This is a genomic window from Arthrobacter sp. zg-Y1219, assembly GCF_030125545.1.
Taxonomy (GTDB): Bacteria; Actinomycetota; Actinomycetes; order Actinomycetales; family Micrococcaceae; genus Arthrobacter_B.
The window spans coordinates 173,014-355,023 of the sequence record NZ_JASKLY010000014.1; the positions used below are offsets into that span (position 1 = coordinate 173,014).

174 protein-coding genes, 8 tRNA genes, 1 pseudogene and 1 riboswitch (1 of these 184 only partly in view) are annotated in these 182,010 nt (G+C 65.5%); of the genes and pseudogenes, 90 read left to right on the plus strand and 93 right to left on the minus strand.

The window, feature by feature from the left end:
* A protein-coding gene (locus tag QNO00_RS12035) for a DUF4193 domain-containing protein (protein WP_229966913.1) crosses the window boundary here: on the plus strand, positions 1-68 show its 3' end. 235 nt of this gene lie to the left of the window's left edge; 68 of the gene's 303 nt are visible here — the last part of the coding sequence; its start codon lies off the left edge, out of view; the stop codon is at positions 66-68.
* Between the two features lie 73 nt (positions 69-141).
* Here QNO00_RS12035 and QNO00_RS12040 read toward each other — a convergent pair whose 3' ends face one another.
* Positions 142-606 (minus strand): DUF3093 domain-containing protein, encoded by a 465-nt coding sequence (locus QNO00_RS12040; RefSeq protein WP_229966912.1) that lies wholly within the window; start codon positions 604-606, stop codon positions 142-144.
* A gap of 245 nt (positions 607-851) precedes the next feature.
* On the opposite strand from QNO00_RS12040, the gene dut reads away from it, so the two are divergent.
* From dut to QNO00_RS12060, 4 genes are read left to right on the plus strand one after another with little or no spacing between them, the layout of a single operon-like run.
* Entirely contained in the window at positions 852-1,301 is a 450-nt protein-coding gene (gene dut / locus QNO00_RS12045) for a dUTP diphosphatase (RefSeq protein WP_229967001.1), read from the plus strand.
* A gap of 60 nt (positions 1,302-1,361) precedes the next feature.
* A complete protein-coding gene (locus QNO00_RS12050) occupies positions 1,362-2,126 on the plus strand; it encodes a DUF3710 domain-containing protein (RefSeq protein WP_284024661.1) in 765 nt (254 codons plus the stop codon).
* A 4-nt stretch (positions 2,127-2,130) separates the two neighbouring features.
* Positions 2,131-2,490, plus strand: coding sequence for a hypothetical protein (locus tag QNO00_RS12055; RefSeq protein ID WP_229966910.1), 360 nt, complete (start codon positions 2,131-2,133; stop codon positions 2,488-2,490).
* Positions 2,487-3,206: a DUF3159 domain-containing protein gene (locus QNO00_RS12060; protein WP_284024662.1), complete on the plus strand. Its 720-nt coding sequence runs from the start codon at positions 2,487-2,489 to the stop codon at positions 3,204-3,206. Before QNO00_RS12055 ends, QNO00_RS12060 begins: the two co-directional genes overlap by 4 nt.
* Before the next feature lie 53 nt (positions 3,207-3,259).
* Here the strand turns inward: QNO00_RS12060 and QNO00_RS12065 are convergent, their stop codons facing one another.
* A complete protein-coding gene (locus tag QNO00_RS12065; RefSeq protein ID WP_229966908.1) occupies positions 3,260-3,928 on the minus strand; it encodes a potassium channel family protein in 669 nt (222 codons plus the stop codon).
* On the minus strand, positions 3,925-4,599 hold the full coding sequence (locus QNO00_RS12070; protein WP_229966907.1) for a potassium channel family protein: 675 nt from the start codon (positions 4,597-4,599) through the stop codon (positions 3,925-3,927). The genes QNO00_RS12065 and QNO00_RS12070 overlap by 4 nt, the downstream gene beginning before the upstream one ends.
* Before the next feature lie 137 nt (positions 4,600-4,736).
* Between QNO00_RS12070 and QNO00_RS12075 the strand changes: the two genes are divergently transcribed.
* The 10 genes from QNO00_RS12075 (at position 4,737) to QNO00_RS12120 (ending at position 17,826) form a co-directional block, all read left to right on the plus strand.
* The gene (locus tag QNO00_RS12075) at positions 4,737-6,047 is read left to right on the plus strand and encodes a class I SAM-dependent RNA methyltransferase (protein WP_229966906.1); all 1,311 of its coding nucleotides are present in this window, start codon (positions 4,737-4,739) and stop codon (positions 6,045-6,047) included.
* A gap of 324 nt (positions 6,048-6,371) precedes the next feature.
* Positions 6,372-9,197, plus strand: a complete 2,826-nt coding sequence (locus tag QNO00_RS12080; protein ID WP_229966905.1) for an aconitate hydratase — start codon at positions 6,372-6,374, stop codon at positions 9,195-9,197.
* Positions 9,198-9,378: 181 nt separating this feature from the next.
* The gene (gene dxs, locus QNO00_RS12085; RefSeq protein WP_229966904.1) at positions 9,379-11,352 is read left to right on the plus strand and encodes a 1-deoxy-D-xylulose-5-phosphate synthase; all 1,974 of its coding nucleotides are present in this window, start codon (positions 9,379-9,381) and stop codon (positions 11,350-11,352) included.
* Positions 11,353-11,407: 55 nt separating this feature from the next.
* A complete protein-coding gene (locus tag QNO00_RS12090; RefSeq protein ID WP_284024663.1) occupies positions 11,408-12,256 on the plus strand; it encodes an SDR family oxidoreductase in 849 nt (282 codons plus the stop codon).
* Positions 12,257-12,337: 81 nt separating this feature from the next.
* Positions 12,338-12,661 (plus strand): hypothetical protein, encoded by a 324-nt coding sequence (locus QNO00_RS12095; RefSeq protein ID WP_284024664.1) that lies wholly within the window; start codon positions 12,338-12,340, stop codon positions 12,659-12,661.
* A gap of 62 nt (positions 12,662-12,723) precedes the next feature.
* Entirely contained in the window at positions 12,724-13,701 is a 978-nt protein-coding gene (locus QNO00_RS12100) for an aldo/keto reductase (RefSeq protein ID WP_284024665.1), read from the plus strand.
* Positions 13,702-14,057: 356 nt separating this feature from the next.
* The gene (locus tag QNO00_RS12105) at positions 14,058-14,744 is read left to right on the plus strand and encodes a DNA alkylation repair protein (protein ID WP_284024666.1); all 687 of its coding nucleotides are present in this window, start codon (positions 14,058-14,060) and stop codon (positions 14,742-14,744) included.
* Between the two features lie 76 nt (positions 14,745-14,820).
* Positions 14,821-15,636 carry a ribose-phosphate diphosphokinase gene (locus tag QNO00_RS12110; RefSeq protein ID WP_284024667.1) on the plus strand — a complete coding sequence of 272 codons (816 nt, stop codon included), beginning with the start codon at positions 14,821-14,823 and terminating at the stop codon, positions 15,634-15,636.
* A gap of 10 nt (positions 15,637-15,646) precedes the next feature.
* Positions 15,647-17,185, plus strand: coding sequence for a nicotinate phosphoribosyltransferase (locus QNO00_RS12115; RefSeq protein ID WP_229966898.1), 1,539 nt, complete (start codon positions 15,647-15,649; stop codon positions 17,183-17,185).
* Positions 17,182-17,826, plus strand: a complete 645-nt coding sequence (locus QNO00_RS12120; RefSeq protein WP_284024668.1) for an NUDIX hydrolase — start codon at positions 17,182-17,184, stop codon at positions 17,824-17,826. Before QNO00_RS12115 ends, QNO00_RS12120 begins: the two co-directional genes overlap by 4 nt.
* Before the next feature lie 203 nt (positions 17,827-18,029).
* On the opposite strand, the gene QNO00_RS12125 is transcribed toward QNO00_RS12120, so the two are convergent.
* The 3 genes from QNO00_RS12125 to QNO00_RS12135 all read right to left on the minus strand — a co-directional run bounded on the left by QNO00_RS12125 (position 18,030) and on the right by QNO00_RS12135 (position 22,009).
* The gene (locus QNO00_RS12125; RefSeq protein WP_284024669.1) at positions 18,030-18,320 is read right to left on the minus strand and encodes a DUF4287 domain-containing protein; all 291 of its coding nucleotides are present in this window, start codon (positions 18,318-18,320) and stop codon (positions 18,030-18,032) included.
* Positions 18,321-18,620: 300 nt separating this feature from the next.
* Entirely contained in the window at positions 18,621-20,762 is a 2,142-nt protein-coding gene (locus QNO00_RS12130; RefSeq protein ID WP_284024670.1) for a 3-hydroxyacyl-CoA dehydrogenase NAD-binding domain-containing protein, read from the minus strand.
* Positions 20,762-22,009, minus strand: coding sequence for a thiolase family protein (locus QNO00_RS12135; protein ID WP_229966894.1), 1,248 nt, complete (start codon positions 22,007-22,009; stop codon positions 20,762-20,764). Before QNO00_RS12135 ends, QNO00_RS12130 begins: the two co-directional genes overlap by 1 nt.
* A 292-nt stretch (positions 22,010-22,301) precedes the next feature.
* Here QNO00_RS12135 and QNO00_RS12140 point away from each other — a divergent pair, with 292 nt between their 5' ends.
* The 3 genes from QNO00_RS12140 to QNO00_RS12150 all read left to right on the plus strand — a co-directional run bounded on the left by QNO00_RS12140 (position 22,302) and on the right by QNO00_RS12150 (position 25,437).
* Positions 22,302-23,651 carry a hemolysin family protein gene (locus QNO00_RS12140; protein ID WP_229966893.1) on the plus strand — a complete coding sequence of 450 codons (1,350 nt, stop codon included), beginning with the start codon at positions 22,302-22,304 and terminating at the stop codon, positions 23,649-23,651.
* Positions 23,648-24,688, plus strand: coding sequence for a hemolysin family protein (locus QNO00_RS12145; protein WP_229966892.1), 1,041 nt, complete (start codon positions 23,648-23,650; stop codon positions 24,686-24,688). The genes QNO00_RS12140 and QNO00_RS12145 overlap by 4 nt, the downstream gene beginning before the upstream one ends.
* A 332-nt stretch (positions 24,689-25,020) precedes the next feature.
* Positions 25,021-25,437 carry a VOC family protein gene (locus QNO00_RS12150; RefSeq protein WP_284024671.1) on the plus strand — a complete coding sequence of 139 codons (417 nt, stop codon included), beginning with the start codon at positions 25,021-25,023 and terminating at the stop codon, positions 25,435-25,437.
* A gap of 36 nt (positions 25,438-25,473) precedes the next feature.
* Here the strand turns inward: QNO00_RS12150 and QNO00_RS12155 are convergent, their stop codons facing one another.
* Entirely contained in the window at positions 25,474-26,343 is an 870-nt protein-coding gene (locus QNO00_RS12155) for a pentapeptide repeat-containing protein (protein ID WP_284024672.1), read from the minus strand.
* Positions 26,344-26,629: 286 nt separating this feature from the next.
* Between QNO00_RS12155 and QNO00_RS12160 the strand changes: the two genes are divergently transcribed.
* From QNO00_RS12160 to QNO00_RS12180, 5 genes are all read left to right on the plus strand, one after another.
* Complete coding sequence (locus QNO00_RS12160) at positions 26,630-27,307, plus strand: hypothetical protein (RefSeq protein WP_284024673.1); 678 nt, start codon at positions 26,630-26,632, stop codon at positions 27,305-27,307.
* A 103-nt stretch (positions 27,308-27,410) separates the two neighbouring features.
* Complete coding sequence (locus QNO00_RS12165) at positions 27,411-28,229, plus strand: MBL fold metallo-hydrolase (RefSeq protein ID WP_284024674.1); 819 nt, start codon at positions 27,411-27,413, stop codon at positions 28,227-28,229.
* A 218-nt stretch (positions 28,230-28,447) separates the two neighbouring features.
* The gene (uvrA, locus tag QNO00_RS12170; protein WP_442860531.1) at positions 28,448-30,919 is read left to right on the plus strand and encodes an excinuclease ABC subunit UvrA; all 2,472 of its coding nucleotides are present in this window, start codon (positions 28,448-28,450) and stop codon (positions 30,917-30,919) included.
* Positions 30,920-31,019: 100 nt separating this feature from the next.
* Positions 31,020-31,190, plus strand: coding sequence for a hypothetical protein (locus QNO00_RS12175; protein ID WP_284024675.1), 171 nt, complete (start codon positions 31,020-31,022; stop codon positions 31,188-31,190).
* Positions 31,187-31,540 carry a DinB family protein gene (locus QNO00_RS12180; protein WP_284024777.1) on the plus strand — a complete coding sequence of 118 codons (354 nt, stop codon included), beginning with the start codon at positions 31,187-31,189 and terminating at the stop codon, positions 31,538-31,540. Before QNO00_RS12175 ends, QNO00_RS12180 begins: the two co-directional genes overlap by 4 nt.
* A gap of 47 nt (positions 31,541-31,587) precedes the next feature.
* On the opposite strand, the gene QNO00_RS12185 is transcribed toward QNO00_RS12180, so the two are convergent.
* From QNO00_RS12185 to QNO00_RS12205, 5 genes are all read right to left on the minus strand, one after another.
* On the minus strand, positions 31,588-32,946 hold the full coding sequence (locus QNO00_RS12185; protein ID WP_284024676.1) for an MFS transporter: 1,359 nt from the start codon (positions 32,944-32,946) through the stop codon (positions 31,588-31,590).
* Positions 32,947-33,133: 187 nt separating this feature from the next.
* Positions 33,134-33,568, minus strand: a complete 435-nt coding sequence (locus tag QNO00_RS12190; RefSeq protein ID WP_229966884.1) for an SRPBCC domain-containing protein — start codon at positions 33,566-33,568, stop codon at positions 33,134-33,136.
* A gap of 154 nt (positions 33,569-33,722) precedes the next feature.
* Positions 33,723-34,166 (minus strand): GNAT family N-acetyltransferase, encoded by a 444-nt coding sequence (locus QNO00_RS12195; RefSeq protein ID WP_229966883.1) that lies wholly within the window; start codon positions 34,164-34,166, stop codon positions 33,723-33,725.
* Positions 34,167-34,426: 260 nt separating this feature from the next.
* Entirely contained in the window at positions 34,427-35,734 is a 1,308-nt protein-coding gene (locus QNO00_RS12200; protein WP_284024677.1) for an HRDC domain-containing protein, read from the minus strand.
* Positions 35,735-35,823: 89 nt separating this feature from the next.
* Positions 35,824-36,453 carry a DUF3000 domain-containing protein gene (locus QNO00_RS12205; protein WP_229967000.1) on the minus strand — a complete coding sequence of 210 codons (630 nt, stop codon included), beginning with the start codon at positions 36,451-36,453 and terminating at the stop codon, positions 35,824-35,826.
* A 242-nt stretch (positions 36,454-36,695) separates the two neighbouring features.
* Between QNO00_RS12205 and QNO00_RS12210 the strand changes: the two genes are divergently transcribed.
* Positions 36,696-36,893 carry a hypothetical protein gene (locus QNO00_RS12210; protein ID WP_284024678.1) on the plus strand — a complete coding sequence of 66 codons (198 nt, stop codon included), beginning with the start codon at positions 36,696-36,698 and terminating at the stop codon, positions 36,891-36,893.
* A 3-nt stretch (positions 36,894-36,896) separates the two neighbouring features.
* Here QNO00_RS12210 and QNO00_RS12215 read toward each other — a convergent pair whose 3' ends face one another.
* From QNO00_RS12215 to QNO00_RS12250, 8 genes are all read right to left on the minus strand, one after another.
* Positions 36,897-38,006, minus strand: a complete 1,110-nt coding sequence (locus tag QNO00_RS12215; protein ID WP_284024679.1) for a threonine aldolase family protein — start codon at positions 38,004-38,006, stop codon at positions 36,897-36,899.
* A 103-nt stretch (positions 38,007-38,109) separates the two neighbouring features.
* A complete protein-coding gene (locus QNO00_RS12220; RefSeq protein WP_284024680.1) occupies positions 38,110-38,883 on the minus strand; it encodes an SDR family oxidoreductase in 774 nt (257 codons plus the stop codon).
* Positions 38,884-40,251, minus strand: a complete 1,368-nt coding sequence (locus QNO00_RS12225) for a DUF6421 family protein (RefSeq protein WP_284024778.1) — start codon at positions 40,249-40,251, stop codon at positions 38,884-38,886.
* Positions 40,252-40,499: 248 nt separating this feature from the next.
* A complete protein-coding gene (locus tag QNO00_RS12230) occupies positions 40,500-40,826 on the minus strand; it encodes an SdpI family protein (protein WP_284024681.1) in 327 nt (108 codons plus the stop codon).
* A gap of 69 nt (positions 40,827-40,895) precedes the next feature.
* A complete protein-coding gene (locus QNO00_RS12235; RefSeq protein WP_284024682.1) occupies positions 40,896-41,669 on the minus strand; it encodes a GNAT family N-acetyltransferase in 774 nt (257 codons plus the stop codon).
* 21 nt (positions 41,670-41,690) lie between these two features.
* A complete protein-coding gene (locus tag QNO00_RS12240) occupies positions 41,691-42,071 on the minus strand; it encodes a VOC family protein (protein ID WP_229966876.1) in 381 nt (126 codons plus the stop codon).
* A 56-nt stretch (positions 42,072-42,127) separates the two neighbouring features.
* A complete protein-coding gene (locus QNO00_RS12245; protein ID WP_284024779.1) occupies positions 42,128-43,708 on the minus strand; it encodes a peptide chain release factor 3 in 1,581 nt (526 codons plus the stop codon).
* 328 nt (positions 43,709-44,036) lie between these two features.
* On the minus strand, positions 44,037-44,564 hold the full coding sequence (locus QNO00_RS12250; RefSeq protein WP_284024683.1) for a PH domain-containing protein: 528 nt from the start codon (positions 44,562-44,564) through the stop codon (positions 44,037-44,039).
* Between the two features lie 223 nt (positions 44,565-44,787).
* On the opposite strand from QNO00_RS12250, the gene QNO00_RS12255 reads away from it, so the two are divergent.
* The 4 genes from QNO00_RS12255 (at position 44,788) to QNO00_RS12270 (ending at position 48,776) form a co-directional block, all read left to right on the plus strand.
* Positions 44,788-45,954: an acetyl-CoA C-acetyltransferase gene (locus tag QNO00_RS12255; RefSeq protein ID WP_284024684.1), complete on the plus strand. Its 1,167-nt coding sequence runs from the start codon at positions 44,788-44,790 to the stop codon at positions 45,952-45,954.
* Positions 45,955-46,230: 276 nt separating this feature from the next.
* A complete protein-coding gene (locus QNO00_RS12260; protein ID WP_284024685.1) occupies positions 46,231-46,656 on the plus strand; it encodes a YybH family protein in 426 nt (141 codons plus the stop codon).
* Positions 46,657-46,672: 16 nt separating this feature from the next.
* On the plus strand, positions 46,673-48,133 hold the full coding sequence (locus QNO00_RS12265; protein ID WP_284024686.1) for a purine-cytosine permease family protein: 1,461 nt from the start codon (positions 46,673-46,675) through the stop codon (positions 48,131-48,133).
* Entirely contained in the window at positions 48,120-48,776 is a 657-nt protein-coding gene (locus tag QNO00_RS12270; protein ID WP_284024687.1) for a cyclase family protein, read from the plus strand. The genes QNO00_RS12265 and QNO00_RS12270 overlap by 14 nt, the downstream gene beginning before the upstream one ends.
* A 40-nt stretch (positions 48,777-48,816) precedes the next feature.
* On the opposite strand, the gene QNO00_RS12275 is transcribed toward QNO00_RS12270, so the two are convergent.
* The 13 genes from QNO00_RS12275 to QNO00_RS12335 form a co-directional block, all read right to left on the minus strand.
* Positions 48,817-49,416: a V-type ATP synthase subunit D gene (locus QNO00_RS12275; RefSeq protein ID WP_229966870.1), complete on the minus strand. Its 600-nt coding sequence runs from the start codon at positions 49,414-49,416 to the stop codon at positions 48,817-48,819.
* 47 nt (positions 49,417-49,463) lie between these two features.
* Positions 49,464-50,942 (minus strand): V-type ATP synthase subunit B, encoded by a 1,479-nt coding sequence (locus QNO00_RS12280; protein WP_284024688.1) that lies wholly within the window; start codon positions 50,940-50,942, stop codon positions 49,464-49,466.
* On the minus strand, positions 50,932-52,770 hold the full coding sequence (locus QNO00_RS12285; RefSeq protein WP_284024689.1) for a V-type ATP synthase subunit A: 1,839 nt from the start codon (positions 52,768-52,770) through the stop codon (positions 50,932-50,934). Before QNO00_RS12285 ends, QNO00_RS12280 begins: the two co-directional genes overlap by 11 nt.
* On the minus strand, positions 52,755-53,282 hold the full coding sequence (locus tag QNO00_RS12290) for a hypothetical protein (RefSeq protein WP_284024690.1): 528 nt from the start codon (positions 53,280-53,282) through the stop codon (positions 52,755-52,757). The genes QNO00_RS12285 and QNO00_RS12290 overlap by 16 nt, the downstream gene beginning before the upstream one ends.
* Before the next feature lie 13 nt (positions 53,283-53,295).
* Positions 53,296-53,592, minus strand: coding sequence for a hypothetical protein (locus QNO00_RS12295; RefSeq protein ID WP_284024691.1), 297 nt, complete (start codon positions 53,590-53,592; stop codon positions 53,296-53,298).
* A complete protein-coding gene (locus QNO00_RS12300) occupies positions 53,589-54,050 on the minus strand; it encodes an ATP synthase subunit C (RefSeq protein WP_284024692.1) in 462 nt (153 codons plus the stop codon). The genes QNO00_RS12295 and QNO00_RS12300 overlap by 4 nt, the downstream gene beginning before the upstream one ends.
* Complete coding sequence (locus QNO00_RS12305; RefSeq protein ID WP_284024693.1) at positions 54,047-55,366, minus strand: V-type ATPase 116kDa subunit family protein; 1,320 nt, start codon at positions 55,364-55,366, stop codon at positions 54,047-54,049. The genes QNO00_RS12300 and QNO00_RS12305 overlap by 4 nt, the downstream gene beginning before the upstream one ends.
* Positions 55,353-56,366 carry a hypothetical protein gene (locus QNO00_RS12310; protein WP_284024694.1) on the minus strand — a complete coding sequence of 338 codons (1,014 nt, stop codon included), beginning with the start codon at positions 56,364-56,366 and terminating at the stop codon, positions 55,353-55,355. Before QNO00_RS12310 ends, QNO00_RS12305 begins: the two co-directional genes overlap by 14 nt.
* Entirely contained in the window at positions 56,363-56,806 is a 444-nt protein-coding gene (locus QNO00_RS12315) for a hypothetical protein (protein ID WP_284024695.1), read from the minus strand. Before QNO00_RS12315 ends, QNO00_RS12310 begins: the two co-directional genes overlap by 4 nt.
* Before the next feature lie 81 nt (positions 56,807-56,887).
* Complete coding sequence (locus QNO00_RS12320; protein WP_229966861.1) at positions 56,888-57,229, minus strand: ferritin family protein; 342 nt, start codon at positions 57,227-57,229, stop codon at positions 56,888-56,890.
* A gap of 200 nt (positions 57,230-57,429) precedes the next feature.
* Positions 57,430-57,975 carry a flavin reductase family protein gene (locus tag QNO00_RS12325; protein ID WP_229966860.1) on the minus strand — a complete coding sequence of 182 codons (546 nt, stop codon included), beginning with the start codon at positions 57,973-57,975 and terminating at the stop codon, positions 57,430-57,432.
* 6 nt (positions 57,976-57,981) lie between these two features.
* Positions 57,982-58,455 (minus strand): peptide-methionine (R)-S-oxide reductase MsrB, encoded by a 474-nt coding sequence (gene msrB, locus QNO00_RS12330; protein WP_229966859.1) that lies wholly within the window; start codon positions 58,453-58,455, stop codon positions 57,982-57,984.
* A gap of 14 nt (positions 58,456-58,469) precedes the next feature.
* Positions 58,470-58,961 carry a hypothetical protein gene (locus QNO00_RS12335; protein ID WP_229966858.1) on the minus strand — a complete coding sequence of 164 codons (492 nt, stop codon included), beginning with the start codon at positions 58,959-58,961 and terminating at the stop codon, positions 58,470-58,472.
* Between the two features lie 167 nt (positions 58,962-59,128).
* Here QNO00_RS12335 and QNO00_RS12340 point away from each other — a divergent pair, with 167 nt between their 5' ends.
* The gene (locus QNO00_RS12340; RefSeq protein ID WP_284024696.1) at positions 59,129-60,514 is read left to right on the plus strand and encodes a C1 family peptidase; all 1,386 of its coding nucleotides are present in this window, start codon (positions 59,129-59,131) and stop codon (positions 60,512-60,514) included.
* Positions 60,515-60,534: 20 nt separating this feature from the next.
* Here the strand turns inward: QNO00_RS12340 and QNO00_RS12345 are convergent, their stop codons facing one another.
* The 5 genes from QNO00_RS12345 to QNO00_RS12365 all read right to left on the minus strand — a co-directional run bounded on the left by QNO00_RS12345 (position 60,535) and on the right by QNO00_RS12365 (position 65,012).
* Complete coding sequence (locus tag QNO00_RS12345; protein WP_284024697.1) at positions 60,535-61,275, minus strand: type 1 glutamine amidotransferase; 741 nt, start codon at positions 61,273-61,275, stop codon at positions 60,535-60,537.
* A 12-nt stretch (positions 61,276-61,287) separates the two neighbouring features.
* Positions 61,288-62,325: a dipeptidase gene (locus QNO00_RS12350; RefSeq protein ID WP_284024698.1), complete on the minus strand. Its 1,038-nt coding sequence runs from the start codon at positions 62,323-62,325 to the stop codon at positions 61,288-61,290.
* Between the two features lie 25 nt (positions 62,326-62,350).
* Positions 62,351-63,490, minus strand: coding sequence for an o-succinylbenzoate synthase (gene menC / locus QNO00_RS12355; RefSeq protein ID WP_284024699.1), 1,140 nt, complete (start codon positions 63,488-63,490; stop codon positions 62,351-62,353).
* Positions 63,487-64,062, minus strand: a complete 576-nt coding sequence (locus QNO00_RS12360) for a MurR/RpiR family transcriptional regulator (RefSeq protein ID WP_284024700.1) — start codon at positions 64,060-64,062, stop codon at positions 63,487-63,489. Before QNO00_RS12360 ends, menC begins: the two co-directional genes overlap by 4 nt.
* Before the next feature lie 143 nt (positions 64,063-64,205).
* The gene (locus QNO00_RS12365) at positions 64,206-65,012 is read right to left on the minus strand and encodes a hypothetical protein (RefSeq protein WP_284024701.1); all 807 of its coding nucleotides are present in this window, start codon (positions 65,010-65,012) and stop codon (positions 64,206-64,208) included.
* Between the two features lie 118 nt (positions 65,013-65,130).
* Between QNO00_RS12365 and QNO00_RS12370 the strand changes: the two genes are divergently transcribed.
* Positions 65,131-66,252, plus strand: coding sequence for a M20/M25/M40 family metallo-hydrolase (locus tag QNO00_RS12370; protein ID WP_284024702.1), 1,122 nt, complete (start codon positions 65,131-65,133; stop codon positions 66,250-66,252).
* A gap of 32 nt (positions 66,253-66,284) precedes the next feature.
* Here QNO00_RS12370 and QNO00_RS12375 read toward each other — a convergent pair whose 3' ends face one another.
* From QNO00_RS12375 to QNO00_RS12405, 7 genes are all read right to left on the minus strand, one after another.
* Positions 66,285-67,490, minus strand: coding sequence for a C39 family peptidase (locus tag QNO00_RS12375; protein ID WP_284024703.1), 1,206 nt, complete (start codon positions 67,488-67,490; stop codon positions 66,285-66,287).
* Entirely contained in the window at positions 67,487-68,308 is an 822-nt protein-coding gene (locus QNO00_RS12380) for a serine hydrolase (RefSeq protein WP_229966849.1), read from the minus strand. Before QNO00_RS12380 ends, QNO00_RS12375 begins: the two co-directional genes overlap by 4 nt.
* A 33-nt stretch (positions 68,309-68,341) precedes the next feature.
* Positions 68,342-69,160 carry a serine hydrolase gene (locus QNO00_RS12385; protein WP_229966848.1) on the minus strand — a complete coding sequence of 273 codons (819 nt, stop codon included), beginning with the start codon at positions 69,158-69,160 and terminating at the stop codon, positions 68,342-68,344.
* Positions 69,157-70,845, minus strand: a complete 1,689-nt coding sequence (locus tag QNO00_RS12390; RefSeq protein ID WP_284024704.1) for an ATP-binding cassette domain-containing protein — start codon at positions 70,843-70,845, stop codon at positions 69,157-69,159. The genes QNO00_RS12385 and QNO00_RS12390 overlap by 4 nt, the downstream gene beginning before the upstream one ends.
* Positions 70,846-70,847: 2 nt before the next feature.
* The gene (locus QNO00_RS12395; protein ID WP_284024705.1) at positions 70,848-71,780 is read right to left on the minus strand and encodes an ABC transporter permease; all 933 of its coding nucleotides are present in this window, start codon (positions 71,778-71,780) and stop codon (positions 70,848-70,850) included.
* The gene (locus QNO00_RS12400; protein ID WP_229966845.1) at positions 71,777-72,814 is read right to left on the minus strand and encodes an ABC transporter permease; all 1,038 of its coding nucleotides are present in this window, start codon (positions 72,812-72,814) and stop codon (positions 71,777-71,779) included. Before QNO00_RS12400 ends, QNO00_RS12395 begins: the two co-directional genes overlap by 4 nt.
* A gap of 102 nt (positions 72,815-72,916) precedes the next feature.
* Positions 72,917-74,704 carry an ABC transporter substrate-binding protein gene (locus QNO00_RS12405; protein ID WP_229966844.1) on the minus strand — a complete coding sequence of 596 codons (1,788 nt, stop codon included), beginning with the start codon at positions 74,702-74,704 and terminating at the stop codon, positions 72,917-72,919.
* A 569-nt stretch (positions 74,705-75,273) separates the two neighbouring features.
* Here QNO00_RS12405 and QNO00_RS12410 point away from each other — a divergent pair.
* Positions 75,274-76,563 carry an alpha/beta hydrolase family protein gene (locus QNO00_RS12410; protein ID WP_284024706.1) on the plus strand — a complete coding sequence of 430 codons (1,290 nt, stop codon included), beginning with the start codon at positions 75,274-75,276 and terminating at the stop codon, positions 76,561-76,563.
* Between the two features lie 7 nt (positions 76,564-76,570).
* On the opposite strand, the gene ybaK is transcribed toward QNO00_RS12410, so the two are convergent.
* From ybaK to QNO00_RS12425, 3 genes are all read right to left on the minus strand, one after another.
* Positions 76,571-77,074: a Cys-tRNA(Pro) deacylase gene (ybaK, locus tag QNO00_RS12415; RefSeq protein ID WP_229966842.1), complete on the minus strand. Its 504-nt coding sequence runs from the start codon at positions 77,072-77,074 to the stop codon at positions 76,571-76,573.
* 2 nt (positions 77,075-77,076) lie between these two features.
* Positions 77,077-77,562 carry a SufE family protein gene (locus QNO00_RS12420; protein ID WP_229966841.1) on the minus strand — a complete coding sequence of 162 codons (486 nt, stop codon included), beginning with the start codon at positions 77,560-77,562 and terminating at the stop codon, positions 77,077-77,079.
* 73 nt (positions 77,563-77,635) lie between these two features.
* Positions 77,636-78,541 carry a sulfurtransferase gene (locus QNO00_RS12425; protein WP_284024707.1) on the minus strand — a complete coding sequence of 302 codons (906 nt, stop codon included), beginning with the start codon at positions 78,539-78,541 and terminating at the stop codon, positions 77,636-77,638.
* A 386-nt stretch (positions 78,542-78,927) separates the two neighbouring features.
* On the opposite strand from QNO00_RS12425, the gene zapE reads away from it, so the two are divergent.
* Together zapE and QNO00_RS12435 are read left to right on the plus strand one after the other, a co-directional pair.
* Entirely contained in the window at positions 78,928-79,965 is a 1,038-nt protein-coding gene (gene zapE / locus QNO00_RS12430; RefSeq protein ID WP_284024780.1) for a cell division protein ZapE, read from the plus strand.
* A 75-nt stretch (positions 79,966-80,040) separates the two neighbouring features.
* The gene (locus QNO00_RS12435) at positions 80,041-81,141 is read left to right on the plus strand and encodes an NAD-dependent epimerase/dehydratase family protein (RefSeq protein WP_284024708.1); all 1,101 of its coding nucleotides are present in this window, start codon (positions 80,041-80,043) and stop codon (positions 81,139-81,141) included.
* A gap of 261 nt (positions 81,142-81,402) precedes the next feature.
* Here QNO00_RS12435 and QNO00_RS12440 read toward each other — a convergent pair whose 3' ends face one another.
* The 8 genes from QNO00_RS12440 to QNO00_RS12475 form a co-directional block, all read right to left on the minus strand.
* Positions 81,403-81,660, minus strand: coding sequence for an antitoxin (locus QNO00_RS12440; protein ID WP_284024709.1), 258 nt, complete (start codon positions 81,658-81,660; stop codon positions 81,403-81,405).
* 271 nt (positions 81,661-81,931) lie between these two features.
* Positions 81,932-83,497 (minus strand): HNH endonuclease signature motif containing protein, encoded by a 1,566-nt coding sequence (locus QNO00_RS12445; protein WP_349643484.1) that lies wholly within the window; start codon positions 83,495-83,497, stop codon positions 81,932-81,934.
* Positions 83,498-83,720: 223 nt separating this feature from the next.
* A tRNA-Gly gene (locus QNO00_RS12450) sits at positions 83,721-83,794 on the minus strand.
* 25 nt (positions 83,795-83,819) lie between these two features.
* Positions 83,820-83,891: transfer RNA gene (locus tag QNO00_RS12455), tRNA-Val, on the minus strand.
* 45 nt (positions 83,892-83,936) lie between these two features.
* Positions 83,937-84,010, minus strand: a tRNA-Gly gene (locus tag QNO00_RS12460).
* 36 nt (positions 84,011-84,046) lie between these two features.
* Positions 84,047-84,118: transfer RNA gene (locus QNO00_RS12465), tRNA-Val, on the minus strand.
* A 24-nt stretch (positions 84,119-84,142) separates the two neighbouring features.
* Positions 84,143-84,216, minus strand: a tRNA-Cys gene (locus tag QNO00_RS12470).
* Between the two features lie 61 nt (positions 84,217-84,277).
* Positions 84,278-84,351, minus strand: a tRNA-Gly gene (locus QNO00_RS12475).
* A gap of 512 nt (positions 84,352-84,863) precedes the next feature.
* On the opposite strand from QNO00_RS12475, the gene QNO00_RS12480 reads away from it, so the two are divergent.
* A tRNA-Val gene (locus QNO00_RS12480) sits at positions 84,864-84,938 on the plus strand.
* Positions 84,939-85,013: 75 nt separating this feature from the next.
* Here QNO00_RS12480 and QNO00_RS12485 read toward each other — a convergent pair.
* Positions 85,014-85,910 (minus strand): hypothetical protein, encoded by an 897-nt coding sequence (locus tag QNO00_RS12485; RefSeq protein WP_284024710.1) that lies wholly within the window; start codon positions 85,908-85,910, stop codon positions 85,014-85,016.
* 280 nt (positions 85,911-86,190) lie between these two features.
* Here QNO00_RS12485 and QNO00_RS12490 point away from each other — a divergent pair, with 280 nt between their 5' ends.
* The 4 genes from QNO00_RS12490 to QNO00_RS12505 all read left to right on the plus strand — a co-directional run bounded on the left by QNO00_RS12490 (position 86,191) and on the right by QNO00_RS12505 (position 88,832).
* Entirely contained in the window at positions 86,191-86,472 is a 282-nt protein-coding gene (locus tag QNO00_RS12490) for a hypothetical protein (RefSeq protein WP_284024711.1), read from the plus strand.
* A 245-nt stretch (positions 86,473-86,717) separates the two neighbouring features.
* Positions 86,718-88,094 carry an aromatic ring-hydroxylating oxygenase subunit alpha gene (locus tag QNO00_RS12495; RefSeq protein WP_229966835.1) on the plus strand — a complete coding sequence of 459 codons (1,377 nt, stop codon included), beginning with the start codon at positions 86,718-86,720 and terminating at the stop codon, positions 88,092-88,094.
* Positions 88,095-88,100: 6 nt separating this feature from the next.
* The gene (locus QNO00_RS12500; protein ID WP_284024712.1) at positions 88,101-88,463 is read left to right on the plus strand and encodes a 2Fe-2S iron-sulfur cluster-binding protein; all 363 of its coding nucleotides are present in this window, start codon (positions 88,101-88,103) and stop codon (positions 88,461-88,463) included.
* 165 nt (positions 88,464-88,628) lie between these two features.
* Positions 88,629-88,832, plus strand: coding sequence for a hypothetical protein (locus QNO00_RS12505; protein WP_284024713.1), 204 nt, complete (start codon positions 88,629-88,631; stop codon positions 88,830-88,832).
* A gap of 90 nt (positions 88,833-88,922) precedes the next feature.
* Here QNO00_RS12505 and QNO00_RS12510 read toward each other — a convergent pair whose 3' ends face one another.
* Positions 88,923-89,357, minus strand: a complete 435-nt coding sequence (locus QNO00_RS12510; protein ID WP_229966832.1) for a MaoC/PaaZ C-terminal domain-containing protein — start codon at positions 89,355-89,357, stop codon at positions 88,923-88,925.
* A gap of 68 nt (positions 89,358-89,425) precedes the next feature.
* The gene (locus QNO00_RS12515) at positions 89,426-89,929 is read right to left on the minus strand and encodes an FAS1-like dehydratase domain-containing protein (protein WP_284024714.1); all 504 of its coding nucleotides are present in this window, start codon (positions 89,927-89,929) and stop codon (positions 89,426-89,428) included.
* Positions 89,930-90,135: 206 nt separating this feature from the next.
* Here QNO00_RS12515 and QNO00_RS12520 point away from each other — a divergent pair, with 206 nt between their 5' ends.
* The 8 genes from QNO00_RS12520 to QNO00_RS12555 all read left to right on the plus strand — a co-directional run bounded on the left by QNO00_RS12520 (position 90,136) and on the right by QNO00_RS12555 (position 98,876).
* The gene (locus tag QNO00_RS12520; RefSeq protein ID WP_284024715.1) at positions 90,136-91,068 is read left to right on the plus strand and encodes a VOC family protein; all 933 of its coding nucleotides are present in this window, start codon (positions 90,136-90,138) and stop codon (positions 91,066-91,068) included.
* A complete protein-coding gene (locus QNO00_RS12525; protein WP_284024716.1) occupies positions 91,065-93,218 on the plus strand; it encodes an acetate--CoA ligase family protein in 2,154 nt (717 codons plus the stop codon). The genes QNO00_RS12520 and QNO00_RS12525 overlap by 4 nt, the downstream gene beginning before the upstream one ends.
* A complete protein-coding gene (locus QNO00_RS12530; RefSeq protein WP_284024717.1) occupies positions 93,218-94,669 on the plus strand; it encodes an NAD-dependent succinate-semialdehyde dehydrogenase in 1,452 nt (483 codons plus the stop codon). The genes QNO00_RS12525 and QNO00_RS12530 overlap by 1 nt, the downstream gene beginning before the upstream one ends.
* A gap of 298 nt (positions 94,670-94,967) precedes the next feature.
* On the plus strand, positions 94,968-95,954 hold the full coding sequence (locus QNO00_RS12535) for a thiamine pyrophosphate-dependent dehydrogenase E1 component subunit alpha (protein ID WP_229966826.1): 987 nt from the start codon (positions 94,968-94,970) through the stop codon (positions 95,952-95,954).
* 10 nt (positions 95,955-95,964) lie between these two features.
* Complete coding sequence (locus QNO00_RS12540) at positions 95,965-96,990, plus strand: alpha-ketoacid dehydrogenase subunit beta (RefSeq protein WP_229966825.1); 1,026 nt, start codon at positions 95,965-95,967, stop codon at positions 96,988-96,990.
* Positions 96,991-97,059: 69 nt separating this feature from the next.
* Positions 97,060-97,773: a maleylpyruvate isomerase N-terminal domain-containing protein gene (locus QNO00_RS12545; protein ID WP_284024718.1), complete on the plus strand. Its 714-nt coding sequence runs from the start codon at positions 97,060-97,062 to the stop codon at positions 97,771-97,773.
* Positions 97,774-97,856: 83 nt separating this feature from the next.
* The gene (locus tag QNO00_RS12550; protein ID WP_229966823.1) at positions 97,857-98,087 is read left to right on the plus strand and encodes a biotin/lipoyl-containing protein; all 231 of its coding nucleotides are present in this window, start codon (positions 97,857-97,859) and stop codon (positions 98,085-98,087) included.
* Positions 98,088-98,090: 3 nt separating this feature from the next.
* Entirely contained in the window at positions 98,091-98,876 is a 786-nt protein-coding gene (locus QNO00_RS12555; protein ID WP_284024719.1) for a 2-oxo acid dehydrogenase subunit E2, read from the plus strand.
* A gap of 101 nt (positions 98,877-98,977) precedes the next feature.
* On the opposite strand, the gene QNO00_RS12560 is transcribed toward QNO00_RS12555, so the two are convergent.
* From QNO00_RS12560 to QNO00_RS12570, 3 genes are all read right to left on the minus strand, one after another.
* Positions 98,978-100,249 carry a TetR/AcrR family transcriptional regulator gene (locus QNO00_RS12560; protein ID WP_284024720.1) on the minus strand — a complete coding sequence of 424 codons (1,272 nt, stop codon included), beginning with the start codon at positions 100,247-100,249 and terminating at the stop codon, positions 98,978-98,980.
* Between the two features lie 161 nt (positions 100,250-100,410).
* Positions 100,411-101,673 carry an acyl-CoA dehydrogenase family protein gene (locus QNO00_RS12565; protein WP_284024721.1) on the minus strand — a complete coding sequence of 421 codons (1,263 nt, stop codon included), beginning with the start codon at positions 101,671-101,673 and terminating at the stop codon, positions 100,411-100,413.
* Entirely contained in the window at positions 101,670-102,803 is a 1,134-nt protein-coding gene (locus QNO00_RS12570; protein WP_284024722.1) for an acyl-CoA dehydrogenase family protein, read from the minus strand. The genes QNO00_RS12565 and QNO00_RS12570 overlap by 4 nt, the downstream gene beginning before the upstream one ends.
* A 161-nt stretch (positions 102,804-102,964) precedes the next feature.
* Between QNO00_RS12570 and QNO00_RS12575 the strand changes: the two genes are divergently transcribed.
* The 6 genes from QNO00_RS12575 (at position 102,965) to rpe (ending at position 108,377) form a co-directional block, all read left to right on the plus strand.
* Positions 102,965-103,414 carry a nuclear transport factor 2 family protein gene (locus tag QNO00_RS12575; protein WP_229966818.1) on the plus strand — a complete coding sequence of 150 codons (450 nt, stop codon included), beginning with the start codon at positions 102,965-102,967 and terminating at the stop codon, positions 103,412-103,414.
* Between the two features lie 100 nt (positions 103,415-103,514).
* Complete coding sequence (locus QNO00_RS12580; protein ID WP_229966817.1) at positions 103,515-104,399, plus strand: PD-(D/E)XK nuclease family protein; 885 nt, start codon at positions 103,515-103,517, stop codon at positions 104,397-104,399.
* Positions 104,400-104,571: 172 nt separating this feature from the next.
* Positions 104,572-105,174 (plus strand): peptide deformylase, encoded by a 603-nt coding sequence (def, locus tag QNO00_RS12585; RefSeq protein ID WP_229966816.1) that lies wholly within the window; start codon positions 104,572-104,574, stop codon positions 105,172-105,174.
* Positions 105,175-105,186: 12 nt separating this feature from the next.
* On the plus strand, positions 105,187-106,116 hold the full coding sequence (gene fmt, locus QNO00_RS12590) for a methionyl-tRNA formyltransferase (RefSeq protein ID WP_284024723.1): 930 nt from the start codon (positions 105,187-105,189) through the stop codon (positions 106,114-106,116).
* Entirely contained in the window at positions 106,113-107,666 is a 1,554-nt protein-coding gene (locus QNO00_RS12595) for an RsmB/NOP family class I SAM-dependent RNA methyltransferase (RefSeq protein WP_284024724.1), read from the plus strand. The genes fmt and QNO00_RS12595 overlap by 4 nt, the downstream gene beginning before the upstream one ends.
* 42 nt (positions 107,667-107,708) lie before the next feature.
* Positions 107,709-108,377, plus strand: coding sequence for a ribulose-phosphate 3-epimerase (gene rpe, locus QNO00_RS12600; protein ID WP_284024725.1), 669 nt, complete (start codon positions 107,709-107,711; stop codon positions 108,375-108,377).
* Between the two features lie 124 nt (positions 108,378-108,501).
* Here the strand turns inward: rpe and QNO00_RS12605 are convergent, their stop codons facing one another.
* The 13 genes from QNO00_RS12605 to QNO00_RS12665 all read right to left on the minus strand — a co-directional run bounded on the left by QNO00_RS12605 (position 108,502) and on the right by QNO00_RS12665 (position 119,795).
* Positions 108,502-110,235 (minus strand): FAD-binding protein, encoded by a 1,734-nt coding sequence (locus tag QNO00_RS12605; protein WP_284024726.1) that lies wholly within the window; start codon positions 110,233-110,235, stop codon positions 108,502-108,504.
* Positions 110,232-110,480 carry a biotin/lipoyl-containing protein gene (locus QNO00_RS12610; RefSeq protein ID WP_284024727.1) on the minus strand — a complete coding sequence of 83 codons (249 nt, stop codon included), beginning with the start codon at positions 110,478-110,480 and terminating at the stop codon, positions 110,232-110,234. Before QNO00_RS12610 ends, QNO00_RS12605 begins: the two co-directional genes overlap by 4 nt.
* On the minus strand, positions 110,473-111,471 hold the full coding sequence (locus tag QNO00_RS12615; RefSeq protein WP_229966810.1) for an alpha-ketoacid dehydrogenase subunit beta: 999 nt from the start codon (positions 111,469-111,471) through the stop codon (positions 110,473-110,475). Before QNO00_RS12615 ends, QNO00_RS12610 begins: the two co-directional genes overlap by 8 nt.
* Positions 111,464-112,480, minus strand: coding sequence for a thiamine pyrophosphate-dependent dehydrogenase E1 component subunit alpha (locus QNO00_RS12620; RefSeq protein WP_284024728.1), 1,017 nt, complete (start codon positions 112,478-112,480; stop codon positions 111,464-111,466). The genes QNO00_RS12615 and QNO00_RS12620 overlap by 8 nt, the downstream gene beginning before the upstream one ends.
* Positions 112,477-112,836, minus strand: a complete 360-nt coding sequence (locus QNO00_RS12625; protein WP_229966808.1) for a 2Fe-2S iron-sulfur cluster-binding protein — start codon at positions 112,834-112,836, stop codon at positions 112,477-112,479. Before QNO00_RS12625 ends, QNO00_RS12620 begins: the two co-directional genes overlap by 4 nt.
* Before the next feature lie 25 nt (positions 112,837-112,861).
* Positions 112,862-113,140: a hypothetical protein gene (locus QNO00_RS12630; protein ID WP_229966807.1), complete on the minus strand. Its 279-nt coding sequence runs from the start codon at positions 113,138-113,140 to the stop codon at positions 112,862-112,864.
* 6 nt (positions 113,141-113,146) lie between these two features.
* Positions 113,147-114,544, minus strand: a complete 1,398-nt coding sequence (locus QNO00_RS12635; protein WP_284024729.1) for an aromatic ring-hydroxylating oxygenase subunit alpha — start codon at positions 114,542-114,544, stop codon at positions 113,147-113,149.
* A gap of 101 nt (positions 114,545-114,645) precedes the next feature.
* Entirely contained in the window at positions 114,646-114,957 is a 312-nt protein-coding gene (locus QNO00_RS12640) for a ferredoxin (protein ID WP_284024730.1), read from the minus strand.
* Complete coding sequence (locus tag QNO00_RS12645) at positions 114,947-116,230, minus strand: NADH-ubiquinone oxidoreductase-F iron-sulfur binding region domain-containing protein (RefSeq protein ID WP_284024731.1); 1,284 nt, start codon at positions 116,228-116,230, stop codon at positions 114,947-114,949. Before QNO00_RS12645 ends, QNO00_RS12640 begins: the two co-directional genes overlap by 11 nt.
* Positions 116,227-116,607, minus strand: coding sequence for a Rieske (2Fe-2S) protein (locus tag QNO00_RS12650; RefSeq protein WP_229966803.1), 381 nt, complete (start codon positions 116,605-116,607; stop codon positions 116,227-116,229). Before QNO00_RS12650 ends, QNO00_RS12645 begins: the two co-directional genes overlap by 4 nt.
* The gene (locus QNO00_RS12655; protein ID WP_229966802.1) at positions 116,607-117,755 is read right to left on the minus strand and encodes an amidohydrolase family protein; all 1,149 of its coding nucleotides are present in this window, start codon (positions 117,753-117,755) and stop codon (positions 116,607-116,609) included. Before QNO00_RS12655 ends, QNO00_RS12650 begins: the two co-directional genes overlap by 1 nt.
* 17 nt (positions 117,756-117,772) lie before the next feature.
* On the minus strand, positions 117,773-118,717 hold the full coding sequence (locus tag QNO00_RS12660; RefSeq protein WP_284024732.1) for an amidohydrolase family protein: 945 nt from the start codon (positions 118,715-118,717) through the stop codon (positions 117,773-117,775).
* Positions 118,718-118,853: 136 nt separating this feature from the next.
* Positions 118,854-119,795, minus strand: coding sequence for an alpha/beta fold hydrolase (locus QNO00_RS12665; protein ID WP_229966800.1), 942 nt, complete (start codon positions 119,793-119,795; stop codon positions 118,854-118,856).
* 143 nt (positions 119,796-119,938) lie between these two features.
* Here QNO00_RS12665 and QNO00_RS12670 point away from each other — a divergent pair, with 143 nt between their 5' ends.
* Positions 119,939-121,216: a TetR/AcrR family transcriptional regulator gene (locus tag QNO00_RS12670; RefSeq protein ID WP_284024733.1), complete on the plus strand. Its 1,278-nt coding sequence runs from the start codon at positions 119,939-119,941 to the stop codon at positions 121,214-121,216.
* Here QNO00_RS12670 and QNO00_RS12675 read toward each other — a convergent pair.
* Positions 121,116-121,670 carry a hypothetical protein gene (locus QNO00_RS12675; RefSeq protein ID WP_229966798.1) on the minus strand — a complete coding sequence of 185 codons (555 nt, stop codon included), beginning with the start codon at positions 121,668-121,670 and terminating at the stop codon, positions 121,116-121,118. The two genes, QNO00_RS12670 and QNO00_RS12675, sit on opposite strands and share 101 nt — an antisense overlap.
* A 94-nt stretch (positions 121,671-121,764) precedes the next feature.
* Here QNO00_RS12675 and QNO00_RS12680 point away from each other — a divergent pair, with 94 nt between their 5' ends.
* From QNO00_RS12680 to QNO00_RS12725, 10 genes are all read left to right on the plus strand, one after another.
* The gene (locus QNO00_RS12680) at positions 121,765-122,082 is read left to right on the plus strand and encodes a hypothetical protein (protein ID WP_284024734.1); all 318 of its coding nucleotides are present in this window, start codon (positions 121,765-121,767) and stop codon (positions 122,080-122,082) included.
* Between the two features lie 106 nt (positions 122,083-122,188).
* Positions 122,189-122,334: riboswitch (FMN riboswitch) on the plus strand.
* A gap of 103 nt (positions 122,335-122,437) precedes the next feature.
* Positions 122,438-123,121 carry a nicotinamide riboside transporter PnuC gene (gene pnuC, locus QNO00_RS12685; protein ID WP_229966796.1) on the plus strand — a complete coding sequence of 228 codons (684 nt, stop codon included), beginning with the start codon at positions 122,438-122,440 and terminating at the stop codon, positions 123,119-123,121.
* 81 nt (positions 123,122-123,202) lie between these two features.
* Positions 123,203-124,252 carry a bifunctional diaminohydroxyphosphoribosylaminopyrimidine deaminase/5-amino-6-(5-phosphoribosylamino)uracil reductase RibD gene (gene ribD, locus QNO00_RS12690; RefSeq protein WP_284024735.1) on the plus strand — a complete coding sequence of 350 codons (1,050 nt, stop codon included), beginning with the start codon at positions 123,203-123,205 and terminating at the stop codon, positions 124,250-124,252.
* A gap of 9 nt (positions 124,253-124,261) precedes the next feature.
* The gene (locus QNO00_RS12695; protein ID WP_284024736.1) at positions 124,262-124,927 is read left to right on the plus strand and encodes a riboflavin synthase; all 666 of its coding nucleotides are present in this window, start codon (positions 124,262-124,264) and stop codon (positions 124,925-124,927) included.
* Positions 124,924-126,219, plus strand: a complete 1,296-nt coding sequence (gene ribB / locus QNO00_RS12700) for a 3,4-dihydroxy-2-butanone-4-phosphate synthase (RefSeq protein ID WP_284024737.1) — start codon at positions 124,924-124,926, stop codon at positions 126,217-126,219. Before QNO00_RS12695 ends, ribB begins: the two co-directional genes overlap by 4 nt.
* Positions 126,220-126,284: 65 nt before the next feature.
* Entirely contained in the window at positions 126,285-126,767 is a 483-nt protein-coding gene (gene ribH, locus QNO00_RS12705; protein WP_284024738.1) for a 6,7-dimethyl-8-ribityllumazine synthase, read from the plus strand.
* 85 nt (positions 126,768-126,852) lie between these two features.
* Positions 126,853-130,260 (plus strand): hypothetical protein, encoded by a 3,408-nt coding sequence (locus QNO00_RS12710; RefSeq protein ID WP_284024739.1) that lies wholly within the window; start codon positions 126,853-126,855, stop codon positions 130,258-130,260.
* Positions 130,261-130,291: 31 nt separating this feature from the next.
* Positions 130,292-135,154, plus strand: a complete 4,863-nt coding sequence (locus QNO00_RS12715) for a hypothetical protein (protein ID WP_284024740.1) — start codon at positions 130,292-130,294, stop codon at positions 135,152-135,154.
* A gap of 71 nt (positions 135,155-135,225) precedes the next feature.
* Positions 135,226-135,603, plus strand: a complete 378-nt coding sequence (locus tag QNO00_RS12720; RefSeq protein WP_284024741.1) for a Rossmann-fold NAD(P)-binding domain-containing protein — start codon at positions 135,226-135,228, stop codon at positions 135,601-135,603.
* A gap of 94 nt (positions 135,604-135,697) precedes the next feature.
* On the plus strand, positions 135,698-136,147 hold the full coding sequence (locus QNO00_RS12725) for a DUF1801 domain-containing protein (RefSeq protein WP_284024742.1): 450 nt from the start codon (positions 135,698-135,700) through the stop codon (positions 136,145-136,147).
* A gap of 36 nt (positions 136,148-136,183) precedes the next feature.
* Here the strand turns inward: QNO00_RS12725 and QNO00_RS12730 are convergent, their stop codons facing one another.
* From QNO00_RS12730 to argE, 3 genes are all read right to left on the minus strand, one after another.
* The gene (locus QNO00_RS12730; protein ID WP_284024743.1) at positions 136,184-136,588 is read right to left on the minus strand and encodes a Rossmann-fold NAD(P)-binding domain-containing protein; all 405 of its coding nucleotides are present in this window, start codon (positions 136,586-136,588) and stop codon (positions 136,184-136,186) included.
* Positions 136,589-137,051: 463 nt separating this feature from the next.
* On the minus strand, positions 137,052-138,326 hold the full coding sequence (locus tag QNO00_RS12735; protein ID WP_229966781.1) for an MFS transporter: 1,275 nt from the start codon (positions 138,324-138,326) through the stop codon (positions 137,052-137,054).
* 33 nt (positions 138,327-138,359) lie between these two features.
* Positions 138,360-139,532: an acetylornithine deacetylase gene (gene argE / locus QNO00_RS12740; RefSeq protein ID WP_229966780.1), complete on the minus strand. Its 1,173-nt coding sequence runs from the start codon at positions 139,530-139,532 to the stop codon at positions 138,360-138,362.
* A 399-nt stretch (positions 139,533-139,931) separates the two neighbouring features.
* Between argE and QNO00_RS12745 the strand changes: the two are divergent.
* Positions 139,932-140,501, plus strand: a pseudogene (locus tag QNO00_RS12745) (GrpB family protein); the annotation flags it as partial.
* Here QNO00_RS12745 and QNO00_RS17315 read toward each other — a convergent pair.
* The 3 genes from QNO00_RS17315 to QNO00_RS12755 form a co-directional block, all read right to left on the minus strand.
* Positions 140,430-140,786, minus strand: coding sequence for a hypothetical protein (locus tag QNO00_RS17315; protein ID WP_349643486.1), 357 nt, complete (start codon positions 140,784-140,786; stop codon positions 140,430-140,432). The pseudogene QNO00_RS12745 and the gene QNO00_RS17315 overlap by 72 nt on opposite strands.
* A 118-nt stretch (positions 140,787-140,904) precedes the next feature.
* Complete coding sequence (locus QNO00_RS12750; protein WP_284024744.1) at positions 140,905-142,278, minus strand: MFS transporter; 1,374 nt, start codon at positions 142,276-142,278, stop codon at positions 140,905-140,907.
* 23 nt (positions 142,279-142,301) lie between these two features.
* Complete coding sequence (locus tag QNO00_RS12755) at positions 142,302-143,093, minus strand: alpha/beta fold hydrolase (protein ID WP_284024745.1); 792 nt, start codon at positions 143,091-143,093, stop codon at positions 142,302-142,304.
* 44 nt (positions 143,094-143,137) lie between these two features.
* Here QNO00_RS12755 and QNO00_RS12760 point away from each other — a divergent pair, with 44 nt between their 5' ends.
* On the plus strand, positions 143,138-143,968 hold the full coding sequence (locus QNO00_RS12760; RefSeq protein ID WP_284024746.1) for a CPBP family intramembrane glutamic endopeptidase: 831 nt from the start codon (positions 143,138-143,140) through the stop codon (positions 143,966-143,968).
* Positions 143,969-143,986: 18 nt separating this feature from the next.
* On the opposite strand, the gene QNO00_RS12765 is transcribed toward QNO00_RS12760, so the two are convergent.
* A complete protein-coding gene (locus QNO00_RS12765) occupies positions 143,987-145,204 on the minus strand; it encodes a M20 family metallopeptidase (RefSeq protein ID WP_284024747.1) in 1,218 nt (405 codons plus the stop codon).
* Positions 145,201-146,703 carry an MFS transporter gene (locus QNO00_RS12770; RefSeq protein ID WP_284024748.1) on the minus strand — a complete coding sequence of 501 codons (1,503 nt, stop codon included), beginning with the start codon at positions 146,701-146,703 and terminating at the stop codon, positions 145,201-145,203. Before QNO00_RS12770 ends, QNO00_RS12765 begins: the two co-directional genes overlap by 4 nt.
* A 107-nt stretch (positions 146,704-146,810) precedes the next feature.
* Here QNO00_RS12770 and QNO00_RS12775 point away from each other — a divergent pair, with 107 nt between their 5' ends.
* The 3 genes from QNO00_RS12775 to QNO00_RS12785 all read left to right on the plus strand — a co-directional run bounded on the left by QNO00_RS12775 (position 146,811) and on the right by QNO00_RS12785 (position 149,529).
* On the plus strand, positions 146,811-147,818 hold the full coding sequence (locus tag QNO00_RS12775; RefSeq protein WP_284024749.1) for an Lrp/AsnC family transcriptional regulator: 1,008 nt from the start codon (positions 146,811-146,813) through the stop codon (positions 147,816-147,818).
* A 125-nt stretch (positions 147,819-147,943) separates the two neighbouring features.
* Positions 147,944-148,486: a DUF2231 domain-containing protein gene (locus QNO00_RS12780; RefSeq protein ID WP_284024750.1), complete on the plus strand. Its 543-nt coding sequence runs from the start codon at positions 147,944-147,946 to the stop codon at positions 148,484-148,486.
* A 317-nt stretch (positions 148,487-148,803) separates the two neighbouring features.
* Positions 148,804-149,529 carry a hemerythrin domain-containing protein gene (locus QNO00_RS12785; protein ID WP_284024751.1) on the plus strand — a complete coding sequence of 242 codons (726 nt, stop codon included), beginning with the start codon at positions 148,804-148,806 and terminating at the stop codon, positions 149,527-149,529.
* Between the two features lie 47 nt (positions 149,530-149,576).
* Here the strand turns inward: QNO00_RS12785 and QNO00_RS12790 are convergent, their stop codons facing one another.
* Complete coding sequence (locus QNO00_RS12790; protein WP_284024752.1) at positions 149,577-150,266, minus strand: NADPH-dependent F420 reductase; 690 nt, start codon at positions 150,264-150,266, stop codon at positions 149,577-149,579.
* Positions 150,267-150,442: 176 nt separating this feature from the next.
* Here QNO00_RS12790 and QNO00_RS12795 point away from each other — a divergent pair, with 176 nt between their 5' ends.
* Entirely contained in the window at positions 150,443-151,180 is a 738-nt protein-coding gene (locus tag QNO00_RS12795) for an SDR family NAD(P)-dependent oxidoreductase (protein ID WP_284024753.1), read from the plus strand.
* Positions 151,181-151,195: 15 nt separating this feature from the next.
* On the opposite strand, the gene QNO00_RS12800 is transcribed toward QNO00_RS12795, so the two are convergent.
* Entirely contained in the window at positions 151,196-151,801 is a 606-nt protein-coding gene (locus tag QNO00_RS12800; RefSeq protein ID WP_284024754.1) for an RES family NAD+ phosphorylase, read from the minus strand.
* Positions 151,802-152,305: a hypothetical protein gene (locus tag QNO00_RS12805; protein WP_284024756.1), complete on the minus strand. Its 504-nt coding sequence runs from the start codon at positions 152,303-152,305 to the stop codon at positions 151,802-151,804. It lies immediately after the preceding gene.
* A 355-nt stretch (positions 152,306-152,660) separates the two neighbouring features.
* Here QNO00_RS12805 and QNO00_RS12810 point away from each other — a divergent pair, with 355 nt between their 5' ends.
* The 3 genes from QNO00_RS12810 (at position 152,661) to hisF (ending at position 154,628) form a co-directional block, all read left to right on the plus strand.
* Positions 152,661-152,924: a phosphoribosyl-ATP diphosphatase gene (locus QNO00_RS12810; protein ID WP_229966766.1), complete on the plus strand. Its 264-nt coding sequence runs from the start codon at positions 152,661-152,663 to the stop codon at positions 152,922-152,924.
* Between the two features lie 78 nt (positions 152,925-153,002).
* On the plus strand, positions 153,003-153,845 hold the full coding sequence (gene hisG / locus QNO00_RS12815; RefSeq protein ID WP_229966765.1) for an ATP phosphoribosyltransferase: 843 nt from the start codon (positions 153,003-153,005) through the stop codon (positions 153,843-153,845).
* A 12-nt stretch (positions 153,846-153,857) separates the two neighbouring features.
* On the plus strand, positions 153,858-154,628 hold the full coding sequence (gene hisF, locus QNO00_RS12820; RefSeq protein ID WP_284024757.1) for an imidazole glycerol phosphate synthase subunit HisF: 771 nt from the start codon (positions 153,858-153,860) through the stop codon (positions 154,626-154,628).
* A gap of 51 nt (positions 154,629-154,679) precedes the next feature.
* Here the strand turns inward: hisF and QNO00_RS12825 are convergent, their stop codons facing one another.
* Complete coding sequence (locus QNO00_RS12825) at positions 154,680-155,561, minus strand: cupin domain-containing protein (protein WP_229966763.1); 882 nt, start codon at positions 155,559-155,561, stop codon at positions 154,680-154,682.
* Between the two features lie 526 nt (positions 155,562-156,087).
* Between QNO00_RS12825 and QNO00_RS12830 the strand changes: the two genes are divergently transcribed.
* The 6 genes from QNO00_RS12830 (at position 156,088) to QNO00_RS12850 (ending at position 161,721) form a co-directional block, all read left to right on the plus strand.
* Positions 156,088-157,128: an NAD(P)-dependent alcohol dehydrogenase gene (locus QNO00_RS12830; RefSeq protein ID WP_229966762.1), complete on the plus strand. Its 1,041-nt coding sequence runs from the start codon at positions 156,088-156,090 to the stop codon at positions 157,126-157,128.
* Positions 157,129-157,443: 315 nt separating this feature from the next.
* Positions 157,444-158,781 carry a family 43 glycosylhydrolase gene (locus QNO00_RS12835; protein WP_284024758.1) on the plus strand — a complete coding sequence of 446 codons (1,338 nt, stop codon included), beginning with the start codon at positions 157,444-157,446 and terminating at the stop codon, positions 158,779-158,781.
* 296 nt (positions 158,782-159,077) lie between these two features.
* Complete coding sequence (locus tag QNO00_RS12840; RefSeq protein WP_284024759.1) at positions 159,078-159,380, plus strand: hypothetical protein; 303 nt, start codon at positions 159,078-159,080, stop codon at positions 159,378-159,380.
* Between the two features lie 527 nt (positions 159,381-159,907).
* Positions 159,908-160,927, plus strand: coding sequence for a DUF808 domain-containing protein (locus QNO00_RS12845; protein WP_284024760.1), 1,020 nt, complete (start codon positions 159,908-159,910; stop codon positions 160,925-160,927).
* A gap of 132 nt (positions 160,928-161,059) precedes the next feature.
* Positions 161,060-161,305 carry an RNA 2'-phosphotransferase gene (locus tag QNO00_RS17405; RefSeq protein ID WP_502863364.1) on the plus strand — a complete coding sequence of 82 codons (246 nt, stop codon included), beginning with the start codon at positions 161,060-161,062 and terminating at the stop codon, positions 161,303-161,305.
* 26 nt (positions 161,306-161,331) lie between these two features.
* Complete coding sequence (locus QNO00_RS12850) at positions 161,332-161,721, plus strand: hypothetical protein (protein ID WP_284024761.1); 390 nt, start codon at positions 161,332-161,334, stop codon at positions 161,719-161,721.
* A 100-nt stretch (positions 161,722-161,821) separates the two neighbouring features.
* On the opposite strand, the gene QNO00_RS12855 is transcribed toward QNO00_RS12850, so the two are convergent.
* Complete coding sequence (locus tag QNO00_RS12855; protein ID WP_284024762.1) at positions 161,822-162,319, minus strand: immunity protein CdiI family protein; 498 nt, start codon at positions 162,317-162,319, stop codon at positions 161,822-161,824.
* Between the two features lie 130 nt (positions 162,320-162,449).
* Positions 162,450-163,094, minus strand: a complete 645-nt coding sequence (locus QNO00_RS12860; RefSeq protein WP_229966756.1) for a TIGR03085 family metal-binding protein — start codon at positions 163,092-163,094, stop codon at positions 162,450-162,452.
* A gap of 89 nt (positions 163,095-163,183) precedes the next feature.
* Between QNO00_RS12860 and hisI the strand changes: the two genes are divergently transcribed.
* The 11 genes from hisI (at position 163,184) to pyk (ending at position 178,548) form a co-directional block, all read left to right on the plus strand.
* A complete protein-coding gene (hisI, locus tag QNO00_RS12865) occupies positions 163,184-163,648 on the plus strand; it encodes a phosphoribosyl-AMP cyclohydrolase (protein ID WP_284024763.1) in 465 nt (154 codons plus the stop codon).
* Positions 163,649-163,721: 73 nt separating this feature from the next.
* Positions 163,722-165,323: an anthranilate synthase component I gene (locus QNO00_RS12870; RefSeq protein ID WP_284024764.1), complete on the plus strand. Its 1,602-nt coding sequence runs from the start codon at positions 163,722-163,724 to the stop codon at positions 165,321-165,323.
* A gap of 52 nt (positions 165,324-165,375) precedes the next feature.
* On the plus strand, positions 165,376-166,074 hold the full coding sequence (locus tag QNO00_RS12875) for a Trp biosynthesis-associated membrane protein (RefSeq protein ID WP_284024765.1): 699 nt from the start codon (positions 165,376-165,378) through the stop codon (positions 166,072-166,074).
* Positions 166,075-166,185: 111 nt separating this feature from the next.
* Positions 166,186-166,479, plus strand: a complete 294-nt coding sequence (locus tag QNO00_RS12880) for an HGxxPAAW family protein (RefSeq protein WP_229966752.1) — start codon at positions 166,186-166,188, stop codon at positions 166,477-166,479.
* A complete protein-coding gene (gene trpC / locus QNO00_RS12885; RefSeq protein WP_284024766.1) occupies positions 166,480-167,310 on the plus strand; it encodes an indole-3-glycerol phosphate synthase TrpC in 831 nt (276 codons plus the stop codon). It abuts the gene before it with no gap.
* A gap of 68 nt (positions 167,311-167,378) precedes the next feature.
* Complete coding sequence (gene trpB, locus QNO00_RS12890; RefSeq protein ID WP_284024767.1) at positions 167,379-168,791, plus strand: tryptophan synthase subunit beta; 1,413 nt, start codon at positions 167,379-167,381, stop codon at positions 168,789-168,791.
* On the plus strand, positions 168,788-169,621 hold the full coding sequence (gene trpA / locus QNO00_RS12895) for a tryptophan synthase subunit alpha (RefSeq protein ID WP_284024768.1): 834 nt from the start codon (positions 168,788-168,790) through the stop codon (positions 169,619-169,621). Before trpB ends, trpA begins: the two co-directional genes overlap by 4 nt.
* Positions 169,621-170,661 (plus strand): prolipoprotein diacylglyceryl transferase, encoded by a 1,041-nt coding sequence (lgt, locus tag QNO00_RS12900; protein WP_284024769.1) that lies wholly within the window; start codon positions 169,621-169,623, stop codon positions 170,659-170,661. The genes trpA and lgt overlap by 1 nt, the downstream gene beginning before the upstream one ends.
* A gap of 183 nt (positions 170,662-170,844) precedes the next feature.
* Positions 170,845-175,434, plus strand: a complete 4,590-nt coding sequence (gene gltB / locus QNO00_RS12905; protein ID WP_284024770.1) for a glutamate synthase large subunit — start codon at positions 170,845-170,847, stop codon at positions 175,432-175,434.
* A complete protein-coding gene (locus QNO00_RS12910) occupies positions 175,427-176,884 on the plus strand; it encodes a glutamate synthase subunit beta (protein WP_284024771.1) in 1,458 nt (485 codons plus the stop codon). The genes gltB and QNO00_RS12910 overlap by 8 nt, the downstream gene beginning before the upstream one ends.
* 152 nt (positions 176,885-177,036) lie before the next feature.
* Positions 177,037-178,548 carry a pyruvate kinase gene (gene pyk / locus QNO00_RS12915; protein ID WP_229966745.1) on the plus strand — a complete coding sequence of 504 codons (1,512 nt, stop codon included), beginning with the start codon at positions 177,037-177,039 and terminating at the stop codon, positions 178,546-178,548.
* A gap of 526 nt (positions 178,549-179,074) precedes the next feature.
* Here pyk and QNO00_RS12920 read toward each other — a convergent pair.
* Entirely contained in the window at positions 179,075-179,626 is a 552-nt protein-coding gene (locus tag QNO00_RS12920; RefSeq protein ID WP_284024772.1) for a P-loop NTPase family protein, read from the minus strand.
* Positions 179,627-179,883: 257 nt separating this feature from the next.
* Positions 179,884-180,489, minus strand: a complete 606-nt coding sequence (locus QNO00_RS12925; protein WP_229966743.1) for an ANTAR domain-containing response regulator — start codon at positions 180,487-180,489, stop codon at positions 179,884-179,886.
* A 128-nt stretch (positions 180,490-180,617) separates the two neighbouring features.
* Here QNO00_RS12925 and QNO00_RS12930 point away from each other — a divergent pair.
* Positions 180,618-180,699: transfer RNA gene (locus QNO00_RS12930), tRNA-Leu, on the plus strand.
* Positions 180,700-181,615: 916 nt separating this feature from the next.
* Here QNO00_RS12930 and QNO00_RS12935 read toward each other — a convergent pair.
* The coding region (locus QNO00_RS12935) for an FG-GAP repeat domain-containing protein (RefSeq protein WP_284024773.1) at positions 181,616-182,010 on the minus strand (395 nt) is incomplete at its 5' end.

Consider the following 182,010-nt stretch of genomic DNA (forward strand, 5'->3'; position numbering starts at 1 on the left):
TGCGGCACCGGTCCCAGATCGCGGCGGAGAAGGACGGGCTGTACTACTGCATCGACTGCGAGGGGTGATGCCCGCACGGTTCAGGCAGCACCCGGACGGGTCCGGGGCTGCCTTCCCCCTTGCCGGTTCGGGATGCGAAGGCTAGCTGCTGAGCGCCTGAACCAGGTCTTCGGGGTGGCGGGTGGACGTCAGCCAGTACGGGGTGCGGTCAGCGGGATCAGTGATTTCGATTCGGACCACCGGCGAAATCCAGCCGCGGAAACACATGAAGGCAGTGCCGTTGAGCCCGCGGCCGCGCTGGAACGTCGCCTCGTCCCCGCGGAAGCCCTCCACCGTTCCGATGTAGCGCCGTTCGATTTCCGCCCGGCCCACCTGGAGGGTGTCGGCGGTAACCCGAATCACGGGCGTGCTGACCAGCAGCATGGTGGTAATGATGATCAACACGACAACGGCAGCGATGATCCCGGCCTCCAAGCTGACCGGCAGGAGGACGAGGATGCTTGCGCACGAGGCAAAGAGGACGAGCAGCCAGACGCCGAACGAGGGCAGGAGCCGCTCGGAGTACAGCACGGTGTCGGGGGACGTCTGGGCAGAGGGGGATGACATGACTCCAGCTTGGCACCTTTGGCCCGGCATTTCATCTTGGGGCCAGGCCGGGAGAAACGGGCCGCACGGCGTACGGAGAGGCGGCAGGAAAACGCGCTAAAGTGAGGTGCGGTATTCCCGGGCTACTTCCGGGGTGCGTGCGCGGCTCCCCGCGGGAAGCAATCCGCAGGAAGCAACCCGCGCAGGACCACACGAGGATCACACGAGGGAAGTCGGAGACACCGGTGCTTGAAACAGCCCCCACTATGACCGTGCAGCTGAAAATGCTCGACGACGGGCTGGAACCGCCGTCGTACGCGCATCCCGGCGACGCCGGCGCCGACCTTCGCACGCGCATTGATTTTGTGCTGGAGCCGGGTGAGCGGCTGCTCGTTCCCACCGGGGTGGCACTGGCGCTTCCCTTCGGTTACGCGGCGTTCATTCATCCGCGCTCCGGCCTGGCCACAAAGCACGGCCTGACGGTGGTCAACGCTCCCGGAACTGTCGACGCCGGTTACCGCGGCGAGATCAGCGTTACGCTGCTGAATACCGACAAGTCCCGGCCGATCAGTCTGAACCGGGGGGACAGGATTGCCCAGATGGTGATCCAGCGGGTGGAGACGGCTTCGTTTGAGCTGGTGGACGAGCTGTCCGACTCCGTTCGCGGCACCGGCGGATTCGGTTCCACCGGCGGTTTTACAGCACTGCCTGCCTAGAGCGGCTGTCCGGGGGGTCAGCAGTGTGCGGCCCTCCCTATGAGAGAGAGGAACCCGGTCATGGCATTTGGGCGACTGAAGAAGAACAAGCAGGACAAGCAGGAACAAGACACGCAGGACCAGGAAGGCCCGGAACAGAACAGGCAGGGGAACGACGGCGCCAAGTCGCCGTCCGCCGCCGCCTCCGGCGCGGCTGAAGCCGACGGCGGAACGCCCGCGACCGGCCCCTGGGATGCCGCGGACAAGCCGTCCGAAGAGGGCTACGTTGACTTGGGTGCCCTGCGCATTGCCTCGGCCGAGGGCCTTCAGCTGCGTCTTGAGGTGGAGGAGAAAACCCAGCGGGTGGTGGCAGTGACGCTGGACCTGGACGGATCGAGCCTGCAGCTGCAGGCCTTCGCTGCTCCGCGTTCCGAGACGCTGTGGGATGACATCCGCGGCCAGATCGGCACATCGGTGGGGTCGCAGGGCGGCACCGTAGATGAGCTCGACGGCGTTTTCGGCACCGAGCTGCTGGCCAAGGTTCCGGCTCAGGCCCAGGACGGGTCCAAGGGATACCGAGTGGCCCGCTTTGTGGGCGTTGACGGTCCGCGCTGGTTCCTCCGCGGCGTGTTCGGCGGCCCCGCGGCCCTCGACCCGCAGGCCGCCGGTCCGCTGGAAGAGGTCTTCCGGAACGTCGTCGTCGTCCGAGGCGAGCAGCCGCTGCCGCCGCGGGACCTGCTGCAGCTGCGACTGCCGCGCGATGCTTCGCCGCTGCCGCGGGCCGCCGACGGCAGCGCCCGTCCCGGTCCGCCGAAGCGCGGACCCGAGATTACGACCATCGGCTGACCTGGTGCCCTCGAACCGCCCGGCCTCGCCGGGAAGCCGGGATGAGCCGGTCCCCGTCAGCGCTGTTCCGCAGCGCGGCCGTGTCTACAGCGGCGGCTATGTGCAGTCCATTACCGTGGTTCCGGCAACGGATCCGCCGCGTTTCACCGCCATGGTGGAGGACGTGGACGCGGTATACCGCGACCCGATGTCCCGCAAGGTACAGCCGAAGGTCCGGCTGGTGTGGGTTGGCCAGCGCCGCGTTCCCGGAGTTGTTGCCGGCACCCGGCTCGCCTTCGAGGGCATGGTCAGCACGGTGGACAGCTACCCCACCATCTTTAATCCACGCTACGAAATTATCGGACGACCGGAGAACGAGACATGACTGATCGAACCGGCAGCGAACTGCCCGCCAGCCCGCAGGAGCCGTCCTTCGGCGACGTTGCCGGCGCCTACGCGGCCAAGGCCGGGGTGGAACGCGGCGATGACGGGCAAATCGATGTCCTCAAGTCGGTCGGCGGAGTCCGCGGCCTGGCCGAGGCCATCGTCCCCGGGCTCCTGTTCACGCTGATCTTTACGCTCACATCCGGGCTGTATGTCTCATTGGGGGCGGCCGTGGCCTCGGCTGCCGTGTTCTCAGTGGCCAACCTGGTCCAGAAGCGCCCGTTGATGCAGTCCCTCACCGGGGTGATCGGCGTCGTGATCTGTGCCGTTGTGGCGCTGCGCAGCGGAAGCGGGACCGAGTTCTTCCTTCCCGGCTTCTTCCTCAACGCCGGCTACATCCTGGCGTTCATCGTGTCCATCGCCGTCCGCTGGCCCGTGGCCGGACTCCTGTTCGGCTTCATCCGGGGCGAGAACCTGGAATGGCACGCCGACCGCAAGCGGATCCGCGCCTATGCACTGGCGACGTGGATCATCATTGCCGTGTTCGCGCTCCGGCTGGCCGTGCAGCTGCCGCTCTACCTGGCCGACAACGTGGCCGCGCTGGGCACGATGCGCCTGGCCATGGGGGTGCCGCTGTATGCGCTGGGCCTGTGGCTGGCGTGGATGGTTTCGCGCCCGCTGACGCCCCGGGACGTTTCGGAGCGCCAGCCCGGCTAACTCAGTGCGGCCAACTCAGGCCGGCCCACTCAGTGCGGCCAACTCAGGTCCGGCTAGCCGGGCCCGTCGGGGAGCAGCACCGCACGCAGCTGGTCCTCGGCCGCAATCGTGCAGATGAAGAACAGCTCATCCCCGGCTTCGATCACGTCATCGTTGCTCGGAGTGATCGGGGCATCGTCGCGCAGAATCGCCGTGACCGTGGTGTCCATCGGCCAGTCGATCGAACCGAGCGTCTTGCCGGTAAGCGGTGAATCCGCCGGAACCGTGAACTCCACCATGGAAGCCACTCCGCTCTGCAGCGTCAGCAGCCGCACCAGGTCTCCCACTTCCACTGCCTCCTCCACGAGCGCGGTCATCAGGCGCGGAGTGTTCACGGCGACGTCGACGCCCCAGGAATCATCGAACATCCAGTCGTTCTTGGGGTTGTTCACCCGGCCCACCGTGCGGGCCACGCCGAATTCGCTCTTCGCCAGCAGCGACACCACCAGATTGACCTTGTCGTCACCGGTGGCGGAGACCATGACGTCGGCCTCGTCCAGATTGGCGTCCTTCAGAGTGGTCAGCTCGCACGCGTCACCGATGAGCCACTGGGCATCCACCAGCCCGCTTCGCGCCATCACCTCGGGCTTCTCATCGATGAGAAGGACCTGGTGGCGGTGCGAGAGGAGTTCCTTGGCAATCGAGGACCCGACGCTGCCGGCTCCGGCAATGACGACTTTCACTGGTTCTCCTTATAAGGCGGTACGGAGAGGATGCGGCTGATTTCGCTGGTGCGCTCCACGTTCATCATCGCGTGCAGCACGTCGCCCTGCTGGTAGCTGGTGTCGGGACGGGGGAGCGTTCCCTCGCCGAAGCGGGTGACATAGGCAATGCGGACCCCGGCTGCCTGTTCGATTCCGCTCAGCGTGGTGCCGAGCCAGCCCTCGTGCAGTGACAGCTCGCCCAGGATCAGGCGGCCGGAGGACTCCCGGAAATCACCGTTGATGCTCTGCTCCGGCAGGATGCGCCGCAGCACCTGGTCCGCGCTCCACCGGACGGCGGCGACGGTGGGGATGCCAAGCCGCTGGTAGATCTCGGCGCGGCCGGGGTCGTAGATCCGGGCCACCACGTGCGGCACATGGAAGGTCTCGCGGGCGACGCGGGTGGCAAGAATGTTGGAATTATCACCCGAGGAAACGGCCGCAAAGGCGTACGCCTCCTTGATCCCCGCCTCAGTCAGGGTGGTGCGGTCAAAGCCGACGCCGGTGACCCTCCGGCCCGTGAAGGTGCTGCGCAGACGCCGGAAGGCCCTTTCATCCTGGTCAATGACGGCCACCGTGTGCCCGGCATTGTCCAGCGTGTGGGCCAGTGACACGCCAACGCGTCCACACCCCATGATGACGTAGTGGGCCACCTGCTACCTCGGTTCCTGATGATCGATAACGAAAAAAGCCAAAGCGCCAGCATAGACCCGCAGGCCCCGCGAATATGCACCGGCGCCGGGGCATGATGTGATGGTCTTTTAGGCTCCATCAGGAAGTATCCGGCACTATGACGACCGACACCACTCCATCCGAGATTGAACTCACCATCGGCGCCCCCGCCCACGGCGGCCATTTCGTGGCCCGCCACGAAGGACGCGTGGTCTTTGTCCGCCATGCCCTCCCCGGGGAGCGCGTCCGGGTCCGTCTGACCGACGCGGCCGACGGCGCCAGCTTCTGGCGTGCCGACGTCGTCGAGGTGCTCGAAGCAGCGCCCGGCCGGGTGGAGCACTTCTGGCCCGAGGCCGATGCGCTCCGCGCCGCCTCCCGCGGACGGCTGCCGGTGGGCGGCGCCGAATTCGGCCACATCGATCTGCCGACCCAGCGCGAACTCAAGGCGCAGATCTTCACCGAGCAGCTTCGCCGACTGGCCAAGGACGACCGCGAGGTCACCGTGGAGCCGGCGCTCGAGGAACGCGCCGACGGACTGCACTGGCGCACCCGGGCAAGCTTCTCTGTGGCTCCCGGCGGACGGCTGGCCATGCACGCCCACCGTTCCGAGGAACTCATTCCGGTACAGCGCATGCCGCTGGCCGTGGAGGCCGTCAACAACCTGCAGCTCTGGGACATCGACTTCAGCGGGGTGTCCCGGGTCGAAGTGGCCATCCCGACCACCGGCGCGCCGCTGGTGCTGCTGATTCCGGCCGCCGGCGCCCACCCCAAGGCGCTGGGCCGCATCGCCTCCGCCCTGCCCGAAGGCACCTCCATTGCCTCTTGGGACCCCGAAACCTCCACCCTGAACCGCCTGCGCGGACGCACCTGGGTGCAGGAGAGTGTCGGCGGCCACGACTACCGGGTCACCGGTGCCGGGTTCTGGCAGATCCACCGCAGCGCACCGCAGACGCTGGTCGGCGCCGTCCTGGACGGCCTGCAGATCCAGCCGGGGGAGCAGGTCGCCGACCTCTACGCCGGAGCGGGCCTCTTCACCGCACCGCTGGCCGACGCCGCCGGAGAAACCGGGCGCGTGCTGTCCGTCGAGGGTTCCCCGGCCGCGAGCCGGGATGCCCGCAAGAACCTGTTCTCCGCACCGCAGGTGGAAATCCTGCAGGGGCGCGTGGACAAGTCCCTGGCCGCCTACGAGGGCCGGCTCGACGTCGTCCTGCTTGACCCGCCGCGCGTCGGAGCCGGCAAGGACGTGGTCGGCCAGATCGATGCCGCCGCTCCCCGCGCCGTCGGCTACGTCTCCTGCGACCCGGCGTCCTTCGCCCGCGACCTGGGCTACTTCCAGGACCTGGGCTGGCAGCTCGACTCGCTGCGGGTCTTCGACCTGTACCCGCACACCCACCACATGGAATCCTTCGCGGTACTGACCCGCGCGTAAGGCGCGCAAGGGCAGGGTCTTCTGTCCGGAAGGCATATTTGGGAGGCGCCCGGCACCATGTGCCCGGCGCCTCTCGGGCATGTTCGAAGGTCACAGGGGCGTGTAACGGATACTATAAGAGCAGTTGTGCAGATCCGCGCCGTGTTGGGGAGACTTCGCCTGCTTTTTTGCGGGAAAAGTTTTCAAACGGCAGGGGGTTTTCCGGCAGCGAAAATAGTCCACCATTTTCTCAGCCGTCCCTCGTGGTGTTCCGGTTAGGGAGTCCTAACTGGCACGCCGCGGACCGCTGGACAAAGATAATACGGTGGCGAGAGGAGTCCTATTATGACTAATGTGGACAGCTTCGGATCCAAAGGCGTACTAAACGTCGGCGGAAACGAATATGAAATTTTCCGGCTGAATTCCGTCGAAGGCGCAAAGAGCCTTCCGTTCAGCCTCAAGGTCCTGCTGGAGAACCTGCTGCGCACCGAAGATGGTGCCAACATCACCGCAGACCACGTACGCGCCCTGGCGCAGTGGGATGCCAACGCAGAACCGAGCACCGAGATCCAGTTCACCCCCGCTCGGGTGATCATGCAGGACTTCACCGGCGTTCCCTGCATTGTGGACCTGGCAACCATGCGTGAAGCAGTGGCGGAACTGGGCGGAGACCCCAAGCGGGTCAACCCCCTCGCGCCGGCCGAAATGGTCATTGACCACTCCGTCCAGATCGATGCCTTCGGTAACTCCGGCGCCCTTGAGCGCAATATGGAAATCGAATACCAGCGCAACGGCGAGCGGTACCAGTTCCTTCGCTGGGGCCAGACAGCCTTTGACGACTTCAAGGTTGTTCCCCCGGGCATGGGCATTGTCCACCAGGTCAACATCGAGTACCTGGCGCGCACCGTTATGACCCGCGAGGTGGACGGCGTCCTGCGCGCCTACCCCGACACCTGCGTCGGCACCGATTCCCACACCACCATGGTCAACGGCCTGGGCGTACTCGGCTGGGGCGTCGGCGGCATCGAAGCCGAAGCCGCCATGCTGGGCCAGCCCGTCTCCATGCTGATCCCGCGCGTCGTCGGCTTCAAGCTGACCGGCGAGATCCCGGCCGGCGCCACCGCTACCGACGTCGTGCTGACCATCACCGAAATGCTGCGCAAGCACGGTGTTGTCGGCAAGTTCGTCGAGTTCTACGGCGAAGGCGTCGGAGCCGTTCCGCTGGCCAACCGCGCCACCATCGGCAACATGAGCCCGGAATTCGGTTCCACCGCCGCCATGTTCCCGATCGACGGCGTGACGCTGGATTACCTGCGCCTGACCGGCCGCTCCGACGAGAGCGTTGCCCTCGTCGAGGCGTACGCCAAGGAACAGGGCCTCTGGCACGACCCGTCCATCGAGATCCAGTACTCCGAGTACCTCGAGCTGGACCTGTCCACGGTGGTTTCCTCCATCGCCGGACCGAAGCGCCCGCAGGACCGCGTGGAGCTGACCAACGCCAAGGAACAGTTCCGCAAGGACCTGAAGAACTACGTCAACGAAACGGTCGAAGCCGAGAGCGGCACCGTCGACGAGGCACTGGAAGAGACCTTCCCCGCCTCCGACGCCCCCTCCTTCAACGCCAATGCCACGCAGATCGAGGACAAGGAACACGATCTGGTGGAGAAGGCCGACGCTCCGGCCGAACGCTCCACAAACTCGGTTCCGGTCACCATGGCCGATGGCCGCAGCTTCGAGCTGGACCACGGCGCCGTGTCGATCGCTTCGATCACGTCCTGCACCAACACGTCCAACCCGTCGGTGATGATGGCAGCAGCAGTGCTGGCACGCAACGCCGTCGACAAGGGCCTTGCAACCCAGCCGTGGGTCAAGACCTCGATCGCTCCGGGTTCCAAGGTAGTCACCGACTACTACGAGAAGTCCGGCCTGATCCCGTACCTGGAGAAGCTCGGCTTCTTCGTCGTCGGCTACGGCTGCGCCACCTGCATCGGCAACTCCGGTCCCCTGGAAGAGGAAATCTCCACGGCGATCCAGGAAGCCGACCTCGCAGTGACCGCTGTGCTCTCCGGTAACCGCAACTTCGAAGGCCGGATCAACCCGGACGTGAAGATGAACTACCTGGCCTCCCCGCCGCTGGTGGTCGCTTACGCCCTGGCCGGCACCATGGACTTCGACTTCGATGCTGACCCGCTGGGCCAGGACGAAGCCGGCAACGACATTTTCCTCAAGGACATCTGGCCGAACCCGGTCGAGGTCCAGGAAATCATCGACGCCTCCATCAACAAGGAGATGTTCAGCAACAGCTACGACACCATCTTCGAAGGCGACGACCGCTGGAAGTCCCTGCCCACCCCCGAAGGCGCAACCTTCGAGTGGGACCTGGAGTCCACCTACGTGCGGAAGCCCCCGTACTTCGACGGCATGAAGGCACAGCCGGAGCCCGTCACGGACATCGAGGGCGCCCGCGTCCTGCTGAAGCTCGGCGATTCGGTCACCACCGACCACATCTCCCCGGCCGGTTCCTTCAAGTCCGACACCCCGGCAGGCCGCTACCTGCTGGAGCACGGCGTCGAGCGCAAGGACTTCAACTCCTACGGCTCGCGCCGAGGCAACCACGAAGTCATGATCCGCGGCACGTTCGCGAACATCCGCATCAAGAACCAGCTGCTCGACGGCGTTGAAGGCGGCTTTACCCGCGACTTCAGCCAGGCCGAGGCACCCCAGGCTGCTGTTTACGATGCATCGGTCAACTACCAGGCCGCCGGCATTCCGCTGGTTGTCCTGGCGGGCAAGGAATACGGCTCCGGTTCCTCGCGTGACTGGGCTGCCAAGGGCACCGCACTGCTGGGCGTCAAGGCCGTCGTTGCCGAGAGCTACGAGCGCATCCACCGCTCCAACCTCATCGGCATGGGCGTTCTTCCGCTGCAGTACCCGGCCGGCGTCAACGCCGAGTCCCTGGGCCTGACCGGCACCGAAACCTTCGCGGTTTCCGGTGTGACCGAACTGAACAACGGCACCACGCCCAAGACCGTCACGGTCACGGCGACGCCGGAAAACGGTGAAGCCATCACGTTCGAGGCCGTCCTGCGCATCGACACCCCGGGTGAAGCCGACTACTACCGCAACGGCGGCATCCTGCAGTACGTACTGCGCCAGATCACCGCTAAGTAGTAAGCAGCACCGCCGGAGTGCCGCTGCCGCGGCCTCCGGAGAAGAGAGCCCCGGCCGCCGAGTTTCGACTCGGCGGCCGGGGCTCTTTGCCTGTTGTGGAACCGGGTGCCGCCCCGCAAGCGTTAGAGTTAAACCGTTGTGACGGTGTGCAGTGCCGTTGCCTGAAGCAGGGAGGCGCCCGTTGGGACTTCTGGAAACCATCCGTGATCCACGGGACCTGAGCCGACTCTCCACGGAGCAGCTGGAACGCTTGTCCGGAGAAATCCGGTCGTTCCTCATCAGCAATGTCGCCCAGACCGGCGGCCATCTCGGGCCAAACCTGGGCGTCGTGGAGCTGACCGTGGGAATCCATCGGGTCTTCGATTCGCCCCGGGACAGCATCGTCTTTGACACCGGCCACCAGTCCTACGTCCACAAGATCCTCACCGGCCGGCAGGACTTCTCCACTCTGCGCCAGCAGGGCGGCATGTCCGGCTACCCCTCACGCGCCGAATCGGTGCACGACATCGTGGAATCCTCCCATGCCTCGTCCTCCCTGTCCTGGGCCGACGGCATCTCCCGCGCCCGCCAGCTCACCGGCGAAGGCGACCGCTACACAGTGGTCATGGTCGGCGACGGCGCCCTCACCGGGGGCATGGCCTGGGAAGCCCTCAACAACATTGCGGCAGACCAGCGCCGCCGCGTCGTCATCGTCGTCAACGACAACGGCCGCTCCTATGCGCCGACCATCGGCGGCCTCGCCGACTACCTCGCGTCCCTGCGCCCCACCCTGGACGCCGTGCGCACCCACCGCGTCTACGAAAAAACGCTCGGCTGGTCGAAGCAGCGCCTCCAGCAGGGCGGACCCGTAGGTCGGTTCACGTACCACAGCCTGCACGCCGCCAAGCGCGGCATCAAGGACTGGTGGGCCCCGCAGGGCCTCTTCGAGGACCTCGGAATGAAGTACATCGGACCCATCGACGGCCATGACATGGCGGCCGTGGAACGCGCGCTGACCAAGGCCAAGAACTACAGCGGCCCCGTGCTCGTGCATGCCATGACCGAAAAGGGCCGCGGCTACGCTCCCGCCCGGGCCCATGAGGCGGACCAGTTCCACGCCGTCGGCATCATCGATCCGGAGACCGGCAAACCGGTGGAGCCGGGCGGCAAACAGTCCTGGACGTCCGTCTTCGCCACGGAGATCGCTGACATCGCCGACGAGCGCGAGGACATCGTCGGCATCACCGGCGCCATGCTCATTCCGGTGGGACTGCACCGGTTCGCGGAAAAGCATCCGGAGCGGGTGTTCGACGTCGGCATCGCCGAACAGCATGCCCTCACCTCCGCGGCCGGAATGGCATTCGGCGGGCTGCACCCCGTCGTCGCGCTCTATGCCACCTTCCTGAACCGCGCCTTCGACCAGCTGCTGATGGACGTGGCACTGCACAAGGCCGGCGTGACGATCGTGCTGGACCGCGCCGGCGTGACCGGGCCCGACGGCGCCAGCCACCACGGCATGTGGGACATGTCGATGCTGCAGATCGTTCCGGGACTGCACCTGTCCGCACCGCGCGACGCCACCCGGCTCAAGGAAGAACTGCGCGAGGCTGTGGCCATCAGCGACGCGCCCAGCGTGGTCCGGTTCTCCAAGGGAACCGTCGGTCCCGACGTCGAGGCGCTGGAACGCACCTCCGACGGCGTGGACGTCCTGGCCAGGCGGCCCACGGATGAGAAGTCCAACGACGTCCTGATTGTCAGCGTCGGAGCCATGGCCGAAATGGCACTGCAGGTCGCCAACCGCCTGGGCGCCCAGGGCATCAGCTCCACCGTGGTGGATCCTCGCTGGGTCCTGCCCGTGCCGCGGTCGATCATCAGCATGGCCGCTGAACACCGGATCGTGATTGTCATCGAAGACGGTGTGCGTGCCGGCGGAGTGGGCTCCCGGATCCGCCAGGAGATGCGTGCGGCCGGAGTGGATACCGCGCTCAACGAAGTCGGCCTGCCCGTCGAGTTCCTGGACCACGGCACCCGCGCCGAAGTCCTCGACCGCGTGGGCCTGACGGCACGCCAGGTCGCCAACGACGTCGTCGCCCAGGTCCTGGGCACCAAGGTTCCGTTCGCCCGGCCGCTGCCCGGCCAGGACATGCCCACCGGCCAGATCCCGAAAATCCAGTAAGCACCGCGCCGGCACAGGTTCCGCCGGCGGTGCGAAGCAGCAGGGAGGCAGCACCATGGCAGAGGACCAACCAGAGGTGGCGGTCACCGGCGCCACCGGTGCGCTGGGCGGGACCGTGGCCAGGCTCCTGGCCGAAGCCGGCATCCCGCAGCGGCTCCTGGCCCGTCACACGGCCAAGCTTCCGTACCTGCCCGGGACACCGGTGTACGCTGCCTCCTACTCCGACCGGGAACACGCGGCGCGTGCCCTGAACGGTGTCCGGACCCTGTTCATGGTCTCTGCCCATGAGAGCCTCTACCGGCGCCGGGATCACCGCACGTTCGTGGACGCCGCCGTCGAAGCCGGGGTGCGGCACATTGTCTACACCTCCTTTATGGGAGCTGCGCCGGACGCGGTTTTCACGCTGGCCCGGGATCACTGGGACACCGAGGAGTACATCAAGTCCAAGGACCTGGATTACACCTTCCTCCGGGATTGCCTTTATCAGGACGTCCTGCCCTCGTTCGTGGGGCGCGACGGCGTGCTCCGCGGCCCGGCCGGCACCGGCAGGCTGGCGGCGGTGGCCCGGGCGGACGTGGCCAGGGCTGCGGCTCGGATTTTGACGGAGCCGGACGGGCATCTGGGCAAGGTGTATACCCTGACCGGGCCGCAGGCGCTGACCTTCGAAGAGATCAGCGCGATTCTGACCCGGGTGACCGGGTCCCAAGTGACGTACTACGACGAAACCGTCAACGAGGCCCTGGAATCGCGGAGCTTGAGCGGGGTCGCGCAGTGGCAGATCGAGGCCTGGGTCAGCACATACACCGCCGTCGCCGCCGGCCGGATGGCTGAGGTCAGTCCCGACGTCGAGCGGCTGACCGGAGCCCCGCCGCAGGGGTTGGAAGACTACCTGATGCAGCGCTGAGCCCCAAGTCAGAGCCCTCGTTTGGAAACAAATGCAGTCTTCTTCGCCCCGATGCGGGCCAAGCCTGCCTAGGCTGTAAGTATGTCTGAGCCCAACCTTGACCACGTCGGCTTGTTCCTTGCTGAATGCACCCTGCGCGGCCTCGACGACACCGAGGCTGTGCCGGCTGCTGACTTGTACGGCATGTACATGATCTGGTGCGAGAACGCCGGCAGGGATCCTGCCTCCGTTCAGCATTTTTATGGCGCCGTCCGCGGTGCCGGGGTGCCGGAGGCGCGGCGGCACTCGGAACGCGTGTATGAGGGGGTCCAGCCCACAGGGCCCATCCCGATCCAGTACATTTTGGAGACGGACAAGGCGCCCGGGCCCACCAGCAATCCGTTTCCCTTCCGCAGCGCCCCGTAATCTTCCGGGAGGGCGAGTGGGGCCGGCCACATCGGAAGCGCCGATTCGGTAGCGTAGGCACCATGACTTCATACAACAGACTCGGCACCTCAGGCCTGACCGTTTCCGCAGTGGGGCTGGGCTGCAACAACCTCGGACGCCCCGGCACACGCACTGAAGAGCAGGCCGGAACCGACGCCGTCGTCAATGCCGCGATCGATGCCGGCATCACCCTCTTCGACGTGGCAGACACCTACGGCGCCGTTCCAGGGCTGAGCGAAGAACGGCTGGGCAAGGCCCTGGGTGCCCGGCGCGACGACGTCGTGCTGGCCACCAAATTCGGCATGGACATGAAGGGCGTCAACGGGCGCGACTTTGATGCGCGAGGCTCGCGGCGCTACATCGTTCGCGCCGCCGAGGCGTCGCTGCGCCGGCTGGGCACCGACTGGATCGACCTGTACCAGTTCCACACCCCGGACCCGCTGACCCCGATAGAGGAGACACTGGCGGCGCTGGACGATCTGGTCACCAGCGGCAAGGTGCGGTACATCGGGCACTCCAACCGGGCGGGCTGGCAAATCGCCGAGGCCGAATTCACTGCCCGGCTCGGCGGCTACACGCCGTTCATTTCGGCCCAGAACCACTACAACCTGCTGGACCGCCGCGCCGAACTGGAAGTGGTTCCTGCCGCGGAGGCCTACGGCCTGGGTCTGCTGCCGTACTTCCCGCTGGCCAACGGCCTGCTGACCGGAAAGTACAGTTCCGGTTCCGCTCCGGAAGGCAGCCGCCTGACCCACTCCCGGCAGAACCTGCTGGAAAGGGCCGATTTCGATCAGCTGGCCGAATTCGGTGCCTTCGCCAAGGACCGCGGACTGACCGAAGTGCAGGTGGCCTTCTCCTGGCTTGCCGCCCAGCCTGCCGTCTCCTCCGTCATTGCCGGCGCCACCACCGTGGAGCAGGTGCAGCAGAACGCCGAGGCTGCGTCGTGGGAGCCGTCGGAGAAGGATCTCGAGGAACTGGACCGGATCTTCCCGCGCGTGCCGAAGGTTGCTTTGTTCTAGGTTTCGCTTACCCGTCTCCTGGGCGGGGCGGAGGGTCCGGAACGGCGGTAACGAAAATCCTTGCTCGCAGAGCTCGCAGGATTACTAAAGCCGCCTAACCCGGACCCTCCGGCCCGTTCATGACCCGGGCTGGGTGCCGCGCTAAGTTCCGGCACCCTCCGACAACCCTTGGCGACACCGTTCACATCGGGATTTCTGCACCCGTTCCCAGTCTGTGGGGCGCATGTTGCCTGATGGTGTCACACCTGCCCCACCAGGCAACAAAGAGTGGGAACCAGTGCGCGGAACCGGCGGGGGCCTCTGATGCAGAGTGCTTTCTGAGTAGGCTGGGGCCAGCGGATGGACAGGAGCCCGAAATGGCCGAGACGACGATGAAGAGTGCCACGCTGGCTGAGGTGATGGCCGAGCTGGCCGCGTTGGAAGATCCCAAGGCACGTGCCGTCAATGAGAAGCACGGCGACGATCACGGCGTGAATCTGGGCAGGCTGCGCGCGGTCGCGAAGCGGTTGAAGACGCAGCAGGAGCTTGCCCGCGAGCTCTGGGCAACGGGTGACACTGCGGCACGGCTGCTGTCGTTGCTCATTTGCCGTCCGAAGGTTTTTGAGCGGGACGTCTTGGACTCCATGTTGCGCGAGGCGCGCATCCCCAAGGTGCATGCCTGGCTGGTGAACTACGTGGTGAAAAAGAGCCCGCATGCGGAAGACCTGCGCCTGGCCTGGTTCGCGGATCCGGACCCGGTGGTTGCCAGCGCCGGGTGGGCGCTCACCAGCGAACGCGTGGCGAAGAATCCCGAGGACCTGGACCTGCGTCGCTTGCTCGACATCATTGAGGAAGAGATGCGGGACGCTCCGGATCGCCTGCAATGGGCAATGAACACCTGCCTGGCCCAGATTGGAATCGAGCATCCGGAGTTTCGAACCCGGGCCATCAGCATTGGTGAGCGGCTGGAAGTGCTCAAGGACTACCCGACGCCGCCGGGCTGCACCTCGCCGTTCGCCCCCATCTGGATCACCGAGATCGTGCGCCGAAAGCAGGCCAGCTGACTGACTGCCCGCAGTCGAACCACACGGGCCCGCTAAATAAACTTCACATGATGTTTATTTGTGTTAGCCTGATCTCATGCTTACGACATTCGCTCAGGTCCCTCCGGGATTCACCGTCCGCTCGTCCGCCGTCGCCATGACCTTCCCCGCGGGGGAGGCGCACATCAAGGCGGATGCCGCAGCCGCCGAAACACCCCTGTACCTCTACCTCACCGGCGCCGACGCCAACGAGTACATGAGCGCAGCGATGTGGATTGATCACGCCCACCAGGGCGGCCACAAGGTCTCCGCCCTCATTCCGTACCTGCCCGGTGCCCGCCAGGACCGCGGCAACCCGTTCGGCGCCCAGGTCTACGCCAACCTGATCAACGCCATGAAGGCTGACGAAGTTGTCTGCTTCGACCCGCACTCACCGGTCATGCCGGCCCTGGTTCACAATCTGCGCATCGTCAGCCCCGAAGCCGTCATTGGCCGGGCGGTCAAGAAGGCCCTGTCCGGATACGCAGGCGTGATCTGCCCGGATGAGGGAGCCAAGTCCCGCACCGCCATCACCGCCGAGGCGCTGGGCCTGCCCCTCTTCCATGCCGCCAAGCACCGCGACTTCGCCACCGGCAAACTCTCCGGGTTCACCTGCGACGAGCTGCCTTCCGAGGGACGCTTTCTGGTCGTGGATGACATCTGCGACGGCGGCGGCACCTTCATGGGCCTGGCCGCAGCCACCGGCCTCGGCCCGGACCGCCTGGACCTGTGGGTCAGCCACGGAGTCTTCTCGGGCAACGCCGCCCAGCTCACGCAGGCCTACGGCACCGTTTACACCACCGACTCCCACCCCGGCGCAGCCAATCCCGCCGTCGGCGCCACCATCACGCCCCTGATTTCCCACCTCATCTAAGGACCCCGCCATGACCACCGCCATCGCTTCCGCGACCACCACCGCCAGTGTCACCGCCGCCCTCTTTCAGACGGATGCGTACAAGCTGGGCCATATCCACATGTACCCCGAAGGCACCACCAAAGTCCTGAGCAACTTCACCAGCCGCGGATCCCGTCTCGACGGCGTGGACCACGTGGTGCACTTCGGCCTCCAGGCGTTCCTTCAAAAGTTCTGCATCGAAGCCTTCACCCCGTTCTTCGCCGCCGACGAAGACGAAGCCTGCGCCGAATACCAGGCCGGCCTCAACGACATCCTGGGCCCGAACACCATCGGCACCGACCACATCCGGTCGCTGCACCGCCGCGGCTACCTGCCCCTGATCTTCCGCTCCGTGCCCGAAGGCACCCGGGTGCCCCTGCTGGTTCCGTCCGTGACCGTCGAGTCGACGGAGCCGGAGTTCTTTTGGCTCGTGAACTACATCGAGACCGCCCTGAGCGCCTCCATCTGGCAGCCCTCCACCGCGGCAACCATCGCCGACAAGTACCGCGGCATCCTGGATGCCGCCGCTGAAACGACCGGTACCGACCGCGGATTCGTGGACTGGCAGCTGCACGACTTCTCCTTCCGCGGGATGTCCGGCGTCGACGCCGCCGCCACCTCCGGTGCAGGCCACCTGCTCTCCTTCAAGGGCTCGGATTCCCTGGGCGCCATGGACTTCGTCCGCCGCTACTACAACTCCGCCTTCGGCACGGAGAACGGCCAGGTCCTCGGCTCCATCCCCGCCACCGAGCACGCCGTGATGTGTGCCGGCGGGCGCGACGGCGAAGAGGGCACGTTCCGCCACGTCCTCAAGGTCAACCCGACCGGCAACGTTTCGCTGGTCTCGGACGGCTACGATCTGTGGAATGTGCTGCAGAAGATCCTGCCGGCGCTGAAAGCCGAGATCATGGGCCGGGACGGCAATGTCATCATCCGCCCGGATTCCGGGGATCCCGCCGACATTGTGTGCGGCACCTCGTCCCGGCCCGGCGCCGTCGATCCCTCCCAGGCACCCTCCATGACGGAGGATCCCGCGTTCTTCGGCGTGGTGGCCCTGCTGGACGCCGAGTTCGGCTCCACGCTCAACGATGCCGGCTACAAGATCCTGAACAAGGTCCGCGTCATGTACGGGGACTCCATCACCACCGAGCGCGCAGCGGACATCACCTCCCGCCTGGAGAAGATGGGCTACGCCTCCGAGAACATCGTCCTGGGTGCCGGCTCCTACACCTACCAGTACGTCACCCGCGACACCTTCTCGTCCGCCATCAAGGTCACCTACATCGAGGTCGACGGCGAAGCCCGCAACGTCTTCAAGGACCCGATCACCGCCAAGGGGTCCAAGCGTTCAGCCACCGGACGGCTGGCAGTGACGCGGAACGAGGCCGGCGAGCTGATGCTCATCGAAAAGGCCACTCCCGAGCAGGAGGAAGCCTCACTGCTGCGGCCGGTGTGGGCCGACGGTGCCTTCATCCGCCGGCAGTCCTTCGCCGACGTCCGCCGCGTGCTCGGTAACATCGCCTCATGACCCTTCCGCAGCAACCGCTCGTTTCCATCGACATCGTTCCCTTCGTGTTCCGGAACGGTGTCCTGGAGGTGGTCCTTGCCAAACGCATCTTTGAACCGTTCCTGGGCAAGGCGGCTTTGCCCGGTGTGCTGCTCTCCCCGAACGAACGACTGGCCGAGGCCGCCGTCCGCGCGCTGGAAACCAAGGCCGGCATCGGCCAGGAATCGATCCGGAGCATCACCGGCGCAGGAGTCTTCGACAACCCCGACCGCGACCCCCGCGGGCCCACCCTCTCCATCGTGCACGCCGTCATCCTGGATCCGGAAGCACCGGCAACCGGCGGGGGAGCGGTCCCGGTGCGTGCAGCCGAGGTCAAGGATCTGCCGTTCGACCACGTCGCCATCATCGCCCGGACCGCCGGGGCAGTCCTGGATGCCCTGTGGATCGACAGGGCTTTGACCAGGGCACTGCTGGGGGACCGCTTCACCACTGCGTCGGCAGCGCGTCTGGTCCGCGAGCTCGCAGCTGCGGCCAAGCGGCCCGAACCGGTGACCAACAACCTTGGCCGGGACCTGGCCAAGAGCTCCTGGTTCATCAAGACGACGCCGGCTGCTGCCCCGTCCGGCCGCGGCCGGCCGGCAGCCGAGTGGGGCTGGTCGTAAAGGTCCTCACCGGGACTGCAACACCGGTTCCCAGTCTCTGTGACGTATGACCCCTCCTGAGGCCCCACCAGCCCCACCGGGTAACAAAGAGTGGGAACCTGTGCGCGCGCGGGGCCGCGCGTTGGCGACGTGTCCGAGCGGACAGGTCGCATCTGGTGGCTTAACGCGAAAGCGCCGGACGGACCGGGTTAGGCGGCTTTCGGTCAGGAGGGCTTGTTGTCTTTTCCGTCAAGCCACAGGACATCGGCTTCATCCCGGTGGGAGCCTGCCGTCCCCACGTGTTTCGCATCAATGTCGGGACCCTTTTTGATAACGTGCACCAGAGCCATGCCGTGACCGCGGCCGAGACCGTAATCCGATTTGAGCCATTCGAGAATCTCGCCGGCCTTCACTTCCGGGGCGTCAAAACCTTTGTCTTTTGCGATCTGAAGAAGCTGACGGGGCGTAAGGCCGGTTTTGTCTTCAATGGCGTCGAGGTAGGCCTGGAATGACATGGCGTGTCCTTCGTTTCTGGTTCTCCTGGCAGGAAACGTTCCGGAGGGTTTCAGCCTGACGCTAGTGAGGCATACCGAGGGGGTCAAGGCTTGTCTGGGGTGTGGCAAGGCCCGGGGATGAGCCAACCGGCGCATGCGGGGACGGACACGCAAAAGCGCCGGACGGACCGGGTTAGGCGGCTTTAATAATCCCCGCGAGCTCTGCGAGCGAGGGATTTTCGTTGCCGCCGTTCCGGTCCGCCCGGCGCGGACAAAAGGAGGGCTCCCACCGAAACCGGCGGGAGCCCTCCTTCCAACAGCCTACGAAGCAGCCGGCACCGGCTCCTTCTCGGCGTGGAACTTCTTGCCGTTCACCCGCTCGGACGCGCCGACGCGGTCCAGGTACGGCGTGATCCCGCCCAGGTGCATCGGCCAGCCGGCACCGAGGATGACGCAGAGGTCGATGTCCTCGGGCCCGGCCACAACGCCTTCGTCCAGCATCCGGCCAATTTCGTCGGCGAGGGCATCCTGCGTGCGCCGCAGGACCTGCTCCGAGGTCGACGGCGTGTTCCCGAACGACAGCAGCGCCAGGGTTTCCTCCGGAACGTACGGCTTTCCGCTCTCGTCCTTCTGCCACAGCGACTTGATGCCGGCGTCGATGATCTTCTGCGAGTTCTCCGAGAGCCAGAACCTGTCGCCGAAGGCAGCATGCAGGGATTCCTGCACATGCTGGCCCACCGGCAGGCCCACCAGCGCCAGCAGCGTGAACGGCGACATCGGCAGGCCCATGGGGCGCAGCGCGTTGTCGGCGGTGGCGGCGTCGGTGCCCTCGTCGAACACGGCGGTGATTTCACCGAACATGCGGCCCAGGATCCGGTTGACCACAAACGCGGCGTCGTCCTTGACCAGAACAGCGGTCTTCTTCAGCGCCTTGGCCAGCACAAACGCGGTGGCCAGCACGGCGTCGTCGGTCTTGGGTGCACGCACGATCTCCAGCAGCGGCATCACGGCCACCGGGTTGAAGAAGTGGAAGCCCACCACCCGCTCGGGGTGCTGCAGGTCAGCGGCCATCTCGGTCACTGACAGTGAGGACGTGTTGGTCGCCAGGATGCACTCGGGGGAAACCACTGCCTCCACCTCGGCGAAGACCTGCTTCTTGACGGAGAGTTCCTCGAAGACTGCCTCAATGACGAAGTCAGCGTCGGAGAACGCCTCCTTGGACACCGATCCCGAGACCAGCGCCTTGGTGCGGTTGGCGGCGTCGGGGGAGATGCGTCCCTTGGCCAGCAGCTTGTCCACCTCGGCGTGCACGTAGCCCACGCCCTTGTCCACGCGGGCCTGGTCGATGTCCGTCATCACCACGGGCACCTTGAGCTGGCGGGCGAAGAGCAGGGCGAGCTGGCTGGCCATCAGGCCGGCGCCCACCACGCCCACCTTGGAGACGGGCCGTGCCAGTTTCCGGTCCGGTGCGCCGGCCGGACGCTTGCCGCGCTTCTGCACCAGGTCGAGGAACGCGTACACGGTGGCGTGGAACTGCGGGGTCTGCATCAGTTCGGCCAGCGCCTCGCACTCGGCGTCACGGGACTGCTCGGCGGTCCAGTTCTTGCCGGCCTCCAGCAGGTCCAGCACCTTCGCGGGCGCGGGGGCGGCGTTGGACGTGCGGGCCTCCACCACGGCACGGCCGCGGGCGACGGCGGCGTCCCAGGCTTCGGGGCTAACCGCGGGATCGGCGGCATTGGGCCGGGTAACGGTTTCCTCGCCGGTGATCACGCGGGCGGCCCAGGCCAGGGACTGCTCCACAAAGTCGGCCGGTTCGAACATTGCGTCGGCAATGCCCAGCTTGAAGGCAGCCGGACCCGAAAGTGTCCGGTTGTTGCTCAGCGGGTTCTCGATCATGACCTTCACCGCGTTTTCGGGGCCGATCAGGCGCGGCAGCAGGTAGACGCCGCCCCAGCCCGGAACCAGGCCGATGAAGGCCTCCGGCAGCGCCAGTGCGCCGGCGCCGGTCGAGACGGTGCGGTACTGGGACTGCAGGGCAATTTCCAGTCCGCCGCCCAGCGCCACGCCGTTGATGAACGCGAAACTGGGCACGCCCAGGGTGTTCAGCTTGCCGTACACCTCGTGGCCCAGGCGGGCCATGGCCAGCCCGTCCTCATAGGAGGCCAGCTTCTGGGTGGCGGACAGGTCGGCGCCGGCCACCAGATAGTGCGGCTTGCCGGTGACGCCGACGCCGACAATCTCCCCGGCCGCGGCCCGCGCCGCCAGGGCGTCAAGCACTTCGCCCAGCTCCAGCAGTGTGTTCGGACCCAGCGTGGTCGGGCGGGAGTGGTCGACGTCGTTGTCCAGGGTGATCAGCGCAAAGGTGCCGGCGCCGCCGGGCAGCGTGATGTCCGAGACGTAGGAGTGCGTGACGACCTCGGTGGGAAACAGGCTGGCCAGCCGCTGGTAATCGCTTGCAGTCATTACTTTGTGGCCTCCGTGGACTCGGTGTCGGTGGTGTAGTCGGGGTGGTTCGGGTTTTCCCAGATGATGGTGCCGCCCATGCCCAGGCCAATGCACATGGTGGTCATGCCGTAGCGCACCGTCGGGTCTTCTTCGAACTGGCGGGCAAGCTGGTTCATCAGGCGCACGCCCGAGGAGGCCAGCGGGTGCCCGACGGCGATCGCGCCGCCGTAGCGGTTGACCCGGGGGTCGTCGTCGGCGATGCCGTAGAAGTCCAGGAAGGAGAGCACCTGGACGGCGAAGGCCTCGTTGATTTCAAACAGCCCGATGTCCTCGATGGACAGGCCGGTCTGCTTCAGGGCCTTCTCGGTGGCCGGAACCGGGCCGTAGCCCATGACCTCCGGTTCGACACCGGCGAAGGCGTAGCCGACCAGACGCATCTTCACCGGCAGGCCGAGTTCCGCGGCGGCGTCGGCGGATGCGAGCAGCGCGGTGGTGGCGCCGTCGTTCAGGCCCGAGGCGTTGCCGGCGGTGACGCGGCCGTGGGCGCGGAACGGGGTGCGCAGCTCGGCGAGGTCCTCCACCGAGGTGCCGGGACGGGGTCCTTCATCCACGGAATTCAGGGTCCAGCCCTTGCCGGGCTTTTTGGAGGCAACCGGGACCAGATCCGGCTGGATCAGATTGTTGGCGTAAGCCTTGGCGAGCTTCTCCTGGCTGGCCGCGGCGTACGCGTCGGTGCGCTCCTTGGTGATGTCCGGGAAGCGGTCGTGCAGGTTCTCGGCGGTGTTGCCCATATTCAGCGCGGCCGGGTCCACAATGCGTTCGGTGACGAAGCGCGGGTTCGGATCGGCGTCCTTGCCCATCGGGTGGTTGCCCATGTGCTCCACGCCGCCGGCGATGACGACGTCGTACGCGCCGAAGCCGATGCCCGAGGCGGTGGTGGTGACGGCCGTCAGGGCTCCGGCACACATGCGGTCAATCGCGAAGCCGGGCACTGACTGCGGCAGTCCGGCCAGCAGGGCGGCGGTGCGGCCGATGGTCAGGCCCTGGTCACCGGTCTGGGTGGTGGCGGCAATGGCCACTTCGTCAATGCGTTCCGGGGGGAGGGAGGGGTTGCGCCGCATCAGTTCGCGGATGCACTTGACCACCAGGTCGTCGGCGCGCATGCCGGCATACATGCCCTTCTCGCCGGCCTTGCCGAAGGGAGTGCGGACTCCGTCAACGAAAACAACGTCCCTGATCTGCCGTGCTCGGCTTTGTGGGCTCACGCGTACAACTCCTCTTTGAGATATGAAACGGAACACTGTCCGGACCAGATGTTACTCGTCGGTAACATAGCCTGCAAGCGTCGCATCTTTCGTTGACCCTACCGAACCGGCCCCGCGCTGCGGAGCGCGGCGCAGACGGAGTGCTCATCTGAGAGCGAAAGCAAACGCTTCCAGCGATTTAGGAATCTTTTCACGTATTATCGTCTAACTATGGATGACCCCCCTTCACATAAACCCTTGCCCCTCCACGCTCTGACCGGACTCCCGGCCACAACCAGAGAGGGGCGCCCGAATGTATGAATTGATCATGCTCGCTGTTGGCCTTTTGCTCACGGTCGGCACCGGGCTTTTTGTTGCTTCCGAGTTTTCGCTGGTCAATCTGGACCGCAATGACCTCGAAGCCCGCCAGGCCGCCGGCGAGAAGCGCCTCGGCCCCACCATCAACGCCCTCAAGATCACCTCGACGCACCTCTCCAGCGCCCAGCTGGGCATTACGCTCACCACGCTGCTGACGGGTTACACCTTTGAACCGGCGATCAGCTCACTGCTGCGCCAACCCATGCTCGCCCTCGGTGTTCCCGAGGCCTTCGTCGGCGGCGCCGGCGCCGTCATCGGTATTTTCCTGGCCACCGTGTTCTCGATGATCATCGGTGAACTGGTGCCGAAGAACTTCGCCCTGGCCCTGCCGCTGGCGACCGCCAAGCTGGTCATTCCGTTCCAGACCCTGTTCACGACGGTGTTCAAGCCCGTCATCCTGCTGTTCAACAACACGGCAAATGCGATCATCCGTTCCTTCGGCATCGAGCCGAAGGAGGAGCTTTCCGGCGCGCGCAGCGCCGAGGAACTCAGTTCGCTGGTCCGCCGCTCCGCGCTGGAAGGCGTGCTGGACCTTGACCACGCGCAGCTGCTCAGCCGCACCCTGCGCTTCTCCGACCACACCGCCGACGACGTCATGACGCCTCGCGTCCGGATGCGCTCCGTTGCGGCCGCTGACACTGCCGAGCAGGTCATCGAACTGGCCGTGAACACCGGATACTCCCGTTTCCCGGTAATCGGCCGGGACTCCGATGACGTGCTGGGCGTGCTCCACGTCAAGCAGGCCTTCGCCGTTGCCCTCGCCGAACGCGGCAACGTGACCGCTGCAGAACTCATGGTCGAAGCCCTCCGCGTCCCCGAATCCATGGGCGTTGACTCTCTCCTGGGCCTGCTGCGCCAGCAGGGCCTGCAGGTGGCCGTCGTCTCCGACGAGCACGGCGGCACCGCCGGCATCGTGACCCTGGAGGACCTGGTGGAGGAAATCGTCGGCGAATTGGAAGACGAGCACGACCGCGCCCGGGTGGGTGTGGTCCGCAGCGGCCGTTCGCTCACCTTTGACGCCTCGCTGCGCCCCGACGAACTGCGCGAACGCACCGGCGTTGTGGTTCCCGACGGCGAAGAGTACGACACCCTGGCCGGATTCGTCACCGACCTGCTGGACCGCATTCCGGAACTGGGCGATGAAGTGCCCGTCAATAACGGTGTCCTGCGCGTGGAACGCGTCGTCGGCACGCATGTCGAACGGCTGCGCTACACCCCCGCGGTGGATGCGCCGCAGAGCGACCACGATCGAATTATTGACGAGCTCACGAAGGACCTGGCATGAGTGAATATCTTCCCGGAATCGTCTGGCTCGTCGTCCTGCTGGTCGTCAACGCCTTCTTCGTGGGTGCCGAGTTTGCAGTGATTTCGGCCCGCCGCTCCCAGATTGAACCCAAGGCCGAAGCCGGTTCCAAGGCCGCCAAGACCACCCTCTGGGCCATGGAGCACGCCACGCTGATGCTGGCCACCAGCCAGCTGGGCATCACCGTCTGCTCACTGGTCATCCTGAACGTCTCCGAGCCGGCGATCCACCATCTGCTGGAAATTCCGCTGGGCCTGACGTCGCTCTCCGCCGAGGCCATCGGCGTCGTCGCCTTTGTTGTTGCGCTGCTGCTGGTGACCTTCCTGCACGTGGTGATCGGCGAGATGGTGCCCAAGAACATCTCCTTCTCCGTTCCCACCCGTGCCGCCCTGCTGCTGGCTCCTCCGCTGGTGATGGTGGCCCGGATCTTCAAGCCGGTGATCTGGTCGCTGAACGGCATTGCCAATGCCGTGCTGCGCCTGTTCAAGGTGGAGCCCAAGGACGAAGCCACCAGTGCCTACACAATGGATGAGGTCGCCAACATCGTGGAGCAGTCCACCCGCGAGGGCGTGCTGGCCGATGCCAGCGGAACCCTGAGTGCGGCGTTCGAGTTCACGTCCAAGACCGTGGCCGATGTCGAGGTGCCGATCGAGCGGATGGTGCTGCTGCCGGAATCGGCCACGCCTGCGGACATCCAGGAAGCGGTGGGCCGCCACGGCTACTCCCGCTACATCCTCACTGACGACGACGCCGTGCCCAGCGGCTACCTGCACCTCAAGGACGTCATGGACCTGACCGCGCCGGAGAAGTTCGGCGCTCCCGTTCCGGCCAAGCGCATCCGCCGCCTGGCCTCGGCCTTCCGCGGCAGTGAGCTCGAGGACGCCCTGGCCACCATGCGCCGCACCGGCGCCCATGTGGCACGAGTGTTCGACGCCGCCGGCAACACCACCGGGGTGCTGTTCCTGGAGGACATCATCGAGGAACTCGTCGGCGAAGTGCAGGACGCCACCACCGTGTAGTCGTTTCGGCGGGCGGTTTCAGCTGCTCCGTGTCCTTCACTGCCGACGCCGGCCGCCCACTGGGCGGGCCGGCGTCGGCCGTTAACGCGTGTCGGCTGGTTTGGGGCCGGGTGTCGGCGGTTCGGGACCCCGAGTCTCCGGTTCGGGCGTCCCGCGCCGCACCGGTTCCCACTCTTTGTTCACGTCTGTGGCTAGTGGGGTCACGGCAGGCCACATCCGCCACACAGGATGGGAACCTGTGCGCGTGTAGGCGCGGTTGGCGGCTGCCCGGCAGGTAGGTTGAAGGCACGCAGTCGGGAAGCCGCAGGAAATCTGTGGCCGGGGGAGGAACCATGGAAAACCAGATGCATCAGGCGGCCGACTACGACACCAAGGCACCCACGCCCTTTGGATTGGGCCTGCACCACGTCCAGCTGTCCATGCCGGCCGGTACGGAGGACGACTGCCGGCGCTTCTATGTGGATCTGCTCGGCTTCACCGAGGTGCAGAAGCCGCCGGTGCTTGCGGCGCGCGGCGGCCTCTGGGTGCGGGCGGACAGCCTTGAGATTCACCTCGGCGTCGAAGAGGATTTCCGGCCGGCGAAAAAGTCCCATCCGGGGATCCTGGTCGGTGATCTGGATGCCCTGGCCCGGCACGTCGAAGAACAGGGGCTGGAACCCGAATGGGACGATGCCTTCCCCGGCATGCGCCGGTTCTACCTGCGGGACAACAACGGCAACCGGCTCGAGTTCCTTTCGCCCGCCGGCTGATCACCCACTATGCGGCGGGGACCGCGGCGTACAGCGCTACCCGTTGCGCCAGGACGGCGGCATCGTCAGGTCCGGAGGCAGCAGCGTTGCGGCGCTGCCTTTCGCGGAATTGAGCTGGGGCTGGGTCACGTACAGGGCCTGGGACAGGTCAGCGCCGTCAAGCCGGGCATCCCGGAGATCGGCGCCGAGCAGGTCCACGCCGGATAAGTCACTGCCGCGCAGGTCGGCGGCTATGAGCCAGGCGCCGCGGAGGTCCGCCCCGCACAACCGCCGGGATCTGAAATTGCTGCCCATCAGGTCTGCTCCCGGTGCCAGCTCGGGCTCCAGATGGTCATCACCGGCAGCGCAGCAGGAGGCCCGCACTTCCTCGCTGACCTCCATCAGCAGTGTCCTGACCCGGGAGTGCAGCTCCTGTATGTCCAGGGAGAGCAGCTCCGGAAGCCGGCCGGCTGTGTGTTCGATCGTGGCACGCAGGCGTGCCGCTTGCAGTGACGCGTCGGGATCGAAGGTCCGGGCCTGGGCTTCGACCAGATACCAGAGCATTTCGTGCAGCTGCCGCGAGGCCTTGAACGCGGCGAACATGTCATCCTTGGTGCCGGGATTCTCGAGCCAGCTCTTTCCGCTGAACAGTCCGTGCGAGACGTTCTGGCCGGCGCCAAAACAGTCGAAAACCGTGCAGCCGCGAAACCCCCGGGGCAGCAGGCTGTCGTGGATCGTGCAGGTGAAGTCGGAAGCCAGGTTGCGGCACGGTGCGCCTGCGGGTTTGTCGAGGGCAAAATCCGCTGACCGGGTGAAACCGAAGGCCGTGCAGCACAGCGCAAAACAGTTGGCGCAGTCGGGGCGCAGCGATGACCGGGTGCGGGCAGGCGAGGCAGGTTCGGGGAAACGGGCTGACGTCGAGTGCATGTGATCTTCCAGGTGTGAGTTGTCTTTCGGGCGGGAGCGGGGGCGGGCAACCCCAACCGGAGTTCCCCTCGCAGGCGCACAAAATCAGCGCTCCACCGAGGAGCGTGCCGGAATCGCCGTTAAAGCGCTGAGTCACAGAGAAAAATGAATGATCACTGCCGACAGGCTAGCCGACCGGTGCCGCGCGCGGGAGACCTTTGCGGCAGGAGAACCGTTTTCGGTCCCGCGGCGCCGGTCCCTAGACTGGAGAGGTTCCCCCACCGCCTGCCAGAACCGTGGAGTCAGCATGTCCCGAGGAAAACACCATCCGCCGCGGCCGAAACCGGCCAACAGCGAAGGCATGTTGATCGCCAACGACCTGAAGAAGGAGCGCGGGTGGACGGAAACGCAGATCAAGACCTTCCTGCCCGAACCGGACCAGACGGCGCGCAATCCGTTCTCCCGCAAGGCCGCTCCGATGAAGCTGTACGGGCTGGAACGGGTGGAGGCCATCGAAGCCACTCCCGAGTACCGGAAGGCGAGGGAAGCATCCCGCACCCGCCAGCTGGCCGCACGGGGAAGGGCCCTGGCCAAAAAGAAGGAAGCGGTCGCCGCTGCGGAGGCCCTCGAGCTGCGCATCGAGCCGGAACCGTGGCAGGACATGCAGGACAAGGCGATCGAACACTTCAACAGCAGGCTCCGGCGCAGCCAGTCTCCGGCAAGCCGAAAAACGTCCACCGCCCGGCTGGACCGGCTGACGGTGAACTACCTGCGGCACAAGCAGACCTCCTACGAGGAGGAGCTGAAGGAATTCAAGGGTGTGGTGGGAGTGGGTGAAGCCTACCTGGTGGTGCGCAACCGGATCCTCGACCTCATCGCCGACACCTATCCGCAGCTGCGCGCGGAGTGTGAGCGGCAGAAGTTCGACGCTCCGGAACTGCCCGACGGCGTCACGCTCCAGGCTGTGCCCGCCGCAGCCGGCTAAATCCGGCCGCAGCCCACCCGCTTCGCCGCCAGTGCTTGCACAGTGCTGCCGCCGGCTAATACCGTCTCGACAGCGGTGATAATTCACAGGCGGGAGACATCTCATGCTGACGGAAGTCGATGAAGGCGTTCTGGTTTCCGAAAGCGAGTTCATCTCGAGCAACTCCGTTGCCGTGCAGGGCCGCGACGGAGTGTTGCTCATCGACCCCGGCATCACGGGCGACGAAATGTCGGCCCTCGCCAACGACCTTCGGACGTTGGGCCAGCCCGTTGTGGCGGGCTTCTCGACGCATCCTGACTGGGACCATGTGCTCTGGCACGCGAACTTCGGGGACGTGCCCCGTTACGGTACCGCCCGGTGCGCGGCTTCCATCCACAACCTGCTCTCCAACGAGGATTGGCAGGACCGCGTCGCCGAGGGGCTTCCGCCGGAGTACGCCGGGGACATTCCGATGGAGCTGCTCGGTCTCATTACCGGTCTGCCCGCCGGTGCTGCGCAGCTTCCCTGGGACGGGCCCGACATCCGGATCATCGAGCATCAGGCGCATGCCCCGGGTCATGCGGCGCTGCTGATCGAGGAGCGCGGTGTGCTCGTCGCCGGCGACATGCTCTCTGACATCCTGATGCCGTTCCTGGATTTGGAGGCAGCGGATCCGATGGAGGACTACCTTGCCGCCTTGCGGCTGTTCGAGAGCCTGCCCGACGGCGTAATCGTCATTCCCGGTCACGGCTCCGTCGGGGGCGCCGGGCAGCTGCGGGCACGAATCGACCAGGACCGCGCCTACGTGCAGGATCTGCGGGACACCGGTGCCACCGATGACCCGAGGGTCGGTCCGTCGGCTCCGCTGGACTGGCTGCCCGAGGTGCACAGATGGCAAGTCTCCCGGCTCACCCAAGAAGAACCGAACGATTCGCCCGGCTAAGACCCGTCCACCCACCGCGACCCGTCCATCCACCGCTACCCGTCCATCCACGACGCCGGAGGCGGCCGCCGCCCGGACACGCACATCACGCCCTCGGCGTAAGCATGCTTACCATTTAGGTGCTTCCGGACGATTTCGCTAGGCTTAAAGGGATGAGTATCCCTGAGCTGTCCCCGGAAACCGCCCGCAACGAGAGCACCGATCGAAGCACCAACGGCATGGTCCGCGTGCGCGGAGCGCAGGAGAACAACCTGCGCAACGTCGACGTCGACATCCCGCGCGACGCGATCGTTGCCTTCACCGGTGTCTCCGGCTCGGGGAAGTCCTCGCTGGCCTTCGGCACCATCTACGCCGAGGCCCAGCGCCGCTACTTTGAGTCGGTGGCGCCCTACGCGCGGCGCCTGCTCGCCCAGGGGCACACGCCCAAGGTGGAGGAAATCACCGGGCTGCCTCCCGCCGTCGCGCTCCAGCAGCGCCGCGGCACCCCCAGCTCCCGCTCCACTGTGGGGACGCTGACGACGCTGTCGAACTCCATGCGCATGCTGTTCTCCCGCGGCGGCACCTACCCGGCGGATGCCGAGCCGGGCAGCCTGGATTCGGACGCCTTCTCGCCCAACACCGCCGCCGGCGCATGCCGGGAATGCTCCGGCCTGGGCATCGCGCACACGGTCACCGAGGACTCCCTGGTGCCGGATCCGAGCCTGTCCATCCGCGACGGCGCCATCGCCGCCTGGCCCGGCGCCTGGCAGGGCAAGAACCTGCGAGACATCCTCATCCAGCTCGGTTACGACGTCGACGTCCCGTGGAAGAAGATGCCCAAGAAGGACCGCGACTGGATCCTGTTCACCGAGGAACAGCCGGTGGTGATGATCACCCCGCAGCGTGACCGCGTGGCCAAGCCGTACAAGGGCAAGTTCTGGAGCGCGAAGTCCTACGTGCTGCACACCTTGGCCGATTCCGGCAGCGAGCAGATGCGCAAGCGCGTGCTCGAGTACATGGTCTCCGGACCCTGCCCGGTCTGCGGCGGTGCCGGCCTGCGCCCCGAGGCGCTCGCCGTCACCTTCGCCGGTCGGAACATTGCCGAACTCAACGGCGCCACGCTGGGTGAGCTGGCCGAGATCATCCGGCCGACGGCGGAGCTCAAGTCCGCGGGCACCGCCTCCCGGGCCGCGGCCTCCAACGAAGACACCGAAGTGGCCGTCACCGTCACCCGCGACCTGCTGTCCCGGCTGCAGGTGCTCATCGACCTGGGGCTGGGCTACCTGAGCCTGTCCCGGTCCACGCCCACGCTCTCACCGGGGGAGATGCAGCGGCTGCGGATCGCCACCCAGCTGCGCTCCGGCCTGTTCGGCGTCATCTACGTGCTGGACGAGCCCTCAGCGGGCCTGCATCCGGCCGACGCCGAACCGCTGCTGGCCGTGCTGCAGGAGCTGAAGGACGCCGGAAACTCGGTGTTCGTCGTCGAGCACAACATGGACGTGGTCCGCAGCGCGGAATGGATCGTTGACGTCGGTCCGCAGGCCGGCGACGGCGGCGGCACCGTGCTCTACAGCGGACCGGTCGCCGGGCTGGCGGAGGTCGCCGAGAGCGCCACCCGCCCGTTCCTGTTCGGCGAAGCGAAGGACATCACCCCCACCCGGCGGACGCCGGAGCGGTGGCTGAACCTGAAGGGCATCACCCGGCACAACCTGAAGGAGCTCGACGCCGAGATTCCGCTGGGCGTGCTCACCGCCGTCACCGGCGTCTCCGGCTCCGGCAAGTCCACGCTGGTGAGCCAGGTGCTGGCCGAAACCGTCGGGGAGCACGTCAACGGCGCCGCGCCCGCCGTCGAGGAGCCGGACACGGAGGCAGCGGACGACGTCGACCCCGGCGCCTCGGTGCGCGACATCGCCGGCCTGGAACACCTGGACCGTCTGGTCAAGGTGGATCAGCGTCCCATCGGCCGCACGCCGCGCTCGAACCTGGCCACCTACACCGGCCTGTTCGACGCCGTGCGCAAGCTTTACGCCGGCACCGACGAGTCCCGGGCCCGCGGCTACACCGCAGGCCGCTTCTCCTTCAACATGGCCGGCGGCCGCTGCGAAACCTGCCAGGGCGAGGGCTTCCTCGCCGTCGAGCTGCTCTTCCTGCCCGGCACCTACGGGCCCTGCCCGCAGTGCCACGGCGCCCGCTACAACGAGGAAACCCTCGAGGTCACCTACCGCGGCAAGACCATCGCCGATGTCCTCGCCATGCGCGTGGAAACCGCCGCGGAGTTCCTCGCCGATGTGCCGGGACCGGCGCGCAGCCTGCGCACCCTGCTCGACGTCGGCCTCGGCTACCTGCGCCTGGGCCAGCCCGCCACCGAACTCTCCGGCGGCGAGGCGCAGCGGATCAAGCTGGCCACCGAACTGCAGCGCGCCCGGCGCGGCCACACCCTGTACCTGCTCGACGAACCCACCACCGGGCTGCATCCCCAGGACGTGCGCCTGCTGCTGGCTCAGCTGAACCGGCTCGTGGACGCCGGCAACACAGTGGTGGTGGTCGAGCACTCGATGAACGTGGTGGCCGCGGCGGACTGGGTGATCGACATGGGCCCGTCCGGCGGCGACGCCGGGGGCCGGATCATCTGCGCCGGCACGCCCGCCGAGGTGGCGGACTGTTCAGCCAGCCGCACGTCGTCGTATTTGGCGGCGGCGCTGGGGAAATAGCGGGTAAATTGCTGGGCAAATAGCGGAGCCGGACCGGTAGGTTGGTTCCTGGCGCCGCATGCCGGCGTCCACGAAGCCGCCGCACCGGAAAGAGCCCGCCATGACTGCTGACGACCTGACCACCGACCTGTCCGTTGATGACCGTCCCGAACCGCCGGACACCGGAACCGAACGGGAAATCCTCTGCGGGTTCCTCGATTACCTGCGTGCCTCCGCGGTGTTCAAGGCGCGGGGGCTGAGCGACGCCGACGCCGCCTGCTGCCCTCGCTGACCACGGTCTCGGGGCTGCTGCGGCACCTGGCCGACGTCGAGCGAACCTGGTTCCGCGGGCAGATTGACGGCCAAGCCGGCGTTTCCACGCGGTGGTCCGACGAAGAGCCGGACGGCGAATTCCTGGTCAGTCCCGAGGACAGCTTGGCTGACATCATCAAGGACTACGAAGAGGCGTGCGCCGAATCCCGCGAGGTGCTGTTGCGCTACAACCTGGATGATCCCTGCACCGCTTGTTCTTCCGGGCACAACGTGCGCTGGGTGGTGACCCACATGATTGAGGAAACCGGACGGCACTGCGGGCACCTGGACATCGTGCGGGAACTGCTGGACGGAACGACGGGGGAGTAGACGGGGCAGTAGCGGAAGCCACCTGCCGATCTGCCGGGCCGGTGCCGTCAGCTGCGCGGCAGCGCGGATCCGCCGCCAGGCTCCCCGCCGGCAGTGTCCGGTGCGCCGTCCGGCGACCTGCCCGGCGTACTGTCCGCTCCGGCGTCGTTTCCCGCACGGTGCGCCGCTGCCTCCCATGCGCGGAAGTGGCGCAGGGCGGACAGGGCCAGCAGGCCGCCAGCGGCAAAGAACGCTGCGGCGACGCCGAAGGGGATGCGCAGGCCGAGACTTGCCGCCAGGAGGCCACCCAGTGCAGCACCCAGGGCCAGGCCGGTCAAGCCCACCAGCCGGCCGACGGAACCGACGCGGCCCATCATGCGTGCCGGTATGACTCTCTGTCGGATTGTCGTGGCTGTGATGTTCCAAACCACGGCGTGGCCCATGTACACCGCCAGGGCAACAGCGACCACCCACACATTGGTGGTGCCGGCAATGACGGCAAGCGCCGTCATCCCGGTGAACAGCGCCGCCGTTATCGTCCAACCGTACCCAATGGCGCGGCGGAGCCGGCCGGCTGCCAGGCTGCCGAGCAGCCCGCCCAGTGCGGAGCCGGAAAGCAGCAGCCCGTAGCCGGTCGCATCGAGATGCAGCACATCCCGCGCGTAGATCACCAGATACGAAAACGGGATCATGTAGCCAACACTGGCCAGCCCGCCGATAACGACCAGCGTCCGCACCATCGGATGGTGCATCGCCCAGGCTGCGCCCTCCCGGATCTGCCCGCCCACCCCTGCTGCCTGCTGATCCGCCGGACCGCTGCCGTCGGGAGTGCCGGCACCGCTTGCGCCGCCGGACGCGGGCGAGTAGTTCCGCCGCAGCAGCCAATAGGCAAGTCCCGCCGCAAGGAAGGCGCCGACGGTCAGCAGGGACGGAGCGAAAGCAGCCGCGCCGAACAGGAAGCCGCCCAACGGAGGACCGATGAACTCGTCAACGATCGTCTGGGTTCCGGCGATCCGGGCGTTGGCGCGGTCCAAATCTTCAGGTGGCACGGCCTGGGGAAGGACGGCAACTGCTGAGCTGTCGGAGATGGTTTCCACGATGCCCATGAAGGCGTACACCGCGTACAGGGCGGCCATGGGTGTTGCGTCGGCGAGAACCAGGGCCGTCAGAGCGGCGAAGATGGCCGCTCGGGAAAAGTTGGCCAGATAGAGCAGCCGGCGCCGGTCGAAGCGGTCCACCAGGACTCCGATGCCCAGGACCGACAACAGCCGTGGTGCGGTATAGAAAATCGACAGCGCGGCAATCACCAGCGGGTTATTGGTGATCTCCACGGCCAGCAGCGGAAGCGCGACGAAAGTTACCCCGTCAGCCAGGTTTGAGGAGGCGTTGCCGATCCAGATCCGGCGATACTCCGACCCAAGGTTCATCCGCGCTCCCGCACACTGGCCGCCAAGGTCCTGCCGAGGCCCGGACTAGGAGGCTTGAGTGAGTTTCTCGTCTTCAATGATTTCGTGCGCCTCGATGACCATCGGGTTGAGGACCCGGTGCAGGGAAGGACTTGGTGCGGAAAGGCGGGTTCCGGGTCGTTTCCGTGGCGGCGCTGCCCCATAACGCTCAGATGCCGTCGACTTCTTCCAGCCAAACCTTGAACCGGGAGTAGATTTCCGGAATATCCCGCTCAGCAGCGTTCGCCGAGGAGCCCGTGAGGCCTGACAACCGGACGCTGAACTCGGATTCGGATTCGCTGGTGGGGGTGATCAGATACTCCAGCTCGCCTGCGGGTTCCTCTGCCACCCGTTGATCCCACCGGGCATCGAAGCTCATCACCAACCGGTACGGTGCCTCGGCATCCTGCACGGTTCCCACGATCACGTTCTCTCCGTCGGCTGACAGGGCGTAGTCGCCGTCGGGCTCTATCATTCCCCGCAGGGTTGAGTTCCACATCCAGCTCCGCGGCAGATTGGTGGCGGTCAGCGCCCGCCACACATCGTCGGGCGGACAGGTCAGGGCGGCGGAATAGATGATGTCGGTGGAGGCAGAGCTGGGCATGATGGAAACCTTTCCGTACAGCGCGGCGATAATATGCGCGGGCCGGAGGGATGGACATGAGACCGGACCGGAGGCCGAGAATAATCTAGCTGGCTGCAGTGCACCAGTGCATATTGCGTGGATCGTTACCGGGGCCCGGAAATACCCGACATCGTCACCCGTCGAAGCGGACAAATGCGCGCAGCGGCAGGCCGGCGTCGTCGTCCGCCGGGAGGTCTCCGCCCGCTTGCCGGTAACCCAGCGACTCGTAGAAAGCCTTCTGGCCCGGCTCGGTGTCCGTCAGCAGCACCTTCTGCCGCACGTGGGCAAACGGGGCGAGGATGAGTTCGACCAGGTTCCGGCCCAGCCCCGTGCGCTGATGGCGCGGATCCACCAGGACATCCTGCAGGTAACAGATCGTGTGTCCGTCGGAGATCACGCGGGCAAGGCCCACTAGCTCCCCGCGGTCCCAGGCCACGGCGATCCGCGTGGATCCGGCAAGTGCGGCGGCCAGCGTGTCCGGGGTTTCGGTGTACACGCTCCAGCCCACGGTGTCGTAGAGCCGGACGACGTCGGCAACGGGCAGATCGGTTCCGGCGGCATACGCGAGGGTGGGCATGGCGACAGCCTACCTGCCGGCGCGGGGGCATCTCACCTGCGGCCGCTTCTTCACCGGCTACCGGGATATTCTCCGGCGGATTCCCGGCCACGACCCCGCCGAGGGAGCACATATGGTGACTCCGCGGCGATTACGCCCGCTGAGAGCGCATATGCGGCGGGTTTGAGACGGGGAAAGCACCATATCTGCGACTTCGATGCAGTAACCGCATGCCAAGTCACCGGAGCTGCACACTCAGCCAAGGCTGCCCGCCAAGTCGGCTAGCGGGTGGCTGCGGCGTCCTTGTCCTTTTCCTTCTCCACCAGCGGGTCCGGATCCAGGAACGCCACGGTGAGCACGGCGGCGGTCTGCTCGATCTGCCATTCCCGCGCGCCGAGGTCCCGCAGTGCGGCACTGATGCTGTCCAGGTTGATGTCGGCCGGCGGCCGCCAGGCAACCCGGCGCAGGTGATCCGGCGTCAGCAGGTTCTCGATCGGCAGGTTCAGCTTCTCGGCGACGGCGGCCACCCGCGGTTTTGCCGTCTGCAGCCGGGCGGCGGCTGCCGGGTCATTCTTGGCCCACACGCGCGGGGCCGGCGGTGCATGCGTGGGGATGTGCAGCGGCGGCAGCTCACTGTTGGACAGCGAGCGTGCCGCGGAGACACAGCGCATCCAGCGCGGAGCTTCCTTCTGGGCGGCACGGCCGTGGAAGCCCGGGGTGGAGAGCAGTTGGGGCACGGTGGTGGGCATGGCGCGGGCGGCAGCCACGATGGCCGAGTCCGGAATCAGCCGCCCCGGTGCCGTGTCGCGGTTTTCCGCCAGGTGTTCGCGTTCGGTCCACAGCTCACGGACGACGGCGAGCTGGCGCCGGTCGCGCAGCTGGTGCATGCCGTTGGTGCGGCGCCAGGGGTCAACCCGAGGGGGCGACGGCGGTGCCGTGCGGATGGCTTCGAACTCCTGCTCGGCGAAGGCGAGCTTGCCGGCGTCGTCGAGCACCTTGATCAGTTCGATCCGCAGTTCGGCCAGAACCTCAACGTCCAGTGCTGCGTAGCGCAGCCAGGGTTCGGGCAGGGGGCGGGTGGACCAGTCGGCCGCCGAGTGTTCCTTGGCCAGCGTGAAACCGAGGAGGTTCTCGATGACGGCGGCCAGGCCGACGCGGGGGAGTCCGGCCAACCGGGCGGCCAGTTCCGTGTCAAAGAGTTTGTCCGGCCACATGCCCAGTTCGGACAGGCAGGGGAGGTCCTGGCTGGCCGCGTGCAGGATCCATTCCACGCCCTGCAGCGCGTCGTTGATGATGTCCAGATTGTCGAACGGTTCCGGGTCGATCAGCCAGGTTCCGGAACCCTCACGGCGGATCTGGACCAGGAAGGCCCGCTGTCCGTAGCGGAAGCCGGAGGCGCGTTCGGCGTCGACGCCGGCCGGACCCGTGCCGGCAGCTAGAGCCTTTGCCGCGCGTTCCAGGCCCCGTTGGGTGTCGATGATCAGCGGCACCCCGTCTTTCGGTGCCTCCAGCAACGGGAGCTGCGGGGGCTCGGCGTTCGGGTCAGCGGATGTGGTCTGCGTGGCGGTGCCGGGTATTTGCGCGGTCATAAGAACTTCAGTCTATCGAGTCTGCCGGTGCTGCAGTGACACGGCGGGCGTCCCCGCGGCGGAAGCGTCCGGATGCCGCTGCGGAGCTGTCAGCTGCGGCGCACCCGCGGCAGGGGAGTGACGCCGTCGGGCAGGGGCGGCAGCCCGGCGAAGGTGCAGACCATGTCCGACCAGGCTTCCAGATGGGCCTGGACGTCTGCGGAGTCCGGAGTCCAGGAGGCGCGCAGTTCAATGTCAATGGCGCCGCCGCGGTCGGCGAGGGTGCCGTAGCTTTCGGAGAGGATCCGGGTGGCCGTGCCGCCGGCCGAGGTGTATCCGGCGTTGTGTTCCTGCAGGGCTTCCACCAGCCAGGTCCAGGCCACGGAACCCACCAGTTCGTCATTGCCCATGTCCGGTTCCAGTTCGGCGCGGATATAGGTGACGATCCGGAAGGTTCCGTTCCACACGGCTGAACCCTCGGGGTCGTGCAGAAGGATGAAGCGGCCGGTGGCCAGTTCGGTTTGTTCCGGGATGACGAGTCCGGACGGTCCGTGGCCGAGCCCCTCGTCGCGGGCCAGCGGTCCGGAGGCCAGGACTTCTGCGCCCAGTGACACGGCGAAGGGTGCCAGCCGGGTGGGGGCCGGAATTTCGTTCAGGTGCAGCTCAGGTCGGCACCGTGCCCTGCGCAGCGAACCAAGGGCATTCAGGAAATCCGGGGGTACTTGTGATAAGTCACCAATTGCACTCACCTTCGCAGACTACGGGGCCGGCTCCGGGCGGACGTTGAGGCTCGCCGACGTGTCCCATTCGTTACCTGTCCAGCGTAGGCTCGGCTTTCACCGGCCGGAAGAATGCGCCGGTCCGAAGTGGTCGTGCAACACCTGAGCAGAGGAGCAGTCTGGTGCGAACCGCCGCCACAATTCTCGGAGCTGCCGTGAGTGGGCTGCTCAGCGGTCTCGCACTTGCGGTCATTCTGTGTCTGGTGACCGGTGCAGCAGCCGTTGTTGCCGGGTCCACTGCCGTCCTGCCGGGAACTTTCACGGCCACAGCCGGGAAGGAAAACGGTGCCCTTGCCTTGTCCTTCGAACCGCATTTCACCGGCATGCTGGTGGTTGCCGGTGTGTGGGCGGGACTGATGGTGGCAGTTGCTGCCTGGGGCACGTTTCCTACCCGGCGCTAACGCCTAGCTGATCGGTAGGGCTTCCGGGTCCGGGGGACCCTGTGGCGCCTGAGGGCCCGCGGCCACCTCACGCGCAATGGCCTCGGCAAACGCATCGACATCGGCCTCAGACGTGTCGAACGTGCACATCCAGCGCACCTCGCCGGTGGCCTGGTCCCAGTCGTAGAACCGGAACGCGGACCGCAGCCGGTCGGCCACACCGGCGGGCAGCTTGGCGAACACGGCATTGGACTCGGTCGCCTGGGTCAGCTCGACGCCGTCGATCTTCTCCACCGCGGCACGCAGCCGCTGCGCCATGGCGTTGGCGTGCGAGGCCGAGCGCAGCCACAGGTCGCCCTCGTACAGGGTGATGAACTGGGCGGAAATAAACCGCATCTTCGAGGCCAGCTGCATGTTCATCTTGCGCAGGAAGTCCAGGCCGGGGGAGGCCGCCGGGTTCAGCGAGACGATGCATTCGCCGTACATCATGCCGTTCTTGGTGCCGCCCAGGGAGAGGATGTCGACGCCGGCCTCGGACGTCATCGCGCCCAGGGTCACGCCCAGCGCCGCGGCGGCATTGCCCAGCCGGGCGCCGTCCATGTGCAGCGTCATCCCGTGCTTGTGGCAGTGCTCGGCAATGGCGGTGATTTCCTCCACCGTGTAGAGGGTGCCCAGCTCGGTGGACTGCGTGATGGACACGGCCAGCGGCTGCGCACGGTGCTCGTCGCCCCAGCCCCATGCCTCCTGGTCGATCAGCTTGGGCGTCAGTTTGCCGTCCGGGGTGGGGATCTGCAGCAGCTTCATGCCGCCGATCCGCTCCGGTGCACCGTTTTCGTCCACATTGATGTGCGCGGTGGAGGCGCAGATGACCGCACCCCAGCGCGGCAGCAGCGACTGCAGCGCGGTCACATTGGCGCCGGTGCCGTTGAACACCGGGAAGGCGCGCATCTGCGACCCGAAGTGCGCGGTCAGGACCTCGCGCAGCTTGGCGGTGTACACGTCCTCGCCGTAGGCCACCTGGTGGCCCTGGTTGGCGGCGGTCAGGGCGTCCAGGATTTCGGGATGCACGCCGGAATAGTTGTCCGAGGCAAACGCGCGGATGGATATGTCATGCAGGGGGGAAATGTTGGTCACAGTGTCCAGTATCTCTTACGGTTCGATCGGTTTTCACCGGCCCGGCCGGAGGGGGCGCAGGCGGCGGGCGGGGGCGCCCAACGGCACGCGCAGGGCGCGCGGCTCAGGCGTTGGGCACCAAGGAAATGCGCTGTCCGTTCAGCTGCGCGGCGTCCTGGCTGAACAGCCCGACGACGGCGTCCGCCAGCACCTGCACGTCGGTGTAGGTGCTGAAATTCCGGTCCGGTTCGGCGGCGCGCATGGAATCGTCCACCAGCGCCTTGACCACGAGGACGACGGCGGCCGAGCGCTGGGGCTGCGGGTCCGCCTTGGCGCCGGACTGCGCGCGGCGGAAGCCCTGCGCGATGGCCTGCACCCAGGCCTCCGCCCCGGCCTTGGCCGCGGCATAGCCTGCACCGCCGGCGGTGGGGGAGTCCACTGAGGTGGAGGAGACGATGGCCAGCCGGCCGTCGTCGGACGCTGCCAGCTGGTCATAAAAGCTGCGGCTGGCGTTGCGCAGGGTGCGCAGAATGTTGGTTTCCAGGAAATCCCAGTCGTCGTCATTCTGCCCGGTGATGCCGCCGCCGCCGCGCCAGCCCCCCACCAGATGGATCAGCCCGTCGATTCCGCCGTAGGTCTCCCGCATGTCCTGCGAGAGCGCATCGACGTCGCCGGGGTTTGAGAGGTCGCAGGTGCGCAGATCGGCGTCGAGCAGGTTCGCGAGAGTGGTTTCCAGCCGGGCCGCGTCGCGTCCCACCGCCACGACCTTCGCCCCGGCCGCCTCCAGCGCCCTGCAGACGGCGACGCCGGACGCGGAGCCGGCCCCGGCCACCAGGACGGTGCGTCCGCGGACGGACAGGGGTGCTTCCGAGGACCGCGCGGCCGGCTCAGTGCTCATTTACTTCGAACTCCCTGTGATTCCCGACGTGGACTCGATGACCGGGCCCATCTTCTTGGACAGTGCCTCATAGAACATGGACAGCGGAAATTCGTCGTCCAGCACCTGGTCCGTCAGCCCGCGCGGCGGTCCGTCCAGCGGCAGCGCCTCCGGCCCCTTGGCCCAGACGGACGCCGGGTTCGGGGTCAGCGTGGCGGCCACCAGCTCATAGGCGGCAAACCAGTGGGCAGTCTTCGGCCGGTCAATGGAACGCCAGTACAGGTCCTCGATGTTGGCGCCCAGGCGAACGACGACGTCGGCCGCGTCTTCCCAGTCGATGCTCAGCTTGCCGTCAGTCCAGTGCAGGACGTGGTTCTGGTGCATCCAGGCGAACAGGAGCTGTCCGCCGAGGCCGTCGTAGTTGCGCACCCGGCTGCCGGTAATGGCGAACCGGAAGATCCGGTCAAAGATCACCGCGTACTGCACCAGCGTGGCATGTTTGCGGGCTTCGGGGGAAGCATCCTCGTCTTTTTCGATCTTCACGGCTTCCCGGAAGGCGGTGAGGTCGCAGCGCAGTTCCTCCAGGGAGTAGAGGAAGTACGGCATGCGCTGCTTGATCATGAACGGATCGAAGGGAAGGTCTCCGCGCATGTGGGTGCGGTCGTGGATCAGGTCCCACATGACAAAGGTGTCCTGGGTCAGCTTCTGGTCGTCAAGCAGTGCCGCGGCGTCGTCGGGCAGCTGCAGCGAGGTGATCTCGGCGGCGGCGCGCAGGACCCGGCGGAAACGGGCGGCCTCGCGGTCGGCGAAGATGGCGCCCCAGGTGAAGGTGGGCGTTTCGCGGACGGCAACCGATTCGGGGAAGAGCACCGCCGAGTTGGTGTCATAGCCGGGGGTGAAGTCCAGGAACCGGATCGGCACGAAGAGCTTGTTGGAGTACTCGCCGGCTTCCAGCTCGCCGATGAATTCCGGCCAGACAACTTCGATCAGCACGGCTTCCACATAGCGGTTCGTGGAGCCGTTCTGCGTGTACATGGGGAAGAGCACCAGATGCCGCAGCCCGTCTGTGCGGTCCAGCTGCGGGGAAAACGCCAGCAGGGAGTCCAGGAAATCGGGTTCGCCCAGGCCGTCGGCTGCCCAGCGGTCAAAGTCCCGGACCACGAGGCGGAGGTATTCGGCGTCGTGCTCGAAGGAGGGGGCCAGGGCATCGACGGCGGCGGTCACGGTGCCGATCAGCTCCTCAGCGGCGCTGCGGTTTTCAGCGTCGACTGAACCGTTCTGGTTCTGCAGCGCCTGCAGGTCGGTGGCGGCCTGTTTCAGTGCCTGCCAGGCTTCAGAATCCACAGGGTTGGTGCCCGCGGCAACCGGCGCAAAGCCGGTGCGGGACATCGAGGGGAGCGTGTGGGGAGACATGACTGCGACCTTCCAGGGAGGCCGCTCCGCGAAGGTCAGGGAGCGGCTGTGTTGTGATGCGATCGAGCCTACTAACGAAAAACTAACGCTTACTGTGAATCACACAAGTCATTAGCAAGTCTTATGCTCAATGAACCGGTCGCGGTGCCGACCGTAACGCCTGCTAGGTCCGATCAGCAGATCGCTGACCTGCACAAACGGATCGTCGCCTGGATTCTGGGCGACTACCCCTGACGGTCTGCGTTTTGAACGACAACCAGTTCAGCGGCACGGCTCGCGCGGACCGCGGCCGCGATCACCGTGCCCAGAACGCCCAGCGATGCGCCGATGGTGATCCACGCACCCATTGCGTCGGAGACATCCATGACCAGAAGCAGGATGCCGCATGCGGCGAAGATTCCCGCCGCCGTATGAGTGGGCCACCTGGCGGCCCGGTGCCCGGCAAGCCAAGCTTCGGGTGAATGCGTCACGTACCCCACCCGGATTCCCACAAAGGAGTTCATGCCGAGCTTGCCCCGGGCTGTCGCTTCGGCCGCCCACGAAACTGCCATCCCCGACGCTATTAGTAAGACACCCATAATTCCCATGCGTCTCAGCGTAGCGGTGCCCGTGGCCGCGGCTTAGAACCAGAGGGTGCGCAGATGTGTCACGGCGAAGCCATGACGCTCAAGATTGCCGCTGCTGGCTGATCCCACAGTGGCAGTGGCGACGGTGAGGTCGCTGGTCTCCGACGCATCGGCCAAACGGCGGTGGATGAGCGCGGACTGGCAGCCGCGGCGTCGAAAGGCCGGCAGCGTGGCGGCGCCGACGAACAGGCTGAGGTTGCCGTGACTGAACAATGCGGCGGCAGCTGCGGGTTCGCCGTCGACGGTGGCAAGGTAGCGCCGCAGCCCCGGGGTGCTGTGCTCGATTCCGAAGACCCGGCGGGCCTCGGCGCTGGCCGATTCCATCGAATATCCACGGCTGAGGACGTCGAGGTAATTTTGGTCGTCCCGGTCGACCTCGGCGACCCGTACTCCTGGCGGCAGGCCGGGCGCCGTCCTGCACGGGCGGGCATGCAGGGTGACGGCGACGGCGGCGGGTGCCAGCCCGTTTCCGCTGAGGCAGGCCTGCAGCTCAGCACAATCATCCCCGGCCCACACTTCCAGGCGGGGGCGCTGGCCGGTCTCCGCGTAGAAGGCGGTGATGTCATCAAGCCGGCACCGATCATCAAGGCTCAGGCCGCGTGCTTTGTTGTACGGCGCGGCGTCCGGCAGGACCGGAAGCCGAGTGGCGGACACCTGCCCGAACCGGCGGAACGCGGCATCCGGAAACTCCCGTGCGGCGGTGCGAAAGTCGAGTTCGGCTTTGATGCTGAGAATAGACTCGGCCGCCGTTGCCAGTGGACTCGACACTCGATGGACCTTGGGTCCGGGTCAGTCCGGACGGACGGCGGTTAGGCAGAACGGGTGCCCCGCGGGGTCGAGCATGACGCGCCATCGTTCGGGCGCCGGCTGGTGTCCGGCAGGTTTCGCGCCGAGGGCGATTGCGGCATCAGCTGCTAAGTCCAGTTCCTCCACAGCAATATCCAGGTGAAGCTGCTGCTGCTGAGGGCCCTCCGGCCACGCTGGTGCAACGTACTGATTGACGCGCATCAGAGTGAGCATCGGACCGGCTCCGGCCAGGGCGACGACGCCGCGGTCCGGGGTTGCGAAGGCCTCTTTGAGTCCCAGAAGGCCGGAGTAGAAAACCGCCAGGAGGTCGGTGTCCGGGCAATCGAGGGAAATGGACGCGAGTTGTCCAACGGGCTTAGTCATGGTGCCAAATCTACAGCCGTACTGGAATTTCCCTGGCTGCGGGGTGGACAGGGAGCCTAGTACCCGCGGCTGTTGGGGGACTCGGTGCCAATCACGGTCAGCGACACCTCGGGGTGGTTTTTCTGCACCCGCTTGAGCGCCCAGACGTCGTTGAACAGTGCCAGATACGCGCCGTCGGTTCGCTGCAGAACCTCGGCGCCGTGCACGTTGGCCAGGATCTCAGCCGCGTCCGGCGTCGTCAGCCGGGCCAGGGAGTAGGAGAGCTGCTCGTAGCGCATGGGGGCGTTGAAGTCCTGTGTCATGCGGTCCTCAACCACCTCGAACTGCATGGGGCCGACGGCGGCGAGCACCGGTGCCTGGTCTCCGCGCCGGTCCGAGCGCAGCACCTGGATGATGCCCTCGTGCTCGAGCTGGTCGATGCCGCGGCGGAACTGCTTGTAACGGCTCGGATCCTTGGACCGGGCGACGCGGAAGTGCTCCGGGCTGAAGAACGGAATCGGCGGAAACTCCACCGGCTGCTCCACAAAGAGGCTGTCGCCCACGCGCAGGGCTGAGGCGTTCACCAGCCCGACGACGTCGCCGGGCCAGGCCTGGTCGATGACCTCGCGTTCGCGGCCAAACAGGTGCTGGGCGTATTTGGTGGCAAAGGTCTTGCCGGTGTTCGAGTGGGTAACGACCATGCCGCGCTCGAAGATGCCGGAGCAGACGCGGATGAAGGCCACGTGGTCGCGGTGCGCCTTGTTCATGCCGGCCTGGACCTTGAACACGAATCCGGAGAAAGGTGCGTCCACGGGACGCAGCTCGCCGTCCTTGTCTTCGCGCGGACCGGCCGCCGGGGCCAGATCCACCAGGGCGTCCAGGATCTGCTTCACGCCGAAGTTCAGGGCCGCGGAGGAGAACAGGATCGGGGTGGCCTTGGCGTTCAGGAAGGCGTCGCGGTCAAACTCGCGGCCGTCGATGACCAGCTCGGCCTCGCCGAGGGAGTCTTCCCAGACTTCACCTTCGGCGGCGAGGGCCTCCTCGGGCGTGAAGTGGTCTTCCTTGGCCAGCGAGGCGCCGGAGTTCTGGCGTTCGAAGCGGACGTACTCGTCCTTCTTCAGGTCCCAGACGCCGCGGAAGTCTCCGGCGATGCCCACGGCCCAGGTCAGCGGCATGGGGGTCAGGCCGGTGCGTTCGGTGATCTCATCCATCAGGGCCAGCGGGTCCAGGCCCGGGCGGTCCCACTTGTTGATCACGGTGATGATGGGCAGGTTCCGGGCGCGGCAGACCTCGAAGAGCTTCATGGTCTGGGTTTCCAGGCCCTTGGCGGCGTCCACGAGCATCACGGCGCAGTCGACGGCGGCGAGAACCCGGTAGGTGTCCTCGGAGAAGTCGGCGTGGCCCGGAGTGTCCAGCAGGTTGATGACAGTGTCCCGGTAGGCGAACTGCAGGGCCGTGGAGCTGATCGAGATGCCGCGGTCCTTTTCCATCTGCATCCAGTCGGAGACCGTCTCGCGGCGGTTTTCCTTGCCGTTCGTGGCACCGGCCGTGCCGATGACGCGGGCATGCAGGGCCAGGGCTTCGGTGAGCGTGGACTTACCGGCGTCGGGGTGTGAAATCACCGCAAAGGTGCGGCGGCGCGAGGACTCGCGGGCAATTGCCGCAGTCGCCTTGCCGGCCGGACTGTTGGTGGCGCTGACGGTGGGGGAAACCTGTAAGGACACTCCGCTGCTTTCACATGTGGTGGGATGCGGCCGCCGGGCTGGGCACTCGCGGCTGTGCTGCCAGCAATGACAGCCTTTCCATTCTAGCCGGTCGACGCATGCTCTTCGGACGGTGCAATCATGTTCCCGGGCCTCGCAGACCAGCGGCTGCACCGGCACCTCTGCGGCTTTCAGTCAGGGAAGGCCTGCCCCGCCATTTGTCCTGCATGAGGGTGACCCGCGAAGGCGAAATGCGTTGAGTTATTAGCGCTCCTGTGTGCGATTAGCTCAACAGGCGCTTTACCTCGGCGATGAAGGTCACATCATCCAGCACTCCGCGATCATGAAGCCCTGCTACCTGGCGCAACTCCGCTAAAGGGCCTCCGGCCGTCGCGGCAGGGACAGATGTCAGCGGCATCTGTCCCGCATAATTTACGTGCTGAGTCCGCTGCTCTTGAGAGAACCGCAGCCGCGCCTGCTCGGCAACACGGTTGATGGTTTCCACACCGTCCCGAAAGTTCGGAATATCAACGATTTGGACTGTCTCCCGCGTCCCATCCTGACGCACCACATGTACTAGCAGCGACCCCACGCCACGTGCCTTCTGAGTCAGCGACTGACGCAAATCAACATCGACAATTTCTCGCGTAGAAACCTGCTGGGCTTCGGTTTTCAAGCCACCAGACTCGCAGTGCAAGTAATCCTCCGTCAGCCGATATCGGCCCCCACCAAAGCCTGTCACGGGCTTCCCCGTAGCGGCCCACAAATCTCCCGGCTTCATGGGCAAGGAATCACCGAAGTTCGTTGTCATGAGCACAGCCTAGGACGGAAGGATCCACCACGGCAGACCCGCGGCCCGGAAACCGGATCCCTGACGCCGACTCCAGGCGTCCAGCGACGCATACCGGCGGTCTGGTGCCGGCGTCGTCGTCATCGTTTAGTGTGGTTTTCGACACAATCAGAGCAGGTGTGCCCAGCGGCACGGTGGCCCCGGGCGCCCTGCTACGCCTTCCATCGACGAAAGGCCTGTTCCCATGGCTGAAGCATTCATCATTGACGCAGTGCGCACGCCCGTCGGGCGGCGCAACGGCGGACTGAGCAAGATCCACCCGGCCGACATGGCCGCGCACGTGATTGCGGAGACGGTCCGGCGCACCGGGATCGATTCCGCGGAATTCGACGAGGTCATTCTCGGTGCCATCGACCAGGTGGGACCGCAGGCCATGGACATTGCCCGCACCGCCTGGCTGGCCGCCGGACTCTCCGAGCGCGTGCCCGGAACCACCGTGGAACGCCAGTGCGGATCCGGCCAGCAGGCCGTGTCCTATGCGGCGCAGGCTGTCATGAGCGGCACCAGCGACCTGGTCTTGGCCGGCGGGGTGCAGAGCATGTCCTCCATTCCGATCAGTTTTGCGAACTCCGCTGCCCGGGAACTGGGCTTTCCCGATCCCTTCACCGGATCCACAGGGTGGGCGGAACGCTACGGAGACCAGAAAGTCTCCCAGTTCATCGGCGCCGAAATGATGGTGGACAAGTGGGGGCTGACCCGCAGCGAAATGGAGGACTTCGCCGTCGAATCCCACGTCCGGGCGCTCGCCGCCCAGGCCGAGGGCCGCTTTGACCGCGAAATTCTTCCGCTGAACGGCATTAGCGCCGACGAAGGCCCCCGGGAACCGAACCGCGCCAAGATCGAGTCCCTGGCGCCGCTCTCCGAAGGCGGACGGCTCACTGCTGCCACGTCCTCGCAGATTTCGGACGCTGCCGCCGTGCTGCTGCTCGCCTCCGAGGGCGCTGTGCGCCGCTACGGGCTCAAGCCCCGGGCGCGGATCCATTCCATCTCCGCCCGCGGCGACGATCCGATCATGATGCTCAGCGCTCCCATCGAAGCGACACGGCACGCCCTGGGCCGCACCGGCATGAGCCTGGACCAGATCGACCTGCTGGAAATCAACGAAGCCTTCGCCTCCGTGGTGCTGGCCTGGCAGCGGGAGCTCGACGTCGACATGGACAAGGTGAACGTCAACGGCGGCGGCATTTCGCTCGGGCATCCCATTGGCGCCACCGGCGCCAGGATCATGACCACGCTGCTGCACGAGCTCGAGCGCACGGGCGGCCGCTACGGCCTGCAGACCATGTGCGAGGGCGGCGGCCAGGCCAACGTCACCATCATCGAGCGGCTCGACGAGGGGTTCCGGCTGTAGCGGTCGGGGGATCTGGCGGCCGGCGGTCCGGCCGCAGTCCGTCTGGCGGTGCGTGTGGCGGCGTGTGTGTGGCGGCGGCCGCCCGGCGTGACGCGGCGCGGCCGGCCGCAACGCCCTGCGGACCTGTCCCGGTTGACAAGTGACGGCAGTCACTCAACACTGGTGTCTGCCGTTACTTGTTTTCCAATAAGCATCATTTGTTTCTTCGAGGTGTGCCGAAAGGCTGTCGCGCGTTGAGAACAGAGATGTTGAGAACAGAGATACAGAGAGACTCCCATGAACCCCCAGCACCAGGCCGCCCCGCTGGCCGAGCACGAGGTAACCGCTGCCGTGCAGAACCTCGTCGGCGCCTTCGCCCGCACGGACACCGACGCCTACTTCGCAGCCTTCGCGCCGGAGGCGTCCTTCGTCTTCCACACCGAAGACCGGCGCCTGGAATCCCGGGCCGAGTACGAGGCTCTCTGGAAGAGCTGGCTGGCGGGGGACTGGTCCGTGACCGGCTGCGAAAGCACCTACGCGCGCGTCCAGCTGTTCGGCAGCAGCGCGGTCTTCAGCCACACCGTGCGCACCACCACGAGCACCGGAGGCGTCGAGGAGGTCACCAACGAGCGGGAGACCATCGTCTTCGCCCGCATTGACGGCCGGATCTTGGCCGTTCATGAGCACCTTTCGTCCAGCCCGGCTGCCGCCGGCACCGCCTAGAGTCCGGGGAAACACCATGACCTCAACTGCACCCGGCACCGGCCGGACCACCACGGCTGCCACCGGTACGGGCTCATCTGCGTGGTCCCGGCTGTCCCGCCGGCTCGATGGAAACGCTGAGGGCTACGGCCCCATCCGCGGAACCCTGGGCACGGGCCGGATCGGCATGATCTGGCTGGCCGCCAACCTGGTGGTCACCACCCTGCTGACCGGCACCCTGTTCGTTCCGGGCGTCACCTGGACCACCGCAGTGGGCATGATCGTGCTGGGAACCGTGATCGGCGGTGCCGTCCTGGTCCTGATCGGCAACATGGGCACCCGGACCGGCCTGCCCACCATGTCCCTGACCAAGGGTGCGTTCGGGCTGCGCGGGTCCTTTGTGGCCGTGGCCGCAAACGTTGTGATCCTGATGGGCTGGAGCTGGGTGCAGGCGATGCTTGCCGGCGTCACCGTGAACTTCCTGGTGGAGCGCGCCACCGGATTCTCCAACCCCGTGCTGTTTTCCGTTCTCTGCCAGCTGCTGGTCGTGGCCCTGGCCATCTTCGGCCACAAGGGCATTGCCCGGGTGGAGCCCTGGCTGGCACTGGTGATCCTGGCGATCATGGGGTACATCTTCACCGTTTCCTTCACGACCTTCCCGGTGGCGGACTTCGCCGCCATTCCGGTGGATTCCGCCGCCGGCTGGTCGGCCATCACGGTGCTCGACGTCGTCATTTCCACCGCCATTTCCTGGACGGTGCTCTCGGCCGAATTCAACCGGCTGGCCAGGACGCAGACCGCCGGCGTGGTGGGCTCGGCGACCGGGTACGTGCTTTCCACCGTCCTGGCAATGGTCCTGGGTGCCACCGCCATCGGCTACGTGGTGCTCGACGGCGGGGAGGCCGTGGGCTTCGAGCCGACCCTGATTGTCGGCATCTTTGGTGTTCCGCTGGCCATCGTCATTTTCCTCTCCGTCATGGCCACCAACACGATGGTCGTCTACGGCATGGTCTCGTCCGTGGTGAACATGGTTCCGTCGCGGACAATCCGGTTCCTGCCCACGGCCCTGGTGCTGGGCGCCGTCTCGGTCCTCGGATCCACCTGGCTGGGGCTGCTGGACAGCTTTACCTCGTTCCTGACCGTGATCGGCTCCCTGTTCATCCCCGTCTTCGCCGTGATGATCGCCGACTACTACCTGGTCAACAAGCGCTCCTACGGCACCGATATCCTCCGGGCCCGGGGCGGCCGCTACTGGTTCCGCAGCGGCTTCAACCTTCCGGCCCTGGCGACCTGGCTGCTGGGCGCAGCCGTCTCGCTGCTGCTGACCTATGCCGTTCCCAGTCCGGTCGGGGCCACCATTCCGACCTTCGTGATCAGTTTCGCCGTCTACTGGGGCTGGTCCGCGGCGGCGGGGCGGGTGGTTGCCGGTTCGCCGGTGTCCCGGCATCTGAGCGAGGCAGAGGACGCTTTCGGGACGGCCGCACATGCAGGCAGTTGACCTCAGCCATCCGGTTGTCTCCGGGATGCAGGTGTTCCCCGGGGATCCTGCCGTGCATATCCGGAACGCGGCATCGGTTGAGGCGGACGGCTTCCAAGTAGCTGAACTGCACCTGGGCAGCCACACCGGAACCCATCTGGATGCCCCGCTGCACACGGTTCCGGGCGGAGCAGCCGTGGACGAGCTTCCCCTGGAGAATCTGCTGGGCTCGGCCCGGATTGTCTCCGTCCCCGGCGCCGCCGATCTGGACAGGATCCAGTGGCAGGACGTGGCGGCCGGACTCGAAGGGCTGCTGCCCGGGACCATCGTGCTGTTTTCCACCGGCTGGTCCGAGCACTTCAACACGCCTCGCTACCTGCGGCATCCCTCCTTCGACGCCGAGATCGCCGAACGCCTGGTCGACGCCGGCGTCCGGTTGGTCGGGGTGGACACGCTCAACCCGGATCCGACGCCGGCACCCGGGTCCGGCGGCGTTCCCAGCCTTCCGTTCCATGACGTATTTCTGGGCGCCGGCGGCGGGATCATCGAGAACCTGACCAACCTGGCGGCTGTGACCTGGTCCGATCCGCTGTTCTCGGCCTTGCCGCTGCGCCTGGCCGGCGTGGATGGTTCCCCGATCCGCGCTGCCGCGTTTCAGCTCTGACGGCTCGGCTATCCCGGGTCCGGCTTACCGCGAGGTGGGGCTAGATCAGCCCGGCTGCCCAGCGCAGCCGCAGACTCTCTTCCAGTTCCTGTTCGGCGACCCTGCGTTCAATCTCCGCCAGCTGTTCCTGCAGCAGGGGAATCCACCGGTTCTCCACGGCGCGCTGCCGGGTACGGGTGGCAGCCAGCTCATCGGAAACCAGCAGCAGAGCCCGTTCAGCGCTCGCCGCAGCGACAGCCGCCTCCAGCGCGGCACGGTGCGAAACCGCCGTGTAGGCCAGCGCGGAGCTTCCGCCCACCGACGACGGATCGGGAAGCACGCACTCCGCCGCCTCGGGATAGGAGATGCCCATGGCACCGCCCCACCGCACCCGCACAGTGGCCGGACCGGCCGGCACGGCCTGCCCGATCCGGTCTTCCCCATCCAGGCCGGCGGACCGCCGCAGCCACAGCGCGGCCTCCGCTGCCTGCTCATCCCAGGCCCGCCGGGCGGCGTCTGCCTTCTCCCGCAGCCCCTCGATCGCACGCTGCAGGATGCGCTGCTTGCGGTCCAGCAGTTCCGCTCCGCGCGTGGCAGTAGCCAGCCGGCGCTCCACGTCGGCTTTGTCCGCACGGCTTCCGCCGCTCCGGAACGCGCTCATGCCCGGAACCTGCTCATCTCGGGAACCTGCTCATGACCGGAACCCGCTCACAGCCGCGCTCCACCGACGGGCCCGGGCAAATACTTGTCCAGGAACTCGCCGGAGAGCATGGTCAGTTCCCGGCGGGGCAGGAGCGACAGGGCTTGCCAGGCCAGATCCATGGTGTCGTCGAAGGTCCGCGGCTCATCTCGTCCCTGGTTGAGCAGGTTCCGTTCCACGACGCTGCGGAACTCGATGTAGGCATTGTCGGTCTCGCTCAGTGCTGCCGCGCCGACCAGTTCGGCCAGTTCCGCGGCGGTGCGGGCGCGGGCCATCGCCGAGAGGATCTGCGCCGCGACATCCAGGTGGTCCTCGCGGGTGCGTCCCTTGCCGGCGCCGCTGCGCATCAGGCGTGACAGTGAGGAGAGCACGTCCACGGGCGGATAGATGTTCCGCGCGTCGACGTCCGGATCCAGGACCACCTGGCCTTCGGTGATGTAACCGGTCAGATCAGGAACCGGATGGGTGATGTCTCCGGCCGGCATGGTCAGCACCGGCACGATGGTCACCGATCCCTCCCGATCGCGAACCCGGCCGCACCGTTCATAGAGGCCGGCGAGGTCGCTGTAGAGGTAGCCGGGGTATCCGCGGCGGGCGGGAATCTCCCGGCGGGCCGCAGAAACGTCCCGCACGGCCTCGGCGTAGCTGGTCATGTCCGACATCACCACCAGAACATCGGAGCCCTCGTCGTAGGCCAGTGACTCGGCCACGGTCAGGGCTATGCGCGGGGTGAGGATGCGTTCGATCACCGGATCATCGGCGGCGTTGAGCAGCAGCACCAGTTCTCCGGCGGCTGAGCGTTCCTCCAACCGGTCGCGGATGTAGGCGATGTCCGCATGGGTCATGCCCATCGCCGCAAACACCACCCGGAACGCCCTGCCCGCGGACGTGGTGGCCTGCGCGGCGATCTGCGTGGCCAGGGTGAGGTGCGGCAGGCCGGCAACCGAGAAGATCGGCAGTTTCTGCCCCCGCACCAGAGTGGTCAGCGCATCGATGGCCGAGATGCCGGTGATGACCGGATCCTGCGGCGGTTCCCGGTAGACGGGGTTCAGCGGCCAGCCGCCCACCGGCGCCGTCGTTCCGGCGGTGATGGGAGGGCCGCCGTCAAGCGGTTCGCCGCGCCCGTTGCAAACCCGCCCGAGCCAGTCCGGGCCGGTGGGAACAGCCAGCGGCCGGCCCTGGAACCGGACCTCGATGCCGCCGAGCGACATTCCGTCGGTGCCCTCGAGGACCTGCAGCGTGACTTCATCGCCGTCGACCTCCAGCACCAGTCCGTGCCGGTCCGGCTGGCCGGCCACGCCCACGGTGGCGAACTCGTCCCAGCCCACGCCGTCGGCGTCGCCGAGGACGAGCAGGGGTCCGCGCAGCTCGCGGACCGCACTGTGGCCCACCTTCGGCACGCCGACCGCCGGCACGCGCCCCGCCGGCACGCCACCGGGCGGGGAGTCCTGGGGGTTCGTACCGGGGGTGCTGTCGCTACTGGTCACCGTCGTTGCCTTCCGTAAGCCCGCCGCCGGCCACCTGCTGCAGCTGACGCAGGAATTCGCGTCCCCGCTCCAGGACGCCGTCGGCGTCGGTGGGACCGGTGTCCTCGCGCAGCCGCAGGACCGGCGTGAAATCGAAGCGTTCGACGTCGGCCGGCGGCACTCCGCGCGCCACCAGTGACTGGCAGACGTCCACCACGTCCAGGACGGTCTGCAGCAGCGCTGATCCCTTCTCCGCGGAGCTGTAGCCGTCATTGGGGCTGAGCGCGTTCTGCAGCAGGACGCCGTCACGCACCAGCCGTCCGCCCAGCAGCACCATCCGTTCATGGCCGGGCAGGGAAGCGGCTCCGATGATCTCCGCCAGGGCAGTGAGCCGGTCCGCCTCGGACAGCAGCAGGGACGCCGACGCCCGGCGCTGCGCCCACAACGGATCGCCGTGCGCCGAGAACCAGCGGCCCAGCGATTCTGCATCGCGGGAAAAGGAGCCGCGCCAGCTGACGGCCGGATAATGCCGGGAATAGGCCAGATCCCGGTCCAGCACCCAGAGCGAGCGCACAAAGCGCTGGGTGTCGGTGGTGACCGGTTCGCTCATGTCGCCGCCGGGAGGGGAGACCGCGCCGATCACGGTGACCGACGCCGTCGCCCCGCCCAGGGTGCGCACCCGCGCCGCGCGTTCGTAGAAGGCGGCCAGCTCACTGGCCAGGGAAGCGGGGTAGCCCTCCTCGGCGGGCAGGTCGCCGTTGCGGTTCGCGAATTCACGCAGGGCTTCGGCCCACCGGGAGGTCGAGTCGGCGATGACGACGGCGTCATACCCCATGTCGCGGAAGAACTCGGCCACTGTCACCCCGGTGGCAATGGATGCCTCGCGGGCCATCATCGGCATGTTGGAGGTGTTGGCGATGATCACGGTGCGGTCAATCAGCTTGCCTCCGGTGCGCGGATCATCCAGTCCGGACAGCCCGTCCAGGACATCGGCCATCTCGTTGCCGCGCTCGCCGCAGCCCACATAGACAATGACGTCGGCGTCGGACCACTTGGCGATCTGCTGCAGCGTCAGGGTCTTGCCGGTGCCAAACCCGCCGGGCACTGCCGCTGCCGAGCCGCGGGGGAGGGGGAAGATCAGATCCAGGACCCGCTGGCCGGTCTGCAGCGGAACGGTGTCGGTCAGGCGCTCGCCGAAGGGGCGTGGCCGGTGCACCGGCCACTGCTGTGCCAGCGGAATCTCGAGGCCGCCCACCCGCGCCACCGGATCCAGGGGATGGACCGGGCCGTTCGCCAGCCACTGGACCTCACCGCCGATGTGCGGCGGCGCCAGGACCCGGAATTCCACCGTGCCGGCTTCCGGAACTGTGCCGAGGACCTGTCCCGGACGTACCGTGTCACCGACCGACACCGAGGGCGTGAACCCCCAGGACGCGCTCAGCACCGAAGGATCCTCGGCGGAGGACATCCGGTCCTGGGTCAGCCAGAGGGAAGCCGAGGACAGCGGCCGGAGCAGCCCGTCGAACACCGTGCCCAGCAGCCCTGGTCCCAGCAGTCCGGAGAGCTGGCGCCCGGTGCGCTCCACGGCGTCGCCGGTCTTCAGCCCGCCGGTGTACTCGTAGGCCTGCAATGTGGCGTCGGTGCCGTTGATGGAGACGGCCTGCGCGGAGATCCGCTCCGGTCCCACGGCGACGACCTCCAGCATGGAGAGTCCGGACAGGCCGGTGACCTCCACCAGCGGGCCGCTCACCCGGGTAATGGTGCCGCTGTCCCGAGCGGAGCTTCCCCCGGCTGTGTCGGACCGCTTTCCAGCACCAGGGCGGCCTCCCGGATCTACTCTGCGTCCCATAACCGGTGCACCTCCCCGGAATGGCGTTCCAGGGCCTGTTCGGCCAGGGCGGGCAGGGAGAGGTCCAGATGCCGGGATCCGGCCGACCCTGTGACGCCGCCCTTGTAGCTTTCGGTCACGGAGGCCATCGGACCCAGCAGTGCATCCGCCCGCTCGGTCAGCCGGCGGAGCATCTGGGGATAGCGCGGATCGCTGCGCAGTTCCCGGGCCTGGTGCTGCACCTGCTGCACCAGGTCGGAGCGCAGGGCCTCCTGCTGCGCCAGCACGGTGCGGCGGGCCTCCCTGCGGATCCGGGCCGACCGGCCGACAGCTTCCGCATGGGCTGCTTCGCTGCCTTGCCGGGCTGCGGTGGCGCGGATCTGCTCCGCCTCGGACCGGGCCGCGGACAGGATTTCGTCGGCCTGCCGTCGGGCGTCGCCAGCCCGGCGGGCGGCCTCAGCCTCGGCTTGCCGGCGCAGCGCATAACGCACCGGTTCGAGGGCGGCATCAAAGCCGGAAGGCAGACGACTCATCAGGGCCACCTCATCAGGGCAGCACCGCGGTCAAGGGAGGAGCGGAATCAGGCAGCACTGCGGTCAAGGGAGAGGCCGAATCGGCCAGTTCCGCGGCAAGGATAGCCGCGGCAGCCGGCGTCAGGACGACAGCCAGCACCGAATCCGGCAGGCTCGCCCACGCGGAGTGCACCTGCTCCGGTCCGGCGGCCGGATACAGGACCGCGCCGGCGAGCCGGAACCCCTGCAGCAGGGCCGGTTCGCCCAATGCCGCCACCGTGCCGGCGCCCGCTCGGCCCGCCACCGAGCCGGCAGCCTCCGGGCTGCTCATGCCTGTCCGATCAGGATGATCGAAATAATCAGCCCGTAAATGGCGATGCCCTCGGCCAGCCCCACCACCACCATGGCGCGGCCGAAAATTTCGGGTCTTTCGCTCATCGCCGCCAGCGCCGCGGACCCGGTGTAGGCCACGGCGATGGCTGCGCCAATGGAGGACCCCGCCACCGCAATCGCGGCTCCGATCAGGGCCGCGCCGCTGCTGTCGCTTCCCTCGGTTGCCGCGGCGACGGCGGTGGCTGCGGCTCCGCCGTCGCCCGCCCCCGCACTGGCGGGCGCGGCATTCAATGCTGCGGCAAAGAGGGCGAGCGCCCCGGCCATCAGCACGGCGTTGAGGCCGAGCAGCGCCTTGACGCCGGTGCGTCTGTTGCGCCGCAGCAGCACAACGGCGCCGAGCGTGAGCAGGACAGCGAGAAGGAGGACCAGCGGAAGGCCGGCAAGCCAGGGATTCATGGGAGGTGCCTTTCAGCTGGGGGAACGGATACTTGCCCGGAGCTCTGGTCGGCGTCCGGATCCGGATTCCAGGGCCGGAACCGTCTGCCTTCGTCTTGGAAAACGCGGGAGAACAGCTCGTAGTACTCGAGCCGCAGGGCCTGGATTCCGGCGACCAGGCCCTCCAAGGCAAAGGTCAGGGCGTTGCCGATGATGAAGACGACGACGGCGGCCGCCGCCCGCCAGTCCGGCGCCCACAACGCGGTGGTGGCCTGCCAGACGACCATCATCAGCGCGGCGTGCGTGAGGCCGAAGGCGGCGAGCCGGGTGAAGGACACCAGGTTCGAGCCCAGCTGCACCACGCTGTCCACCAGCTCCACGGAGGCCTGCAGGCCTCCGGTCGGCCCGCCGCCGGACTCGGCAAACAGCCCGATGAACATCAGCACCAGCGCCAGCAGGGCCACCACGCCGGCGACCACCAGGATCACCGGAGCCGAGGCCAGCAGCCCCCAGGCAACCAGTCCGATGGCCGTAAACAGCAGGGCGCCGGCCAACCCGGATCTGGCGTACAGGGCGTAGCCCCATCCTCCCTCGCGGACCCGGTTGATGGTGCCCAGAACGTAGGAGCCGGCCAGCAGCACAGCACCCAGCACCAGCGCCGCGACCAGCAGCGGGATGGGTTCCTCCAACGGTTCCAGCCACAGCACCGGCAGCACGCCCGTGGGACCGAAGAATTCACCGTAGAGGATCCCGAAAAACACTGCGGCAAGTCCGGCGCCGGTGATGAACAGCCAGGTGCGGCGGAAGCGCTGCAGCCGGGGCAGGAACCGCAGCAGCAGGCCGGCAATTACAAGCAGTGCGCCCTGCCCGGCGTCGCCGAACATCATGCCGAACATCACCACATACGCCACACCTGCAATCCGCGCGGGGTCGAGATCGGCGTACGGAACCGTGGTGTAGGTGTCCACGAGCAGGCGGGAGAGGACCGGCACCTGCTTCCGGCGCGGTTCGTCACCGGTCAGAAGCGTGGGCGGCTGCACTCCGCGCGGACGCCGGAGCGGGACGGCGGAGGCCCCGTGCGGTTCCAGCGCCGCCTGCAGCTCGGTCAAGCGCTGCGTCGGTGACCATCCCACCAGCGCTGCCACCGAACCGTGCACGACGGCGGCGTCTGCCGCCCGGTCGATCTCTTCGGGTCCGGTGCCGGGCTCGTACGGCAGGTCGAGTTCGACGGCGGAGCTGCGGGCCACCTCGGCCAGCATCTCGTGCCGGGCCGCCAGTGGGGCGACCAGTGCTATGCGCTCCATCCGCACCGGGCTCAGCGCTTCACGCCACGGCATCCAGCACCTCGCTGGCTCCGGCGTTCACCGCTGCAGCGGCCAACGCCGCCCGGACCCGCCAGGCATCGGCCGCAAGTACTGTCATGGCACCGAGGACCACGTCCGGCCCGGGCAACCCGGCCCGAAGCAGGGAAAATCCGTCGGTTTCAATGCGCACAGCCAGCGCGGCCTCGGCCCGCCACAGATCGGCGCTTCGGTCGATGCCCGCCAGAGCCTGCGCTGCAGACGGGGGAAGCGTGCTGCGCAGGGTTTCCGGAGTCAGGGTTTCAGAATTGCGCGTTTCAGAGTTGCCAGGTTCAGACGTGTGGGGTTGGGAGGGACGCGTTTCCCGGACGCCGGTGCTGCTCCAAGCGGTGCCCAGGAGTGGGCGAAGCAGAGCGACCAGCCGGTCAGCCGGCGCGGTCCCGTCCACCAGGAGCAGCCGGGCGCAGATCAGTGCAGCCGCAGCTGCCGCCCAGGGCCGCACTGCTGCGGCTTCCGCGGTGAGCCGACGCAGCCAGACGGCGGTCAGCACATCGGGCAGCGCGGAGTCCGGTCCCGGATCGCCCCAGGGCGACGAGGCCAGCGCCGCCTGCAGCTCTTCGGATGTTGACGCGGTCCGAAGGCGCGGCCAGGCTGTTGCGAGCCCTCCGAGGTCAAAGTCCGCTGCGGCGTCGCCGTCGTTGGCTCCGGCCTCCTGGCGGCGGAGGACAAGGTCCAGGGCGAGGATGTTGTCGGCTTCAAAGGCTGCTGCCGCGGCGCGGATCAGGCGGGTTCCTCCGGCGGGAAGCCATCCGGCCAGTACCCGCAGTTGCCAGAGGACAGTTCTGCGGGTGGCGCGGTGTGCCTCGGTGAGCGTGCGGGCCCCGTTCAGCTCTTCTCCGTACACCGTGTCGGCCAGCCGGCCGAGGCCGGCCTGCAGTCCGGGAGCCGCGGCGATGCTGCGGCAGGTTCCGGCCCCGACCCGGCGCTGTGCCATGGAGCGCGCCCGCACCGATGCAGCTACCCAATCGGATCTCATGGGAAGGTGTTCCCGGAGCCGAGGAGATCCTGCACCAGATCCGCTACTATCACCGAAGCGAGTTCGGGCATCCGGGCTTCACCGCGCTCCTTCAGTTCTGCCGCTTCCTCAGTTGCCTGCCGGAGCATCTCCGTGTCGGCGGCTTCGGCCTCGCTGGACACCTTTTCCGCTGCGGCGGCACGTACGGCACCGCTGTCAATCCGCGCTTGTTCCACCAGGGCGGCTGCCTGAGCCCGTGCCCGTGCCACGGTGTCTGCTGCCCGCACTGAGGCGTCGTTGGTCAGCTCTTGCGCCTCGCGGATGGTCGGATCCAGGGCTTCGAACACCGGGACGAGTTCCGCTTCCGGCCCCTCGTCGTCGGTGGCGGGAACTCCGGCAGGGCCTGCCGGTCCCGGTGATCCAACGGGCCGGAACCTGTCCAGCAAACTGTTGCGTGCCATCGAAACACCTCCTGGTCAAGCAGTAGGGCTGAGTGCAGGGGAGCCGGCCTAGCCGCCGGACGTGCGTGCCGGGAACCCGGCCTAGCTGCCGGAGGCATCGGGCTCGCCTTCGGTGGCTTCGGCCTCGGACGCCTCACCGTGCTGCACAATGTCGCCGTCGGTGAAGAGGATGCCGTGGGCGATCTCCCGCCACAGCGGAGTCCGGCGGAGCAAAAACTCCAGTTCCATGCTGAAGTGCTTGAACTCTTCGCCCAGGGAATCGTGCATGATCGCGCGGGACTGGGCATCGGGTTCCACAGCGATCCGCTGGACATACCAGCCAATGGCTTCTGCTTCTTCGCTCAGGCTGGCGCACATCCTGGCGAAGGTTCGGGTCTCTGCGGGAAGTTCGGATGGCGGCTCGTGATACTGCTCAGTGCCCATGGTGTCTCCTGGTGCGGCCGGTGGTTCAGGCCGATGTCCGGGCTGTCGAGGAGCCAGTGGAATTCTGCGGCTCCTGCGTTACGTCCCCTGTCATTCGAGGTTACGGTTGGCCCCGGACGGAAACAATGGTCGAGGCCCAGGCCCCGGCGGGGACCGGCAAAAACGCCGGTCCCGCCGGGCAGGGACAGAACGCTACCCGCTTACCCCAGCCGGGCATAGGCGGAGGCGAAGTGCACCAGCGGGTCCGCCTCGTCGTCGGGCGTGGCCCGCCGGCCCATCGCCACCACTTCGCCGACAACCAGTTGGTGGGTGGCCGCCGTCGTAACCTGAGTGGTGCGCACCTCGAACCAGGCGATGCACCCGTCGATGATGGCAGCATCGGTGACTGGCCCGCGGCCGTAGTCCACCTGGCTGAGCAGGCCTTCCAGCGGCGAACCGGGGCTTGCCAGCCAGTTTGCCGTGCCGCGCTGGCGGGCGGAGAGCAGGCTCAGCGCCCAGGTGCCGCTCTCCACCACGGCCTCGGCGATCCGTGCTTCGGCGAAGAGGCTCACCAGCAGCGTTGGCGGATCGTAGGACACGGAGAGGAAGCCGCTGACCGTGGCCGCGTAGTCCCGGCCGCGCAGCCGTGTGGACACCACGGCCACACCGGAGGCAATGTCGGCGCTCAGCAGGCGGTAGCTGTTGATCGCCTCGTCGGTCACCTCCGGCGAGGGAACCAGCTCGCCGGGGAAAACGCCGTGTTCCATGAACTCCTACTTGGCGGCGTCGTGCTGCGTGCCGTCGGCGGAACCCGTGTCGGAGCCTGCGGCTGCGGGAACCAGCTTCACGGAGACGGAGTTGATGCAGAATCGCTGGTCAGTGGGGGTGTCAAAACCCTCGCCCTCGAACAGATGGCCCATGTGCGAGTCGCAGTTGGCGCAACGGACCTCGACGCGGTCCATGCCCATGCTGCGGTCGTGGATGTAGCGGACCTTGCCCTCGGCCAGCGGTGCGAAGAAGGAGGGCCAGCCGCAGTGCGAATCAAACTTCTCACTCGAGGTGAACAGCTCGCTGCCGCAGGCCCGGCACTGGTACACGCCTGCGGTCTTGGTATCCCAGTATTCACCGGTGTAGGGGCGTTCGGTTCCGGCCTTGCGCAGAACCTGGAATTCCTCCGGGCTCAGTTCCTCGCGCCACTGGTCATCTGTCTTTTGTACCGGTACGGTTCCGGCGGTGTCTTCAGTCATAGTCGCGTCAACGCTTAAGAGTCGCCAATAAATCCCGAACCGGAATACAGGTGCAGCACCGGGACTCCCAGCCGGTCCTGCGCCTCATTCGCCCAGTCAGTGCGGAACGTGTCCTCCACGGCATGCGGAGTGGTGATGACCACAACCTGCTGCGCATCCGAGGCCTTCGCCGCGGCCACCACCGCCTGCACGGGATCCTCACCGGTAACCGAACCGGTGGCCTCCAAGCCCGACGCCTTCAGCAGCTGCAGCGATTCGGCGAGCTCCACCTCGGCTTCCTTCGTTTCCTGCTCCTTGGTCTGCTTGCCTCCGGTCAGCTCGCGGAAGGCAGCGGCGAATTCCAGCAGGCTCAGGTTGTCCAACACATCCACCAGCAGATTTCGGCCGGTATCCGACGGGACCAGCACATCAAACCGGGCGGGATTGTCCTGCACCAGATACTGCAGGTTGGAAATGTCGACGTCGTTCAGGGACTCTTCGGTCAGCACCACGATTGTTGCAGTCATGCGGCCAGCTTACGTTACGGCGCGAATGACCGGATGAGTGCCGGAATTGAAGAGGAGCGTAAAGAAGCCAGTCCGGAAAAGCCTTGTTGTGGCAAATGGACGAAACGTATACTCAGTTTTTTGACGCCGTCGGAATGGCCCTCCCGAAGTGAAAGAGAGCAGGCATCTTGTCGATCAATGCAGCAGAAAAAGGCACGGTGGCCATGAGCGGGCCATCTGCACGCCAAGGTGAACTGAGCCCGGCTACGGTGCAGGCTTTCGACGAGGGGTTTGCCTCCGATCCCCGGCGTCTGCGTGCACAGAATGCAGTGACATCGGTCGCGATCAACGACATTGCCCTGAACCGTTCCCGTTTGCTCTCCGTGCCCGGAAGCATTTCACACAGACTCGATGACTGGGAAGCTGTTGATCAGAAAAAAAGCGGCCGGTGCTGGCTCTTTGCTGCGCTGAACCTGCTTCGGGCAGACGCCCGGAAGAAACTGTCGCTCAAAAACTTCGAATTCAGCCAGAACCACGCCATGTACTGGGACAAGCTGGAACGGGCCAACGCCTTCCTGGAAGATATGATCACGCTTTCCGGCCGAAGCGTCGATGACCGGCTTCTTTCCTTTCTGCTGGGCAACGTCATGAATGACGGCGGTCAGTGGAATATGGCCGTTAGCATCTTCACCAAGCACGGTGCGGTGCCGAAGGAGGTCATGCCCGAAACGGAGTCATCCTCGAATACCTCCGCAATGAACAAGTCCCTGAGCAGCCACCTGCGCAAGGAAGCCGGGGTCCTGCGGGAGGCAATCACTGCCGGTGCGCTGCCGGAGCAGGTGGCAGCACATAAGGAACGGATACTCAGGGATTTCCACGCGATCCTGACCATCCATCTGGGAACACCGCCGAAGGATTTCGAATGGGCCTGGAATGATGACAACAAGAAATACTGCAACGCCGGCACCTTCACCCCGCAGGAGTTTCTGCGGAAATTCACCGACATGAATTTGGATGACTACGTATGCCTCGTTGACGATCCGCGTCCGGAGCACCCTAAAAACACACCGCTGACGGTGGATTATCTGGGAAATGTCGTTGGCGGAAATCCGGTGCTTTACCTCAATGCCGATATTGAAGTCATGCGGGAGCTTGCGGCAGCAGCAATTGTGGATGGTGAACCGGTGTGGTTTGGATGCGATGTTTCCCCGCAGATGTCTGAGAAGGACGGAGTATGGGCCGGTGACCTGTTCGACTATTCGGGCGTCTACGGGGTCGACTTGGTGTCCACGAAGGAAGACCGGGTGCGTTACCGGGATTCTGAAATGACCCATGCCATGCTCTTCACTGGTGTCGACCTCGTTAATGGGCGGCCTCGGCGCTGGCGCGTCGAAAACAGCTGGGGCAGCGAAAAGTTCGACAAGGGATTCTGCACCATGGACGACTCATGGTTCGACGAGTACGTTTTTGAAGTCGTGGTGAATAAGTCACGTCTTACCGGGCCTTTAAAAGATGCCCTGTCCAGGGAGCCGCTGGTCCTTCCGGCATGGGATCCGATGGGTGCACTTGCCTGAGCCCGGCCCGTTGAAAGTCCTCAGCCCACTCGATGAGCCTGGTTTTCCCAGACATGGACGGCAAACGCGGAGGCCATGGCGGCGCAGCGGCCGGCGCTGTCGGTGTCGTGGGTAAGAGCTGCCTCGACGAGTTGACCGAGGCTCAGCCCCTGCTCGGCCAGAGCAGCGTCGTCCCAGTTCCTGAGTTCTTCCGCCTGTACCTCCGGGTGAAACTGCAACCCCCAAACGCGTTCGCCCAACCGGAATGCCTGATTGGTGCAGTCCGAGCTGGACGCGAGGAGGACGGCGCCTGCCGGCAGAGCAGTGATCCGGTCCTGGTGGTTTTCAATGAGGAAAGCCTCCGGGGCAAAGGCGGATATGACCGTATCCAAGGCTCCCTCGTCCGTCACCCGAATACGTACGGCGCCCCGTTCCGGCGTTCCGTCATTCCGTTTCACCTCTCCTCGGGCAACGTCGGCCAGTAACTGCCCGCCCAAGCAGATCCCCAGCGTCGGAATGTCCCCGGCAATGGCCTGCTGCGCCAACCTGCGTTCCCGAGGGAGCCAGGGAGCTTGTTCGTAGTCATCGGGCATCAGCCCGCCGCCGAGCATTACCAGGCCGTCGAAAGCCGCCAGGGTTTCGGGCAGCCCGTCGCCGCCGAACCTGATGTCCAGGTCAAGGCCGGCATCGCGGAACCAAGGTTCCAGGCGGCGCAACCCGCTCTGGCGGGAGTTAACCACCACGAGCACTTTCGGCGGGTCGGACGGATTGTCATTTTCCATGATTGCTCCCACTCAGTTGGTTCCGGCCCGCACGAAAGAGCGGTAGTCGTCATCTGCACCCGCGAGCACTCGTAGGACGTTTCCGGAAGCAAGTTTGCGAAGGTCATCGTTGTCCCACCCGCGGTGCGACAGTTCAGCGAAGAGGTTCGGATAGCCGGCAACCGTGTCCAGCCCCTCCGGCATCGCGTCAGTACCGTCGAAGTCACCGCCCAGGCCAACTCCGTTGATGCCGGCGACGGACCGCACATGGTCAATATGGTCTGCTACGGTGCGGACATCCACCGGCGGCATCGGGCCCTTTTGACCGGCTACCACCCATGCGCGGCGCTCCGGACACATGAATGAGGGTACGAAAGTCACCATGTGGACACCTCCGGCCGCGGCCACACGTCGGATCACGTCATCGGGGACATTGCGCGGATGGGGGTTGACCGCATAGGCGCCGGAATGGCTGTTGATCACGGGCATGGTGGATGCATCCAAGGCATCGTGCATGGTTTTGACGGAGGCGTGGGCCAAATCCACCAGCATTCCGATGCGGTTCATTTCGGCGATGACTTCCCGGCCGAATGCGGTGAGGCCGTTATTGACCGCGGCGTCGGTGGCGGAATCGGCCCAGCTGCTGCTGGAGGTCCACGTCAGGGTCAGGTAGCGGGCACCCAAACGTGCATAACTGCGCAGCACGGCCAGCGAACCGTTGATCTGGCTGCCCCCTTCGACTCCGATCAGCGAGGCAACGCGGCCATCCTGCATGCTCCGGCGGACATCGTCTGCGGTGGACGCTAGCCGGAACGTATCGGGGTACCGGGCAGCCATCCGGTGCACGAAGTCGATCTGTTCCAGCGTTGCTTGGACCGCGTCTGCGCCGCCGATGTCGCTGTGGACCCACACCGACCAGAACTGTCCTGCAACACCGCCTTTCCGGAGCGCCGGAATATCGGTGTGCAGACTGAGCTTGTCGTCCTCCATTCCCTCGACGGAGTATCCGCGCGTGGTGCGTGCCGTCCAGGGGAAATCATTGTGCCCGTCAATGACGGGGATTTGTGGCAAGTGGCTAGTTCTCATGTGCGGTTCCCTATTGCCGTCCGGACTGGTCTGCAGGCACTTCGGAATCGAAATACCGCAGTTGGTTGTGCGCTATCCAGGCATGGTCGATTGCGAACCCGATGCCCGGACCGGTGGGAACATCGACAGCGCCGTCGCGGGCAGTAATAGCCGGGGTGATGACATCCCGGGCGTAGTACTTGTCCGAACCTGAAACATCCGAGGGCAAGGTGAAATTGGGGAGGGAGGAAAGCGCCACGTTACCCGCCCGGCCTATTCCAAATTCATGCATGCCGCCGCACCAAACAGGGATCCCCTCGTTCCACGCCAGGTCATGGGCGGCTTTGGCCACGGTCAGCCCGGCCATGCGGGACACCTTAATGTTCAGGACCCGGCCGGCCTTCATCGCGATCATGGTCCGCAGATCGTCGAGTTGAACCACGGCCTCGTCGAGGCACACTGCGGTGGCGATGCGTTCCTGCAGCCGGGCGTGGGCGGGAAAGTCGCGGGGGGCAAACGGCTGTTCGATCATGGTCAGGCCGTACGCATCCAGTTGGGCGAGCCGGTCCATGGAGGAGGTGTCTGAGCCGTAAGCACCGTTGGCGTCCACATGCAGGTCGAGTGCGGGGTAAGCCTGGCGCACGGCCTGAACCGGCAGGACGTCCCAGCCCGGTGCAATCTTCAGCTTGACCCGTCCGTAACCGGCTGAAACCTGCTTGTCGACTTGGTCCAGAAGGATATCGATGGTCGGCTCTATGCCCAGCGAGACTCCTGACCGGACCACCGAGCGGGTGCCGCCCAGCCCTGCGGCCAGCGACTGGCTGTTCGCCTTGGCCCACAGGTCCCAGGCGGCACCGGCGAACCCCGCCTTGGCGAATTCGTGGCCGCGGATTTTGGCCCAGCAGCCGTCAACGTCGCCGGGGTGCTCCCACTCGACTCCGAGCACGGACTGAACCAGGTATCCGGTAGCCATCAGCCAAGCGGTGTCAGTGGTTTCAGAAGTGAAATATGGATGGGTGGGGGAAGCGACTTCGCCCCAGCCGGTGGAATCATGCTCGTCGGTCAGCTCCACCAGGATGTGCGTGAGGCTGGACTTCTTATGCGAGCTGGTTTGGAAGCTGTGGACGAGCGGCAACTCCACCTCGAACAGGCGGACACGGGTGATCTTCATGAAAAACCCTTTTCATTTTCATCGGTCGGATCGAAGTAGAGGCCCATGGATTTTCCTATGGCGCCGCGGGTGCCGAGCCGGCGACGGGCACCTTTTGCGCTGGCCGCCGTCAGCGTGCTCAACAAATGACACACCGCCGCTATGGAGGTGGGCGAATCGGCGTAGGAGGCAGAACCGGCATTGAGCGCGATCAGCGCGGCGGCGTTCCGGGCCAGGGGCGAGTCCTCGCTGTCGGTGATCACCACCAGGCGTCCGCCGGCCTGTTGGAAGAGCCTGCCCAGCATCACTGTTTCCTTCCGGTACCGGCGCAACGAAAACAAGATCAGGACATCCGAGCTGCGCACATCGCTGAGGACGTCCAGCGGGTTCAGGGAGTGTCCGTCGATCAGGAACACGTTGGACAGCGTTGAGGCCAAATCGGCATTCAAGAGGGCGGCGTAGGCAGAGGACTTGCCCTCTCCGGCAATGTATTTCCGCCGGGCGCCAAGAATGATGGCCGCGGATTGCGGCACGGCCCCGCTGTAGCGCAAATGGGTGAAGGAATTGGCCAGGGATGCAGTCTCGGTTTCCATGAGCCTTTCCTGGAGTCCCTCCGCTGAAAAATTCTTCCTCAGCCGCACGCCGAAACGGTCCTCCGGCGACTCAAGCGAACGATTCAGCTCATAATCCTGGTCAAGAGGTTTCCCGGGATCCGCGGTGCCTGGTTGCTCCTGCATCATTTTCCTTCCGGACGGTCCCTGCTGGCCAGGTAAGCGGAAGTCAGCTGCCCTGCAGGCATGCAACTGACGAGAGTAAAGCCGGCGTCGAAGATGTCCTTCAGGCTCGATGCCAACCGTCCGCGGGTCCGGGCCTGGCTGCCGTAGGGGTCGCCGTCTGCCGGGAGCCCGGCCGGCACCGGTATCCAGTAGGCCTCCCCGTCGGGGATCAGCGCACCGAATTCCTCGTTCTGCAGGCCTTCGGGAGGAACGGGCATCTGTTTGGGTTCGGAATGTTCGGAACCGGGCCCAAACTTCCATTCGACGAGGATCCGGTCTGTGTTCTCCCGCCCGTAATAGTTCTCGATGAAGTCGATTCCACGGGCGCCCAGCGAGTTCAGGTTGAAGTGCGCGTTTCGAGCGAGCATCGGATCGAAGGTCCACCGCATGGCCCGGACTCCCTGGCGCAGCGTGAGATCGCGCTGGCAGTTTTTCAGGATCCGGCCGCACCCCTGGCCCTGGTAACGCGGGTCAATTACGGTGGCCTGCGAGTAGTGGTAGGGCATACCGCCGTCCAAGCCGGTGAACCCGTAGGCGAAACCGATCAAACTCGACTCCTCGTTGCAGATGCCGACCGCTGAGCCGCCGTTGCGCACCAGGGCGCTCAACAAGTTCATGTTTAGGCCATACCCCTTTGCTTCGTAGCCAAAGACTCTGCTGTAGAGGTCGTTGGCTTCTTGGAACGCGTCGTGGCTCGTGAGCAGTCCGCTGAAGCACTTCTGGCCCGTTGGTAAGGACCAGCTCCGCAGTTCATTCATTCTGGTCATGATGTGATCCGTAAACTCCGAGGGCGGGCTAGCTGCATGCTATGTTTCAGCATGTTTGTCAGTTACTTTCTGCAATATACGTTTCTTATCCTGAGGGGTCATTTTGACGCCAGATGAAATGCGATCTGCTGTTGCCCGTCGTGAAAACCTGATTCTGGAGCGGGTCAGGCACTTGGTGGAGATCGAGTCGCCCTCGGGGGACCGGGAGGCGAGCACCCGGATCACGGACGTGCTGATCGAATGGTTCGGCGCCCTCGACGTGCAGATCGAAACCGTCCGCGCCGAGGCAGGAACCCACTTGCTGATCGAAGCCCCGGGAACCACGGACGAAGCCCCGCTGCTGCTCATCGGACATTCCGACACCGTATGGCCCAGCGGAACCCTGGACACGAGCCTGCCCTGGTCGGTGCAGGACGGGGTGGTCCGAGGGCCGGGAGCGTTCGACATGAAAAGCGGGCTGGTCATGATCCTCTCGGCACTGGAACTCCTGAAAGGCCGTCCCCGCCGCAGTGTGCGCATCCTGATTAACGCGGACGAGGAAATCGGTTCCCCGACCTCCCAGGACCTTGTGCGCCGGGCCGTGGCAGGAGCGGCCGGGGCCATCGGCTTCGAATCCCCGCACCCGGATGGTGCCTTCAAAGTCGGCCGCCGCGGATCCACCCGGATCCACGTGGAAGTCACTGGCCATGAAGCGCATGCCGCGCTTGACCCCGACAAGGGTGTCTCGGCGATCGACGAACTCGTCGACCAGCTCCTCGTTCTCCGCGGAATTGTCGAGGAAGCCTCGCTCTCGGCTCCGGTCCTGTTCAATGTCGGGACTGTTTCCGGAGGGACCCGGGCCAATGTGGTGCCCGGCCAGGCCAGTGCTGAAATTGGGCTCCGATTCCTGGATGCCGTCACGGAGCATGCGGTCCTGGAGCGGTTTGCGGATTTGGCGCCCGTACGGAGGGGTGCCGTGGTGACTACCAAGGTGCTCAGCAGCCGCCCCGCTTGGAAAGCCACCAGCGCCGACGCGGCGCTGCTCCGGGAAGTGTCGCTCCTGGCCGAAGGCTTTGGCTGGGACGCCACCGGACGACCGGCAGCCGGAGCCGGGGACACCAACCTCGTGGGAGCCCTGGGGGTTCCCACGATCGACGGCTTCGGGCCGGCCGGTGCAGGGTCTCACGCAGCGGATGAACACTTTTTGCTCCCGGACCTTTACCGCCGCACCGCGCTGCTGGCCGCGCTTCTGCAGCGTTAGGCGCCGGAGCGCTACCGGGGGCAGTACGGGGGTTACCAATTGGGCTCCCCGGGTGACGGGGGCAACGGCACGCCGGGAGGGTGAAAGACATAGGTGATGCCTGCGCTTCCCTTCAACCAGGCGCTCTCGAAGGGTGCCCGGTCCAGCTCGCGCCGCACCTCGCCGCTCGAGGCGGCGCCGGGATCATTGACGATGACGTTTCCCTCCCCGGTGAACCCCGAGATCACCAACAGGTGCCCGTCCGTGTCATAACCGGCCTGCGGGAGTTCCTCCCTGGTGAATGAAACCGAAACGACCAACGGAATTCCGAGGGCAATGAAAGCTTCGGCTTCGGCGAGGGAACGCAAACGCGTGACAAAGGCCCGAAGCCCGAACCCGGCGGCATAAGCAGCATTGAACGCCCAGTTCCCGGTCCCCTCGTAGCCATGGTCATAGACGCCCTGCGCCGCCCAAATGATGTGCGGGTCGCCCTGGGGCGCCTCGATGGACTCGAGCACCTCGGCCCCGACCTTCCGGCCCCAGTAATACAGCACCATGCTGGTGGCGGTGGGGGAGCACCAGGCAGCACCCCCGCCGGCGAACGCCGGGTAGCAGCCGGCATGGATCATCTGCGGGAAGCGCGGGACATCTAGTGCGAGTCCCTTGTCCAGTGTGAAGGCACTGGTCGGTTTCAGATCGTCCGACGGCGGTGCGCTGACCATGGCATACAGGGCCGCCAGCTGCACCGGGGCAGTCGAGCCGGCGGGCCGCACCAGCGTTGCCCGGACCTGGAAAGCATGGAAGGGGCGGTCCTGCGCAGCACGGAACGTGTCGTTCAGCACCCGGCCGGCAGGGTCAGACTGTCCGTCGATGGTGGTTCGCCGGATATCGCCCGATGCGAAGTCGTCGCCGCCCGCCCAGTGGCCCAGAACGAACCATCTGCTCCAGCACCCGTCCGCCCCCCGGACCCGTAAGGCGGCTTCCAGCCAGGTTGCGGTGGGTGTAACGGCATGCCACGAGAGAACAGCCTCGCCGGCCGGGAAGCCGGTTTCAATAACAGGAGAGGTCGACACACCGCGCTGGTCGCCGCTCTCCGGGGGGATGGGCCGGGGACTCGCCGGGCCGGTCGCGCCCGCCGTTGTGTCGTCGATGCGCAGCGCTCCGTTGTCCCCGGACACGAGACCCGCAAGAGTTCCGGCAGCGAAACCGGGGTCCCTGCCCAGATCATGAAAGCGTATCCGGGGAGCCGGGCCGGTCATGCGCTGCCCTGAACATGCCCGCGAAGCAGCACACCGACGTCGCGCATTGCGTCCATGGCCGCATCACGGTGGTCGCTGCCCCGTTCCCAGTTCGCTAGCACCGCATAGGCCACCCGGCTTTCGGACGTCGACAGCACGCCAATGTCGGCGCGCACGCTGCTGGTCGTTCCCGTCTTGTTCCACAGCCACAGTCCGCGGTCATAGTAGTCATGGGCCAGCGGATCGAAGTTGAAGGTGGAAGCCACCATGGAGCAATCCACGCCGGCACCCAGCCACCGCCGCAGTGTGTCGCATCCGGCTGCGTCGAGCAGTTCGTTGCGGGCCAGACGGGAGACGAAACCGCTGAGCTCCGTGGCGCAGCCGGTGGAAAGGCTAGTCGGAAACCCGGCCGGGACCGGCCACCGCACGATGTCATTCAGGGAAGAGGAACGTATTCCCAGCTCCCTGGTGTGTGCGTGGATGACGTCCAGGCCGACCCTCCGGCACATGGTGTTGGTGGCTGCATTGTCGCTGACCGCACCAATCAGTGTGCAGATGTCATAGATACTCAGGGTCCCGGCCTGCAGCTGGTGCCACAGCCCGGAGTTGTCCATCCACTCGTTCGGTCGGCGGGTGACCTGCTCATCGAGGTTGAGGCGGCCCTCTGCTTCGAGCCTGAGGACCGAATGCAGCAGGAAGACCTTGCCGACGCTGGCGGTATCCAGCGCCCGGTCCGGCTCATATGAGAGGACCTCGGCACCGGAATCAATGTCGAAGGCGCTCACGGACCACGCGATGCCGGGGCTATCCAAGCGGTCGAGAATCTGTTGGCGCTCCATGCTCTTATGCCTCCATCGGCAGGTGTCGCCGGGTCATGGCAGACCGGTGACGAGCACCCGGATGGAATCACCGATCCGGTGCATGGCCCCGAGCACCAGTGCCCGCAAGTCTCCGGATTCATCGCTCCAATTCGCAGCAACCGCATAGGCCACACTGCGCGCCGGACCGTTGAGAATTCCGATGTCAGCGCGCGCGAAGCTCGTACTGCCGGTCTTATGCCGCAGCTCCATGCCCTGGTACTCGGGCTCATCATGGGCTAGCGGATCGAGAAGGAACCCGGCAGCGACCATCGAGGTGTCAGTGTCCGCGGCCAACCATCGGCTCACCAGCCCGCAGACTGATTTGTTCAGGATTTCATCCCGATTGAGCCGAATCATCAGGTCGCTGAGCTCAGCCGCTGTCCCGTAGGACGGGGTCCAGGGCAGGCCGGGACCACGTTCGTTGCGGATGTAGTCCAGGAGCGCGGTGTCCTTGTATCCGAGTTCCGCAGCCACGGCGTGGACGGAGTCGAGCCCGCAGAGGTGGATGAGGGCGTTGGTAGCCAGATTGTCGCTGACAGCGCCGACCAGCAGAGCAGCGTCGTAGGCCGTGATGCGCTGTTCGAACATGCGGTAGAGCAAGCCGGAATCCTCGACGACGTGCTCTTCGGGGATCTCGATCAACCGGTGCGGGTCCAGCCGCCCGTCGACTATGCGGCGGGCGACGTCGATGAGCAGGAACACCTTCCCAATGCTGGCGGTCCGGCACACGGTGTCGGAGTGGTGGGTCGCCGCCACCTGTCGGGTATCGGCGTCCAGAATATGTATGGACCAGGTGACCCGGTCATCGAGTTCGGGCAGCGTAAAGGTCATGAGGTGCTGCCGCCTTCCGCGGTTCGGACGGGGGCACCGGATTCGAGGTCCCGGTGGATCATCGGGGCGGCGGCGAGCAGCCGCTTCGTGTACTCGTGTTTCGGATCCAGGAGCACCTGTTCGGCAGGTCCTCTCTCGACAATTTCGCCGTCCACCATGACGGCCACGGTATCGGCAATATTCCAGGCCAGGCCCAGGTCGTGGGTGATGACCAGAGCCGAGAGGCCCAGGCTGCGCTTGAGGTTCAGCAGCAGGGCCAGGACCTCGCCGCGTGCTGAGGCATCGAGGGAAGCGACGGGCTCATCCGCGATGAGCATCTGCGGGTCCATGGCCAAGGCACCGGCAATCACTACGCGCTGGCGCTGTCCGCCGGAGAGCTCCTGCGGAATGGCACCGAAGTAGTCCTCGCCGGGGATCAGCTCCGCGTTCTCCAGGCTGCGGATCACCTGTTCGCGTTCATCGCCCGGGTACTTCTGGATCCGCAGGCCCTCGGCCACTGATTCGTAGACTGAAAGCTTTGGGTTCAGCGACGCGCTGGGGTCCTGGAGGATCAGCTGGACCTCCTTGCGGAATGCGCGCAGCTGCCGGGTGGTGCGGCCCAGCTGTTTGCCGCCGTACAGGATTTCACCTCCTGAATCCGGCAGCTCCAGACCGAGCAGGGTGCGGGCAAGGGTCGACTTGCCGGAACCGGACTGGCCCACCAGGGCCAGGATCTCACCGCGGTGGATTTGCAGGTCCACGTTCCGTACTGCCCGAACCGTTCTTCCACCGGTGTGGAAGGTGACGTTCAGGTTCTTGGCTTCGAGGAGAACCTCGCCGCTTACTGCCGACGGTGTTGCTGCGGGTTTGGCGTAGTCCCGGCGGGTCACTGGGTTGAGCCGGGATTCGGGGTCGCCTATCTCAGGGAACGCATCGGCCAGCTGTTTGGTGTATGCGGCCTGGGGGTTCGTGCAGATCTGCCGGGAGTCGCCGACCTCAATCACTTCCCCTCCCCGCATTACGGCTATCCGCTCGCAGGCGGCCGCCAGGACGGAAAGGTCGTGGCTGATCATCAGCAGCGAGATGCCGCGGCCGGTGACCAGTTCCTTCAGTACCTGCAGTACCTGGGCCTGAACGATGACGTCCAGGGCAGTGGTCGGTTCATCGGCGATGATAATGTCCGGCTCGCATGCCAGTGCCATGGCGATCATGACGCGCTGCTTCTGTCCGCCCGAGAGCTGGTGCGGGTAGGACTTGGCTTTCGCCGGGTCGACGTCGACCTGCCGCAGCAAATCGCCCAGGCGCTGCCGGCGGGAAGCCTCGGTATTCCAGCTGCCTTTCACATGCAGTTCCAGGGCCTCAATGATCTGTACTCCGACCATCTGCACCGGGTTTAGCGAGTGCATAGCGCCCTGGAACACGATGGAGGCCTCGGACCATCGGACGGCGCGCAGTTGCCCGAAGGTCAGGTCGGCGATGTTCTTGTCGCCGACCAGCACGTTGCCGTCGACGCGGGCATTGGAGGGAAGCAGCCGGAGGACGCTCATGGCGAGCGTCGACTTCCCGGATCCCGATTCGCCGGCTACGCCCAGTGTTTCGCCTGCCGGAAGGGCCAGGCTTACGTTCTTGACGGCTTGGATCACCCCGCGGCCGCTGCCGGTGGTGGAGTAGCTGATGGAGACGTTGTCGAAGACGAGATCTGGCATGTCTACCGGCTCCTCATGGTGGGGTTGGTGATTGATTCAAAGGCACGGCCCACCAGGGTGAATGCCAGCACCACCAGCAGGATGGCCAGGCCCGGGATGATGACATACCACCAGTAGCCGCTGGTTGCCGCCGAGACGTCCATGGCGTTCTTTAGGATGGTTCCCCAGGATTGCTGGGTCGTGTCGCCCAGCCCGAGGAACGCCAGAGTCGATTCGGCGATGATTGCCGAGCCCACAGTCAGCGTCGTGTTGGCCATGACCAGGGGAAGCACCGCCGGGAAAAGGTGTTTCATAATGATGTGCAGGTGCCCGGCTCCGAGCGCCCTCGACCGTTCAATGTAGGGCCGGGACTCGACAGAGAGTGTTTGTGCGCGGACCACACGTGCTGTGCCCGCCCATGACGTCACCCCGATGGCGATGACGATTGTCAGGACGCCGCGGGAGAGCACCGAGGACAGGACAATCGCCAGGATGAGGGAAGGCAGCACCAGGAAGAAGTCAACGAAACGCATGATGACCCCTGCGGTCAGCCCGGTGAAGTGCCCGGCTGCCATGCCAACCAGTGTGCCGATGAACATCGACATGGCGGTGGCGGCGATGCCGACGATCAGCGACACGCGGGCTCCCCACAGCATCCGGACCCAAAGTTCCCGGCCCTGGTGGTCGGTCCCCAGCGGGTGCTCCCAGGAGGGGGGAGCGAAGCGCGGCTGGTCCATCAACAGGGTGACGTCCAGCATGGATCGGGGGGCGAGCACAGGGGCGAAAATGGCAGCCAGGATTACCACTGACAGGAATACTGCCCCCAGCAGGCCGGTCTTGCTCCGGCAGAACTGCTTCCAGACGTTGGCGGCCGCTGCCAGGCGGCGCCGGCGGACAATTTGGCGGCGTGAAAGTTGGGCCTGCGGCTTGCGGTTCCGTGCGGTTTCGGTGCTCATGACCGCCTCACTCTCGGGTCAAGCTGGCGGTAGACCAGGTCGGCAACCAGGTTCATGATGATGATGATGGTCGAAAAGACCACGAAGGTACCTTGCAGCAGCGGCATGTCCGGTCCGCTGATGGCCTCGTAGGTCAGCTTGCCGAGACCCGGCCAGGAGAAAACTGTTTCGACGGTGACAGCACCCGCAATGAGTCCACCGATGTGCATGAAAACGAGGGTGACGGTTGGGAGCATTGCATTTGGCACGGCATGCCGTCGGCGGACCAGATCGTCCCGGAGGCCCTTTGCCCGGGCCGTGGTCAGGTAGTCGGAGGACATTTCTTCAATGAGCGATGCCCGCATCACCAGCAGGTATTGCGCATATACGACCGCCACCATGCTCGCCACCGGCAGGGCCATGTGCCGGGCAACGTCGATCACGTATTCGATGCCGCTGGCCTCCAGCCCGGGCGTCACCATCCCCCCGGTTGGAAACCAGCGAAGGGTTCCGCCGAAGATCATCAACAGGATGAGTCCCAGCCAGAAGGTGGGTACGGACCAGAACACCAGGGAAATCCCCGTGGCCGCCCGGTCAAACCAGGAGCCGCGTTTCCAAGCGGCGTGCTGGCCCAGCCACAGCCCGAGGACGATGGCCACTAGGGCAGCGGTGGCCGTCAGCACCAGAGTGGGGCCGATGTACTCAGCGATGAGCGAACTGACCGCCTTGCGGTAAACATAACTCTCACCCAGGTTGCCGCTGAAGATATTGACTATGTAATCCCAGAACTGGGCAGGGAGCGGTTTATCCAGCCCATACTGGCTGCGCAACTCGGCAATTTGTTCAGGACTCATCGGTCGTTCCTGGGCGATTCGGCGGACCGGGTCGCCGGGCAGGATACGGAAGGCGAAGAACCCGAGCAGAATGACCATGGCGAAGCTAATCAGTGCACCGCCCGCCTTGGACGCCGCGTAGCGGATAAAGGAGGAATCGACCTGGTCAGGTGATTCCTGTTCTGCCTTCACCGCCCCAATGGGTGCTGTTGCAGCGGACATATCAGCGCTCTCTTCTTCTTTCAGGAGTCAGACCGGTCCGAACTGACGGCAGGGCCGGCGCACTTTGTTGCACTACGCCGACCCTGCCATCGAACGGGAGAGCTACTCGCGGTCACCCGCGGATTTGCGGCGGTTCAGGGCGAAGGCGACGCCGCCGATAACGACGACAGCCAGGGCTCCGAGCCCGACCCAGAGGCCGGTGTTTCCGTCGGAGCTTTCAACCTGGGCGGACTGGACACTGTCGACGGTCAGGAAGCCCCAGTAACCGGCCTGGTTGGCGATGATGCCGTTCTGTTCCGGCTGAAGCGTGAAGCCGGTGAAACGGTCGGAACGGTAAGCCTCGAGGGAGCGCGGATACCAAAGGGTGATCTGAGCCGCGTCCGTGTAATGCATCCGGAGCATGTCATGAACAATGGAGGCACGTTTTTCGGCATCGAGTTCTGAGTGCTGTTCCGCGAACATCCGGTCAAATTCCGGGTTGCAGTAGCCATCCTGGCTGGTTGCCCCGTTGCCTTCGGCGTCCGGACGCGAAGCGCAGGTGTTTATACCCAACTGGTAGTCGGGATCCGGATTCACACTCCACCCCGTGAAGTACAGATCGTAGTCACCCTTGGCGGTCTTGTCCGAGATGGTATCGGAGTCGGTCGACTCCACAACAAGCGCGATGCCGATGTCTTTCATCCAGGGAACGAGGTATTCGGACATTGACTGCTCGTTGGAGCTGGCCGCGTCCACGAGCAGCCGCAGTTCGAGCGTTTCGCCGTTCTTGGAACGTATTCCGTTGCTGTCCGCAACCCAACCGGCATCGTCGAGAGTTTTCTTGGCAACCTCTGGATCGAACCCCACAATGGCGCTGTCATCGTTCGGCAGGTGCCACTGGGCGAAGGCGGAGGGGATGAAGCTGGTTGCAGGGGTGCCGTAGTCGCCGAGCACCTGTGTCAGCAGGGATTCGGTGTCGATGCCCAAACGCATGGCCTCGCGCACCGCCTTGTCCTGCAGGCCGGTGTGGCCGGTTCCGTAGGCGACACCTTCCGGGGTTTCGGAGCCGGAATTGATCCCGATGCCGGTGAAGCGGCGGCCTTCCCCGGCCTGGGTGGTGATGTTTGCTTCATTTTCCAAGGCCTTGAACTGCGTGGGCGTTAGGCCTGTGACGAAATCGACCTCTCCTGCGCGCAGGGCCTGCAGCTGGGCGTCCGAGTTCGTGTAGTAGACGTACTGGATTGCACCAATATTCGGCGCCCCCCGCCAGAAATTGGGGTTCGCCTTCAGATCGATCGACTGGTTCGCCTGGTAGCTTTCCAGCAAGTAGGGTCCGGAGCCGACTACGTCCTTGTCGTTCGGATAGGTGGTGGGATCGGAGATTTCCGACCAGACATGTTCCGGGACCACGGGGATCTCGGTTCCCGGGTTCGGGGCCTGGGGGGTCTTGAGGTTGATCACGACGGTCTTGTCATCGGGCGTGTCAATGGATTCAAAGTTCGAAACCAGGTTGCCGTTAGCAGTGCCCATGGCAGGAATGGTCATCATCTGCTCGTATGTCCATTTAACGTCCTCGGAGGTGATTGGCTCCCCGTCGGACCACTTCAGCCCGTCATTCAGCGTGAAGGTCCATTGCATTCCGTCCGGGGTGGATTCCCAGTCCTGTGCGAGGCCAGCCGTTGGAGAGCCGTCCTTGGCATCATTCTGGACGAGGCTTTCGTACATGTAACGGATGGAATTAGTCGGCAATAAGTAGATCGACGTAAATGGGTTGAACGAGTCCACGAACCCCGCGGTGGCAATCCGGAAGGTTTCGTTACCCTCGGCAGCGGGTGCCGTTTCAGCTGCCAGCGCCGGTGTGGCAGCGCCGCCCATGCTTCCCGCCACCAGAGCCAGTGACGCCGTGGCCATTTGGAATGAACGAACCCATTTGGGTCGGCTTTTTGCGGAAGATCCCATATGTATCGTATTCCTTCGTTTTTGTCTGGCGCCCTACGCCGTGCGCTGGTCCCGTCTCTGGAGAATATAGGAGGGGGTGGTGAAGTCAATAGAACGCGTCCAGTTAAGCAGAACCGCCAATTTGCGGTAGAAAAGCCAGCATTCTGACAAATGATGTAGATGTCGAGAAAACATTTTGATAACTCACAAGCTCACCCTCAGCTGGTTTCGGCGCCTTCGGCAGTGCCTACGGCGTCGGATTTCATTCCTCAATGAAGCATTGATGCGGAATTGTTACTGGGAACTTACGGAACCTATCCAGACTCCAAGGCATGAAAACGCCCGCTGGGCGCCTGATTCTTCCAGGCAGCTGAGCCCGTACCTGCAAGCCGCCCGGGGCACTTGCGGGCCCGGTTAGACAGCAGTGGAAACGGTTTCCTCGCACTGCCGGCGGGGAAGGGCGGGTGTATTGCCAGTGACACTTGGCCCACCGGCGGCATGGGCGCGCTGCGGCACGATGAACCATCAGTCAGAATGGACTCATGGCTATCTCCATTCCCGCGCTTCCGTTCCAGGCCCTTCCCGCCGAACCCGCACCGCCAACCGGCCTCTCGGCCCCGTGGATCAAATGGACGGCATTCGGGGCCGGAATGGGGGCGGCGGCAACCGCTGCGCTGTTCGCTGCAACGTCCGGTCTGGGAGTGTATTTCGCCCGCCAAGTAGTCACCCCGCGCCGGACCCGGGATGCGAACCTGCAAATCCTGGCCGTCATCGATTCCGAACACGGCAAGCAGGTCATTCTGCCCGCCAACGAAGACACCACCGTTGACGGCACCTACAGCCTGTTTTTCGACGGCGGTGCCGGCCACGCCCGGATCGGCGCCATCCGCTCCTACGAGCCGCGGGAAGGCACGGTGCAGCGGGATGTCGAAGAAATCTACAGCGGCGACCTGCTCAAAGCCGTGCGCGGCTGGTGGAGCGGCGCCATCTACGAATCGCCCACCTCCGTCGGGCTGGCCGAAGAGGAAGTGAACATTGCCGTGGACGGCGGGCTGGCGCCGGCCTGGCTGGTGCGGGCCGACGCCGACGCCGCCACCTGGGCGATCATGGTCCACGGCCGGGGGGCCCAGCGCACGGAGGGCCTGCGTGCTGTCCGCACCGCGCGTGAGGCGGGAATGACGAGCCTGCTCATTTCCTACCGGAACGACGGCGAAGCCCCCTATGCCTCCGACGGCCGATACGGGCTGGGCCTCACGGAGTGGCACGACGTCGAATGCGCCATCCGCTACGCGCTGGCGCACGGGGCCAAGGACGTTGTGCTTTTCGGCTGGTCCATGGGCGGTGCCGTCAGCCTGCAGGCGGCCGACCGGTCACCGCTGCGCCGTCACATCCGCGCGCTGGTGCTCGACGGACCGGTGATCAACTGGCTCGATGTGCTCAGCCACCACGCCCGGCTGAACCGGATTCCGGTGCAGTCCGGCCGTCTGGGACAGTGGCTGATCTCCAATCCGGCAGGCCGCGCGCTGACCGGTCTGGCTGCGCCGCTGGACCTCAAGAGCATGGACTGGGTGGCTCGAGCCGAGGAAATCCGGATCCCCACCCTGATTCTGCACAGCGAGGACGACGAATTCGTGCCGTTTGGCCCCTCGGCTGAGCTGGCGGAGAAAAACCCGGGCGTGGTGACGTTCGAGCGGTTCTCCAAGGCCGGTCACACCAAGGAATACAACGTTGACCCGGAGCGGTGGGAGACCACGGTCCTGGTCTGGCTGAACAACGTTCTGGGCCGCACCCGGCATCCCGCAGAGCGCCGGGCGGACACGCCGAAGGGCTAAGAGCTGCTCAGCTCTTGGGTCCCGCGATAGGGGCCGAGAGTGCGGAGGTCAGCCGGATCAGGTCAAACGGTGACAGTCCGATTTGGAAGCCCCGCCGGCCGCCGGAGACGTAGATGGTGTCCAGCAGCTCGGCGGAGGAATCGATTCCGGCGGCGCTGGGATGGCGCTGCCCCAGCGGTGAAATGCCGCCCACAACGTAGCCGGTGCGCCGTTCGGCCTCTGCCCGGTGCGCCATGCTGGCCTTCCGGGCGCCCATCAGTGCGGCGAACTTCTTCAGGTCCAGGTTGTACGCCACCGGAACCATGGCCACCGCCAGCCGTCCGCCGAGGTCCACCATGAGTGTCTTGTACACGGATTCCGGCGGCAGTCCAAGTTTGTCCGCGGCCTCCAGGCCGTACGACGGCGCATCGTGGTCGTGCGTGTAGCTCAGTGTCTCGTACGGAACTTTTGCGGCGTCGAGGACCCGGGTTGCCGGCGTCGCACTTCCTGATGTCTTTCCTCGACCCGCCATGGTTATGCCTGCTTTCCGCTGTCCGCAGCGTCCCTGGATGCTGCATCCTGCTCGAGCCGGCGCTTGATGCGTCCGAGCATTGCTGACATTCCGCGCATCCGCAGGGGAGTGATGGCCCGGGTGAGCCCGAGCCGGTCCGGAACATCCGCCGGCACCGCGAGGATCTCAGCGGCCGGCAGTCCGTTCAGCCCCTCGTGGAGGACGCTGGCGAAACCGCGGGTGGTGGGAGCCTCCCGCGGTGCCGAAAAGAACAGCTGGACCCGGCGCTCGGGGGAGTCATCCACCTCGATGGTCAGGAACAGCGGCGACTGGCACTCAACGACCTGTTCGAGCAGTTCCGGGTGCTCGGCCAGCCGATCCGGCAGGGGAGGAAGGGTCCGCGAAAACTCCAGGAGCAGTTCCAGCCGCTCCACTTCTTCGAGGGCCTGGAAGTCCTCGATGATTTCGGCAAGCTGTGCCGGTACGGTCGGTAGTGCTGACGTGGTCATATGCTTCGTCTCTCCGCTGTGGTGCTGGTGCTTGGTGTGTTGTGCCGGTGCTGAGGTGCTGTGCTGCCGCGGCCTAGCGTGCTGCCGGAGCTTCTCCGGGTGCCTCGCCCTTAGCGATCGGAACCCGCACGGCGTTGCCCCATTCGGTCCAGGACCCGTCGTAGTTGCGGACCGAGTCGAAACCCAGCAGGTGCTTCAGTACAAACCAAGTATGGCTGGAACGTTCGCCGATCCGACAGTAGGCGACGACGTCGTCGCCCTCCCGGAGTCCGGCCTGGTCCTTGTACAGCGCCTCCAGCTCGGGCCGTGTGCGGAAGGTTCCGTCGTCAGCGGCAGCCTTGCTCCACGGCACCGATGCGGCGGTCGGGATGTGGCCGCCCTTCATGGCGCCCTCATCCATGTAGTCCGGCATGTGGGTGCGGTCGCCGGTGTATTCGGCGGGAGAGCGGACATCGATCAGCGGGCCCTTGCCCAGGTGTGCAAGGACGTCGGGCAGGTAGGCGCGGATCGGCGCATCGTTGCGTTCGACGACGGGATAATCAGTGGCCGCGACCTGCGGCTTGTCCGTGGTCATCTCCCGGCCTTCCGCAATCCACTTGTCCCGTCCGCCGTCGAGCAGGCGAACGTCCTCGTGGCCGAAGAGGGTGAAGACCCACAGTGCGTAGGCTGCCCACCAGTTGCTCTTGTCGCCATAAATGACGACTGTCGAATCGCGGGTAATGCCCTTGCGGGACATAAGCGACGCGAAAGACTCTCCGTCCACGAAATCTCGGGTATCGGTGTCATTGAGATCCGTATGCCAGTCGATTTTCCGTGCACCCGGAATGTGGCCCGTCTCGTAGAGCAGGATGTCTTCGTTTGATTCCAGGACCACCAGCCCGTCAGTTTCCAAGTTGTCGGCGAGCCACTGTGTGGAGACGAGCCGCTCGGGATGGGCATAGTCGGCAAACTTGGATGCGGTGTCCGGGGCAATCGACATGTATGTGGCCTCTTTCGGTTTCGGATCGGCCGCCGCGAAGGCGGCTGGCACGGGCTTACCTCTAGCCTAACGACGCGTGCGGACGAAAACTTCCGATGGTCTGCTGATGTCTCCGAACTTTGTGCCCGAACTTTTGTGCCCTGACTTTGTGCCGGGCTATTTGTGCCGGGCCATTTGCGCCGATGGCCGGACGGGCCCGCGCTCGCAGCTGAGCGCTTGTCCGGAATTCAATCTCAACGGGGACGTCCCGGAAATCCGGTGGCTGGGCCCTCTTGGCGTATCGTTGCAACGGCGGCAATTTTGCCGGCGGCAGATCTGGTACCACTGGCCGCACTACCGTGGGAACCTTTGACACCTATCAACATCGGATGGACGGATTGCGCACAGTGGCACAAGTGGAGCACCTTGCAGAGCGGACTCCCCAGGTCTCGACAGATGACCTGTTGAAGGGGTTCTTCCCTTCTCCGCGGTTCGGCTCAGTTTCCTTCGACAGCTACCGTCCGGATCCATCGCAGCCCTCCCAGGCGCATGCGGTGAGCTCGATGCGGAACTTTGCTGCCGCCGTCGACATTCCCGAGCCGACCGGTTTGCGCAGGCTCTTCGGTGCCAAAAAGCCCGATTCCAAGGCCGGGTTCTATTTGGACGGTGGGTTCGGCGTCGGCAAGACGCACCTGCTTGCCTCGCTGTGGCACTCGGTTGAGGGCCCCAAGGCCTTCGGAACGTTTGTCGAGTACACGAACCTGGTTGGTGCATTGTCCTTCCGCAAGACCGTGGATGCCCTGAGCACCTACAAATTGGTGTGCATCGATGAATTCGAGCTCGATGATCCGGGCGACACCGTTCTGATGTCCCGTTTGATGCGGGAGCTTGCTGATGCCGGCGTCAAGCTTGCTGCCACGTCCAATACCCTGCCCGGTTCCCTGGGCGAGGGGCGTTTTGCCGCCGTCGACTTCCAGCGGGAAATCCAGGTTCTGGCCGACCAGTTCGACGTCGTGCGCATTGACGGTGAGGACTACCGGCACCGCGGTCTGCCGCAGTCTCCCGATCCCGTTGCCGAAGACGAGCTCGAAAGCCGGGTTACCGCGGAGTTCAGCGGAAAGGTGGTGGCCGAGGACGATTTCACTGCCCTGATCAACCATCTCTCCACCGTGCACCCCAGCCGCTACCGTCAGCTCATTAGCGGTATCGACGCCGTCGCGTGGCACAACGTCGGCACCATCACCGAGCAGTCGGTTGCCCTGCGCTTTGTGGTCCTCGCGGACCGGCTGTACGACAAGGATGTTCCGATTCTCGCCAGTGGTGTTCCGTTCGATCAGCTCTTCACTGAGGAAATGATGAACGGTGGGTACATGAAGAAGTACTTCCGTGCTGTGTCCAGGCTTACCGCCCTGGCTCGCCAGGGTCAGACCGGGGAAGCGGCCTAGTCTCGGTTGGCGGTGCCGGGGCTGCTTTGAATAACTGATGGCAAAGATGGGGGTCTTGTGCGCAGAGCAGTTATCTTGGGTGGCAGCGGACTGATTGGCCGTGCCGTTGCCCGGCGGCTTTTGTCGTCCGGCTGGAATGTCGATATCACGGGCAGGAACCCATCCAACGTTCCTGCCGATCTCACCGCCTCGGGTGCGGCATTTCATGCGGCCGACCGCAGCGATACCGGGGCTCTGCGGCATCTTGTGGGCTCTGGTGCGGATTTGCTGGTGGATTGCCTGTGCTTCACTGCAGCTGATGCCCTGCATCTTCTTCCGTTTTTGGGTGATGTGGGTTCGTCTGTGATGCTCTCCAGCAAAGCCGTTTATGTCGATTCGTTTGGGCGGCCCGTGAATTCGCCCGACCGTCCTGTCTTTTCCGGCCCAGTTTCTGAAGACCAGCCCACTGTCGCTCCGGGCAACGGCTATTTTGACTCGCCCGAAGGGTATGGACGCAACAAGGTAGCTGCTGAACACGTGCTGCTGGACAGTGGGCATCCGGTCACTGTCCTCCGTGCGTCAAAGGTACATGGGGAGGGTGCCTCTCCTGCCCGTGAATGGGTCTTTGTCCGTCGTGTCCTGGATGCCCGAAAAGCCGTGTTGCTGACTTCCTCCGGTTCCGGTGTAGACCATACGACTGCAGCTGTGAACGTCGCTGCGCTGGTGGAGCGTATTGCGGCGAACCCCGGTAGCCGGATCCTCAACAGCGCAGATCCTGATGCTCCGAGTGCTCTCGAGATTTCACGTGTTGTCGCGGCCTATTTCGGACACCGGTGGGAGGAGATACTGCTTGCCGGTGGAAGTGGGTCTGGCGGCCGTGCTGGCAGCGCTGGCAGTGGTGCCAGTGCGGGGAGTGGTGGCGGTCGTGGTTCAGGGGGAGCAGCGCCGGGTGAGCGTGGCAGTGCCCAGCTGGGTGCGCATCCCTGGGAGAGTGCTGCGCCCATTATTCTGGACACCCGTGCCTCTCTGGAGCTCGGTTACGTTCCTGTGGGTGATTACGCAGCCACGGTCCAAACTGAGCTGGACTGGCTTTCCAGGAGTGCCGACGATCCTGCCTCTGCAGCCGGTCGTCTGGAATTCTTCAACCGATACGTTGACTACGCTGCGGAAGATCGATTTATGTCGGAACGTCGGTAGCACTCTGTCGAATACTGACGCTGGTTTTGCCGGCCATCCTGCGGCCTACCAGCCAGAAGCACCGCTAGCAACCGAAACCCATTGGATTCTTGGAGGCGATTATCCGCGACACTGCGAGATTCCGCCTTCCAAACGCTAATCGTTTGTGGTGCGCTGAGGTGGTCCTGCTAACCGGGGTCTTCGCAGGGATAGACGACTTAAATGACGAAGGTCCTGGTGCCGCCACTCGGCGGAACCAGGACCCTTGTCGTGCTCTGAAGCTTATACGGCCGGAGGAGTCGGTCCGGATTCAGTTCCGGAGTCGGGACCCTGCTTGCGGTCGACCTTGTCTACCGCCTCTGAGGCCTTGCTCTGGAAGCCATCGATCTTGTCGGAGTACTTTCCGCCAGTCTTCTGATCGACGAAGTTTCCTGCGTGATCGATGCCGCCCTTGATCTTGTCAGCGTTTCCGCCCACAAACTCGGTTGCCTTGTCCTTCAGCTCTCCGGCCTTGCCCTTGAGCCCGTCAAATACAGACACGGACACCTCCTTTCGCAGGGGAAACCAAACGTTTCCCGTTCATTTCAATCGTAAGGCAACTGAGTTGATGGACCAACAGCTGCAACTGGGCCTTTGGGCAGGGTGCTGGCGCGATGACGGGCTGAACGCGCGGGAAGGACCTCTGCCAAGCTTGAAGAAGTGGCGCCTCTCCTGTCCGGCCACCCTAACTGCCGGAGCGCGGGGCCCGATCTGCCCGCAGTCCTCGGATGAGCTTGTGGGCAGTCCCGAACCGGGATATGGCGCCCGGACCTCACACCGTTTGTCGGTCTCGGCGCAGTGGATGGAAATACGTGTTGCGCAGCGGTGCTTGGAAGGGATCCACGTAGGTGGGCGGGATGAACCACGGGACACCGTTCCTGACGCGGATGCGCCATTTCTCCCGGTGTATCAAATGATGGTGGAACCCGCAGAGCAGGACACCGTTGTCGGTACTGGTAGCGCCGCCACGGGAGTAATACTCAATGTGGTGGGCCTCGCACCACGGCGCCGGTGAGGTGCAACCGGGGAAAGCACATCCGCCGTCTCTGGCGGTTAGTGCTTTTCTAAGATGCGGCGGGAAGTAGCGGGAAGCACTTCCCACATCCAATATGCGGCCCTCACCGCTTAGGACAACCGGAATGATGTCCGCCTCGCAGGCGATGCGGCGGATTTGGTGAGGTGGGACGGGGCCAGCAAAGGCCAGCATGTCGCTTTCTGTTTTTCTCCCTACTCGTTCCTGGAGCTGCTCATAAGGAACGATGGCCAGGACCTGCGGCTTGGACCCTCCGTTGGCGGGGAGTTGCCCAGACGACAGAGCGATCCTGCAGGATGACACGAGGCCGTCCAGGCACTTTTGCGGATAGCTCCGCCGGTCGGCGGGGACTGCACGTTCGTTTCCTTCCAGATCCATGCAGGCTCCATCCGCGGGATGCCCGGCGTCGTTCCGGGGGCTGGTTTCCGGAGACAACGCCGTCATGAGCGTTTCGAATTGATCCTCCGTCGCGAAAATATCCAGGCGGTGCATCCCGCGGTACTTCCGGCGGATAAACAGGCCCTGCAGTTCGGCCTTTTGCTGCTCAGACGGTTCAGTTCCATCAGGGTCCAACTGGTTCACCCAGGCGCTGGCCACCACAGTGAGGGCATCCAGGTCCTGGCTGACAGCCACTTCCGTCAGTGCCTCCTCCATGGAGGCCCTGTCCTCCGGGCTGCCGCAGCCTTGCACGTGTTTCATGGCCACACTGACCGTCTGGGCGGCTTGCCCGGACACCAGCCCCTGAGCCACCCGAGCGGACAGTGCTGCGAGCTCAGGTTCGATTCTCTGACCAGTCAGGCTAGTTGCCGGCGTAAGAGCCGATCCAAGGCGGATTCGCCTCCACGCCTCGCGACGGCTAATCCGAAGCCGCTGCCGCATGTAGTCCGCTGTGCTCTTAAACTCCTGCTGGGCTTTCCCGGCCGCGGTAGTCCACGATCCTGACATCTCAGCACAAACCCGTCCTCGGTCCATCGCGGCTGCGGTGCCGACCTGCAGATAGTCCACAAACCGGGAAAGTTCCTCGACAGTGGATGCAAGAGATACAAGTTCGGCACAGTCGAGGCGGGGGAGCCATTCGTGAAGATCAGAGGCGGCGTTGCGGACGGAGTAAAGGGCATGGAGTAGCCCTGTAGGACTTATGTGCTCAGTCTCACCAGTCAGAGTTTCGGGCTGTCCGGTCTGTATGGTCCGCGGCGGGTTACCGGTGGGGCCGGCAGTTCCGGTCATCCACGTTGTCCTCGGGGCAGCAATCTCTTCGTCCATGGCATCCAGCCTCTCAAGATGAAGGCCCGGCGTCGAACACATGTTCGAAGTTGGGGAAAAGGCTGCGTCAGTCCGCAAAATTCCGCATTTGTGGAGGAGAAGTCGGGAGGCCAGCACTTCCACGGAGAAACGCCGGAAGGTTAGCGCACGAGACGAATCCCTGAAGCCACGTTAGACAAAGCCGCGTTAAACACAGAAGGAGCAGGCCGTTTGGCCTGCTCCTTCTGATTGTCGCCCCGAAACATCCCCGGAAAGCAACTATGTGAGCGGACGACGGGATTCGAACCCGCGACATCCACCTTGGCAAGGTGGTGCTCTAGCCAGCTGAGCTACGTCCGCAAAACAAGACAACCTGGGTTGTCCGTGCGCGATACTGGGATCGAACCAGTGACCTCTTCCGTGTCAGGGAAGCGCGCTACCGCTGCGCCAATCGCGCTTGATGCATCAAGTCTCCCAAAGGAGGCCCCGATGCAGTCAAGAGAGCGGACGACGGGATTCGAACCCGCGACATCCACCTTGGCAAGGTGGTGCTCTAGCCAGCTGAGCTACGTCCGCAAAAACACAGTTGTGCGTCAAAACGCCTAACTGTAGTGCGCGATACTGGGATCGAACCAGTGACCTCTTCCGTGTCAGGGAAGCGCGCTACCGCTGCGCCAATCGCGCCCATAAGGGCTTGCAAGTCCACCGTGGAGGTGGGGACGGGATTCGAACCCGCGTATACGGCTTTGCAGGCCGCTGCCTCGCCTCTCGGCCACCCCACCGTGACCACTGCATAAGCATAGGCCGACCGGTCAACATCAACCGGTTTTACAGTGACTTGCGAGCGGACGACGGGATTCGAACCCGCGACATCCACCTTGGCAAGGTGGTGCTCTAGCCAGCTGAGCTACGTCCGCATGCTGAAGAAGTTAGTGTAATCGACCTCGAATCGCTTTCGCGTTTCGCGGCGAACTCCCGCTTTCCAACGAAGAAAAACTCTACTGGACGATTCGGAGTTCGTCCAATCGGGGCAAATTTGCGCCACGCCGGAAGCAGTCGTCCTCACCTGCATGTCTTCGCAGGTGGGGGCGGTGAAGCGGCTTGAGGCGGGCTCCTGGGGGGTAGCAAACAGAGCAAGCAGACAAGGAGTGACCGGCCGTGCGGGAGTAGCGGTGCGGGAGTATTGCGGGAGTAACGGTGCGGAAATGGGCAACGGAAGGGGGTAGCCGCCTGTGCGCGATGACGCCGGGCTGAGCCGCGCACGACGCGGAGATCAGCAGGCGCTCCGGCCCCGCCCGCTGTGTTCTGCTGCGACTGGTGTCTTCTCCGACGGCTTGCCCCGACGCGGATCGTGCATCGGTTTGGAGCCAGCTCCAATCTGGGCTAGCATCTTTAGACGTTGCGGTTGTGAAAACAATTTGCAGCAAGGGGGCGATTGGCGCAGTGGTAGCGCGCTTCGTTCACACCGAAGAGGTCACTGGTTCGAACCCAGTATCGCCCACCAAAAGCTGTTGAAGAATTGTCGCTAAGAGGTCCCCCAGGGGGCCTCTTTTCGTATCTCAGGGCAGAAACCCCTGCGCTAGTTTTGCGCGTTGTTCCGATGCGAATACCAACGCTGCCAGGCCTGCAGCCAGCGGGCCTCGGCTGCTGGGTCGGCGATCCCGCAGCACCATAGATCCTGGGCAGCCCGACTGGGTACGTCACTCGCGAAGACGGCATGGCGGATGCTCTCGGCCACCGCCTCGGTGCCAGCCTCTTGCCACCACGGCACGGCAGACGACAGAGCTTTCATTTGATCCAGCAGAGCCATCAACGCCTGGGCAGCTGCCGGAGCATCCTGCCCGGTGAAGTGCATCTGGCTCCGGTGGGCTTCCGTCCACCGGGTGCGCAGCTCCATCATCCACCGGCGCACCTCGGCATACCCGGCAGGATCGGGATTCTCCAGGCTCGTGAGGATAAGTCGCTCGATGGCACCGAATCGGATGCTTGCGCAAGCCTGCGCAAATCCGGGCGGAGCGTCCTCTTGTTCCGCGTGCTCGAGCGTCAATGCGGCGAATGAGCTCAGGTCGGAAACGACGGTAAGGCGAATCTCGGACAACTCGACTCCGCGGGCAACGATCGTGGCAAAAGTGCCGGGGAACCCCGGTCCGGGCGGCAGGACTTCGGCGGATAGATATACGTGGGCGGCGAAAGCATCACCCTGACGGCGGACCACACAGGCCGCACGGGTCTCCTCTACGAGGATCGTTGCATGTTCCAGAGGTGAAAGGCCGGTTTCGTGGGGATCGGCGCCAGGGGTTGACGACTCACTGAGACGGGCGGCAAAAGACAGCAGGGCTGCCTCCAGCAGGACTCCCCGGACAGGTGTCCGACGGCGGTCAGCCGGGCGCGACGTCACCGAAAGGAACGGACCGGCAGGGTTGCGCGGGTCGCCAAAATCGAGCACAACATAGTGGGAATGGACGTTCCCGAGCACCTGACGAACGCGCCCGGGGAGCTTCGGGACGGCCAGCCCCAGCACCGGAGGAACGGCCAGCGGGTCCTCCCAGAGGGGCTCCCGGGGCATGGCGGACGGACTGCCGGAGCTGGCATCGGGAGGTTTTCGGTCCGCTCGGTCAGGCCATGCGTCCATGCAGGCGATGGTCGCATGGGGTGGTTGACCGGGTCTAGGGGGCGCGGCAGAATGCAGACTCACGTGTAACCAATGACACATGGAAACAAACAATCGACACAGGTAAGCAAGCGATGAGGAGTGCATGATGCGGAAGCTCTGGACCAAAAACGGTCGCCCCCTGCTCAATGACGGCAATACGGTGCTGGTGCCTTCGGGTGCGGTGGTGGGAAAGATCAGCGGTGACCGGGTATTTGCAGGAGAGGAACTCGCCTACGTTGGCACGCTGGTGGGGGATCGGCTGGTGTTCCGCAGCTACGACATCGATGGCCCGGAGCGCCACTACACGCGTCCCGTAAGCGTTGCGGACGTTGATGAGGTACCGCCGGCACGCATGTGGGGCGATGAGCCCGTGATCCCTGACTGACCGGGTGGTGCCGGTCTTTATTTGGCCGGCAAGCTTTTTATTTGACCGGGAAACGGAACAAATATTTGGCCCACACCTATTCCCTGTGATGCAAATCACAAGTATGGTTCGGGGGAACGGCTCCGATTCGAGCCGATCAGCCCCTTCGAGGCCACGCGCCAAGGCTGGGAGCGGCGAAGTCAGCAGCAGACCAGGACAAGAACCGGCACAGGGTTGTGCCGGGATGGAAGCAGGGAGATGCAGCTATGACCAGTGTTCAAAACGACCCGACTGTCGTTGAAGCGATCGACACGTCGAAGGTGCCGTACCGGGTGGAAAATGAGCTCTTGGTTCCGACGGCCCGGTACCACGACAAGGAGTTCTTCGAGGTGGAGAAGAACCTTTGGAAGCACGCGTGGCAGCTGGCCTGCCACGGCACGGAAATCCCCAAGCCCGGAGACTTCACGGAATACACCATCCTTGACCAGTCCATCATGCTCATCCGCCAGAAGGACGGCAGCGTCAAGGCGTTCCACAATGCCTGCCGGCACCGCGGCACGGCGATTGCCTGCGGCTCCGGCACTTTCCGGGCCGACCAGGTCGTTTGCCCCTTCCACGGTTGGCGCTGGAATCTTGAGGGCAAGAACACCTACATCTACGCCAAGGATGCCTTCCGCGAGGAAACCGTTCAGCAGGCGGATGTCGACCTCGCCGAAGTGCAGGTGTCGGAGCGCTGGGGATTCGTTTGGATCAACATGGATCCCAAAGCCGTCTCGTTCGAGGAATGGCTTGGAGGGATCAAGGGTCCGCTCGACGGCAACGGATTCGAAAAGGCACACATTACGTGGTGGCACCAGATCGAATTCGAGGCGAACTGGAAGATCGCTCAGGAGGCCTTCTTTGAGGCCTATCACGTGATGCAGGCACACCCCGAGATGGCCGGATTCCTGCGCGATGAAGACTTTAACGCCCTCGCCTTCGCGCACTACAGCACGGATCCGCAGGGGCACGGGTGGACCGATTCCAGAGCGCCGAGAATCCTGCAGCTGCCGGGTCAGGAAGACCGGCTTTTTGCAGACCCGGAGAAGATGACACCTGCGGTGAAGTTCTATATGAGTGCGAAGGTCATGTGGGAAGGATCGCAGTCGCAGACGAATGCTCACTACATCGCGATTCTGGAAGATTTGTTGGAGATAACCGATGCCAATGAATTCTTCGGTGAGTTCTTCAAGCGGGCCTACATCGATGCCGCGATGCGCGGAGTCGAGCTGACACCCATGCATCCGGACACCACCGGGCACTGGACAATGTTTCCGAACTTCACCGGTGTGGCGATGCTGGGCTGCGGCCTGGTCTACCGTGCGCGTCCCCACCCCACGGACCCCAACAAATGCATCTACGACTTCTTCGCCCTGGAAATCCCTCCCACGGGCACCCCGGTCAAGAAGCCCAAGATCGGAGCAGACGACGCGCCCACATGGGATGAACTGTGGTTCGTCCAGCAGGACGCGAGCAACATTGAGCGAATGCAAACGGGTATCCGCTCGTCGGACCTGGAGCACGTCCGTCTCGGTGTCGACGTCGAGCGCCTGATCGTCAACTGGCATCAGGCACTGGACCGAGAACTCGCCAAGTACCTGTAGCCCGAAATGTCTGCGGAGCCGGTATCCATCCCGTTCCCGAAGGTGCGCGTTGAGCCTGCCGGGGTGGTGATCGAGGTAATGGACGGGGAAACCCTCTTCGACGCGGCCTATCGGGAAGGGTATGACTGGCCGACTGTCTGCGCCGGACAGGGCACCTGCTCCCGGTGTCACGTGAGGATCCTGCAGGGTGCTGACCAGGTGGCGCCAGTCGCCCCCTCAGACCCCGAACAGCGCGTGATCAAAAGGGTGGCGCAGCGCAACTACGAGAACAAAACCGAAGGAATCCGCCTGGCCTGCCAGATCGAGTTCGCGGCCGACGTGACCGTTGAGCAGCTGGTTTTCCGCGGGGAACGGCTGCCCGGCACTTAGCCGGGCGGCCCTGCCGGCGCCTCAGCCGACGATCGAGGAAGCAGACGGCGACGGCGGAAGCCGACGACGGCGGCATCCGAAGCGTGGGTTGGGCAGGTCGGGTGGCAGGACAAAACGGGTCGGGCGGCAGAGGGCCGGCGGCCAAGAAGAAGGAGGGATGCGGACATGGCAGTGGTGACAGTGACAACCGATGAGGACAGCGAGGGCTTCCAGCTGGAGGTCGAGCCGATCTTAACCGGAGGGTGGCTTTCCGCCGAACCCGGTTTCAACGGCTTCGGTCCAGGTCAGGTCAAGAAGGTCTACGTTGACGGTGCCGCCCATTGGGCACAGCGTCGGTGGACGCACCTGGCATTGATTCCGGACAGCTGATCCCGGACACGCAAGGACCTGGGCGGGACCGCCAAAGGTCAACATAACGGGACGGTCGGCAGGGATACCAGCCGGCCGTCCTGCTGTCCTTCAGGCGAAAAGGACCCTTGCCGTTCCGGGCGCCAGGTCAGCGCCGGCGGCATCGCGAAGCCAGAGTTCGAGCAGGACCTCAGTGCCGGCGTCGGTCCCGGTGACCTCGATGATGGTGCCGCCGGCGGTGATGCTCCCCTTGGTGTTCGGTTTGCGGAACTGGGCGGAGACTTCCAGGATCCGGCCGCTTTCTCCCATCCAGTTCCGCACTGCGGCATGAAGATAGGAAACGAGGAGATTGCCCTGGCCGAAGGCGCCGGGCATGCCCGCAGCCCGACCGGCGTCGGCATCCATGTGAATCGGGACGAACTCGTCGTTGACGGCAGCAAAGCGGTTCCAGGTGTCCAAGCCTGTCTCGCGGGTCCAGTCGCCAATGGAGGCGCCGGGGACAAGCTCGGGCGTATTGGCGGGTGTTCGAAGGGGTGCGGTGGTCATGATTCCTCGCTCGGGTCTGGGTCGGATCTGGGGTGGGCCTGTGGTCTGGCCGGCGGTAACAGAGGAGGTCAGTAACGGATCAGGGTGAGTTCGGTGCGCTTGACCGTTTGGTTTTCCTGGTTGGTCCAGGTGTCGGTCATGGTCGTGAAGAGCATCCGGCCCAGTCGGCCCTCTCGCTCCGTGTAGCCGGCGAGGATGCGCTCGGACGAAATGGTGTCGCCAACCCTCATGGGGACGCCGTATTCGATCTTCAGGCCGCCGTTGAGCTGCTTGGCGAGCCCTGGACCCTCGATGCCGATGCTCTTCTCCGTGCGGTCCGGATCGTGGCCTGGAACGTCACCGGCATGAGGGGGAGTGTCGGAGGACAGCACGGCCCAGGCGAAGGGGTTCATGTCCTCCGGTGCCGTGAGCCAGGCTTCCTCTGCGCTGAGGTATTTTTCGGGCGGCGGTTCGGGCCAGTAGATCGCCGTCGCCCATCGCCGAATGTCCGAGGCAGAGACGGGGTACGAGACCTGATGACCCAACCGGGCCCCGAGCGCCGCCTGCATCTGGGCGGTAATGAGTGAGCTCATAAGTTTGATTCCTTGACTGGTGGGGCGAAGTGCTGAAGCGGTGGGAGGTGCTTGACAACTGTCTCCGATCAAGGCAGGTTTCATCAATAGCGGAACGAATATTTGTTTCGCGGGCTTTCCCGGTTTAGTTGGTTTTCCGGCCGGCCGGCATTCATATCGACAGCTCAGCACCGTTACTTCGTGTCCGTCAGAGAGGGGATGGCTCCATGGCCATCGGCCAGATCTTCCACATCATTCACATGACCGACGACCTCCCCGCACTGGAGGCCTGGTACGACGACGTCTTCAGCGTGCGCAGGGGGTTCCTGGACCACAACTACATGCCCGGGGAGAAGCGTGACGCCTCCCTGGTGCTGCTGGGGGACACCGTGATCGAGCCGCTGGCACCGGCCTTTCGGGTTGAGGGCTGGGACGCGATGCCCCTGGGCCGCTTTTTCAACCGCTTCGGGCGGCACTGGCATTCGATTGCCTGGTACACCGATGACGCCGGAGAAATGTGGCAGCGCTGCACCGACGCAGGAATCCGAGTCTTCGTCGAAGGCGGCCGGATGACCACTGAGCGCCCCGGACCCAACTCGGCCATCATGACCCACCCCAAGGACACGATCACGCAGCTCGAGTTCTTCAATCCCGAGGGCAGCCAGGTCGGGACGATGGATCCCCGGTCCAACGACAGCGGTTTCGACCCGGAGTGGTGGATTTCCAACCACCCGGTGAAGACCCCGGGGCTGGCCTACACGACCATCCTCACCAAGGACCTGAACCGGGCCACGGGCGTTTTCGCCGGTGTCCTGGGCGGGGAGCTCCTGCACAAGGGATCCTCCGCGCTGACCGGCACCGACGACGCCTACGTGCAGATCGGCGACACCGTCGTCCAGCTTTCGACGCCGAACACCGGGAACACCCTGGCGGCAGCCGACCTGGACGCCAACGGCGAAATTCACCACGCCGCAGCCTTCCGGGTGCAGGACCTCGACGCGGTGCAGGCCTACTTCGAGACCAAAGGCATCACCACCCTGGGCCGGGACGAGCACACCCTGATCACCGATCCGGCCACCACTCACGGCGCCCTGTTCCGCTGGACCACCTGGGACGTCCCCGGCGGACCGCGCGACGCAGCCGGCGGAGGAACGGCGTGAGCGGCGGTCAGTCAGAGGCGCTGCGGCGGCTGCTCAACCCGCGCACCGTGGCCGTGGTGGGGCTGCGGGACGGCGCACCGTTCGTGAAGTCCTTCTCGCCCACGCTGAAAAGCGACGCCACCATCTACTACGTCAACCCGAAGCATCCCGTCGTCATGGGCCAGACGACGGTCCCGACCCTCTCGGACATTCAGGGACCGATCGACGCCGTTTATTGCGTCACCAGCGCCGCGACGGCAGTCACCGTCGTTGAGGAGGCTGCCGCGCTGGACGTCGGCGGCGTCGTTCTGGTGTCCAGCGGCTATGCCGAGATGGGGGATGTGGCCGGGACCGCGTTGCAGGAGAGGATCGCGGCGGCAGCACTGGCGTCAGGTATGGCCGTCGTCGGGCCGAACGGGCTGGGTTACTCGAACGTGCCGCGGAACATCGGCCTCACCATTGCGGCAGACCACAAGCGCCGTGCAGGCGGTCTCTCCATCGTGTCCCAGAGCGGCGCCCTGCTCAGCGGGGTAGTGATGGCGGCCTGGGACCGGCCCCAGATCGGCCTCAACGTTGTCATCTCCGCCGGTAACGAAGCCGTCACCGATCTGGCCGATTACCTGGAGTATCTGGCCCACGACCCCGCCACCACTGCGATTGGCCTGGTGATCGAGAAGATTCGCCGGCCCGAGGCCTTTTTCGAGGCGGCCCGGGGTGCGATCCGGGCCGGAAAGCCGATAGTCGCCCTCAAGCTGGCCCGCAACTCGCGGACACAGGAGATGGCGGCCTCCCACACCGGCGCGCTCACCGGCGATGCGTGGGTGTACGACGTTGCGTTCCGCCAGTTGGGGATCGGCGTCGCCCGGGACCCGGAGGAACTCATCGACCGGCTGGCGGTCATCGACCAGCTCGGCGAGGAATACCGCACCAGCGGCAACGGGCTCGCGGTCATCACCTCCACCGGGGGTTACGCCTCGATGGCCATGGATCTCGCGCTCGACGAGCAGATCGCGGTCCCGGCCCTGGAGCACCTGCGCGGCTGGATCGAGGACCTCATCCCGGGCGTCCATGTGCCCAACCCCTTGGACACCACGCCGATGGGCATGCCGCACCTGGAACAGATCCTGGACCGCTACACGGCCGCCCCCGACGTCGACGCCGTGCTGAACGTCCATCCACTCACGGATGAGGACGAGAGTCCGTACTCCGGGGCGTTCCTCCAGGCCTTTGTGGCCGCGGCGGAGAAGACCGGCAAGCCCTTCCTGGTCTCGAACTGCGGAGGAGCGCTGGGGGACTGGGCACGGAAGATCGTGGACGCATCCCCCGCCGCGGCCGGCGGTCACGGAATACGGGCCACATTGCGCGGACTGCAGACACTGGGAGACTTCTCGCGCCGGCGCCCGATGATGGCCGGCCCCCGGGCGGAGGCAGCACCGGTTGCCCGACCGGAACAGCCAACGGTCGCCACCCCGGAAGGATCGATGCTCCCGTTCGCTGCGGCCATGGAGCTGCTGCGGTCGCAGGGAATCCCGGTCGCTCCTTACCACCTGGTGGCGCCGGACGCCGAAGTCAGCCCCCCGGATTTTGCCGGTCCGTACGTCGTCAAGCTCGCCGACGTCGGTCATCGGACCGAACACGGGGCAGTTGAAGTCGGAGTCCCCGCGGATGAACTCCGTGCCGCTGTAACCCGGATGCGGAGCATAGCGCGGCGCGACGCGCTGCCCGCGCTCGTCGTCGTCCAGCCGATGCTGGCGGTGCGCGCAGAGGCGTTCATCGGCATCCAGTCCACCGAGCTCGGCCCCATGGTGGTCTTCGGGCTCGGCGGCGTGATGGTCGAGGTCATCAACCGCATCGGCGGCCGAATGGCGCCCTTCCCCCGCTCCGAGGCCGAGGACTTGATTGCCGAGTTCGAAGATGCCCGGCTGATGCACGGGTTCCGCGGCCAGCCGGCCTGGGAGCTTAATGCGCTCGCAGACCTCCTGGTGCGCGTCGGCGACTTCGCGGCCGGCAGCTCCGAATGGCTCGGGTCCCTCGACATCAACCCCCTGGTGGTCACCGACGACGGGTTCGCCGCCGTCGACGCGCTCTGCCTGCTCCAGGCACCGCCGGCACCGGCACCGGAACCTTCCCCCGTTTCTGAAAGCTCTGTCCCTGAAAGGACCTCCATCTGATGAGCGCGAACACTGCCACCACAATCCTGATCGGCGGCGAGTGGCGCGAAGCGCTCAGCCGCTCCACCTTTCCGGTAACCAACCCAGCCACCGCAGCGGTGATCGGGTGGGCGTCCGACGGCGGAGCCGACGACACCGCGGCCGCCATCGCTGCCGCCGATGGCGCCTTTGACGCCTGGGCCGGGACCACGGCACACCAGCGCTCGGGGATCCTGGCTCAGGCGAACCTGATCATGCGCGGCAGGCAAAAGGAACTGGCCGCCCTGATGACCAGCGAGCAGGGCAAACCGCTCAAGGCTTCCCTGAACGAGGTGGGCTACGCCGCGGACTTCCTGGCCTGGTTCGCCGAGGAGGCCAAGCGGATCGGCGGCGTCACGATTCCCTCAGCCCGCGCCGACCAGCGCTTCATCACGATGCGCCAGCCCGTCGGCGTGGTTGCTGCCATTACGCCGTGGAACTATCCCATTTCGATGCTCACCCGCAAGCTCGCTCCGGCGCTGGCGGCAGGCTGCACCTCGGTGCTCAAGCCCGCGGCACTCACGCCGCTGTGCGCGGTGGCCACCCTGGAGGTCCTCGTGGAAGCCGGAGTGCCGGCAGGTGTGCTGAACATGGTCACCACCAGCCGCGCGGCTGCCGTGGGGGACACCCTGGTTGAATCGCCGGTGGTGCGGAAACTGACGTTCACCGGCTCCACCGCCGTTGGCAAGAAACTTGCCGCCAAGGCAACCGAGAGTCTCAAGCGCGTCTCCGTGGAGCTGGGAGGCCATGCACCGTTCATCGTGTTCCCGGATGCCGACCCAGTGCGGGCCGCCAAGGGGGCTGCGCTGGTGAAGTTCCTCAACACCGGCCAGGCCTGCATCAGTCCCAACCGGATCTACGTGCACCGCTCGCACTACGACACGTTCGTCACCACGCTCACCGAGCGGGTCAAGGCACTCAAGGTGGGCGCGGGTGAAACTCCGGGCGTCTCGATCGGCCCGCTTATCGACGAGCGTGCGGTCACCAAGATGGAGTCGCAGGTCCTGGATGCGCTGGAGAAGGGTGCCCGCGTGACGGTGGGCGGCGAACGGGTCGAGGTCGAGGGGTTGGAGGGGAAGACCTTCTTCGCGCCCACGGTCCTGGCCGATGTGACGCCGGAAATGCAGATCTACTACGAGGAGACGTTCGGACCGATCGCGGCGGTGATGCCGTACGACGACGAAGAGGAGGTGATCGCCAAGGCCAACGACAGCGAATACGGACTGGCGGCCTACGTCTACACCAATGATCTGTCCACGGCCATCCGGGTCACTGAGAAGCTCCGGTACGGGATGGTGGGCGTGAACGACATCAACCCGACCTCGGCCTCGGCACCGTTCGGCGGCGTCAAGGCCAGCGGACTGGGCCGTGAGGGCGGATATGAGGGGATCGACGAGTATCTCGACACCAAGCTCGTCGGGATCGCCGTGTGAGCCCTCCCGGCGCCCTTCCGGCGCCCTCCCGGCGCCCTTCCGGCGCCCTTCCGGCGCCCTTCCGCACGCCCGGCACAGCGCCGGTCACGGCGCCCCTCCCATCGCACGGCCAAGTGTGATGCTTGACACACCCAAGGCTCTCGACTAGGTTCCAATAACCAAATAATTGTTCCGCATGAGGCAGGGAGCGGCCGGCATCGACGCCGGTATCGCGTCCGGCCGTCCGGCAGGCGGATAGCTCTCCAGGTCCACAGGCGCCCCGGCGCCGCAGCTTAATTTCGACAGGAGTACGCACACCATGACCGCAACGCTCGAGGTGGATCCGACCACCGACATCGATCCCCAGATTCTCCTGGGGATCTACACGATCGCCGCCAAGATCAAGATGTACGACGACACTTACATCTCCATGCTCCAGACCGGTAAGGCAACGGGCATGTACTACTCGCCCCGCGGCCAGGAGATCATCCCCTCCGCGATCGCGCAGGTGCTCACCAAGGAGGACTACGTCCTCACCATCTACCGCGGCATCCACGACCAGATCGCCAAGGGTGTTCCCCTGCGGGAACTGACAGCTGAGTTCTTTGGCCGGGTCGGCGGCACCTGCAAGGGCAAGGGCGGTCCGATGCACGTCACCCACCCGGAGTCCGGCCTGATCGTCACCACCGGCGTCGTGGGCTCCGGCCTGCCGATCGCCAACGGCGTCGCCCTCTCGGCCCAGATGCGCGGCACTGACCAGGTGACTGTCGTGAACTTCGGCGACGGCGCCACTAACATCGGTGCCTTCCACGAAGCGATGAACCTGGCTTCGGTGTGGAACCTGCCGGTGGTCTTTGTCTGCCAGAACAACCAGTACGCCGAATACACCGCCTTTGCGCAGGGCACCTCGGCGGCGCAGATCACGGATCGGGCCATCGGCTACTCGATGCGCGCCTTCCATGTGAACGGCAACAACCCCGTGGAAATGTACGAGGCAGCCCGCCAGGCCGTTGATGCGGCCCGTACGGGCGGCGGACCCACCCTGATCGAAGCCGACACCTACCGGTTCCGCGGCCACACCCCGCAGGATCCGATGGAGTACATGCCCAAGGAGGAACGCGCCGCCGCCGAGGCTGCGGACCCGGTGCCGGCCCTGCGCCGGCGCCTCCTCGAGGAGGGCATTGCCACCGAGGAGCAGCTCAAGGACATCGAGGATGCGCACCGCGCCGAAATCGACGACGCCTTCGCCTTCGCCGAAGCGAGCCCACAGCCCGACCTGTCCGAGCTCCACACCGACCTCGTCTGAAAGAGCGGAAATGACTACGCAAGCACAGGCCCCCGAAAGCACCGACGACACGCCGCAGGAACGAATCCTGAGCATGGTCCAGGCGATCAACGAAGCCCTCGATGTGGGAATGACGATCGACGAGACCGTCTTCGAACTCGGTGAGGACATCCAGGACCCCGCCGGCGGCGGATTCAAGATCCACAAGGGTCTGTCCACCAAGTTTGGACTGGAACGGGTCCGTCCCACGCCGATTTCAGAGCAGGCCATCATGGGCGCCGCCGTCGGCGCCGCAATCGCCGGGATGCGCCCGGTGGCCGAGATCATGCTGATGAACTTCCTGGCCGTAGCCTCGGACCAGCTCATCAACCACGCGGCGAAACTTCGCTACATGTCCGGCGGCCAGACCAAGGTTCCGCTGGTGGTGCGGACCACGACCGGCGCAGGCGGCGGGTTCGGGGCCCAGCACTCCGACATGCTGGAGGCGCAGCTGACGCACACCCCCGGGCTGAAGGTGGTTGTGCCCTCGACGCCGGCGGATGCCAAGGGGCTGCTGCTGTCTTCCATCTTCGACGACGACCCGGTCGTTTTCGTGGAAATGTTCATGCTCTACTTCACGCAGAAGGGCCACGTTCCGCCGGGTGACTACCGGGTGCCGCTGGGCAAGCTGCGGACCGCCCGTGAGGGCTCCGACGTGACGCTGGTCAGCTGGGGCCGCCAGGTGCACGACTGCATCGGTGTCGCGGAAAAGCTGGCAGGCGACGGCATCAATGCCGAGGTCATCGACCTGCGCACCCTGGTCCCGCTTGACCGGGAAGGGCTGCTCAACGCAGTGGCCGGAACCAAGCGGGCCGTCATCGTGCACGAAGCAGTGCGCCGCGGCGGTTACGGTGCCGAACTTGCAGCCACCATCTCCGAAGAGCTTTTCGGCGAGCTGGCCGGTCCCGTGCGCCGCGTCGGCGGTGCGGAAACCCCGGTCCCGTACGCCCGGAACCTCGAGGCGGAGTACCTGCCGCACGCCGGTCGGATCGAGCAGGCGGTTCGGTCCCTGTTCTGATCCGTTCCGGGCAACGCTCAGCACCACCGCAGCATGACCGCACCTTCGCTCTAGACCGAAAGGCAGAAAATGACTGTTCAACTTCCAGACCCCGTGCTCGACAAAGCGCCGAGCAACGAGGAAATGCTGCAGGCGTACCTGGACGGGGCTGCCCGGCTGATCGCGTTGGCCCGCGACGCCGGAGACGCTAAGGCCGATACCATCGTCCCCGCCTCCCCGGCCTGGAGCGTGCGCAATGTTGTTGCCCATCTGACCAGCGTCGCCTCCATCTCCGTGAATCAGCTGGGCTGGGGCGATGACGTGCAGGCCACCATCGACCGGGAGGTCGCAGACCGTGCCGACTCCACGGTGGATTCGATCACCAAGGAGTGGGAAGCACTGCTCGGCCCGCTCGCCTCCATGTTCGCCGGGCATCCCTCTGGTCCGCTCGTCGTCGACGTCGTTACGCACGAACACGATGTGCGGGCGGCGCTGGGCCCCGAGTACCAGGACCACAGTGCCGGACTTGAGGAGGCTCTCTCGGCCATGGTCGGCTGGGTGCGCTACCTCGGACTCGTGGGGGAGCCAGGGCTGCTGTTGAAGACCCCGACCTCGCAGGCGCTCTTCGGCGGACCGGAGATCGGCTGTGAGGTGGAGCTGCCGAGTGACTGGGAGCTCTTTCGGCTGCTGGGCGTTCGGCGCTCCGAGGAACAGCTGATGGCTTACCCGGCCACAGGGAACAAGTCGCTGCTCCTGGCGGTCACCAGCCGCTACCCGTTGCCGGTCGCCCCGCTTATTGACTGACGGCTCCCCCCCGGGTGGCGGCTCCGGGAGCCGCCACCCGTCCAACGAAGCAACCCCGCACACATGACGCACGGAGGAGAAAGATGGCAACCGAGGTTAAGATTCCGCAACTGGGGGTCACCATGCAGGAGGGCGAGATCGCCGAGTGGTTTGTGGCGGAAGGTGCCGAGGTGAAGGCCGGGGATCCGATCTACCTGCTGGAAAGCGACAAATCCTCGACCGACGTCGAATCCCCGATCGACGGGATCCTGCGGATCAAGGTGCCTGAAGGGGCAACCTATCCGGTGGGCACGGTCGTAGCGGAGATCGAGTAACCGATGACGGCAGAGACCGACGCTGCCGGCTCCAGGCCCCGGGTGTCGGAAGGGTTGGAAGCCGGGACTACCGCCCGGCTTCCAAGGATGCGCAGGATCATTGCCTCGCGGATGACCGAGTCGTTGCGTATTGCAGCTCAGCTGACGGCCGTCCAGGAGGCTGACGTCACCGCCGTTGCGGAACTGCGGAACCGGGTCAAGGGGAGCTTCCTGGAGGTCGAAGGGGCGCCGCTGTCCTACCTTCCCTTCTTCATCCGCGCCCTGGTCGAGGCCGGCCAGGAATTCCCCCGGTTCAACGCCTCCATCGATGAGACCGGAACCCAGGTCACTTATCACGCCGGTGTCCACGTCGGGATTGCCGTCGACACGCCCCGCGGGCTGGTGGTCCCGGTGCTCCGGGATGCACAGGCAATGTCGATCCCCGAGATCGCCCGCGGAGTAGCGGCGCTCGCGGGCAGGGTCCGGGAAGGCCTGGCCGGCCCGGACGAACTCACCGGAAGCACCATCACGCTGTCGAACATCGCCGGTGCGGGGACGCTGACTGACACGCCGATCATCAACTATCCGGAGGTGGCCATCCTGGGCACCGGTGCGGTGGTCCGCCGGCCGCGGGTCGTCGCAGCCGACGACGGCACCGAGTCCATCCTCATCCGTTCCGTCTGCTCACTGCCGCTGACCTACGACCACCGGCTGATTGACGGCGCTGACGCCGGGCGCTTCCTCGCCGCGATCCGCAGGCGCCTGGAGGCCGCTGACTTCACTGCCGACTTGGCGGCTTACGGCGCCTGAAAGCCTCAGCAAGGGGCATAAAGGCCCACCTGAGAGGCCTGAACATCGCGCCAGAACACCGCCGGAACCGGTCCCGATACGGCCCGGCACCGGGGGTGTCCTTACCGCGGGGTAAGGGCGCCTCTGAGCAGGTGTTCGCGCAGGAATGCCTGAATCCGCCGCTGGCTGGTTCGCTCATGGCGGCCCGAAGCGCTCCACAGCACGCTGCGCACATAGCTGGCCAGGATGTCCGGCGCCGCATACCTCTGGATCCGCCCTTCATCCTGGCCCTGCCCGAGCAGACCGGCGAGCAGCTCCTGCCGTTCTTTCGTGTGCCTGACATAGCGGTTCACCGGGGCCTGGGATTCTTGCTGGCGGTTCCAAATCAGCGACATCATGTGGGCCTCGTCCGTGAACCGGCGCGCCGCGTAAGCTACGCCGAATGCCAGTGCGTCCAGGGATTCGGCCTCCGATTCGGCTTCCGTGGTCAGGGCAACCCGGAGCAGTGCGTCGAGCTGCTCGTCGTAGTTGTCGACAATCTCAGCAAAAAGCGCCTGCTTGGACTCGATCCGCCGGTAGAGCGTGCCCATCCGGACTTCGGCAGCCTCGGCAATGTCGCGGATGGTCGTGGCATCGAAACCCCGGCGGGCAAACTCGCGCCGCGCGGCGGTGACAATCTGCGCGCGGGTCTCGTCTCCGGCGTCGGGCTGGACCTGGTGGGCGATCACATCCTTGACGGCTGCCATCGGGGCGGAAGCATCGAGCGAGGCATTGTCGGGGCCGTCCAGCACGACGCCGTGGAGCAGCAGATCGCACAGCAGGCGGGAGGATTCGTCCACGCCCCGGGGATCGCCGGCGCTTACGCCCGGGCTGACCGCGAGGCCCTGCAGGGCGTAGGTCAGCATGTCCTGGTCCATCACGCCCGGCGGTGCCAGCGGTGCCAGGTCTGCAATCACAGAGCGCCATACCCGCTGCAGGGCGGCCGGGCGGTGGTTGACCGCTGCGGAGAAACGCTTGCTGGCGACCGTCGGCGCTTCGAAGATGCGCAGGCCCAGCGCAGGCGCATGCTGCTTACCGACGACGGAGACGTCGGCGACGAGCCAGCGGAGGCGTTCTTCCGGGGGCAGCGCCGTGTGCTCGGGTGTGCGGAAATCGACCGCAACTTTGTAGAGCGCAGCGTGGAAGGCATCCGAGAGTTCAATCGCGATTGTCTCTTTGGCCGCGAAGTGGTGGTACAGGCTGCCGGGAAGAATACCGACAGCCTGGGCAATGTCGTTCATGGTGGTTGCCGCGTAGCCCTTGGAAGCAAAGAGTGCCCCAGCAGCCGCGCGGATCTCGTCGGTGCGGGCGCCCCCCGACTGCGGCACATCGATGGTTGCAGCTTCGCTTGGCATGGGCGTCCCTCTATAGGCGGTTCGCGATCCGCGGTGGCGGATCGCAGACCTTAATCGGTGTCCGGCGGGAGGAATGCCCCCGGAGCAAATATTAGCGCAGGCACCCCGAGTTTTCGGGGGCTGAGACGGTTCCCGGGGCCGTTTGGCCTCGGAAACATGTGTCAGGCGCCGCCCCGCTTGACGTCCTTGAAGGCGACGCCGCGGTCGGCAGCTGCCTCCCGGGGCATGCCAAGGACGCGTTCGCTGATGATGTTGCGGGCGATTTCAGTGCTGCCGCCGCCGAGGCTTCCGGCCTGGCGGGAGAGGTAGCGCAGGCCTGCATGTCCGTGGCCCGGGTCCTGAAGGCTTGGCCCCGCGACGGCGTTTGCGCCGGCGATCCGGAAGGCGGCGTCGTACTCGGTCCAGGTGCGCTCGGCCTCGAACAGCCGGAGGATCGAGCTTGCCTGGGGAGTGAGTTCGCCCGTGGCGATGGCGCTGCCGATGCGGCGCACCAGCTGTTTGGACACCACCTGCATGATGCGAACATCGGCGAGCTGGTCGCGGACGGAGGTGTCGCCAAGCTGGCCCGTTTCGCGGGCCAGTTCGAGCAGGTTGGGGCCGTGCGCCGCCTTGCTGAACCGGGGACCGCTGACATACGGCGATCCGCCGCCCATCGCGTTGCGCTCGTGGAAGAGCTGCTGCGAGGCGGTTGCCCACCCGTCGTCGACCGCGCCGACGACGTTTCCGGCCGGCAGGCGCACGTCGTCAAAAAAGACCTGGCAGAACTCGTTGGCGCCGTTGACCAGCTTGATGCGGTGGACCGTGACGCCCGGTGCTTTCAGCGGCAGGATGAACATTGTCAGTCCGCTGTGTTTGGGAACGTCCCAGTTGGAGCGGGTCAGGCAGAGCCCGTAGTCCGCGGCGTAGGCAGCCGAGCTCCAGACCTTGGAACCGTTTATCGTCCAATCCTCGCCGTTCCGCTCCGACTTGGTGATGACACCGGCCAGATCGGAGCCGCCGCCCGGCTCCGAAAGCAGCTGGCACCAGACATCCCGTCCGCTGATGATGCCCGGCAGGTACTGCTTTTTTTGCTCCTCAGTGCCCAGGTCCAGGATCGTTGCCGCGCAGATCGCCACGGACGGCACGTTCAGGACGATCGGCAGTTCGTAGCCTGCCGCCTCCTCGTTGAAAGCATGCTGATGGTCGGGGCCGAGTCCCAGGCCGCCGTACTCCTTGGGAAAGCAGATGCCGGCGAATCCGCCGGCATGGATTCGGCCCTGCAGAACCCGCGCCCGCAGCCAGACGTCGTCGTCGATGTTGCCGGCGGGAGTGTCCGCAGCCGGCGGCAGGTTCTCCGCCAGCCAGGCGCGGGCGCGCAGCCGGAACTCTTCCACGGGCTCGGTGCCGGTCGCGTCGGCGGTTCCGGTGCTGGTGGCGGTGCTCATGCTGCGTTCCCTTCGAGAGTGGCGGCGATCCGCCGGCGGTGTTCATCGGGGGTGCCGTACAACGCACGGTCGCAGGCAGTGCGGCGCAGGTACAGGTGAAGGTCATGCTCCCAGGTGACACCGAGCCCGCCGTGCAACTGGACGAAGTCCTGCAGGATGGCCGGCACCTTGTCGCCTACGTAGGTCTTGGCGATGCTCACCATTTCGTGCGCATCCGGAGCACCCGAGTCCAGCGCGCCGGCGGCACCGGCTGTGGTGGCCAGGCACGCCTCCATGGCCGTCTTGTTGTCAGCCATCCGGTGTTTGAGCGCCTGATAGGAGGCCAGGGGCCGTCCGAACGTGTAGCGGTCGAACATCCATTGGATAGTCACATCGAACATGCCCTGGAGGGCGCCGGTCATCTCGGCAGCGGCGAGCAGGGCGGTGTTGTGCAGCTGCGTTTCGACGGCTTCCCGGGCAGCCTCTCCGCGCTGCACCACCGCCCCCGGCGGCACCACTGCACCTGCAAAGGAGAGGGTGGCGAAGCGGCGGGTGGCATCCAGCGACCATGACGGCGTGACCGAGAGCCCCGGGGTGTCGCGGGGGACAAGGACCTGGACCGGGCCCCCGGGGCTGTGGGCGGTCACCAGGAAAAGGTCGGCGGATTCGCCGGCTTCGACCCGGTCCTTGGTTCCCGACAGTGTGAAGCCGCCACCGGGCAGGGGATCGGCCGCCGTTCCGGGGGTCGACGAGTCCCAGCCGCGCGAAGGTTCGTAAAACGCCCAGCTCGCAATGCTGTCGCCGGTCATAATCGCCTCGATCGCCTCAGCGTGGGCTTCACCGGCAGCGGCCAGCCCGGTCAGGACGGCGCTTGTGGTCAGTAACGGTCCGGGAGCGCAGGTGCGGCCAAACTCCCGGGCCACCAGGCACAGGTCCCGCAGCGGTTCTCCGGAAACCGTTCCTCCGCCAAGGTCTTCCGGAACGAGCATGGCCGTCCACCCAAGCTCGGCACCCTGCGACCACCACGTCCGGTCGGTGCCCGCACCGGAGTCGGCCAGAGCGCGGATCTGTGGGCTGCTGCTCGTCTTGTTGAGGAAGTTCCGCGTGGTGTCGCGGAAGGTTTTCTGGTCGGGAGTGAGGTCGGAGTCCATGACTGGTACCTGGCGGCTCTCTGATGAGGGGAACAACGTTTCCCTCATGGAATCACGGAACAAAAATTTGGTCCAGCCCCCTTGTGTCCGGGTCGACTCTCAGCTAGTTTTGGCGACGAGCGGGCATTCCCGAGCCACGTGACAGCACAAGGAGCGAAACGATGGAACTGACCGAAGCGGTTGCCCGGCTCGAAATCCAACAACAACTGGCGAACTACGCCACCGGCGTGGATGAACAGGACTGGGAGCTTTACAAGTCCGTTTTCACGGAGAACGCGGACGTGGATTACTCCAACTCCCTGCCGCTGCGCGGCACTCCCGAAGAGATCGTGGCCTTCTTTGAGCCGATCTTTGGTGCGATGTCCTGGACGCAGCATTACATCACCAATTTCAGCTACCGCTTTGAGGGCAGCGAATGCCAGGTGCGCGCCTTCTTCTACAACCCGTGCGTGCTGCCGGGAGAAAAAACCACCTCGCATCACTACGGTTACTACGACCACCGGTTCGTGCAGACCGACGCAGGATGGAAGAGCGCCCACATGGTCGAGACCATGCTGCACCGCGAGGCCAGCGCGCCGGCTGCGACCCGGGACACCGCGAGCCTCTCCTGACGACCCTCGTCGGACAGCCCTTCGTGACCAGCCGCGGTGCGGAAAGCTGGGCGGGTACCCGTTTTGCATAAACGTCGGTGCCGGGTGACAAACTGAAGACATGACTGATCCAGCTCTGGCACATGCAACAGAATTCGGGCGGATGTACTCCCGCTCCCTCTCGGAACCTCCCACGGTGCCGTCCATCACCACGGTCATTTCCCAGGGGTCCATGACCTCGTTGGACGGATGGCACGGGCACATGGCAGCCACTGCCGTCGTCAAGGATCCGAAGCTTGCTGCCAGCCTGGGCAACCCGGGAGCCCTGCGCAGCGTGGTCAAGGAAGCGTCGCGCGCCTCGGAACGGTATCGGAATTCCGCAGCCGAACGAGGCACCCGGGTGCATTTTTACTGCGAGCAGGTATCGCTGCGTGCCCTGGATCTTCCGCATGAACTGGAAGCAGCACGCACCGCGCTCCTGGAACACGGCGAGCACCAGTTCGCAGACCGCTTCGACGAATGGTGGGACCTCTACCAGGTGGAGCCCCTGGCGCCGGAGATCACCGTGTGGAATGACGAAGTGGGTTACGCCGGAACCCTGGACCTGGTGGCCCGTATCAACGGCCGGCTCTGCCTGATCGACTACAAGACCAAAAACACTGACCGCGACGGGCAGGTCAAGCCGCTGGATGACAAGGTGGTTATGCAGCTGGTCGCCGGAATGAAGGCTAAAGAATCGCTCGTCGACGCTGGTAAGGGCATCTGGGAGCCCTGGGCCTATGGAGAGGATCCGTTGCTGCTCGGCGTTGCGGTCGGACAGACCGAGGTCCGGCCGATGCGCGCCAACCCGGCGGTTCTGCCGCAGCACTGGTTCAAGTTCTGCGCTCTCCGCCGGCTCTGGCAAACCTCGTACGACGTCGCGGGTGCCGGGCCGGCCCTGCTGCCCATTTCGCCGCCTCCGGTCGGAGCCCACGCGGTTTCCGCTGCGCAGCCCTCCGCCACGTAAGCCGTCCCGCAAGCTCCACCCCCGGGCAGGCGAAGTGCCCGAGGCGATGCATCATGTCCGGCCCAACTAGACTGGTACTTGGACAGATCTGTGTCCTAAGATTTCGCACCACCCTGCACCACCCTGCATCACCGTGCACCAGTCAGCAGCAACAGTAAGGAACGAACCCCAGATGGCAATCCTGAACATCCGGATTATCGGCGACCCAGTCCTGCGGACCCCCGCCGAGGAAGTTACGGACTTCGGGCCTGAACTGGCCAAGCTCGTTGCCGACATGGAAGAAACCATGGAGGACGTTGACGGTGCCGGCCTCGCCGCGCCGCAGGTCGGCGTCAGTCTCCGGGTCTTTACCTACCGGATCGACGGCCAGGCCGGACACGTCGTCAACCCCGTGCTGGAACTGAGCGAAGACCGGCAGGAAGACCAGATGGAGGGCTGCCTCTCGATCCCCGGCCTGGGCTACCCGGTGCCGCGGTACCGCTGGACCCGAGTCACCGGCGTGGATAAGAACGGCAACCCCGTCAGCGTCGAGGGTGAAGGGATGCTGGCCCGCGCCTTCCAGCACGAAACCGACCATCTGGACGGTGTGCTGTACATCGACCGGCTGGAAGGTGAAAACCGCAAGAAGGCCCTGCGCGCCATCCGCCAGGCGGACTACGACGCCATTGCCGGACGCACGACGGCGGAGCGCGCCCAGACGGTGGGCTCGGCCTTCGGAGCCGGAGCGTCCTTCGGCGGCGGATCCTTCGGTTCCGGCATCCGCGGACAGGCCTAGCGGCCCGTGGCCATGCGCGTACTTTTCGCCGGCACCCCGTCCGTCGCCGTCCCCTCACTGAACGCCCTGCTGGAAGCCGGCTTCGACGTCGTCGCGGTACTCACCCGCCCCGACGCGCCGCTGGGCCGCAAACGCACGCTCACGCCGTCGCCCGTTGCCGCCCGCGCTGAGGAACTCGGCCTGCCCGTGATCCGCGCCGCCAAGATCGACGACGACGCCGTCGCCGCCATCCGTGCCGCCAACCCCGACGTCGCGGCGATCGTGGCCTACGGCGGACTGATTCCGGAACGGGCCCTGAGCATCCCCGCGCACGGCTGGATCAACCTGCACTTTTCCCTGCTGCCGGCCTGGCGCGGCGCGGCACCGGTGCAGCATGCGGTGATCAACGGCGACGACGTCACCGGAGCCTCCACCTTCCTGCTCGAAAAGGGCCTGGACACCGGACCGGTGTACGGGCAGCTGACGGAAACCGTTTCCCCGGAGGACACCAGCGGCGCGCTCCTGGAACGGCTTTCGCACAGCGGTGCCGTGCTGCTCGCCCAAACCCTGTCGGCGATCGACGCCGGCGCAGCACACGCGGTGCCGCAGTCCGGCGACGTGACGCTGGCACCCAAGCTGACCATTGACGACGCGCGGGTGGATTGGCACCAGCCGGCGCTGGCCATCCGCCGGCGGATCAACGGCGTGACACCCGAACCGGGGGCCTGGACCACCTGGGACGGCGCCCGGTTCAAGATCGGCTCGGCAGCGCTGCGCCCGGACATCACCGATCTGGCTCCCGGCCAGGTCCGCTTCACCGGAGGCACACAGGCATCCGCCGTGGTGGGCACCGGATCCGTCGGCCTGGAACTGGTGCAGGTACAGCCCGCCGGCAAGAAAATGATGCCGGGGGCCGACTGGGCCCGCGGCCTGGCCAACCGTGAGGACGTGGTCTTCGAATGACCCCGCAGAACAGCACTCCCCAGAACCAAAACTCCTCGGCCAAAGCGTCCCAGGGCTCTTCGGGAAGCAACAAGGAACGGAACGAGAAGGGCCGCGAACGCAGCCGTCCCGCCGTCCGCAGCCGCACCGCCCAGGCGCCGGGACAGCGAACCCGCGCCGCTGACCCGGCCCGGCTGGTGGCCTTCGAGGTACTGCGCGCCGTCTCCGAGGACGACGCCTACGCCAACCTGGTGCTGCCCAAGAGCATCCGCAAGCACCAGCTCGACAAGCGCGATGCCGGCTTCGCCACCGAACTTGCCTACGGTGCCCTCCGCGGGCAGGGCACGTACGACGCCGTCCTGGCCAAGTGCGTGGACCGCCCGCTGGACAAGCTCGACCCCGCCGTTCTGGACGCCCTGCGCATCGGCGCTCATCAGCTGCTGGCCATGCGGGTTCCGCCCCATGCGGCCCTGGACCAGACCGTCGGCCTGGCCCGCGCCGTCATCGGCGCCGGGCCCTCAGCGCTGATCAATGCCGTGCTGCGCAAGGTGGCCGCCCGTGACCTGGACACCTGGGTCGCGGAGCTGACCCGGGACGAAACCGACGCCACCCGCCGCGCAGCCATCGAACACAGCCATCCGGAATGGATCGTCCGCGCCCTGCGCCAGTCCCTCGTGGCCCACGGCCGCAGCGTCGACGAAATCACCGAACTGCTCAAGGCCGACAACGACGCCCCGGTCGTGAACCTGGTGGCCCTGCCCGGCCTGGGAAACCTGGACGAGGCCCGCGCCGCCGGAGCCGTTGACGGCGAACTCGTGGTGGACTCGGCACTGTACTCGGCCGGCGACGTCGGCCGCCTGGACTCGGTGCGGGCCGGCACCACCCGCGTGCAGGACGCCGGCTCGCAGCTGGTCGCCCGCGCCCTCGCCGGCCTGGACCTGGGTGACCGCACCGCGGACGGAAGCCGCGACGGCGAACAGTGGCTGGATCTGTGCGCCGGACCCGGCGGCAAGGCGGCGCTGCTTGCCGCCCTGGCCAACGAACAGGGCGCCGTCCTGCTGGCCAACGAACCGGCGGCACACCGCGCCAAACTGGTCCGCCAGGCGTTGGAGGCCGTTCCGGGCGAGGTCTGGGATGTGCGCACCGGCGACGGACGCAGCATCGCCGAGCAGTATCCGGACACCTTCGACCGCATCCTGGTGGACGCCCCGTGCACCGGCCTCGGCGCCCTGCGCCGCCGGCCGGAATCACGTTGGCGCCGCAAGCCCTCCGACGTGGGGGAGCTGGGTGCACTGCAGCGGGACCTGCTCACCGCCGCCGTCGACGCCGTGAAGGCCGGCGGCGTGGTGGCCTACGTGACGTGCTCGCCGCATCCGGCCGAGACCACCGCCGTCGTCACCGACGTGCTGCGCCTGCGCAACGACCTGGAGCTGCTCGATGCCGGCGCCGCACTGGACGCCGTCAGCCTGACCGGAAACCTGGGCGCCGGACATGAGTCGACCGCGCAGCTGTGGCCGCACATCCATGCCACCGATGCCATGTTCCTTGCCCTGATCCGCCGCAAGCCCTGATCCGCCGCAAGCCCTGATTTCAGCAAGTCCACAAGGAGAACCATGAGCAAGTGCTGCATCAACCCGAGCATCCTCTCGGCCGACTTCGTCAACCTGCAGGCCGAGCTGGAACGGATCAGCACCGCCGATGCCGTCCACGTGGACGTAATGGACAACCACTTCGTGCCGAACCTGACCCTGGGTTTGCCCGTGGTGCAGCGGATCCAGGAGGTCAGCACGCTGCCGCTGGACGCGCACCTGATGATTTCCGACGCCGACCGCTGGGCTCCGGCCTACGCGGAGCTGGGACTGGCATCGGTGACCTTCCATGTGGAAGCGGCCGCCGCGCCGATCAAACTGGCCCGGGACATCCGCGACCGCGGAGCCAAGGCCGGCATGGCGCTGCGTCCGGCCACCCCGGTTGAGCCGTACCTGGACATGCTCTCCGAGCTGGACATGCTGCTGATCATGACCGTGGAGCCGGGCTTCGGCGGGCAGAAATTCCTGGACATCACGCTGCCGAAGATCCGCCGGGCCGCCGAGGCCATCCGCGGCTCCGGCCTGCCGCTGGCACTGCAGGTGGACGGCGGCATTTCCGCCGACACGATTGAACGCGCGGCCGAGGCCGGAGCCAACGTGTTTGTGGCCGGATCGGCCGTGTACGGCAGCGGGGATCCCAACGAGGCGATCCGTAAGCTCCGCGCTGCCGCGCAGGCCGTCTCCGCCGGCTGAGGGCAGATTCGACTGTTTCGGGAAATCCCTGCCCTTGCCGGCAGGGATTTCCCGAAACGGCGCCAGAATCCCGGAGAACCCGAGGCGGGCAACCGGGATCCGCCTGAACGCTGTGCCGAATCCGTTAGGACGGCTCGGGCAGCAGCAGTTCAGGCGCCGCTTCCTTCTTAGCCTGATGATTCCTTTCAATGGCAGTGTCCATCGCGTGACGTGCGGCGATGTAGCCGAAGACCATCGAGTATGCGATGCTCGCTCCGGCCCCTGGATAGTGGCGTCCCATCACGGTCGCCGTGGAGTTGCCGGTTGCATACAGCCCGGGAATCGGGCCTTCTGCGGACAGAACGCGCCCGGACTCGTCGGTAAGGAACCCGCCGGATGTACCGACGTCGGCCGGCACGATTTCGAACGCGTAGTAAGGCCCGGTATCCAGCGGCCCGACCGCAGGATTCACCACGAAGGGGTTGGGATCACCCAGACAGTGGTTGTAGGCGGAACTTCCCCGACCGAACTCCGGATCGCGCCCCTGCACAGCGTGCCGATTGAATTTCGCCACCTGGTCGGCGAGACCCTCCGGATCGATCCCGCACTGCACGGCCAGCTCAGCCAGCGTGTCCGCACGCTTCAGGAGCCCGGAATCCAGCCACTCCTTCGGCAGCTGCCCAAACCGAAGGCTGGCCTTGTGCGCATACGTCCGGCGATAGCGGTCATCGAAGATGAGCCAGGAGGGAACGGCGCCGGTGACCTTCTGCCGGGCAAACATCGCCTTGCCAATCTCAACGTACGAGTTGGATTCGTTGACGAACCGCCGCCCGTCCGCGCCCACCATGATGGTGCGGGGGCGGTTTCTCGCCGCCGACAGCGTGCCGGCGGCCAGCTCCCGGCGAGGGCTCGGAAGCCACCAGGCTTCGTCCATCAGATCGGTCAACGCCCCCAGCTCGAGGGTCGCGGCTATGGTGTCACCGGTATCTCCCGGATTGGCCATTGTCCACGACGGATCGGGGCATTGGTCGCCGCCATACTCCTGCCGCAGGTCGGCATTGCGGGCGAAGCCTCCTGCGGCCATGACGACACCGTGCCGGGCACGGACCGCGACCGGCTTGCCGTCCCGTTCAAGACGCACACCCGTCACGACGCCCTCTTCGACGACGTATCCGCGGAACGACGTGTCCAGCCAGAGATCCACGCCACTGTCCACGCACATTTTGACCAGTTCAGCCACGAGCGCCGTCCCGTTCGTCAGGACGGGACGCTTGGTGACGCCGGCGGTCCATGTCCGCAACTGCACCCGCGCCGCCGTGACCAGCGACCGCGGCGACCGGTTGAAGTACTGCACGTCGCGCAGTTCGTTGGTCATGACAGCCATGCCAAGGCCGGAGGCCATGCCCGGCTGGATCTTGGACAGCCACTTGCCGAGCCGCCGCCCGGCGAAGGGCAGAGGCTCGATCGAACGCCCGGTTGCGTGGCCGCCCTCGTGGTTCGAGTAATAGTCGCTGTAGTTCACGCACCGTGTGAAGCGTGCGCCTTTTCGCTCCAGCAGGCGAATCATGGCCTGGCCCTCGTGGATGAACGCCCGACGGCGCGCAACGGTCGATGCCGCCCCGACGTCGCCGACTGTGGAAGCGAAATACTGCATTCCCAGCTCGTCGGAGTCTTCGATCCCGTCCTTCTGCATCAGCGGGTTGTTCGGAAGCCACATAACTCCGCCGGACATCGCAGTGGACCCGCCGAAGAGGTCGCGCTTCTCCACGACGAGCGCACGGCCTCCTGCCTCACGTGCAGCGATGCCGGCGAGCAGGCCGCCTCCACCGCTGCCGATCGCGACGACGTCGAATTCCTCGTCCCACACGACGGCGTTCATGCTGCACGCTCGATCCGGCCGATTTCAGTGCCGACGGCGTACGTCTCGTCCCCGACGGCAGTGCCGTGCCGGAGCACGCCGCTTGTGGCCGCTTCGACCTCCGTTCCCACTTTGTCCGTCTCGACGCTGTAGATAACGTCGCCCTCGCCGATGGGCACACCATCCTCAACCAGCCATTCCACGAAAAGAACCTCCTCTGCCGACATCGAAATTTTCGGAATTTTCACAGCTACATAGTCAGACACGCATGGCTCCCATGGTTGTTCGTGCGGCGTCGACAATGCCATCGACACTGAGCGTTACGGCGGACTCCGAAGCCCGGGCCGGGATCGGAGTGAAGCGTGCGCCAACCCGTTGGACAGGCCCGTCGAGGATGCCGAACAGCTTGGCTGAAATCTGGGCCGCGATCTCCGCGCCCGGACCTGCAACGGTGGTGGCGGTGTGTGCGATGACCGCGCGGCGCGTACGGCCCACGGATTCCAGGACCGTGTCCATGTCGAGCGGCAGCAGGGTGCGCAGGTCGATCACTTCGGCATCCACACCCTCTTCGCCGAGCCGCTCTGCCGCTTGCAGCGCCAGAGCGGTGGCCTGACCGTAGGTGACGATCGTGAGGTCCTTTCCTGGCTTGGCGACGACGGCCTTGCCGATGGGGACCCGGTGGCCGTCCCCGACCGGCACCTCGCCCTTGACCCCGTAGAGGCGCGACGCTTCGATGACCAGGACCGGGTCGGGATCGAAGATCGCCGAGAGCAGCAGACCTTTGGCATCGGCCGGATTGCTCGGGTAGACCACCTTCATGCCGGGCACGTGCATGAACCAGGCTTCGAGCGACTGGGAGTGCGTGCCGCCGGAGCCAGTGCCTGCGAATACCGCTGTGCGGACCGTGATCGGGCTCGTCGTCCTGCCGCCTGACATGTAGCGCACCTTCGCGGCGTGGTTGACGATCTGATCCATGGCGATCCCGATGAAATCCATGATCATGATTTCGGCAACGGGCTTGTATCCCTCGATCGCGGCACCGACGGCGGCACCAATGATCGCTGCCTCAGAGATCGGAGTGTTCATGACCCGGTCTGCGCCGTACTTTGTCGCAAGCCCTCGGGTCACCGCGTTGACGCCGGCGGCCGGATCGGCCAGGTCCTCGCCCAGGAGGAAGACAGTCGGATCCGTCCGCAGCGCCTCGTCGAGCGCCTCGTTGAGCGCTTCTCGAATCGAAATAACACGGGTTTCAGTCATGGGTGACCACCAATCCATCGGCGTAGACATCGGACCGGATCTCTTCCATGTCCGGTAGGGGTGCTGCTAGGACCGTCTTGAGGGCTTCCTCGACCGCCTCGACGGATTCGGCGCTGATCTCATCGAGCTCCACCTGGGTAAATCCATGTGCCAGGAGATAGCGGGGGAACGTGATCATGGGATCAAGTTCACGCTGATGCGCCAGCTGTTGAGCGGGGATGTACGGGGCCGAGTCGCCGGCATAGTGACCTTCGAACCGGAACGTGACCGCCTCAACCAATGTCGGCCCGCCGCCGGAACGCGCCCTGTCGACCGCCTCCGTCAATGCGAGAACCATGGCGACCGGGTCGTTGCCGTCGACCGTGACTCCAGGCATGCCCACGCCCTTGGCCCGGTCGGCAACGTGCTCGATCGCCATGGTGTCCTCGACCGGCGTCATCTCGGCATAGAGGTTGTTCTGGCAGATGAAGACGACGGGGAGCTGCCAGGCGGCAGCCAGGTTGACGCCTTCATGGAATGAACCGGTGTTCGTCGCACCATCACCGAACGTTACGGCCGTGACCCGGTCCGATCCGGACTTCACGGCTGCGAGTGCGACGCCCACTGCAATGGGCACACCCGAGCCGACAATCCCGGTCGTCAGCAGCACCCCGTGGTCCGGATCGGCGATATGCATCGTCCCGCCCTTACCCCGTGAGGCACCGACGGCAGTGCCCATGACCTCGCCGATAATCTCGGTGAGGGGCACCCCCTTCGCCACATGATCGTGCAGCCCGCGGTAAGTGGTGATCAGCCGGTCGTCCGGGCGCAGCACCTGGCCGATCGCCGCCGATACCGCCTCCTGGCCGCGGGAGGGCCAGATGACAGTTGCAAGTTCACCGCGCTTGATGCCCTTGAGGATGCGCGTGTCCAGAGCTTCCTCACGCGTCATCGACCGCCAAAGCTCGCGGAGCACATCTGTGCCCAACTCCGGGGTCTTCCCGGACGTGCTGTCCTCGGATGCGCTCATGTCGCGCTCCTCTCCACTGGTTCCATGTTGTTGTCTTCGGACTCGGCCGGCCGAAAGCCCCTCTTCTCCACCACGAGCGACGAGCCCGTGCAGCGCAGTTGGCAGGCCAGCCGGATGAGACTGTCATTCCGCATTCGACCGGTCATCTTGAGTCGAATGGCATCGCGTTCCACCTCGTCGGCAGGGACGGCATCGCGCTCCCCGTCGACGATTTTGGTGAAGCAGGTCATGCAGTCGGCCTGGCCCCAGCATTGCGTTGGCCAGACGAATCCCTGGCGCCATGCCGCCTCGGCCACGGCCTCCCCGGGGTTGACCTCGAGGGTGACGCCGGCCGGCAGGATTTTTACGTGGGGCATACGCCACCCCCTGTTTTTGGACGCATCATTCGCCTCGCCGGACTTCATCAGGAGTTGGACCAGCCAACTCGGCTTCGAGCTTCGCCCGCCACAGTGCCCGGGCTTCGGGCCCCTCCAGGGCGCTGATCCGCGCCTCGAGATCTCCTACGATTTCCAGCAGTCCGAAGACAGCCTTTCGGAGCACCAGTTCGTCCGACCCGTTGATCCGGTTCCGGTCGATGTCGATGAGCTTGGCGCCCAGGGCGCGCGTAAACGGTGCGTCCTGGGCGAGACTGAGATCCTGTGCGGTGTTCTCCGTGAACATGGCTCCTCAGAGCTCCGCTGCCAGCCGGCGGTCAAGCTCTTGATGCATGTTCGCGATCGTGTTCTCCCAAAGCTCGGACAAGGTCGTCTGGGTCATGGTCTGGTTCTTGATTCCACGCTGCATGCGTTCCAAATTGGCGAAGTCCTGCCGGGGAATCAGCCCCCAGTGATCGGCGTCGTCCTTGTCGTACCTGCCGGCGAGGGTCAGCCGCCCGTCCTCGTGGCCGTCGGGGTAGGTCGTCAGCGACCACACCTCAAACCGGCACCAGTCAGGGTCATCGTTGTACGGACGGATCCGGTACGCGAGGCAGTTCGTGTACATGGGCAGCATCAGGTAATTCGGAAAGAGGTGGATGTCACCGCCCCACATCTTCATGACCTCGGGAGTGAGTTCGGGCGCCTTGATGCCGGCCCCGGCCCAGAACTGGAACAACGCGGTGAGTGCTTTCTGCGTGTATTCCGGCGTGCTGGTGTCCATGCCCCCGGCAACCGATTCGAAGACGGTGAGGTCGCGTTCCAGCGTCATCGCGTCCTGACCCTTTTGCAAGTTGCGCGCCGACTCGAGGAAGTCGGCCTTTCCGCCGTATGACTGGCGCGCATCGCCGCTCTGGAAACGGCCGTGACCGTTGAGGAACGCCGTGTATGCGACGTTCTGCTTGTTGACTTCACTGTCCATATCGCCGGCGTAGGTGTAGAGCTGCGGGTGGGTCTGCTTCACGTGCCAACCCTCGAAGAACGCTTCCTGAGCGAGCTTCCAGTTGCAGTTGATGATGGCTTCCTTCCACCACTTCGCCCGCATGTTCGGCACGCCCATCCGCTCCAGGATGTTTGCGGCCGGAAACAGCCCTTCCAGCAGCGGAGGGGCATTCAGATCCAGATTGACCCAGACATGGCCGCCCCACGTATCGCACTGTGCTTCCCGCAGATTGATGTTGTCCGGGTTCAGGCTTTCCGTATCAAAGCCCTCCCGGCCGAAGACGTGGCTGATCGAACCGTCGGTCTTCCAGCGCCACCCGTGGAACGGACAGACGATCTGGTCTCCTGCGAATCGGCCGCAGCCTTTGCCGAGCTCGGTGGCCCGGTGCCGGCACGCGTTGTGCAGTGCCTTCACACTCATGTCGGGCTGACGCACGATGAGCAGGGATTGACCGACGACCTCGTACTCCACGAAGTCGCCGGGCTGGGGGATCTCCTCCTCGCGAGCAGCCATCTGCCACACATGGGGCCAGAGGTGCTTCTTCTCGAGCTCGAAGAACTCCCGCGAGTAATAGCGTTCCGCCGGAACATGCAACGAGTCGCCCATGTGGTGGGGGACCTTCGCATTGACATCGTCACCGTTCGGGCCCAAAGCGATCGCAGACTCGATGTTGTCGGCGGGGAGATGATTGGTTGTGGTGGTCATCATTAACCTCACTGTTAATAGTTCCAATCTCAACGAAGCAGCCTCCGAAGAGAACCAGATGTTTGCTCAGATTCGTTTGTGGAATGGCGTCGACCGGCAAGTGTTCATCGTTGCTTTAAGCGCTCCTTCAGTGGACATTTCGCGTCCGGGCGCCCGGACCTCGAAACGCCCGGGTCTCCGCCCAGACGCTCCGGGTGCATGTCCGCGAGATCGAGGATCGCGTGTGCCGGACAATCCAGGATCGCCCGGCGCACGCCAGCCTCCTGCTCCGGCGGAATCTCACCGCCCCTCATGAGTGACGGGTAACCCCAGTCGTCGAGGGAAAAGATCTCCGGCGCGTGCAGCGCGCACGCACCGAAGCCGTCACAGACCGTCCTATCGAGTTTGATGCGCAAAATTGCCTCCTCAATATCCATGGACCGCGAACGGTGCGGGTAAATGCTCACCTTTGGTAATGCAGGACGAGCATTCGTCGATCAGGTGGGATTCGACGGCATCCGGGAACTCCCGCAGGAGAGTTGCAGCAGCATTGGTTGCGCCGTCCAAGGTGCCGCACGCCCCACGGCCCCGGAGGCCGGCCGCCCATTGGCGCAGCCGGTCGATATCGGGTTCCCGGGCTCGGCCAAGCCGCAAGCCGGTGACAACGGCGGCCATGGCGGCTGTTCCGTTGAAGCACGAACCGCATTGACCGGCGTTGTTGGCCGCGAAGTACTGGAGAACTCCGCCGGCGACGGTCACTGGACAGGTGTGCTCGTCAAGGACGCCGACCGCTCCGCACCCCAGGCCGCTGCCCGCGGCAGCAACCGCGACGTACTCAAGAGGAAGATCCAATACGCGGGAGGAAAGGAGCCCCGCGAAGTAGCCTCCCATCAGCGCACCCGTGACCGGGGCATCGTGCCCGCGCCACGTCAGCACCTCTCGAAGCGTGACACCGAACGGCACCTCCGCCAGGACGGTGCCGCCCGACGTCGAAAGCGTCATCAGGTAGGTCCCGGTTGAATCGTCGGTTCCCACCGAGCGGTACCAGGCGCTGCCCCTGGCATGGATCAGCGGCAGATTACTGAGCGTCTCCACGTTGCTCACCTGAGTGGGCCGGTCGTCAACGCCGCGCTCGAACGGACGCGGCGGCTTATCGGAGGGCAGTGCCGGGCCGCCGTTGAGGGAACGCACGGCAGCCGTTTCCTCTCCCGCCACGTACGCGGGGGATACCCGGTGGACGGTTATGTCGGGTCCGTTCCTTGCCCGACCGGGATACTCCAAGAGCGCGCGTTCAATGCTGTCGGCAGCCAAGGGGTCCGAGAGGTATACGTACGCTCGCTCCGCACCCGCCATAACGGCAGCGAGCCGCAAACCGTCAAGGACCAGGTGCGGACGGTTGCGCAGCAGCCACTTGTCCTTGACGGACGACGGCTCGCCCTCCTCGCCGTTGGCAATCACAACCGGCGCAACACTGCCGCCCCGCACAGTGGTTATCTTTCGGGCAAGAGGGAACGCTGCTCCGCCGCGTCCCCGCAGACCCGCGGCAGTGACCTGGTCGAGCAGTGCGTCAGGGTCGAGCAGAGGCGCGTACCCGCCGCCGTCCAGGTACGCGTTCACGTCCTCGGCACCGTCGAGGCGAAGGAGGCGTGGCTCGATCGCCGGATAGACGGCAACCGGAACACCCACAGTGGTACCCGCCGGGGCGCTCACGCGGTGATCACCACTTGGTCGCCGTCGATGCGGACCGGGTAGGTGCGAATGCTCCACTCGGGCTTGACGGTGGTTGTTCCGGTGGCCAGCTCGAAACCCCATTGATGCCAGGGGCAGTAGATGAACTCGCCCTCACGGCTTTGCCGTGCTCCGCCGGGACGCTCCTGGTCGACGACGTTCGTTCCGCGGGTGCGGCCAACGCACAGCGGGCCGCCCTCGTGCGGGCAGTAGTTGGCAATGGCATAGAAAACTCCGCGCACGTTGTAGACGCCGACTCCATAACGCCCTATCGGGACGACCTTGTGCTCACCCGGGGGGATCTCGTCAACGGTCGCGACGACATGCTCGCGGCCCCGGGGGAGTTCAGTGCGTGCCATCAGAACGCCCTCACCTGTCCTGCGAGTGCCCCCACGCGGCTCGGCAGCCCGAACAGATCGATCGCGTTCTGATGCATTACCGCGTTCCGCATGCGCTCCGGTATGTGTTTGGCCAACCAGCGGGGCTCGTCGAAGGTCCAGTGCGGATAGTCGGAAGAGAACAGCATGATCTTGTCGGCCTCCATCCATTCAAGCGACCTGGTCAGCTCAAGCTTGTCCTCGGGGTAGTCGAGCGGTTGTGTGGTGAACCAGATGTTCTCCAACACATATTGGGAAGGCTTTTTGCTCAGGCCCGTCTCCTTGCCGCGAGCCGCGTGAATGGCGTCCATCCGCCACATCAGTGGCAATATCCACGAGAAGGCGTGCTCGATGAAGACGATCTTCAGAGTCGGAAACCGTTCAAAGACGCCGTCGAAGATGAGGCTCATGACCTGATTGGCCGCGAGCATCGAGTACGTGACCATGAAGTCGTGGTTGTAGGTCATGAACCCGACCGGGCTCATCGGCAGAAGGTTGTGCAGCCCCCGGCTGAGATGGCACGCCACCGGAATGCCGTGCTTGACAGCGGCCTCCCAGACCGGGTCGTACTTGGGGTTTCCCCAGGAAGGTCGCGGCTCAGCATAAATCAGGACCTGTTTGAAGCGCTCATGGCCGGCCCAGCGCTCAATCTCCCGCGCTGCCCGCCCGGGTTCGGTGATGTTGGCGCAAATGGACCCGTAGAACCGGCCGTGCCAGTTATTCACCGGGTCAAGCCACTGCGCCTCCTGCCAGAGGTTGGTGGCCGCAGCCATCGCGGTCACCTCTTCCTCTGTGTCACCCATTCCACCCGTCGTGGGACCGAGCATCACCACGTCGGATCCGGAGTCGAGCACCAGCTGACGAAAGGCCAGATCCGGGTCCGAGCACGCGAACTCCCCATCGTCCGGGAACGAATCGACCCGCATGGCCTTCGAGTGGTGGAAATCCGGCGGATCGTAGACCAGTCCGTTGTTGGCCCCCTCCGCCTTGAGCGCCTGTTCGCGCGCGATCCGAGTATCGAGGTATTCCGCCAAGGCGCCCCGCCGCGGCGTTGGATGGACATCGCAGTCCACGACCCTAACGGGCACGGTCTGCGTCTCCGCTGTCTGGGGGATCTCTGTCTGTGTCATCTCAGCCTCCTTCGGCATCACACGGTGGCGGGAACATGGATCCCATAGAGTTCGGCGGCGTTGCGCCAGAGCACTTTCTCGCGTTGCCGCCGCGTCCATCCGGACGGCAGCGAATCCACGGTCGAGCACTGCCAGTCGGGGTAGCTCGATCCGAACATGAGCATGTCCTCCTTGCCCGTCATCCGAAGCCATTCCGACGCGTACTCGACGTCACCCGGCCCGTCGAGCGCGCCGTTGACGAACCAGACATGCCCGGGAAGATAGTCACTTGGCATCCGGGGCGACCAGGGCGTCTGCTCCAGGTGCGGCCGGCCGAAGGTGTCCATGCGCCACATCATGGGCGTCAGCATGTCTGCAGCGCCGTCGGCGAACACGATCTTCAAGTCGGGGAACTCCTCGAAGACCCCTTCGGCAATCATGTTCATGAGGTGGTAGACGAAGTTCAGCGGCTGGAACCCCACGAGCTGAGGGTAGGTCCGCGCTGTTCCGTTGGGGGTGGGCGGGTGCGTGATCCCTTGCCCCATCTCCCAATGGATCGCGACCGGCAGTCCGGTTTCGACGGCCGCACGCCACAGCGGCTTGTAGTGCGGCCGGCCGTACGGTGCCTGAGTCTGCATCGGCAGGGCGATCTGCACGACCTTGGGATGGGCGGCCCACCGATGAATCTCCTTCACGGCGGACTCGATGTCGTTGGGATTGACCCGGATTGTCCCGAGGTATCGGTCGGCATACGTTCCCGAGTCGAGCCAGCGTTCCACCAGCATCCGGTTGGTCGCCTCGTGGATCGCCGACTCCAGATGCCAGTCCGGCAGTACGCCGACGGTCATCGGATGCAGGATGGCCAGGTCGAAGCCGCGCTCGTCGAAGATCGCCCTGCCCACCAGATCGGGGTCGGAGCCGGCGTGTGCCGCCGGATCCGGCTGTGAGCCGCTGACGTACCGCCCTCCGAGAGGCGCCGTCAAGGTTGTGTCCGGTGTCGGAAAACCACGGCTCGCCCAAGGCTCACCGAGATAGTTCCGCAGCTCCTGGTCGGAGGCGAAGAATGTGTGCACGCTCGCGTCGATGCGAGGGCAGCCCGTGACGCCCGGCTGCGTTCCATCAGATTCCATGTGGACCAAAGTATTGCTCCGAAAGGGTTTGCACAAGACCCTGTCCTACTCGCTCCGGATTCCCGTCGATGAAGTCAAGAAAGCTCGGCACGGCATCCATCCAGGGATCGAAGATGCTGCCCTGCCCCGCGTCCCTGGCTTCCTGGGCCCGCTCCCATGCGTCCTCGGGCCACGGGGGATCAATCAGTCGGGAACCGCCAATCAGGGAGTGCACCTCGAGGGATGTCCGTTTGGGGTGATCGATGTCGGCCTCCCCGCCGCGCACGATCAGCGTCGGAACGGAGATGGACTTCATCTGATGGTCGGGCACTCCGGGAATGGCCTCCGTGGCCTTGGGCACATACGCTTCGAGCCACCGCCACATGACGCGCTCGAAATCCTCAGCCCCGATATCGATCAGGCGCTGACGGTTGCGCGGATTGTCGGCAACGAGGTCCGCCCAGCTGCCCGCCAGCCCCCGCTGGGTCAGCACACCGGGGATGCCGCTGCGTCGAACGGTGCGAATCTCACTCATGATGTACACGTTGGCCAGGCTCATCGATGCGAACGCCCCGCCGACGATGGACCAGACGATGAGCTTGCGCACGAGTTCCGGATGCTCGATGGTGAAGACGATCGAGTCGCGTGCGCCGCCTGATCCGCCGAGGGCGATGACGGGCCCGAGGTTCAGTTCGCGGACCATTCCCGCCAGGGTCTCGGACCGCATGTGGGATTCCGATGCGCCGAACAGTTGCACGTCGGAGCGCCCCGTGTTGGGCCGGTCCCAGATGAGTACGCGCTTCCCGGCCGCCGCCAGGGCCTCGGCGAACGGGCGCACGCCCGGGTAATCCTTGCTGAACCTGCCGCCGGGCGTCACCGTCAGCACATCACCGCCCTCCGGCCCGAGCAGCTCGTACTCGACGATTCCTCCGTTGATCTCGATCTGCGCCACGATGCCAGCTCCTCTCATTGGGCGCCCGCGCGCCACGTGCCCGAACCTAATTGTTGCTCCGCCTTGAGGGCAAGTACTTTGGGGAAACCGGTTTGGCAGGGTCGGCCCGTGCGCCAGGATGCGGGGTGCGGGATAATGGCCGGATGGACGGATCACGGGGAAGCAGCACTGCGGGGGATTCGGCGGTTGGCCGAACCGAGGAGATCCGACAGGTCGCTACCAAGCTCTTTGAGCAATCGGGGTATTCATCGACCACGATGACTGACATCGCAACGGCTGTCGGAGTGCTTCAGGGCAGTCTCTACCACCACTTCGACTCCAAAGAGGACATCGCGCTCGATATCCTGCAGGACTTTCAACGTGAGCTCACAGCACTGGCCGACGATCTGTCGAGCAGGCTCCGCACCGGAATTGCCGACCCGCGGGATCAGTTGGTCGAGGTCGCCACCGCGGTCACGGATCTCTCGCTGCGCAGCAAGGCCGCGCTCCGACTCATCGCTTACACGGCACCCAGCGCCTCCTCGGAGCGCTTCCGTGCAGCACGGGAATGGCAGACGCCTGGGCTGGAACGTGTCTGGAAGCGAGCCGTTCAACAACTCGTGCCCGATCCCGATCCCCGGACTCAGGATGCGGGCCTGCTCCGGTTCGCCCTGGACAGTCTCACCCTGCATTCGGCGGTCAACCCTCCGGGAATCGAGGAGGCGGGCCGCATCGCGAATCTCCAGACCGCGATGCTCCTCGATGGCCTGGCTTCCGATGTCCCACCGGATGAAGAACTGAACCGATCCGAAGCGCTGCAAGCCGCGAGGCAGGCGATCACGACGTGGAAGGAGCCCGGCACCCCTTCGGAGCCGGCAAGCCGGGACCACATCGTGGCTGCGGCACGCGTGGAGTTCGCACGGCGGGGATTCGATGCCACGACGGTCCGGGACATTGCCGATGCAGCGGGAGTTCGCATGGGGACTCTGTATCGGCGGGTCGGGTCCAAAGAAGAACTCCTGGCGGAGATCCTCACCGCCTATGAACGGCACATGGACGGTGCGGTGCGCAGTGCACTGACGACCGGCACCTCCGAGGCGGCCTCATTGGACGCACTGGCCCTCGTGATGGTGAGTGCCAAGCGCCGCTTCCGGCTGGAAACCGAGATCGTCAAGCTCACCGATCCCTGGAGCAAGCCGGGCAACCAGGCGATGCAGGCCTACCACGCCAGCACCCGCGCGCGGCTCCGGCTTTTGGAAGGGGTTCTCGAGCGGGGAGCTGCGACGGGGGCCATTCGTTCGCTTGGCGCCCCGGCCGCCGTCGGTCCGCAGATTCGTTACATCAGCTGGGTACCGTATCAGGATTTCGCCCGGGCGAGCCCGGCACGGGCCCACCGTTTTCTGCGAAACTCCCTGTTGCGGGGTTTCCTGCAGGAGAAATAGCGTCGACGAGTTCGATTCTCACCGTTTCGTTGAGGGCGGCCTCGAGCGCTGTGTGCACCCGGCTCTCCGGCACCCGGCGCATGTCCGCGCGCGCCAGGGTCACGGTGACGTCCCCGCTGCCGTCGGCTTCATCGCGGCTGACCGCCCCGGAGAGGCCGAAGCGCTCCAGAACGGCCCGCGCGTCGTCGTCCGTTCCGCGGCTCACATAGGTCACGACGCCGAGCCGAACCGGAACGCCAAAGGCGGTCGCGCAGAGCGACAGGAGTTCGCGGTCGCCCCAATCGGCGAATTCGCCCTCACGGAGCAGCGCAAGTTCGGTTGAACCCTGCTCAGCGTGCGCGGCCGTGTGCTCAACCAGGGCGGCACCCCGTTGGCGCAGATAGGCGACGCCAGCGGCAAATTGCGCAGTTTCCAGAGTCGAGTCGAGGATGATCCTTACCACAGCAATGGGCATCGTTTCATCGTAGCGGCCGCCTACTCTGGAGCAAACAGTTGATTCACGCTACTCTTCGAAAAATTGTCGCACACGAATCCGCAAGGGAGCAATGGTGGACAACAACAACAGCGGTGTCCTGATGGTGACGACGACGCCCCGTCCGGGCATCTCGGATGAACGCTTCAACAAGTGGTACGACGAGGTTCACATTCCCGAGATCCTCGAGCGCGTTCCGGGGGTCGGTTCCGTCGAACGCTTCCGCTGCCCGCCGGGTGAACCGGAGGTTCGGTTCCTTGCGATTTACCGCACAACACGGCCGGCGGCCGAGGTGCTTGAGGCCCTGCGCGGTGCTGCGCTGTCGAGTTCGGCCGAGATGCTCGACATGGAAACGCATCCTCCGGTGGTGGCCCCGTTCGATGCGTTGGGCTGAGGAAACCGGAACCTGACGAGGAAACAGGCCAATGTGACGCAGGTTACTTGAGTGTTCAAGGGAATTGGCACTCAGCCGGTCTGACTGTGCAAGAATAAAAGCAACAATCGTGCTCCGGGGTCGGTGTAATTCCGAACCGGCGGTTATAGTCCGCGACCCGCACTGCAGCTCCCGAACCCCGGGAAAAGCGGTGCGGTTGAACTGGTGAAATTCCAGTACCGACAGTTAAAGTCTGGATGGGAGAAGCACGTGCAGTTTGTTGAACCGACGGTTAAACGTCCCCGCCCGCGCGGATGTTTCTGTCGATGCACCGTACTGTCGTACCCCGGAGCTGCCGCTTAGGGATAGGAACGACATGGATTTTTTGCGGTGGCTCTTTGACGCTCAGGTACCGGTGGGGTCTTCGTCCCTCCTGGTGCGTGAAGTTGTCGGCAACATATTCGGGCTCCTCAGTGCCTTCGGCGGCATGCGCCGTAAAATCTGGGCCTGGCCGGTGGGCATCATCGGCAACGCCCTGCTCCTGACCGTGTTCCTCGGCTCCCTCTTTGGCACCAGCGATTCCGCTACGCTGCTGGGCCAGGCCGGACGCCAGGTCATGTTCATCGCCGTCGCAATCTACGGCTGGCGGCGCTGGAAACAGAGCCAGGACGACGGCGGCGAGGCCGTCACGCCGCAGTGGGCCTCCGGCCGGGAACGGATCGGACTGGTCACCGTTCTGCTGCTCGGCACCGTAGCCCTCACCCCGGTCTTCGCGCGTCTGGGGTCCTACGAACCGGTCTGGGCGGATGCCTGGACCTTCGTGGGTTCCCTGCTGGCCACGTACGGCATGGCCAAGGGCTGGGTTGAGTTTTGGCTGATCTGGGTGGCCGTCGACGTCGTCGGCGTACCGCTGCTCTTTAGTACCGGCTACTACGCCACGGCGTTCATGTACCTGTTCTACGGTGTCTTCACACTGATCGGTTTCTTTGTCTGGTGGAAAGCCAAGAACAATGAAAAGCCGAAGGTGGACGTCCTCATGCCTGACCCGAGGGTCCGCTAGATGGGGCCGGAAACACCGGACGGCCGGAGACGGAACCCGCCGGCAGGCGCCGGTGGGGCGGCCGCGGCGGAAACCGGAGCCATGATTCGGGCGCTGGAGCTGGCACGCCGCGGGATCCGCGGCGCCAACCCGCTGGTCGGAGCGCTGATCCTGGATCCGGCGGGCCAGGTCCTGAGCAGCGGCTTCCACCGCGGTGCAGGCTCGCCGCATGCAGAAGCTGCCGCGCTGGCCGCCGCCGAAGCCGCAGGCATCGACGTCATCGGCGCCACCATGGTGGTGACGCTGGAACCGTGCAATCACACGGGCCGGACCGGCCCCTGCTCGCAGGCCATAGAAAAGGCCGGCATTGCCCGGGTGGTGTATGCCGCCGCGGATTCCACCGCTGAGGCAGGCGGCGGAGCCGCAGCGCTGTCCGCAGCCGGTGTGGAGGCGGAGGGCGGCCTGATGGCTGCCGAAGCCGCTGAGCTGAACCACCGCTGGATCCGGGCAATGGGGGACAGCCGGCCGTTCGTGACCGTTAAAACGGCACAAACCCTCGACGGCATGACCGCAGCCGAGGACGGCACCAGCCAGTGGATCACCGGCAGCGCCGCCCGCGCCGACGGGCACGGGATCCGGTCTCGGGCTGACGCCGTCGTCGTTGGCACCGGAACCGTGCTGGCCGACGATCCGCAGCTGACGGCGCGCGACGCCGAGGGGCGGACGGCCGAGCGGCAGCCGCTGCGCGTCGTCGTCGGCTCCCGGCCGGTGCCCGACGACGCCGCCATCCGCGGCAGCGACGGCCGCTTCCTGCAGCTGGCTGAACACGACCCGGCGGCGATCTGCCGGAAGCTGTATGCCCGCGGGGTCCGGCACCTCATGGTCGAGGGCGGCGCCACCGTCACGAGTGCTTTCCTGCGCGCCGGACTGGCCGATGAGCTGGTCGCCTACGTGGCGCCGCTCCTGCTCGGCGCGGGCACATCGGCGGTGAGCGGCCTCGGCGTGCACACCCTCGCGGACGCCTCCCGCTGGCGCTGGGACGAGACCGGCGCCGGCCCCGCCCGGCTCGTGGGTTCCGACCTGCGGCTCCGACTCGAACCGGTGCCTGAACCACCAAGCAACGAACGACTTCCCAGCGGCAAACGAACGTAAGGATGACACGTGTTTACCGGAATTGTGGCTGAACAGGGCAGCGTTGAATCCCTGAACCCGAATACCTCCGGCGACTCGGCGGTGCTGGTCATCAGCGCCCCGGAAACGGGCGCCGGACTGGAACTGGGCGGATCCATCGCCGTGAACGGTGTCTGCCTCACGGCCACGGCGGTCGACGGCGACCGGATTTCGCTGGACGTCATCGGCGAAACACTGAATCGGACCACCACCGGCAGGCTGCGCCCCGGCATGCCCGTGAACCTGGAACGCTGTGTTCCGGCCGGCGGGCGGCTGGACGGGCACGTCGTCCAGGGACACGTCGACGGCGTCGGCGAGCTGCTGGAGCGTGAAAACCTCGGCAGCTGGGAGCGGCTCCGCTTTGCGGTTCCGCACCGCCTGGCCCGGTACATTGCCGAAAAGGGCTCCATCGCGGTCGATGGCGTGTCGCTCACCGTGACCGAGGTCAGCGACGCCGGCGAGCCGGAGCAGTGGTTTGAGGTCGGCCTGATTCCGACCACCCTGGCCGAGACCGGGCTGGGTGCCCTTCAGCCCGGGGGAGGGGTCAACCTGGAAGTGGATGTGCTGGCCAAATATGCCGAACGGCTGCTCGCCTTCACCAATCCCAAGAAACCGGCCCACGCTGCCGGCGGCGCTTCGAACGGAGGCGCCGCATGAGCATCCGGCTCGACAGCATCGCGGCAGCAGTTGAGGCGATCGCCGCGGGCCGGCCCGTCGTCGTCGTGGACGATGAGGACCGTGAAAACGAAGGCGACATTATCTTCGCCGCACAGCACGCCACGCCCGAGCTGATGGGCTGGACGGTCCGTTACAGCTCGGGGGTGATCTGCGTGCCGCTGCCGGCCGCGTACGCCGACCGGCTGAACCTGCCGCCCATGACAGCAGTGAACGAGGACGCGAAGGGCACCGCCTACACGGTCTCCTGCGACGCGGCCGAGGGCATCACCACCGGCATCAGTGCCGCGGACCGCGCCGCGACCTCCCGCATCCTGGCCGATCCGGCCGCCGCCGCCTCCGAGCTGACCCGGCCCGGACACATTTTCCCGCTCCGGGCGCACGACGACGGCGTCCGCGGCCGCCGCGGCCACACCGAGGCGGCGGTGGAGCTGGCCCGGCTGGCCGGCTGCACCCCGGTGGGAGTCATCGCCGAACTCGTTCATGACGAGGGAGCCATGATGCGGCTGCCCGCCCTGCGCGAGTTCGCCGACACGCACGGCATCCCGCTGGTCTCCATCGAGGACCTGGCGGCGCACTTGGACACGATGGATCGGGCGGGGACCCCCGTGACGTCCGCCGCCGTCGTGCCCGGGCCGGAAGTCCAGCTGCCCACCGCCTACGGCGACTTCACCGCCCGGGCCTGGACGGACCTCCGCACCGGCGCCGAGCACATGAGCGTCTCCGCGCCGGGAACCGGGCTGCAGCCGGATGCCGCCGGAGCCGGGAGCATCGGTAACGGCACCGGTGCACCGCTGGTGCGGCTGCACTCGGAGTGCCTCACCGGTGATGTTTTCGGCTCGTACCGCTGCGACTGCGGCGAGCAGCTGGAGCAGGCACTGGAACTCATTTCCCTGCACGGAGGCACCGTGATTTACCTGCGCGGGCATGAGGGGCGAGGGATCGGGCTGGCGAACAAGCTGCGGGCCTATGCGCTGCAGGAAGCCGGCGCCGACACCGTGGAGGCGAATGAGCAGCTGGGCCTGCCGGTGGATTCCCGCGACTATGAGGCCGCCGCGGACATCCTGCACGCCCTGGGGCTGAACCGGATCCGGCTGCTGAGCAACAACCCGGCCAAGCGGGACCGGCTGCAGCACTTCGGGATCACGGTGGAGGCCATGGTGCCCTCCGAGGTGCCCATCCGCGCCGAAAACGAACGCTACCTGCAGACCAAGCGGGACCGCATGGACCACCATCTGACGCTGCTGCGGACCCAGCCCGTGCGGCAGAGCTAGCTGCGGCCTTCCCTTCTCCAACCACCTTCCCTACCAACCACCTTCACTACCAAGGAGCAGAACCCATGAGCGGACACGGCGCACCCGATAATGACGTCAGCAGCATCAAGGCACAGGCACTGGAGATTCGAGTGGCCATCGTGGCCGCCAGCTGGCACACCGAGATCATGGACGGCCTGATTAACGGCGCCCTGCGCGCCGTGGACGACGCCGGGCTGACACCGAAGCTGATCCGGGTTCCCGGCAGCTTCGAACTCCCGGTGGCCGCCGCGCGGCTGGCACCGCACTATGACGCGGTGGTGGCGCTCGGCGTCGTCATCCGCGGCGGCACCCCGCACTTTGACTACGTGTGTTCGGCCGCGACCACCGGCCTGACCGATGTCAGCGTCCGCACCGGAACGCCGGTCGGCTTCGGCGTGCTCACCTGCGACACCGAGCAGCAGGGCCTGGACCGTGCCGGCCTGCCCGGGTCGTCCGAGGACAAGGGCTACGAAGCGGTCGCCGCCGCGGTGAACACTGTGGCTGCGCTGCGCGGCGCCGGGGTCTAAGAAGGAGTGTCCCGGCGGCTCATCTCCGCTCCGACGGAAAGCCCGCCGTTCATCTGCCGAGGATGACCACTCCCGGGAAGAAAGCTTGGCAGTTGAAACACCATGCAGCCCCCGGCTATTGACTCGGTTTAGGGTGCTGAGGATCCTCAATTCTTACCTTCTCGAATGGCGGGGAGGCAGTTGGGGAACTTTCCGAGGACGGTGCCGCATGGGCCAGCCTGACGATGACTCACGAGACGAACAGGCAAGGGTGGACGCCCGCCTTTTGCGGACAGAGGACCTCATCAACCTGCGGTTGGAGGCGTTGGACTGCACTCTCGAACCAACTGAAGCCGGCAGCGAACTGGTGGCCGGTCCCGATGCCTCCCTTGTCTTGACTTTCCCGCCCCAGCATTTGGGTGAGGAAGCTTGGCCGGTGCATCCGGATCCGCCCGAGAAGCCCACGTTTCCCTCCCGCCATATCGCGGCTGGCCCTTCAAGGCTTGTTTATGCTGTCCCCGAGGGCACACGCATCCCCTTCACGCTTGCTCAGCTGCTCGAAGCGCTGCATGGACTGCACCTGCGCGTTTCACCCAACGCAACGCCTGCCGGACAGGCCGGCGACGGCGGACTACGGCCGCCGGCAGAGCTGGAGACGGCCATCGAAGCCCCCTACCACCTCATTGTGTCGCCGAGCGAGCGCGGGACTTTCCGACACCCCAGTCTTCCGCAGGGCCCGCCGGGTTCAGCAGAAATCTGGCGTACCCACCTTTCGGTGCGGCCGGACGCTGGGACAACCGATAACGCTGAACAGCACATTGTTCGCGCCTTATGGAACCGCGACGAAGACGCTCCGCCCCCGGGTTTCAGGCAGCCGCTGTCGCGGGAGGATCGTGATGCCCTGGTTGCCCAAACCAACGGCGGCGAGCCCGCCAATGCCCGGACTCCGCTGCAGGTCAGCTATCTGTCACTGTCAAGTCTGGGCGCGTGGTTCGACTGGAAACAGTCCTGGGAGTTCCCGGCAACCATCGTCGACTACCGCCATCAGGCTTATATGGGCCGGGACGGATATGTGCGGGTGGTGTATCCGGGATTCCTGTTCCCCTTCGGCCACCGGTGCGTGCTGGTGGAAGTTACCGAGCGTGAGGTCAAACACCGCGATAACCCAGTGGCCTACCTATGGACGCGCTGGTTCATCATGGTGCGCCAGCCAACCCGGTCCTATCCCGAGGCGGACCGGGACAATCCGTTCGGACTCGTCACCATCAGTCCGCTTGTCACGCCTGACCTGGATCCGCCGTCCGGGGACCAAGAACCGTTCATACCCACACGCGGCGGAGTTCCGTTCGCCTTTACGCTCAACACCGCGGACCGTGGAGGAATGGTGTCGTCCTGGGCCGCGCCGCTGGTTTTTGTGCGAGCGGGCATGGACGAGGGCCAGGTTTTCCTGACAAATCCCGAAAAGGCGTCGTCGACATATTTCCAGGTGAGACGGATCCAGGGGCGCGGGCAAGGCCTCGCCGCAGCAAAACCGGTCAAGGCCGGAGATACTTCCGTTGAGGTCGTGCACCTGATCTTCGACGGGGAGATCGACGTCGACAATGTGACCAGCAGGCCGTTCCTCACCGAGGCGAGAGCCATCCTCCCATCAATGCGGCACCTGGCGCCGCAGGCGCCCGCCGTCGACGTTGAGTTCGCTAAACCGTACCTCGATCACGGACTACCACCCCGGGAGCTCGACGGAAAACCGGTGCCCGGTACGCCCAATGCCGGCGAACTCATCCTCAGGCTCAAGGACAAACCGGCCGCAATAGATTTCAGCAGCGGATCGGACCGGTCCGGGGGATTCGTTGCACCCAATGTCTTGGTGAAAGGCATCTCACGTGCGTTTGGAGCCGTTGGCGAGAGCGGCGACGTCCCCTCCGCGTTCGACTCCGGCACCTTTGACCCCAAGTCTTTCCTGTCAGGGGCGGCGCCCAAGCTGTTCGGTCTGTTCAGCTTGCTCGACCTGCTCAAGACGGCGGGTTTCGATGAGACCCCGGCCTTTGTATCCGACGCAATCGATGCCGTCACCAAGCTGCTCACCGAAGCCCAACGCCTTCGAAAAGCACTCGACGGGGCGCAGGCACGCCTTGCAGACGAGGTGGCCCAAGCCGCCCACAGCGGTGCGCAGGCCGTCGCAGAGCATGCCAAGGAACAATTGGAGGCAAGGGCCGGATCACTGAAAAATGACCTCGACGAGCTCATCGGAGCCGTTGCCGGGCTGCTCGAAACCCCGGGGGCGGACAACGCTGTCGCCGTGAGAGAAGGTGCCAGTGCAGTTGCCGCGCACCTGCAGACGTTCCTCACCGATGTCAACGTGCCCGGCATTCCCGTGGCAGTCCGCACGGCGCTGGAGAAGCCGGCCCGCACGCTGGAAACTCTCACAGGCATGGCCCGGGATGCTGAAGGACTCGCACAGTTGCTGCAGGGCCTGGCCGGGGGGCAGATCACCACACGGCTTCACTGGGAACCGGCCATTCAAGCCTGGCGAACGCCCGGCTCGTCGGGGGTGCCCAACGTCTTCAAGCCCAAAGACGAACAACACGCATTGCGCATCGATGTTGAGGTCCGGTCCTCGGCGAGTGGGCCGCCGGGGGTGGACATCGCCGCAGAAATCGTTGACTTCGACCTCAACCTGATCGGTGACGGACCCACAGGGCTGATGAAGCTAATGTTTCGGCGTCTTGGGTTCCACGCGGGCTCGGACGGCAAGACGGAAGTCGACATTGTTTTTGGCGGCATCAGCTTCCTCGGGCCGTTGTCCTTTATGGACCGGCTGCGCGAGCTCATCCCGTTTGATGGGTTCTCGGACCCGCCCTACGTGGATGTCGCACCGGCAGGGGTGACGGCCGGATTCGACCTCACGCTGCCGAACGTAGCCATCGGTGTATTCAGCTTGGAGAACATCTCGCTGGGCGCCGATGCCCGTGTCCCGTTCCTCGGGGATGCACTGACGGTGGGGTTCTATTTCTGCACCAAGGACGCCCCGTTCCGACTCACTGTCATGGCCATTGGCGGCGGCGGATGGCTGGCGCTGCGCGCCTCACCCAAAGGCCTGGTGCTGTTGGAGTTGGGCCTGGAGGCTGCAGCGTCCCTTTCGGTGGACCTCGGCGTGGCATCGGGGTCGGTTTCCATCGCAGTTGGCGTCTACCTCCGGCTGGAGGCTGACAACGGCATGTTGGCCGCGTACTTCCGCATCCGGGGCGAGGTGGAGGTGCTCGGCCTCGTCAGTGCATCCATCACGCTGGAGCTCTCACTCACCTACCACTACGAGACCGGCAAGCTGATCGGCAGGGCCTCACTGGTGGTCGAGGTCGAGGTGTTGTTCTTTTCGGCTTCCGTGGAGATCACGGTGGAACGCAAACTGGCGGGCTCGAAAGGGGACCCGACGATGTACCAGATCATGCCGCCCGATGAAGACGGCATGAACGCCGACTGGGCACAATACTGCGACGCATTCGCACCGGCCTAACCGCTTGCACCGGCCCACTTGAGGAGAGCCAATGCCCACCACCGTCCTGGCGACCGCGCTGCCGCATTCTCTGGCCGACGACGTGCCGTTTCAGCTCACTGTTTTCTTTACCCACAAATTCACCGGCGGGGGCACAGCACTGTCCGACTTTCCCGCAGCGGCAGACTGGGTCGGATCCCTCGCCGGATGCACCTTATCCCTCAATACCTCACTTGACCCGGACGTCAGCCTGCCGCTGCGGATCGTCTCCACCCCCGACGCCGCTGCTTGGTCCGCCGTGCTGCCGCCGGAGACCCCGGTCGCTGCCTTCCCGGTACCATCGCTGTCCGGCGAACCCTGGCGCAGCAACCCCGCGAGCCGCACGAGCGACCACGCGGTAGACCTGCATCTTGCCGCCATCAGTGCGTCGCCGACGCTCCGCCCCGGCGTGGCCGGTGACCCGATTTCCCTCGGACTGCTGGAGACCCTCGCCAACCTGGACCAGGGCGGTCCGCTGAGCCGGCTGCTCGCCGAGGCCCCCGCCCGAGCCCGGTACCGCATGCTAGGCGCGGGGCGGCAGCTGGCGGATGCACTCACCACCATTGGCCCGCTGACCGAACCGGACGAACTCGACCCACGGCAGTGGCGAGGAGGCGAGGTGCCCCCACCGCCGGATTACAAGTCAACAATTGAGGAACAATTCTCGCCGGTCCAGATCCTGCTGGACGACCCCGACGCCGACCTGCGGGTCACCGCGCAGCTGGACGCGCTCGTCGGGCAGGATCTCTCAGGCGACCCGCAGCTCCGGCTGATTGTTGATGCGCACGCGATGCGCCGATACTATGAACGACCCGAACAACCGCAACAGCAACCCCGCGCCGTGCCCGACCCCGAGGCGCCGCCGACGCCACGGCCTGAGCTCCCCGAGCGGGATTTCCACGCCAGGGCCGCATCCTTCGGATCCACGCCGGCACTGTTACGCCGGCTCGGCCTCGCGGTTGACGTCGTTCTGGACGGCCTCGACGCAACAGCGGCCAGGGCAGCGCTGGCCGGGGCGACGTGGGTAAGCGTGAGCGTCGCGTCCCAGGTTCCCGACCTTGACGTGCTCCCACCACGGCGTACGGCAGTCATCGTGGACGGTGCCGTGTTCGCGGCAAGATCCAGCGATGCCTGGGTTGGCGGGGCGCTGCCGCTGGGAGATGACGAATGGGTTGTCCTCGATACTGACCCCGACGCCTCCGGGCTCAAACTCGACCAGCATGCACGCAACCTCGCACGCCAGTACGTGAGCGAGGCGAACGGTGATCCTGCCACGTCGGCTCCCGGAACCCTGCGTGCCACGGGCTTCGCCCTGGCCCAACGCGACCGGGCCGCCGCCCTGCGTGAACGCGTGCGGGTAGCCGAGGAGCTGGCCGCCGACGACGGTACCAGGGAACTGCTGCTGGATGACCTGGTGCGCGGGATCCGGCTCGAGGTGTGGGATGACAGGTCCGGCCAGTGGCACAGCCTGCACCGGCGCCGGGTAACCGTGACCGGCGAACCCGCCGGCGTGCGCATCCTCGATGACACGCCCGACGTCGGTTTCCTCCAGCTCTCGGCGCTCAACCGGGCGCCAGATGACACATCAAACGGGTACTATCTGCACGAAGTTCTGGCCGGCTGGGACGGCTGGAGCCTGTCCGCTCCACGGCCCGGACTGACCATCGTCCACGTGGAACCTCCAGGCCCCGGCGGGGCCACCGAAGTCGTGGTCGACACCCCGCCGGACCCGCCGCTGGACGGCGCGCAGATCACGGCACGGACAGAGCCGAAATCACTGCCAAGATTGCGGTACGGGACTTCTTACAGCTTCCGCGTTCTCGCAGTTGACCTTGCGGGCAATTCCGTTCCCCAGATTCCGGCTGGGAGCCGTTCCGAGCAGCCGGTACCCGAAGAGGCCGCGGTCAGGCAGGCGCGCACACATCTGGACCGGTTGCGGGAGAGCTATGCCAAGCGCGACCGGACCAGTCTGGCAGCTGTGCGCCGTAACGCAACCGTTGACTATCTGCGCACCCTCGAGCAGCCGTCCAGCATTTTCCCGCTGGCCACCGAGTTGCTGTCCGGAAACCCCCGAATCGACTCGAGGCTGCAGGACCTGGTCTCGGCCGCCACCGGTGAGGAGACCGGTGCGTCCACCATCCAACGCCAGTTCGAGGCCGCGGCGTCTGCCGCTCGCATCCTCGCTGAATCGCGCGACATACCCCGGGTCCGTCCGCAATTGCGGATTGACCCTGCGGAATTCGCGAAGCTCGCCCGCCATGACGACCTCGTGCTGCCCGAACACCTGCGCCTTCCCACGCGGTACACCGTCACCACCCCGCGACCATACCTGCGCTGGGAACCTGTCCCCGCGCCGGTCCTCGTCCCGCGCCGCAAACTCGGCACGGGAGAACAAACGGGCCACCTGGTCGTGCGCAGCGGTACCCCGGAGGCATCCGGCCCCGATGCCCAGTCCTCGGCCGAGCGGCACATCGCGCCGCCCAAGGCAGCACAGCTCGAAGCCGAGGCCGCCGGCCACTTTGACGCTGCGATCGGCACCGGTGATGCCGCAGCGATCCGGCGCCTCTACGCGGTGGCGCTGGCGGAACGCGGGACTCTGCTGGACCAGTTTGTGCCCAGCACCCAGGATCCGCGGTTGGAGGAGGAACAACCGGGAATCACCCTGGTGGACCGTCCGGGTGCGGACACAGCGTCGGCGCAGCGTGCGACTCTCGCGGACATCACTGCCGGCCGGGGCATCCCCATCGGAGAGGGGCAGTACGTTGTGCACGACACGGACGCTTTGCGCCTGCCGTATCTGCCGGACCCGCATGCCACCGGTGTGTCGCTGGTGTTCTACGAGGCGGGCTCGCCCCACCTGATGCCGGAACCTCGCGTTCTGCAGTCCGTCACCGTACCGTACCCGGGAGAATGGCCATCCCTGCGGCCGCTGCGGCTTGTCGTGCAGCCGGGTGAGGTGCTGGGTGCGCAGGTGGAGGGACACGAGGTCCGGGTGACGCTGCCGCCGGGCGAACAGGTCCGGGTCGCCGTTTCAAGCACGCTCGGTGAAGGAGACCTGGAGCAATTTGGGTTGTGGCGTTCTCACTTGGCCAGCGTCGTAGATCCCGCTGACGGTTACACCCCTGACGAACTCGTGGCTTCCGTGGCTTTGGCACGTGCAGCAGCATCGGGCTGGACCTGGTGGCTCACCCCGTCGACAGGGATCCGCCTCGTACATGCCGTCCCGGCCCCCGTACGGCCGCCGGCGCTGCGTGACCTGAGCGTGCTCCTGCGTCCACCGGGACGGGCAGTTGCCGCGTTCAGCGGGCTGGTTGACGTGCACGGGTCCAGTACGGACACGCTGGTCATCCGCGCCGGCTGGACCGAAATGGTCGATGACGTGGCTGCCGACGGACCGCAGGAGGTGACGAAGTCCGACGTCGTGGTCCGCTCCCAGGCCGGAGAGAAGGAACGGACCGGGGTGCTGTTCCTGTACGACTTCCTGCCATCCGGTCCGCTTTTCCGAGCGATCGAGAGTGTCGGGTTCCACAAGATGCTGCAGACGTTCCCGGACACCCACTACCGCCGGGTGACCTACCTGCCGAGCGGGGTGTCCCGCTTCGCAGAGTTCTTTGAACCGTCAGAGCTGCCTTCGGATCCGGTCGTGGGCGAAGCCGTGGTGCTGGACATTCCCTCCTCCGCCCGCCCCGCCGCCCCGGTAGTGCTGGAAACAGTGCCGCTGCTGCGCTGGCAGGAACAGGCGGAGCCGGGCCAGCCCATGGCATGGCGGAAGGTGCGGCAATCAGGGGTGCGTGTCTGGCTGGCACGCCCATGGTTCTCCTCCGGTGACGGAGAGTTGCTCGGGGTGCTCGTATTCGATCCGCACGAATGGGTGCGGAAAGACGGTTCGTGGACACAAGTCCTCAAGGAGGATCAGGCGCCTGATGGGGCCACGAGCCTCTGGGCTGCGGATCCCATCATCCAGCATGGCGGCACCGTAAAGGATCCGACCGTTCCGCCGCTTCTCACCTTCGAGCAGTTGGTTCTCGACGTCGTCGAAGCCGAGGCCGAGAAAAGCGACCTCCGGCCCCCGCTGGGTGGCCGAGTTCCCGGGGGACGTGACCGCGGCTGGCCTGACGGCCCCGGCCATCCCGTCGCCGTTGCCGACTCCGTGCCCCTGATGGACGTTCGGAAGCACCCGGCCGTACGGGTGCTGGGATACCGGCCGGAATATGACCATGCGTCCAAACGCTGGTTCGTTGATATCGCATTTCAGGAGACACCGGCGCTCTGGCCGTTTGTTCAGCTTGCTCTGGCCCGGTACCAGCCGCACTCCATTGAAGGCCGCACCCTCTCACCCGTTGCGTTGACCGGCTGGGTGCAGCCGCTGCCAGCCCGAACGCTCACCGTGAGCCGACCGGATCGCAGGCATGCGCACGTGACGCTTACCGGGATCGTGAATTGGTTGCGGTGGGATCCGGAGTCCACCTCCACCCTTGCCGGGGAGCAGCTAAGTGCCGACAGCCCGACCGGCGACGCCGCCCTCCGGGCGGCCCGCCTGCAGCAAAGCAGGACCGTTCACGCCACGGTGCAGAGTCTTCCCCAAGGATCCGGAGACCTTGAATGGGAAAGCCGCGGGTCGGTAACTCTGGCTGCGGTATATCTGGAGGAGTCCGGCGGCTACCGGGCGACCTGGTCGGGGTCGATCCTGCTGCCCGGCAACGCGGTGACGCCGGAAACGGATGCGGGTTCCCCGCCGTTGCGCCGGCCCGGCATGGTGGAATCTTCGTGGCGGCTCCTTGTCGAAGAGCATGAGCTGCTTAACGCCGATTCGGAAATTCCAGGGCAAGATGCCGTCGTCCCGAGGCTTGTCTACGCCGACATTGTTCCGCTCTAGGCGCCTCGGCGGCTGAATGTCTCCGGCGGTTCGGTCGGGTGTGCCGCGGGACGCTGGTTCAGGTGGTGTCTGTGGAGGGGTGGGCCGAGTCGCTGGCCCCCGAGGTGGCCCCGTTCGGCATCCGCACCATGCTCGTGGAGCCTGGGTTCTTCCGCACCGAGCTGCTCACCCCGGAATCCACGCACTACGCGGAGTCCACCATCGAGGACTATGCCGAGCGTACCGAACAGACTGTGGCTGCGTGGCGCAGCATGAACGGGCGGCAGGGTGGAGACCCGGACAAACTAGCCGCCGCACTCCTCCGCCTGGCCGATCTGGATGAACCGCCGCTGCGGTTCCCGGCCGGTGCGGACGCCGTCGGCGTTTTTGAAACCCGGGCCAAGGAACTCCAAGGCCAGGCTGCGGCGCACCGCGATCTCTCCAGTCATCTGGGCTACGGCGACGCCTGACCGGGGCTGTGCGGATGGTCTTTCAGCAGCCCATCGGCCAGCCGCATCACCTCGCGCTACCGTCGTTGTAAACAACCCAACGAGGAGGCGCAGCATGGAACCGACCACAGGCAACGTCAGCGATTTCATCAACGGGGTGGCGTCGCCCGTGCGGCGGCGCGACGCCCACACGCTCGTCGAGCTGATGAGCCGGATCACCGGTGAGCAACCCGCCATGTGGGGTCCGAGCATCGTTGGTTTCGGCAGCTACCACTACAAGTACGCCAGCGGGCGGGAGGGCGACGCCGGTGCAGCGGGATTCTCACCGCGCAAGGCCGCGACCACTGTCTACCTGCCCGACGGGATCGGCGCCCACACCGAGCGGCTGGCCCGGCTCGGCGACCACACCACCGGCCAGGCCTGCCTCTACCTGAAAGATCTGGGCAAGGTGGACCTCGGCGTGCTCGAGGAGATCATCACCGAGTCCTATCAGCGTGTGACCGCCGGACCGTTTGGCCAGCGCGCCGCCGACTCAGGTGGGCCCGCATCACCCCCCGGACGGTGACTGAATCCGCCGGGGAGGTGATGGCCGGAGGGTGCCTTAGACCGACGAGCGCAGAGTCTCGAGCAGCGGTTCGGTCGGACGGCCAATCAGCTTGGACAGCTCGCCCGCAGCGGCGAACTCCGTGTAGTCCCAGGCGGCATCGCCGGAGAGTTCGTAGGCCTTGCCCTCATGTCCCGGAGTGCTGAGCACCACGGTGGCGGCATCGGCGAAGTCCCGGCGCGGTGCGGTGGCAATCCGGCCGGCCCCGACGCTGTTGGCGATGACGCCGTTCTGTCGCGCGCTCTCGAATTCCTGCCGGTGGTTGTCGGTGTACCAGCCGTTGCGCAGGATCGTGGTCGGCGCTTCGATGGCCGAGGTGTAGATCAAATGCCGCACACCGGCGGTCTTCGCGGCGTTGATGGCGTTGGCGTGCTGTCGAAGCCGCCGTCCGGGCTCGCTCATGGAGATGAGCAGGACCTTTCGACGCCGGCCAGCACGGCCGCCGTGGTCGACGCCGGCCAGCACGGCCGCCGTGCCGTCAGGGTCGGCCAGATCAAGGTCGACATGCGCGGTGCGCAGGCCGGAGTGGTGCTGTGGTGCTGCAGCCTAGTTGCTGATGGCGGGGGCGGCGTTCAGGTAGGTCTTGTCATCGACCTGTGCGGCGGTGAACGCGGCAATGCCGTCGCGGCTCACCGACATGCCGAGCTTGTCCGTGCCGTAGAACCCGACCCGGGGCCTCCCGGCCTTTGGCCTTGGCGACCTGCATGCCCTCGCGGGTCCGAGCAGCAGGACAAAGGCCCCGCAGGCAGAACACGATGACATGAGCCATGTGACCCCACAACGACAAAGGCCCCACTTCGCTGCAAATTGACAGAGAAATGGGGCCTTCTTGGGATTGAAGTGAACCAATCGTTGACGCTCAGCCTTAGGGCTGGTTGTAACGCGTCCGCACGAAGAACAGGCCAACCAAGGAAATCACGGAGATGGCCATATAGTACAAACCCGGTGCGCTCAGCGACCCGGTGATATTCAACAGCCAGGTCAGCACCAGCGGCGCAATACCACCCAGCAGCGTCACCCCAACGTTATAGGTGATTGCCAGCCCGGTTCCTCGAATCGCTGCCGGGAACAGCGAGGAGAGCAAAGCAGGAAGCGGTCCAAAGTAGAACGCCATAATCACGCCAAGTAAGCCGATGACGAGCACAAGTGTTGGAACCGTTGGCGTGGTGACCAAGAGTTGGAACAGTGGCCAAGCAAGGAGCAGGGCGCCGATTGCCGCAAAGGTCATCACCTTTGCGGGCCCGACACGGTCCGCTAGATGACCAACAAACGGCACGCCCACGAGGGTGACAAGACCGGCGACCATGCCGCCAAGGAATGCCGCGGTTGCGGGGATCTCCAAGTTCGTCACGGCAAACGTCGGCATGTAGAGAATCATGTAAACGGAGATTGTTGCAACACCAATGACAGCCGAACCGGCAAGAAGGCGCCCATAATGATTCACGATCAATGTCTTGACCGGAGAGGATACCTTTTCGCTTTGAATGAAATCCTCGGTTTCCGAGAGCCTGGCGCGTATGTAGAGTCCCACCGGGCCAATGAGCAGGCCGACGAAGAACGGCACACGCCAGCCCCAGCTATTCAGCGCCTCTTCGGAGAGCCCTTCGGTCAGCGCGAAGCCAAAGCCTGAGGCCATCACCATTGCGGCGCCTTGGCTTGCCACCTGCCAGGAGGAATAAAACGCTTTCTTATGTGGTGCCGTCTCAATCAGAAATGCAGTTGCAGTGCCAAATTCGCCACCCGCGGAGAAGCCCTGGATGAGGCGTGAGAGCAGGATAATGACCCCGCCCCACATGCCAACCATTGCGTAGGTGGGTGCCAGCGCCATGATCAGCGTGCCGACCATCATCAGCATCAGGGTCAGTGTTAGGGCATTCTTGCGTCCCTTGCGGTCCGCGTAACTACCCAGCACCATGCCGCCCAGTGGGCGGATGAGGTAGGAAATCGCAAAAGTGGCAAAGGTTAGGATCAGTGCGAATACCGGGTCCGAATCCGGGTAGAAGTTCTTAGCAATGACGGTTGCGAAGGTTGCGTAGACGATGATGTCGAACCACTCAAGGGCGGCTCCAATCGAACTACTAATCACCGCCTTCTTAGCGTCTTGAAGTTGCTTCGGGGTTATCGTCGGTGGTGCGCTCATGAGGTGCTCCTGGTGGGCGTAAGGGTTGGCAGACTAGGCGGTGAGTGCTTCCACCAGGTTGTCGATGAATGATTCGCACACGGCGATCTGTTCCAGGGTGATAAATTCATCAGGTGCATGCGCCTGGGCAATGTCACCGGGGCCGCATACAACCGTGGGAATGCCCGCGTTGAAGAACAATCCCGCCTCGGTGCCGTAGGTTGCCTTATCCGGGCTTGGCGTTCCACCGAGTTCGGCCGCCAAGGAGACTATCGAGGCCTCGGCGGGGGTATTTAGCCCGGGAGTCTGGGCCAGCACTGCGAATTGGACGCGTGCTTCGGGGCTCTGGGCCTTCATGATCCCTTCAATGCGTAGTGCTTCGGCACGGAAGATTTCAATGAGCGCTACCGGGTCATCGGCGCCGATGGAGCGGAATTCAAAGTGTAGTGTGCATAATGCTGGGATAGTGTTTACCGCGATACCGCCCTGAATTTGGTTTACGGTGGTGGTGGTGTAGGGGACGATGAAGGCTTCATCGGAGGCGCCGGCACTGGCGAATTCCTTGGCCTTGGCATCAACAAATGCCGCAAAGTCTGCGGCCGCGGAAATCGCATTGACTCCAAGAGTGGTCAGTGAGGAATGTGCTGCAATACCGTGAAAATCTACCTTGATGACGTTGACCGATTTGTGCCCCCGCACCACGCGCATGGATGTGGGCTCGCCCACGATGGCGCCGCGCGGCTTCAGGCCATCGGCGGTGATAGCCGCTACCAAGTCAACCGCTCCAATGCAGCCAACTTCCTCATCGTAGGAGAAGGCCAGATGGATGGGTTCACTGAGTTTGGCCGCGACCATTGAGTCGAGTTTGGCCATCACCACGCCAATAAAGGATTTCATGTCACAGGCGCCCCGGGCATAAAGCTTGCCGTCGCGTATCTGAGGGGTGAACGGATCGGAGCTCCAGTCCTGTCCGTCAACCGGAACAACATCGGTGTGCCCGGAGAGCAAAATGCCGCCGGTCCGCGTGCCATCGCCTGCGGGAATGGTTGCCAGCAGATTTGCCTTCTGCCCGGTTGCATCATGGATGAGCTTTGATTCGATGCCTAGAGCATTGAGGCGTTCACCCACGTAGTCGATAAGCGGGAGATTGCTGTCGCGGCTGACTGTTTCAAAATTAATCAGTTTGGTGATTTCTTCAAGCGTTGCATCGCTCGGTGTAGGTGGCATGTTTGTACTCCTGGTGTTCATCGAGGCAACCGCTCAGATTTCCGCATTTTCCGCGAACGGCTAGCCGAGAGTCTGTCATTATGGGCCATCCTTGTCACACTGTTCCGAATTCATGACGTCATACTGTCCTTGAACACCACGGACTTTTTCATACACTGCACACCAGTTCACACGTTGAGGTTTTTGGGCCGACAGTCGGCATTTCCATGATGCCGGTTTCAAGAATCCGCTGCCGCGCCTAGCGAATATTCGATTCCAGGAGCTTTGGGAGGTCCGGGTGCTTTCCGGGTCGAGTGCCAGACCTCAAGCAGTCACATCCCAGCCGGAGCTGTTCAACCATTTTCGAAGTATTGACGCCCACACGGATTCCCGGGGAACTTCCTCATTGAGAATCCTTTCGTGCACTATTGTCCGGTTCAGGCCGGCGAGAGGTGCCCGTTGAAGAAGGTCCTGTTTAGGAACCCAAGCCGCCGGCCTTGGGCTACTCTGCGAAGATGCAAATGTGAAAAGAGCCGGAAGCCGCGCCGTCCAGACGGCACATCAGTCGAGCTCGTCGGTGGTCCTGAGAAGTACGAGCTGGGGCTCTGCAGCCACGACGACAAATGGGCAGACACTTATTTCGATCATCGACGACGGATTAGTGGTGCTTTGGGAGGTGAGTACTTCGAGATCGAACATATCGGTTCCACCTCTGTCCCGGGATTGGCAGCCAAGCCAATCATCGACATCGTGGTCGCAGTGGACGACATCACGGCCGAGGAGGACTACCTCGACCCGCTTCTGGCAGCCAGGTACGAACTGCGGGTCCGAGAACCACGGCACCGGTTAGTACGTACACAGGAACGTGATGTTCACGTTCCTGTGTACGAACGGGATGATCCTGCAATCGGCGAGTATCTACTTCTTCGCGATCATTTGCGTCGCAACGTAGAGGACCGTGTCCTCTACGAGAGAACCAAGAGAACTCTGCTCGAGAAGCAGTGGGACGATATGAACGACTATGCCGATTCCAAGACCGAAGTCACCCTGGCGATCAACGGTGCGGTCCGGGACTTCGACCACACCGATCTGCACATGCTGCTGTATGCCAACGGCGGTCTCGTTGGCGATGCCCAACCGGAGGCGCCGCTGGCGTGGAGGCGCTTCGGCGAATACATGCTGCAGGCCTTCCGGGAACCGGGCAGCGAGCCGCTGACCCCGCCGTCGGAACGCTGGACCCGGGAGCTGGCTCAGGGGGGAGTAGTTCCAGGGCATGTTTTAGTCCGTTCCGCCCTCGCGGCGCACAGGTTCCCACTGTTTGTTCACTGCTGGGGCGGGTGGGGTCGCAACAGTCACACCAGTCACGAAGGCTGGGAACCTGTGCGCGATCGGGCTAATCTTCAGCCGGAATCCGAGGCGTCCGGATCCCGACGGCGGCGATCAGGCCGGCCGCGACAAGCAGCGCCGCCGTCGCCAAGGCGGTCCGCTGGAAACCCGGGTAATCCAGGGCGCCGCCGGAAATGCTACCGGCCAGCGCAATGGCCACCAGCCCGGCAACCCGCGCAACGGCATTGTTGACCGCCGAGCCGATGCCGGCCTCCTCTTCGCGGAGCGCCCCGAGCACCGCAGAGGTCAGCGGGGCCACCATGACCGACAGCCCGAGGCTGAAGAGCAGCAGCCCGGGCAGCAGCTGGGTGAGGAAATCCAGCGGCGGACTCACCGTCAGCATCAGCAGGAAACCGGCGCCGCACAGGAGCGGCCCCACCGTCATGAACAGCCGCGGGCCGTAACGGCCGGCGAGTTTGCCGAACTGCGTGGAGAGCAGCAGCATGGCCACCGGCACGGGGAGGGAGGCGAAGCCCGCCTCGATCGCTGAGTAGCCGCCGGCCTCCTGGATGAAGACGGTCAGGGCGAACGAGGCCAGCGAAATGGCGGCATAGGCGGCAGCGGTCACCAGGTTCCCGTACCGGAAGTTCCGGGCGCGGAACAGGGACAGCGGCATCGTCGGCACCGGTGTGCGGGCTTCGCGCAGGACAAAGAGTCCCAGCGCGAACACGCCCGCGGCCAAGGGGACGACGACGGCGGGATGCGCCCAGCCGAGCCGCTCCTGTTCAATCAGCGCATAGACCGGACCGGCGAGCCCGGCAACGGCCAGCAGCGCGCCGGGAACGTCCAGGGCGGTGCGCCGCCGGACGGCGTTTTCCGGCAGCCCGGCCATGAGGAGAAGGGTGGCCGCGACCGGCAGCACGTTGACCGCGAAAATCAGCCGCCAGCTGACCCAGTCCACCAACACTCCGCCCGCCAGAGGACCGACGATCACAGCCGTCCCGGTCCAGGCCGTCCACCGGCCAATGGCGCGGGACCGCTCGGGCTCCTGATACGCCGTCGTAATCAGTGCCAGCGAGCCCGGCACCAGCAGCGCCGCGGCCATCCCCTGCAGCGCCCGGGCCAGGATGAGGATGCCCGGGCTCCAGGCCAGCGCGCAGGCCACCGATGCCGCGCCGAAACCGATCAGGCCGAGGCGCAGGATCCGCAGCCGGCCGTAGGAATCCGAGAGCGAGCCGGCGAGCAGAATCAGCGCGCCGAGGGTGAGCAGGTAGGCGTTCACCGCCCACTGCTGGGTGGGCAGGCCGCCGCCGAGCTCGGCACTGATTGCGGGCAGGGCGACGGTGACGATGGAGCCGTCCAGGAAGGCGATGAAGGTGGCCAGGACGGCCACGAGCAGCAGTCGTCCGCGGCCTGCGGGGCTGCCGGCTGCGCCTGCCATCGCGTGGGGTCCTCCCTGCCGCCTCAGTTCAGAGAATCAAGGAACGCTGTCGTGTCCGCTGCGACCTGATCCGGGACCTCCCACAAGACCAGGTGCGCCACATCGGGGTAAACCTTCAACAGGCCCGCTGTGCGAGCCGCCAGATGTTCCTGGTCCCTGCGTGGGAGCAAGTCGTCCTCGCCGCCCCACAGGATCAGCGTGGGGGCGGAAATGGTCCCGGTCTCGGTCGGCGGCGCGGCCGTGCACAAGCCGTTCAGGATGGACTTCCATGCGTGCGCGGGCATTCTGACGCCGTCGCGCACCCGGTCCTCAAGAAACTCGGCGGGAACCTCGTGCCGCAGGGGAAACCAGGACAGCAAATTGCGCACCCAGTCCTCAGGGACGGGATCCGACAGGCCGTCGACGTCGTCGGCGAACGCGGGCCGGCCCCTGAGGGTCAAGGGCGAGCCCACCAGCACCAGCGCCGCCACCCGGCCGGGGTGATCTGCGGCCAGCTGCTGGGCCACGTAACCGCCGCTGGAGGAGCCGACGACGAACGCCCGCGGCACCCGGAGGGCCTGCAGAATCGCTGCGGCGTCCTCGGCCTGCTCTGCCAGAGAATAGCCGTCCACCGGTTTCTCCGCATCGCCCTGCCCGCGGAGGTCGGGGGCATAAACCCTGAAGCCGGTCAGCCGGGGGACAAGACGGTCAAAACTCCGGCGCGATTCGCCCCAGGCGTGCAGCAGCAGCACCGGCCGGGCTCCGGTGTCGCCTTGGACGAGGCACGGCACCGTGATGCCCGTGCGGAGCCTCAGATTCCGGACTTCGGCTTCCATAACCTCAGGGTACGCAGGGCAAGGCGGATTGCTACCCTGTCGTCATGGAACCTCCCGAGGTCTTGGAAGATGCCGGGGCGGACGCCGCCGGGCCGGACTTCGACGCCGTGCGGGCTGGTCGGCGGGCAGGTGCTCTTCTGCTGCTCCGCCTCGGGCTGGTCGCGGTGGCAACGGTCACCGTGTGGCTCCTTGTGCGCGCCGTCGAGGGTACGGCGTCGTTTCCGCCCACGCCGATGCTGGCGTCACTCAGCCTCCTTCCGGTGAACATCGTCTCGTTGCTGCTGGTGTCCCGTCTGCTCCAGAGTGAGGGTCGGACCCTGCGGTCGCTTTTCGCACCGCGCCGGTCGGTGCCGCGAGACGCGGCGTGGGGGCTGCTGTGGATTGCCGTCCTCTTCGTGCCGTTCGTGCTCGCCGTCATGGGAACGATGTGGTTGCTGCACGGACCTGGGATGTTCGAGGCCTTCGAGACAGTGTTCTACGATCCCGACGCCGCTACGATTGCATCGCCCCTGTGGGGGCTGGCCCTCGGCGCTCTGGCGGTTGCAACGTTTGCGCCGCTGAATGCGCCTGCCGAGGAGGCTGTCTACCGCGGTTATGCCCAGTCCCGGCTGTCGGCGGCATGGTCGCCGTGGCCGGCGATGTTGGTCTGTGCCCTGGCTTTCGGAGCGCAGCATGCGTTCTTCGCGCCGACCACCGACGCGATGATCGTGTACGTCTCCGCATTTACCGTCTGGGGGCTCGGTTCGGCGCTCATCGTCCGCGCCCAACGACGCCTGCTGCCGGTCACCATCGCTCATCTGCTCGTGAACCTCATGACGAGTTCCCCCGCTCTGGTGTTCCCCATCCTGCAGCTGACCGGCGTCGTTCCCTCCTGACGCGCCGCTGGATAGGGGTCAGCGTCGGGCTTGCCTCGTGCGCCGCGCGCTCTGCAGAGAGGCCCGCAGCTCCGAATCGGCGGCGGCATCGGCAGCGGTCCACGCCAGCGCCAGTGCCGCATCCATTACCGCGGCGTCGGCTGCCGGACCGGAAGTTTCGTCCGCGAAGGCTGCGGTGTGCGGCATTCCGCGGGCACCGAGAACGGCGATGACCGGATGGATGGCCGGCATCGCCTGCGACACGTTCCCCATGTCGGTTGACCCGCCCCCGCCGCCGGCTGCCGGCGGAGCCACGAGGGTGCGGCCGGTCGCCGTGAGGTTCCGGTTCCAGAGGCGAAGCAGCGCTTCATGCTGGAGCACCGGCAGATACGCGGGGGAGGGCTGCTCCACGGACCAGGTGCAGCCGGTGGCCAGTGCGGCTCCTTCGCAGGCGAGCAGCACCTTGTGCGTGGTGTCGTTCTGCACGTCCACCTCAAGGGCCCGGACTTCGAGCGCGAGCTCCGAATAGTCCGGAATCACGTTGATGGCTGAGCCGCCGGCAGTCACCAGTGCGTTGATGCGGACGCCGTCGGGCAGCTGCTGCCGCAGCAGGCCAATGGCGACCTGGGCCACCGTCGCCGCATTCAGTGCGTTGACGCCGTCTGCGGGCGCCGCGGCCGCGTGCGAGGCCTTGCCCCGGAACATCACCCGGAACCGGTCGCAGCCCTGCGACGACGTTCCGGTGCAGTCAATGTCTCCGCCGGGCGTGGGATGTGCCATCAGTGCGATGTCGGCCTGCGCGAAGGCGCCGGCGTCCAGCAGCAGAACCTTGCCGCCGCCCTCTTCCTCCGCCGGGGTGCCCAGCAAAACCACTGTCAGGTCCAGCTCGTCAGCCACTGCTGCCAGCGAGACCGCCGCGCCTACCGCCGCCGCCGCGATGATGTTGTGACCGCAGGCGTGTCCGATCTCGGGCAGCGCATCGTATTCGGCGCAGATCACCACCCGGAAAGACCCCGTGCCGTAGACCGCTTCGATGGCGGTCGGCAAGCCGTAACAGCCCACCGTGGTCGCAAACCCGGCGTCCCACAGCTGCGCGGCCACGCGTCCCGCGGAGCGGTGTTCGTTGAACGCCACCTCCGGATCGGCGTGCAGCTCCGCGGACAGGGCCAGAAGTCCGGGCCGGTGCTGGCCGAGGCGCTCCCGGATGGCGGCCTTGGCGGCGGTCACCTGGGCGGCCGTTGTCGTCGTCGTAGTCATACGGTGCGGTCCCCCTGGGCGGGGGCGGGCGGAGCTGTTTCTGCGCCGGCGGCTTGCGGTGCCGCGACTGCTTCGCCGTCGCCCCGGAACCGCAGGGCCACCAGCGCCAGAGCCAGTGACAGCGCCGCGCAGATGCCCCACACCATGAGGTAGGACGCGTTGGCGGAGGCGGTGGTGCTTTCGCCGTCGATCTGGAGCGTGACGAGGAAGGCCGACATGACCAGGGCGAACACGGCGCCGCCCACGGAGCCGGCGGCGGTTCGCGACGTGTTGTAGAGCGCGGAGGCGACGGCGACGGAGTCCTCGGGCGACTTTCTCACCACGATCGCGGGCAGGACCCCGAGGATCAGGCCGTTGCCGAAGGCGCCGATCAGCATGGCAGCCAGGAAGGGCATCGTGCTGGTGGAGAGGCCGATCATCGCCACGTACGATCCGACGCCCAGCAGCGACCCCAAAACCACTGTGGACTTGGCGGTGATGCGGGCCGCGATCCGGTCGCCGAGGGTGGCTCCGGCGAAGGTGGCCAGCGCCAGGATCAGGAACAGGAGGCCGACGCTTCCCGGCGACAGGCCCAGGCCAAAGCCGTGCGTGTCCGGATCCGTGAGAATGAACAGTGAGCCCGCGGTCTGCGATCCGAACATCTGCGCGCCGAACAGGGCGGCAGCGAGGATGGGCAGGCCGATGCCCGACGTCGTGAGCACCTTGAGGTCGACGAGCGGGTACTTGACCTTGCGCTCAACCTGCAGCCACAGGGCCAGCAGCGCCAGTCCGAGAACGATGGAGCCGATCGTCAGACCCGAGCCCCAGCCCCAGTTGCTCGCGTTGGCGATGCCCAGCAGGGTCAGCAGCAGGCCGATGGTGAGCAGGGCGGCGCCGGGCCAGTCAACCGTGCCGGCGCTGCGCGCGGTGGTTTCCGGCACCAGCCAGGCCACGACGGGGATGCACAGGAACATGAAGACCGCCGGCACCAAGAGAACCACGGTCAGGTTGTCGATCATGGCCAGGAGGATGCCCGAGACCATGGCGCCGACGGCTCCGCCCACGGTGAGCGCGCCGACCAGCTTGGCGATGCTGCGGCTGGCGGTTTCAGCGTTCCGGCTCCGGACGATGGCGAATTCCAGCGGCAGGAAGGCACCCAGTGGTGCCTGCAGGGCGCGGCCCAGCAGCAGGACGCCGAAGCTGGGGGCAAAGGCCACGACCAGCGAACCCACTGCCACCATGCTCACCGTGACCAGCAGCATCCGTTTGTGGCCGTAGAGGTCACCCAGCTTGCCGATGATCGGCACAAAGGCGACGGTCATGAGCAGATACACCACACTGACCCAGTTCAGGGCCGCGTCATCGACCGAAAAATCATCGCCGATGCGGGCCAGCAGGGGCGGAAACCAGCCCTGGAGCAGCCCGGAGCCGAGCTCCATGACGATAAGGAAGCCGACGGCGCCGCCGGCGGCTTTGGTGCCGTTGGCCAGGGTGCCGCTGGTGCTGGGGGAGGACTTCATACTCATCCGTTCTCGATCGGTAACGCGCGATGGTATCGTCCTCAAAATACAGACCAGGTCCGTTCCAACGAATAATCTGCAGGATTTGTCATCAAAATGAGGGTGGTATGCCGGATAGTTCCCTGAATGCGCTGGATCTTCGCATTATCAACGCCCTGCAGATAGCTCCCCGGGCGCCGTGGGCCCAGCTGGCGCCGATCATCGGTGCCGACGCGGCCACGCTGAACCGCCGCTGGCGGGACCTGCACGCCAGCGGAACGGCGTGGATCAGCACCTTTGATCCGGACAGCTGGGAGGCGGGAGCCCTTGTTGAGGTCAACTGCCACTCGGGGGCGAACCTGCGGGTGGCGGATGCCCTGGCCGAGACCCCGGAAGCCATCGGCGTGGACCTTACCGCGGGCGGCCGGGACATTGTGGCCACCATTGCCACGCCCACCGATGCCGCGCTGTGGACCTACCTGCTGGAGGAACTGCCGCGCATCGACGGCATTGAATCCACGCACAGCCATCCGATTGCGCGCAATGTGTACGACGGCAGCGCATGGCGGGTCCGGGCGCTGGACGCGCTGGAGACGCAGCAGGTTCAGGCCCTGGCTCCTGCCGGGAACCGCCGGGCGGCCGGTAAGAATATCGAGCTGGAGCGGCACATTACCGCCGTGCTGAATTCCGACGGCCGGGCCACCGCGACGGCGATCGGATCGGCTTTGGACGAGAGTCCGCGCCACATCCGCGAAACCATGGCGCAGATGAGCGCTTCCGGACGGCTGCAGCAGCGGACCGATCTGGTGCGGGGCGTTTCGGCCTGGCCGGTGAGTGCCTGGTATTTCCTGCGGGTTCCGGCTTCCAAGCTCGACGGCGTTGCCACCCGGCTGCAGAACCTGGACGAGCTCCGGCTGGTGTCGCACACCGTGGGACCGTACGACGTAATCATGGGTGTCTGGCTGAAGAGCCTGGCCGAAGTCCAGCGCCTGGAACAGCATCTGGAGGTGAAGCTCCCCGGGGTTTCGACGGCGGACCGGTCCGTTGTCCTGCGCAGTGTTAAGCAGTTCGGCCAGATCCTGGATCACCGCGGCCATGCCACCGGGCGGAGCAATCTGGTCACTGCGGAGGAGTAACAAGGGGCGCTCCCGGCGCGTGCCGCCCTTGCCCACCTGGGCCGGCCGCCGTCGTCGGGCGCCGTGCCGCGCGAAGGACACGGCGCCCCTATGCACCCCCGCGACGACGGCGTAGCGTAAACGAGGTGACTGAAGTTTCAGCGCCGCAACGACTGGCCCGGGCCGTGGCCGGGAGTTCCGTCTCGGAACGGGTGGCCGATGTCCAGGAACGCCTGTACCGGCCGGTTCTCGACTGGGTCAAGAACAGCGCGTTTCACTCCGATATCCTGGGCCACTCGATCCATCCGCCACTCACCGATCTGACTCTTGGAAGCTGGTTCAGCGCGTCCCTTCTCGATGTGGCCGGAGGGGTTGAGGCACGCCGCGGCGCCGCACTCCTGGTGGCAGCGGGATCGGCGGCGGCAGTGCCGACCGCCTTTGCCGGCGCCAGCGACTGGTCGTGGATGGCCGGGGAAGAGCGGCGGATCGGCGCGGTTCATGCCCTGGGCACCGATGCCGCCACCTTCCTTCAGATCGGTTCCCTGATCGCCAGGCTGCGCGGCCGCCACGGTTTGGGCGTCGCGCTGAGCCTCGCTGGAAACGGAATCATGGTGGGAGCCGGATTCCTGGGCGGACATCTGGCGCTCAAACGCGGAACCGCCCGCCGGACGGCTGCTGCCTCCGGATAGGAGCGGCCCCGATTCCACGGTCGTAGTGACCGAGCTGTGAGGGCCCTTTGGCGTCGGCGACCTGTGAAAGCCGGCGCCGTTGCTGCTGCAGGGCGGGAAAAGTTTCGCGAAGATGTCCATCGGAGGAATCCGGCAACCGCAAGCTACCTTCGCGCCCGGTCTCAGTAGAAAGGGCGGGCCGGGGTCAGCACTTCGGAAAGGCCTGACCGCTGAAGCTCCCCCGATGGCTTAAGCCATTGTGCTGATTGAGGAAAGACTTTAAGATACTCGCGGGGAACGGCCTCAGTCTTGGATGAACTCTTTAAGGGGCGATCCAAATGGCTGACTTTTTTACGGCCGAGCCGGGCGAGGCCCCGGCCCCATTGCCGCCGGGGCCCATCCTCTGTACCGGGACGGTCGGAATGCGGCGCGTTCACCGTTTTTTCCTTTGGGCCTACGATGAGGCACCCGGCCTGGTGCGGTCCACCCCTATTGGAGATACGGATCGCGCCGCATACGTTGGGGAAGTGCTCGGAAACTTCGACGGCGTGCTGCACATCCACCACGAGGGTGAAGACCTGCTGATGTACCCTCGACTGGCTGGCCGGGCACCGGGGTGCGCCCTGCATGTAGCGCAGATGCTGGAACAACATCGGCAGGTGGGGCAGCGGCTTGAACACATCGAACCGGTCCGGCGACGCTGGATGGAGACGGCAAACGTGGCGGCCGGCGAGGAACTCGCTGAACGCTATGAGGACCTCTCCGCTCTGCTTAAAGTGCACCTGCGCCGCGAAGTCACTGAGGTGATGCCCGTGGTGGACAGGGTGTTGAGCGAAAAGGAAATGGACGCGGTCGGTCAGCACGGGATCGAACAGTTCGACAAGAAATTTTTGGTGGGCTACCTCGGGATGATGATGGCCACGAACCCTCCGGACGACCGAAAGGCTTTCTTCAAGGAAATCCCTGCGCCGGTCCGACTTGCCTACCGCCTCGTGGGGCGCCGAATGTATCGGCGACAATATTCGACGCTGTTTCCCGGGCGCAAAATCCCGGAAACACTTTAGTCTGTTCGTGGGCATCTGCACGGCTCCCCTTCCGGTGGCCGCGGCCTTCAATCGATGCGCCGGGCGAGCTGCAGGTTGCGGATGAGTTCCTCGCGGCTCTGACCGTCCACATGGTGGCGCCACATCGGTGTTCCGGGAGCGCTGCGCCACGATTCGCTCAGGGGACTGTTGTCAACGGCGTCAAATCCGAGATCGCCGTAGAAGCGGCTGACCACTTCGACGGCGTCCGGATGGTCGCTCGAGACAACCAGCGCCTTCCGGTCAGGAGCACCGGCCGGCCTTGCCAGCCGGATCACCGCCGGCAGCGCATCGCCGGGGACCCGGATCTCGGAGCGCCCGTGGAACTGGACGTGGCTGAACGCCTTAACGAGCTTCGAAGCGGGCAGCTGTTCCTGGCGCAGCTCATGAATGGTCTGGCGGCCGGAGTCGACCTCCGGATAGTTTCCGTCGCGCCAGACCATGTAGTTGTTGTTATCGATCACGACCTTTCCCACGAGTTCGTCGACCGGCAGTGTGCTGTCGGGGGAGTAGGGGAAGGCTAGGACAGCGAAGTCAGCTGCGGCTGCGGCGTCGGCGGTGTAGGCAGCCCGGGCCCGCGGACCCAGCTCACTGATCAGGCTCTCCAGGGTCTCGGGACCGCGCGAATTGGCGATGACGACGTCGTAACCTGCGGCGATGGCCGCACGGGCCAGGGTGCTTCCGGCTTGGCCGGCGCCAAGTATGCCGATGGTGGTCATGAGCGTTTCTCCTCAGTTGTCCCGTTCACGGCGTCAGCCTACGTGTTTCGGCGCAGGCGTGGTCCGGCGGGCCCTGGACCCTCCCGCAACCGAGGCAGGGGCGGAAGACTGGTTGGCGGCACGCGTTTTGAGAGCCGATCATGTCAACCGTGGTGACGAGAAAGCGGGGGAGCATCGTGGCACGCGTCCTTGTCACCGGGTCAACTGACGGCATTGGGCGGTCGACTGCCATGAGGCTCCTCGAGCAGGGGCACGACGTCGTCGTCCACGCGCGGACACCGGCTCGGCTGAGCGCCGTTCGGGATCTCATTGAGCGAGGTGCCGGGGAGGTTGTCGGTGACCTGAGTCGTTTTCCCGAAGTCCGTGAGTTTGTGGCGCAGGCGAACGGGCTGGGACGGTTCGATGCCGTCATCCACAACGCCGGGACTATGAACGGCTCGTCGGTCCTGCCCGTCAATGTGGTGGCCCCGTATGTACTCACTGCGGAAATGGAACGCCCGGGGCGCCTGATCTATCTCAGCAGCGGCATGCACCATGGCGGGCGTCCCGACCTTGCCGGCATCGACTGGAGCGGCAGCCGCGCGACGCGCTCCTACTCCAACTCGAAGCTGTTCGTCACCACGCTCATGGCTGCGGTGGCACGATTGTGGCCGGACGTGCTGGCGCACGCCCTCGACCCGGGGTGGGTGCCGACAAGGATGGGCGGGCCCAGCGCGCCCGACGATCTGAGCCTGGCCGACGTCACCCAGGTCTGGCTTGCGACAACGGAGGACCCCGCTGCCATGGTGAGCGGCCGGTACTGGTTCCACCAGGAGCCCCGGGCCCCGCATCCCGCGGTGCATGATGAGGGTTTTCAGAATGATCTGTTGGCTTCCCTCGCCGCGTATACCGGCGTCGCGCTCGCGGGCCCATGATCCGAGGCGGGCTATTCACCGTGAACTGCGATACTTGCCCGCGTTCGGGCCTGGCCTCTCGTGCTTCCGCACTATGGGCCTGAGGATTTCGGCTGCAGCCCCCTCAACAGCTGGGTGGTCCAGGGTGAGGATCTCGGGATCGTCGTCCACGGTCAGCGAGGACCAGTCCCACAGGCCGACCGAAGCCCACTGGGACCCGTAGAAGGACCACCAGGAGACGCCGTCGTGCTGATTCGATTCGTAAATGCTGCGCGCCCACTCTCTGGTCGCTGCGTATTCGCGAGTGATGACCTGGCTGGGGTGAAGCCCCAAGTCCAAAAGCACGCGCGGATCGTCCAGATCAAGCACCCGCGGCGTGCCCGTGTATTTCACCAGGGCTTTCCGGCTGCCGGCAGGCGCCGCCCGAGGAACGTCCAGGACCCCCTGCGCCCACGTCGGGAACCGCCCCAGGGCTTCTGCGACTGCCGCCTCGGGATGCGATCCGACGTACAGCACCCGGTACTCCGCCGCCGGATCATCCACCCTGCCGTTTCCCTGATCCGGCCACACGAACAGGGGATGGCCGTTCTCGGTCGCGTCTGTGGCCGCGGGATCCCAGTTCAGGACACGGTAGAACTCCATTTAGGCGAACGCGCCCTGCGCATACGCCTTCATGGCCTCGATGAGCCGGCCGGGCCCTTCCTGCGCAAAAACATCGATCGGCCGCGCCCGCAGAAAAGGATCCTGACCCTCAAGCCACAGTGCGGCCTGTTCCGGTGTGAAGGTTGCCAGCAGGTGTCCGACGAGCGTGTCCAGGTCCGCGAGCTTGGCCCGGTTGGTCTCCGAGGGGCGGTCGACGCCGGTTGCCCACCGGCCCGGCCCGTCCTGTGAAACCCCGAGAAGCTTGGCGGTGACGTTGTTGCCCAGTGCGTCGACGACCCTGCGCGCGACTGCTTCAGGACCATAGGCGCCGGCATCCTTGATTGATTTCACCTGGACGCTCCCGGCTGCTGGCTTACGCCCGCGCTTGGTTCTGCCCGGAGTAGCGACGGCGGTTCCCTTGGGCAAGACGCCGTGGCCCTTGATGATCTGGACGTCCACGCCGCCGATACGGACCGTGCCGCTGAATTCCTCGGCTGTGCTCATGGCCACAGTAAGTGTTTGGGAGCGAGTGCGGCAAGAGGGCCGCACCGCCCATCGAGGTGGGTCCCTAGCTTTAGTCGGCAGGCATCTGATCTGTCGAGACGTAGCGCCGGGGATCGTCCGAAAGGGCATCTCGCGGGAACTCAATCCAATCAGGCTCTGTAGCCCCGTCACCGACGCTGAATACCCGCCAGCCGACTCCTGGGATCGAGGCTCTGGTTCATGCCGTCAGGAGAGACGTCCCCAGGCAGCCGTCACAACCCTCGCTACCTAAACGGGGTGAGACGCTATAGGCCGTCCCCGTCACACCCCGACCCCCAATTGAGCCCCAACCAGCGGCACAGCGTAGCCTTGACCTGTGAAAACTTTCGAAGACCTCTTTGCAGAGCTGAGCGAGAAAGCGCAGAACCGCCCCGCCGGTTCGCGCACGGTGACCGAACTCGAGTCGGGCGTTCACGGCATCGGCAAGAAGATTGTCGAGGAAGCCGCCGAAGTCTGGATGGCCGCCGAGTACGAATCCGAAGCCGAATGCGCCGAAGAAATCTCCCAGCTGCTCTACCACCTGCAGGTACTCATGCTCGCCAAAGGCATGACCCTCGAGGACGTCTACAAGCATCTCTAGCCGCGCGCTGAATCCAGTGCGTGGCCCCGCCGGCAACCTCACCCCAACCTCAGTGACTTCCAGCGAAAGATGCCTCCCATGCTCCGTGTAGCCGTCCCCAACAAGGGATCCCTCTCCGAATCCGCCTCCGCCATGCTCTCCGAAGCGGGCTACCGCCAGCGCCGCGACAGCCGCGAACTGGTCCTGGTGGATCCGGACAACGACATTGAATTCTTCTTCCTCCGCCCCCGCGACATCGCCGTCTACGTCGGCGCCGGAACGCTCGACGTCGGCATCACCGGCCGCGACCTGTTCCTGGACGCCGAGGTGGACGCGGAGGAGCTGATGAACCTGGGCTTCGCCAAGTCCACCTTCCGCTTCGCCGGACCGGCAGGTGACTTTACCGCCATCGAGGAGCTCGAGGGCAAGCGCCTGGCGACCAGCTACGACGCACTGCTGCGCAACTACCTGACGGACCGCGGCATCAACGCCTCGGTGGTACGGCTTGACGGCGCCGTGGAGTCCTCGGTGCGCCTCGGCGTCGCCGACGCGATTGCCGACGTCGTCGAAACCGGAACCACGCTGCGCGCCGCCGGCATGGAAATCTTCGGCGAGCCGATCCTGAAGTCCGAGGCCATCCTGATCGGCCGCCGCGGGGAAAACCCCGCGGGCGTCGACGTCCTGATCCGCCGCCTGCGCGGCGTCCAGGTGGCGCACCAGTACGTAATGATGGACTACGACGTGCGCCGCGAACTCGTCGACCAGGCGGCAGCCCTGACACCGGGCCTGGAATCGCCCACCGTCTCACCCCTGCAGGACAGCGGCTGGGTGGCCGTGCGCTCCATGATCAGAAAATCCGACACGAACCGGATCATGGACGAGCTCTACGACCTGGGCGCCCGCGCCATCCTCGTGAGCACCATCCACGCCTGCCGGATCTAGGGGAGGACCACCATGAGTGTTGCCATCCGCGTCATTCCTTGCCTGGACGTCGACGCCGGCCGCGTGGTCAAGGGCATCAATTTCGAGGGCCTGCGCGACGCCGGAGACCCCGTGGAGCTGGCGCACCGCTATGACCGCGCCGGAGCCGACGAGCTGACCTTCCTGGACGTCACGGCATCCTCGGGCAACCGCGACAACGTGTTCGACGTCGTCTCCCGGACCGCCGAGGAAGTCTTCATTCCGCTGACCGTGGGCGGGGGAGTGCGCGGCATCGCCGACGTCGACCGGCTGCTGCGCTCCGGCGCGGACAAGGCCTCGATCAACTCGGCCGCCGTCGCCCGCCCGGACGTCATCGACGAGATCACCCGCCACTTCGGTTCGCAGGTGCTGGTGCTCTCCGTGGACGCACGGCGAACGCACGACGGCGCCACGCCGTCGGGCTTCGAAATCACCACGCACGGCGGCCGCCGGGGCACAGGGATCGACGCCGTCGCCTGGGCCCGCGAGGCAGCGGACCGCGGCGTGGGGGAGATCCTGCTGAACTCCATCGACGCCGACGGCACCCGCGAGGGCTTCGACCTGGAAATGATTCGGGCCGTCCGCGCGGCAGTAAAGGTGCCGCTGATCGCCTCCGGCGGTGCCGGCGCGCCCGAGCACTTCCCGGCCGCCGTGATCGCCGGGGCCGACGCCGTCCTGGCCGCCTCGGTCTTCCACTTCGGGCCCGACGATGCCATCGCCAAGGTCAAGCAGGCCATCCGCGACGCCGGGTTCGCTGTCCGCTGACGTTTGCCGGAAACGTTCCGACAAACGCGAGTACAGCGATGGGGAGAGCAGCTAGGCCCTTGAGGCCACGAAAATCTGGGCCGGCCCCGTGAACGTGGCTGTTACGGGGTCCCCGGCGTACAAGATCTTCGCTCCGGGCTCCAGATCCGTTGTGACCTCATCTACGGTGATGGCGGCGGGTTCCATCGCGGCGAGCACTACGCTGAACGGTCCCAGTCGGGCGGGCTTCGGATCATCCCCTACGACCACCCGCCGCAGGTCCAGATCGTCGCTCCAGAGCGGAATGCGCTGCTCGCCGTCGTCGACGTCGGCAACAGGCAGGGGAGAAGGCTGCGGCTGTCCGTCGCCCGTCAGGACCTGGAGTTCGCAGAGGTCCACGCGCTCCTTGGTCAAGCCTGCCTGCAGCGCATTATCGGAGTGGCCCATCACCACTGCTGCTTGGCCGGACAGATAGGTATGCAGGCACCCGGGGGGTATCACGGCTACCTGCCCGGGATCCAGCTGGATCAGCTGCATGCAGACGGCCAGCAGGACGCCCCGGTCGTCTGGGAAAATCGGCTGCAGCCGGCGTACTACGGCGGCCGCCTCGGCGGCCGGTCCCTCAACGTCCCGGATCCGATGCACCGCGTCGGCTGTTTCCCGCAGTGCGGCGGCCTTTTCATGAGAGCTCATGCGCAGCACTGAGTGGATGGCCGTCTCATGGCGGAAGGAGAGATAGGAACGCAGCCAGGGCAGTTCCAGCCCGGAAGCGATGGCCTGAAGCTCTTCCGTGCTCCTTTCCCCGGCAAGCACGCGCAGGGGTGTGAGGGCCACGGCTACCTCACACTTCGGGTTGCGGTCCTTGTAGTTCCGGTTTCCGGCGCCCAGCGGCACGCCCCGGGCCTGTTCCCGGACGAAACCCGCCAGCGCCTGCTCCCAACGCGGGTGCAGCATGATCGGCGGCGGAACATCGGCGTCCAAGATCTGAAGGCGGAAGGGAAACGGAGAGCCGGTTCCGGCGTCCGCATGGGGGACTGCGACAGGTTGGTCCCCGGCAAACCGCTCCAGTGTTTGCCGGAAGGTCGCGGGATCCCAATCAATGAGCAGGCCGCGCGAGGCTGAGGGTGAAGAACGGCGAGCGGCTGCTCCGGAACTGGAGCGGACAGAATCGGCACGGACAAAAGTCACTTACATCACCAATACGGGGCACATACGAAGCTATTAGGGACCGCAGGGTCCCACATGCGGAAAACGCGTTCTTAATTATAGGCATTACCGTCCGGACAGGAACTGGTTGCTGATCCCCCTTGTCAGGCAGGTGCTGCCGGCCGGACCGGAGTGCCGCTGTTGCTCCGGGTCGGCGTCCGGGCTCGAAGCGGGCCGGATCCGCCGTCGTCGCCCCCTGCGGAAATAAATAGCGCAGGATCGGACTTGTGCCTTAGGTGCCCTATGGCACTGTTACCCCACAGCTTGGAGAAATATGACTACCGCACGCGCTTACGCAGCCCCCTCCGCCACCGATCCGCTGGTTCCCACCACGATCGAACGCCGCGAGGTCGGCCCGCATGACGTCCTCATCGACATTGCCTATGCCGGTGTCTGCCACTCGGACATCCACACCGTCCGCGGCGAATGGGGACCCATCGCGTACCCGCAGGTTGTCGGCCACGAAATCGTGGGCACCGTGGCCGAGGTTGGTGCGGATGTCACCGCGCACAAGGTCGGCGACCGTGTGGGCGTTGGCTGCATGGTCAACTCGTGTCGGGAATGTGAAAACTGCCTCGCCGGCATGGAGAACTACTGCCTGAACGGAAATACCGGCACCTACACTGCCGTGGACCGCGATGGCAGCATCACGCAGGGCGGGTATTCCACCGCCATCGTGGTGGTCGAGGACTTCGTCCTGAGCGTGCCCGAGAGCATCCCGTACGAAGCCGCGGCTCCGCTGCTCTGCGCCGGCATCACCACCTACTCGCCCCTCGCCCACTGGAACGCGGGACCGGGCAAGAAGGTCGCCGTCGTCGGCATGGGCGGACTCGGACACATGGGTGTCAAGATCGCCGCTGCCATGGGCGCCGAAGTGACGGTCCTGTCCCAGTCGTTGAACAAGCAGGAAGACGGCCTCCGTTTCGGTGCCGAGCACTACTACGCCACCAGCGACGCGGGCACGTTCGAGAAGCTCGCGAACACCTTCGACCTGATCATCAACACGGTCAGCGCCCCGGTGGACATGCAGCAGTACCTGTCCCTGCTCCGCCTGGACGGAACGATCGTGAACGTCGGCGCGCCGCCCGAGCCGCTGCCGGTCTCGGTCTTCGCCCTCATGGGCAACCGCCGCTCGTTCGCATCTTCGGGCATCGGCAGCATCGCCGAGACCCAGGAAATGCTGAACTTCTGCGCGGAGCACAACATCGCCCCCGAGATCGAGCTCATCAAGGCCGAGGACATCAACACCGCCTACGAGCGTGTGCTGAAATCCGACGTCCGCTACCGGTTCGTCATTGACGCGGTGACCATCTAATTTCTTAGAGTTAAAGGCACCCTGCCGGTTGGCGGGGTGCCTTTTGCGTTCAACCCGGAATAGATGGTCCGACGACGCCTGCGCCCTTTGTAGGCCCGCACGTGATCTGGTGTGGTCTCACACCGGAACGCGACATGGGTGGTGCTGCGCGGTGCCGCTTCCGGGAACGGTGCGCCGGACCGCCATGTAGAGCGAGAGTACGCCGACTGCGGTCGTAGATGTTCCTGGAGTGGCGTTCTAGCCATTGGTTGTTTCCTGTTGGCTTTATCCGCTCGGATTGATAGTTTGTCCTTCCACCAACGGGAATGGCAGGTTATGGAAACTGACTTTGAGAAAGCCGCTACCGATGAGGGTGCAGCAACTGGTTTTGTTTTTGCTAACTTTGTTGGCAACGGCCCAGCGGGGGAAACCCTGAACCTGTTTTATTCACCGGACGGGAAAACGCTGTTCGGCGGGGACAATAACCCGGTATATGTTCCGGCCGATGGTGGCGGACTCCGGGACCCGTCAATCCTGTATTGGAATGATCGTTGGTATGTGGCTTACACCACTACGGACGGCCGGAATAAAAACTTCGCCATTGCATCGAGCTCCACTGGACACCCCGGGTCGTGGAGTCTACTGACCAAGGTTTCCGTTGCCGCCGCGCCCGGACTCGTCAAAGCGTGGGCGCCGGAACTGGTGGTGGACGGCAATGACGTTTACGTGTTCTTCAGCCGGATTACGTCCGCAAACGTGGGCGATATGTACTATGTCAAGGCGGCCAATGCCGCCTTGACCGCCTGGAGCACTCCCGTTGCCGTTACCTTTGCGAACGAGCCCGCGAGTTACATTGACGGTGTACCGATCAGGGGAACCGACGGGCAATGGTATCTGTTCTATTCCACAGGCAACAGCATTGACCGGGCCGCAGGCGAGACCATCACGGGCCCCTGGAGAACCGATCGTTCAGGCAACTGGGCCGGGTGGGGAAGCGGTATCGAGGGACCTGCCATTTTGAAGGATGGGGACACATACCGGATGTATTTTGACCGGTACGTAAACAATCTGGGGCTGCACTGGAGCGAAGCCGCCAGCCTCAACGGACCGTGGTCCCCAGCAACCAAGGTGGTGACCGCTCCCTATGTCCTCCAGAGGGGCCAGACCATCCGGCATGGAAGCGTCTATGCGCTTTCCTCACCCATGGCCCGGAACAAGATGATTGCGGCTCTTGCCATGCCGGTTACCGGCGGCAATCATTCGGAGTGGCAGAATCCCCCAGGGGTACCGATCCCAAAGGGTAGGCCTACCGTTATGAGCTGGGTAGTTCCCGATGAATCCGAAAGCGTGAACCCGAACTTGGTTGCCTTTGAGGACGGCGGAACGTTCACCTTGAATGAGTACTGCAATTACGCGATTGTCATGACCGCCGCAGCCATCGGAGTTACGGGCGTAACACGTTCGTTCATTGAGATGATCAGTGAAGATGGCAGAACCATTCATATGCGGCAGGCTGGGGGCGCGGAGGACGTTTTCTCGTTCAGCATGGCGACGTTCAAGCCGCGCGCCGCCGGTGAAAGAGTCCGGTTCCGGATTTATTTGAACTGGACCGGCTCGCAAACCATTGCAGCCGTCCCGGTCCGGGTTCGGTTTACCAAAATCGCAAGAATCTAAAGGCGAAGGAAGGTAGCCCTAGGCGCCAGCTCGGGTAGTCCAATAGCTGATGCGGCCCAGGAAGCCTGGCTCTCCGTTGTCCAGTACGAGCTAGAAGGGATATAGCCACTAGCGCGAATTTCTTTTCAGACCGGCCGGTGGCCGTGATTTCCGGATAGCGTCGCGAAACCGACTAGCGGCTTGGTCGGGGTAAACGAAGACCCAGTGCGCAAGAATAAGGATTACGTGAAAATCGCGGTCCTCATCCGAGGCATTCTTTATGCCGAACCCCTGTTGTTATGGAGAGTGGAGTAGCCGTGGCGAAGTACATCGACGATGCGGTACGAAGTATGTCCCGATTCGCAGAATTGCTCTCGCTGGTAGGTCTCCCGGAGTTGGGTCACGGCTATAAAAATGAGGCACAAATAATCGAGTGTGACGGATCAGAACCAGCCGTGTCTGAAACACGAGAGTGGATTAGGGAAACCTTCAGATACCAAGGAAGCGGCAGCATTCCCGATCGATATGTTGCCAAACAGGACGGTTCGGCAGATCTTCCCCTGACCTCCGAATATCACGAGTTGATAAAGGCTCTCGGAACCTTCGTGGAGGGACGTTAGGCGAGCAGTCATCGTGCGATTCGTGCCGTTCAAACCGGTGTGCTGTGGGGTGTCATTGGTTCAGCAGCAGCAAGGCAATTTAGAGAGTGAAGGCAACTGGCAGTCCCGATGGAGTAATCAGTGAGCCGGACTTCCAAATCGGGGTCATCGTCGACTTGATCGAGTGGTGGGGCATCGGGCCCGTTCATCGGGGGGAACGTAGAAATAAGCTCCTTGTAAAACTCCCGAAAGCCCGGGGTGGTTACAGCGACGTCGTCATAGGAGTGGCTCTCGGACCAGCTCGCTCATCCCACCAGGCGGAAAAATCCGCATCCGTCACACTGTCCGGGTCAAACGCCAAGATCTCGTAGGTCAGGGCAGTGGAGACTACAGCACGAGCCAGGAACGCCTTGGCGCCGGTCCGGGCCGCCTGGTCCCTGTACTAAGGGGGCTTTCCAGTCGACCTATAATTGCACCATGGCATATCTGCGTCCCGAAGGCGCCCTCTACGCGCAACCGCCCGTCCCGCATCAGCAAGGAGCCGCACTGTGAGCGGGGGACTGGTCGCCCTGCTGGACGACGTCGCTGCCCTGGCCCGCATCGCCGCCGCATCGGTCGATGACATCGCTGCCGGAGCTGCGAAAGCAGGGGCCAAGGCCGCCGGCGTCGTCATTGACGATGCCGCCGTGACCCCCCAGTACGTATCCGGTGCCGACCCGTCCCGTGAACTCCCGATGATCAAGAAGATCTTCTGGGGCTCGCTGCGGAACAAGTTGCTGATCATCCTGCCGGCACTGTTGCTGATCAGCGCCTTCATTCCCGTTGTGATCCCCTTCATTCTGATGCTCGGCGGCACCTACCTCTGCTACGAGGGCGCGGAGAAGGTCTGGCACAAGTTCTTTGGCCATCATGAGGACAAGGCGGCGCCGGCGGTGGAGCGGGGTCCCGACGCCGAGTCCAAAGTGGTCAAGGGAGCCATCACCACCGACTTCATCCTGTCCTGCGAGATCATGGTCATCTCCATGAACGAGGTGGGCGACGCGTCCATCTGGGTCCGCGCGATCATCCTCGTGGTCGTGGCTATTGCGATCACGATTCTGGTCTATGGGGCCGTTGGGCTGATCGTCAAGATGGATGACATTGGCCTGCATCTGGCGAAAAAGGAGTCAGCAGGCTCCCAGCGCCTCGGCGGACTCCTGGTGAAGGGAATGCCCGCCGTACTGGCGGCCATCACCTTGGTGGGAACCGTCGCCATGCTCTGGGTGGGCGGCCACATCATGCTCGTAGGCGCGTCCGACCTCGGCTGGCACGCGCCGTACGACCTGGTCCACGCACTGGAGCACCCAGTGGCAGGACTCGCTGTTGTGGGCGGGTTCCTGGGCTGGCTCGTGAACACGCTCTGCTCGGCCATCGTCGGACTGGCCTGGGGCCTGGTTGTCATGGCGATCCTGCACCCGCTGATGAAGGTTCTGCCGTTCGGCAAGAAGGACGGGAAGGAAGACGGTGACGCCAGGGCGGCAGCCGCCGGGCACCGTCAGGAGAAATCCGACACCGATCCGGCCGGCTAAACTTTGCGGTCCACCCGGACACCCGGATAAAGCAATAAGGCCCCGCTTCCCTTTGTCTTCAAGGGAGGCGGGGTCTTTCCATTGGTGACGGGGATGTGAGCCATTTCGATACCCGCACCAAGCCGATCAGAGATCAGCCGCGTGCTGTCCCACGCGTTGCGCCATGCTCCGCAGGAATACGGACTGGAGCTGGAGACGGAAGGCTGGGCACCCGTCGGGGATGTCATCCATGCTCTGCGGCTGATGGGTCCTGAGTGGGCCGTTGACGGGAAGGTGCTCCATCCCTCCCTCGGCTTTATCGGTTCCGGCAAGCACCGAAGAATAAGAGGCTGGAAGGTCAGGTCCAACCCGCCGCAATGTTGTCCTGCACGCCGATAACTTTAGGCGCGGGTATTCTGCGGGACATGGCTTACGACATCTTGGCATTTGATCCCGGCAGCGTGACAGATGATGCGGACTTCCCGGTGTGGTGGGATAAACAATTGGAGTGGTCGGAAGGCCATTCTTACGACGACGCATCCGTGACAACTCCAGCATTGAAGGAGTTTTACAAAGAGCTTATTCAGACGTTTCCTCCGATGAACGGACCCCATTCCCCGACGAATGAGGAAATCGGCGCAAATGCGGATCTGGAAGATCGGCTGACTGATTACTCGATCGGAACAACCGTGGTTTATGGTGCATTTGCCTGGAGCCAAGATGCGATGGCGAGGCTTCTTTTCACTTCGCTGGCTGCAAAGCATGGCGTTGCCGTCGCTTTGGTCAGCGACGGCGGTGCGATCCTTCGCCCCTAGATGGCCGAACAAGCCGACAATGCGGCTAAGCCAGCATGGAAAAGCTCTCGGGGAGGAACTGATTGAGGCGGCTGCCGGTTGCCCATGGGACCTGGGTTCCTCAGGGCTGGTCAGAGTCCCCGGGAGAGGGGCTGAAGGTCTCCCCAGAGAGGGGCGCATAGGCGTGCAGCGGTCCGGCGGCTCGAAGTCTTTCCTCCTCAGCCGCCGCTTCCTCAAACTCCTCCGCGAAGAAGCGCGCCGAGGCTGGGTTGGTGGCAGGGTCGCCGCTGCGGGTGACGTAGTGCTCTTCAAGTCCTGATTCAAAAGAAACCGCGAAAGAATGTCCCAATTGCGCGGCCAGCCGTTCGGCCAGGTCCTTTCCGTCAGCGAGGTATTGCCGTTCCCGGGGTCCCGGATCATTTCCGGTGCTTCCGCTGTTTGAGGGGTCCTGCGGGCGGGCGGCGTAATAACGGGCTTCCCAAGCCAGCAAGTCCTCAGTCAGCTCTCGGGTCAGCAGGGAATCCTCCAGGTCCACCGGACCACCCGGAATCCACACAGGAGAATTCGCCCAGCCGGGAAAGAGCCGGATTAGTGACGGGTTGGGACGTTTGTTTTCCACCGGTGTGAGGAAACCATATTGCAGCTGTCAAGTCCACACACCCCGCCGAGATGGCAGAAAGTGCTCGTCTCAGCGCTGAGAACGGCACTTTCTGCCATCTCGCCTGGGGGAGAGGAGGGGGAGCAAAACCCTAAAGCCCGATGTCGGCACTTTCCAGCAGTGCGACGGCGTCGGGCTGGCCCTCGAACATCACCAGAGCCTGCTTGGTGCGGCCGTGGGCGTGCATCAGCAGCTCACCCGGCTCGCCGATAATCGCCACTGAGACCGGAGCGCGTTTGGCCACATGCCGGGGACCGTCGGGCCGGACCAGGACAATGCCCAGATCCACACCCCGGTACAGGAGCGCGGCGCGCTTGATCAGGTCCGCCCACAGGGCATCTGAATAATCGGCGTCCAGGGCGCGCGGAGCCCAGCGGTCACCGGCGCGGCGCACGTCTTCGGTGTGGACGAAGTACTCAACCAGGTTGGCGCTGTTGTCCAGGGCCTTCATGTGCATGGGGGACAGGCGCGGCGGACCGGAACGGAAGGCCCGAACCAGCTTGGCATAACCCTCAACGGTGGACGCCTTGGCGGCGGTCTCCTCCATGGCCTTGTCCGTCTTGGCGGCGAAGGGCTTCAGGAAGAAACCCAGGGCCGCGGCCGGGCGGTGCTCCCGCAAATAGAGGTGGGCTGCCAGGTCTTTGGTCAGCCAACCTTCGCACAAAGTGGGTGCTTGAGGACCGGCCGCAAGCAACGTTTCGGCCAGGACTTCACGGGAGGGTTGTACAAATCGCATCACTGCTGAAACTAGCACGTTAAGCGTCTTTTGGCGCGGGTGACGGGCACAGGGAATGCCCCACAGCCAAACGCACTAGAATCGATGGGATGGCTTCCCTAATCTCTCCCCCCGAATTCCCGCAGGCACCCGGCCTGGATCCCGCAATTTCCGCCGCCCTGAAGCGCGACGACGCCGGGCTGGTGGCCGCCGTCGTCCAGCAGCACGACACCGGCGAGGTGCTGATGCTCGGCTGGATGGACGACGAAGCGCTGCACCGGACCCTGACGACGGGACGGGTGACTTTCTGGTCCCGTTCCCGGCAGGAATACTGGCGCAAGGGGGACACCTCCGGCCACGTCCAGTGGGTCAAGTCGGTGGCGCTGGACTGCGACGGCGATGCCCTGCTGGTCCGCGTGGACCAGGTCGGTGCAGCCTGCCACACGGGAACCCGCACCTGTTTTGAGGGCCGCGGCCGCGACCTTCCGGTCCTGGCCCCCACTGAATCCCAGAGCACGGAATCCCAGAGCACCGACGCTGGAATTCGCCAAGACACCACGGACCCGGAGAACTAGCCCGGCATTCCGCGCCGCCATCCACACGTAGCCAGCCCCGCGCTGGAGCGCTGACCGGAAAGAAACCAGACACATGCAGGATCTTGGAGTTATCCGTCCCGGCCTCGAGGAATTCCGGGCACTGGCAGCCGAACACCGGGTGGTGCCGGTGCACGTGAGCGTGCTGGCCGACGCCCACACGCCGATCGGCATTTACCGCAAGCTCACCGCGGGCGCCCCGGGAACCTTCCTGATGGAATCCGCGGCCGCCGGCGGCGTCTGGTCCCGGTACTCCTTCATCGGCGCCTCCTCCCGGGCCACCCTGACCACGCACGACGGCGCGACCCACTGGCTGGGCGAACCGCCGGCCGGAGTGCCGCTGGACGGAAACCCCGTCGAGGCGATGGCCCGCACCATCGAACTGCTGCAGACCGAGAGGCTGGACGGCGTACCGCCGTTCACCTCCGGGCTGGTGGGCTTTGTCGGCTGGGAAACCGTGCGGCGCTGGGAGAAACTCCCCAACCCGCCCGTGGATGACCTGGACCTGCCGGAACTGGCCATGAACCTGGTCTCGGACATGGCGGTCCATGACAATTCCAACGGCACGGTGATGCTGGTGGCCAACGCCATCAACTTCGACGGCTCCAACGAGCGCGTGGACGAGGCCTGGCACGACGCCGTCGCCCGCGTGAACTCAATGCTGCAGCGGCTGGCCGAACCCACGCCGCAGCCGGTCTCGGTGCTGCGCGGCGGCACCGTTGACCTGTCCACGCTCACCGACGGCGTCAAGGAATCCTGGCCCAAGCCGGAGTACACGAAGGCCGTGCAGCGCGGCAAGGAAGCCATCGTGGACGGCGAGGTCTTCCAGGTGGTCATCTCCCGCCGGTTCGAAATGGACTGCGGCGCCTCGCCGCTGGACGTCTACCGGGTCCTGCGCAACACCAACCCGAGCCCGTACATGTACCTGTTCAACTTCGAGGACTCCCGCGGCAACCCGTTCGCCGTCGTCGGCTCCTCGCCGGAAGCGCTGGTGACCGTTACCGGCAGCGAAGTGATCACGCATCCGATCGCCGGATCCCGGCCGCGCGGCAAGGGCACCGAAGCGGACCGCGCGCTGGCCGAGGAGCTGCTCGCGGACGAGAAGGAGCGCGCCGAGCACCTGATGCTGGTGGACCTGGCCCGCAACGACCTCTCCAAGGTCTGCCGCCCCGGCAGCGTGGACGTCACCCAGTTCATGGAAGTGGAGCGGTTCAGCCACATCATGCACCTGGTCTCCACGGTGGTGGGTGAACTCTCGCCGCAGCACAGCGCCTACGACGTCCTGGCCGCCACGTTCCCGGCCGGAACCCTTTCCGGCGCCCCCAAGCCGCGCGCCCTGCGCCTGCTGGACGAGCTGGAGCCGCACCGCCGGGGCATCTACGGCGGAGTTGTCGGCTATCTCGACTTCGCCGGAGACATGGACATGGCGATCGCCATCCGGTCGGCGCTGCTGCGGGACGGCAAGGCCTTTGTGCAGGCAGGCGGCGGGATCGTCGCGGATTCGGACCTCGAAGCCGAAGCCCAGGAAACGGTCAACAAGGCGGCGGCACCGCTGCGCGCAGCCCTGATCGCCGGCAGCCTGGACACCGTCGCCGGCGAGCCGCCCGCCACTTCCTTCTCACGGCAGCCCCAGCCTTCAACCCAGCCCAATCGCTAATGCAGCACCAATCGCTAATGCAGCACCAACACCCAGAGCAGGAAGTACAGCAGTGAGCACACCCATGAAGAGGTGGCAGCGCAAGGGAACCGTCATCATGGCGGCGGTGCTCTTCGGCATCGCAGCCTTCGCCACCACCACGCGCACCTGGCTGAACGTGCAGTTGCCGCGGACGGCCGTCCAGACCCCGGACCTGGCCGTTTCCGGTTCCGACGCCGCCACCGCCGTGACGGCGTTCGCCGTCGTGGCGATCACGGCCGGGCTGGCCGCCTCCATCGCCGGTCCCATCGCCCGCTGGATCGTCAGCGTCATCCTGCTGGTCTCCGGCGTGGGCGTGGCCGTCGCCAGCTACACAGTGATCAGCGATCCCGAACAGGGCGCAGCCGGCGCCATCGGCCAGGCGATCGGCGTCAGCGGCGGCGACGGCACCGTTGTCACGCTGACCGCGCTGCCCTGGGCCGCGCTGGTCTGCGGGATCCTGATCGCCCTCACCGGCATCTGGCTGGCGATCGCCAGCCGCAGCTGGAAGTCCTCCCGCCGCTATGCGCCCGCCCCGGCGCCGGCGGCGGACGAGGCCTCGGCAGCCAACTCGCCCGGCACGACGACGGCTGGAGCCGCCACCCCGGCCGGCGGCTCCAGCCCCGCCAACCCTTCGAACCCCTCCGGCACCGCGGCGGGACCGGAACCGGTTGACGAGATCGACAGCTGGGACCGGCTGACCCGCGGGGACGACCCCACCAACTACCGCTGACCCCGGGCCCGGGCCGGCGCATCCCGGAACCGGCCGACCCGGGCGCAATGTGAAAGAGTTTCCGCCAGTCAATGGCAGAATGGAAACAGATTCGTTTAGAGGAGAATTATCATGGGCGCAAACGCCACTGACAGCAACGTTGACATCAAGCCGGAAAACTCGGCCCAGAGCCACGCCAGCATCCACGATGAGACCATCGGCCACGGCAATACCCCTGCCGCCTGGACCTGCGTCCTGATCATGATCGTCGGCGCCGGAATCTCCAGCTTCGGCTACATTATTGCCAGCGTGCTGTGGTTCTGCATCGGCCTGGGCGTCATCGCCGTTGGCCTGCTCGTCGGCTTCATCATGCGGAAGGCCGGTTACGGCGTAGGCGGCTCGAAGCTCTCCAACAACGGTCACTAAGTGAGCGTTCTGGACGACATCGTCGCCGGCGTTGCCGAGGATCTCGAGGCACGCCGGCGCACGGTTCCGCTGGATCAGATGCAGGAGCGCGCCCGTGCGGCAGCTCCCGCCCTGGACGCGTTCGCCGCGCTGGGCGGGAACGACTCTGCGCGCAGCGAACTGCACGTCATCGCCGAGGTCAAGCGCAGCAGCCCCTCCAAGGGGGCGCTGGCCGCGATCACTGATCCGGCCTCGCTGGCCGCCAGCTACGAAGCCGGCGGGGCAGCGGTGATCAGCGTGCTCACCGAGCAGCGCCGCTTCGGCGGTTCCCTCGCAGACTTCGACGCCGTCCGGTCGGCCGTGAACATTCCGCTGCTGCGCAAGGACTTCACGGTTGATGAATACCAGATCTGGGAGGCCCGGGCGCACGGCGCCGACCTGGTGCTGCTGATCGTCGCCGCCCTGGACGATGCCCGGCTGAAGACTTTCCTGGCGCTCACCCATGACCTGGGCATGAACGCCCTCGTGGAAACGCACACGGCCGAGGAAATCGAGCGTGCCGTGGCCGTTGGCGCCAAAATCATCGGCGTGAACGTGCGCAACCTGAAAACCCTTGACGTTGACCGTTCGGTCTTCGCGGCACTGGCCGGCAGCATCCCCGCCGCCGCCGTCGTCGTCGCCGAATCGGGTGTGCGGGACGCGGCCGACGTCGAGCACTACGCCTCGGAGGGCGCCAACGCCGTCCTCGTGGGCGAAGCCCTCGTGCGGCACAACAATCCCGCCGCCACCATCGCCGAGTTCACCCGGACCGGCCGGGATGCGCTGGCCGCCCGCGTGCACGGCAAAGGCTGACAAGAACGCAACAATTCCCTGTCCGGACGGCCCGCCGCCCGGACCAAAGCAGGACAGGAACCAGCCCCATGACCGGGAATCCGGAACAGACGGGAGCGGCTCAGCCCGCACCCGAGTCCACAGACACCTCCACCGCGCCGTCGGACGCCGCCCGGCAGGAAGCCGCCGGAGCCGTCACTGAGGAGGTGGCCGACGCGTTCCTGAATACCCACGGTTCGCTGCGCCACGCCCCCGGACCCTACTTCGGCGAGTACGGCGGACGCTGGATGCCCGAGTCCCTGATTGCGGCGCTGGACGAGCTGGAAGACACCTTCGAAAAGGCCAAGGCCGATCCGGAGTTCACCGCCCAGGTGGCTGACCTGAACAAGAACTACTCCGGCCGCCCCTCCCTGCTGACCGAGGCCAAGCGCTTCGCCGAGCACGCCGGCGGCGTGCGGATCTTCCTCAAGCGCGAAGACCTGAACCACACCGGCTCGCACAAGATCAACAACGTGCTCGGCCAGGCACTGCTGGCCAAGCGCATGGGCAAGACCCGCGTGATCGCCGAAACCGGCGCCGGCCAGCACGGCGTGGCCAGCGCCACCGCCGCCGCCCTGCTGGGCCTGGAATGCGTGGTCTACATGGGAGCCGAGGACTGCCGCCGGCAGGCCCTGAACGTGGCCCGCATGGAGCTGCTCGGCGCTACCGTCATTCCGGTGACGCACGGTTCGCAGACGCTCAAGGACGCCATCAACGAGGCGCTGCGCGACTGGGTGGCCAACGTCGATGACACCCACTACCTGCTCGGCACCGCCGCCGGAGCGCATCCGTTCCCGGCCATGGTCCGCTTCTTCCACGAAGTCATAGGCGAGGAGGCCCGCGCCCAGATGCTGGAGCAGGCCGGCCGGCTGCCCGACGCCGTGTGTGCCTGCATCGGCGGCGGGTCCAACGCGATCGGCATCTTCCACGGCTTCCTCGATGACCCCGAGGTGAAGATCTTCGGCTTCGAGGCCGGCGGCGACGGTGTCGAAACCGGCCGCCATGCGGCCACCATCACGCTGGGACGGCCCGGCGTGCTGCACGGCGCACGTTCCTACCTGATGCAGGACGAAGACGGCCAGACGGTGGAATCGCACTCGATTTCCGCCGGCCTGGACTACCCCGGCGTGGGCCCGGAGCACTCCTACCTCTCCGACATCGGCCGGGTCTCCTACGAGCCCATCACCGACACCGAGGCAATGGACGCCTTCCAGCTGCTCTGCCGCACCGAGGGCATCATCCCGGCCATTGAATCCGCTCACGCGCTGGCCGGCGCCATCAAGGTGGGCCGGCGGCTCGCCGACGAGGCGAACGCGGAAGGTCCCGGCGCCTCGGACAAGATCGTGCTGGTGAACCTCTCCGGGCGGGGCGACAAGGACGTGGCGACCGCCGCGGAATGGTTCAACCTGCTGGACGAGAAGTCAGCCGAAGCCAAAATCGCCAAAGAGGGGGAACAGCTGTGAGCACCGGTGTCCGCAACACGTCCGGATCGGGCAGCAACGCCGCCAGCAAGTCCGCGGCAGCCATTGACCGGGCAGTCGCCGACGGCCGCGCCGCGCTGATCGGCTACCTGCCGGCCGGCTTCCCGTCGGTGCAGGAAACCATCGACGCCGGCATCGCCCTGGCCCGAAACGGCGCGGACCTGATTGAGGTCGGCATCCCGTACTCGGACCCGGTGATGGACGGCCACGTCATCCAGGCAGCCACCACCGAGGCGCTGGGGAACGGTTTCCGCGTCGCCGAGGTGTTCGACGTCGTCGCCGGCATCACTGCCGCCACGGACGCCGCCGTGCTGGTGATGACGTACTGGAATCCAGTGGTGCGGATGGGCGTGGACGAGTTCTCCCGCCGCCTGGCCGAAGCCGGGGGAGCGGGCCTGATTACACCGGACCTGATCCCCGATGAAGCCTCCGAATGGATGGCGGCCTCGGACAGGTACGGCCTGGACCGGGTGTTCCTGGTGGCGCCGTCCTCCACGCCGGACCGCATGAAGAGCACCGTCGCGGCCAGCCGGGGATTTGTCTACGCGGTGTCCATCATGGGCGTCACCGGTGCCCGCAGCTCGGTGAGCAGCGCGGCCAGGGACGTTGTATCGGCGGCCCGCGCCGCCGGTGCGCAGCGCGTCTGCGTTGGCCTGGGCGTCTCGAACTCCGGCCATGTCCGGGAAATCGGCGCCTACGCCGACGGTGTGATCGTGGGCACCGCCCTGGTGGCGGCCCTGCGCGACGGCGGCGTTCCCGCGGTCGCCGACCTCACCCGTGAACTGAGCACCGGAACCCGAAAGAGCAACTAATGAACCTGATGTCCGTGTTGGCCCCGGCCAGCATTCCCAGCCCGCCCGCGGACTTCAGCAGCTTCTCGCTGGGGCCGCTGACCATCCACGCGTATGCGCTGTGCATCCTGGCCGGCATCGTCCTGGCCCTGTGGATGACCTCGGTCCGCTGGCGCCGCCGCGGCCTGCCCGAAGAAGCGGTGTGGGACATCGCCATCTGGGCCATTCCGTTCGGCATCATCGGCGGCCGCCTCTATCACGTCATCTCCTCGCCGGACGCCTACTTCGGCGTCAACGGCGACCTCTCGCTGATTCCGCAGATCTGGCGCGGCGGACTGGGCATCTGGGGAGCCGTGGCGCTGGGCGCCGTCGGCGCATGGATCGGCTGCCGGCGCGCCGGCATCAAACTCTCCACGTTCGCCGACGTCGGCGCTCCCGGCCTGCTGCTCGCGCAGGCCGTGGGCCGCTGGGGCAACTGGTTCAACCAGGAGCTCTTCGGCGCTCCCACCGAGGTGGCCTGGGGGCTGGAAATCGACGCCAACAACCCCAACTTCCCGGACGGAACAGCGCCCGGCACCCTCTTCCACCCCACCTTCTTGTACGAGTCGCTCTGGTGCCTGGCCGGCGTCGCCCTGCTGCTGGCACTGGACAAGCGGTTCCGGCTGCGCGGCGGACGCCTGTTCTGGCTCTACGCCGCCTACTACACGCTGGGCCGGCTCTGGATCGAGATCCTGCGCATCGACGACGCTGAAATGATTACGCTTTTTGGCGTCACACAACGGCTGAATGTGTGGACCAGCATCGGCATCTTCGTGTTCTCCGTGGCCATGTTCATTTACCTGACTTTCCGCGCCCGTAAAGGCCCGGAGGCCTCGTTCTACCTGCCCGGCCGGGAGCCGGCAGCCGAGGTCGGCGCGGCACCGGCAGGTAACAAGAATGAAACGGTGAAGCAAGATCCGGATTCCGGCTCATCAACGGGTTCTCTGCGTGCTAATCTCGCAGAGACAAAAAGCGAGGAGGATAATTCTCGCAAGCCCGGGACACCGGGTACTGCCAAGTAGCACCTGTCGGGTCACCCTCCCGGCGGTGCTTCTGCCACGTAGTTGTGGCCGTCCGGAAGGGACCACGGGAACAACCCCGGACGCCCTTCCGTGTCACTGAACACCGCGGAATATTTGCGCCTTCCGCCGTGGGGCCAGCGTTGTCCCCTCCCACAAGCTCCATCAGGGGGAAGGACTTACCTCATGACTGATCTGTTTCCGCCCGGCGGATCTTCCGCCGTTTCGCCGTTCACCCGCTTCGCCGCTTTTCCGGCGGACACCGGGCTGTACCGCGCCGAGAACGAAAAAGACGCCTGCGGGCTGGCCGTTATCGCCACCCTGCGCGGGGAACCCGGGCACGACATTGTCGACGCCGCCCTTACCGCCCTGCGCAACCTGGAGCACCGCGGTGCCGTGGGCGCAGACGAGGGAACCGGCGACGGGGCCGGGCTGCTGACTCAGGTGCCCGACGAATTCTTCCGTGCCGTCACCGCCTTCGACCTGCCCGCCGCCGGCACCTACGCCGTCGGCACCGCGTTCCTGCCCACCGAGGGCCGGGAGCAGGACACCGCCCGCGCCGGCGTGGAAGCGATCGCCGAGTCCGAGGGCCTCACCGTCCTGGGCTGGCGTGACGTGCCGATCGTCGCTGACCTGGTGGGCGCCATGTCCCGGGCCTGCATGCCGCATTTTGTCCAGGTGTTCCTGGCACCGGCCGACGGCGATGCCTCCGACCTGGACGCCCGCGCCTTCCGCGTCCGGAAACGGTCGCAGAACAAGTTCGGCGTGTACTTCCCCTCGCTGTCCTCCAAGACCATGGTCTACAAGGGCATGCTCACCACCGCGCAGCTGGAGCCGTTCTATCCGGACCTCTCCGATCCGCGCTTCAAGACCCGGCTGGGCATTGTCCACTCCCGGTTCTCCACCAACACCTTTCCGTCCTGGCCGCTGGCCCAGCCGTTCCGCGCCATTGCGCACAACGGCGAAATCAACACGGTCAAGGGCAACCGCAACTGGATGCGCGCCCGCCAGTCCCAGCTGAAGAACCCGCTGCTGGGCGAGACCCCGGAAGAGCTCTACCCGATCTGCACCCCGGGAGCCTCCGACTCGGCGTCCTTCGACGAGGTTGCCGAACTGCTGATGCTCTCCGGCCGACCGATCACCCACGCCATCATGATGATGATTCCCGAGGCCTGGGAAAACCACGCCACGATGGATCCGGCCCGCCGCGCCTTTTACCAGTACCACTCCATGCTGATGGAGCCGTGGGACGGCCCGGCCGCCGTGTCCTTCACCGACGGCACGCAGGTCGGAGCGGTCCTGGACCGCAACGGCCTGCGCCCGGCCCGCTACTGGGTGATGGAGGACGGCCTCGTGGTCCTCGCCTCCGAGGTGGGTGTGGTGGACATTGATCCGGCGAAGGTGGTCCGCAAGGGCCGAGTCTCCCCGGGGAAGATGTTCCTGGTCGACACCGAAGCCGGACGGCTGATCGAGGATTCCGAAATCAAGGCCGAGATGGCCGCCGCGAATCCGTGGGCGGACTGGGTCCGGGAAAACCAGGTCTCCCTGGAGGAACTGCCCGAGCGCGAACACGTGCTGCACACCAAGGCCTCGATCAACCGCCGGCAGCGCACCTTCGGCTACACCCAGGAGGAACTGCGCATCCTGTTGGGCCCGATGGCCCGCACCGGCGCGGAACCACTGGGCGCCATGGGCTCGGACACGCCGATCGCGGTGCTTTCCCAGCGTCCCCGGCTGCTCTTTGACTACTTCGTGCAGTCCTTCGCGCAGGTCACCAACCCGCCGCTGGACGCCATCCGCGAGGAACTGGTCACCTCCATGCGCGCCTCGATCGGCCCGGTCGGGAACCTGCTGGCCGCCGGCCAGGTCCGCAACCATCAGATTGCCCTGAACTTCCCGGTCATCAACAATGACCAGCTGGCCAAGATCACCAACGTCACCAACAACGACGGCGAGAAGGTCTCGCTGAAGGTGCGCGGCCTGTACCGCCCGCAGGGCGGCGAGGCCGAGCTGCGCGCCCGGATCTCCGAGATCTGCGAGAAAGTCTCCGGCGCCGTGAACCGCGGCATCGAGTACATCGTCCTCTCGGACCGTGACTCCAGCGCGCAGTGGGCACCGATCCCGTCGCTGCTGCTGCTTTCCGCCGTGCACCATCACCTGCTCAAGAGCGCCAACCGCACCAAGATCTCCCTGCTGGTGGAGGCCGGCGACGTCCGCGAGGTCCACCACGTGGCGGTGCTCATGGGCTACGGCGCCTCGGCGGTCAACCCGTACCTGGCGATGGAAAGCTGCGAGGAACTGGTCCGCAACGGCGACATCACCGGCGTGACCCGCGAAGAGGCGGTCTCCAACCTGATCAAGGGCCTCGGCAAGGGCGTCCTGAAGATCATGTCCAAGATGGGCATCTCCACGGTGGCCTCCTACTGCGGCGCGCAGACCTTCGAGGCCCTGGGTCTGGGCCAGGAACTGGTCGACGAGTTCTTCCACGGCACCCAGTCCCAGCTCGGCGGCGTCGGCCTGGACGTCATCGCCGCCGAAGCCGCCGCCCGGCACGCCAGCGCCTACCCGGACGACGAAATCGAGGATCCGCACCGGCCCCTGGATAACGGCGGGGAATACCAGTGGCGCCGCGAAGGCCCGCCGCACCTGTTCAACCCCGAAACCGTCTTCCGGCTGCAGCACGCCACCCGTGAACGACGCTACGACGTGTTCAAGGCCTACACCAACGGCGTGGACGACCAGTCCAAGTCATTGATGACCCTGCGCGGCCTGCTCGAATTCCGCACCGCCGAACGCTCAGCGGTGCCGATCGATGAGGTGGAGCCCGTCTCCAGCATCGTGAAGCGCTTCTCCACCGGCGCGATGAGCTACGGCTCCATCTCCCAGGAGGCTCACGAAACGCTGGCCATCGCCATGAACCGCCTCGGCGCCAAGTCCAACACCGGCGAGGGCGGCGAGGACGTGGAACGCCTGCTCGATCCGGAGCGCCGCTCCGCGATCAAACAGGTGGCCTCCGGGCGCTTCGGCGTCACCAGCCTGTACCTGACCAACGCCGATGACATCCAGATCAAGATGGCCCAGGGCGCCAAGCCCGGCGAGGGTGGCCAGCTCATGGCGCAGAAGGTCTACCCCTGGGTGGCCCGCACCCGGCACTCCACCCCCGGCGTCGGCCTGATTTCCCCGCCGCCGCACCACGACATCTACTCCATCGAGGACCTCGCCCAGCTGATCTACGACCTCAAGCGCTCCAATCCGAGCGCCCGGGTCCACGTCAAGCTGGTGTCGGAGGCCGGCATCGGCACCGTGGCGGCGGGCGTGACCAAGGCCAAGGCCGACGTCGTTCTCGTTTCCGGGCACGACGGCGGCACCGGCGCCTCGCCGCTGAACTCGCTCAAGCACGCCGGCGCCCCCTGGGAGCTGGGCCTGGCCGAGACCCAGCAGACGCTGATGCTCAACGGCCTCCGCGACCGCGTGGTGGTGCAGGTGGACGGCCAGCTCAAGACCGGGCGCGACGTCGTGATTGCCGCGCTGCTCGGCGGCGAGGAGTTCGGTTTCGCGACCGCTCCGCTGGTGGTCTCCGGCTGCGTCATGATGCGCGTCTGCCACCTGGACACCTGCCCGGTGGGCGTGGCGACGCAGAATCCGGAACTCCGGTCCCGCTTCACCGGCAAGCCCGAATTCATCGTGAATTTCTTCGAGTTCCTGGCCGAGGAAGTGCGCGAAATCCTCGCCGAACTGGGGTTCCGCTCCCTCGAGGAGGCAATCGGGCACACCGAACTGCTGGACACCAAGGCAGCCGTGGACCACTGGAAGGCCGATGGACTGGACCTGGAGCCGATCCTGCGCGGAGCCGACGTCGTCGAACCCGGCGCGCCCATGCGCAACATGGTGCCGCAGAACCACGACCTGGACTCGCACTTCGACAACAAGCTGATCGAAATGAGCGCCGACGCCCTGGCGAACCGCAGCCCGGTGCGCATCACCCTGGACGTGGTAAACACCGACCGCTCAGTGGGCACCATGCTCGGGCATACGGTGACCAAGACGTTCGGCACCGACACCCTGGCTCCCGACACGATCGACGTGACCCTCACCGGCCAGGCCGGTCAGTCACTCGGCGCATTCCTGCCGGCCGGCATTACGCTGCGCCTGCTGGGGGACTCCAACGACTACGTCGGCAAGGGCCTCTCCGGCGGACGGATAATCGTCCGCCCGGACCGCGCCAACGTCTTCGACGCGGCACGGAACGTCGTTGCCGGAAACGTGATCGGCTACGGCGCCACCAGCGGCGAGATGTTCCTGCGCGGCCAGGTGGGCGAACGCTTCCTGGTCCGCAACTCCGGAGCCACCGCCGTCGTCGAGGGAATCGGCGACCACGGCTGTGAATACATGACCGGGGGACAGGCACTGATCCTGGGCCCGACGGGACGCAACTTCGGCGCCGGCATGTCCGGCGGCACGGCGTACCTGCTGGATTTGCGGACCGAACGGATCAACAAGGACGCCCTGGAAAAGGGCGAACTGCGCCTGGAGCCGCTGGACGCCGAGGACGCCGACATTGTCCGCGGTCTGCTGGTCCGGCACGTTGAAGAAACAGAATCGGTCCTGGCAGCGTCCCTGCTGGAGGATTTCGCCAACACTGTTGGCCGTATGACCAAGGTGCTGCCGCGCGACTTCGCCGCAGTGCTGGACGCCCGCGCTTCCGCGGCCGAAGCGGGTCTTGACCCCGACGGCGCCGAGGCCTGGACCCGAATCTTGGAGGTAACCGGTGGCTGACCCACGCGGATTCTTGAAAGTGCGCGAACGCCAGACCCAGCCGCGCCGGCCCGTGCCCGTGCGCATCATGGACTGGAAAGAGGTTTATGAAGCCCAGGAAAAGGGCGTCCTGAAGGAACAGGCGGGGCGCTGCATGGACTGCGGCATACCGTTCTGCCATCAGGGCTGCCCGCTGGGCAACCTCATTCCGGAATGGAATGACCTGATGCGGCGGGACAAGGGCCGCGAAGCCATCGAGCGGCTGCACGCCACGAACAACTTCCCGGAGTTCACCGGGCGACTGTGCCCGGCGCCGTGCGAGGCGTCCTGCGTGCTGGGCATCAACCAGCCGGCGGTGACCATCAAGCAGGTTGAGGTGTCGATCATCGACCAGGCCTTCGACGAGAACTGGGTGACCCCGCTGGCGCCGGAACGGCTCACCGACAAGACGATCGCCGTCGTCGGCTCCGGTCCCGCCGGACTGGCCGTGGCCCAGCAGCTCACCCGCGCCGGCCACACGGTGGCCGTGTACGAGCGCGACGACAAGATCGGCGGGCTGCTGCGCTACGGCATCCCCGACTTCAAGATGGAAAAGCTGCAGGTGGACCGCCGGCTGGACCAGATGCGTGCCGAGGGCACCCGGTTCCGCACCGGCGTCGAAGTGGGACGGGACATCAGCTGGGAGCAGCTGCGCCGGCGCTACGACGCAGTCGTCGTCGCCACCGGATCGACGGTGCCGCGCGACCTGCCGATTCCCGGCCGTGAGCTGAACGGCGTGCATTTCGCCATGGAGTACCTGGTGCAGGCCAACCGCGCGGTGGCGGGGGAGCAGGTTCGGAACCCTATTTCCGCCGAGGGCAAGCATGTGGTCATCCTCGGCGGCGGCGACACGGGCGCCGACTGCCTGGGCACCGCGCACCGCCAGCAGGCCGCGTCGGTGACCACGCTGGCGATCGGCAAGCAGCCGCCCGCCGAACGCGCCGCACATCAGCCGTGGCCGATGTTTCCGACGCTGTTTGAAACCGCCAGCGCCCACGAGGAAGGCGGGGAGCGCACCTACCTGGCCTCCACCGTGGAGTTCGTGGGGGAGCGCGGGCAGCTGACCGGAGTGAAAATCGCCGAGACGGAGTACGTGGACGGGCGGCGCGTGCCCAAGGCCGGCACCGAGCGGGTGCTGCCGGCGGACCTGGTGTTCCTCTCGCTCGGCTTCACCGGTCCGGAGCCCGCCGGGCTCGCCGAGCAGGTGCACACGGAGTTCGACGAACGCTCCAACGTAGTGCGGGACGGCTATTACATGACCAAAACGCCGGGCGTGTTTGCCGCCGGTGACGCCGGCCGCGGCCAGTCACTGATCGTGTGGGCGATTGCCGAAGGCCGTGCCTGCGCCGCCGCCGTGGACCAGTGGCTGATGGGTTCCACCCGTCTGCCGGCGCCCGTGGCGCCCACGGACCGGGCCATCTCGCCGCTCTGACCTCCTGCGTAGCCGGCTGAGGGCCAGCGGGGCCGGGTGAGGCCCAGCCTGGGCCGGGTGAGAGAAAAAACACGGGCCGCAGTTCCCGTCACAGGCGGCTCCTGCGGCCCGTCTCCATGCGTAATCGGCGCCGGACGACTACGCTGGAAGACATGAGACGCGCAAAAATTGTGGCCACTTTTGGCCCCGCAATCAACAGCTACGAAAACACCCTCGCGGTTCTGCGCGCAGGAGTGGACGTGGCTCGGATGAACATGAGCCACGGCGACCACGACGTACATAAGTCCGTGTACGACAACGTGCGCCGCGCTTCCGAGGAACTGGGCAAGCCCGTCGGCATCTTCGCCGACCTGCAGGGCCCCAAGATCCGCCTGGGCCGTTTCATGGACGGTCCGCACTTCCTGAACAAGGGTGATGTTTTCACAATCACCATCGAGGACGTGCCTGGCACCAAGGAGATTGTCTCCACCACGCACACCGGCCTGCCGAACGACGTCAACGTGGGGGACACCCTGCTGATCGACGACGGCAAGGTTGCGGTGCGCTGCACCGCTGTGGACGACGTCAAGGTTGTCACCGAAGTAACCGTTCCCGGCGCCGTATCGAACAACAAGGGCCTGAACCTGCCCGGCGTTGCCGTCAGCGTTCCGGCCATGAGCGACAAGGATGAGGCCGACCTGCGTTGGGCCATCCGCACCGGCGTGGACATGGTTGCCCTGTCCTTCGTCCGGAACGCCGTCGACGTCCGCCGCGTCCACGAGATCATGGACGAGGAAGGCCGCCGCGTGCCGGTCATCGCCAAGATCGAGAAGCCGCAGGCCGTTGCCGCCATCGAGGAAATCATCGATGCGTTCGACGCCATCATGGTTGCCCGCGGCGATCTCGGCGTCGAGCTTCCCCTGGAAGACGTTCCCCTGGTGCAGAAGAACGCCATCGAGCTGGCCCGCCGCTGGGCGAAGCCGGTCATCGTGGCCACCCAGGTCCTGGAATCAATGATCGAGAGCCCGCGCCCCACCCGCGCGGAAGCCTCCGACTGCGCCAACGCCGTCCTTGACGGTGCGGACGCCGTGATGCTCTCGGGCGAAACCTCTGTGGGCAAGTACCCGATCGAAACCGTGACCACCATGGCCCGGATCATCGAGTCCACTGAAGAGCACGGCCTGAACCGCGTGCCCGCCCTGGGCTCCAAGCCGCGCACCCGCGGCGGCGCCATCACCCGTGCCGCCGTCGAGATCGCCGATCAGCTGGACGCAAAGTTCGTCTGTACCTTCACCCAGTCCGGTGACTCGGCCCGCCGGCTCTCCCGCCTGCGCCCCAAGAAGCCGGTCCTGGCCTTCACCCCGGTGGAGCAGACGTACCGCTACATGAGCCTCTTCTGGGGCATTCAGCCGATGCTGGTCGAGTTCGCCGAGAACACCGATCAGATGACCGCCCAGGTGGACCGCACGCTGTTTGAGAACGAGCTGGTCGAGCTTGACGACCTGGTGGTCATCGCCGCCGGTTCGCCTCCCGGACAGGCCGGTTCCACGAACTCCATCAAGGTGCACAAGGTGGGGGACATCGCCGACGCCGGTCAGCGCCTCGACGGGCAGATGCGGGTCAAGGAGAAGGTCGGCCCGTGGCCGATCAAGAGCAGCAACAAGGGCAAGGCCAAGTCCATCTAGGTTCGATTGATGTGCTGAGCTGAGCTACTGAAGCTGGGCTGTACGAAAGCTGCCCGACCGGATTTCTCCGGTCGGGCAGCTTTTTATCCTTTCGGTATCCATTTCCATCCATAGATATCCACTTTCTCGGATATGGCCGATTGTCACGCGCCGCCTCCGTGGGAGAGGAGCCCGTCGTCGTCGTCTCACCCTCTGCTCGCCCCAAGTACAGCCAGGACAGGAGGGTGCCTTCGAGGCGAGGCGGCCGGGAAGGCGCTTTGGGGATCTCACCTCTTTTGGGTGAGGTGGACGGGTGCCGGCGAGGTTCATAGTTATGGTGTGCGTGCTCGGCCCGCCGGCGTGCATCGGAGGCCGCAGGGCTGGGAGACGGGTCTCAACACACCGGGTGAGTATGCACTCATACCCGTCCACACCTATGAAAGCAGGGCAGCCGATATGGAATTCTGGGACGACTTTTGGGGTGTCATCGGATGGATTTTCTGGGCCACGGTCTTCTTCGCGTACCTGATGGCGCTGTTTGCCGTGATCAGTGACCTCTTCCGGGATCGAACGCTGCGGTCTCGGCCCGGGTGAACGCCAGATCAGCTGTACGGTATTCGACGGACACCTCTTCGGAGCCGGCACCGAAGCGGGGCGGATGGTGCGCGGGATAGTTCGGCGGATGGCGTCCCGCGAGGACAATTCGCGTGTCCCGTGGCCGCGATTCAATCAGCTGAGCCAGCCATTGAGCCTCCGTAGGGTCGTGCAGGTGATGGACATCGTCGAAAAGCAGGTTCACCCGGTTGGCGGGCCCGCCTCGGGGGCTTGCCGGCGGGGAATTCACAGCGAGGGAACCGCGCATGAGTGCCGGCAACCGGGGCCGGCTGCTTCCTGCGGCCGGGATGCTGATCCACGCCGCGGTTTCTCCGTCCGCTCTGACCTCAGCGGCCCACTGCGCCAGGAGCGTCGTCTTGCCCGTTCCTGCTGAAGCCCAGATTTCCGTGGTGCCGAGGCCCTGAGCGATTGCCAGCCGCGGCCGGGGTTGCGCCAGATTCGTGAGGTGCGGCGCCTCAAACAGATGCGGAGAGGACACGGCCATGGTTTCTCCCGGGAGCTTCAGTCGAGGCCCGTCCCAGTACCCAGCCGCGGAAGCCCTGCAGTTCCAATAGCGTCTCACCAATATAGGGCCGGCCTTCCCCGGCCGGATAGGCTCCGCCGGGACCGGCTGCTCCGCAGGTGCCGGAGTCGACCGGGGGGAGCGGGACTTGGTGAGGGCGGCAAAAAGCCCCGCCCGACGTCGTCGGGCAGGGCCGTCGCTTGGTGCTCTTGGTGCTCCGGCGTGTAGGGCGCGGAAGCCTAGTTGACCTGGTTGATGATGGTCTCGGCGACTTCGCGCATGCTCAGCCGGCGGTCCATGGAGGTCTTCTGGATCCAGCGGAAGGCCTCGGGCTCGGTCAGGCCCATCTTCGTGGTCAGCAGCGACTTGGCGCGTTCCACCAGCTTGCGGGTGGCGAACTGCTCCTTGAGGTCGCTGACCTCGTCTTCGAGGGCCTTGATTTCCTCGTGCCGGGACAGCGCGATCTCGATGGCCGGAATCAGGTCCGCGGGGGTGAAGGGCTTGACCACGTAGGCCATGGCGCCGGCCTCGCGGGCGCGCTCCACGAGTTCCTTCTGGCTGAACGCGGTCAGCAGGACCACCGGGGCAATGCGGGCCTTGACGATCTGCTCGGCAGCCGTGATGCCGTCCATGACGGGCATCTTGACGTCCATCAGGACCAGGTCCGGCTTCAGTTCGGTGGCCAGTGCTACGGCCTTCTCGCCGTTGTCGGCTTCGCCAACGACGTCGTATCCCTCGCCGGTGAGGATTTCCACGATGTCGAGGCGGATCAGCGTCTCATCCTCGGCGACGATGACGCGCCGCGCCGGTGTGTTGGACGGTGCGGGCTCAGTTGACTCAGACACAGGTGCTCCTCAGAATGCGGTTGGACTGCCGTGTGCGAACTGACAGTTCACAGAAATAGCCTATCCGCATGTAGAGTAGATTCGCGCCCAACACGGATTGTGAACTTGTGATTCACGCCGCAGGGCTGGCCCGAATGGCGGAATTGGCAGACGCGCTGCACTCAAAATGCAGTATCGAGAGGTGTGTGGGTTCGAGTCCCACTTCGGGCACCGTGTGTGATGAGTCGCGACATGGGTAACACCCCGGTCTTCGGACCGGGGTGTTTTCTTTTGTCTGGGCTGGTAGTCGCGGGAGGGGGCCAGGGCCAGGTTCGCGCAGGGTCTCGCCTGTGGCTGTTTCGGTGATCACGATGTCCGTTTCGTAGATGAGCATGAGGATGTTTTTCCCGGCGTAGGCACGTCCGAGGCCGATATACCGCAGCCGTCCCGCGTAGCGCAGTGAGACCTTCCCGGTGGCATCTAACCGGTCCACGCGTACCCGCCAATGACTCCCTGCCTGGCTGCCGTTGGTACCGCTTTGACGGTGGCGTTGTAGGCCTGCGCGGGAGCTTTCGGTCCAGCGCCCGGCGCCGGAGCGCGTCAGCGGCCTAGCACCAGCTTCTCCGCGTCAGAGGCCTAGCACCAGCTTCTCCGGCGTGCAGTCCAGCACGCGGAGCAGCATAGATTGAACGCGTCCTTCCTCCAGGGCGAGGCTGACCCTGTCGGTGCCCTCAAGGACCCAGCGTCCAGGCACCTTGGTTGATCCATCGGCAGCCGCAATCCCCAAATAACTCGCCCGGCCGTCGGCTTCGAACTCATAACCTGTCCGGCCCCTAGCCGGTGGGAATGCGTAATCAGCCGGGCGATAAACCTCCATTCCTTCGGAATCCTCCTCGTGGGAGTGCATCCAACGGCCGAGGAGGCACGTGCGTAGATCGGTCATGGTGCGGCCCTTCTCTGATGGCGACTGTGTCGATGATACTGGCCCGCCGGTATCCGGCGTCGAGGGTGTGCCACAGCCGGCAGTGATCAAAACCAGGAGAAACAACGTAAGGAGACCTGAAGCTGAGAGAACTGATATATCGGGGTGATGGTGGAACCGCCGGTCTCGAGGTGGTGAGCTCATTCTGGTCTTCTGTCCGGGTTGTTAGCTGCCGATGGAGCCCGGGCCTGGGACGAAGCGGGGGTGTCTGTCGACCCGCCAGTCGCCGGCGGTGTAGGCGAAGTTGTCCACTACCCTGGCCGGGGCCTTGAAGGTCCCGTCACCGTTGTTCAGGGATACCCAGACTCCGCCGTCGCCGAAACCGATAATGTCGGCCCGGCCGTCTCCGGTGAGGTCGGCCAGGAAGCGGGGGTGTTTCTCGACCCGCCAGTCACCGGCGCTGTAGGCGAAGTTGTCCACTACCCTGGCCGGGGCCTTGAAGGTCCCGTCACCGTTGTTCAGGGACGCCCAGACTCCGCCGTCGCCGAAACCGATAATGTCGGCCCGGCCGTCTCCGGTGAGGTCGGCCAGGAAGCGGGGGTGTTTCTCGACCCGCCAGT

Coding starts and splice junctions, on each gene's coding strand:
- QNO00_RS12555 (WP_284024719.1), top strand. CDS start 98,091: ATGACGGCAGAGACCGACGCTGCCGGCTCCAGGCCCCGGGTGTCGGAA.
- QNO00_RS12240 (WP_229966876.1), bottom strand. CDS start 42,071: ATGACTAAGCCCGTTGGACAACTCGCGTCCATTTCCCTCGATTGCCCG.
- QNO00_RS12515 (WP_284024714.1), bottom strand. CDS start 89,929: ATGAGCTCACTCATTACCGCCCAGATGCAGGCGGCGCTCGGGGCCCGG.
- QNO00_RS12160 (WP_284024673.1), top strand. CDS start 26,630: ATGTCCCGAGGAAAACACCATCCGCCGCGGCCGAAACCGGCCAACAGC.
- QNO00_RS12095 (WP_284024664.1), top strand. CDS start 12,338: ATGTCTGAGCCCAACCTTGACCACGTCGGCTTGTTCCTTGCTGAATGC.
- msrB (WP_229966859.1), bottom strand. CDS start 58,455: ATGACTGAAGACACCGCCGGAACCGTACCGGTACAAAAGACAGATGAC.
- QNO00_RS12285 (WP_284024689.1), bottom strand. CDS start 52,770: ATGGGACGCAGAGTAGATCCGGGAGGCCGCCCTGGTGCTGGAAAGCGG.
- QNO00_RS12580 (WP_229966817.1), top strand. CDS start 103,515: ATGACTGATCCAGCTCTGGCACATGCAACAGAATTCGGGCGGATGTAC.
- QNO00_RS12175 (WP_284024675.1), top strand. CDS start 31,020: ATGACTGCTGACGACCTGACCACCGACCTGTCCGTTGATGACCGTCCC.
- def (WP_229966816.1), top strand. CDS start 104,572: ATGGCAATCCTGAACATCCGGATTATCGGCGACCCAGTCCTGCGGACC.
- QNO00_RS12545 (WP_284024718.1), top strand. CDS start 97,060: ATGACTGTTCAACTTCCAGACCCCGTGCTCGACAAAGCGCCGAGCAAC.
- QNO00_RS12185 (WP_284024676.1), bottom strand. CDS start 32,946: ATGAACCTTGGGTCGGAGTATCGCCGGATCTGGATCGGCAACGCCTCC.
- QNO00_RS12405 (WP_229966844.1), bottom strand. CDS start 74,704: ATGGCCACGGCGTCACTGGCTCTGGTGGCGGGAAGCATGGGCGGCGCT.
- QNO00_RS12140 (WP_229966893.1), top strand. CDS start 22,302: ATGTATGAATTGATCATGCTCGCTGTTGGCCTTTTGCTCACGGTCGGC.
- QNO00_RS12115 (WP_229966898.1), top strand. CDS start 15,647: ATGACCACCGCCATCGCTTCCGCGACCACCACCGCCAGTGTCACCGCC.
- QNO00_RS12380 (WP_229966849.1), bottom strand. CDS start 68,308: ATGGAGCGCCAACAGATTCTCGACCGCTTGGATAGCCCCGGCATCGCG.
- QNO00_RS12365 (WP_284024701.1), bottom strand. CDS start 65,012: ATGACCAGAATGAATGAACTGCGGAGCTGGTCCTTACCAACGGGCCAG.
- QNO00_RS12080 (WP_229966905.1), top strand. CDS start 6,372: ATGACTAATGTGGACAGCTTCGGATCCAAAGGCGTACTAAACGTCGGC.
- QNO00_RS12560 (WP_284024720.1), bottom strand. CDS start 100,249: ATGCCAAGCGAAGCTGCAACCATCGATGTGCCGCAGTCGGGGGGCGCC.
- ybaK (WP_229966842.1), bottom strand. CDS start 77,074: ATGGCGGGTCGAGGAAAGACATCAGGAAGTGCGACGCCGGCAACCCGG.
- QNO00_RS12345 (WP_284024697.1), bottom strand. CDS start 61,275: ATGGAAAATGACAATCCGTCCGACCCGCCGAAAGTGCTCGTGGTGGTT.
- QNO00_RS12750 (WP_284024744.1), bottom strand. CDS start 142,278: ATGGCAGGCGCAGCCGGCAGCCCCGCAGGCCGCGGACGACTGCTGCTC.
- hisF (WP_284024757.1), top strand. CDS start 153,858: ATGAGTGTTGCCATCCGCGTCATTCCTTGCCTGGACGTCGACGCCGGC.
- QNO00_RS12050 (WP_284024661.1), top strand. CDS start 1,362: ATGGCATTTGGGCGACTGAAGAAGAACAAGCAGGACAAGCAGGAACAA.
- QNO00_RS12195 (WP_229966883.1), bottom strand. CDS start 34,166: ATGCCCACCCTCGCGTATGCCGCCGGAACCGATCTGCCCGTTGCCGAC.
- QNO00_RS12310 (WP_284024694.1), bottom strand. CDS start 56,366: ATGAGATCCGATTGGGTAGCTGCATCGGTGCGGGCGCGCTCCATGGCA.
- QNO00_RS12635 (WP_284024729.1), bottom strand. CDS start 114,544: ATGATGACCACCACAACCAATCATCTCCCCGCCGACAACATCGAGTCT.
- QNO00_RS12830 (WP_229966762.1), top strand. CDS start 156,088: ATGACTACCGCACGCGCTTACGCAGCCCCCTCCGCCACCGATCCGCTG.
- QNO00_RS12420 (WP_229966841.1), bottom strand. CDS start 77,562: ATGACCACGTCAGCACTACCGACCGTACCGGCACAGCTTGCCGAAATC.
- QNO00_RS12445 (WP_349643484.1), bottom strand. CDS start 83,497: ATGTGTTCGACGCCGGGCCTTCATCTTGAGAGGCTGGATGCCATGGAC.
- QNO00_RS12565 (WP_284024721.1), bottom strand. CDS start 101,673: ATGAGCACCGCCACCAGCACCGGAACCGCCGACGCGACCGGCACCGAG.
- QNO00_RS12190 (WP_229966884.1), bottom strand. CDS start 33,568: ATGCCCAGCTCTGCCTCCACCGACATCATCTATTCCGCCGCCCTGACC.
- QNO00_RS12400 (WP_229966845.1), bottom strand. CDS start 72,814: ATGTCCGCTGCAACAGCACCCATTGGGGCGGTGAAGGCAGAACAGGAA.
- QNO00_RS12755 (WP_284024745.1), bottom strand. CDS start 143,093: ATGGAAGCCGAAGTCCGGAATCTGAGGCTCCGCACGGGCATCACGGTG.
- QNO00_RS12650 (WP_229966803.1), bottom strand. CDS start 116,607: ATGGCACGCACTGAACTCCCCCGGGGCCGCGAGCATGTCGTCGCGACC.
- QNO00_RS12880 (WP_229966752.1), top strand. CDS start 166,186: ATGGGCGCAAACGCCACTGACAGCAACGTTGACATCAAGCCGGAAAAC.
- QNO00_RS12860 (WP_229966756.1), bottom strand. CDS start 163,094: ATGCGATTTGTACAACCCTCCCGTGAAGTCCTGGCCGAAACGTTGCTT.
- QNO00_RS12550 (WP_229966823.1), top strand. CDS start 97,857: ATGGCAACCGAGGTTAAGATTCCGCAACTGGGGGTCACCATGCAGGAG.
- QNO00_RS12630 (WP_229966807.1), bottom strand. CDS start 113,140: ATGTTCACGGAGAACACCGCACAGGATCTCAGTCTCGCCCAGGACGCA.
- QNO00_RS12305 (WP_284024693.1), bottom strand. CDS start 55,366: ATGCCGTGGCGTGAAGCGCTGAGCCCGGTGCGGATGGAGCGCATAGCA.
- QNO00_RS12360 (WP_284024700.1), bottom strand. CDS start 64,062: ATGGAAACCGAGACTGCATCCCTGGCCAATTCCTTCACCCATTTGCGC.
- argE (WP_229966780.1), bottom strand. CDS start 139,532: ATGCCACCTACACCGAGCGATGCAACGCTTGAAGAAATCACCAAACTG.
- QNO00_RS12145 (WP_229966892.1), top strand. CDS start 23,648: ATGAGTGAATATCTTCCCGGAATCGTCTGGCTCGTCGTCCTGCTGGTC.
- QNO00_RS12425 (WP_284024707.1), bottom strand. CDS start 78,541: ATGTCGATTGCCCCGGACACCGCATCCAAGTTTGCCGACTATGCCCAT.
- QNO00_RS12220 (WP_284024680.1), bottom strand. CDS start 38,883: ATGAGCACTGAGCCGGCCGCGCGGTCCTCGGAAGCACCCCTGTCCGTC.
- QNO00_RS12130 (WP_284024670.1), bottom strand. CDS start 20,762: ATGACTGCAAGCGATTACCAGCGGCTGGCCAGCCTGTTTCCCACCGAG.
- menC (WP_284024699.1), bottom strand. CDS start 63,490: ATGAAGATCACCCGTGTCCGCCTGTTCGAGGTGGAGTTGCCGCTCGTC.
- QNO00_RS12595 (WP_284024724.1), top strand. CDS start 106,113: ATGACCCCGCAGAACAGCACTCCCCAGAACCAAAACTCCTCGGCCAAA.
- QNO00_RS12505 (WP_284024713.1), top strand. CDS start 88,629: ATGGCAGTGGTGACAGTGACAACCGATGAGGACAGCGAGGGCTTCCAG.
- QNO00_RS12075 (WP_229966906.1), top strand. CDS start 4,737: ATGACGACCGACACCACTCCATCCGAGATTGAACTCACCATCGGCGCC.
- QNO00_RS12785 (WP_284024751.1), top strand. CDS start 148,804: ATGGCTGACTTTTTTACGGCCGAGCCGGGCGAGGCCCCGGCCCCATTG.
- QNO00_RS12105 (WP_284024666.1), top strand. CDS start 14,058: ATGGCCGAGACGACGATGAAGAGTGCCACGCTGGCTGAGGTGATGGCC.
- fmt (WP_284024723.1), top strand. CDS start 105,187: ATGCGCGTACTTTTCGCCGGCACCCCGTCCGTCGCCGTCCCCTCACTG.
- QNO00_RS12315 (WP_284024695.1), bottom strand. CDS start 56,806: ATGGCACGCAACAGTTTGCTGGACAGGTTCCGGCCCGTTGGATCACCG.
- QNO00_RS12500 (WP_284024712.1), top strand. CDS start 88,101: ATGTCTGCGGAGCCGGTATCCATCCCGTTCCCGAAGGTGCGCGTTGAG.
- QNO00_RS12615 (WP_229966810.1), bottom strand. CDS start 111,471: ATGACTGAAACCCGTGTTATTTCGATTCGAGAAGCGCTCAACGAGGCG.
- QNO00_RS12800 (WP_284024754.1), bottom strand. CDS start 151,801: ATGGAGTTCTACCGTGTCCTGAACTGGGATCCCGCGGCCACAGACGCG.
- QNO00_RS12790 (WP_284024752.1), bottom strand. CDS start 150,266: ATGACCACCATCGGCATACTTGGCGCCGGCCAAGCCGGAAGCACCCTG.
- QNO00_RS12200 (WP_284024677.1), bottom strand. CDS start 35,734: ATGACCGCGCAAATACCCGGCACCGCCACGCAGACCACATCCGCTGAC.
- trpB (WP_284024767.1), top strand. CDS start 167,379: ATGACCGGGAATCCGGAACAGACGGGAGCGGCTCAGCCCGCACCCGAG.
- QNO00_RS12295 (WP_284024691.1), bottom strand. CDS start 53,592: ATGAGCAGCCCGGAGGCTGCCGGCTCGGTGGCGGGCCGAGCGGGCGCC.
- QNO00_RS12390 (WP_284024704.1), bottom strand. CDS start 70,845: ATGCCAGATCTCGTCTTCGACAACGTCTCCATCAGCTACTCCACCACC.
- QNO00_RS12120 (WP_284024668.1), top strand. CDS start 17,182: ATGACCCTTCCGCAGCAACCGCTCGTTTCCATCGACATCGTTCCCTTC.
- QNO00_RS12805 (WP_284024756.1), bottom strand. CDS start 152,305: ATGAGCACAGCCGAGGAATTCAGCGGCACGGTCCGTATCGGCGGCGTG.
- QNO00_RS12270 (WP_284024687.1), top strand. CDS start 48,120: ATGCAGGCAGTTGACCTCAGCCATCCGGTTGTCTCCGGGATGCAGGTG.
- QNO00_RS12540 (WP_229966825.1), top strand. CDS start 95,965: ATGACTACGCAAGCACAGGCCCCCGAAAGCACCGACGACACGCCGCAG.
- uvrA (WP_442860531.1), top strand. CDS start 28,448: ATGGTCCGCGTGCGCGGAGCGCAGGAGAACAACCTGCGCAACGTCGAC.
- QNO00_RS12675 (WP_229966798.1), bottom strand. CDS start 121,670: ATGCCCATTGCTGTGGTAAGGATCATCCTCGACTCGACTCTGGAAACT.
- QNO00_RS12300 (WP_284024692.1), bottom strand. CDS start 54,050: ATGAATCCCTGGCTTGCCGGCCTTCCGCTGGTCCTCCTTCTCGCTGTC.
- QNO00_RS12825 (WP_229966763.1), bottom strand. CDS start 155,561: ATGCTGCACCCGCGTTGGGAGCAGGCGCTGGCGGGTTTCGTCCGGGAA.
- QNO00_RS12290 (WP_284024690.1), bottom strand. CDS start 53,282: ATGAGTCGTCTGCCTTCCGGCTTTGATGCCGCCCTCGAACCGGTGCGT.
- QNO00_RS12670 (WP_284024733.1), top strand. CDS start 119,939: ATGGACGGATCACGGGGAAGCAGCACTGCGGGGGATTCGGCGGTTGGC.
- QNO00_RS12490 (WP_284024711.1), top strand. CDS start 86,191: ATGATGCGGAAGCTCTGGACCAAAAACGGTCGCCCCCTGCTCAATGAC.
- QNO00_RS12730 (WP_284024743.1), bottom strand. CDS start 136,588: ATGAGCGAGCCCGGACGGCGGCTTCGACAGCACGCCAACGCCATCAAC.
- QNO00_RS12250 (WP_284024683.1), bottom strand. CDS start 44,564: ATGACAACGAACTTCGGTGATTCCTTGCCCATGAAGCCGGGAGATTTG.
- ribH (WP_284024738.1), top strand. CDS start 126,285: ATGAGCGGACACGGCGCACCCGATAATGACGTCAGCAGCATCAAGGCA.
- QNO00_RS12920 (WP_284024772.1), bottom strand. CDS start 179,626: ATGGCCGTGTCCTCTCCGCATCTGTTTGAGGCGCCGCACCTCACGAAT.
- QNO00_RS12870 (WP_284024764.1), top strand. CDS start 163,722: ATGCAGGATCTTGGAGTTATCCGTCCCGGCCTCGAGGAATTCCGGGCA.
- QNO00_RS12040 (WP_229966912.1), bottom strand. CDS start 606: ATGTCATCCCCCTCTGCCCAGACGTCCCCCGACACCGTGCTGTACTCC.
- QNO00_RS12620 (WP_284024728.1), bottom strand. CDS start 112,480: ATGAGCGCATCCGAGGACAGCACGTCCGGGAAGACCCCGGAGTTGGGC.
- QNO00_RS12640 (WP_284024730.1), bottom strand. CDS start 114,957: ATGGATATTGAGGAGGCAATTTTGCGCATCAAACTCGATAGGACGGTC.
- pnuC (WP_229966796.1), top strand. CDS start 122,438: ATGGATTTTTTGCGGTGGCTCTTTGACGCTCAGGTACCGGTGGGGTCT.
- QNO00_RS17315 (WP_349643486.1), bottom strand. CDS start 140,786: ATGCCCTGGAACTACTCCCCCCTGAGCCAGCTCCCGGGTCCAGCGTTC.
- QNO00_RS12225 (WP_284024778.1), bottom strand. CDS start 40,251: ATGTCCCGCACCGGCTTTGCGCCGGTTGCCGCGGGCACCAACCCTGTG.
- QNO00_RS12385 (WP_229966848.1), bottom strand. CDS start 69,160: ATGACCTTTACGCTGCCCGAACTCGATGACCGGGTCACCTGGTCCATA.
- QNO00_RS12715 (WP_284024740.1), top strand. CDS start 130,292: ATGCCCACCACCGTCCTGGCGACCGCGCTGCCGCATTCTCTGGCCGAC.
- QNO00_RS12575 (WP_229966818.1), top strand. CDS start 102,965: ATGGAACTGACCGAAGCGGTTGCCCGGCTCGAAATCCAACAACAACTG.
- QNO00_RS12530 (WP_284024717.1), top strand. CDS start 93,218: ATGAGCGCGAACACTGCCACCACAATCCTGATCGGCGGCGAGTGGCGC.
- QNO00_RS12320 (WP_229966861.1), bottom strand. CDS start 57,229: ATGGGCACTGAGCAGTATCACGAGCCGCCATCCGAACTTCCCGCAGAG.
- hisI (WP_284024763.1), top strand. CDS start 163,184: ATGGCTTCCCTAATCTCTCCCCCCGAATTCCCGCAGGCACCCGGCCTG.
- QNO00_RS12325 (WP_229966860.1), bottom strand. CDS start 57,975: ATGGAACACGGCGTTTTCCCCGGCGAGCTGGTTCCCTCGCCGGAGGTG.
- QNO00_RS12125 (WP_284024669.1), bottom strand. CDS start 18,320: ATGTCATTCCAGGCCTACCTCGACGCCATTGAAGACAAAACCGGCCTT.
- QNO00_RS12275 (WP_229966870.1), bottom strand. CDS start 49,416: ATGAGCGCGTTCCGGAGCGGCGGAAGCCGTGCGGACAAAGCCGACGTG.
- lgt (WP_284024769.1), top strand. CDS start 169,621: ATGAACCTGATGTCCGTGTTGGCCCCGGCCAGCATTCCCAGCCCGCCC.
- QNO00_RS12770 (WP_284024748.1), bottom strand. CDS start 146,703: ATGAAGTCCTCCCCCAGCACCAGCGGCACCCTGGCCAACGGCACCAAA.
- QNO00_RS12735 (WP_229966781.1), bottom strand. CDS start 138,326: ATGAGCGCACCACCGACGATAACCCCGAAGCAACTTCAAGACGCTAAG.
- QNO00_RS12765 (WP_284024747.1), bottom strand. CDS start 145,204: ATGACTACGACGACGACAACGGCCGCCCAGGTGACCGCCGCCAAGGCC.
- QNO00_RS12510 (WP_229966832.1), bottom strand. CDS start 89,357: ATGACCACCGCACCCCTTCGAACACCCGCCAATACGCCCGAGCTTGTC.
- QNO00_RS12495 (WP_229966835.1), top strand. CDS start 86,718: ATGACCAGTGTTCAAAACGACCCGACTGTCGTTGAAGCGATCGACACG.
- QNO00_RS12335 (WP_229966858.1), bottom strand. CDS start 58,961: ATGACTGCAACAATCGTGGTGCTGACCGAAGAGTCCCTGAACGACGTC.
- QNO00_RS12155 (WP_284024672.1), bottom strand. CDS start 26,343: ATGCACTCGACGTCAGCCCGTTTCCCCGAACCTGCCTCGCCTGCCCGC.
- QNO00_RS12520 (WP_284024715.1), top strand. CDS start 90,136: ATGGCCATCGGCCAGATCTTCCACATCATTCACATGACCGACGACCTC.
- QNO00_RS12570 (WP_284024722.1), bottom strand. CDS start 102,803: ATGGACTCCGACCTCACTCCCGACCAGAAAACCTTCCGCGACACCACG.
- QNO00_RS12835 (WP_284024758.1), top strand. CDS start 157,444: ATGGAAACTGACTTTGAGAAAGCCGCTACCGATGAGGGTGCAGCAACT.
- QNO00_RS12535 (WP_229966826.1), top strand. CDS start 94,968: ATGACCGCAACGCTCGAGGTGGATCCGACCACCGACATCGATCCCCAG.
- QNO00_RS12230 (WP_284024681.1), bottom strand. CDS start 40,826: ATGGCAGTTTCGTGGGCGGCCGAAGCGACAGCCCGGGGCAAGCTCGGC.
- QNO00_RS12260 (WP_284024685.1), top strand. CDS start 46,231: ATGAACCCCCAGCACCAGGCCGCCCCGCTGGCCGAGCACGAGGTAACC.
- QNO00_RS12725 (WP_284024742.1), top strand. CDS start 135,698: ATGGAACCGACCACAGGCAACGTCAGCGATTTCATCAACGGGGTGGCG.
- QNO00_RS12850 (WP_284024761.1), top strand. CDS start 161,332: ATGGCTTACGACATCTTGGCATTTGATCCCGGCAGCGTGACAGATGAT.
- ribB (WP_284024737.1), top strand. CDS start 124,924: ATGAGCATCCGGCTCGACAGCATCGCGGCAGCAGTTGAGGCGATCGCC.
- rpe (WP_284024725.1), top strand. CDS start 107,709: ATGAGCAAGTGCTGCATCAACCCGAGCATCCTCTCGGCCGACTTCGTC.
- QNO00_RS12165 (WP_284024674.1), top strand. CDS start 27,411: ATGCTGACGGAAGTCGATGAAGGCGTTCTGGTTTCCGAAAGCGAGTTC.
- QNO00_RS12060 (WP_284024662.1), top strand. CDS start 2,487: ATGACTGATCGAACCGGCAGCGAACTGCCCGCCAGCCCGCAGGAGCCG.
- QNO00_RS12760 (WP_284024746.1), top strand. CDS start 143,138: ATGGAACCTCCCGAGGTCTTGGAAGATGCCGGGGCGGACGCCGCCGGG.
- QNO00_RS12255 (WP_284024684.1), top strand. CDS start 44,788: ATGGCTGAAGCATTCATCATTGACGCAGTGCGCACGCCCGTCGGGCGG.
- QNO00_RS12150 (WP_284024671.1), top strand. CDS start 25,021: ATGGAAAACCAGATGCATCAGGCGGCCGACTACGACACCAAGGCACCC.
- ribD (WP_284024735.1), top strand. CDS start 123,203: ATGATTCGGGCGCTGGAGCTGGCACGCCGCGGGATCCGCGGCGCCAAC.
- QNO00_RS12110 (WP_284024667.1), top strand. CDS start 14,821: ATGCTTACGACATTCGCTCAGGTCCCTCCGGGATTCACCGTCCGCTCG.
- gltB (WP_284024770.1), top strand. CDS start 170,845: ATGACTGATCTGTTTCCGCCCGGCGGATCTTCCGCCGTTTCGCCGTTC.
- QNO00_RS12395 (WP_284024705.1), bottom strand. CDS start 71,780: ATGAGCACCGAAACCGCACGGAACCGCAAGCCGCAGGCCCAACTTTCA.
- QNO00_RS12655 (WP_229966802.1), bottom strand. CDS start 117,755: ATGACACAGACAGAGATCCCCCAGACAGCGGAGACGCAGACCGTGCCC.
- QNO00_RS12370 (WP_284024702.1), top strand. CDS start 65,131: ATGCGATCTGCTGTTGCCCGTCGTGAAAACCTGATTCTGGAGCGGGTC.
- QNO00_RS12375 (WP_284024703.1), bottom strand. CDS start 67,490: ATGACCGGCCCGGCTCCCCGGATACGCTTTCATGATCTGGGCAGGGAC.
- hisG (WP_229966765.1), top strand. CDS start 153,003: ATGCTCCGTGTAGCCGTCCCCAACAAGGGATCCCTCTCCGAATCCGCC.
- dut (WP_229967001.1), top strand. CDS start 852: ATGACCGTGCAGCTGAAAATGCTCGACGACGGGCTGGAACCGCCGTCG.
- pyk (WP_229966745.1), top strand. CDS start 177,037: ATGAGACGCGCAAAAATTGTGGCCACTTTTGGCCCCGCAATCAACAGC.
- QNO00_RS12265 (WP_284024686.1), top strand. CDS start 46,673: ATGACCTCAACTGCACCCGGCACCGGCCGGACCACCACGGCTGCCACC.
- QNO00_RS12410 (WP_284024706.1), top strand. CDS start 75,274: ATGGCTATCTCCATTCCCGCGCTTCCGTTCCAGGCCCTTCCCGCCGAA.
- QNO00_RS12605 (WP_284024726.1), bottom strand. CDS start 110,235: ATGAACGCCGTCGTGTGGGACGAGGAATTCGACGTCGTCGCGATCGGC.
- QNO00_RS12775 (WP_284024749.1), top strand. CDS start 146,811: ATGCCGGATAGTTCCCTGAATGCGCTGGATCTTCGCATTATCAACGCC.
- QNO00_RS12090 (WP_284024663.1), top strand. CDS start 11,408: ATGGCAGAGGACCAACCAGAGGTGGCGGTCACCGGCGCCACCGGTGCG.
- QNO00_RS12625 (WP_229966808.1), bottom strand. CDS start 112,836: ATGCCCCACGTAAAAATCCTGCCGGCCGGCGTCACCCTCGAGGTCAAC.
- QNO00_RS12100 (WP_284024665.1), top strand. CDS start 12,724: ATGACTTCATACAACAGACTCGGCACCTCAGGCCTGACCGTTTCCGCA.